The sequence below is a fragment of the Bradyrhizobium sp. CCBAU 25338 genome, from assembly GCF_028128965.1.
GTDB lineage: Bacteria > Pseudomonadota > Alphaproteobacteria > Rhizobiales > Xanthobacteraceae > Bradyrhizobium > Bradyrhizobium liaoningense.
This window is the reverse complement of sequence record NZ_LFKY01000039.1, coordinates 56,438-285,261: the sequence shown is the minus strand read 5'-3', so window position 1 is coordinate 285,261 and position 228,824 is coordinate 56,438. Positions and strand designations below refer to the sequence as shown.

Genomic DNA, 228,824 nt, shown 5'->3' with positions numbered 1-228,824 from the left:
GACGATGGCAACGGCGATGTGCCCGAGCTGGTCCCACCGACTTTCGGTGCGCATACGACACGCAGGCTCGGCTACTTCGGGCTGCTGCTCGCCCAATAGTCTGGCGTCAAACTCCAGGAGGAAACGAAAACCATGAGAAAGCCTGTTATCTATGCGGCCCTGATCGCCTTCCTCACCGGCGTCGCCGGATTCAGCACGCCGTCGCGCGCCGAGACCGGCGAGGTTGCGGTCGTCTTCACCAAGGGCGGCCTCATCGTCGGCGTCGGGGGTGGCGAGGGCGTTCTGCTGCTTCGGGGCAAGAGATATCCCTTTACGGTGTCGGGCATGAGCGTGGGCTTCACGATCGGCGCCTCGACCACCAAGCTGGTCGGCCGCGCTCTCAACCTGAGGGGCCCCGCCTCCATCGAAGGCTCCTATGCCGTAGGCGGAGCGGGCGGGGCGGTTGCCGCGGGGGCCGGCGCGGTTCAGCTGCAGAACGCGAACGGCGTCATCCTGCAGCTGAGCGGCCCGAAAATCGGCGCGGAGGTCTCGGCCGCCGTGGGCGGTGTCACCATTCGCCTCAAATGAGCGGAACGACGGGCCGCGTCGATGCGTGGCCCGTCGTCCTGCGCGGTGGGATGCGTTTCATGGATCCATCTTTCTGACGGTCTACGACCGGAGCGAGCGATGGCGTCTCATGAGCCTCGATTGAGTTCATCAGAAGCCATTGCCGAATCCCTCGAAGAATCGGCGCGGCTGTACCGACGTTGCCTGATGTTCGTTGAGCGTCGCTGCGGTCAATATCGCTCGGCGACGAAGTTCATTCCGCGTAAGCCCGCCTGGTCATTGTAACGTCCCTTATCGGAGCGTGGCGGCAGCTTGACCTTGTCCTTCTTGATCCGCTTGTGGGGGATCGACTTCAGCAAATGTGCGATGCAGTTCAACCGTGCCCGGCGCTTGTCGTCGGAGCGGATGATGTACCATGGCGCGTGTTTCGTACTGGTCCGCTTGAGCATGAGATCGCGGGCCCGCGAATAATCGTACCAGCGACGATAGGATTCGAGATCCATCGGGCTCAGCTTCCATTGTCGTACTGGATCATCGATCCTGGCTCTGAAACGGCGTTCCTGCTCGTCCATTCCGACCTCGAGCCAGATCTTGACCAGAATAATTCCGCCGTCGATCGCGTATTTTTCCATTTGAGGACAGAGGGTCAGAAATCGGTCGTGCTCCCTGGCCGTACAGAAGCCCATGACATATTCGACGCCGGCGCGATTGTACCAGCTCCGGTCAAAGATCACGATCTCACCGCCGGCGGGAAACTGCTCCATGTAGCGCTGGAAGAAGAGCTGCGTCTTTTCCCGATCGGACGGCGCCGGAAGCGCGACGACGCGAAAGACCCGCGGACTGACCTTCTCCGTAATGGCCTTGATCGTGCCGCCCTTGCCGGCGGCGTCTCTGCCCTCGAAGAGGACGATGACCCGCAGCTTGTTCGCCTTCACGAAGTCCTGCAGTTGGCACAGCTCGACTTGAAGCTTTTCGAGATGCTTCTCATAGTCCTTGCGCTTCATTCGTTCCGCAGGTTCGTTCTTTGCCATGCGTCCCTCTTCGTAACATCTGCTGCGACGGCGTCAGGAAAACGCTAGTCGTCTCCCCAGGAGATGGTCACGCCGATGTCCCCCGGCATGCCACCCGGGAAATCGATGATCTGGTAGGCGATGCGATAGCCGCGCGGCTTCAGATAGTCCGTCCAGAGCTGGAAGATCTCCTTCGGAATGCCGGTCAGCGTGTTCTCCCAGCCGGGCTCCATCTGGTTGATGGCGCGTCCCCTGTCCGTGCACAGCGTGTTGGGAAAGCGGTAGACCTGCACTTCCGTGAGGCCGTTTCGCACCGCACGCTGAATGACGGTCGAGGCGAGCTTGATCTTCTCCTCCTCCGACTTCCCGGATGGTTTGCTCAGCCGCTCGATCAAAGCCAGCTTCTCGGCTTCAGCGGCGGCGGCGACGCGGACATATTGTTCTGCCTTCTCGGCCTCCTTCAGCGCGGCTTCCTTCCGGATCTGCGTTGCACTGGGGATGAGATCGTCAATGCCTGGCATGGCGGCGGCTCCTGATTTCTGGTTTGTTCCAGTGATCGAGGCTAGGCGGGGCGAAGTGCATTCCCTTGATGCAAATCAAGCAATTCGGGGCCGGGGTCGTCACTCTCGGCGCAATTCAGGGGACACGCGGTCCCGGTCAGGAGGGAACGTTGAGCGAGCAGCTGCACCCGATGGGCCCGCATCATCTGCCCTTCTACATTGTTGCGCCCGGTGAGACCGACTGGCTGATGGTGGCGACCGGGCTGATCTTGATCGGCGCAGTTTTCAGCGTCGGGCTGCTTTATTTGTATCTGCACAGCCTGCCCGAGCGCATGGCTCACAAGACGCAGAAGTTGCAGTTCGAGGTTGTGGCAGTGCTGGGCTTGATCGCGCTGTTCACGCACGAGCATCTCTACTGGATTGCAGCGTTGGTGCTTGCGATGATCGAGCTTCCGGATTTCGGGACGCCCTTGCGCAGCATTGCAGGATCGGTCGAACGGATCGCGGACGGTGCGTCGCCGAGCGGCGACGATCGGGTAACCGTCGGTGATACGCCTTCGACGGAGACGCGGCCCCAAGAGCTGCATCCGGCGGCATCCGGCAGCAAGGTACCCAGCCATGCTTGAGCTTGCCATCTGCTCACTCTTGACGATTCTTCCGGACTATCTCTACCGCCGCTTCGCGCAGGGCAAGCGGTTCGGCAAAGAGATCACGCTCTTCTCCGTCTGGTACGAGCTCAGATGGGGCATCACCGGCTGCCTGATGCTGACGGTGGCGCTGATCACGAGCGTCTTCTTCTTCCATCCGGCGACCCGGAACGCGGCGCTGTTGTTCCGGACCGTCCCGATCCTGCCCGAGGGCTCGGGGCGCGTGGTCGAAGTCAATTTCGGCTACAGCGCGGCAGTGAAGAAGGGCGACGTTCTGTTCACGCTGGACAGTTCGAAGCAGAAAGCCGCGCTCGAAACCGCCACGCGCAAGGTCGCGGAAATCGATGCCTCACTGGAGACCGCGAAGTCCGACGTGGTCAAGGCTGAAGCGCAGCTCGGGGAAGCAAAGGCCAACTATCAGCAGGCAAAGGACGAACTGGACGTCAAGATCGAGCTGCAGCGCCGGAATCCCGGCATCGTGCCGCAGCGCGATATCGAGAAGCTGCAGGTTATAGTCGATCAGCGGCAGGCGGGAATTGACGCGGCGAGGGCCACGTTGCAGTCGGCGGCCTTGCGAGTCTCGACGCTCCTGCCAGCGGAGAAGGCGAGCGCTCAAGCCGCGCGGGCTGAGGCTCAGGTTGACCTGGACAAGACCTTCGTTCGCGCCGGCGTCGACGGACGCGTTGAACAATTCCTCATTCGCGCCGGCGATGTGGTCAATCAGTTGATGCGGCCGGCCGGTATCCTCATTCCCGAGGGCGCCGGTCAGGCCAAGCTGCAAGCCGGGTTCGACCAGATCGAGTCCGGCATCATGCGGGAGGGGATGGTCGCCGAGGCGACCTGCATCTCGAAGCCATGGGTGATCGTCCCTCTGGTGGTGACGTCCGTTCAGGATTACATCGCAGCGGGGCAGTTCCGGTCCGGCGAGCAACTCATCGAGGCGCAGAACCTCGCCAAGCCCGGTACCATTCTCGTGTTCCTCGAACCGCTTTACAAAGGCGGTCTCGACGGGGTGACGGCCGGCAGCAGCTGCATCGTCAATGCCTACACCAGCAATCACGACGAGATCGTCGACCCCAAGACGTCGACCGGCCGCAAGATCGCACTCCATGTCATCGACGGCATCGGGTTCGTGCATGCCTTGCTGCTGCGCATCCAGGCTTTGCTGCTGCCGTTCAAGACGCTGGTGTTCGGGGGCGGTCACGGATGAGGAACAGATGCATGTATGATGTGAGAGCCCCGGTCGCGGGAGTAGCGCTATCGCTCGGCGCCTTGTTCGCATCAGCCGGCGGCGCGGGGGCGGTCGAGCTGAACGGCGCCTGGGCGAGCAGCGCGGATCAATGCGACAAGGTGTTCACCCGCGAAGGCGGGAGGATCGGCTTCACGGACATGTCCGAAGTCTACGGCGGCGGCTTCATCGTCGATGGCAGGCAACTGATCGGAAAGTTCGCGCGGTGCACGGTCAAGGCACGGAAAGACGACGGTCCAAATGTCAACCTGGTCGCGTCCTGCGCAACGGACATTATGCTGTCCAGTGTTCAGTTCAGCCTGAAGCAGCTCGACGCGAACAGCATCGCCCGGCTGTTTCCGGGGATGGCGGACATGGAGATCATTTATCATCGCTGCCCGTTCAACTGAGCAAGCGGTCGCGTAGGCTTGATGCATGTCAAGCAACTGCGTGCGCGCAGGCGTCAAGTGCCGTTCATCCCCGGGAGGATAGACATGACATCCAACAGATGTGTTCACAGGACGATCTACGCGATGCTCGGAGCAGCGACGGTTGTGGTCGCTCCCGGCGTCCAGGCGCACGCGGACGACCCGGCCAGGATTCTCAAGTCGATGTCGGACCATCTCGCCGGTCAGAAGACGCTGTCCGCGTCCTTCGACAGCGACATCGAGATCATCACGCCAGAACTCCAGAAGATCCAGTTCGCGAGCTCCGGCGAGATCAAGATGAGCCGCCCGGACAAGCTCCGGGTCAGGCGCACCGGCGGTTATGCCGATGTCGAGCTGGTCTATGACGGCAAGCTGATTTCGATCTATGGCAACAATGCCAAGAGCTATGTTCAGGCAGACGCGCCCGGGACCATCGACAAGATGATCGACGCGCTTCAGGCGCGTTCCGGCATCGGGATGCCGGGCGCCGACCTGCTGCTCTCCAATGCGTTCGACGAGTTGATGGCCACCGTCATCGAGGGCAAGCATATCGGGCAGGGTGTCGTCGATGGCGTCGAGTGCGAGCATCTTGCGTTCCGCACGCCGGACACGGACTGGCAGATCTGGATCGAGGCCGGCGCCAAGCCCGTGCCGCACAAATACGTCATCACCAGCAAGACACTCGCCGGGGCGCCGCAATACACGCTCCGGATCAAGGATTGGAAGGCTGACGCTCTGAACGCCGATGTCTTCGCATTCGTTGCGCCGGCGGGCGCCACCAAGGTCGATCTGGAGGGTGCCGCAATTGCAGAGTTCGACGAGCTTCCCCCTGGTACACCGACAGGAGCAAAGAAATGATCGCGCTTCGAAAAGTCATCGTGTTTGCCGCAGGGGTAACCGCCTTCAGCGCCGGATTGTCCTCGAATGAAACAAATGGCCTCATCGAAGGAAGCTTCTTTGCCGAGGCCCAGGCGAGGGTCGGGCGCCCCTTGACTCCCATGAGCTATGCCGGTGTTGCCCGGAGAACCACACGCCGCGCGGTCGCCGTAGGAGCGGCGGGAGCTGCCGGTGCCTACTACGGCTCATCCTGCGTTCAGGTCGTCGATGCCTATGGCCGGGTCGTGACGCGCTGCTGACAAGACCCGCCAGGGCGAGACGCTTCTTCCGTGCGGCCGTGCTCGGATTGTGCTTTGATGAGAGCCGTTCGATCATTGTGGCCGCCGAAAGAGAGCATGAGCGGACGTGTCCCCAGTGCTGCAGGCGCCTCGTCCGGCCGGGCCGCGTGTCTCGCCGCTTGCCTGGTCGCCTTTCTGGTCGTCGTCTCCGCGCCGGCGATGGGTGCCGAGCGTAGCACGCCCAAACGGATCTTGTTGCTGCATTCTTTCGGGCGAGACTTTCGCCCATGGAGCGAGTATGCGCTGAGCATCAAGGCCGCGCTGGAGCAGCAGGCGCAGTGGCCGCTCGATGTCCAGGAGCACACCCTGCTGACGGCACGGTTCAACAATCCCGGGCCTGAGGAGCCGTTCGTCAACTATCTCCGCTCCCTTTACGCGGGCGTCCCCCCAGATGTTGTTGTTAGCATCGGGGCGCCGGCTGCACGATTTGTCCAGAAATATCGCGATCAGCTTTTTCCCGATACGCCGATGGTTCTGACCGCGGTCGAAGAGCGGCTGGTGAACCGCTCGGACTTGACCGACAACGACACCGTGATCTCCGTCCGGAACAACTTCACGGCTGCGTTCAACGGTGTCCTCAAGGTCCTGCCGGAGACGAAGACGATCGCTGTCGTGATCGGCGCCTCTCGCCTGGAAAAGTTCTGGCTCGACGAGATCAAGCGCGAGACGGCACCTTTCGAAGGGCGCGTGGCCTTCGTCTGGTACAATGAACTGTCGTTCGACGAGATTCTGAAGAGAGCATCGGTGCTTCCGCCGCACACGGTTCTGTTCTGGGGCTTGATGTCGGTCGACGGGGCCGGCATTGTCCATGAAAGCGATCTTGCCCTGCGCAGTCTTCGCGCCGTCGCCAATGCTCCGATATTTTCTTATCAGGAGCCGTTTTTCAACGGCTATACGGTCGGCGGCCCGATGCATTCGATCGGCGCGACCACCACGAAGACGGTCGAAGCCGTGATCCGCATCCTGGCCGGCGAGAGACCAGGCACGATGAAGTTCGAGCCCCTCCAGTTCGGGCCTCCGAAATACGATTGGCGTGAAATGCAGCGCTGGGGCATCAGCGAGAGCGACCTTCCCACTGGAAGCGAAGTACTGTTTCGGCAGGCGGGCCTTTGGGAGACGTACCGCTGGCAGATCGCAATGCTCGCCACCGTCATCCTGATCCAGGCGGGTCTGATCGGCGGCCTGCTTTACGAGCGACGCCGGCGGCTCGTGGCCGAGGTCGAGTCCCGGCAGCGTCTTGCGGAGCTGGCCCACGTCAACCGATACGCGGCGGCAGGCGAGCTGACCACGTCGATTGCCCACGAGCTGAATCAGCCGTTGGGGTCGATCCTGACGAACACCGAGACGGCGGAGCTGATGTTGAAGAGCGAGTCGCCCAATCTGGTGGAAATCGGAGAAATTCTCGCTGATATCCGGCGCGACGACCAGCGGGCCAGCGAGGTGATCCGCAGGCTGCGCAGCATCCTGAAGAAGACGCCGTTCGAGATCGCCAATATCGACCTCAACGACACGGTGGGCGAGGCAATCAGGCTGATGTCCGCCGTCAGCGATGGGCGCCGAATTGCCCTGAAATTTGCGCCATCCGCCAGCGTGCTGCGGGTCAAGGGCGATCCCATTCAGCTTCAGCAGGTCATTCTCAATCTGATCATCAACGCGATCGACGCGATCTCGCAGGCCGGTACGACGGAGCGGGAGATCCATGTGGCAACGGCCCAGTCCGATGCGTTTGCGGAGATCCGGATCGGCGACAGCGGGCCGGGGATCGCTCCCGCAGACGTGAAGAATATCTTCAACCCGTTCTTCAGCACCAAGCCGCAAGGCATGGGCATGGGCCTTGCCATCGTCAGGACCATCGTTGAAGCCCACGGCGGCAACATCGCTGCCGAGAACCGGCCATCGCGCGGTGCGCTGTTCACGATCAGGCTGCCCATCGTGCATTGACCGTCGGTCGCCGAACTGTCGACGGGCGCATCGCAGCAAATCGCCTGCGCGGGGTTTCTTTGATCTTTGTCAACGAAGGCCGGCTTGGCGCGCCGATGCTGACACTTGCCTCGACGATGGAGGATGCGATGTTTCGTAGCGGCAAGACCCTGATTGCGCTCATGATGCTTATGGCGACACCCGTCGCAACGTTCGCGCAGACGTCCGACAAGCCAGCGGCACCGGCGATGCAACCGGCGAGCCCGGCCGCGCCGTCCGCGGAACTGCTGAAGCCCGAGCAGCTCGAGGCGCTCGTGGCACCGATCGCGCTTTACCCGGACGATCTGCTCGCAAACGTGCTGGCCGCCTCCACCTACCCACTGGAGGTGGTCCAGGCAGACCGATGGCTCAAGGAGCGCAAGTCGCTGAAGGGCGATGCATTGAAGACCGAGGTCGACAAGCAGCCCTGGGATGACAGTGTCAAGGCGCTCACGAGCACTGCGGACGTTCTCGCCATGATGAGCGACAAGATCGATTGGACCAAGAATCTGGGCGATGCGTTCCTCGCCCAGCAGCCGGACGTGATGGACGCGATCCAGCGCCTGCGCACCAAGGCCTACGACAACAAGAAGCTTGCTACGACGAAGCAGCAGAAGGTCAGCGTTCAAACCCAGGAGAACAAGCAAGTCGTCGTGATTCAGTCGGCGGATCCCGAAGCGATCTACGTGCCGTATTATGATCCGGCAACGGTCTACGGAACGTGGCCTTACGCAGAATATCCTCCCTACTACTTCGGATATCCGTCGTATATCGGCGCCGGCGTAATCGCCGCGGGTCTCGCGTTCGGTACGGCCTGGGCGATCGGACGCTGGGGCAATTATTGGGGAGGCGGCTGCAATTGGGGCAACCGCAACGTCTACGTCAATCACCGGGCCACCAACATCAACGCCGGCTGGCAGCACAATCCGACACATCGTCAGGGCGTGCGCTACAACAATGCCAACGTGTCGCAGCGTTTTGGCAACAACAATATCAAGGCCGGCGCGTCGGACCGCATGGATTTCCGCGGCCGTGATGGCAATCAGGTGCTGCGTCCTAGTCAGGGTGCTGGCGATCGCGCGGGTGACCGTGCGGGCGATCGCGGCGATCGTCAGGGAGCAGGGGATCGCGCCGGTGCCGGTGCGCGAGATCGTCCGGGCGGCGGCGATCGCGCGGGCGCAAGCGATCGTGCCAAAGGTGCCGGCGATCGTGCCAAAGGTGGCGGCGATCGCGCCAAGGCGGCGAACCGCGCCGGTGGCGGTGCGGCAAACCGCGGCGGTGGTGGCAATCGTGGCGGCGCGATGAACGTCTCGTCCGGGCGGTCGGCGGCCGCGGCGTCGGCCCGCGGTCGGTCCAGCATGGCGAGCATGCCGCGCGGCGGTGGCGGACCGAGCATGGCCGGCCGTGGTGGCGGCGGAATGTCGATGGGGGGTGGCGGCGGCTTCCGCGGCGGAGGAGGCGGCCGCGGTGGTGGCGGCGGCCGGCGCTCCGATGTGGCGCTGAAGCATGATGTCGTCCTGCTCGGCCATCTCGGCAATGGGCTCGGCTACTATCGCTTCAGCTATATCGGCAGCGACAAGGCTTATGTCGGCGTCATGGCGCAGGAGGTCGAGCAAATCATGCCGAACGCCGTCATGCGCGGCAGCGACGGGTATCTGCGGGTCCATTACGAGAAGCTCGGCCTGAAATTCCGCACCTACCGCGACTGGCTCGCCGCCGGCGCGACGATCCCGGCGGAGGTAACGCCATGATCGGTCTGAAATCATGTCGTCGCGCTGTCTTGCCGAGCGTCATGGCGCTCGCGCTGATGTGCACCGCGAGCCTGGCTCAGCAATCCTACCGGACGCCTGAGGAAGCGGGGTCCGCGCTCGCCGAGGCGGTCAAGAGCGGTCCGCGTGAGATCATGAAGGTCCTCGGCAGATCGGCGGCCGACATCGTCTCGTCCGGAGACGAGGTCGCCGATGCCGATATCCGTGCACGCTTCGTCTCCATGTATGACTCCAAGCATGCGATCAAGGCGGAGGGCAACAAGAAGGCCACGCTGATGCTCGGACCCGAGGACTTCCCGTTCCCGATTCCACTCGTCAACACCAGAACGGGCTGGGAGTTCGACACCGACGAGGGACGCATCGAGGTGCTTCGTCGCCGTATCGGCCGCAACGAGCTCGATGCGATCCAGACTTGTCTCGCCTATGTCGATGCCCAGAACGAATATGCCGACAAGGATCGCGGCGAGGGCGCAGGCGTCTACGCGCAACGCATTGTCTCTACGGCCGGCAAGAAGGATGGGTTGTTCTGGTGGGACGACAGCGACCCGAGCCCGCTTGGCGCGCTGGCGGCACAGGCCTCAGCCGAAGGCTACAAGGCTGGTGAGAGACCGGCGCCGTATCACGGCTATTACTTCCGTATCCTCAAAGGGCAGGGGTCCGATGCGCCGGGCGGCGCGCTCAACTACGTGGTCAAGGGCAAGATGATCGGCGGCTTCGCGTTGATCGCCTGGCCCGCGGAGTACGGAAATTCCGGCGTCATGACCTTCCTGGTCAATCACGCCGGCACCGTCTACCAGAAGGACCTCGGCAGGCGGACGGAGTTCGTCGCGCGGCGCATCACGCTGTTCGATCCCGACCAGACCTGGAAGAAAGTCGATGCTGCCAAGCCGTGACCACATGCGCCCTGCACGGCGGGCGTTCGTCATTCGCCTGGCGGCGCTGGCGCTCCTGGCAATTTCAGTGCCGGTGACGCCGTCGCTTGCCCAAGCGTCCGGCCAGGTGCGGGTCAAGATCGTGAAGGCGGGTCTGCTGGTCGGTGGTGGCGCCGGCAGCGGCGTTCTGACCTATCGTGGCCGCGACTATCCGTTCCGCATGACTGGCGTCAGCCTGGGCATCACCGCTGGTGCGACGGTCGGCCGGCTCGATGGTTGGGCGTCAGGAATTCGCCACATCGGCGACTTCGCCGGCACCTACAGTTCCGTCGGTGGCGGCGCCGCGCTGGTCGGCGGCGTCAATGGCGTCCATCTCCGGAACGACAAGGGCGTCACGATGGTGCTGCAGGGACCAAAGGCCGGGGTGGAATTCGCCGCCAATCTCAGCCACATCACGATCTCGCTGAGATGACGGGCGCGCATCGCAGCCCGGCAATCGTCATGTCTTGTTTCGATCGGTCGTCCGACGGGTGATCTGCGCCAGCTCAGGGGGCGACTATTGCGCGCCGTGCGTTCGCCGCACCGGAACTGGCCTGAATCAACCGGCTTGTGGAAACGTGAGCGATCCTATAATTCCTACGGGAGCGACCGTCGAACAAGTTCAATTGCATGATCCCCTTGCTTCTCATGCAGTCACGATCGCAGGCGCGCACTTGAAGCAATGTGGCGCGTCCGCGACATCGCGGCAGGTGAAAAGCGGCACCTCACGTGTGATCAGTTGGTCTATCCTCGGAAAGCAAGCTGGTTCTCCAGGCTGTTGCTCTCGCCAAGCGAGGAAGCCAGTCACGTCGCGCCTGCCGGAAGACCCCGGGATACTGTCCGCGTTTCGCTCGCGCTCTTCCTGATATCGCTGGGCGCCATCGCCGTCGTGTGGTGGTGGTTGGGGACGCCAGTCCATCTGGTGCGCGCACCCATCGATCCAAACGACAAGGTCCAGTGCATCTCATACGCTCCATTCCGCAACCATCAGACGTCACTTTCGCCTGCGACGCAGGTATCGCGTGAGCAGATCGCGGAGGATCTTGCCCAGCTGGCGGAGATAACCGACTGCATCCGTACCTATGCGAACGATCTTGGTCTCGACCAGATCCCCGAACTTGCGGCCAGAGCGGGGCTGAAGGTCATCCAGGGCATTTTCCTCGACAAGGACAAGCAGAAGAACCGAACGCAGATTTCGACGGCGATACGCCTCGCCAGGGAATATCCCGAGACCGTGATCGCGCTCGTGGTCGGAAACGAGACGCTGCTGCGCAAGGACATAACTGTATCCGATCTCGCCGACACGATCCGCTCGGTGAAGGCGCAGGTCAGTGTCCCCGTGACCTATGCCGACGTCTGGGAATTCTGGCTGAGCAATCGTGAGCTCTATGACGTCGTCGATTTCGTCACGATTCATATCCTGCCATATTGGGAGAACGTGCCAATCCCGGCGGAATCCGCCGCCACGCACGCCGACGCAATACGCCGACAGATCGCGGCGGCTTTTCCGGGCAAGGAAATCCTGATCGGAGAAATAGGTTGGCCGAGCCAGGGACGGATGCGGGAATCGGCGTTGCCGTCCCCTGTCAATCAGGCCCGGGTGGTCTCGGAGGTCCTCGACCTTGCCCGACGCGAGCATTTTCGCGTCAACCTGTTCGAGGCCTATGACGAATCCTGGAAGCGGGAGATCGAGGGCACGGTCGGCGGATCATGGGGCCTGTTCGGAGGCGAGGAACGCGTGCTCAAATATCCTGCCGGCATCCCCGTCAGCAACTATCCGCTCTGGAAGCTGCAGATGTGCAGTGGAATTGCGCTGGCGACGCTGGTCTTCGGCGCGGCGTGGTTGACCTCGCGTCGTAAGCCCGGGCGCGCTGGCCTGGCTTCATGGTTTGGGGTCGCAATATCGGCGACGACAGCCGGAATCCTGTTTGGCGTGGCCGCCCAGAAGGTGTTCTTTGAAAGTATCGGAATGGGTGGCTGGCTCCTGTGGAGCTCTCTGCTGGTGGCCGCCACGGTTTCGCCGGTGCTCGGTGCCAACGCCCTGATATCGGGGCGCCCACTGCCCAGTTGCCAGGAATTGCTCGGCCCCAAAGGCTACCGGACGGAGTCGATGCTCGTGACCATGCACGGGTTGGCCCTGATCGGAACGGCCGTAATCGGTACGGCCACTGCGCTCGGGCTTGTGTTCGACCCGCGCTTTATCGACTTTCCTTTTGCGGCTCTCACCATGGCGGCGTTACCTCTCGCGGCCGTGACGCTGCTCAATCCGCCCGGGAAGGGAAGCCGTCCTGTGGCGGAGACGTTGTTTGCGGGCGTGTTTGTCGGAGCGGCGGTCTATGTAGGGTTCAACGAAGGGCCGGCGAACTGGCAGGCGATGTGGACTTGCGCCGCCTATCTCCTGCTTGCCGCGACGCTGTGGCGGGTGCGCGCCTCTTGATCGCCATCAAGGTCGCCTCGGAGCCGGAGCACGCGATCCGATCTGCGTCAGTAAACGAAAGCCGGAGTTTCGAGCAGGTGGTCATTCACCAGCACGACGCCCGGGATCGCCTCGGCCGCGACGCGGATGGCTGTGCGTTCGGCCGCAGATGGCGCGAAGCCCCAGATGTCGATGATGCCGTTCTGGACGGTTGCGTTCAGGTTGAACGTATGCGCCCAAGGCTGCTTCTTGATTTCTTCAAGGAATCTCTTCCTGATGGTCGAATCGGAAAGTGAAATCTCCAGCTTCGGCCGGGCGCTCGCGATCGCCTGCAGCAGATTGGCCCGGCTGACGATTCCGACGAGCTGATCCTGCTTGTTGACGATCGGCACACGCTTGATCTGACGCTCCTCGAGCAGCATGGCGATGTCGCTCAGCGGCGTTTCGGGGGTGGCAGTCACGACCTCGCGGGTCATGATATCCTCGACCTTGATCGCGTGCGACTTGACGTAGTCAGTCGCCATCTGCGCGTCGCCGGTCAGGAGGCGAAGCCACCAGGCATAGTGCCGCTCGGTGCCGGATTCGGTTCGATGCATCAGGTCGCCTTCGGTCACGATCCCGAGGATCTTGTTGTCGGCATCGACGACCGGCACTGCGCTGATGCGGCGCTCGAGCAGGATCTTGGCGACTTCGCGGACGGTTGCATTTGCGCCGACGGTCACCACCGGGGCGATCATCACGTCGTGTGCTTGCATGGCAGGCCTCCGTGTTGGTTGCTGGCATCTTGCCGCGTTTCGGGCCAACCGGATTGATCGGGATCAAGGAGCGGCCGGACCGCTTGATTTGCGTCAACGGGATCATCGGGAAACGCGAGATAAGGGTATCATTCGAGTAATGGAGCAATGACATGTCTCTTGCCAGCGTCATGGTCTACGTCGATTCCGAGCAGCAGGACGAAGGGCAGATTGCCGTCGCCGAGGCGGTCGCGAGCGGCTTTGAGGCCGCCTTGCTCGGCGTCTCGGCCGTCGCAATAGAGCCTCCGTTCGTCGCCGAAGGCGTGATCATCGAACAGACCACCGAGGAGGATCTCAAGCGCATACGCGCAACGCTGTCGGACAAGGAGGCGTGGTTCAGGCGCATCGTTCGCCTGCCGAGTGAAAAGGTGGAATGGCGCTGGACGATCGGTCTTCCGACCGAGTTCCTGGTCGAGCAGTCCAGGGCGGCGGACCTCGTCGTGGTGAGGCGCAGTCGGCTGAAGCCGAACTACTCCCGTCACCTCGATGCGGCGGGAGCCATGTTGCGGCTGGGCCGTCCGATCCTCTCGGTGCCGGACGGCGTCACCCGATTGACGGGCGATCGGATCGTGATCGGCTGGAAGGATGCCCGGGAGTCGCGCTTGGCCGTTCGGGACGCGCTGCCGTTTCTGACCCGCGCTTCGCAGGTCACGGTCGCCGAAATCTGCACGTCGAGCGAACAGGATGCGGCGCGAGACCGGGTGCGGGACGTGACCAGATATCTTCAGCGTCACGGCGTGAGCTGCCAGCACGAGGTGCGCGTGCATACGGCGGAGCCTGACGCGGGCTACCTCGTTCGGCTGGCCGCCGATGTCGGCGCCGACCTCATCGTGACCGGAGGGTATGGGCACAGCCGGTTGGGCGAGTGGGTTTTCGGCGGCATGACGCAGAGCCTTCTAGAGCACGCTCCGGTCTGCCTGTTGATGTCGCACTGACGTCCACGTCACAGGAGAGTGTGCAAATGGACAAGGATGGTCGAGCGGCGAAGAAGAGCGTGGCGAAGCGAAAGGCGGAAGTGCCCGGACCTGATCGCGACGCGCCGGTCGACGCACCGGTCCTGGAGACCAGGCCGGCCGACCGCGCGATCAAGGATGCCCTCGAGGACGACGAGGTGCGTCAGGCGCTTGGCGTACGTCGCAGGGACAAGCGCCCCTGAAGCATGATCCCGAGAAGCGCGCGACGGTTTTCCCGCGCGACAAACGCGGAACGGGTTTGCGCGGAGATCATGCTCAAACAGTAACCCAAGGCGCGGTGACGTCTCGTCCTGAACTCATCGCGCTTAACCCGCAGCCCGCCGGCCTTCCCCGCTGTCGCGCTCTGCGGCACGGACGATCTCGATGGTCCGCAACACGCTCGACGGATTCACGCTGATCGAGTCGATCCCGAGCTCAGCCAGATACTGCGCGATCTCCGGATAGTTGGCGGGAGCCTCGCCACAGATGCCGACGTGGCGTCGGTTGCGCTTGGCGCCAAGCACGGCCATCGACAGCATTTGCAGCATGCCGGGATCGCGCTCGTCGAAGTCGAAGGCGACGATCTCGGAGTCCCGGTCGACGCCAAGCGTCAGCTGGGTGAGATCATTGGAGCCGATGGAGAATCCGTCGAACAACTGCGCGAACTGGTCGATCAGGATGACGTTATTCGGGATCTCGCACATCATGAATATTTCCAGGCCGCCCTCGCCTCGCTTGAGGCCATGAGTTGCCATGGCTGCAATGACCTTGCGCGCTTCCTCGACACGCCGGCAGAACGGAATCATGATTTTGAGATTGGTAAGGCCCATCGCCTCGCGCACCCGCTTCATCGCAGCGCATTCCAGCGCAAATCCTTGCGCATAGGCGGGGTGCGCGTAGCGTGCGGCGCCCCGAAAGCCGAGCATCGGGTTCTCCTCGCGAGGTTCGAAATCGGCGCCGCCGAGAAGGTTCGCATATTCATTGGTCTTGAAATCGGAGAGGCGCACGATCACCGGCCGGGGATAGAACGCGGCCGCGATGGTGCCGACGCCCTCCGAAAGCCGCTCCACGAAGAACTCGGACGGCTGCTTGTGGCGTGCGGTCAGCAGCTTGATCTTCCGCCGGTCCCGCACTGAGGTCACCTTGTCGGGGCAGGCGAGCGCCATCGGATGGATTCCGATATGCTGGTTGATGATGAATTCCATACGCGCAAGGCCAACGCCATCGCTCGGCAGGGATGCGGTCTTGAACGCGACCTCGGGATTGCCGAGGTTCACCATGATTTCGGTGCGCGGCTTCTGCACGCTTTCGATGGCGGTCCGTTCGACCTCGTATGGCAGGGTCCCCTCGAAGACGTGACCGATGTCACCTTCCGCGCAGGACACCGTCACGGCCGCGCCCGTCTTGGCTCTCTTGCTGAAACCGCCTGTTCCGACCACCGCGGGCACGCCGAGCTCGCGTGCGATGATGGCGGCATGGCAGGTCCGGCCGCCATGATCGGTCACGATCGCGGCGGCGAGCTTCATGACGGGCTCCCAGTCCGGACGCGTAGCCGTCGCGACAAGCACCTCGCCGGGGCGGAATTTCTGGAGATCCCGGTCGTTCCTGATCAGCCGGATGCGCCCTGCCGCGATCTTTTCCCCGACGGCGCGGCCTTCGGCCAGCGCCGTCCCGGGTGATTTCAGGACATAGCTCTCGAGCGCCTCTGGCTTCCGCCGGGAGGCGACCGTCTCGGGCCGGGCCTGGATGATGTAGAGCGAACCGTCCTTGCCGTCCTTGGCCCATTCCACGTCCATCGGGGTCGGCTTGCCGGACTTTTGCGAGTAATGCTTCTCGACGAGCATCGCGCATTCGGCCAGCGTCAGGACCTCGTTGTCATTGATGCAGAATTGCTGGCGCTCGCTCGCCGGCGTTGCAACGTTCCTTGTTGCATTGTGTCCGCGGCCGTAGACCATCCGCTTTGCCTTGGATCCCAGGCGGCGCGACAGAACCGCGCGGAAGCCGGCGTTGAAGGTCGGCTTGTGAACGTAGAATTCATCGGGATCGACGACGCCCTGCACGATATTTTCACCGAGTCCGTAGACGCCGGTCACGAATACGACGTCGCGAAACCCGGTCTCGGTATCGAGCGTGAAGGTGACGCCGCTTGCCGCGATATCCGAGCGGACCATCTTCATCACGGCAACCGACAGCGCGACCTTGAAGTGATCGAAACCATTGTCGATCCGATAGGAGATCGCACGATCCGTGAACAGTGAAGCAAAGCAGCGGCGGCAGGCCTCTATCAGCCCGTCTGCGCCCCGGATGTTGAGAAAGCTGTCGTGCTGACCGGCAAAGCTTGCGGTCGGAAGGTCCTCGGCCGTGGCCGAGCTGCGGACCGCGACCGCGACGTTGCGTCCGTATTCCTGCTCCAGCTGCCGATACGCCTGTCTGACCTGATGGCGCAGATCCTCCCGGTCGGTCGCCGCGTAAACGATCGCGCGCGCGGCGGCGGCGCGGCGGGCAAGATCGGCGATCCGCCGCTTGTCCAGCCCGGCGAGGAGCCGGCCGAGCTTGTCCCATGCGCCCGCCTCGGTCAGGGCGTCCCGATACGCGGCCGCGGTCAGCGCAAAACCGTTCGGGACCTTGACGCCCTCCGGCGTCAGCGCCGAATACAATTCGCCCAGGGATGCGGTCTTGCCTCCGACCAGCGGCACGTCGGCAAGACGTATGTCCCTGAACCAGCGAATGTAGCTCGATGCGTCCATCGCGCATTCTCCCGCGCTGCAGAATGGGTCTGAATGGCGACGACTTTCGCGCATCTCCGCGCCGTCGGTTTGCGCAAGATCAAGTGCGCAGCACATGCCGGCTTTAGCTGTGAACATTGATGATGATCGAACCAGACCAGAACGGCTCTTCGCGGGCGAAGTCGCGATTTTGGCAGAGCGCCTCCGGCTTCTGGCGGGGAGCATCGGCCTGGCGCGTATGGCTGCTATGCGGGCTGTTGGTGATGGTCGTCGTCCTCCAGCTCTACGTGCAATTTCGCTTCAACTACTGGAACCGCGACTTCTTCGATGCGCTGGAGAGCCGCGATCCTGCGTGGCTGAGAGGGCAGGCGTTCCTGCTCGTCCCCTTGTGTATCGGGAGCATCACGCTCGCCGTGACGTCGGTCTGGGGCCGCATGACCGTGCAGAGACAATGGCGGGAATGGCTGACCGGCAAGGTGATCGACTATTGGGTGGAGGATGACCGTTACGCCCGCCTCGCGGCTGTGCAGAGCGAGCAGCAGATTCCCGAATACCGGATCGCCGAGGATGTCAGGATCGCGACGGACGCGCCGATCGACTTGGCGCTCGGACTGGTGTCCGCGTTGCTCAGCGCGGTCATTTTCATTCAGGTCCTCTGGACGGTCGGTGGCGGCATCGCGATCCCCGTGGGAAGTCATTCCGTCCGGATTCCGGGCTACCTTGTCTTGGGTGTGGCGCTCTATTCCGGCATCGTGACCACTGCGATGATGACGGTCGGGGCGCCGCTGACCCGGCTGGTTCAGATCAAGAACCAGGCGGAGGCGGAGTTGATCACGGCGGCACACCAGCTCCGCGATATCGGGGAGGGTATCGCGCCGCAAGAACAACGGCCGGAAGTCTGCCGTGACCTTCGCAGCACTCTCAGAACCACCATGGACCAGTGGCGCCGCCTGTGCTGGCAATTGATGCGGACGACGATCGTGTCGCACGGCAACTCGCTTCTGGCACCGATCATCGGGCTGGTGCTGTGCGCGCCGAAATTTCTCTCCGGGGCCATGACACTGGGCGAGCTCACACAAGCCGCCGCGGCCTTCACGCTGGTGCAGGCCTCGTTCAACTGGATTGTCGACAATTATGGGCGTATTGCCGATTGGATGTCGTCGCTGGAACGGGTCGGCAGTCTCCTGCTGTCGCTCGACCGCCTCAACCGGGACATGCCGCCGCAGCAGGCAGAGTCCCCGGCGCTTCCGACCGGCTCGGTCAAATTGCCGTAGAGAGAATGACCTGCTCGGCGAGACGCTTGATGTCGTCGGGCCGGCAGAGTTCTGTGCCGGGATTGAGCAGGGCGGCGGCGCCGGCGGCGACCGCCTGTCGAAAGCAGTGTTCGAGGCTCGCTCCAGATGCCAGCCCGTAGACCAGCGCGCCGAGAAAACTGTCGCCCGCGCCGACGGCGCCGACGGGCACGATCGCGAGAGGTTTGGCGCGCCACACGCGGTCGCTCGTCACCAGCGCGGCGCCGAGATGTCCCATCGTGAGGGCGACCATCGCCGCTTTACCGCTGCGCACCAGCGTTCCGGCAGCAGCTTCCCATTCGGCGGAATCAGACGGCTCCTGGCCGACCAGCTCGCGCATCTCCCGCAGGTTCGGCTTGACCAGCTCGACCCCTTCCGCCACCGCGGCAACGAGGGCCTGCCCCGAGGTATCAAGGATCATCTTGGCGCCGCGCTGTTTGACGATCCTCGCGACCCTTGCATAGAAGTCGTCGGGCACCCCTGCCGGCAGGCTTCCGCTGGCAACCACGAAGCCGGGAAACGGCTGCAGCGCCGACAGCAGGGCAAGGCATCTCTGCCATTCGTCCTCAGCAAGAGGCGGCCCTGGCAGGATGAAGCGATAGGGCTGGCCCGTGCCGATCTCGCGGACGAAGAAGTCTTGCCGGGTCTCGCCGGCGATCGGAAAGGTCAGGCTTTCGACGCCCTCCTTGTCCAGCAATTGACGCAGCAGGTCTCCCGTCAGTCCGCCCACCGGATAGAGCGCGGTGGCATTGCCGCCGAGGCGCTTGACCACGCGCGCAACGTTGATGCCACCGCCGCCGGGATCGCGGCGCTGCCCGATGCCGCGCAGCTTGGCGACAGGAACGATCCTGTCCACCGATGTCGACACGTCGACCGCCGGATTGGGCGTGATCGTGAGGATCGCGCTCATCGGCTCAGCTGGAGACCGTGGAGGCGGCCATCGCGCCGGGCGTTGCCGTCACGTTGTCGAGCCCCGCACGGCCTGCGGCAACCTGCGACCGTCGCGACGACCGAATGAGATCGGAATACCAGTGCGCCGACGCCTTCGGGGTTCGCTTCTGCGTGGCAAAATCCACATGCACGAGACCGAAGCGTTGCGAATATCCCGATGCCCACTCGAAATTGTCGAGCAGCGACCACACGAAATAGCCCTTGACGTTGGCTCCGGCCCGGATCGCTTCCTGCATTGCCGTCGTATAGGCGTCGAGATAGGCAATTCGTGCGGTGTCCTGAACACGGCCGCTATCGTCCGGCTTGTCGTCCGCGGCGGTTCCGTTCTCCAGCACGTAGATCGGCAGCCGGAAGCGCCGATGGATGTCCAGCAACGTATCGCGGAACGCGTCGGGAATGATGGGCCAGCCGATTGTGGTGCGGCGTACGCCATCAGGCGGTGCACCGAAGCCAGCGCCGATCGGATTGCTGTCGGCCTTGATGTAGTGCGGCGAATAGTGGTTGAGCCCGAACCAGTCGACCGGCCGTGCGATCTGCGCCATGTCACCGGGCTTGACGTAAGGCTCGATGGCCTCGGCAAGCTCCGGAGGATAGTAGGCAAAGTGCTGCGGATACGGGAATGCGTCATTCCAGTACGGCGCAAGGCGCTGCGTCGCCGCAACGTCCTCCTCCCGCGTGGTGGCGGGATAACAGGGCTGGCGGTTGTGAATGGCACCGAGCGATGCATCCGTCACCGATTGCCGGAGCACGTCGATGGCACGGCCGTGACTCAGGTTGACGTGGTGAATGGCTCGGTGCAAAGCGCCCCTGTTGGCAATGCCGGGCGCGTTCCAGCCGAGACCGTATCCGAACAACGTGAATACGCATGGCTCGTTGAAGGTGGCGAACCGCTTGACCCGGTCGCCGAAGCGTTGGGCCGCCAGCGCGGCATAGTCGGCGAACCATCCTGCGATGTCCCGGTTCTGCCAGCCGCCAAGATCCTGCAGCGCCTGCGGCAGATCCCAGTGATAGAGACAGACCCAGGGTTCTATGCCGGCAGTCAGAAGTGCATCGACGAGCCTGTCGTAGAAATCGAGGCCCGCCTCGTTCGCAGCCCCGCGACCGCGAGGCAGGATGCGCGGCCACGAGATCGAGAATCGGTAGGCGCCGACGCCGATATCGCGCATCGTGCCGATGTCTTCACGGTAGCGGTGATAATGATCGCAGGCGATATCGCCGGTATCGCCATTCTTGATGCGGCCTTTCTGCCGGCAATAGCTGTCCCATATGCTGTCGCCGCGCCCATCCACGTGGGAGGCGCCCTCGATCTGGAAGCTCGAGGTCGAGACGCCCCACAGAAATGAATCCGCAGCCGGCACGCGCGTCTGAGGTGAAGGAGCGGCTCCGTCTGTCATTGTCATGTGCCTGCCTTGCGATGGCGCAGTTCAGATTGTGTTAGGTCCACAATGCTGCTCTTTGCCGATCACCGCTTGACCGAGATCAACCGCCGGGCAAGCGACGGGCGAGTGGAGCGGGGGCTAGCGCGGCGGGCCGGCTCTCAAGGTTTCGAGGTACGCCACGATCTCCTCGATCTGGTACTCCGCGAGCCGCGGGTTCGGCATGGCCTGGTCAGGTCCGAGCCTGCGGTGGCCTGATGCCAGGAACTGCCTGATGTCATCGGTGGAGAACGAGGGGCGATTGACGATCTCCATGAGGCTCGGCGCCGGGGGGCGCGACGCGGGCGATTCCCTGGCGGCATCCTCGACGATATGGCAGGTTCCGCAGGAGGCGTGGGCCAGCGCCCGGCCTTCGGTGACCTGATCGACGAACAATTGGTTGGTGACAGGCGGGCGCACCGGTACCTGGATTGTGATCGAGGCGTAGCCGCTGGCCCGATGACAGCTGTTGCATTCGTTCGTGAGGGCCGAATAAGCCTTGGTGAAGGCAGGCACGTTTTTCTGTTGGATCGCCTCGCGTGCGGCTTGCAGCTGATCCTTTGCAGGAGCGATCCGCGATGGATCGGGCAAGAGCTTGCCCGTCGCTTCGAGATTGGCCTCGATCCGTTGGATTTCGTAGCTCGCCAGACCCCAGTTGCTGAGCTTCCCCGCAAACCAGAGCTTGGCATGCTGGAGCTGAAGCCGGGTCATGAGATCGGAGAGCGCGGCAGAGACGTCGACCGACGTCGTTGCGGCCGGCGCTCCGGCGCTCGGCGCCGCGACCGTCGCAAGGATCGCGGCCATGAACAATGCTTGCAGGCGCATGCCCCAATGTCCAGATTTGACCGCAGCATGGCACTCGATCGCGGCCGGGCGGTTGATTTCGATCAAGACCCCGTCAGGGGCGGCGACTACCTGTGAGTTCTCTCTGGAGTTGAAGACATGCGCGCGCACCAGATCATGTCCCGGCGGGTGATGACTATCCGGCCCGAAGCTTCGATCGCCGATGCCATCAGGGTCATGCTTGGTCACCACATCAGTGGACTGCCGGTCACGGATGCGGCGGGAAAGCTCGTTGGCATCATTTGCGAAAGCGACTTCCTCAGGCGGGCCGAGCTCGAAACGGAGCACACGCGCAACCGGCTGCTGACCGTCCTGCTCGGAACAGACCGGATGGCGCGCGAATTCGTCAAGGAGCACGGGCGCAAGGTCGAGCAGGTGATGACGCGTGATCCGGCGACGACCAGGGAGGAGACGCCCCTCGAGGAGATTGCCGACCTGATGGAGCGTCGAAACCTGAATCACGTTCCGGTCATGCGCGATGATCGCATTGTCGGCATCATCACCCGGTCCGACTTCCTGTCCGCAGTTGCCGGTCCGCTGACTGGCGCACCCGGCTATTCGGAAGACGACAGTCAGATCCGCCGTTCGGTCCTTGCGGCGATGGCCGGGATGCCCTGGCAGCCCTTCGGCTTGAACGTGAGCGTCAGGGACGGGGTGGTGACGCTGCGCGGCGTCGTCAAGGGCGACAACGCCCGGCGCGCGGCTATCGTGGCTTGCGAGAACGCCTCAGGCGTGCGCGGCGTCGATGACCGCCTGTGCCTTCAATCGGTCAGTCCCGATCCGGAGGACGATTACGGCGGCGGTGACTTCGTCTCGCTGCAGGCAGAACCATCCACCCTCGATGACGAACCATTGTGACCATCGTCCCAGGCCGCGGTCTCCCGACGGGCGACCGCGCGGATCGACCTAGTCCTCCGCCACGGGACGGGTGAAATCGGGATTCGCAGTCTGGCCGGGTTTCGAACGAACCGATTGCTTGGCAGGTCTGGCGGTCGACGAAAAATAGAGCGCGAGCTCGAGGATGCCATACATCGCGAATAGCATTAGCGCCTTGATTGCTTCGTTCGTCATCTGAATATCCTCCAACAGCCGATCTCAACTAGCGTTGGGCCATTTCGGTCAGTGCATGCATTGGACGTGCCTGGTAGACGGCCAGCGTCTTCGCCTTCTGCAAGCTCAATTCAGGTTGGGCCAAGTGTACGGTCAGCGTGGTCGCTGCGACGGCGATGCCGGCAAGCAATCCGGCGACGACCACTTTCAGATGCGTTGCCCTGTCTGCAGTGTAAATCGAGTGGTTCATTTGCAGGCCCCTTGCCGGTGCGTCCTGACGAACCCTTACTATCGGATAAATCGTCCGGCCGAAATTTGGGGGCTTCACCTAAGGTGATGTCCGTAGCCGTACGGAAGAGCGCGCAACACTTGCACTCCTGGAATACCGGCTCACCGCCTTACCTTTGCTGTGCCGGCAAACGCCATCGGGGGCCTCGCGCATCGGTTCGGCAGGAGCGGGCGAGCCGGTAGGGCGGCGACTTCAGGGGCCGGCCACCGTGTCGCGTCGGCAGCTAAAGCGCGATGCGTTTAGGCTGAATCGTCATCGCGCTTTGGATTGTTGTTTAAGCATGATCTTTTCGGAAAACCGCTGCGCACTTTTCCGGATCATGCTTTAGCGCGGTGCCTGTCGGTCCCGCCCGGTACAGGCGGCAATCAGCCCGACCAGGGCAGTCACGAGCAACATGGTCACGATGGTCTGGATCAAGCCGAAGTTCAGCGCGTCACGCGCCACGAACAGCGCCGTGATCGGCGCTGCTATGGCGAAGAGAATCCGAACGAACCATCCGAGCATGGCGGCCTCGATCCGTAGGGAGTTCAGCCAGCGGCCTTCATGTCTTCGGGCGATTCCACATACAAGCCGGTGTAAGTGTCGACGAAGCAGAGATGGTCGTGAACTTTCTTGACGCCGGCGGTGCTCTCGGCGGCGACGATCGCGGCCTGACGGGCCTCGTCGGTGGTGACGAGGCCGTGCAGATGCACGACGCCCTTGCGGACATTCACCTCAAAGCCGATCGGACGCCAGTCGGTGCCGTTGACCGCGCGCGTGATGCGCTCGCGAATGTGCTCGTCATCGGCGGTCGGGTCGGGAATTTCGTGCAGGAGGCTCGCCACGGCTTGCAGCAGGTTCGTCCTCGTGACGATCCCGACGGGCGTCTTGCCCCGCATCACGGGGACGCGCTTGATGTCGTTCTTCTCCATCAGGTCGACCAGTTCGGCCAGATCTGTGTCTTCCTGCACCGAGACGACCTGCTTCGTCATGACGTCCTCGACCTTGCGGCCGCGCTCGTGAACGAACTCGGCAGCCGCGCGTCCTGGTCCCATGAAGAACTTCAGCCAGGCGGCGTGCCTGCGGCCGGTGCCGATCTCGCTGCGGCGGAGGAAGTCGCTTTCCGAGACCACGCCGACGAGATTGCCGGCATCGTCGATGACGGGCAGTCCGCTGATGTGCATTCGGAGCATGATCTTGGCCGCCTCCTCGATCGTCGTGTGCGGCGTTACGGCAACGAGGTCCTTCGTCATGATATGATGCGCGCGCATGGTGTGTCCTCGAGTTCGCTGGCGAGTTTCCTGGGTGAGGCGAGGCTGCGGCTGTCGCAGCCTCGCGTCGGGGGCCGTCAGGCGGCCTTTACGCTGATGGTCTTGGCCGGCTTCTGAGCTTCTTCGGTCTTGGGAAGGACGACCTTGAGCACGCCGTTCTTGAACGTCGCCTCGATCTTGTCGGCATTGACATCGTCCGGGAGCGCGAAGTAGCGCTCGAACGAGCCGTAACGGCGCTCGGAAACGTAGTAGTCCTTCTTCTTCTCTTCGGTCTCTTCCTTCTTCTCGCCTCTGATGGTGAGACCCCCGTTGACGAGCTTGACGTCGATGTTCTTCTCGTCGAGGCCGGGCAGCTCAGCCGTGATCTCGTAGGCCTTGTCGCTTTCGGCGACGTCGACGGCCGGCGCATTGAAGTTCTTGGACAGGTCGCGCTCCAGCCGTGCGAGCGAGCGGAACGGCCGTTTCCAGAAGCCGCTACCGAAATCGTCGAAGATCTGGTCGATTTCGTTTCTCAGCGCCTGGAACGGCTGCCATGCCTCGCCGGCGGCTGCAGGCGCGGTGGACGTCTTGGTGACAGGAAGTTTGGTTTCGGTCGCCATGATCATGTTCTCCTTCGAGCTTGACCATTCCGGTCGCTACGAAGGATAGTCTCGGCCATCGTGCGCTGGTTGATTTCGCTCAAACTCAGGAGCTGCGCGCGCGAAATTGGATGCGTCGGCAGGGCATAGGACGATCATGTCCCATGCGGGTGTGGAACTCGTCGTACCGCATTCCTGTGTCGAGCAAAATGGGGCAGGTCCAGAGACATTTCTCGGCTGCAGGGGCAGTCGAGAACATGTGGGGTTTATGAAGCCGGTCTCCTTGGCAACCATTGGTCGCCAAGTTTCACGTAAGAGCGCTTCACGGCAGCCCAGGCCGTGCGGTGAGCGATCTCTTCCTGCCGGAGGTCCCCGGCATGCGAGGCGAAGGCGTGGTTGAACGCCTCCCGGTAGATGTCCAGGGCATGAGGTGGCAGGTGGTGCCGTACGCCAGGGGGAAGGTCCTTGTTCGAGCGATAGGGCATCGTTGCATCCTGTGCGGAATCTTCGCCCCCCTTGCGCCGACGGCTGATGCCGCTGCGTTCGCTGCAGGGCCTGCGGCTGCTACATCGCCATGTCGGACTCGGGCAGCCGCTCGCGCTTCGGCTCCGGGATCTCCGTCATCGTCGCCTCCGTGAGAAGAAGCACGCTTGCGACGGACACCGCATTTTCGAGTGCGGTCCGTACGACCTTCACCGGATCGACGATGCCGGCTTCCACGAGGTCGACATAGACCTTCCGGGCGGCATCGAAGCCGGAATTGCCCTCGCTGGCCAGCATCCGGGCAACGACGACGCCGCCATCGGTTGCGGAATTTTCGGCGATCTGGCGCGCGGGAGCTTCGAGCGCGCGCTTCAGGATCTGCACGCCCGTTCTTTCGTCGCCCTCGCAGGTGCTCTCCTCCTTGGCCACCGCCGCGATCGTGCGGAGCAGGGCAAGCCCGCCGCCCGGCACGATGCCCTCGGCCACCGCAGCTTTGGTCGAGCTGATCGCATCGTCGAGCGCTTCCTTCTTGGCCTTCATCTCGGCCTCGGTCGGTGCTCCCACCCGGATGACGGCGACGCCGCCCGACAGCTTGGCGAGGCGCTCTTCGAGCTTCTCGCGGTCGTAGTCGCTGGTCGTCTTCTCGATCTCGACGCGGATCTGAGCGAGCCGTGCGTCGATACGGGCGCGATCGCCGCCACTCCCGATCAGGGTGGTGTTCTCCTTGTCGGCGACCACCCGTGCGGCGCGACCGAGCTGCTGGAGGGTGGCACTTTCGAGTTTGAGCCCGATCTCCTCCGAGATCACCTGCGCGCCGGTGAGGATGGCAATATCCTCCAGCATGGCCTTGCGCCGGTCGCCGAAGCCGGGCGCCTTGACCGCGCAGGCCTTGAGCACGCCGCGAAGCTGATTGACGATCAGGGTCGCCAGCGCTTCGCCCTCGATGTCCTCGGCGATGATCAGAAGCGATCGGCCGCTCTTGGCGACCTGCTCGAGCAGGGGAACCAGATCGCGCAGGGCCCCGATCTTGTGATCACAAAGCAGCACGTAGGGATCCTGCAGCACGGCTTCCATGCGGTCGGCATCCGTGACGAAGTAGGGCGACAGGAAGCCGCGATCGAACTTCATGCCTTCCACGACCTCCAGCAGCGTCTCGGTGGTCTTGGACTCCTCCACCGAGATCACGCCGTCACCGCCGACCTTCTCGATCGCATCCGCCACCAGCTCGCCGATGGAGATGTCGTTGTGCGCCGAGATCGTGGCGACCTGGACCTTTTCCGCCCTGGTCTTCACCGGCTTCGCCATGGCGTGCAGGGCGGCGATGGCAGCCTGTGTCCCGCGATCGAGGCCGCGTTTGAGGTCGATCGCGCTCGCGCCGGCGACGACGTTCCGGACGCCGTCCGCAAGGATGGCATGGGCCAGGATGGTCGACGTGCTGGTGCCGTCGCCGACGACATCGCCGGTTTTCTCGGCGGCCTGCCGCAGCACCTGGGCGCCCAGGTTCTCTTCCGCGTCCTTGAGATCGAATTCCTTGGCAATGGTGACCCCATCGTTGCACACGATGGGTGCGCCCCACGACTTCTGGATCAGGACGGATTTCGACTTCGGCCCGAGCGTGACGCGCACGGCATCGGCGAGAAGGGACGCGCCGCGCAAGACTTTTTCACGAGCCGCGGAGTGAAACAGGACCTGCTTGTGCGCCATTTTTCATGTCCTCTGCTTTGCTGCCGCTGCCAATGCGATTTTGGCGGACCAGTTTGGACGAGTGAGCTGCGACCGAATTGATCTTCGTCAACGTGCGCACGCCGGCGTCGAAGCTCCCGGGAGCTCTCGACAGGCCGTCGATCGATGCAAACGCGACAATGTTTTGAGACAGCGCGCATTTTGCCGGCAGCGCGTTGACTTGGCGCAATCTGGAACAGGGGCGGTGCGGTATTCAGTTCGGCGGAATTCGCAGCAGCGCAGAGTCATGGACGAGCAAACACTATCCGTTTCGAAGCAGGAGCACACGACCCGGCTCTCCGCCGCGTCGGCGTGGTCGGGAGTCCTCGCCCACAAATGGTTTGTGCTCGCGATCCTTGTTCTGCTCGCCCTTGGTGCCTGGCAGGGCGTCCGCATCCTGTTCGGACCTGCCGTCGTGGTCGACCAGGTCGCGCGCGGGCGATTGATCGAGACCGTGGTGGCGAGCGGGCATGTCGAGACACCGTACCGCGTCGAGATCGGCAGCCAGATCACCGGCACGGTCGCGGACGTGCTGGTGCATGAAGGCCAGAAGGTCACCAAGGGGCAGCCGCTGATCTCGCTGGAGGCACGGGAACTCAAAGCGAGCGTGATCCAGGCGCAGGGGGCGGTAGCCCAGGCCGAAGCCCGGATCAGGCAGCTCGAAGAGCTGACGCTGCCCTCCGCGAAGGAGGCCCTGACACAAGCGCAAGCGACGCTTCTGAACGCCCAGCAGACCTATAACCGCACGGCGCAGCTCGAACACAATGGCTACGCGACCAAGGCAGCCTTGGATGACGCGCAGAAGACGCTCGACGTCGCGCGCGCCGTGAAGCGTGCGGCGGAGTTCCAGGTCTATACCGCAAGCCCGGGCGGCAGCGACTATGTCATGGCGCAGACGCAGCTCAACCAGGCACGAGCCAATCTGGACACGGCGGAATCCCGCCTGGGCTATGCGACGATCGTGGCTCCTCGCGACGGCGTTCTCATCACCCGGAACGTCGAGCGAGGCACCGTGGTGCAGGCGGGGAAGGCGCTCCTGGTGCTGGCGCCGTCAGGTGACTTGCAGCTGGTCTTGCAGATCGACGAGCGCAATCTCGGCAAGCTCGCGCTCGGACAGAGCGCGCTGGCCTCCGCGGATGCCTACCCGGACCGGCGTTTCGCCGCCAAGGTCTCCTACATCAATCCGGGCATCGACATTTCCCGCGCGACCGTCCAGGTGAAGCTGACGGTGGTGGAGCCATCCGACGATCTGCGCCAGGACATGACCGTCTCGGTCGACATCGAGGTTGCCGCGAAAGACAATGCGAAGGTGCTTCCCGTCCGCTCGGTCCATGACGTCCTCTCCGGACAGCCCTGGGTCCTGACCGTGGAGGGCGGTCGTGCGGTCAAGCGTCCGGTGAAGCTCGGCCTGCGCGGCAACAGCAACATCGAGATCGTCGAGGGGCTCGAAGCCGGTGATGTCGCGATTCCGCAAAGCTCCGGCGTGGTGACCGGGCAGCGCGTGCGGCCCGTCCGGCCATGAATCGCTGGCTTCCATTCGAGTGGATCGCTGCCGTGCGCTTCCTGCGTGAGGGGAGATTGCAGACCGCCTTCATCATCGGCGGCATTTCGATCGGCGTTGGCGTCATTGTCTTCATGTCGGCGATGCTCGCGGGCATGGAGGCGAATTTCATCAAGCGCGTGCTGACGTCGCAGCCACAGATCCAGCTCCTCACGCCGGACCAGGTCGCGCGCCCTTTGCGCAATGCCGCCGGCGAGATCGAGGACGCGGTGGTGCAGCGGCCGAGCCAGCGAGTGATCTCGATCGACCAGTGGCCGAAGATCCGAGCCCAGATGCTGGCGATGCCCGAAGTCACCGCGGTCTCACCCACCATCACCGGATCCGCGCTGGCCATCCGCGGCGACGCCAGCCGGGCGGTGACGCTGACCGGAATCGAGCCGGACACCTATTTCAACATCGTCAAGGTGCCGGACTACATCGTCGCCGGTACCGCGCGGCTGACCAGCGAGGACATCATCATCGGCATCGAGCTCGCCAAGAATCTCGGCGCCACCGTGGGTGACAAGCTGAACCTCCAGGCGGCAAGCTCTGCCAACCGGGTGCTGACGATCTCCGGCCTGGTCGATTTCGGCAACAAGGCCGCCAATCAGCGGGTGGCCTTCATCGCACTGCGGACCGGACAGTCTCTGCTCGGCATGATCGGCGGCGTCACCACCATCGACATGACGATCAAGGACATCTATGCGGCAGAAACCATCGCCAAGCGGATCCAGGCCGCGACGGCCGTCGAGGCCGATAGCTGGATAGCCACCAACGCGCAGTTCTACACCGCCGTCCAGGCGCAGATCTACACGAACACCTTGATCCGTGTGTTCGTGGGCCTGTCTGTGGCCTTTGGCATTGCCGCGGTGCTCATCGTCTCGGTGATCCAGCGCTCCAAGGAGATCGGCATCCTCAGGGCGATGGGCACCTCGCGCGGCCAGATCCTGCGGGTGTTCCTGCTCCAGGGTGGTCTGCTCGGCTTTATTGGCTCGCTGTTCGGCGCGACGATGGGCGCCCTTGCGCTGATCTATTGGCACGCTGTTGCCCGCCAGGCGGATGGAAGCGAGTTCTTTCCGTTGATCCTGGAGCGAAACCTCTTCATCTATACGGCGGTGCTCGCCACGGTCACCGGCCTGTTGGCTGCGACGGCGCCGGCGGTGCGCGCCGCGAAACTCGATCCGGTGGTAGCGATCCGTGGCTGACGAGATCCTGAGGCTCGAGCGCGTCTGCAAGGCCTACAATGTGGGCCTGCCAACGGAGGTCGAGGTATTGCACGACATCGATCTCGAGCTCGCTCATGGCGAGTTCCTGGCCTTGATGGGTCCGTCCGGCTCCGGCAAGAGCACGCTGCTCAACATCGTCGGTCTGCTCGATCGGCCGACGTCCGGGCGGCTCCTCATCAAGGGGCGCGACACCGGGCTGCTGGGCGACAACGAGCTCACGCATCTCAGAGGCCACACCATCGGCTTCGTGTTTCAGCATCATTTGCTGATCTCTGCCTTCACCGCGCGCGAAAACATCATGATGCCGATGCTCGCGGACCGCGGATTTCCGAGTGCCGAGATCGCGGCCCGGGCCGATCGCCTCCTTGCCGAGGTCGGTCTCGAGAGATTCGGAAACAATCTCGCCAACAACATGTCGGGCGGCCAGCAGCAGCGGGTGGCCGTGGCCAGGGCCCTCGCGATGAATCCGGATCTCGTGCTGGCGGACGAGCCGACCGGCAATCTCGATTCGAAGTCGGCCGATGCCGTCTTCGAACTGATGCGACGGGTCAATCGGGAGAGCGGCACCAGCTTCCTGCTCGTCACCCACAATCTGGACCTCGCGCGCCGCTGCGACCGCATCATCGAGGTGATCGACGGCCGGATTGCGCAGCATTGAACGCTGGGAATCCAGCGCAAGCGTCATGTGCTGTCAGTCCTGTCGAGTTCATCGGCCCGGTCGTGTGGGACCGCGGTGTTGACCTGAATCAAGCAGAGGTCGCCGTTCTCCATTACCATTTACAGTGCAGCCGACGGTGATGGGAGAAGCAGAGTGGAGTCCGATCAAGGTTCACGGAATCAGACCATGGTCATGGCCGCTGTTTTGGCAGGCGGCCTGCTGCTCGTCATGCTGCAGTTCGGGCTCGCGACGTACAGTTCAATCGAAACCATTCCCTACAGCCAATTCGAGCAGCTGCTGGCGCAGGACAAGATCGCCGAGGTGTCCGTCGGCTCGGATATGATTCAGGGGAAATTGAAAGAACCGCTTCCGAGTGGAAAGTCCGCATTCATCACGGCGCGGGTCGATATGGCTTTGGCCGAAAAGCTCGCGGCAAAAGGCACGAGTGTGACCGGCGTTCCCAGTGGCGGTCTGCTGCAGAACTTGCTGTCCTGGATCTTCCCCGTCATTGCCTTCTTCGTGATCTGGTTCTGGATCGGCCGCCGCATGGGAGGCGGCCAGGGCCTGGGCGGGCTGATGGCGATCGGCAAGTCCCGCGCAAAGGTCTATGTCGAAAAGGACATCAAGGTCACCTTCGCGGACGTCGCCGGAGTGGACGAGGCGAAGTTCGAGCTCCAGGAAGTCGTTTCATTCCTCAAGGACCCCAAGAGCTATGGCCGCTTGGGAGCGCACGTGCCGAAGGGAATATTGCTGGTCGGACCACCGGGAACGGGAAAGACGCTGCTGGCCCGCGCCGTGGCGGGAGAGGCCGGTGTTCCGTTCTTCTCGATCTCGGGCTCGGAATTCGTGGAGATGTTCGTCGGCGTCGGCGCAGCGCGCGTCCGGGATCTGTTCGAGCAGGCCCGAAAGGCGGCACCGTGCATCATCTTCGTCGACGAGCTCGACGCATTGGGACGCAGCCGCGGGCCACTCTCGTTCGGTGGTTACGACGAGAAGGAGCAAACCCTCAACCAGCTGCTGTCCGAGCTTGACGGCTTCGACCCGAGCGCCGGCGTCATCCTGCTCGCAGCCACCAATCGCCCCGAGATCCTGGATCCCGCGCTGCTAAGGGCAGGCCGGTTCGACCGCCAGGTTCTGGTTGACCGGCCGGACAAGAACGGGCGCGTCGCCATTCTCAAGGTCCATGTCCGCAAGATCCGCATGGGCAACGACGTCGACCTCGACAAGGTGGCGGGACTCACGACCGGATTTACCGGCGCCGATCTCGCAAATCTCATCAACGAAGCCGCGATCGCCGCGACCAGACGAAGCGGTGAGGAGGTCACGTTCGACGATTTCGTCACGGCGATCGAGCGGATCGTGGCCGGCATCGAGAAGAAGAGCAGGGTGCTCAGCAAGGACGAACGGCGCAGGGTTGCCTATCACGAGATGGGCCATGCCCTCGTCGCGGCCAGCCTGCCCGGCGTCGACCCGGTGCAGAAGGTCTCGATCATTCCGCGCGGGATCGGCGCATTGGGATACACCATCCAGCGTCCGACCGAGGACAGGTTCCTGCTGACGATCGAGGAGCTCAAGAACCGCATCGCGGTGCTGATGGGGGGACGCGCATCGGAGCGCCTGATTTTCGACGGTGCGATCTCCACGGGCGCCGCCGACGATCTTCAGCGTGCGACCGAAGTCGCGATCGAAATGGTGACCAAGTACGGCATGGACGAGACGGTGGGGCAACGCACCTATGCGCCGAAGCCGCAAGCGTTTCTCGGGGCGGCCCAGGACAAGATCGTCGGGGCTGCCGAGGCAACGGGCCGCGAGATCGATCTGGCCGTCCGCAACCTGATCGAGGAGGGAGACCGCCGCGCCCGGGATATCCTCCAGCGCCGGCGTGGTGACCTGGACGCCGGTGTGGAGCTGTTGATCGCGAACGAAACGGTGACGTCCGAGCAGTTCGCGCCGCTGCGGGGCCAGCGCAGCGAGGAGAGCAAGCCGGTCGCCGCGTGATCGCGGCACGCATCAACGGCTGCGGCTCGCTCTGCAGGAGCGCGCATCAAGCCTGCCGACGCGATCAAAGGCCGCGCGAGTTGATCTTCCGGCGCAGGCGATGACACGCATCTTCCAGGAGAGTTTGAAGATTCTCGATGTTCACCAGCAGCTCCTCTGCTTGTCGCCGATCTGGTGTTCCGAAAGCAAAACCGTCGCGCAGATGCGCGACGGTCTCCACACGCTTGCGTCCGGCTGCCGCTCGATTTTCGAAGAACTCGAGTTGCTCCAGATCATGGCCGAGCTCGTCCGCTTCGGAGATCAGCATCTTGGTGATCGCGCTTCGGCGGTCAGGCATGAGGTCGGCGCCGCTCAACAGCGCGATGTAATGGTCGACATTCGCCCGTGCGATGTAGCGATGCATGGCGCACTCCCCGTAACCCTATATTACCACCGCAAGGGCAGGCGACGAAAGATGACCGCCTTTGGGTGGGTAGGCCCGCCGCGGTATTATAGTAGCAGGAACGAGAGCGGTAAACCAGAATATCCGTGATCTTCTGAACGGCGATCCAAGTCGCGAAACAGAAGTCGCGGCAGATCGGGCTTGATCCCGATCAAGCTCGGGCTTCGCGAGCCCGTTAGTATTTATCTTGCGTAACACGACCCCACGGTTACGCCCCCAGATCGCCGCCGAGGTCCATCCCACCGTATCTCGGCGGCTCTTTTTTTCTGATGATTATTTCAGCCAAGCTGTGTGGGACCGCGGGAATGAGCCGATGCCCACCTACTATTTCGATATCAAGGACGGCGTGCCCGTCCGCGACAAGTCAGGATTGGAGCTTGTGAGTGATGGCGCAGCCATCGCACACAGCAAGAACCTCGCCGACAAGGTACGCAAAGAGAAACCGAAAGGTCATCCCGCGCTCCAGATCGTCGTCATCGACGAGAACGGCCGGGAAGTTCACCGCGAACGGATTTATTCAAACGCCACCTGACACCGGTAATGGGATGTAGCGCGGCTCTCTCCCTGACGCCCTGATCGCCCCACATCGCGAAAATTCGCCCCCCTCATTGATTTGGCGCAAAGCCGCAGGCCGATCGGCTTCTAGCTTAAATCAAAGCGCCGGGTCGGAGTGCTCGTGTCCCTCGCCCAACAGGTGCTGAACGGAAGGTGCCTGGGAGGGGTGAAGCACCATGAAGCGGCAGCAGACCAAGCAAACCGTATCGTTTCAGGACCGCGTTTCGGCGTGGGCCGAACAGCTCCGTAAGCAGGCCGCCAGGCTGAAGCCTGGCCGCGAGCGGGCCGACCTGCTCGCGAAGGTTCGTCAGGCCGATGTCGCAGCTCACCTCGACGAATGGGTCAACTCTCGGGGTCTTCAGCCGCCAAAGTAGGGATGCTCTGCTTCCAGCTGGATGCAGGCCGCGCGGCGCGCCAGCGCCTTCACGCATGGCATCGACCCAGATCGACCGACTCGAATGTCAAGGCTCTGAGATTGCCAGGCGCTTGGCGGCGTTCGCCGAGATCAGATAGGCCGCTGCGATGGCAATTATCGCCGCAAGTATTCCTCCGGAAAGCCCGGTAAAGCCGAACAGCCCGCGCCACGGACCAAGCGCAAGCGCCAGTCCGGCGAGAAGGGCGCCGACAGACGTCGCGATCAGGATGTTGTGGGGGCGGTTCGCGCGCCAGGGCATGCGGCGAGACCGGATAACGAAGATGACCAGGATCTGGGTGAGTATCGATTCCACGAACCACCCGGTTCGAAACAGTGCTGCATCCGCCTCGAACACCTCGAGGAGAACGACGAAGGTGATCGCATCGAACAGGGAGGACGCCATTCCCATGACGATGGAGAAGCGCAGGATGCCGGCCATGTTCCACGTTTCGGGCTGGGCCACGTCTTCGCGGTCGACCTCGTCGAACGGGATGCCGATTTCGGAGAGATCGTAGATCAGATTGTTCAGCAGGATCTGCAGCGGCAGCAACGGCAGGAATGGAAGAACGATCGACGCCAAGGCCATCGAAAGCATGTTGCCGAAATTCGAGCTCGTTCCCATTCGAACATATTTCAGGATGTTGGCAAAGGTTCTGCGGCCCTCGCGCACGCCGGCCGCAAGCACTGACAAGTCGGGAGTCACCAGGATCATGTCGGCGGCTGCGCGGGCGACCTCGGTCGCGCCCGTGACGGATATGCCGGCATGTGCTGCGTGGATCGCCGGCGCATCATTGACGCCGTCTCCCATGAAACCGACGACGTGATTGCGGCGCCGGAGTGCGGCAATGATCCGCCGCTTCTGATCGGGGTCGATCCGGGCAAACAGATCGACGTCATCGACCCGGGCGACGAGCGCGGCATCGGTGAGCTCGGAGATTTCGGCTCCGGTCATGACGCGTCCCGACGGGAGACCGACCGCTCGCGCGACATGGGAGACCACGGCGTCATGGTCACCCGAGAGGATCTTTATCGTCACGCCGAGCGAGGTGAGCGCTTCAATCGCCGAGGCCGCATCCTGCTTCGGCGGATCGGCGAAGACACAGAAGCCGAGCATGGTCAGATTGGTCTCGTCACCGACGGCAATCGTCCGTTGCCCGGCCGGAATGGACCTGATGGCGACGGCAAGAAGCCGGAAGCCGTCGCGGGCATATCGAGCCTGGATGTCTGCCATTTTCTGTTGCCATGCGGCGTCGAGCGGATGGGCCAGGCCATCGATCTCCACGGCAGCGCAGCGGGCCAGGATGGATTCCGGAGCCCCCTTTGCGATCAGCACGTGCTCGTCCTGCCGTGCGACGAGAACGGACAAGCACCTCCGCTCGAAGTCGAACGGGACTTCCGAAAGCCGGACCCAGCCGTCCGTGCCATCGCGGCTCGCTGACAGGATCGCGTCGTCGAGAGGACTTCGGACACCGGCCTGGAACGTGCTGTTCAGGTGCGCGAAGCTCAGGACGCGATCGCTGGACCGATCCTGCGGATCGATATGCGCCTCCAGCGTGATCCTGGCTTCCGTCAACGTTCCGGTCTTGTCGACGCAAAGCGTGTCCATTGCGCCCAGGTCGTGAATGGCGGACAGTCGCTTGACGATGACTTTTCGCTTCGCCATGCGCAGCGCGCCACGGGCGAGGGTTACCGTCATCACCATGGGCAGCAGCTCGGGAGTCAGGCCGACGGCGAGTGCGACGGCGAAGAGGAAGGACTCCATTGCGGGACGATGCGCGACGAGATGAGTCATCAGCACAAAGAGCGTGAGAAAGAGTGTCAGCCGAAGGATCAGCACTCCGAGCCTTCGGACGCCCTCCTCGAGAGCCGTCGGCGGTGCGTCGGCGGCCATTGCCGAGGCGATCGCGCCGAAGCGCGTCCGGCCTCCGGTCCTTACGACCAACATCCTGCCGCTTCCGCCCACGGTGCTGGTTCCCGCGAACAGGGCGTTCGTGGCGTCCGCAGGCAGTGCCGCCGCGCAAGGAGCGTCCGTCTTGAAGGCCGGAAACGGCTCGCCCGTCATCAGGGCTTCATTGACATGTAGTTCCTGGGCATCGAGGACGATGCCATCGGCCGGTATCAGATCGCCGATGCGGAGCTTCACGACGTCTCCGGGGACGAGAGCCGTCACCGAAACGGTCATGTCGCTGCCGCCCCTGATGACGTCGGCCTGAATGGCGACGGATTCCCGCAGCGCTTCGGCCGTCCGCTCGGCGCGATGCTCCTGAACGATATCGAGCGTGATGGATAGGGACAGCACGGTCGCGATGATGGCAAAACTGCCGATGTCGCCGCTCAGCCCGGATACGAGCGCTGCCGCCAGCAGCATCGCAATCAAGGGATTCCAGAGGCGTTGGCCGAGCTTGCGCAGCGCTGACCGGCTTTGGGAGGCGTCAGCGCGGTTTGCTCCGAAGATTGCCAGCCTTCGTTTCGCTTCGGTTTGTGTCAGGCCTTCCGGACCTGAGCCGAGCGTGCGGCAGAGCTCGTCCTTTGGCGTCTGCCAGAATTCGGCAGCCAACGCCTCCGCCGGAATGGATTGCGCGATCATTGGGAGGGCTCGCCGGTCACTGACATCTGGGCCAGGCGAGCGTAAGAGGCTACTCGATCCCCGGGTTGACGCAGCTCAACTCGGCTTCGGGTGACACAGGCTGTGAGCGGCAGATTCCGATGCGCCGTGCCGCAGCACCACAATGAGACGTACGGAGCCGAGAGTGGGATGAACTTTGGTCGAATCGATGCGCGTACAGGATTCCTAATAGACGGACACCGCACGACCTGCGTCTGCGTGAGCACCATCCTGATGCGGCCGATCGATAGCGGCGAGGGCGGCCTGCTCATGCGACAGGCGCCACTCGATGTAGTTGCGCTCGACGTCGGTGAGATGCGTCTTCAGCAAGCGGTGATACCGCTCGATATTCCTGCTGTGGGCGCGACTGAGCGCAAAGCTGGCTGCCGGCATCTCACCTCCTCGTGCTGATGTTCTGAGCGACGCGCTGCTTCAGCGCATCATTTCTTCCGGCTGTTCGCCGACGGCGAAAATATCTGGTTGGCAGGTGGCTGCCCGCCGGTCGGAACGGCGATGGTCACGAAGCCGCGGCCCATCGCGGTGTGGCATGCATTGCAGCCGTCGGTCAGCGCGCGCATGGAAGCGGTGAACTTGCGATCATCTCCCGCCGCGATCGCGTCGGCGAGCGAGACCAGCGGCTCCCTCATCGTGGTCACGTTGCTGATGGGCACCGCCGGATAGAAGACGGCTGCTTCGGCCAGGCTATTCGTCAGCTGCCTGAGCTCATACGCGGCCAGGTCCCAGTTTTTCGCCTTGCCTGCATACCACAGCTTGAGATGCTCGAGCTGCGCCATGCCCATGACCTCGACGAGACGAGGCACCTCTTGTTTCGCGCTCGCGGACGGTGGAAAGTCGGACTGAGCGATCGCGGATGTGACCGCACCCGCCGAAATCGCGAGAACCACGCACCAATGTCTTAGCGTCATCCGAGCATTCCCTGTTAGTTTCGCCCTTTACTATCAGGCCTCCGTTCCAGGCCTTTGCGCTGAATCAAGCTTTCGCGTTCCCGCCGCCAGATCTCGTTAAGAAGAGGCGCAGCGAACAGGGTCGAGAGAAGCAGATGACGGTGAATTCGAAATTGGTGCTTCGGCGTGAGGCGCCTGAGCGGGATCAATTCAGCCTTCCGAGGAGTCTTCGGATGATCTTCCTCAAATTGTCGGCGTACTCGTCGATGACCTGACGCCTCTCGGCTGATGGCGAAAGCCGACGATCATCGCCTTCGTCCGCTGACGGAGTATCCGTCCGGGATCCCCCGCGAACGATGGAGGCGGTGGGCTTTGTCAGCTTCACGGGAATTCTGGCCTCTGGATAGAGCTGCGCGCACCGTTCAGGAAAAGAACCAGTTCCATCTGCCTGATCCCCTTCACTCGCGCCGGGCTCAACGCCCCGGGGCCGTCGGATCGCACTTGGGGCAGCGTCCGTCGGCGGCTGCTCCGAGCTGACGGCCAATCTCCATCCTGAGAGACTCTTTCTCCCATTTCGTGCCGTCACTTCTGGCCATTCGCTTCACGCGTTCGAAGGCGTGGCTCTCGGCAGCGTCATCTCCGATGCGGACGACCACGTCGCGGTGGAAGGGGCAAACAGTCGTCGCGCGGGTCGTCTCCAGTGCGTAGCGCACGACCGCGGTGAGATCGTCGGTGTGAATGTCGGTAAGCATGTCGGCTCTCCTGATCAGCGTACTCCTCTGCCCGGACGATCCTATGGGGTCGACGAAAATCGGCCCCGGGCTCCATGGGAGCGCCGAGGCCGATTGTTCGCTTGGTTCTCCCATTCAGGGTCCGAGCTCTTCCAACAAACCCGCGTTGCCGACCTTCGTTCCATCGAACTCTCCGGCGGAGCCGCGCTCCGGCCTGCTCCATGCTCGCGGTTTTTGCACCTGTCTATGAAGGCGACGCCCGGAATGCCTGGGAATCCGGACTTCGTTCCTTCCGGCAACGGTACCTCAGCAAGCGTCCCGATGCCGATATAACGCTACAATCAGGGTCACAAACATGTCTTGATCCAGCTCAAAGGCGCGATCAGACGTTCATGTCCCTGAGGTGCTGACGATTGCGCAGCACGATCTGCCTGGCACCGGAAAAGCCGAGAATGCCTCCGCTGTGGAGCTGGGACAGTGCGCGAGAAATCGTCTCCAGCGTCAGTCCGAGATAGTCGCCGATATCCCGGCGGCACATCGGGAGCGCCAGCATGCCCGCGCCCGCCAGCCGGCGATCCATTTCGAGAAGGAACGCCGCGACCTTCTCCATGGCGGTCTTGCGACCCAGCAGCAGCATGTGATTTTCGGCGTGATTGAGCTCGGCGGCCGTCATGTCCCACAATCTGCGCGCGACCTGGACGTCGGTGGTTGCGGCCTTTTCGAGCGCCGAGCGCTTCACGAGACGCACCGTCGTATCGACGATCGCTTCAGCCGCGAGGCGGTGGGTCGCTCCGGATTCCAGGCCGAAGACATCGCCGGGCAGATGGAATGATCCGATCTGACGCCGTCCGTCCGAGAGTAGCTTGTATGTTCTGACGGAACCCGACACGACCTGGTAGACATACTCGGCCGGCTCGTCGTCGCCAAAGATCTCCTCGTCCTTGTGGTAGGAGAACTCGCTCGCAACCAGTCCCGCCATGGCCGCGAATGGATCGGACACGCGGGACGCCTGGGTCGTTTTAGGGCGAAGCGGCCGATTGACGTTGAGGGCGGTGGTCAGCATCGGAATCTCCTTTTGATGGAGTTCCAATACGCGAGCGCATCGTGCCCGGATATTTCGGGAGGATTCGTAGGGCGATCTCCTTACGTATGTTTGCGTAAGTCGGCGTGGCCGGAAGCGCTCGACTGAGCGCTCTCGATTGACGACTTGCGCGCTGGCGCCGTGCGATATCCTCGCCACTCCCGCGTCGATCCGTTCAGGACAGTTGCCTAAGTATTGGCCCGCAATTTCAATGCCGGAGCGGCGGGCGCATATGGGCAGCATGGAGCGCAACATCATTTTCAAGTGCCCGCGCACTGGCATGAACGTGCAGCACTGGCTTCCCGGCGCAATGTCCGACGCCGCGGATACGCACGTCTCCGTTCGATGTCCCGCTTGCGGCTCGTTGCACTTCGTCAACATCGCCACTGGCAAGATGTTGGGTGAAGGGGGCGGTCAGCGGCGTCGTCTCTACCCATCCGGCGAAGACCGGTCGTGCATGCCGCGACAAGCGCTCACGTCCACCGAAAGCTGAGAACGCCCGCGCCGTACGTGCGGCGTCACGCTACCAGGCGGTCGTCAGCCAACTCGCCTGACGACACCATTTTCCAGTCCTGGATTCCTCGGCAGTGCAACTGATGGCATGCGGCCTTGAGTCAGCTCAATGCGACGCTGCTCAATCAGGTCAATGTGGCACCGATATCGTCACGAGAGAGCGCCACATGCAGAATCTCAAACGGGCATTTTGGGGCAGTCTGGCGGCTCTGGTCCTGCTGTGGCTCGTTGTGGAACCGCAGCCGCTGGGGCCGGGCCCCTTTTTCCCGCTTCGCGAGAGAATGGTGCAGTTGAGCGGCATCCTGGCAATCGGGTGCATGAGCATGGCGATGATTCTTGCACTGCGACCGCGCTGGCCGGAGGCATGGCTGGGCGGCCTCGACAAGATGTACCGCCTGCACAAATGGCTCGGCATCGCGGCCCTCGTGATTGCATGCGTTCATTGGCTCTGGGCCAGCGGCCCGAAATGGGCGGTCGGCTTGGGTTTGCTGACGCGACCGGAGCGTGGGGCAAGGCCTGCGATTGAGAATCCGATCGAGGCCTTCCTTGCAAGCCTGCGTGGACCGGCGGAGGGCCTGGGCGAATGGGCCTTCTACGGCACAGTGGTGCTGATTGCTCTGGCGCTCATTCAAGTGTTCCCGTACCGGCTCTTCTACAAGACCCATCGGCTCCTCGCGGTTGCTTACCTGGTGCTGGTCTTTCACGCGGTCACGCTGATGAAGTTCAGTTACTGGATGTCGCCCCTCGGATGGATCATGGGGGCGCTGCTTGCCTGTGGGACATGGGCGGCGGCTCTTGCGCTCTTGCGGCGTATCGGCGCCGGGCGCCAGGTCAAAGGGAGGATTACCGCGCTCAGATATTATCCCGGCGTCAGAGCAATCGAGACCGAAATCGAGGTGCCCGAGGGTTGGCCAGGGCATAAGCCGGGCCAGTTCGCCTTCGCCACGTCGGATACCTCGGAAGGCGCGCATCCCTACACGATTGCCTCCTGCTGGAACGCCGAGTATCCCAGGATCACCTTCATCACCAAGGAGCTTGGGGACCACACCAGCCGGCTGCGGGAGACGCTCCGTGTCGGACAGGAGGTGAAGGTGGAAGGGCCCTATGGCTGCTTCACTTTTGACGATGATTGCTCGCATCAGATCTGGATCGGCGGCGGCATCGGCATCACGCCCTTCGTCGCTCGCATGAAACAGATGACCATGCCGAAGGATGCTCCGAACTGCACCGTGGCGCAGCCGGTCGACCTGTTTCACACCACGACTGATGTCGACGACGAGGCTCTCGGCAAGCTCGCAGCAGATGCGCGGTCAGCCGATGTCCGGTTGCACGTTCTCGTCGACGCTCGTGATGGACGATTGACCGGCGAACGCATTCGCGAAGCCGTACCGGAATGGCGCAAGGCGAGCATCTGGTTCTGTGGTCCGCCCGCCTTCGGTGAAGCGCTCAGGCGAGACCTCAGCGCGCACGGCTTCCCCGTCGAACAACGGTTTCATCAGGAGCTGTTCGCTATGCGATAACCAAAGTGGAGCATCCCACTTCCAGAAACCGGTTCCGGACTGCGGCGAGGCGGTGATCGCGGTGCTTCGGCAAGGCGGCATCATCGAGCGTAGGACGAGATCATCCCGGCTGGTGTTCAGGCTTGCATCAATTCAACCAGAACGCATTCCGCCTGGCATCACAGCAATTGTTTCAACGCCTTTGCATCGGCTGGCGCCGCACTCTTCTGGTCGTTGTCGAAATAGACGTAGACGTCGCAGCCCTGCCGTTTCCAGGACTTGATGCGCTTCGCCCATTGCCCCAGCGTGGCCTTGGTGTAGTGGCCGTGATAGCGCCCGCCCGGCCCGTGCCCGCGCACATAGACGAAATCCGCCGTGCGCTTCCACGGCGCCGGCGCATCGTGATGGTCGGACAGGCACAGCGAAATATTCTCATCCGCCAGCATCCGCAGGATGCGCGGCTGATACCAGCTCGGATGGCGAAACTCGAAGCTGTAACGCCGTTTCCGCGACAGCAGCTTGAAGAAGGAGGCGAGCCGGTCCGCGTTCGCCTCGAATTGCGGCGGCAGCTGGAACAGGATCGGGCCGGCCTTGCCCCCGAGCCTCGAGATACGGTCCTCCAGCAGCTCGAGGCTGTTGACGGAGCGGTCCGACAGGCGCTTCCAGTGCGTGATGAATTTGGACGCCTTCCAGGCGAATACGAAGTCGCGGCCGGTCTGCTCGCGCCAGCCTTTCACCGCCTCCGGCGTCGGCGTGCGGTAGAACACCCCGTTCAGCTCCGTGGTGTCGAACTGCCCGGCATAGTAGCGAAGCTGCTCCTTCAGCGTCACGCCCTCGGGAAAGAACGGGCCGCGCCAGGAGGCGTAGTGCCAGCCGGAGGTTCCGATCAGAACGCGCGCCATGTCTTAAGTGCCATCCCTTGTCATCTGCCGGGAGGGAACGCCCGTGCCGCCGATACGTTGCTCGTGAGCTTGATCAACGCAGGACCGGAACCGATGTACGCGCTGTTCGAAGGCAACAAGCAGATCGGCAATCCCTTTCCAACCGAGAAGGAGGTGTGGGAAGCTGCCTTGATCGAGGGCCTCGTCACCGACGTTCCGGTCGCGGACGAGGAGGGCGGCCGGAGTCTGCCGGCGGCCTATCACGTCGGGCGCGTCGAGGAGATGTTCGAGTCGCGGCCGGGCTGGAAGCTGCCGCGCGAGATCTCCTGAATAATTCTAGTTGGACGCCAGCGCCGCCTTGGCGACCTCGGCCATCCAGCCGGACGCCACCGGCAGGATCGCGTCGTTGAAATCATAGCGCGGGCCGTGCAGCTCCGCGCCGTCGCGCAACTCGCCATTGCCGATCCAGACGAAGGCGCCCGGCCGCTGCTGCAGATAATGGGCAAAATCCTCGCCGGCCATGCTCGGCGCGAGGTCGCGCCGCACGGGCGCCTGCACTTTCTCCGCAGCGATGCGGGCGAGGTCCGCTTCGGCCGGCGTGTTGATCACGACGCCCACGCCCCAGACGATCTCGGGCGTGACCTTGACGCCGAAGCTCGTCGCAATCCCTGCGCAGGTGCGCTCGATGCCGGCGAGGATGGTGTCCTTGACCGCCTCGCGATGGTAGCGCAGCGTGCCACGGATGGTGACGCGCCCGGCGATCTGGTTCGGCGCGGTGCCGCCTTCGATCGTGCACAGCGACAGTACGGCGGTGTCGAGCGGATTGACTCCGCGCGAGGTGACCGATTGCAGCGCCACGATCAGGTGCCCCGCCGCCACCACCGGATCGCGCGTCAGATGCGGCATCCCGGCGTGGCCGGCATGGCCCTCGATGGTGATGGTGATGCGCCCGCCGGAGGCCATGACGACGCCGTCGTGGACTGCGATGGTGCCGGCGGCAAGGCCCGGCCAGTTGTGAAAGCCGAACACCCGCTCCATCGGAAAACGATCGAACAGCCCGGCCGCGACCATCGCGCGCGAGCCGCCAAAGCCCTCCTCGGCCGGCTGGAAGATGAAATCGACCGTGCCGCTCCAGTCGGTGTCGGCGGCAAGCAGCGCCGCGGCGCCGAGCAGCGAGGCGGTGTGGCCGTCATGTCCGCACGCATGCATCACGCCTGATGTCTTCGAGGCGTAGGCGAGGCCGGTGTCCTCGGTGATCGGCAGCGCATCCATGTCGGCGCGCAGGCCAACCCGGCTCCGTGCGTGGCCGCGCGTCAACGTCGCGACGATGCCGTGCCCGCCGATGCCTGCCTCGAACGGAATGCCGAGTTCAGTGAGCCGTTCCTGCACGAAGGCGGCGGTGGCCTTTTCCTGGAGGGACAGCTCCGGGTGGGCGTGAAGATGCCGGCGCCACGCGGTCAGTTTCTGGTGCAGCTCGGGGATCAAGGCTGGGGTCTTTCGCGAAATGTAGGTTGCCGGCACAATAGCGGATTGTCCGCGCCATGCATCAAGCGCCTTGGAATGCCTCGCGTGCAGCAATGAGATCGGTGATCGCTGGGGCACCAACCGTGCCGTGTGGTCCACTTCACCTCTCCAGCTTGCGGGAGAGGGCTGGATCGTCATTGGGAGTCTCACTGCGGAGACACCCTCTCCCCACCCCTCTCCCGCAAGCGGGAGAGGGGGCGCACCTCGCTTGTTGTCGCATCTCTCTAAGCCATCAGCTTCGCCAGCCCCGGCCAGTCGAAGCTGATGCCATGCCCGGGGCGGTCCGGCGCGAGCGCCATGCCGTCCTTCAGCACCAGCGGATGCTCGATATATTTGTCGAGCCCGAAGCCGTGCGCCTCCAGATAGGAACGGTTCGGACAGGCCGCGAGCAGGTGCACGGTGATGTCGTGCGCGCCGTGGCTGGTGATGGGCAGGTTGAACGCTTCCGCCAGCCGGGCGATCTTCATGAAGGTGCTGACGCCGCCGCAGTTGGTGACGTCGGGCTCGGGATAGGACACCGCGCCCGAGGCGATGTAGTTCTTGAACTCCCACAGCGAGCGCAGATTCTCGCCCGCCGCGATCGGCACGCCGCCGGCCTGCATGATGCGCACGTGTCCCGCGACGTCGTCGGGAATGATCGGCTCCTCCAGCCAGGTGAGGTCATAGGGAACGAAGGCGCGGGCGGCACGGATGGCCTCCTCGACCGTCCATTTCATGTTGGCGTCCACCATCAGCGGAAAACCGTCGCCGAGATGCTGTCGCATCGCGGAGACCTTCGCGACGTCGGATTTCAGGTCGGGCCGGCCCACCTTCATCTTGATGGCGCGAAAACCCTTGGCGAGATTGCCGTCGGTCTGCTTGAGCAGCGCATCGACGGAGAGGTCGAGGTCGATGCCGCCGGCGTAGCACGGCACGCCCGCATCGAAGCCGCCGAGCAGGCGGAACAGCGGCAGCTTCGCGCGCCGCGCCTTCAAGTCCCACAGCGCGATGTCGAGCGCGGAGAGCGCCAGCACCACCGGGCCGCCGCGGCCGCCATAATGCAGCGCCCACCAGACGTGGTGCCAGATCGCTTCGGTGTCCTCGGCCTCGCGCCCTTCGACCAGCGGCGCAATCTCGCGCGTGAGGATATCCGCAGTCGCCCCGCCATTGCGCCCGACCGTGTAGGTGTAGCCGACGCCCTCGGCGCCATCGGCATCGCGGATGCGGCAGGTGATCAGCTCGAACGCGGCGATCTCGCCATGGGTGGAGTCGGACAGCGTGACGGGGAGGGGGATCCGGTAGAGCCCGGTCTCGGTCGTTGCGATGCGCGCCATGGTTCCCTCCTGCCTTTTTCTTGCAGGCTAGGACGATGTGCGAGGTCCGGCAAGCGCGCGTCGCGCAAGGCAGCTCACCGCATCGTCGCGAGTTGCACCGCCAGCGCGCAGGCGCGGTCATATTCGTCGAGATTGATCCATTCGTCGATCGTGTGCGCCTCGTTCTGCCCCGCGCCGAAGGTCACGGTCGGAATGCCGTGGCGGACCATCCAGTTGGCGTCGAGGCCGCCATTGGCCGTGCGGACGTTCGGCGTGCCGCCGACCGCGGACACGGCCTCGACCGCGCGCTTGATGACGGGCTGGCTCTCCTTCATGCGGAACGGATAATAGTCCGTCTCCGCCTTGAACTTGACCTTGCCGGACTTGCCTTGCGCGTTGGTGACCTTCTTGGCCGCCTTCTCGAACGCGGCCTTGTAAGCCTTCGTGATCTCCTTGAAGAACTTGCCGTCATGGCTGCGGCTTTCGCCGCGCACATGCACGTAGTCGGTGACGACATTGGTGGCATCGCCCGCCGGGCGGCCCTCGCCGCCGGTGACCGGGCCGACATTGCTGGTGCCTTGCCGCTTGCCCTTCACCACCTTGCCGAACCAGCCGCCGGCCTTCACGTCCGCAAGCGCGAGCGCCATGATCATGGTCGAGGAGATGCCGCGCTCCGGCGCGACGCCGGCATGCGAAGCCCGGCCGAAGATCTCGACGCTCCAGCGGTCGGCGCCGACGGCACCGATGACGACGTTGGAGGCGGAGCCGCCGTCATAGTTGAAGGCCATCACCGGCGAGCCGAGCTCGTTCAGCCTGACGTGGCGCGCGCCATAGAGCCCGCTTTCCTCGCGCACGCAGAACAGCAGCGTGATCGGCGGGTGATCGAGCTTCTGCCTGGCAAGCTCGGCGGCCAGCGTCACCAGCACGCCACAGCCGCAGCGGTTGTCGCCGCCGAGCGCGGTCCTGGCTTCGTTGACGATCTTGCGTCCCGACTTCTTCGGCTTCGCGCCGGCGCAGAGCGGCACGGTGTCCATGTGGGTCATGAACATGATGCGGGGCTGGTTGTGCAGCGCGCCGCGGCCGGGCAGGTCGACGATGAGGTTGCCGGTCTCGGTCGGCACGGGAATGCGGGTATTGGCGTCGTCGAGCCGGATCGCCTTCGCCGGCACGCCGGCCTCCTTCAGCGCGGCGGCAAGCTCGCGCCCGATCGCCGCCTCCTGTCCAGTCACGCCCTCGACGGCGAGGAAGCGCATGAGGCGGTCGGTGGCGGCCTTGGTGTCGACGGGCATGAGTGATTCCTTTGGCGAGCGGGGCGCGTCATCCTATGGGCCCCGCGAGGTGTAAGCCAAGAAGATCAGCACACCCAAGGCCAGCATGGCAGCCATGAACAGCAGCACCGCCGGCAAGCCCGCGAGCGCCGCCACCGCGCCGGTGACCGACTGCATCAGCGCCGCGCCGAGGAAGAAGGCGAGGTTGACGGCCGCGAGGGCCTTGCCCGCGACTTGCGCGTCCACCAGCTGCCTGGACATGCCGAACAGCAGCGGCTGGGCGGAGGTCGCAAGCCCGATCAGCACGAACAGCACGAGGTCGTATTGCGGCGGCATCACGGGCAGGCCGAACAGTGTGGAGACCGCATGATGCGGCGCGCCCAACGCCATCAGCGCCAGCAGCACCGCCCCGGCCATATGCGAGCCCGCCACCAGCGCGCGGCGGCGACCGAGCCTGCGGTCGATCATGCCGATGCACAGGGGGCCCGCGATCATCGCCAGCGTGAACGCGCCGAGCTGGTTGCCGGCCTCGACCCGCGAAAGTCCCTTGACGTCCATCAGCCACGGTCCGCCCCACAGGCCGCGCAGCACCAGCGAGGTCGCCAGCGACACCAGCGCCAGCGCGATCAGCCCGCGCAGCGGGCGCGAGAGGCCGAGCCTGAGCACCTCGATCATCTGCGCCAGCGGCGAGGACTCGTCCTTGTGCTCGGCCGGCTGGTGTGGGACCAGCGCGAACACCGCAAGCGCCACCGCGATTCCGCCGATCGCGGACATCCAGAATCCGGCGCGCCAGCCGTAAGCGTCCACCACGAAAGCGAGCGGGCTCGACGACAGCAGCATGCCAATATTGCCGATCGAGAGGATCGCGCCCGACCACAGCCCGAACCGGGCCGCCGACAATTGCTTGGCCGCCAGCGTCATCGGGCACATCAGCATGCCCGAGGTGGCAACGCCCAGCAGCAGCTGCCCGACGGCAAAGCTTTCCGGCCCTGTCGCAAACCCCGACGCGACCGCGCCGAACACGGTCCCTGCGAGCAGGCTCAGCGACACCGGCCGCACGCCGAAGCGATCCATCGCCGCGCCGACCGGAATCTGCGCCGCCGCAAAGGCGAAAGGATAGATCGACGTGAGGCTCGCCAGCGCCTGCGGCTCCATGTGGAAATCCGCCGCCATCAGGTCGAGGCTCACGGCCGGAATGGTGCGCAGCAAGGTCGAGAGCATGTGCCCGCAGGCGAGCGCCACGAGCGCGAAGATCAGCGCGCGGGTGGCGGTGCCCGCGTCGTTGGCGGCTGTGGTCATGAGCGTCCCGTCCCGAGGAGGTTTTGGGTGGGGGTACATGATGGCGAGGCGGGCGCCAATGGCGGGAGCGGGACCCCCTCATTCCGAATTGTGGGCCTCTCTGGATCGCCGCGCGAAAGACCAGATTCGGGCAGCCGACGATCAGCTCGTGAGGCGGCTCGCCGAGAGCGGACAAGGAGCATTCCCGCTTCTCTCCGGGATCGGCTCGGCCGGTGTCTGGTTGCGCCGCTATTTGAGCCGCGACGACAGGGAGGTGAGGCCTTCCGGCCGGCGGACGATAGGAACAAAAAGGACGTCATCGCGCTTGCCCCGGTCAGGAGGCCTGCTCATGCTGTGCTCGAGACCGCCACGGCCCATTCGCACGACGCTCGATCTTGCGAATGCGGAGCAGGTAAAGTCCGTCCGAAGACGGCTTCGCATCTCCGATACCGATTTGGCCAGGATCGTCGACAAGATCGGTACCTCTCTGGCCGCAATAGAAAAGGAAGTGGAGCTCGAAAGGCTGGCCATTCAGCAGTGTAATGCCAAGAACGCGCCCGCGAGCCCCGAATAGATTCAACTCGTTCTCTTAGGAAGGAGAATTGCAATGAACGGCCTGATTTACCTCGTAGGACTAGTCGTTGTGATCGCGGCCATTCTTTCGTTCTTTGGTTTGCGATGACCGTCTTCGTTCTGCACGCTGACGCGCCGCCGATCCGGTGAAGCAGTCTGCGATTCGCGAGCCGCAAATGGTTGATGCGCACCAGGTCAACACCATCATCGCAACGACGGTTTGCGCCTTCTTCAAGGAACATCCCGACGCTCAGATCGGAATTTAAGAAGCGAAGCTGCTGGCGAAGCAGATCGCTGATGCGCTGAACGAGGCCGGGCTGCAGATTGCTGCCGTCGATCCTGAGATCTCGACGCGCTAGCTCTGCCGCGGGCGATCGGATGATTCATCTCGATCAAGTCGCCGCGTTGCTTCTCCGCCGTCAGCCTGACTTGATCTCGGCCAACAGCTTCCGCGTCTCGCCCAGCAACTCGCGTATGGCCCGCCGTTCCGCAATCCCATCCTGGGCGAACACGCCGTGCTTCCGCGCATTCTGATTCCCCATCGGCGCGCCTGATCTCCACGCGCCGCCGTGCATGCGGCAGCGAGGCCTGCCCTGCACCGCCGGCGCGCGGCAGGCGGTGCCGTTGCGCGTCGCGGCCCCGCAGCGTGGGCTTGCCAACATCGAGCCGGTGTTGCGGATGTGATTGCCGCTCACGGGACAATGCCCCGGCTGGCCAGGGTCTGTTCGCGCTCGCCGGCTTGGGACGGGATCTGTCCCGCCTCCGTCGCGGTGCCGGGCTCGCCCACGATCAGATGCGCATGCTGAGTGACGTTGCCCATGATTGCGCTGCCGCCATCCTGCACCGACAAATTCTGCACCGTGATCGGACGCTCGCCGTTGCCGCGGTGGCGGTTGAGGGCCTCCATCTGGGCAGCGAAGGTGCGTGCCAGCCGGGTCAATGTGCGGGTGATGCCTTCCTGCTGCGAGAGGTCTTCGGTGCAGGCGAGGCGGCAGGCAGACCGCATTGTGGCAACGTGAACGGACACCACCTGCGCCACCAGCATGGCTTCGAGCGAATCCCTCGGCGCGATGCTCTTCATCATCGAGATCATGAAGGCAAGATTGGGTTCGTCGGGCTTCTGCAGGACCACGCTGGCCTTCATCAGCTGCTTCAGGATGCCGTGCAGCGCGTCGTGATCGACGGCACCGAGCGCGTCGGCCAGCAGGCGCTCGCCGGCCTGCGCGTCGGGATGCTGGATCACGATGCGCCGCCGGCTGAGCTTGATCCGTGGGCTCGGCCTGCCGCCATCGCATTTGGTGACGGGCGTCGTGCTGTTGCGTGTCAGGGCTGTCGTCATGTCGATATGTCCTTGGGCCCCGCGGCAGGGGCGAGGAGGCTCGCTGGGCGAGGCCGACCCGCGCAGCTGCCGTGCGGCGGTTGCGATTTTTCAGATGTCGATGAAGGGCTTGGGCGCGATCGGAGCGAAGCGCCATGGCCGGGCAGGCCGGGGTGCTCACGGTTATCGCGATGATGCCATTATGCCCCTGTTTTGCCCGACGAGTCAAAGTCGATTTCGTAACATCCGAAGGTCGCTGCCCAACGCAAGTCCTTGTTTCGACAGGGGCCGCCTACTGTGCATGGGGTTGTTTTCGCATTTTTTGTTTGGAAGGGGTCGTACGTGCCGTGCGGCGGAATGCCAACGCCCGAACGCGATTGCGAAATCCGGCGTGGCCGCTATTCATGGTCCTCGAATGCGTCGCACGAACAAGCATGCACAAGCGGCGCTGTGAGGCCTGGGAGAGAACGAATGCAACGAACGGTCCGCCTGCTGGCAGTCATCGCCGGATTGTGCGCTTCTGCGCTGTCGACGCAGGCCCTGGCTCAGAAATACCCGGTGCGGCCGGTCAAGGTCATGGTCGGCTTCAGCGCGGGCGGCCCGGTCGATGTGGTCGCGCGCATCATCGGCGATCGCCTCAGCAACAAGCTCGGGCAGCCCTTCGTGGTCGAGAACCGCGCCGGCGCCAACGGCATGATCGCCGCCGAAGGCGTCGCGCGCGCGGACGCGGACGGCTACACGATGCTCGCCTGCAACTCGTCCACGATCACGCTGAACAAGACGCTGTTCAAGGACGTCCGCTATGACCCGCAGGGAGACTTCGCGCCGCTGACCACCGTCGTCTCGGCGCCGCTCGTGCTCGTCGTCAATCCCGAGAATCCCAAGACGGCCAACATCAAGACCGTCGCCGATCTTGTCGCCGCGGCCAAGGCTGCGCCCGGGGCGCTCGCCTACGGCTCGGGTGGCAACGGCAATCTCGCCCATCTCGCCATGGAGCTGCTCGGCCAGAAGGCCGGCATCAAGATGATCCACGTGCCCTATCGCGGCGGTTCGGCCGCCGAGGTCGGCATCCTCGCGCAGGAGGTGCTGGCGGTGTTCGATCCGCTCTCCGCCGTGCCGCTGGTGAAGGCCGGCAAGCTGCGCGCGCTGGCGGTGTCGTCGGCCGAGCGGTTGCCGGCGCTGCCCGACGTGCCGACCGTCGCGGAAGCCGGCTATCCCGGCTTCGACATCTCGTTCTGGGTCGGCTTCTTCATGCCGAAGGCGACACCCGCGCCGATCCTGGAGACGCTGCACCGGGAGATCGTCACGGCTGCCAAGGATCCGGCGGTCGCGGAGAAGCTCGGCTCGCAGGGCGTCGTCAGCGTGCTCAGCCCGGCCGACTACGCCGCGAAGATCGCGAAGGAGACAAAGGATCTCGCCGAGGTCGTCGCGGCCGCGAACATCAAAGCGGAGTAGGGCTCCGCTCGCGAGGCAGCTTATTCGCTGCCCGCCAGCTGCGCGAGCCGGTCAAGCAGCGGACGTTGTCCAGCGTTGATCCTCTCCTGCGCCGCTTCGAGCGTGAACCATGCGGCGCGGTCGACCTCCAGGAACGTCTGCCGTTTGCCGCTGCGAGGCGGCCATTCCATCTCGAACGTGTTGCTGCGAATGCTGGCCGTGTCGATGTCGAGCTCGGCCGCAAACGCGGTGACGACCTTCCCGCCGCGTTGCTTGACCTGACCCAGCGCCATCAGCGGCGCCGTCACCTCGAGGCCAAGCTCCTCGGAAAACTCCCGTCGCGCGGCGGCTTCCGCATCTTCTGCGTCCGCATACTCGCCCTTCGGAATCGACCACGCACCGAGATCCTTGTTGCGCCAGAACGGGCCCCCGGGATGAACGAGGAGAACCTCGATCTCCCCGCGCTTCCGATAGGCGATGATCCCGGCACTCTTCGATGGCATCTCAGGTTCCGCAGGAAAGAGGCGCGGCCTTCGCTCGGGAAGAAGAGCCGAGCGTTTGGCGCATCGAGCCCCGTGAACGTCGGGTGATCGAGTAGTCGCATGTCGGTCGGAAGCCGCTCTATCAAGCGGCTTCTCCATCTTCGTGTCAAATCGCAGAGCGTTCCCGAGCGGCGATGCGAACGGCGCGCGCCTTCGCGCTCCTTCCGGCGGCGCGTGCCGCGATCAGGCTGCGCGCCTTGCCGTGGGCCGTGGCATTCTTCCGCAACAGGGTTGCGAACCGCTTGCGCGCCCGGCTCGTCGCCACCCGCGTGGCGAGCTGCTCGGCCTTGTGAATGATGCTCGCGACCGAAGGCGTCAGGTTGACCGGAACCCAGGCGACGTCCTTGGCCTTGGAAAGACTGCCGATGCCTTCGCACGGCGCTTCGCGCGGCAGGTCGATGCGGATCGCAAGCGCCTCGGAGCGTTCGATCCAGTCTTCAGCTTTGGTGCCGGTGATGATCCGGACATAGTCGCGCGTCTCGCGCGGCAGCTCGCTCTCTCTGGCAAGCCATTTCTGGATGCGGCCGGGACCTGCGTTGTAGGCGGCGGCAGCAAGGCCGAGATTGCCGAAATCGTCGCGAAGCTTGCGCAGGAATTTTGCCGATGCCGGCAGCGCCTTCATCGGATCGAAGGGATCGTCGAGCCCGACCTCGGCGGCCGTCTCCGGCATGAACTGCGCGACGCCTTGCGCGCCGGCATGGCTGACCTCGTTGGACTTGAAGCGGCTCTCCTGCCAGAGCAGGCGGGCGAAGAAGGGCACCGGAATGCCGCTGGACTCGGCGGCTTCACGAAGCGCGTGACAGAATTGTTCGGTTGGTGAAACCGGAGCTTGTACCGCCGGCTCGGCCGCGCGCGGTGCCTCGATCACCTGCTCATAGGCCGCGTGCGCGTTCGCGAACTCGATGGCCTGCACGCTGGCGACGAAGAGTTCGACCACCGGAACAAGTGGCGAGGCATGATTGTTCTGAACAATGGTGGTGTGGAACGGTGATGCTTGCCGGGATGCCGACGGATCGAGGTCGCACATCAGAATCAGGAATGCGGCGCAAGCCGCGACGACAAATCGCATTTGCGGAGACAACCTCGAACTGTGGGATGAACGGTCGGCGATGCGCCGGCGACAAGGAGTTCTTAACCGTCCGATTGCGGCAAAGCTGCGATCTCGTCGGTTCCTTCGGTTACTACGGTGTTCCCGAAGGGAAACCCTCCATGGCCTTGCGGGCCGCTTGCGAGTGGGATGCGCGATGACGATGCGATCGATGCTGGGCGCGGTGGTTTCGCTGTGGTTCATCGGCCCGGCGCTCGCAGGCAATCTCGATCCGGGTGCGGTGAATGACGCTGCGCGCCCTGCGAAGCCGCCGGCCACCGACAAGATCAATCCAGCGGTGGTGAAGCTTCAGGTCCTGCTCGATCGTGCGCAATTCTCGCCTGGCGAGATTGACGGCAGGTTCGGCGAGAATGCGCAGAAGGCGCTCAAGGCATTCGCGGAGCAGAGCGGCATCGCATCCGACAAGACAATAGCGCCGGAGCTCTGGGACAAGCTGACAGCGGCGAGCGAGGGTCCCATCGTCGCCGACTACAGGATCGCCGACACCGACGTAAGAGGCCCGTTCCTGAAGGAGTTGCCGGGCAAGCTCGATGACATGAAATCGCTGAAGGCGCTGAGCTACACCAGCCCTCTCGAAGGACTTGCCGAGAAATTCCACATGAGCGCGGATCTGCTCAAGGCGCTCAACCCCGGCAAGGCCTTCGACACGGTGGGAGAGACGATCGTCGTTGCCAACGTTCCGGCACGGCGAGAGCTGCCGCGCGTGGCCCGGCTTGAGGTCGACAAGAAGAACGGGGCATTGAAGGCGTTCGACGCAAGCGGCGCTCTGCTGGCGTTCTATCCCGCATCAGTCGGCAGTCCGGATCGCCCGACGCCGAACGGCACGCTCAAGGTGACCAGTACCCACGAGAGTCCGACCTATCGCTACAATCCCGACTACAAGTTCAAGAGCGTCAAATCCAAACGGCCGTTCGACATCAAGCCGGGTCCGAACAATCCGGTCGGAGCGTACTGGATCGGCCTGTCGGCGCAGGGCTATGGCATCCACGGAACGGCAGAGCCCGACAAGGTCGGCAAGTCGGCGTCTCACGGCTGCGTCAGGCTGACCAATTGGGACGCTCGTGTGATCGGCGAGAACGTCAAACGCGGCACGCCCGTTGTCTTCCTCGATGCGCCGACGGATACGTCCTCGAAGCAGCAGGGCGGACCCGCCGCGAAACGCGCCGCGAACTAGTCCTTGGGGAAATCCTTGCGCATGGCGATCTCGGCGGCATCGCCGGGCGACAGCACGGTCTGGTCGAAGGCCGGTTGCGGCGTCGTCATGATGTCGTAGAGCGAGATGCCCTTGATCGGCTTGCCCATGAGTTCGCGGACGCATTCGGCGAGCGTGCCGTTGTAGACGAGATAGGGCGCGCCGCGATCCTTCAGCCTCTCGCCCTTCAGCGACGGCCACTTCTTCAATTCGGCCGGTGCGTCATAGGCGATCGGCGATGCCTCTTTGAACATGCGTATGGTCCCGGCGACTTGGATTGCCGGGAATCCTAGGCCGCCGGGGGTAAACACCCGTTAAAGAATTAGTTCAAATCAGCCGGCAACGAAGGCGAGCAGGGTGCCGTTGGCCTTGGCCGGCGGCACGCAGATCGCATCGGCGCTGCGGACGGCGGCTGAACCCAGCGCCTTCCCGGTTGCCGCGAGGTCGCCGCTGACCAGCACCAGCGCGGCACCGCCGCGCTCGGAGAGACCGGCCAGCGGCACGCCGGGATAGCGTTTGCCGAGCTGGTCCAGCGTCAGATAGACGAAGTCGGCGCGATCGCCGCCGGAGGGTACTGTGACCGCGCCGTCCGCCTCAGTTTTCGGTGCGCGGTCGATAAGCCGGCCGAGATGCGCAGCTTCCTGCGCCGGCTCGGGCGCTGTGATCAGCGCCTGCTTGATCCGCCTCGCCGCATTGGCGTGCTGCATCAGTTCGGGAATCCACACGGTCTCGCGCGTCTTGTGCTGGCACGCGAAGATGCGCACGCCGCCGGGCGCTTCCGCAGTCGGCCACATGAAGGTGCGGAATTTCGCCGCCGAGACCGTGCCGTCAGGCAGCGTCACCGGCCGCTCGAAATCGGTCGGGCCGATCGGCGTCAGGCCCCGTGCGCGGATCTCCTCCGCGCCGGCGGCGGAATCGACCGCAGTGAATGCGATGCGCTCGATGCCCTCTCCCTGCTTGTCGAGGAACGCGCGCGCCGGCGCGTTCTGCTCGGTCGCGGCGAGCACGCCGAGCAGCTCCATGTAGTCGGGATCGAACATGATGGTGTAGTTGCCGGTGCCCATATGCGCGCTGTGGGTGCCGCGCGGCGACACTGTGAAGCCGAGCTGCCGGTAGTTCTCGGCGGCCTTGTCGAGGTCCTTCACCATGACCACGGCGTGGTCGATACCGATGACGTTCTTGAGGGCCACTGTTCATTCCCCGATTGCAAACTGATCTTGCGCCGCGCCGGCGGCCACGGCTCCTGTCTACGCCGGTTAGGCGGTCAAGTCATTTTCAATTCAGCGGCAGATGCGGAATTTCATTCCGCGCAACGCATCCTCGCGCGACGGCGTCAGCGCGCCTGCTCGATATAGGCGGCGATAAGCGCCCGCTCCTCGCTGGTCATCTCCGTGATGTTGCCCGGCGGCATGGCGTTCGACCAGGCGGCGACACGGCCGATCAGGCGGATGTTGCGATGGATGTGCTCGGGCGCGTCGAGCAGGACGCCTTTCGGGGCGGTCACGATGCCGGCCCAGGCCGGCTCGGCCGCGTGGCACATGCTGCAGCGGGACATCACGATCTCCTCGACATTGGCGAGCGTCGGCCGTGCCGCCAGCGCGCTTGTCCTGGCTTCGCGAGGGCCGGCCGCGGAGAGGAACAAGATCGCGACCACGCCGATTGCCGCCACGCCCCACGTCCACCACGGCGATCTGCGCCCCGCGTGTCGTTCGTTGAAGAAGTGGCGGATCACCGGCCCGAGCGCCAGGATGATCGCAACGATGATCCAGTTGAAGCGCGTGGCGTAGAGCAGGGGATAGTGGTTGCTGATCATCAGCACGACCACAGGGAGCGTCAGATAGTTGTTGTGGACCGACCGCTCCTTGCTGGCCTTGCCGAGCTTTGGATCGGGCGCCTCGCCCGCGATCAGGCTGGCCACGATCCTCTTCTGGTTCGGGATGATCAGCGCGAAGACGTTGGCGACCATGATCGTGCCGATGATCGCGCCGATCTGGTTGAAGGCGCCGCGGCCGCTCAGCACGTGGGTGAAGGCGTAAGTCAGCGCGACCAGGAACAGATAGCCGCCGATGACGAAAGGCAATTCGCGCTGCGCAAGCCCGGTGCGACAGGCGGCTTCATAAAGCAGCCACGCCAGTGCGAGGCTGCAGAAGCTGAACAGCCCGGCCTGGAAGGGCGTGATGTCGAGAATCGCCTTGTCGACCAGGAACAGGTCGGCCTCGAGATAGTACACCACCACCATCAGCGCGAAGCCGGACAGCCAGGTGGTGTAAGCCTCCCATTTGAACCAAGTCAGCTCGTCCGGCATCCGGCTTGGGGCCACCAGATACTTCATGATCCGGTAGAAGCCGCCGCCATGAACCTGCCAGGCCTCGCCCTGCACGCCATCAGGCAGGTCGCCTGTCAGGTTGCTCCTGGGCTTGAGGCTGAGGTCGAGGGCGATGAAATAGAACGAACTTCCGATCCAGGCGATCGCCGCCACCACGTGCAGCCAGCGCAGCAGCAGGCTCGCCCATTCCGATATCACGGATCCCCACATGATCTTCCCATCAGTCGCGACGGCGATGTCGCAGCTTTCATGACCGCAACCGCACCCTTGCAATGTGTCGCATCTATCTGCGGTGTTTTCCAGTACGATGGGTGCCCGGATGCCTATCGTGCGGGCATGAGCCGGCGTCGAATGCGGCGGGTGTTTGACCTGCCGCAGAACGTTTGCGGATGAACGGCGTTGACGCTCGGTGCGTACAAGTGGGGAGGAAGACGACGTGAAGAACAGGATTTCGTTCGCGGCAATATCCGCGGGGCTGCTGGTGGCGGTTGCAGCCGGCGCGCAGGCCGAGCCGGTGTTGCAGGGCAAGGACGCCTATGGCGACTGGCGGGCCGACAAGCCCGGCACGGTCAGGCTGATCCGGCCCCAGGATCTGGTAAGGCCCGGCGCCACACGGTCGGTTGCGAGCTCGTCGCGCGTGGTGCCGCGTCCGCCGGAGGCTGCGCTCCAAGTGCCGGCCGGCTTCAAGATCGAGCTGTTCGCCGAAGGCCTGCGCGCGCCGCGCATCATACGCGTGGCCCCGAACGGCGACGTCTTCGTCGCGGAGACACGGGCCGGTAACATCCGCGTGTTGCGCGCCGGGGAGGGCGGCAAGGTCGCGACCAACGAGGTGTTCGCCAGCGGACTGCGGCAGCCGTTCGGCATCGCCTTCTTTCCGAACGGCGACAATCCGCAATGGGTCTATATCGCCAACACCGACGGCGTCGTCCGCTTTCCCTATCAGGCCGGCGATCTCAAGGCGAGCGGCAAGGCGGAGACGATCGTGGCAAGCCTGCCGCATGACGGCGGCCATTCCACACGCGATATCGCTTTCACGCTCGACAACAAGCGCATGCTGGTCTCGGTCGGTTCGCTCAGCAACGTCGCGGAGGGCATCGGTACTCCGCCGGGCGGATTGGAGGCGTGGTCGAAGGCGCAGCCGCTTGGCGCGGCCTGGGCGAGCGAAACCGAGCGCGCGACCTTGCTGGCCTTCAATCCTGACGGCAAGGAGCGGAAGATCTACGCCACCGGCCTCCGCAATTGCGTCGGTCTTGCAATCCAGCTGCAGACCGGTCTGCCCTGGTGCTCGACCAACGAGCGTGACGGCCTCGGCGACGATCTCGTCCCCGATTACGTGACGAGCGTGAAGGAGGGCGCGTTCTACGGCTGGCCGTGGTTCTACATCGGCGGCAACGAGGACCCGCGCCACGCCGGCGCGCGGCCGGACCTGAAGGACAAGGTGACGGTGCCCGACGTGCTGATCCAGCCGCACTCGGCCTCGCTCGGCATGACCTTCTATCAGGGCACGCAGTTTCCGTCCGAATACCAGGGTGATGCCTTCGCCGCCGAGCATGGCTCCTGGAACCGCTCGAAGCGCACCGGCTACAAGGTGATCCGCATCCGGATGAAAGACGGCAAGCCGACCGGGGAGTACGAGGATTTCGTCACGGGGTTCGTCGTGAGCGACTCGGAGGTCTGGGGCCGTCCGGTCGGCGTCGCCGTGGCGAAGGATGGATCGCTGCTGATCTCCGAGGACGGCAACGGCACGATCTGGCGGGTGATGCATTCGCGGTGAGCGAGCATGCGTCGCCTCTCCCCGCAAGCGGGGAGAGGGAGAACGAACCTACCCCCGCCTCACGCTCGCGCCGCCATCCACTGGCAGCGTTACGCCGGTGATGAAGTTCGCCTCCTCGCTCGCCAGAAACAGCGCGGCGTTGGCGACGTCCCATCCGGTGCCCATCTTCCTGCGCAGCGGCACCTTGCTGTCGCGTTCGGCTTCGACCTCGGCGCGGGTCTTGTGCCATTCGCGGGCGCGGGTGTCGACGGCCATCGGCGTGTTCATCAGACCGGGCAGGATGACGTTGGCGCGGATGCCGAATTCGGCGTTCTGATACGCCAGCTGTTCGGTGAAGGCGATCATCGCGGATTTCGTCGCCTTGTAGGCGACATAAGGATACGTCGTGATCGCGGCCATCGAGGAGATGTTGATGATGGCGCCGCCTCTCTGCGCGCGCATGATCGGGATCACCTCCTTCGCGGCGAGTATGCAGCTCTTCAGATTGATGGCGACGACGCGGTCGAACGCCTCCTCGGTCAGTTGCAGCAGCTCGGCGTCGCCGCCGGACAGGCTGACGCCGACATTGTTGTGCAGCACGTCGATCCGGCCCCAGCGCGATTGCGCGTCGGCCACCATCGCCTTGATGTCGGCGGCCTTGGTGACGTCGGCCTTGAAGGCCGCGGCGGTGCCGAGTTTCGCGGTGATCATCCCCACCGTTTCCTGCGCCGACTCCAGGTGATGGTCGACGCACAAGACCTTCGCGCCTTCGCGCGCGAAGGTGAGCGCGGTGGCGCGGCCGTTGCCCATGCCTTCGCCGGGACTTTGCCCGGCCCCGACGACGATCGCGACCTTGTCCTTCAAGCGCATCTCGGTTCACTCCCCGGCACGGGCACCATTCGTCCCATTATTTTCGTGCAGATTAGCAATCGCCCCGTCCGGAGAGAAGGGCGTGGCGCCTGCGTGCATGTCATTGACATCACATGGAATTGCATGTTGCGGCCGGCCTGTCGCGTATGACTGACCCTTGCAGTGCAGGAACCGTTCCGAGGTCGCAGCGTTTGCGGCCGGAGCCTTTCCCGCGCTAGGCTCGGTCCGGGGGCTCCCAACCGCCAGTGGCTTGCCGATGAATCTGCTCGATCCGCAAGGGCCCGTGGCTGCGGGCAACAGCACCATTCTGGTCGATTCCGTCTTCATCATGCTCGTGATCGTGGTGCCCACCATCATCGCGATCCTCGGCTTTGCTTTCTGGTTTCGCGCCTCGAATTCGAAAGCGCACTACCAGCCGCACTTCGTCTATTCCGGTCGCGTCGAAATGGTGGTGTGGTCGATCCCTGCACTCACGGTCATCCTGCTCGGCGGTGTCGCCTGGATCGGCTCGCACCAGCTCGATCCGGCCGCGCCCGTGCCGGGCACCGGAAGCCCGGTGCGGATCCAGGCCGTGTCGCTCGACTGGAAATGGCTGTTCATCTATCCGGACCAGCGCATCGCCACCATCAACACGTTGACGGTGCCTGCGGGCGCCGAGCTGAATTTCCAGCTGACATCGTCGAGCGTGATGAACACGTTCTTCATCCCGCAGCTTGGCAGCATGATCTACACCATGAACGGCATGGTGACGAAGCTCAACCTGCGCGCCGACAATGAAGGCAAGCTCCAGGGCCTGTCCGCGCATTTCTCCGGCGATGGGTTCCCCGACATGATGTTCGACGTCAACGTCGTCTCGCCGCTCGCCTTTCCGGAATGGGTGGCGAATACCGCCAGGACGGATGCGGTGCTGAACGCGGACAGCTACAAGAAGCTGATGCAGCAGGGCATCGAGAAGGGCCGGCCCGTCTACCGCCTGGACGATCCACGGCTGTTCGACCTGATCGCGACCCAGCACATTCCGCCGGGGCCAGGGCCGGAGCTCGCATCCGAAGCAGGCCGGGCGCACAGTGGAGGCCATGATGCTCGGTAAGCTCGATTGGTCGGCCATTCCGCTTGATCAACCGATTCCGCTCGTCGCCGGCGCGGTGGTGCTGGTCGCAATCCTCGGCGTCTTGACGTGGGTCGTGGCGAAGGGGCATCTGCCCTATCTCTGGAGCGAATGGATCACCAGCGTCGATCACAAGCGCATCGGCGTCATGTACATCCTGCTCGCTTCGGTGATGCTGCTGCGCGGCGGCAGCGACGCCATCATGATGCGGATCCAGCAAGCGGTCGCCTATCAGTCGCAGGGCTATCTGCCGCCGGAGCACTACAACCAGATATTCTCCGCGCACGGCACCATCATGATCTTCTTCGTGGCGATGCCGTTCGTGATCGGGCTGATGAACCTCGTCGTGCCGCTCCAGCTCGGCGTGCGCGACGTCGCATTTCCGACGCTCAATTCGGTCGGCTTCTGGCTGACTGCGACCGGCGCGCTGCTGGTCAACGTCTCGCTCGTGGTCGGGGAGTTCGCGCGCACCGGCTGGCTCGCCTTTCCGCCGCTGTCAGGGCTGACCTACTCGCCCGGTGTCGGCGTCGACTATTACGCCTGGTCGTTGCAGATCTCCGGCGTCGGGACTCTGGTCGCCGGCATCAATCTCGTCACGACCGTGCTGAAGCTGCGCACGAAGGGCATGAACTATCTGCGCATGCCGATGTTCTGCTGGACCACGCTGGCCTCGAACCTTCTTATCGTCGCGGCCTTTCCGATCCTCACCGCCACGCTCGCGATGCTGCTGCTGGACCGCTATCTCGGCTTCCACTTCTTCACCAACGAGGCCGGCGGCAACGTCATGATGTTCATGAACCTGATCTGGGCCTGGGGCCATCCCGAGGTCTACATCCTGGTGCTGCCCGCCTTCGGCATCTTCTCGGAGGTGGTCTCGACCTTCTCCGGCAAGGCGCTGTTCGGCTATCGCTCCATGGTGCTCGCGACCATGGCAATCTGCGTCGTTTCCTTCATGGTCTGGCTGCATCATTTCTTCACGATGGGGGCGGGGCCCGACGTCAATGCCATCTTCGGCATCGCCAGCATGATCATTGCGATACCGACCGGCGTGAAGATCTACAACTGGCTGTTCACGATGTATGGCGGTCGCATCCGTTTTGCGACGCCGATGTTGTGGTCGGTCGGCTTCATGGTCACCTTCATCATCGGCGGATTGACGGGCGTCCTCGTCGCGGTGCCGCCGGCCGACTTCATGCTCCACAACAGCATGTTCCTGGTCGCGCACTTCCACAACGTCATCATCGGTGGCGTGCTGTTCGGCGCCTTCGCCGGCTTCGAATACTGGTTTCCGAAGGCGTTCGGTTTCCGCCTCGACGAGCGCTGGGGCAAGGCCGCGTTCTGGTTCACCTTCCTCGGCTTCTACGTCACCTTCATGCCGCTCTACATCGCCGGCATGCTCGGCATGACCCGCCGCATGCAGCATTACGACGTCGCGGCCTGGCGGCCCTGGATGATCGTTGCGGCGGTCGGCATGGCCGTGCTGACGATCGGCGTGATCTGCCAGATCGTGCAGCTCGTGGTCAGCATCCGCAATCGCGAGGCATTGCGCGATCGCACCGGCGATCCCTGGGACGGGCGCTCGCTGGAATGGGCGACCTCGTCGCCGCCGCCGGTATTCAACTTCGCCTTCAATCCCGATGTGCGCGGCGAGGACGCCTATTGGGAGATGAAGGTCCACGCCCGGCAGCAATCGCTCGAGCACGAACAGCCCGAATATCGGGACATCGAGATGCCCAGAAATTCGCCGACCGGATTCGTCTGCGCGTTCTTCGCCACCATCATGGGCTTCGCGCTGATCTGGCACATCTGGTGGATGGTGATCCTGGGCGGCATCGGCGCGTTCGCGACCTTCGTCGTGTTCGCCTGGCGCGACCATGACGAGTACGTCATTCCTGCCGAGGAGGTCGCAGCGATAGACCGCGCCAATCTCGAGGAGCGGCGCGGCCTCGTCAGCATGGCGGGAGCGGTCTGATGGCGATGACCGCGACTGCCGACCACGCCCGGGCCGATCCCCATCACATCGGCGTCGTCATCGAGCATCCCGGGCCAGCGCCGAAGCGGATCGTGACCGCCTACGGCTTCTGGATCTTCCTGCTCTCCGACATCGTGATGTTCTCCTGCTTCTTCGCGGCCTATGCGGTGCTGTCCGGCCAGACTGCCGGTGGCCCCAAGGGTGCGGAGATCTTCGATCAGAGGAATGTCGCGATCGAGACGGTCTGCCTGCTGCTCTCGAGCTTCACCTGCGGCATGGCCAGCATCGCCGCCGACGTGCGCAACCGGTTCTGGTTCTATCTCGGCATGACCGTGACCTGCGTGCTCGGGCTGATATTTCTCGTCCTCGAGTTCCGCGAATTCGCCGATCTCGTCGCCCGCGGCTACGGTCCGTCGCGTAGCGCGTTCCTGACCGCGTTCTTCTCGCTGGTCGGCTGCCACGGGCTGCACGTCTCCGCCGGCGTGCTGTGGCTGCTCACCATGATGGCCCAGGTTTTCGCAAAGGGCTTTCGTGCCGACATCCTGCGCCGGATGACGTGCTTTGCGCTGTTCTGGCACGCGCTCGACATCATCTGGGTCGCGGTGTTTTCGGTCGTTTACCTGCTCGGGAGTGCGCCATGAGCGAGCAGACGCATGGGGTGGTCAAACACGACCTCGCACCGGGCGAGGAAGAGCAGCATAGTGTCGGCGCGAGGATTCTCGGTTACGTCGTCGGGCTCGTGCTCGCGCTGCTGCTTACGGCGACCTCGTTCTTCATCGCCGGCACCGATCTGGTCTGGCAGCCCTCGATTCCCGTCGCGCTGATCGTGCTTGCGATCGCACAGATGGGTGTCCATCTCGTATTTTTCCTGCACATCACCACGGGCCCCGACAATACCAACAACGTGCTGGCGCTCGCCTTCGGCCTGCTGGTCGTCTTCCTGGTGGTGGGCGGGACGGTCTGGATCATGGCGCATCTCAACGCGAACATGCCGCCGATGGACCAGATCATGCGGATGCAGTGATCGCGCGCAACGATCACATCAAGGCGTCACGGTGCATCCGGAGCGCTGACGTTGCGTCATGGCTCGTTGCGGGCACGACGCCTCGGCTTGCACAGCGGCGCACAGAAAAGAACGGCCGCTTGCTTGTGACAAGCGGCCAAGTCTAGGGAGGAAACGCCCAAGCAAAGACAATCGGGCCGGAGCCGGATTGTTGCCAAGGAAACGCTCGCGCAAGGCGCTCGCGTAGGCTTACCAATGCAGCAACTGCCGATGAAGTTCAATTCCGGATCAATACGTACCCGGAATACTACTCACGGGTGCGGAACCCGCTTATTCACTTTGGCCGGCGGCAATTATAGGCCTTGCGGAAGCCGGCCGCCTGGGCGTCGTCCTCCGAGCAGAACCAGCGGTCCGGTTTGGTGGTCGCGGGATAGCTCGGGCAACCGCGCAAATGATAGATGCCGATATTGCCGGTGACGCGGGCGCGCACCGCAAGCTTGCCCTTGATGCTGCAGCTGGGCGGCATCGTCAGTTCCTCCGGAAACAGCACGGCGCGAATCTCCTTGTCGCGGTCGGGCCGGCAGGCGGCGCCCAGGAGTGTGCCGTCCTTCTTGCCGGCGCGGAAATCTTGCGGTGCAACAAAACAGCCCTTCCAGATCCCGGCGGCGGCTGTCTTGGCTTCGGCCGCAGCGGCCTTGACGTTGGCCTTGATCGGCTCCCGGGCGACGGCAAAGCCGAGCCTGACCAGCTGTTCGTTCAAGGTCGACTTGTCGCCCTCGGCCGTGCAGATCGCCCGGTGTCGCTTGCCGAAGCTCTTTTCCGGCCCGACATCGTCGCAGCGCACCACGCGTCCCTTGATGAGCTTCGTGAGCTGATCGCGGGCCTCGATACCGCAGGTCCAGGCATCGGCGTGATCGTCGATGCAGACCTGGTCCAGCTCGGGCGCATCGACGCCGTCCAGCCGATACGTCACGTCGCCAAGCTGGATGGAGTTGCCGTCGCGGGCCGTCGCGGCGCCGGTCAGCGCCGAGGCAGGGGAGGAGGTGCCCAGAAATCCGGACAAGGCGAAAAACGAAACGAGCGCAAAAGCGCGGGCGCTGGCAAAGTAAAATCGGAAGGACATACGGTCTCGCTATCGATGGCTCGTGCGTCTCGTTCCTAGCATCGGGATGTGGCGATACCAATGGTCTGCACCCCGCGAAGTGCGACATTCCGGCCTCGCGGCTTTACTCGGCCGTCGCTCTGACCCTATCGTTCGCCGGCCTCGCCGAGCGCGAAAGGCCGAATCGCCCGGGAAGCGGCGAGGGGGAGGAAAAGCTTGCGATGAAAGACCCCGTGGACGTCCTGATCATCGGCGCCGGCGCTTCCGGCGCGGCGGTGGCGTGGTCGCTGGCCGAGACCAAGATGCACATCCTCTGCCTGGAGCAGGGCGGCTGGATGAATCCGGCGGAATATCCCAGCACCGGCCGGGATTGGGAGGCCAAATTCTACGGCGAGTGGTCGTCGAGCCCCAACGTCCGCGGCCGGCCCGAGGACTACCCGATCAACGACGACAACTCCCCGATCAAGGTCGTCAACTACAATGCGGTCGGCGGCTCGACGGTGATGTACACCGCGCATTGGCCGCGGCTGCATCCCTCCGATTTCAAGGTGAAGACGCTGGACGGCGTCGCCGACGACTGGCCGATCGACTACGACGCGCTGACCCCGTTCTTCGAAGAGAACGACCGCATGATGGGGACGTCCGGCGTGTCAGGCGATCCACTCTCGCCGTTGACGCATCCGCCGATGCCGCAACAGCCGCTCGGATTGTCTGGCGCCATCATTGGCAAGGCCATGAACAAGCTCGGCTGGCACTGGTGGCCGTCGGACACGACAGTCGCGACCATGGACTATGAGGGCCGGGCGCGCTGCATCAATCTCGGCCATTGCACGCCGGCCTGCGCGCAAGGCGCAAAATCCTCCACCGACATCACCTATTGGCCGCATGCGATCCGCGCCGGCGTCGAGTTGCGCACCCATTGCCGCGTGCGGGAGATCACCACCGACGAGAACGGCATGGCTTCGGGCGTCGTCTACTACGACAAGGATGGCGTCGAGCAGTTTCAGCCCGCGCACGTCGTCATCATCGCCTGCAACGGCGTGGGCACGCCGCGGCTGCTGCTGAACTCCGCATCCGGCCGCTTCCCCGATGGCCTTGCCAATTCGTCAGGCCTTGTCGGCAAGAACCTGATGTTTCATCCCTATGCGCAGATCTACGGATTTGTGAAGGAGCCGACCGACAGCAATCGCGCGCCGCCGACCTGCCTGTGGAGCAAGGAGTTTTACGACACTGACCCGTCGCGCGGCTTCGTGCGCGGCTACGGCATCCAGTTCGGCCGTGGCGCGGGGCCGGTGTTCGAGGCGGTGGCGAGCGAGCAGAAGGGCATTCTGCCATGGGGCGCCGACCATCATCGCGTATTCCGTAAGCTCAACGGTCATCGGCTCGCGGTGTCGGCAATCTGCGAGGATCTACCCGAGGAGCACAACCGCGTCACGCTCGATCCCGTGCTGAAGGACAGTCACGGCATCCCCGCGCCGAAGGTCGACTATACCATCAGCGAGAACAGCCGGAAAATGATGGAGCACGGGCTGGCGCGCGGCCGGGAGATTCTCGAGACCGCCGGCGCGACCGACATCTGCATCAACAATCCGATCCCCTGGGGTGGCTGGCATCTGCTCGGCACCGCGCGGATGGGCACCGATCCAGAACGTTCCGTGGTCAACGAATGGGGCCGCTCGCACGACGTGAAGAACCTCTTCATCGTCGACGGCAGCATCTTCGTCACCTCGGGCGGCGTGAACCCGACGTCCACCATCCAGGCCCTCGCGCTCTACATCGCCGACCAGATGAAGCAGCGCCTCGCCAATTTGTTCGATTGAGAATGATGATGTTCAGACCCAGCCACGCGCTTGCTGCACCTCTCCCGCCTGCGGGAGAGGTCGGCGCGTCCGGGCGATGCGAAGCATCGTCCCGCGCGCCGGGTGAGGGTTTTCTCCTCTGGGGGAGCCCCTCTGTGGAGACACCCTCTCCCCAACCCTCCCCCGCAGGCGGGGGAGGGAGCAGACCTTCATCGCCGCACAAGCTTTGGAAGAGGACACAATGTCTGATCAACTCTCTCTGACGCTGCGGCAGCGTGACGACCTCCGCACCATCGCCGGGATGATCATTCCGGCGAGCGAGGAATACCGTGTGCCCGGTGCCGATGACGACATCATCCAGGCCGACATAATCGCAACGCTTGGCCGCGACACCAAACAGGTCGTGGCGGCACTTGATCATCTGGCTCGGCTCGCCGGCATGCCGCTGGCCGATCTCGAGTCCGCCGCGCGCGACGGCGTTGCCCAGCAGTTCCGCATCTCCGGCGGCGTCGCCGCAGCAACGCTCGTCCGTGTCGTGCTGCAATGCTACTACCGCGACGACCGCGTGCTGCGCTCGCTCGGGCTGGAGCTGCGCGCGCCGTTCCCCAAGGGGCACGTCCTCCCGGATGGGGACTGGTCGCTGCTCGACCCGGTCAAGGCAAGAGGAGGCTCTCTGAGGCGGACGTCCTAGCCATCTGGGCAGTCCAGCCCTGCGCTCCAGGCGGGCACCTTGCGCGGCAGGAAACAGGCCACCATCTGTGTGAGCCTCAAGGACTCTTGCCATGCTGGACTTCACCTCAGACATCGTCGATGACGCGCCGTCATCGCGAACGACGACATTTGCCCCTGTGGACGACGGGGCCCTGCTGGACGCCTATTCCAATGCCGTGATCGACGTGACCGACCGTGTCGGTCCCGCGGTCGTGCGCGTCGAGACCGGGCCGAAGGTGCCGAACGGCCGCGAACGCGGCGGGCTCGGCTCGGGCATCGTGATCTCGCCCGATGGGCTCGTCCTCACCAACAGCCATGTGGTCGGCAGTTCGAAGGAAATTCGGCTGCGCGACGTCGAGGGCCATGTCGGCGACGCGCAGGTGCTCGGCGTCGATCCCGACACCGATCTTGCGCTGCTGCGCGCCAGCGGCGCGCGCCACTTGCCTTATGCCGCGTTAGGTAACTCCAAGATCCTGCGCCGCGGCCAGCTGGTGATCGCGATCGGCAATCCGCTCGGCTTCGAATCGACCGTGACCGCCGGCGTCGTGTCGGCGCTCGGGCGCTCGATCCGCTCGGTGAGCGGGCGCACCATCGAGGACGTGATCCAGACCGATGCCGCGCTCAACCCCGGCAATTCGGGTGGCCCGCTGGTGTCGTCGAATGCCGAGGTCATCGGCATCAACACCGCCATCATCAACGGCGCGCAAGGTATCTGCTTTGCGGTCGCCAGCAACACCGCGCAATTCGTGCTGTCGGAGATCATCCGCCACGGCTATGTCCGCCGCGCCTATATCGGTGTTGCCGGCCAGACCGCGCCGGTCCCGCGGCGGCATGCGGTGCTGGCCGGCGTCGAGAACAAGATGGGCGCGCTCTTGATGCAGATCGAGCCGGATGGACCCGCGGCCAAGGCGGGCCTGTTGCCCGGCGACGTCGTGATCAGGCTCGACGGCATCGAGATCAACGGCGTCGATGATCTGATCCGCGTGCTCGACCGCGACCGGATCGGCCGGCGGCTCGCCATGGACGTGCTGCGGCTCGGCCGCCTGCGAGCGATCGATATCGATCCGATCGAGCGCAAGAAGGCGCGCTAGCGCTCGGGCGCCTGGGCGCGGTATGACACCGTCATGCCTCGCTCACGGAAGCTGGCCGCATGATGCCGGCGCACGAGACCTACGACGTCATTGTCATCGGCGCCGGTGCCGGTGGCATGACGGCCGCGGCCGTCGCCGCCGCCGAAGGCCTGCGCGTGCTGGTGGTCGAGAAGACCGCCTTCGTCGGCGGCACCACCGCGTGGTCTGGCGGCATGGTCTGGATCCCCGCCAACCCCAGGATGAAAGAGGCGGGACTTTCCGACAGCGTCACCGATGCAGTCCGGTATCTGTCGAGCACGGTCCCCGAGCCCGCCAATGCCGGCCAGCGCGCCGCCTTCCTCGCGCGCGGGCCGGAGGCGATCACCTATCTCGAAGCCAACACCGAGGTGCGCCTCCAGCCGGTGAAGGCCTGTCCGGACTATTATCCGGAGCGGCTGGGGGCGACGCCCGGCGGCCGCGTGCTGGAGCCGGTTGTTTTCGACGGCGCACGGCTGGGAAAGGGTTTCGCGCGATTGCGGCCACCGCTGCCGGAGTGCACGCGGTTCGGCGGGATGATGGTCAGCCGCCTCGACATGCCGCATCTAGGCAGGATCGGAACGTCGCTGCGCTCGGCCTTGCGCGCGGCCCAGTTAGTTTCTGCGTATGCGTGGCAGCGCTTGCGATCGCCGCGCGGCACAACGTTGCATCGCGGCAATGCGCTCGCCGCACAGCTGTATGCCACGCTGCTGGCGCGGCAGGTCGAGATCCTCTTCAGCGCTGATGTCGAGGGCTTATCGATGCGGGACGAGCGCGTCGCCGGCGTGGTGATCCGCCACGGCGCCCGCGACCGCCTGATCGCGGCGCGCCGCGGCGTCGTGCTCGCGACCGGGGGCTTCTCGCACGATGCGAGCATGCGCAAACGCTTCTTCCCGGCCGGGGCAGGTTTTATCTCGGCGGCCACTGCGTCGGCGACGGGCGACGGGATTCGTCTGGCGACTGCGGCCGGTGCAGCGCTCAACACGGACGCGACGAACGTGGCCTATTGGGTCCCGGCCTCGCTGTTCCGCCGCACTGATGGCAGTCGCGGCGTGTTCCCGCACAAAGTGACCGACCGCGCTAAGCCCGGCCTGATCGCCGTCAATGCGGCGGGCCGGCGCTTCGTCAACGAGGCGCTGTCCCACCACGAGTTCGTGCTGGCCATGCTGCGCGAGGCCAAAGGTGAGCCGGATCAGCCGTTCCACCTGATCTGCGACCGCCTGTTCCTGTGGGCTTACGGCCTCGGCCGCATCAAGCCATTCACGCGCAATTACCGGCGCTATGTAGCGAGCGGTGAGTTGATCGAGGCGGCGGATGTCGCGCAGCTTGCAGTCGAGATCGGCATCAAGCCGTCCGTGCTTGCAGCGACGATCGCCAGTTACAACGCCGCTGCGAAGGAGGGGCGCGATCCCGAGTTCGGTCGCGGCAGCACCATCTATCAGCGCCATCTCGGCGATGCCGCGCACAAGCCCAACCCTTGCGTCGCGCCGATCGTCCGCGCGCCGTTCTTCACGCTGCGCGTCTATCCGGCGGATCTCGGCACGGCCATCGGCATGACGGTGGATGCGCAAGCGCGTGTGCTGCGCAAGGACGGCACCCCGGTCGCCGGCCTCTACGCCTGCGGCAACGACATGGTCTCGATTATGAACGGCAACTATCCGGCTCCGGGCATCACGCTCGGCCCCGCGCTGACGTTCGGGTACATCGCGGGGCGGCATCTGGCTGAGGGCAGCGTGGCGCTGCCACCAAGGCTGGCCACGACACCAGTCTAGCCGTCCCCACCCCTGTCATGCCCCGCGAAAGCGGGGCATCCAGTACGCCGCGGCCCATCGAGGAATCACAGCCGTCTCGGAGTACGGGATCGCCCGGTCAAGCCGGGCGATGACACCGAGAGTGTGGCGAAACGCCTTCTCCTACTCCGCAGCGGCTGCAAAGCGGCTGTTCTCGAGCTCCGCTTCCAGCCGGGCCTTCTCCGCCGCCGCCAGCCTGATATTGGCTTCCTTGACGTGGCCGAAGCCGCGGACCGTCTCGGGCACCCGTGCAAGCCGCGCCAGCAGCGGGATCTGTGCCGCTTGCAGCCCGACGATCCGCTGATCGATCATCGCCAGATAATCCGCGATCAGCTTGCGCTCGGTCCGGCGCTCCTCGGTGCGGCCGAACGGATCGAGCAGGCCGCCGCGCAGGAACTTGAGCTTGGCGAGAATGCGGAAGGCTTGGATCATCCAGCCGCCGAACTCCTGCTTCTGCAGATGTCCCGTCACCTTGTCGCGCTTTGCGAAGATCGGCGGGGCGAGGTGGTACTTCAGTGTGAAGTCCCCGTCGAATTTCTCCGACACCTTCCTGGCAAAGCTGCCGTCTGTGTAGAGCCGTGCGACCTCGTATTCATCCTTGTAGGACATCAGCTTGAACAGGTTCTTCGCGACGGCCTCGGTCAGCTCCGTCGACGCGGGCGAAGCTGCGCTCTCCGCCTTGCGCACCTTGGCGACCGCCGCGAGATAGCGGTCGGCGTAGGCCTTGTCCTGATAGAAGGTCAGGAACTCGGCGCGGGTTGCGATGATGTCGTCGAGCGATTTCGTTGGCGCGGATGCGCGGCTCTTGAACTGGAGCACGCTGCGCACCCGCGACATGTCGTGGGCGGCGAGACGGCCCCAGGTGAAGGCGAGCTTGTTCATCTCGATCGCGGCGCCGTTGATCTCGATGGCGCGGAGCAGGGCCTCCAGCGACAGCGGGATCGCGCCCTTCTGGAAGGCGAAGCCGAGCATGAAGGGATTGGTTGCGATGCTGTCGCCCATCAGCGCGGCGGCAATGCCCGTCGCATCGATGATGTCGAGATTCTTGTCCCCGATCGCGTCACGCAGCACGGTCTGCATCGTGCCCATTTCGAAATCGAGATCGGGGTTCTGCACGAAGCTCGCAGTCGGCTGCAGGTCGGCGTTGATGTAGGCCTTCGTCACGCCGCGCTCGGCGCGGCTGAGTGCGGTCGGGCCGGCCGAAACGATCATGTCGCAGCCGAGGATGACGTCGGCACCGCCCGTGGTGATGCGGACCGCGGAGATATCTTCCGGCTTCGGCGCGATGCGCACATGGCTCATCACCGCGCCGTTCTTCTGCGACAGGCCGGTGAAGTCGAGCGCCGAGCAGCCGCGGCCATCGACATGGGCAGCCATGCCGAGCAGCGCACCGATGGTGATGACGCCGGTGCCGCCGATGCCGGTGACGAGGATGTTGTAGGGGCCGTCGAGCTCTCGCGCCGGCGGCAGCGGCAGATCGGCGAACAATTGCCCGGAATCGACCGCCGAGGTCTTCATCCGCTTCAATGTTCCACCATGCACCGTGACAAAGCTCGGGCAGAAGCCCTCGACGCAGGAAAAGTCCTTGTTGCAGTTCGACTGGTCGATCTGGCGCTTGCGGCCGAACTCGGTCTCCAGCGGCTGCACCGAGACGCAATTGGAAGCCTGCGAGCAGTCACCGCAGCCTTCGCAGACGAGCTCGTTGATGAAGGCGCGCTTGGCGGGATCGGGATAGAGCCCGCGCTTGCGGCGGCGGCGCTTTTCGGCGGCGCAGGTCTGGTCGTAGACGATGACGGTGAGGCCCTTGATGTCGCGCAGCTCGCGCTGCACGGCATCGAGCTCGCGGCGGTGATGGATGGTCGCGCCCTGCGGGAAGTAGTTTCCTTGCGGATATTTGCCTGGATCGTCGGAAACGATCGCGAGCCGCTTGACGCCCTCGGCCCAGACCTGATGCGCGATCTGCGCGACGTTGAAGGCGCCTTCGGCCGGCTGCCCGCCGGTCATGGCGACGGCATCGTTGTAGAGGATCTTGTAGGTGATGTTGATGCCGGCGGCGGAAGCGGCGCGCAGCGCCAGAAGACCGGAGTGGGTATAGGTTCCGTCGCCGAGATTCTGGAAGATGTGCTGTTCGGTCGTGAAGGGCGACTGGCCGATCCAGTTCACGCCCTCGGCGCCCATATGCGAGATCAGGTCTGTCCGGCGGGTCGGCATGCTCAGGGCCATGCCGTGGCAGCCGATGCCAGCCATGGCGCGGCTGCCCTCGGGCACGCGGGTCGAGGTGTTGTGCGGGCAGCCCGAGCAGAAGAACGGTGTGCGCGCGAGCTTGATCTGGGTGCTCGTGGTGACGGGATTGTCGAAGGCCTCGAGCCGGGCGAGGCGCTGCTCCAGCACCGGGCTGTGATGGCCGAGCTTGCGCAAGCGTGCCACCAGTGCGCCCGCGACGATGGTCGGCGTCAGCTCGCCCTCGCTCGGCAGCAGCGGCGCGCCGCGCTCGTCGCGCTTGCCCGTGACGGTCGGGCGCTTCGACGCGTCGATATTGTAGAGGATGCGCATCAGCTGGTCTTCGATGAAGCCGCGCTTCTCCTCGACCACCAGCACGTCCTGAAGGCCTTCGGCAAAACGCCTGGCGCCGCTTTCCTCGAGAGGCCAGGTCAGCGCGACCTTGTAGATGCGCAAGCCCAGATCCTGCGCGTCCTTGTCCGTAATGCCTAAATCGGCGAGCGCCTGGCGCAGGTCGAGATAGGCTTTGCCGGTCGCGACGATGCCGAGCCGCGCCGGCTTCGAATCGAGCACGATGCGGTCGAGCTGGTTGGCGCGGGCGAAGGCCTGCACGGCGGCCATCTTCGGGCCGAACAGGCGCTTCTCGGCTTCGAGCGGCGGATCGGGCCAGCGGATGTTGAGGCCGCCGGGCGGCATCTCGAAATCGTCGGGCAGCTTGATCTGGATACGTTCAGGGTCGCTGTAGATCGAGGCCGAACTCTCGACGGTCTCGCTGATCGCCTTGAAGCCGACCCAGCAGCCGGAGAAGCGCGACAGCGCGAAGCCGTAGAGGCCGAGGTCGAGATAGTCCTGCAGCGTCGCGGGATTGATCACCGGGATCAGCGCCGCCGCGAACACCTGCTCGCTCTGATGCGCCAGCGTCGAGGACTGGCAGCCGTGGTCGTCGCCGGCAAGCGCGAGCACGCCGCCATTGAGCGAGGTGCCGGCCGCATTGGCATGCTTGAGCGCATCGACCGAGCGGTCGACGCCGGGGCCCTTGCCGTACCAGATGCCGAACACGCCATCGACCTTGGCGCCGGGAAACAGGCCGACTTGCTGGCTACCCCACACGGCGGTTGCAGCTAAGTCCTCGTTCAGCCCGGGCACGAAGGCGATGTCGTGCTGCTGGAGGTGCGACTTCGCCCGCCACAGCGCGTGGTCGTACATGCCGAGCGGGGAACCGCGATATCCCGAGATGAAGCCGCCGGTGTTGAGCCCCTGGAGCCGGTCGCGCTCGCGCTGCAACATCGGCAGTCGAACCAGAGCCTGCGTGCCGGACAGAAAGATCCGCTTCGATTCGAGCCGGTATTTATCGTCCAGCTCGACCTGCATCAGCGTCATTTCGGGAGTCCTTGTCTTTCGTTCGGCGTGGAGTTTGCGCTGCGGGAGGGGAGTGCGGCGGCGCGACGCGAATTGTGACAGTCAAGAGTATGTATGGGCGAAGTCAATATCGCTGGCAGCATCCGTGGCGCTCCTGCTAGTCATGGCTGCCTGCGGAGAGCACCATGACTGCAAACGCATTCGACACCGATATCACGGAAACGGCCGAAGCGCTGATCGGGCCGTGGCGCCAGCCGCGCCAGATGCTGCAAGCGCAAACCTACGACGCGCACGCCTCGATCCACGACGACGCAACCGCCCAGAAGCTCGGCTTCAAGGGCGGCACCATCGAAGGGCCGACCCATTTCAGCCAGTTCGCACCGCTCGGCGAACGGCTATGGGGTCGTGCCTGGTTCGAGACGGGCTGCCTTTCCGCGCATTATCGCAGCGTCTGCTACGAAGGTGAGGAGGTGCAGGCGATCCTGTCGAAGCCATTGCCCGGCACGAGCCAGTGCCAGATTCAGATGGTCAAGCGCGACGGCATCGAGGTGCTGCGCGGTACGGCCTCGGCCGGCGATGCGCCGGTTGCGACCGCGCTCGAGACGCGCCTCGGCGAGCTCAAGCCGCTCACCGATCCCGTCATCCTGCGCGATGTGAAGGTGGCGCAGACCGGCAAGCGGCAGCCGGTGCGCATGGCCTTCGATCAGACCATGGGCGACCTCTATCCGTTCTCACTCCGGCGGAAGCTCGCCGTCATCACCGAGAACTCGCCCTACTACGCGAGCGCGGATAATCCCTGGGGCAGACCCATCATCCCGATGGAGATGCTGAGCGTGCTGTTCCAGTACCGCTCCAAGGACGATCCGCTGCCGGCCAAGGGCCCGGCTGTCGGCCTGTTCGCCGACCAGGAGATCCGCCTCGTGAAGGGGCCGCTCTTCGTCGACGAAGAGTACGAAGTCGAGCGCGAGGTGGTCGCGCTGTCCGGCAGCCGTCGCACCGAGAGCGCCTGGGTGAAGACACGCGTGTTCGACAAGACGGGCGCGATGGTGGCGACCATGCTGCTGAACATGGCGACGCTGAAGGATTCCTATGCGCCGTATGAGGAAGAGTATCGGCGGCTGTATGGGGCTGGGCGGTAGGGGCAAGGCGTCGCCACACACGTGCGTCGTCATTCCGGGGCGACGCGTAGCGTCGAGCCCGGAATCCATTTCACCTCGGGTACTGCGGCCTGATGGATTCCGGGCTCGCGACTGCGTCGCGCCCCGGAATGACGGCTGGTGAAAGTCTCGCCGCCGCTTAAGCATTGAGCAAATGCACGTCGTAAAACCGCCGCACAGCGAATGAGCACACGCGCTCTCGTCTCCTAACATTTTGACATAGCAGCGAATTTCTCGAAGCTCTCCTTCCAATCGCTATTGTACACAATGGCACGGCGCTTGCAGAACTCCTGGCCAAGAGAGTTCTCGCGGGGGGTCTGCGTCATGTTGAACTCAGTCAAGCCGGCAAAGGGCGTCATCAGCGCCGAGCCCGAGCCGATCACGCTCGACTGGCCCGCCACCGCGCTTCTCATCATCGACATGCAGCGGGACTTCATGGAGCCCGGCGGCTTCGGCGAAACGCTCGGCAACGATGTCAGCCAGCTTGCACGCGCGGTGAAGCCGATCGGCGCGGTGCTGGCGGCGGCGCGCGACACCGGCATGCTGGTCATCCACACCCGCGAGGGACATCTGCCCGATCTCTCCGACGCCCCGCCGGCGAAGGTCGAGCGCGGCGCGCCGAGCCTTCGCATCGGTGATCCCGGTCCGATGGGACGCATCCTCATTCGCGGTGAGGCCGGCCACGACATCATTGCCGAGCTCTATCCGCTCGACAGCGAAATCGTGATCGACAAGTCGGGCAAGGGCGCCTTCTACGCCACCGAGCTCGGCGATGTCCTGCAGAAATACGGTATCGAGAATCTTCTGGTGTGCGGGGTCACGACAGAAGTGTGCGTCAACACCACCGTGCGCGAGGCCAATGACCGCGGCTATCGCTGCGTCGTCATCTCCGACGGCTGCGCATCCTACTTCCCCGAATTTCACGAGATGGGCCTGAAGATGATCAAGGCCCAGGGCGGCATCTTCGGCTGGGTCGCGAGCTCAGCCGCAGTCCTGGAGGCGATGAGGATTTCGAGCACATAGGGGTATGACCATGAGCACATTGACGGGGACGGCGGGCAAATCTGAAATCGACAAGTCCGGGTTCAAGCCGGCACTATGGACATCGGGCGACTGGAACGCGTTTTTCGGCTTCGGCACCAACATCCTCGTCAACATGCTGGTGCTCACGGGCCTGTTGCGCTTCGTGCTGAAGATGCCTGACAGCCTCGTGTTCGGCCGCATCCTGCCCGCCCTCGGGCTGATGATGTGCCTGTCCACCTTCTACTATGCGTATCTCGCGTATCGGCTGGCGCAGAAGACCGGCCGCAACGACGTCTGCGCGCTGCCCTCCGGCGTCAGCGTGCCGCACATGTTCATCGTCACCTTCGTGATCATGCTGCCGATCACGCTGAAGACCGGCGACCCGCTCAAGGGCTGGTCGGCGGGGCTCGTCTGGGTGTTCTTCCAGAGCTTCATTCTCATGATCGGCGGCTTCATCGCGCCGTTCATCCGCAGGATCACGCCGCGCGCAGCGCTGCTCGGCACGCTTGCCGGTGTCTCCGTCACCTTCATCTCGATGCGGCCGGCGCTCGAGATGTACATGACGCCGCAGATTGGTCTGGTCTGCTTCGCCATCATCCTGGTGAGCTGGTTCGGCGGGGTGAAATATTGGCGCGGCATTCCCGCCGGTCTCGTCGCCATTGCCGTCGGCATGATCATCGCCTGGGGCTCGAACCTGTTCGGGCTCGGCCTTGGCGGCTTGAGCCTCAAAGGCGTTGGCGCTGCCTTCGCCAACTTCGGCTTCTCGGTGCCGATCCCGGCAATAGGCTATGTCTTCTCCGGCTTCGAGTTCCTCGGCATCATTCTCGTTACCGCCATCCCGTTCGGCATCTACGACCTCGTCGAGGCCATGGACAATGTCGAGAGCGCGGAAGCGGCCGGCGACGACTATCCGACCACGCGCGTGCTGACCGCTGACGGCGTCGTCAGCCTGATCGGCTGCCTGATGGGCAATCCCTTCATCAACGCCGTCTATATCGGCCACCCCGGCTGGAAGGCGATGGGCGGCCGGATCGGTTACTCGGCGGCGACCGGCATCATGGTCGTGGTGCTGGCCTGGTTCGGCATCATCTCGGTGCTGCTGGCGCTGGTGCCTGTCGTCGCGATCTCGCCGATCCTGCTCTATATCGGCATGCTGATCGGCGCGCAGGCGTTCCAGACCACGCCGGTCAAGCACGCGCCCGCGATCGTGCTGGCGCTGACGCCGCATCTGGCCGCCTGGGCCAAGCTCCAGATCGACACCATGCTTGGCTCCACCATGAACGCGGCGGCAACCGTCGGCGGCTTGGCGGCCGACAAGGCCGATGCGGTCAAGGCCGCCGCGATTGCCGCGCTGCCGCAGCAGGGCGTGTTCTATCACGGCCTGGAGGTGATGGGTGGCGGCTCCATCCTTGGCGGCCTCATCCTCGGCGCGATCGGCGTCTTCATCATCGAGCGGGATTTCGAGAAGGCGTCCGCCTTTGCGCTGGTCGGGGCGATCCTGACTTACTTCGGCTTCATGCATGGCGAGGCCGTCGGCATCGGCGGCGGCTTTGGCGTGACGCCCGCGGTCGCGCTGGCCTACGCCGTGATGGCCGCCGGCCTGTTCGCCGCAAGCAAGCTCGGCGCCAGCGAACCCTACGCCGCGCATCCGGAGATGTCTGCCGCGCCGGCGGAGTAGGCGTGGACCTCAAGCGTCGAGGAACGGCCGGGCGTGTCCCGGCCGGTTTCTTTTCAGGGGCGCACGGCTGGCGTCTCCATCGGCAGGCCACGCGCCCGCGACATCAGATAGAGCTCGAGCGCGACCAACTCGGGTGAGCCGTAGCCATAGGCCTGGGCGCGGACGCCGGTCATGCAGCTGCGCAGCCGCCGCTCGAGCGATCCCAGCGTCTGCCACTCCAGCCGGTAGAGCGGATAGCCGGTCGGCTGTCCCTGCGTGATCGGCGCGCCCGCAAGCCGCTTGTCGAAATTGTCGTCATGGCAGTTGGTGCAGGCGAGGTTGAGCTGGCCCTCGCGCTGCATGAAGAGCGCGCGGCCCTGCTCGACAAACGGCTTGAGCTTTGGATCGTCACCGGCCGTGATCGCGGTGCCGCGCGACTGGTGGGCGACGAAGGCGGACAATGCGAGCAGCTCGCGATCCTCGTAGGGCAGCGGCTCCGCCTGCTGATGATCGGCGCGGCAGAGATTGATCCGCTGATCGAGCGTGACGGGACGGCCGAGTGCCTGGTCGAAGGCGGGGTAGCGCGCCGCGGCGCCTTTCATGCTGCTGCGCGCATCGCCATGACAATCCGCGCAGGCCTTGTTGGCGCTGCCGGTCTTCTTCGCCCAGAGCGCCTCGCCGTCGAGCACGAACAGCATGCCGGGATTGGCGGTGTCGTCGTCCTGCATGGCGCGCGTGTCCGGGCCCATGAAGGTGTAGCCGGAGCGGCGCGCATCGGGCGGGATTTCACCGGCGAGCAGGGCAGGGGCTGCGGCGAACAAGGTTGCCACCGCTATCGCGCGCCAGGAGATCATTCGACCGTGATCGATGCCGACGCGGTTGTCGAATAGCCGTTGTCGCCGATCCATTCGAACTCGAACCTGCCGCTGTCCTTCGCGACCGTGAAGAACGACAAGTACGGGTTCGCCGCGATCGCCGGAAAAAGATCGGCGCGAAAAATCTCCGTGCCGTTGTAGCGACATGCAAAACTCGTGATGATGTCGCGCGGCACCAGCTTGCCGTCGGCGGTGTGGCGGAAGCCGGTCTCCATGATGTGCGAGGTCAGCGTGCGGATCTCGATGATGTCGCCGCGTTTGGCCTTTGCCGGAACGTTGATGAGGGCGGCCATCAGTTCGTCTCCTCGGTGCAGGCGGCCAACGTCACGACGACGTCGGCGGCAATTTGCCAGAACGTGTCGTCGGAGAGATGCGCGATCGCGACGACCTTCTGCGTGTCGGCGAGCCGGATCCGGGTCGAGACCTGGGCTCGGCCGGAGGAGGGGCCGAAATAGAAATTGCCGATGTTCGGCTGCGGGTTCTTTTCGTTGAAGACGTGGATGCTCTTGACGTGGTCATCGGCCGTCATCGGGCTTGCAACGCTCACCGTCATCGGCACCGTGTTGCCGTTCTCGACCAGCGGCGGAATGTCGAGCTTCACCCTGCCGCTGCGAATCTGTGCTTCGCCGACGACGTTGCGGATCGCGGTGTTGAGCATCGCCGGTGTCGCCTCGAGCGGCCGCAGGGTGACGATCGGGATCGTGCCGGCGACTGTCACGCCGCCGGCGAGGCCCAGGAATTGTCGTCGCGTGGTTGGCATGACCCTAGTCCCGAAGCGTTGCAAGAAAAGCCACGATGTCCTCGATCTCCGCAGCCGACAAGATCGGCTTGCCGGCGAAGTTGCGTCCGACGCGGACGAGGCCGCCGGCGCGATAGTAGGACGGCATGATGGTCTGCGGGTTGAAGCGCGAGGCATCGACCAGTCGAAGCCGCAACTGGTTTACCGACCACCGGTTCCCCGCGCCGGTGAGATCTGGCGCGAGATCACCCTGGAACCGCGTTTCCGGAAATGGGCCGGAATGGCAGAGAATGCAGGTCGTGGTGCGCGCCAGCACCAGCGCGCGGCCGCGCGCGGCATCGCCAGGGGAGCCTGTGAGCGAGGCTGGAATGCCGTCGTTGACGATTGTGTAGGGGACAAGCTCGTTCGCCTTGGTTGATGACAGTGCGAGGCAGGCTGCAATAAGTACAGCAATCGCAGATGTCGGACGGGATGCACGGTGCCGCCGCGAACTCCACTTACCTCTCCCGCTTGCGGGAGAGGTCGCTGCGCAGCGGCGGGTGAGGGCTCTTTCCTCTTGGGAGTTCTCGCGGGTGGAGACACCCTCTCCCCAACCCTCCCCCGCAGGCGGGGGAGGGGGCGCACCTTGTTCGTGGTGACAGCCTGCTCTCATCTTGCGTTAGCCAAAGGTGTCCGCCGTGATGGTCTGAAACCATCGCTCGGCCTCGGCTGCCTCGCGCGCGCGCAATTCGCGCGGCGCATCGACCGGGCTGGTCGCGCCGCCCTCGACCTCGGCGAAGATGTCGCCCCTGGGCTGGTAGTTGCCGGCGAGCGAGAAGCCATAGCCGGGCGCGACGGTGCTGTAGCAGACCCCTGTGAGTCGTGGCGCCTCCGGTGTGCGACCCGCGAGCAGGCTAACGATCGCGCTAGCGCCGGCCTTGCCCTGCGCGGTTGCAGCGGAGGCCGATTTTGGGATGCCGCCGCCAAGGCAGGCGTCGCCAATGACGTGAATGTTCGGGACAAGTTTCGACTCGAATGTGACAGGATCGATCGGGCACCAGCCGGTCGCATCCGCAACGCCCGCGACCGCCGCAATGCGGCCGGCGCGTTGCGGTGGGATGACGTTGGCGACATCAGGGGTGTAGTTGCCGAATTCGGTGACGATGGTCTTGGTCGCGGCATCGATTGAGGTGACGCGGCCGCCTTGCGAGAGGGCGACGCGCTCGATCATGTCGCCGTAGAGTTCCTTCCATGCCTGTTCGAACAGTCGCTGCAGGGAGAAGGTGTCCTTGGCATCGAGGATCAGAACTTTCGAGCGCGCCTTCTTCGTCTTCAGGTAATGCGCGATCAGGCCTGCGCGCTCGTAAGGCGCGGGCGGGCAACGAGAGGGATTGGCCGGGATGGCAATGGCGACGGTGCCGCCGTCCGGCATCGCTTCGAGTTGCCTGCGCAGCAAAAGCGTTTGCGCGCCGGCCTTCCAGGCGTGCGGCATCGTCTCCGACGCGGCCTCGTCGTAACCGGGCAGGGCATCGAGATGGAAGTCGATGCCGGGCGAGAGCACGAGCCGGTCATAGCCAAACGCGGTGCCATCGCCCGTAGTCACACGACGCTTTTGCGCGTCGATGGCCGTCGCAGCCTGGGCGACGACGGTGATGCCGGCGGCGGCGAGCCTGTCGTAGCCGAACTGCTGCGCGTCGATCTCGCGCAGGCCCGCGATCACCTCGTTGCTGAAGGGGCAGGAGATGTAGGTCTTGTTCGGCTCGATCAGGGTGACCTGCAATCTGGCGTCGGCGCGCTTGAGTGCGCGGGCGCAAGCCGCGCCGCCAAAGCCGCCGCCGACCACGAGGACGCGGCCCGCCGATTGCGCGCGCAGGATCGAAGGTGCGGCGAGCGATGTGGCCGCGACGGCGATGCCAAGGACGGCATTCCGCCGTGTCACCGGCGCATTCATGAGGCTTGTCCGGAAAATGTTGCGGCGGCCGGCATGGCCGCCGCGAGTCGTTGTTTGAGCATGATCTTTTCCGGAAAACCGCTTCGCACTTTTCCGGATCATGCTTTACGCGAAGGTGATGTTCTGGTCCCGCAGCGGCACCGAGCGGATGCGCTTGCCGGTCGCGGCGAAGTACGCATTGAGCACGGCCGGCGCCGCGACGCCGATGGTCGGCTCGCCGACACCGCCCCAGAACCCGCCACTCGGCACCATCACCGATTCCACCTTCGGCATCTCGTTGATGCGCATCGAGTTGTAGGTGTCGAAGTTGGTCTGCTCGATCTTGCCGTCCTTGACGGTGCAGCCGCCATAGAACAGCGCGGAGAGGCCATAGACGAAAGAACCCGCGATCTGCCGCTCCACTTGCGCCGGATTGACGATGTAGCCGGGATCGGTGGAGGCGACGATGCGATGCACCTTGATCTTGCTGCCGTCGGTCACCGAGATTTCGGCGGCGCCGGCGACATAGCTGCCGTAGCCCATGACCTGCGCGATACCGCGATAGACGCCCTGCGGTGCCGGCGTGTCCCAGCCGATCTTCTCGGCCACGGCATTGAGCACCGCGAGGTGCTTGGGGTGATGGCCCATCAGCTTGCGGCGGAATTCGAGTGGGTCCTGGCCTGCGGCCTGGGCCAGCTCGTCCATGAAGCATTCCATGTAGATCGCATTGTGATTGACGTTGACGCCGCGCCAGAAGCCCGGCGGAACGTGAGGGTTGCGCATCGCATGCTCGATCAACAGGTTCGGCACCGAATAGCCGAACGCGGCGTCTCCGGACTGGGCGACGCCCTGGAACGCGACGGGATCCATGCCGTTCTGCAGCGCTTCGGGGCGAAGCGAGAACAGGATCGACTGGCCGGACAGGCGGTAGTGCAGCGCGATCAGATTGTTGTTGGCGTCGAACGCGCCGGTCATCTTGCACTGGGTGATCGGGTGATACCTGCCCTGCGCCATGTCCTCTTCGCGCGACCACAACAGCTTGATCGGCGTGCCCGGCATCTGCTTGGCGATCATGACCGCCTGGCGCACATAGTCGGTCTGACCGCGCCGGCCGAAGCCGCCGCCTGGCATCACCTTGTGCACGTCGCACTTCTCGGCCGGCAGGCCGGAAGCCTCCAGCACGGCAGCGAAGGCCGCCTCGCCATTCTGCGTGCCGCACCAGACCTCGCATTTGTCCGCCGTGTAGATCGCGGTGGCGTTCATCGGCTCCATGGTGGCGTGGTTCTGGTAGGGATAGCTGTAGACGGCCTCGACCTTTTTCGCGGCGCCGGCGATCGCCGCCTTGGCGTCGCCGTTCTTGTTGCCGACATAGGCCGGCTGCGCGTCGTCGAGCCCCTCGGCCAGCCACTTTGCAATCGACGCACTGGAGACCTTGGCGTTGTCGCCCTCGTCCCAGACGATCGGCAGCGCCTCCAGTGCGGTCTTGGCGTGCCACCAGGTGTCGGCAACGACGGCGACCGCGGTATCGCCGACCTTGACCACCTTCTTGACGCCTTTCATGCCGGCAATCTTGGTGTCGTCGAAGCTCTTCAGCTTGCCGCCGAACACCGGGCAGTCCTTGATCGCGGCGTTCAGCATGCCCGGCAGCTTGACGTCGATGCCGTAGATCATGGCGCCGGTGGTCTTGTCGACGGTGTCGAGCCGCTTCACGCCCTTGCCGATCAGCTTCCAGTCCTTCGGATCCTTCAGCTTGACGTCCGCTGGCGGCGTCAGCTTCGCCGCAGCCTCGGCGACCTTGCCGTAGGTCGTGGTCCGGCCCGAGCGTGTATGGGTGATGACGCTGTTCGCGGCCGTGCATTCGGAGGCCGGCACTTTCCACGCATCGGCGGCGGCCTGGATCAGCATCACGCGCGCGGTGGCGCCGCCCTTGCGGACATAGTCCTGCGAAGAACGGATGCCGCGGCTGCCGCCGGTCGAGAAATCGCCCCAGACGCGCTTGCGCGCGACGCTCTGGCCCGGGGTCGGATATTCGGTCGTGACCTTGGTCCAGTCGCATTCGAGCTCTTCGGCGACGAGCTGGGCGAGACCGGTGAGCGAGCCCTGGCCCATCTCGGAGCGGGCGATGCGGATCACCACGGTGTCGTCGGGCCTGACCACGACCCAGGCGCCGATTTCGGGCGAGCCGTCGGCGGCGCGCACCACGGCGGGGCCGCCGAAGGGAATGTCGAGGCCGATGGCGAGACCCGCGCCGACAGCAGCGCTGCCGATGACGAAGGCACGACGGTTCATCTTGGGAGAGACGTGCTTGTTCATGGGGCGGCTCCTTACGCGCTTGCGATCGTGTGGATCGCCTCGCGCACCTGCTGGAAGGTGCCGCAGCGGCAGATGTTGGTGATGGCCTCGTCGATGTCGGCGTCGGTCGGCTTCGGCTTCTCGTTCAGCAGCGCCGCCACCGCCATGATCATGCCGCTCTGGCAATAGCCGCATTGCGGCACGTCCTGGGCAATCCAGGCGTCCTGCACCTTGTGCAGCGCATCGCCTGAGGCGAGCCCTTCGATCGTGGTGATCTTCTTGCCCTCGGCCTCGCTGACCGAGATCCCGCAGGAGCGCATGGCTACGCCGTCGATGTGAACCGTGCAGGCGCCGCATTGCGCGATGCCGCAGCCGTATTTGGTGCCGGTCAGGCCGGCATTCTCGCGGATCGCCCAGAGCAGCGGCGTATCCGGCTCGACGTCGAGGGTGAAGGGTTTTCCGTTGATTGTTAGGTTTGCCATCGCAAGTCCCCTGATTGGCCCAATCCACCGATTGAACTCAGGGGCGCAATCTGTCCGGCAAACTGGAACTGTTCAAATCAACACTCCGAGGGCTAGCCGGGATGCATAGCCCGGCCGCGTGAGAGTATGGACCGCGGCGCTGTTTTGCCTCATCCCTTCGTCAATCGATTCGGGTTGACGTCTCCTCCATGGGCGCCAATCCGCGGCCTCAGGCGACGACCGGCCGTCAAGGCCGGTTCCAGGCCCGGGTCGCGCCCCGCGCAGCGGCGACAGTTTGTCCCTTTTGCCGGGATGCAAGACGCCTCCGCTCTGGTACACTGGGCCGAAGCAAAAGGAGTTCCATGAACGTGCCGAGTCCCTGCAACGTGCTGATGCTCTACCCGCTGTTCTCGGCAGAGTCCTTCTGGAGCTTTGGCGAATCCTGCAAAGTGATGGGCGTCAAGCGCCCTGCCGCCCCCTTGGGCCTGATCACCGTCGCCGCGATGTTGCCCGAGAGCTGGACGGTCCGGCTGATCGATTGCAACACGGCGCCGCTCGGCGACGACGATCTCGCCTGGGCCGACGTCGTCTTCACCGGCGGAATGATGCCGCAGCAGGCCGACACGCTGCGCCTGATCGAGCTCTGCCGCGCCGCTGGCAAGCCGGTGGTCGTCGGCGGTCCCGATCCCACCTCGAGCCCCCACCTTTACGAACGCGCCGACTTCCGGGTGCTCGGCGAAGCCGAGAGCGTCATCGACGAATTCATCGCGGCCTGGGAAAGCGGCGCGCGGTCCGGCGTCTTCACCGCGCCGAAATTCCAGGCCGACGTCACCAAGACGCCGGTGCCGCGTTTCGACCTGCTCAGGTTCGAAGACTATCTCTATCTCGGTGTGCAGTATTCGCGGGGCTGTCCCTTCACCTGCGAATTCTGCGACATCATCGAGCTCTACGGGCGCGTGCCGCGGACCAAGACGGTCGAGCAGATGTTCGTCGAGCTCGAGACGCTCTATCGGATGGGCTACCGCGGCCATCTCGACTTCGTCGACGACAATTTCATCGGCAACAAGAAGTCGCTGCGGCAATTCCTGCCAAGGCTCGCCGAATGGCAGCGCACGCACGGCTATCCCTTCGAATTCTCCACGGAAGCCTCGGTCAACCTCGCCGACGATCCGGAGCTGCTGGAGCTGATGGGGGCGGCCAACTTCTTCGGCATCTTCGTCGGCATCGAAAGTCCGGACCCGGCGACGCTGGTCGCGATGCGGAAGAAACAGAACACGCGGCGCAACATCGCCGAGAGCATCCACAAGATCTACGCCGCCGGCATGCTCGTCACCGCGGGCTTCATCGTCGGCTTCGACAACGAGAAGGTCTCGATGGCGGAGGCCATGATCGACTTCATCGAAGAGGCGGCGATTCCTGTCGCCATGGTCGGCCTGCTCTATGCCTTGCCGAACACGCAGCTCACGCGCCGCCTCGAGCGCGAAGGCCGGCTGCATCCGGGCCACGATGTGGCGCCGACCATCGGCGCCGATCAGTGCACGGCCGGCATCAACTTCGATCCGGTCCGCCCGTTGCGCGACATCCTGATGGATTACAGGCGGGTGCTGGAGCACACCTACAGCCCGGCGGCCTATGCAGGACGCGTCGACCGCCTGATGACCCTGCTCGACCGATCCAGGCAGCGTCCCGAGCTGGCCGAAGGAGATATCCGCGCCAGGCTTGGGGCGATGGAGACGGTGCACAAGGTGGTCACCGCCCTTCCCGAGGCACGGGGGCCGCTCTGGCAGACCTTCATGAATTGCGCCAAGCGTGACACCTCCTCCGCACGCATCGCCGTGCAGATGATCGCGGCCTATGCGCATCTCGGACCGTTCTCGCGCAAGGTGATCGCGGCCATCGATGAGCGCCTGGCCGCGCTGGACGGGCACATGCCCAATCCCGTCGTGGCTATGGACGCGACCGAGGTTCGACATCTGGCCTGAGATCCGGAGAGCCTATGGAGGCCGCGGGACGCTTTGATGCGCCGCCGGCCAGGCCCTCCGACAATCAAAGTGGCTGTCATGTGTGAGATCCCGGCTTGACAGCCGAACAACCTCAAGCTGATCGTCATCAGGACGACACCGGGCCTGCCATGATTTCGGTGCGCTGCTGCGTCATTGCCAGATTGGCTTTAGCGGGGTTGAGCCATGTTCAGGAAGGTGATCCGCTGGTCGATTGCATTGATTGTCGTGGCGGCTCTGGCCTTTGCGTATCTGCCTTCCTTCATCGCCGATTCCATCTACAAGAACGTCGACGACATCACCGACGGCGAGATGCCCGCCACCGTCACCGCCTTTCAATCGGGGCCGGACGTCGTCAGTACCATCGGCGGAAGCGGCGAGGGCTTGAACTGCAGCCTGCCGCCCTGGGCCAACATATTGTTCGACGGCGGGACGGATTCCAACCAGAAGCGCCATCTCGTCCTGCAGCGCTTCAGGCAGGCCTGCGTCTTTCACGACCTGTGCTATCGCCACGGCCTTGCGACCTACGGCTATAACCAGAACGATTGCGACCGCATTCTGCAAAACGCGGCTTTTCGGCTGTGCATCTACATACGAAACAGCAGTCAGGAGAGCAGCGCGGCGCGCTGTCAGACCGATTCCAAGATGGTTCTGGCCGGCGTGAGTCTCGGAGGCTACAACGCCTATCGCGGCTGGGACCGATCGACCTATTTCGAATTCGACTCGGATCCGTCGCGATCGAACGGGTTTCAGGTCAGTCGCGTGGTCGATCATCCATTCAAGGCGATTGCACCGGCCAAATACGCGGGTGACCCCGATCAGGTCATTCTCATGTTCGAGAACCTTCGCTCCAATCTGGCCGTGACCTGCATCACCTGCGCGACTGTTCCCGTTCTCGAGTGGACCACCGATCCCAACGCCGTCAGCGCCGAACTGAGCTCTGTCGGGGTGACGCGGTTGCCGGACGTGCTGCTCAAGCGCGTGCCCATGCTGACCGAAACTATGCCGGTCTGGTTGCCGCCGCGCCGGCGGCACGCCGCGCCGCATCTCCTGGTCGATGGAGCGGGCAAGCACCATCTGATCTGGATGAGCCGGAACAACTCGGAGAACAGCATATCCTGTGTCGTCATCGCCGATGCGGCGCGGCTGCTCACCAATACCTTGCCGACCCGGGATCTCTGCTCGGTCGATGCGGGCCCATCGCTGACCCGCGTGGAAGTCGACATGTTCGCGACCTCTCCGCTTCCGATGGAAGTACCCGGAAGTTCGGATCTCATCTATGCGACCTCGGCCAGCCCACAGAAGACGACAGAGCAACATCTGAGCTTCTGTTCGCGCTCTGCGTCCCGGAAGGTCGAGGAGACCGACCATGACGACCGGTCCAAATGCGTCACGTTCCCCGAAGCCGAGGTCCGCACGGGCGCGGCGCTCGGCGCATTTCAGAACTTTCTGCTGGTTCGTCCCGGGCAGCAGATCTATTTCGCGCGGGACATCGCCCAGCAGACGGACTCGCTGCTGACCGCCGCCTGGCAGCGCGCCTTTGGCAATAGCTTTTCGCCCGAAGGCGCCCTGCTCGTGATCGACGTTGCACCGCCGCTCGCCCCAAAAGGGCCTCTCTCGGCCAGGTTGAAGAAGATCGTCCGGTTCAACATCGACGATCGCTTCGATCCGATGATGCCGATCACGCGCAAGGTGGACGACCTGCGCTTCCTGAGCCTTGAGGCGGCAAAGTCGAGCGTGCACCTTCGCATGATCGATTTCGCCAAGGACAAGCCCTCCGTCGCCAATGTGCAGCTGATGATGGGCAACGGCGAGGTGGACCTGGATCGCTCCTGGGCGGAGAGGCCCATGCTGGTGCTGGAGACCAGGGACGCGCGACCCAGAACCAAGCTGGTGTTCTCGCGTGGAGAAGTCGCGGTCCAGGCGGGCAAGCCCGTCACGTCGGACGCGACGACGGAAGCGTTGACGCTGCAGACATTGGTTTTCGAACGCGATGCCGCGGCGCCTTCGAATATGCCCTTCGTGAAATCGGCCGGAGCGGCGTGCCGGGTCGTTTACGAGTTTGCACCGAACCACACCGACTGGCCTTGCTACCGCGCGTTCGATCCCGAGCGTACGATGCGGGCGTCGCCGGCGACGCGGATGCAGGCCTCCCAGATGCTGGTCGGGCGGTTCACCCGAGCCGGCGGCCATGGCATCGCATTTCCCGATCTCTGCCTGAAGTCGGAGCCGATCATCCTGGCGCCGCAAGGGAGCACGTTTGTGCCCGTGAGCGAGACCGCGGGTTGGACAGGGCCGCCAAGGCTGACGCGGACGATCAAATGCGAGCCGCTCGATGCGGCGGCAGTCGCGAGCCGTCCGATCGCGGACAAGGCTCCGTGACAGCGCGCTGCTGATGAAGCGCGCGAATGTGTTCGATCTACTTCACTGCCAGTCGCAAGAAGCTCATCACGCTGCCGAGCGCGGCGAAGCCTGCGCCGAGCGCCAGCGCCAGCGTCGCGCCGTCATGACCCGCGAGCGCGAAGCAGGCCGCGGCGAGCGCCGCGCCGGTCGTCTGCCCCGTCAGGCGCGCAGTGGCGACGATGCCCGAGGCGCTGCCGCTGCGGTGCGGCGGCGCGCTCGACATCACCGCCTTCATGTTCGGCGCCTGGAAGAAGCCGAACCCCATGCCGCAGATCACCATGCGCCAGATGATGTCGGCGATCGCAGGATTGGCCGGCAGCATGGCGAGCAGCGCCATGCCGAGACCAAGCAGCACGAGGCCGATGCCGCCGAGCAGGCCGACGGCATAGCGGTCGGAGAGGCGCCCCGCGATCGGCGCCATGATGCCGACCACCAGCGGCCAGGGCGTCATGAAGAAGCCGGTCTCGACCTGAGAGCGGCCGAGCACGTCCTCGAAGTAGAACGGCAGCGAGACGAAGGCGAGGCCCTGCACGGCGAAGGAGCACACCGCGGTCGCCGCCGACAGCGCGAACATCGGCCGGCTGAACAGGTCGATCGGCAGCATCGGCGCGGGATGGTCGGCATGGCGGCGCGTCAGGATGAAGCCGAGCGCGAGGGCGGTGACCAGCTCGATGCCGACGACCACCGGCGACAAATTGTGCGCGGCGCTGCCGATGCCGGTGATGAACAGGCCGAGGCAGGCGGTGGCGAGGATCGCGCCGAGAAAGTCGAAACCGTGATCGGCGCGCGGGGTCTTCGGCAGCATCGCAAAGCCGATGCCGATGGCGACGAGGCCGAACGGGATGTTGACGGCGAACAGCCAGGGCCACGGGCCGACCGCGAGGATCGCCGATGCAATGGACGGCCCGAAGGTAAAGGCGGTTGCGACCACCAGCGCGTTGTGGCCGAAACCGCGGCCCTGCATCCGTCCGGGATAGACGAAGCGCACCAGCGCCGTGTTGACGCTCATGATCCCGCTCGCGCCGAGCCCTTGCAGGGTGCGCGCGACCAGCAGGCTGTCCAGCGACCACGCCACCGCGCAGAACAGCGAAGCGATGGTGAACAGGATGAGGCCGCCGAGATAGATGCGCTGGTGCCCGACGATCTCGCCGAGCGCGCCCAGCGGCAGCAGGGTTGCGACCAGCGCGATCTGGTAGACGTTGACGACCCAGACCGACTGCTCCGGGCTTACATGCAGATCGGCGGCGATGGCGGGCAGGGCGATGTTGGCGATCGCGGTGTCGAGCGAGGCCATCGCCAGCGCGGTGAAGATCGCAGCAATCGCCCAGCGCCGCTGCGTGACCGGAAGGCCGTCGGCGGTCGGATGGTCGGGCTCGCGCGCCGCGGCAGGTAACGTGATTGTCATCGGCTCGGTGTTGTGCGCTCGCAGCGTTGCCGCGGCGGCGTGGGCTATGCGCCGTGTACTACAGCTTGGCGGTCGGCCACAGCCTTATGCGTGCATGCTGTATATGCGCCGATGCCGGCCGCATCGCGCAAAGGGCGAGGCGAGCGAGCCGGTTCGCCTGCTTTCGGTCCATGGTTACGGCGATCGACTCCAAAACCCGAAAAACAACCCCATGCACAGTAGAAGTGCCCTTGATCCGAAAGGGATTTTACAGCCGCGTTGCAGGGACATTCGCGGCTCCGATCAAGTTGACCCGTCGGGCAAAACACTGGCAGGATGCCATCGTGGTATTCGTCCTCGCACCAGCGGCATTTCAATCCTGCTCAATCATCGCCGATGCGCTCGGCCTGCTGTTCTCGCTTGTTACGCACAAGGAGTTGTTCGCAAGCTCTGATCATGGCGACGACAAGGAGGCGCACTGGCCGATCGGAATCGACTTCGGCATCTGCTGGTCGTCACGGCGCTGGTCGCGCTGGTCAGGGAAATCTTTGTAGATTCGATGAAGGCGTTGGTCGGCGCGCCGCCGCCGAATCTGCGGTGGCCTTTGCCGCCGCGCGCAAGGACCGGCTCGACATGGCTTCAGCATCGCGCTCGGCAGCGCCTCCCGGATCGCGCGGTTCGTTGCCCCCATTGCAACCGCTACGTCGGCCTTTATCACTGCCAGCGGGCGCTCGGCATGGTTTGTCGGCGCCTTGATTGTCTTCATCTATGCGGTGTTTGCGCGGGCGGGGACCGCAGGCGGACAATGAAATGACATTGCGCGGAGACCAAACCCGGCGTCGGAAGCGGCGAATCCAGGCATCGATTATTTAATTTGACTTACCATGTAGTTAAAACTATATAGCTTTTATATATTTAATAAATTTAATCGTGGCGGGCGCCGCCCTGACGTCAATTTCGATCGAGCGTGTTCTCACCGAGCACCGGACCATGCGAACAGGCCGAGTCATCCGCGCCATTAGAGTTGCCGTCGAGAGAGGCCTGATGAATGCGCCGGCCAATTGAAACAGCACCGAGGAGCGGAGAAGGCATCTGGGTAGAAGATGCGACGGGGGCTACTGAGGTCGGCCACTGGTCACCCGAGGCAGGCAAATGGGTCTGGCAGGACGGTTCTCCGATCGATCCTGCGCCCACCCATTGGTACCCCGCAATGGAGGATGTCGATCCGGAAGACGATCAATCGGGCGGTTCACTCGTGACGGCTGCAATTCTGATCCCCGTCATCTTCGTCGGGGTTTCGCTGCTCGGCGTGTTCACGCCATTCACGGCGCAACCGAACATGACGCGCATCGGCGGCGATATCGCCGTCAGCCTCGATCAGCGGCTGGAAATCCCGACCGGCTCGCTAGCACTCCTTCAGCGCGAAGCGACCGGAGCCCTGATGCAGGCGGAGCCAGCGAGTGTGGTGCAACCAAGCCAGCGGCTGGGCAAAGACGCGCCGCGCATTGATGCGTCCGCCAACGAGCTGGCCGAAGCGCGCAGGGAGCTCGACGAGGCGGTCCAGCGCGCGCACACGGCGGAAATCGCGGCGGAGGTGCTGCGGAAATCACTTCAACAGGAGCAAGCCCACAGCGCCGAGCTCGCGAACGAACTTGCCGGAGCCCGCCGCGAGATCGACGCCGGCAACGCGAAATCCCGCAACGCGGACGATGTGGCCGCGCAGCAGAGAGATGCGGCGGCGCGGGAGATCGCGGAACTGCAGCAGGCCCTGCAGCAGGAGCGGCAAAGAAGTGGACTCCTCGTGAAGCAGGCGAATGCAGCGCAGGCGGCTGCGGCGAGCGCCGAGCAGGAACGCCACGAGGCGCAGTCACGCGCCGCCGCGCTCGCGAGCGAACTCGCCGCAATACCTCGCGCATCGCTTACGGCGGAAGCTGCGGCCGCGGAACAAAAGGAGGTCGTGGGACGGGAGGTTGCGGAGCTGCGTCAGTCCCTGCAAGCCGAGCGGCAGAAGAACGCCGACCTCGTTGCCCAGGCCGAAGCAGCGCGAGCGGTAGCGGCCAATGCCGAACAACAACACCGAGCTCTCGAAGAGGCCCAGGCGCATGCAACCGCGCTGGCGAGGGAGCTTGCGGAAACGCGCCGTGAGATCGAAACCCGGAACGTGCAATTGCGCGAGGCGAACGATGCCGCTTCGCAGCAGAGACAGGCAGCGAACCGGGAGATTGCCGAACTGCGGCAGTCGCTGCAACAGCAGCGAAGCGGGACCGAGGCCAGGCAAAAAGACCGTGCATCGGCATCGGCCCCAGCCGATGCTCGCCACCAGGCGGAGCAAACAAATCGAGGCCCGATCTTGCCGGCGGCGCGGAGCGCGGAAGCGACTGTCGCGGAGCCGCTGAAAGCCGCAAACCAGGCCGAGGCGGAGGCCCGATTGATCCCGCGCGCCAGGGCGTTGCTCGATCAGGGAAATATCGGTGCAGCGCGGATCGTTCTCGAACTCGCGGCCGAGAAGGACATTGCGCAGGCAAGCTTCATGCTCGCGGAGACATACGATCCGGCGGTTCTTTCCGCCTGGGGGACCTATGGAACGCGCGGCGAAGCGGCCAAGGCGCGAGAGCTCTACGCGAAGGCACACCGGGGCGGCATTCGCGAAGCGAAGGAACGCCTGGAGGCGCTGCAGCGCTGAGAGTGGACGTGTTGCAGTCCTGCGGACCAACGGTTGCGGTGGCTGATTCGGAAGGGAAACGACATGAACAAGGCGCCAAGGTCACTCTCGCTGCTCCTGCTCGCCGGGTTGCTGCCGGTCGCGATGCTGCTTCAGACGGCCTGCCTCGAAGCGCAAACGGCGGGAAATACCAGGACTGATGCTCAACTCGTCCGAAGGCCGCTCCCGCCGGAGAATGAAAAGGATCGGATGAACGCCTGGACGGTCGGGCTCGCCGGCGGTCTGCTCGAGGGCGCACCGATCCGCCTCGCCGCAGAAATGGCTCGCGTCGTCGACGACGGAGCAAACCTGCATCTCCTGCCGATCGTCACGCGGGGAGCCACCGACAATCTGAATGCGCTGCTGTATTTGCGTGGCGTCGATACCGCCATCATCAATTCCGATGCGCTCGACGAATATAAGGTTCAGGCACCGCAGATCCGAAGCCGCATCACGTATCTGCTCAATCTCTTCCCATCCGAGCTGCACATTTTCGTACGGCCCGAGATCACAAGCCTGAAGGATCTTGCCGGCAAGAAGGTGAACTTCAACACCCTGGGCACCGCAGCGGCCTATTCAGGACCACTGATCTTCAGCCGTCTCGGCATCGATGTCGACAAGACGTTCATTCCGCATCAGTTGGCCCTGGAACAGATGCGCAAAGGCGAGATGTCGGCCGTCGTGTTCATTACATCGAAACCCGTCGACGCCTTCGTGAGGGGCCGCTGGGATGCTGGATTCAAGTTCCTGCCGGTCAACTACGACAGGAAGTTCGAGGACTATTATCTGCCCGCGACCCTTGAGGCCAACGAGTATCCCAGTCTGATCAGGCAAGGCGAGCGGATCTCGACGATTGCGGTGCCGACAGCGCTCGTTGCGTTCAACTGGCCGCAACAATCGAATCGCTACCAACGCGTGGCGCGCCTCGTCGACTATCTATTCTCGCGAATCGACAGGCTGCAGGCGCCGGGCTTCGATTCGAAATGGCAGTCGATCAATCTCGCGGCAACCGTGCCAGGGCTCACTCGCTTCCAGGCCGCACAGGATTGGCTGGATCGCAAGGCGCGCAGCGCACAGGCTCGGCCATGAAGAGTGCGGCTCCTCCGCTCGCCGTCGCTTTCAATGTGGCCTGCGGAATCGCCTACGCGCAAAGCGCGAGCGATCCCATGGAAGCACTTCGGGCTTGCTCGGCGATGGCGGGGCAAGGCCGGGTGGAATGTCTTCAGGATCTGTCACGCAGGATTCCACCGCCCGGCCGGCGCGCGTCAGACGATGGCTGGCTGATCAGCGAGACCACTTCGCCAGTCGACTATTCACCGATCGTCACGGCCACCACCTCTTCGATCGGCAGTTCGGATGGTGCTGCGATGCAACTCGCAATCCACTGCCGTAAAGGCCGCACGGAAATCGTAGTCGCAGGACCGACGATGTCACGCAGTGCCAATGAATACGCCGTCTCCCTTCAGCTCAATGCGGAGCCGCCAATGCAACTCGCGGCTGCCGCGCCGTCATTCGGCTCCGGCGTTGCTTTCGGGGGCGACGTCGTGCGGTTGCTGAGGTCGCTGCCCGATGACGGTTACATCAATGTGCGTCTCTCCATCCGCACCGGCGTGGTGCAGGAGGGACAATTCCCGCTCGGCGGATTCAGGAACGTGCGCGAGAAAGTTGGGGCTGCATGCAAATGGCCACATGCGGTCGCCAGACCAGGACGGTGAGGATCAGGGAGAGGGAGAAACGAGATGATCAATCCAAAGTTGGCGATGGCAGTCATCAGCAGCTTGGCGATGCTGCTTTTGGCCGGACCGGACGCGCAGGCGCAGCAGGACAACCAGTCGATCCTGCAGGCGAGCGCGACGACCCAGGCGGGCAGCCAGAAGCATTCAAGTCGAGATAAGCAAGCGGGAAAACCTGGGCAGCTTCACACCAGCAAGCGCAACCCCGCGAACGAGGGAGCGCTGGCTCAGATGACCAAACCTGAGGCCGCCAGGAAGTCACATCGGCTGATCTTGCAGGTCAATTCCAACGAACCAGCGATGATGAACCTCACACTCAACAATGCGACCAACGTCGCGCAATACTACCGCGATCTCGGTGAACCAGTGTCGATCGAGGTCGTCACCTTTGGTCCCGGGCTTCACATGCTGCGCGATGACACCTCGCCGGTAAAGCCGCGCATCGAGCTCCTCGCGATGAGCCATCCGGAAATCTCCTTCAAGGCTTGCGGCAATACGCAGGAAAACATGCGTAAGGCGGAGAACAAGGACATAAGTCTGATTCCGCAGGCCACGGTTGTCAAATCCGGTGTCGTCCGCGTCATGGAGTTGCAGGAACAGGGCTGGAGCTACGTCAAACCGTGAGATCGGGCGCCAAAGCGGGCACCGCATGCGTTTCGCCGGCCGAGTGGATTCCGATGCTGACGATGCGGCCCCGTTTGCGTTCGATCATCCGCGGCAACAGCGCATGCGCGATGCGGCCATAGCCCGTGAAGTCCAGCGCGAGCGGGCGGCTGCCGCCGTCATTGTTGACGAAGATGTCGACGTGGCCGAACTCCCTCAGCGCGAGGGCGGCCGTGTTTTCAGCGGCGACCTCGGCCATCACGTCCTGCTCGAACGGCGTGATCAATTCGCCGCACACCTCCTGCGCCAGTTCGGCGGGCAGATCGCTCCGTCGCGCGACGCGGACGACGTGCGCGCCTTGGGGCATCTGCCTGCCTAAAACTGATACCTTCGCAAACCCCCATCCACCGGGATCACCGTCCCCGTGATGTACCGCGCCACCGGCGAGGCCAGGAACACCGCGAGGGCCGCGAGGTCCTCCGGCTCGCCCCAATAGCCGACCGGGATTTCCTCTTCCGCAAAGCGCTCGCGATAATCCGGCGCGTAGTTGCGGCGGATCTGCTCGCTCATGATGCGGCCGGGCGGGATGCAGTTGATGGTGATGCCGTGCGCGCCGATCTCGCGCGACAGGCCCTTGGCCCAGGCGTGCACGGCGGCCTTGGCGGCGAAGGCGGCGTTGAGGCCTTCCGGCTCGGACTTGCCGGTAATGTTGACGATGCGGCCCCATTTGCGTTCGATCATCTGCGGTAGCAGCGCATGCGCGATGCGGCGATAGCTGGTGAAGTTCAGCGCGATCGCCTCGTCCCACTTGCTGTCGGGCGCATCGACGGGGAGGGGACGGCTGCCGCCGGCATTGTTGACGAGGATGTCGACATGGCCGAGCTCCTTCAGCCCGAAGGCCGCAATGTTCTCAGCTGCGTCCTTGGCCATCACGTCCTGCTCGAACGGTGTGATCAATCCGCCGCCGACTTCTTTCGCCAGCTCGGCCAGCAGGTCGGTGCGGCGTGCCACGCCGATGATGCGCACGCCTTCCGCCGCCAGGCCCTTGGCGATGGCGCGGCCGATGCCGATGCTCGCGCCGGTGATGACAGCGGTTTTCGATTTTAGCCCGAGGTCCATGGTCGCACGCTCTCTTGGTTGCCTTGCGCTTTGCTGTTCGTTTCCTGCCCCGTCCCGAGTGCGGCGATTTGCCGAACCGAGACGAGCAGTGGTAACCAAGCGCTTCGGCGAAGGAAACACGAAAAAGAAAAGGCTGACACGATGGTCTGGGACCCGCAGCAATATCTGAAGTTCTCCGGCCATCGGCTCCGGCCCGCCGTCGACCTCCTGTCGCGGATTCCGGATTTTGCCCCGCGCGCGATCGCCGATCTCGGCGCCGGCGCCGGCAACGTGACGAAGCTGATCAGGGAGCGCTGGCCGGATGCGCGCGTGACCGGTGTCGAGGGCTCGGCCGAGATGGTCGCCGCGGGGCGGAAGGCGGCGCCGGACGTGGAATGGTCGCATGAGGATCTCGGCCATTGGAGTCCCGCCGGGCAGTACGACTTGATCTATTCCAATGCCGCACTGCACTGGCTGCCCGATCATGCGGCACTGTTTCCGTCGCTGATGGAGAAGGTGGCGCGTGGGGGCATGCTCGCGGTGCAGATGCCGCGCAACTTCACCGCGCCTTCGCATGTGCTGATCGGCGAGACCGCGCTGGATGGTCCGTGGCGGTCCAAGGTCGAGCATCTCGTCACGCCGCCGCCGGTCGAGGAACCGGCCTTCTATCACGATCTGCTTGCGCCGATGTCAGCCAGCATCGACATCTGGGAGACCGAATACCTCCAGGTGCTCGAGGGCGAGAACCCCGTGAAGGAATGGACCAAGGGGACCTGGCTGACGCGCTATCTCGACGTCCTGCAAGGCGAGGAGAAGATCGCGTTCGAAGCCGCCTACGGGAGGCGCGTCGCAAAGGCCTATCCGAAGAATGCTGCGGGGCAGACGCTGTTCCCGTTCCGGCGCCTCTTCATGGTCGCCCAGCGCAAAGGCTGATTGCACTGCCGCATTGCGGCACAAGCGTTCGTTCCCTTTGGACTCGCGCGGACGCCGGGTTGCGCATGCAGCCGTCCTCAAGTTAGCTTGGCTGCGGCAAATGGGGCTTAGGTCTAGTTGTTCGGGTAGCGGATTGCTGCCAGGACCGACCTGAAAGACAAGAAGAACCCGGTTTCCGAGTTGTTGGGAGGTACGTTCATGCGCACGCTGCTTGCCGCGGTCGCCGCCGCGGCTGTTCTCTTGGCTCCCGCCATCGCCCAAGCCCAGAGTCCCATCGTCATCAAGTTTAGCCACGTGGTCGCCAACGAGACCCCGAAGGGCAAGGGCGCGCTGAAATTCAAGGAGCTCGCCGAGAAGTACACCGACGGCAAGGTCAAGGTCGAAGTCTACCCGAACTCCACGCTCTACAAGGACAAGGAGGAGATCGAGGCGCTGCAGCTCGGCTCGGTGCAGATGCTTGCGCCCTCGACGGCGAAATTCGCGCCACTCGGCGTCAAGGAGTTCGAGGCGCTCGACCTGCCCTGGCTGTTCAGGGACGACCAGACCTATGCCAACGCGGTGAAGGGCACGATCGGCAAGTGGCTGTTCCAGAAGCTCGAGGCCAAGGGCATCACCGGGCTCGCCTATTGGGACAACGGCTTCCACATGCTGTCCGCCAACCGTCCCTTGCTGAAGCCGACCGATTTCCAGGGGCTGAAATTCCGCATCTCCGGATCGAAGGTCGCCGACCAGTATCTCCGCATCATGGGCTCGATCCCGCAGATCATGGCGTTCTCGGAGGTTTACCAGGCCTTGCAGACCGGCGTGGTTGACGGCTGCGAGAACACGGCGTCAAACTACCTCACGCAAAAGTTCTACGAGGTGCAGAAGGACATCACCGTATCCTATCACGCGCATCTGCAATATGCTGTCATCGTCAATTCGAAGTTCTGGTCAGGTCTTCCGCCCGATATCCGCACCAAGCTGGACAAGGCGATGGCGGAGGCGACCGACTACACCAACTCGATCGCGCGGCAGGAGAACGAGGACGCGCTGGCCGAGATCAAGAAGACGGGGAAGACCAGTCTGCATTATCTCACCGACGCCGACCGCAAGGCCTGGCAGGAGGCGATGCAGCCGACGTATAAATGGGCAAAGGGGCGGGTCGGGCAGGAGGTGCTCGATCTCGTCGCCAAGGAACTCGACGTCAAGATGAACTGACGGGCTGCGCCCTAACAAGAACAATACCAACGGTCGGGGGTGATCGCACTCCCGGCCGTTGCGCTTGAATGATCCAACCTGGGGGGACCAAGTTGCTGCGTGCGCTGAATCGTTTTCTCGATCATCTCGAGGAGTGGCTGATCGCGACGATGATCGCGGCTGCGACATCGCTCATCTTCGTCGCCGTGCTGCATCGCTACGGTGCCGGGCTGTCGATCGACATCGCCAAATGGGCGGAAGCGCGAAATCTCGCCTTCCTTGCCGTGCCGGCGCGAGCGGTGTTCGTGTGGCTTGCCGCGCTCGACCTGTCCTGGGCACAGGAACTCTGCATCTACATGTTCATCTGGATGGCGAAGTTCGGCGCCGCCTACGGCGTGCGCACGGGCATCCATGTCGGCGTCGACGTGCTCGTCAACCTGCTTCCCGGCGGATCGCGCCGGCGCGTCATCACTTTCGGTCTTCTGTGCGGCGCGCTCTTCACCGCCATCGTCGGCTATTTCGGGGCCGCCTTCGTCGGCCACATGTGGCAGAGCGGCCAGCAATCCAACGATCTCGAAGCGCCGATGTGGATGGTCTATCTCACGATCCCGCTCGGCTCCGGCCTGATGTGTTTCCGCTTCCTGCAGGTCGCCTGGTCGTTCTACCGCACCGGCGAGCTGCCGCATCACGACATGGCGGGCGTCGAGGGTGTCGAGGCGGATCCGGTGCATCCGGCGCCGGTCACGCCCAGCCAGGTCGTCCGCGACGAGCGCAGCCCGCTCGGCTGGATCCTGATGCTGCTGCCGGTCCTGATCGTCGCGATCTGCTTCGCCCATGCAGGCCATCTCATCACGCTGCCGCAGGGCGTGCGCGTCGCCATCGTGTTCGCGCTGCTGCTCTCGCTGATGCTGACGGGCATGCCGATCTCGATCGCGCTGGGTCTGACCGTGCTCAGCTTCATGTTCACGCTGACCGACGTGCGGACCGAATCGGTGGCGCTGAAGCTGTTCACCGGCATCGAGAATTTCGAGATCATGGCGATCCCGTTCTTCATCCTCGCTGGCAACTTCCTGACCCATGGCGGCGTGGCGCGGCGGATGATCACCTTCGCAACCTCGCTGGTGGGCCATTGGTACGGTGGTCTGGCTCTGTCGGGCGTGGTCGCCTGCGCGTTGTTTGCCGCCATCTCCGGCTCCTCGCCGGCAACCGTCGTGGCGATCGGCTCGGTGATCCTTCCCGCCATGGTCGCACAAGGCTTTCCGAAACGGTTCGGCGCGGGCGTGATCACGACGTCGGGCTCGCTCGGCATTCTCATTCCGCCGTCGATCCCGATGGTGCTCTACGCCGTGTCCACCAACAGCTCGGTCGGCAAGCTGTTCATCGCCGGCATCGTGCCGGGGCTTGCGCTCGCCTCGCTGCTCGGCGCCACGACGTTCTATCGGGCCTGGCGCAACGACTATCCGCGGATGCGGAAGGCCACCTTCCTCGAGCGTCTCGATGCGTTCCGCAAGTCGATCTGGGGCATCCTGCTGATCGTGATCGTGATCGGCGGCATCTACAGCGGCCTGTTCACGCCGACTGAAGCTGCCGCCGTCAGCGCGGTCTACGCCTTCATCGTCGCCGTGTTCATCTACAAGGACCTGAGGCTGCGCGACGTGCCGCGCGTGCTGCTGTCGTCGGCGAATCTCTCCGCGATGCTGCTCTACATCATCACCAACGCCGTGCTGTTCTCGTTCCTGATGACCTACGAGAACGTACCGCAGGCGCTGGCGCAATGGATGATCGACCAGGGCCTGGGGTGGATCGGCTTCCTGCTGCTCGTCAACCTGCTGTTGCTGGTGGCGGGCAACGTGATGGAGCCGTCCTCGATCATCCTGATCATGGCGCCGATCCTGTTTCCGGTCGCCATCAAGCTCGGCATCGATCCGATCCATTTCGGTATCCTGATGACGGTCAACATGGAGGTCGGACTGTGCCATCCGCCGGTCGGCCTCAACCTCTATGTCGCCTCCGGCATCGCCAAGATGGGCATCACCGAGCTGACGGTCGCGGTGTGGCCGTGGCTCCTGACCATGCTGGGATTCCTCGTCGTGGTGACGTATTGGCCCGGCCTGTCATTGTGGCTGCCGCGGCTGCTGGGCATGTAGCCGCCGCGAGGCGGGGACGGAGACAATCAGTATGCGTCTCCGTCCGTCCTGGGGCGAGACATGGCTAATGCGCGGTAAATCCGCACGCTCAAATGCGATCCTTGAGTAGCGAACGCATCTTTACGGGTCTTCGGTAGATAAATGCCAGTGGATGGGAGCTGGCATGTTCTTCAACAGAATGGAATCCGGACCGGCGTCGATTTCGGACGCCGTCCATTTGGAAGTCATCACGGGCCTTCACGGCACGATGATGCCCACCATTCTCGCGGCCGCCTGCCAGGCGATGGTCGGCGCCATCACGACCTACGAGACCGGTGACATGATGACGGCCGGCCTGACGGTCGCCGGGCTGGTGGTGGCGATTGTCCGTCTCGTCGAGATACTTGCATTCCGCCGCCGCCTCGCGGCTCCGCCACGGCTCGGCCGGGCCGAGGCCGTGCGCTGGGAGCGGCGCTACATTGCCGGCACCGTTGTAACGGCCCTCGTGCTTGGCGTGTTTGCCGCGCGCAGCATCGTGCTGGGCGATGCGCTCTGCTGCGTGATGGCGGTCGGCATCGGTTTCGGCTTCGGCGCCGGCGTGGTGGCGCGGCTGGCGCTGCGTCCCGCTGCGGCGCTGCTCGATCTCGCCGCGATCGCCGCGCCTGCCGCGATCGTGAGCTTCATGCAGCCCGATCTCCGCCATGTCGGGCTCGGTCTCCTCATTCTGATGTACGTGGTCGCGAGCTTCGAGATGGTTCGGCTCAGCTTCAACGCCTCGATCAGCCAGATCACGCTCAAGCGCCAGTTCGAGCAGCTCGCACGCTCCGACCCGATGACCGGCGTGTCCAATCGTTCGGTGCTGGCAAGGGATCTGCCCGTGATGCTGTCGGCCGGGATGGTTGCCGTCCATACGCTGGATCTCGACCGCTTCAAGGAAGCGAACGACCGGTTCGGCCACCCCGCCGGCGATGCGCTGCTGAAGCAGGTCGCCGGGCGGCTCAAGGCGCTGGCCGCGCCTGACGACCTCGTGATCCGCATGGGCGGCGACGAGTTCGTTCTGGTGCAGCGCGCCGCGTCCGACGCGGAGGCGATGGCACGGCGGATCGTGCAATCGATCGGCACGCCATACGAGGTTGACGGACAGGTGATCGATCTCGGTGCGAGCGTCGGTGTTGCCGTCGCCCCGGATGACGGCCGAACCGCAGAGGCGCTGTTGTCGCGCTCGGACAAGGCGCTCTATCGGGCCAAGCAAAATCGTGGCGGCTACGTGCTGGCCAGCGAGCTGCGGATGGCGGACAACGCCATGGCATCGCGCCAAGCCGTTGAAGGCGTCGCTGCCTAGCCCATGCACCCTCTCCTCGTGGGGAAGGGAGAAGGCATCTGGCTCCATTTCCTTCGTGTCCTCCAATGGCAATCGACCGCAAGATGCGGTTAGATGCCGTGCATCAGGCGGGGAGGAGCAACATGACGGAATCCAGCAGCGAGCCAAAGGACGCATCGCCGTCCGTCATCGCTCAGCACGAGGCCATGCTCAACGCACTGCCGTTTTCCGACACGCGCGACTTCGATGACGCCGCGCGCGGCTTTCTCGGCACGATCGAGAATGCGGCGATCACGAATCCGCAAGGGCGGACGGTCTGGAGCCTCGAGCCCTATGGCTTCCTGTCCGCCGAGCAGGCACCGCACACGGTCAATCCGAGCCTGTGGCGGCAGTCGCGCCTCAACATGCAGCACGGCCTGTTCGAGGTCGTGCCCGGCGTCTACCAGGTGCGCGGGCTCGACATCGCCAACATGACGCTGATCGAGGGCGACAGCGGCGTCATCGTCGTGGACACGCTGACCTCGATCGAAGGCGCCCGCGCCGCGCTCGATCTCTATTTCAAGCACCGCGGCGCCCGGCCGGTCGCGGCAATCATCTTCACCCACACCCACACCGACCATTGGGGTGGCGCGCGCGGCGTGCTGGCGGAGGATGCGCTCGCCACTGGCAGCGTGCCGATCATCGCGCCGAACCTGTTCATGGAGCACGCCGTCTCCGAGAACATCATCGCAGGACCTGCGATGCTGCGCCGGGCGCAGTACCAGTTCGGACCCCTTCTGGCCAAGGGCGTGCGCGGGCAGGTCGATTGCGGCCTCGGCAAGTCGATGGCGGCGGGCTCCGTCGCGCTGCTGCGCCCCACGGATCTGATCATGGCGACCGGCGAGACGCGCGTGATCGACGGCGTCGCATTCGAATTCCAGATGGCGCCGAACAGCGAAGCGCCGGCGGAGATGCACTTCTTCGTTCCGCGCTACAGGCTGTTGAACCTCGCCGAGAACTGCACGCACAATTTCCACAATCTGTTGCCCTTCCGCGGCGCCGACGTGCGTGACGCGCTGGCCTGGTCGAAATATCTGGGCGAGGCCTTGCAGCTCTGGGACGGCAAGGCCGAGGCGATGTGCGGCCAGCACCATTGGCCGGTGTGGGGACGCGAGCGCATCGGCACGATGATCCGGCAGCAGCGCGACCTCTACAAGTTCGCGCATGACCAGACCATCCGTCTGATGAACCACGGCCTGACCGCGGCCGAAATCGCCGAAACGATCCAGCTGCCGAAGAGCCTGGAAGGCGCCTGGCACGGCCGCGGCTATTACGGCCATATCCGGCACAATGTGAAGGCGATCTACCAGAAATATCTCGGCTGGTACGATGCCAATCCGGTCAATCTCGATCCGCTGCCGCCGGTCGAGTCGGGCAGGAAGTATGTCGAGTACATGGGCGGCGCGGACGCGATCCTGGCGCGGGCGCGCACCGATTTCGACAAGGGGGAGTTCCGTTTCGTCGCGCAGGTGCTCGGCCATCTCGTCTTTGCCGAGCCGGACAATGCGGCGGCGCGTGCACTCTTGGCCGATACGCTGGAGCAGCTCGGTTATGCCGCCGAGAGCGCGACCTGGCGCAATGCCTATCTGTTCGGCGCGCAGGAATTGCGCCAGGGCATGCCGAAGGTGCCGGCGCGTCCGCCGATGCCGCGCGAAACACTGGCGGCGCTCCGCACCTCCCAGCTCTGGGACGTGCTCGGCATCCGCCTCAACGGTCCCAAGGCGGAAGGCAAGCACATCGTCCTGAACTGGCGCTTTTCCGATACCGGCGAGACGTTCGTGCTCAATCTGGAGAACTGCGCGCTGACTTACACCGAGAGGGTGCAGGCGGAAAATGCGGACGCCAGCTTCACGCTGGCACGGTCGACGCTGGACGAGGTGATCGCGAAGCTGACGAGCTTTCCGGAAGCGGTTGCCGCCGGCAAGATTGAGCTATCGGGCAACCCGATGCGGCTGGCCGAGCTGATGGGCCTGATGGACGACTTCCCGCGCATGTTCGAGATCGTCGAGCCGAAGCGGGCCGTCGTCAGATAGGACGCTTTCTCTTTCCCTTCTCCCCTTGTGGGAGAAGGTGGCGCGAAGCGCCGGATGAGGGTATTGCTCCGCTGGGAGAGTTCCAATGCGGAAGCAACCCCTCACCCAAGTGAGTACGCCGCTCCGCTCTCGAAGCCCTCTCCCACAAGGGGAGAGGGCACTTCGACTGACAGCGATGTAGAAGCTCTACTCCGCGCTGCTCACCAGCTTGATCCGCGGCGCCTGTGCCTCGGTCAGGCTGCGATAGGCCGCAAGATAATCCAGCGCCATGCGCCGTGCCGTGAAGCGGGTCTCGAACTGCTTGCGGATCGCGGCGCGGTCGAGTTGCGGCAGGCGTTTCACCACGCCGGCAGCGCTGATCACGTCTTCGACGATGAAGCCGGTCAGCCCATCGTCGACGATCTCCGGAACCGAGCCGCGGTTGAAGGCGACCACCGGCGTCCCACAGGCCATGGATTCGATCATGACGAGGCCGAATGGCTCCGGCCAGTCAATCGGCAGCAGGAGGCCGAGGGCGCCGCTCAGGAAGTCCGACTTCTCGTGATCGCCGATCTCGCCGATGAACTCGACCAGCGGATTGTTCTCGATCATCGGCCGGATCAGCTCGTCGTAATAATCCTGATCGGCGCGATCGACCTTGGCCGCGATCTTGAGCGGAATGCCGCAATGAGTCGCGATCTTGATGGCGCGGTCGACGCCTTTTTCCGGCGCGATGCGGCCGAGCACCGCGAGATATTCCTGTTTCGCCGGCTTCGGCGTCAGCAGATTCTCCGGCAGGCCGTGATGGATGGTCGTCACCCAGTTCGCCTGCGGCACCGGCCGCCGCTGCGCGTTGGAGATCGAGATGACGGGAATCTTGGAGAAGGTGTTGAAGACCGGCTGATGCTCCGGCAAGTCGAGCCGGCCGTGCAGCGTGGTCACGAATGGCGTCGGCTGCCGATGGAACAGCGACCACGGATAGTAGTCGAGATGGAAGTGGAGGAAGTCGAACTCCTCGTCGTCACATTTCTGCCGCACCCGCTCCAGTAGCACCATGTGCAGCGCATTGGGATCGCGCACGGAACCGTCGAGACGGAGCGCCTTCGGCCACAACGCGTCCAGCTTTGCCGAGGTCTGCGAGTCGCCGCTTGCGAACAATGTTACGTCGTGTCCAAGGGCTACCAGCTCCTCCGTCAACCAATGCACCACCCGCTCGGTGCCGCCATACAGCTTGGGTGGAACAGCCTCCGTCAACGGAGCTACCTGCGCGATGCGCATCTCACCATCTCCTCTGCGATCATGAACGTTGAAAGCCCCCGTACATCGGCACCGGCTATGCCCAGCCAAGGGAACGTTCCCGCACCTGCGAAGTTCCTTCCTCCGAACGTTACATATTCGACACGTCGGGGGACCGTCGCGATGCTGCCACTAGATCTTCGCACATCGCCCGCATCCGCATGTCGTGATGGCGTTGCCCGGGAACCGAGGCGAAGCGGTCGATGTTCACTCGACCAGTAACGAAACGAAAATCAGCATAACGGGGCGATAGCCATATGGATCAGCTTTCTGGATACGCGCGCAGGCCATTTGCCTTTGTCTTGCGCTATCTCCGGCGTCGTCTCGCTTCGCATTCGGTGATCCTGGCCGCCGTCGTAGCGGCCGTTGCCTGCTCCGTGGGCACCCAGTATGGCGTCAAATCCCTGGTCGACAGCCTGTCCGCCGGACCGGGGCATGGCGGCAGCGTATGGCTGGCATTCATTCTGCTCATGTCGCTGATCGCGGCCGACAACTTCCTTTGGCGGATCGCGAGCTGGACCGCGAGCTTCACCTTCGTCCGTGTCACGGGTGATTTGCGCCGTGACATATTTCGTCATCTGACCGGGCATGCGCCGAGCTACTTCTCGGACCGGATGCCCGGCATGCTGACGAGCCGCATCACGGCGACGTCGAACGCCGTGTTCACCGTCGAGAACATGTTCGTCTGGAACGTGTTGCCGCCCTGCATTGCCACAATTGCGGCAATTGCCCTGATTGGAACCGTCAGTCCTTACATGGCACTCGGCCTGATCGTGATCGCCGGCGGCATGGTGGTTGCGATGTTCCATCTGGCAGCCGCCGGCAAGCCGCTGCATGACGATTTCGCCGACAAGGCCGCGGTGGTCGACGGCGAGATGATCGACGTGATCAGCAACATGCCGCTGGTCCGTGCCTTCTGCGGCATCGGCCACGAGCATGAGCGGTTCGACGCGACGGTGAACCGGGAGCTCACCGCGCGAAGCCGCAGCCTGCGTTATCTGGAAAAGCTGCGGCTGTTGCATGCCGTTATCACCGTGCTTTTGACGATCGCGCTGATGGCCTGGGCAATCACGCTGTGGCAGAAGGGCCAGGCGACGACCGGCGATGTCGTGCTGGTCTGTACGCTTGGCATCTCCATCCTGAGCGCCACGCGCGATCTTGCGGTGGCGCTGGTCGACGTCACCCAGCACGTCGCACGCCTGACCGAGGCGATCGCCACGCTGCTGGTGCCGCACGAATTGCGCGACCACCCCGAGGCCGAGCCGCTGGTGAAGAGCGGCGCTGCAATCGCATTCAACAACGTCACCTTCGGCTATCCCGGCGGCGAGAAGATCTTCGAGCGGTTCAGCCTGCGCCTCCAGCCGGGCCAGCGCGTCGGCCTCGTCGGGCAGTCCGGCGGCGGCAAGTCGACCCTGTTTACACTGCTCCAGCGCTTCTACGACGTCGACGAAGGCAGCGTCACCATCGACGGCCAGGACATCTCCAAGGTGACGCAGCTGAGCCTGCGCGAGGCGATTTCCGTCGTGCCCCAGGACATTTCCTTGTTTCATCGCTCCATTCGCGAGAACATCCGCTACGGCCGGCCGAACGCGACCGACGACGAGGTGCTGCGCGCGGCGATCGCTGCGCGCTGCGACTTCGTCGAGAGCCTGCCTGACGGCCTCGACACCATGGTCGGGGACCGCGGTGTCAAGATGTCCGGCGGCCAGCGCCAGCGCATCGCGATCGCGCGCGCCTTCCTGAAGGATGCGCCGATCCTGCTGTTGGACGAGGCGACTGCCGCGCTCGACAGCGAGTCCGAGGAGGCGATCCGCGAGGCGCTGTCGCGCCTGATGCGCGGCCGCACCGTGATCGCGATCGCGCATCGACTGGCGACGCTGCGCAATTTCGACCGCGTGGTGGTGCTGAGAAATGGTAAGATCATCGAGGACGGCTCGCCCGAGCGGCTAATGCAGGGCCACGGGCCGTATCGTGAGCTGGTCACGCAGGAAATGAGCCGGCTCGCGCAAGCTGCCGCGTAAACCAACAGTCGCGTTTCTCGAGTCGGTTGCGTTTTGAAACAGGCGCAGGGGAGCAGCTCATGTCGGCCGAAGCCGTCACCCAATTCGTCTCCGTGACGCGGACCTCGGAACAGGTCGCGGAACAGCCGTTCTATATCCCGATGACGGGGCCGTCGGCACGGCCACGGCGTTCGCTCAAGCACGACGACACCTTCATCGTGCTCGACAGCCATGGCGACATCGGCGCATCCGCCGGCGGGCCGGACGGCCTGTTCCATCACGATACGCGCTACCTCGCGCGGCTCGAGCTCGTGCTCGACGATCTCCAGCCGCTGCTGCTCGGCTCGAATCTGCGCGACGACAATTCGGCATTGACCGTCGATCTCACCAATCCGGACATCTACCGGCAGGGCAGCCTCGTTCTGCAGAAGGACCTGCTGCACATCGTGCGCACGATCTTCCTGTGGCGCGGCACGGCCTATCAGCGCATCGGCGTGCAGAACCATGGCGACCGGCGCACCAGCGTCGACCTGACGCTGCTGTTCGGCAACGACTTCGCCGACTTGTTCGAGGTCCGCGGCGAGCGGCGGCCGCGCCGCGGGATCGGAACCAGCCGGCTGCTCGGGCCGACCGACATCCTGTTCGAATATCGCGGCCTCGACGAGGCCGAACGGGCCACCGGACTGCATTTCGACCCGCGTCCGACGCGGCTCTCGGCAAATGCCGCGACCTGGGAGCTCGACCTGGAGCCGCATCAGGCCAAATCGCTGTTCGTGGCCGTGTCCTGCAACCGGCCGGTGACGGAAAAGCCGGTGCGGTTCTTCCCGGGGCTGCTGGCGCACCGCCGCGAGATGCGGCAGTTGACCATGGGCGCGGCCAGCATCGAGACCTCCAACAACATCTTCAACGAGGTGCTGTGCCAGGCCATGGCCGACCTCAACATGCTGATGACCGAAACGCCGCAGGGGCGATACCCCTATGCCGGCATCCCCTGGTACTCGACGACGTTCGGTCGCGACGGCCTCATCACGGCGCTCCAGATGCTCTGGGTCGATCCGCGCGTCGCCAAGGGCGTCCTGCGCCGGCTCGCGCATTTCCAGGCCACGGCGATCGATCCGCTCGCGGACGCTGCGCCCGGAAAGATCCTGCACGAGATGCGCGGCGGCGAGATGGCGGCGCTCGGGGAGGTGCCGTTCGCGCATTATTACGGCAGCGTCGATTCGACCGCGCTGTTCGTGCTGCTCGCAGGAAGCTATTTCGAGCGCACCGGCGACGAGGCCACGCTGATCGAGCTGTGGCCGGCGATCGAGGCGGGGCTGGCCTGGATCGACGGCCCTGGTGATCCTGACCAGGACGGGTTCGTCGAATACCAGCGCGCGACCGAGAAGGGGCTGGCGAACCAGGGCTGGAAGGACTCCTACGACGCGATCTTCCATGCCGACGGACAGCTTGCTGAGGGCAATATCGCGCTCGCGGAAGTCCAGGGCTACGTCTTTGCCGCCAAGCAGCTCGCGGCGCGTTGCGCGCTACGGCTCGGCAAGCCGGAGCGGGGACGCAAGCTCGAGACCGAAGCCAGGGCACTCGCCGAGCGCTTCGAGACGTCGTTCTGGTGCGAAGAGCTCGGCACCTATGCGCTCGCGCTCGACGGCGAGAAGCGGCCCTGCAAGGTGCGGACCTCCAACGCCGGGCAGGTCCTGTTCAGCGGCATGATCCGCGAGGATCGCGCCCGCCTCGTCGCCGCCGATCTGATGCGGCCGCATTTCTTCTCCGGCTGGGGCATCCGCACCGTCGCGCAAGGCGAAGTGCGCTACAATCCGATGTCCTATCACGACGGGTCGATCTGGCCGCACGACAATGCGCTGATCGCGCTCGGGCTCGCGCGCTACGGCCTCAAGCATACGGTGGCGCATGTCTTCAAGGGGCTGTTCGATGCCGCGACCTATATGGATCTGCGCCGGCTGCCCGAATTGTTCTGCGGCTTCCGGCGCGAGAAGCGTCGCGGCCCGACGCTCTACCCGGTCGCCTGCGCGCCGCAGGCCTGGGCCAGCGCGACGCCGTTCACGCTGCTGGAGGCGGCGCTCGGCCTCGAGTTCGACGTGGCGCGCGGCGAGATTCGCCTGCGCAATCCGCATCTGCCGGCGTTCCTCAACGAGGTGATCCTGCGTGATCTGCGCCTCGGCGAATCCAGCGTCGATCTTCGCGTCAGCCGCCACGGCGACGACGTGGCGCTGGAGGTGCTGCGCACACGCGGCCAGATCCAGGTCTCGATCGTGCTGGCGCGCTAGCGGTGCATCGTGAGGAGGGTGTCATGCGTGCGATCGGAGCGTTGATCCTGAGCGTGGCGATCGTGGTTGCCCTGACGGTCGCACCGTCGCGCGCCGCGGAGGATCAGCCCGTAGGGCAGGATGAAGCGAATGCGCCGCCGACGGCACAGCCGCCGGTCTCGACCGTTCCGGTGACGCCCAAGGACGCCGCGCCGCCACCCTCGGTGACCATCATCGGCGCGAGCGAGGCCCACGGCGTGCTCGGCCGCGACGTTCGCAGCGCCGCCGGCGAGGACATGGGCCGTATCGTCGACGTCATCGTCGATCGCACCGGCCATGTGCGCGCTGCGGCGATCGATTTCGGCGGCTTCCTCGGCGTCGGCAGCCGCAAGATCGTGGTGGACTGGAACGCGCTGCGCTTCGGCAAGATCGCCAACAAGAAGGACAGCATCACGCTCGAATTGACCAAGGCGCAGGTCGCGGCCGCGCCGGAGTACAAGGAAGACACGCCGATCGTCGTGCTCGGCGCGTCCGGCAGCCTTCAGCCGCTGCAAGCGATCCAGTGAGGTGCCGGGAGGGCTCAACGCCTGTGCTGTTGTCGAGGAAGCCAAACCATGCGGATCGCGGCGGCCGCGCCGAGCAGGACAACGTCGCTGCGCCGTCGGCCGCGGGTATTCCGGCGCCCTCGCGCCAGAGCCTGCGCGGCCTCGACTGGTTCATCTTCTTCCTCGCCGACGTGCAGACCGGCTTCGGTCCCTTCATCGCGGTCTACCTGACGACGCAAAAATGGACCCAGGTCGAGATCGGCCTCGTGCTGTCGATCGGCGGCATCGTCGCGTTGATCGGACAGATGCCGGGCGGCGCGATCATCGATGCCGCGAAGTCGGAGCGTCTGGTCGCCGGCCTCGCGATTGCGACCATCGGCGCCTGCGCGCTTGCCTATGCCGCCATGCCGATCTTCCCCGTTGTGGTCGCCGCCGCCACCTTGCACGCAGCGGCGAGCTGCGTGCTCGGGCCGGCGATCGCCGCGATCAGCCTTGGCCTCGTCGGTCCGTTCGCGATCGGCGAGCGGCTCGGCCGCAACGCGCGGTTCGCCTCGCTGGGCAACGGGGTCGCGGCGGCGGTGATGGGCACCGCGGGCTATCTCCTGTCGAGCCGCTCGGTGTTCCTGGTCACCTTCCTGCTCGCGATCCCGACGCTGATCGCGCTCTCGCGCATCCGCGAGAATGAGGTCGACATCAGGCGCAGTCACGGCGAGATGCCGCCTGAAGCCGCGGACCGCGGCGATACCAACATCTGGCACTTGATCCGGCAGCGTCCGTTCATCGTCTTCGCGCTCAGCGTGCTGTTGTTGCAGCTCGCGAACGCCGCGATGATGCCGCTGATGGCGAGCGCGGTGACGGCGCGGTCGAGCCAATGGGCGACCGTGCTCGTCGCCGCCTGCATCATCGTGCCGCAGGCGATCGTGGCGCTGCTGTCGCCCACGGTCGGGCGCAAGGCGCAGCTCTGGGGCCGGCGTCCGCTGCTCCTGATCGGATTCGGCGCGCTGACGATTCGCGGACTGCTGTTTGCGACCGTGCGCGATCCCTATCTGCTGGTGCTGGTGCAGGTGTTCGACGGCTTCACCGCCGCGGTGTTCGCAGTCATGATTCCGCTGATCGTGGCCGACGTCGCCTTCGGCAGCGGTCATTTCAACCTGGCGCAGGGGATCGTGGGGACTGCGACCGGCATCGGCGCATCGCTGAGCACGGTGCTCGGCGGCTATGTCAGCGACAAGTTCGGCAATGCCACCGCGTTCATCGGGCTGTCCGGCGTCGCCGCGACGGGGCTCCTTCTGATCCTGCTGATGATGCCGGAAACCCGGCGCAAGGCATGATCGCGACAAAAGAAAAGGCCGGCCGAATCGGGTTCGGCCGGCCAAGTCACGGGGGAGAAAAACGGTTAGGCGTCGAGATTGTGCAGGCGCTGGCGGTTGCGCAGCACGATCTGGCGGGCGCCGGAGAAACCGAGAATGCCCTGGGCGTGAAGCTGCGACAGTGCGCGCGACACGGTTTCGAGGGTGAGGCCGAGATAATCGCCGATGTCGCGGCGGCACATCGGCAGCGCCATCATGCCGGCAACGGCGAGGCGGCGGTCCATTTCGAGCAGGAAAGTCGCAACACGCTCCATCGCGGTCTTGCGGCCCAGCAGCAGCATGTGGTCCTCGGCATGACGAAGCTCACCGGCGGTCATCGCCCAGAGCTTGCGGGCAACCTGCACGTCGGTGCCAGCGGCCTTCTCGAGGCTCGCGCGCTTCACGAGGCGCACGGTGGTGTCGATGATGGCTTCCGCGGCGAGGCGGTGAGTGGGACCGGATTCGAGGCCAAACACGTCGCCGGGGAGATGGAAGGCACCGATCTGACGGCGACCGTCGGAGAGAAGCTTGTAGCTGCGCACCGCGCCGGTGACCACCTGATAGACGTATTCGGCCGCCTCGTCGTCGCCGTAGATCTCCTCGTCCTTGCCGTAGGAGAACTCGGTGGCGACCAGACCGACATGGCCCGTGATCGCGCCGAACTGGTCGGTTGCGGGGTGGGCAGGGGCAATCTTGCCACCGATTTGGGTGTTGATCGCCTGGGTGTTGATTGTCTGGGTCAGCATCTGCGCCATCTCCGTTGTGATGGCGCTTTCCTACGCGGTATCGGGGGCTTCGAAAATTTCGAGCGATATCTTAAGGGGGGTGCCTTACGTAGAATCCCGTAGGTCAGGCGCGGGGGCGGTCCTGGATGGCGTGGCGGATGCACTTGACCAGGTTTTCATCGAGTAGCGGCTTCAAAACCACGTCTTTGATGCCTGCCGTCGCCGCCCGGGCCGAGATGTTGTCGTCGGGATAGCCGGTGATCAGGACCACAGGCGCGTCGCGGTCGGATTTGCGCAGCCGGCCGGCCAGGTCGATGCCATTGATGTCCGGCATCTTGTAGTCGATGACGTAGCAGTCCGGTCCAGGCGCGCTGACATTGAGCAGCGCCGTGCCGCTCCTGAAGGTCCGCACGGCGAAGCCGTCGGTCTCCAGCAGGAACCGCAGGGATCCCAAGACGGCGGCATCATCGTCGACCACAAAGACGGTGGGCTGTGGGGAGGACGACGTCCACGCGCGATGTGAGCTGACCTCGATCATCTTTTCCGGTTAGCATGGCCCCGGAAAGGCGCCTTGACTTGCCTCAATCGTTGAGCATGCCGGCGCGCATCGCCAGGCGGACCAGTTCCGAGAGGCTGCTCGCCTGCATCTTGGTCATGACGTTGGCCCGGTAGACCTCGATGGTGCGCGGGCTGATGTCGTATTCGCGGGCGATCAGCTTGTTGGAAAGGCCCGCGACCAGCCCTTCCATGACCTGACGCTCCCGGGGGCTCAAGGACGCAACGCGGGCGGCGATGTCCTGCGCGACGGCTTCGTTCTTGGCGGCGGGCTCGGCCTGGCGGATCGCCGAATCGATCATGGCGGTGAGGCGGTCGTCATCGAACGGCTTTTCCAGGAAATCGACCGCCCCGAGCTTCATGGCCTCGACCGCGAGCGGCACGTCGCCATGACCGGTCATGATCACGATCGGGAAGGGGCTTTGCTGCGCCTTCATCCGCTTCAGCAGCTCGATTCCGTCGAGGCCGGGCATGCGCACGTCGGAGACCACGCAGCCGAAGTCGAGGCCGGGCAGGGCTTCGAGAAAGGCCAGGGCATCGTCGAACAGGGTGACGTCGAAACCGGCGGAATCCAGCAGGAAATTCAACGAGTCCCGCATCGCTGCATCGTCGTCGATGACGTAGACGTGTCCCTTGGTCGTCATGATTCAGCTCTCGTCGGTTGCCGGCAAGGTGAAGCGGAATGTCGCTCCGCCCGCCGCGTTGCTCTCGGCCCACATGCGGCCGCCGTGAGCCTCGATGATCGAGCGGCTGATGGACAGTCCCACGCCCATGCCGGTCTCTTTGGTGGTGAAGAAGGTCTGGAACAGGTTTGGAATGACGTCGTCCCGGAAGCCGATGCCGGTGTCTGAGACCTCCACCTCGATCATGTCGTCGCCGACACGGGTGTTGGCGACGACGAGCTCGCGGTGCGGCGACTGCGCCATCGCTTCGAGCGCGTTGCGGAACAGGTTCACGAGCACCTGCTGAACCTGTACGCGGTCGGCGAGGACGAGATCGGCGTCGGGATCGAGGCTGAAGCGGAGTTGCACGTTCTGCTCGCGCGCGCCGGCGAGCCCGAGCGCGCCGGCTTCCTCGATCAGCTTGGACAGGCTCTCGACCCGCTTCTCCGATTCTCCGCGGGAGACGAAGTCGCGCAGGCGCCGGATGATCTGGCCGGCGCGCAAGGCCTGCTCCGCCGCCCGATCCAGCGCACTCTCGACTTTCGGCGTGTTGGGATCGCTGCTGCCCGCGAGGAGGCGCCGCGACCCCTTCATGTAATTGCTGATCGCCGCCAGCGGCTGGTTGAGCTCGTGGGCGAGAGCGGAGGCCATTTCGCCCATCGCGGTCAACCGCGACACGTGCACGAGCTCGGATTGCAGCTCCTGGAGCCGCGCCTGGGTCTGCTGGTGCTCGGTGAGGTCCCGCACGAAGCCGGTGAAATGGGGCTCGCCCGCGCGTTGCGTCTGCCCGACGGACAGGTGCATCGGGAAAGTCGTGCCGTTTCGGCGCTTGCCCGTCACAATCCGGCCGATGCCGATAATGTGCGGATCATTCGTCCGGAGATAGCGCGCGAGATAGCCGTCATGACGCGACTGGTCGGGCTCCGGCATGAGAATGCTCACGTTCCGGCCGATGGCTTCCTGCTTGCTGTAGCCGAACAGCCGCTCCGCGGCGCTGCTGAAGAGCTGCATGATGCCGCGCGAATCGATGACGATCATGGCGTCGGGCACCGTTTCGAGAATCGAGCGAAGATGATTCTCCTGCGAGCGCAGGGCCTCCTCGAGCTGCTTTTCCTCGTTGATGTCGAGGAATATCCCGCTGAGATGACGTGGCGCGCCCGAATCGTCCCGGATCACACCGGCCCTGGCTCGGATCCATTGACCGTTTCCGGACGCGCCGCCGACCTTGAAGGACAGGTCAAGTCCCCCGCCGCCGTCCGAGGTGCGCCCGATCTCCTTCAGGAGGTGGTCCCGATCGCCCGGCTCCAGCAGCGAAAGAAAGAGATCGTAGCTGAGGGCCTGGTCCCGCTCGAGGCCAAATAGCCGCTTGGCCGTCTCCGACCATTCAAGTTCGCGCGTCTGCAGATCAAGGTCCCAGGTGCCCACCCCGAGTCCCTCGATGCGGATCCGGAAATGTTCGCCCCGACCATCGTCTGCCGGATGGGTCACGCGGGTCGACGCCAAGCTCTGCTCCTATCCTCGGCGGGCAGGCAGGATGCCTTTACCGCTACGGCAATTTCGCCCAAGGCTCGCTCGGAGGCAAGCGCGGACGTTGAATTCGCTGGCGGATTTCCCGCTGAACGGCGCGGGAGCCAGAAGCGCCTGTTTTGATCTATCTCAGCCTGTTGCGCGTCAGCAGGTTTAGGATTCGAAAAAATTTGGTGATGCTGGAGATACCCGATGACATATGCGACCGTCATGGTCAGCTTGACACTCGATCAGCCCAACGAGGCGCGTCTTCAGGTCGCGGGCGAGCTCGCCGAACGATTCGAGGCTGCTATCGTCGGGGTCGCCGCAGCGCAGTTCGCGCCGCCACTCTATTTCACCGACGGCACCGAGGCGCAAGCGCTGATCGACGAGGGCGAAGCTTCGGTCAAGCGGCGGCTGGCCGACCTGGAAGCACAATTCCGCGCGGCCACGAAGAATCGCGGCGGGCATGTGGAGTGGCGCAGCGCCATGGATTTTCCGGCGCGATTCGTCCTGGCGCAGGCGCGTTGCGCCGACATCGTCGTCAGCGGAGGGCGGAGCCCGGCCTTCTCCGATGCTTTCTCGCTCGCGAGCCCCAAGGATCTGGTGCTGCAGGCCGGCCGTCCGCTTCTCGTCGTCCCCGATCGGGTCAACTGGCTCGACCTGCGCAACGTGCTGGTGGCGTGGAAGGATACGCCGGAGGCGCGGCGGGCGGTGGCCGACGCGCTGCCGATGCTGCGCAAGGCGAGGGAGGTCACCATCGTTGAAATTCCAGAGAAGGACGACGACCGTTCGGCCGTGATGGCCGGCGTCATCGACGTCGCCGCCTGGCTCGGCCGTCACGGCGTCACCGCAACCGCACGCGTCTCGGAGGCCGCAAGAGACGAAAGCCCCGCGGCGCATCTGGAGAAGGTCGCCGGCGACGTCGGCGCCGGCCTGATCGTCGCGGGCGCTTATGGTCATTCGAGGTTTCGCGAACTGATCCTCGGGGGCGTCACCCAGCATCTGGTTACGCAAACCGCCCGCAGCGTGCTGCTGTCGCACTGACCGCCGGCCGGTCAGTATCGAATCGAGGAGGACGCGTCGTGTATAGATTTCTTGAACAGACTGTCGACGGCTACATGACGCGCAACGTCAAGACGGTGCAGCGCGGCCTCGACTTGTTCCAGCTCAGCGAGATGTTCGAGGCCGACGATTTCAACTCCTATCCGGTCGAAGACGACGGGCAGGTGGTCGGCATCGTCACCAAGTTCGACATCCTGAAGTGCTTCGCCTTCACGCCGAGCCAGATGTTGCCGCGCTACGATGACCTGATGAGACGCAAGATCGGCGACATCATGACTCCCGAGTTCATCTATGTCAGCCCCGACACGCGGCTGACACGCGTGCTCCAGATCATGGTCGAGCACCGCATCAGGAGCATCATCGTGCTCGACGGTGCACAGAAGCTGGTCGGCATCATTGCCCGCGAGGACGTCATCGCGGCGCTCAAGGCGACGGCGCGGGACTGAAGAGGAGCTCCGTGATTTTACGGAGATGTTTCTCCTCTTCCCTTCTCCCCTTGTGGGAGAAGTGGCATAGGCGGCCTTCGGCCGCCGTTCTCGAAGACGCCGAAGTTTGCCGCGCCTCGTCCTCCCCCATAGGGGGAGAGGACACTTCAACTGGCGGCGTATCGGCTCACATTAACAGAAATCCATTCAGCTTGATTTCAATCAATTCCCCGCGAGGGTGAATGTGATTTCTGGCAGCGTGTTCTTTCAGAGAGAATCCGCATGAGCCAGCCCTCCATCCCCAAATCCATGACCATCGGTGAAAGCGGCTTGGCTGTCGTGTTCGCAGTCACCGCTTTCCTTTGCGTGATCGCCTCGGCCAAGGCGCTCGATGCGCCCTTCGCCTTTCACGCCGCGCTCAGCGCGGCGGCGAGCCTGGCTGCGGTGTTCTTCATCGTCAACCGCTACTTCGAACGGCCGGCGGCGTTGCCGCCCCAGGAAATCAACGGCCGCCCGAACTACAACATGGGGCCGATCAAGTTCTCGGCCTTCATGGCGATGTTCTGGGGCATTGCCGGATTCCTCGTCGGCCTCATCATCGCCTCGCAGCTGGCCTGGCCCGCACTGAACTTCGATCTGCCCTGGATCAGCTTCGGCCGCCTGCGGCCTCTGCACACCTCCGCCGTGATCTTCGCCTTCGGCGGCAACGTCTTGATCGCGACCTCCTTCTACGTGGTGCAGAAGTCCTGCCGCGCGCGCCTCGCCGGCGACCTCGCGCCGTGGTTCGTCGTGCTGGGCTACAACTTCTTCATTCTGATCGCCGGCACGGGCTATCTGCTCGGCGTCACCCAGTCGAAGGAATATGCCGAGCCGGAATGGTACGCCGACCTGTGGCTGACCATCGTGTGGGTCGTCTATCTGCTGGTCTTCCTTGCCACCATCTTCAAGCGCAAGGAGCCGCACATCTTCGTCGCGAACTGGTTCTATCTCGCCTTCATCGTGACGATCGCGGTCCTGCATCTCGGCAACAATCCGGCGCTCCCCGTCTCGGTGTTCGGCTCGAAGTCCTACGTCGCCTGGGGCGGCATCCAGGACGCCATGTTCCAGTGGTGGTACGGGCACAACGCGGTCGGCTTCTTCCTGACCGCCGGCTTCCTCGCCATCATGTACTACTTCATCCCGAAGCGGGCCGAGCGGCCGATCTATTCCTACCGGCTCTCGATCATCCACTTCTGGGCGCTGATCTTCCTCTACATCTGGGCCGGCCCGCACCATCTGCACTACACGGCGCTGCCGGACTGGACGCAGACGCTGGGCATGACCTTCTCGATCATGCTGTGGATGCCCTCCTGGGGCGGCATGATCAACGGCCTGATGACGCTGTCGGGCGCGTGGGACAAGCTGCGCACCGATCCCGTGCTGCGCATGCTCGTGGTCTCCGTCGCCTTCTACGGCATGTCGACCTTCGAAGGCCCGATGATGTCGATCAAGGTGGTCAACTCGCTCAGCCACTACACCGACTGGACCATCGGCCACGTGCACTCCGGCGCGCTCGGCTGGGTCGGCTTCGTCTCCTTCGGCGCGCTCTACTGCCTGGTGCCGTGGGCCTGGAATCGCAAGGGCCTCTACAGCCTGAAGCTCGTCAACTGGCACTTCTGGATCGCGACCCTCGGCATCGTTCTCTACATCTCGGCGATGTGGGTGTCCGGCATCCTTCAGGGCCTGATGTGGCGCGCCTACACCTCGCTCGGCTTCCTCGAATATTCCTTCATCGAGACCGTCGAGGCGATGCATCCCTTCTACATCATCCGCGCCGCCGGCGGCGGGCTGTTCCTGATCGGCGCGCTGATCATGGCCTACAATCTCTGGATGACGGTTCGCGTCGGCGAGGCGGAAGTCCAGATGCCCGTCGCTCTTCAGCCGGCGGAATGAGGAGCTAAAGAAATGTCGTTCTGGACACGCCACCAAATCTTCGAAAAGAACTCGATCATTCTGGTCGTCGGCATCCTGCTGGTGATCGCCATCGGCGGACTCGTCGAGATCACGCCGCTGTTCTACCTCAAGAGCACGATCGAGAAGGTCGACGGGGTCAGGCCCTACACGCCGCTGGAGCTCGCCGGACGCAACGTCTACGTCCGCGAGGGCTGCTATCTCTGCCATTCGCAGATGGTCCGGCCGCTGCGTGACGAGGTCGAGCGCTACGGTCACTTCTCGCTCGCCGCCGAGAGCATGTTCGACCATCCGTTCCAGTGGGGTTCCAAGCGCACCGGTCCGGACCTCGCCCGCGTCGGCGCCAAATACTCCGACGACTGGCACGTGACCCATCTGACCAACCCGCGCGCGATCGTGCCGCAGTCGGTGATGCCGGGCTATCCGTTCCTCAGCAGGGCGGAGATCGACCCGGATGCGATCGCCGGCGACATGCGCACGCTCAGGACCGTCGGCGTACCCTATAGCGACGAGCAGATTGCCAATGCCGCCGCCGACCTGAGGGCGCAGGCCGATCCGGACAACGCCGGCACCGATGCCTTCGGCAAGCGCTACGCCAAGGCCGTCGTGCGCAATTTCGACGGCAAGACCGGCACGCCGACGGAGATGGACGCGCTGATCGCGTACCTGCAGATGCTCGGCACGCTGGTCGACTTCAAGATCTACAACGAGAAAGCCAATCTTCGCTGAGAAGGCATGAACGATGAAAGCCATCCTGACCGTCCATAATCTTGCGTCCGATCTCGTGACGACGATCTGGACACCGGTGTTCGTCGCGATCTTTCTCGCGATCGTCGCCTACGCTTTTTGGCCCCGTAACAAGGCTGTGTTCGATAAAGCAGCGCACCTGCCGTTGCGGGAGGAGTAGAGAACCATGACCGATCATTCTAGCGACATCGATTCCGTCTCCGGCAAGTCCACGACCGGTCACGAGTGGGACGGCATCAAGGAGCTCAACACGCCGCTGCCGCGCTGGTGGGTGATCACCTTCTATCTCACCATCGTCTGGTCGATCGGCTACTGGATCGTCTATCCGGCCTGGCCGCTGATCTCCAGCAACACCACCGGCGTGTTCGGCTACTCGTCGCGCGCCGACGTCGCGGTCGAGCTCGCCAACCTCGAGAAGATCCGCGGTGACAAGATGGTGGCACTGGGTGCGGCCTCGCTTGCCGACATCGAGAAGGACCCCGCTCTGCTGGCGCTCGCCCGCGCCAAAGGCAAGACCGTGTTCGGCGACAATTGCGCGCCGTGCCACGGCTCCGGCGCCGCCGGCGCCAAGGGCTATCCCAACCTGAACGACGACGACTGGCTGTGGGGCGGCACGCTGGACCAGATCATGCAGACCATCCAGTTCGGCGCGCGGTCCGGTCATGCCAAGACGCATGAGGGCCAGATGCTCGCCTTCGGCAAGGACGGCGTGCTGAAGCCGGACGAGATCGTCACGGTCGCCAATTACGTGCGGTCGCTGTCGGGCCTTTCCACCCGCAACGGCTACGACGCCGCCAAGGGGCAGAAGATCTTTGCGGAGAACTGCGCCGCCTGTCACGGCGATGCCGGCAAGGGCAACCAGGAGCTCGGCGCACCGAACCTGACCGACAAGATTTGGCTCTACGGCTCCGACGAGGCGAGCCTGATCGAGACCATCGGCCAAGGCCGCGCCGGCGTGATGCCGGCCTGGGAAGGCCGGCTCGATCCCGCCACCATCAAGGCGATGGCGGTCTATGTCCACTCGCTCGGCGGCGGCAAATAGCCGATCCGCGACCGACGACTTCCGGCGGGGGCGAAGAAAAGCGCCCCCGTTTGCGTTGGATCAAGGGACTTTCCGGCGTCGGGTCTAGGTTTAATCGCACCTCTTGAAAGATTCAGCGATGAACAAGGCCGTCAATCCGAACGAACTGAAGCCTGCGGACGACAGCGGGCCACTCTATGCGGCCCGCAAGAAGGTCTACCCGCAGAGCGTCTCGGGCACGTTTCGGCGGATCAAATGGACCCTGATGGCGATCTGCCTCGGCGTCTATTATTTCCTGCCGTTCGTACGCTGGAATCGCGGCCTCGGCGCCCCCAGCCAGGCGGTGCTGATCGATCTTCCCAACAGCCGCTTTTATTTCTTCTTCATCGAGCTGTGGCCGCAGGAGGTCTACTACTTCACCGGCCTGTTGATCGTGGCCGCGGTGGCGCTGTTCCTGATGAACTCGGTCGGCGGCCGCATCTGGTGCGGCTATCTCTGTCCGCAGACGGTGTGGACCGACCTATTCTACGCCGTCGAACGTCTGGTCGAGGGGGACCGGCGCGAGCGGATGAAGAAGGACAAATCGTCCGATCCGCTGAAGCTCGAGCGCATCTCCGAGATCGTGCTCAAGCATTCGATCTGGATCATGATCGCCTGGTGGACCGGCGGCGCCTGGGTGCTCTATTTCAGCGACGCGCCGACCCTGGTGAAGGAGCTCGTCACCTTCCAGGCGCCGATGATCGCCTATATCTGGATCGGCATCCTCACCGCGACGACCTACCTCCTCGCCGGCTTCATGCGCGAGCAGGTCTGCACCTATATGTGCCCGTGGCCGCGGATCCAGGCGGCGCTCACGGACGAATGGGCGCTCAACGTCACGTATCGCTACGACCGCGGCGAGAAGCGCACGTCGGTGAAGAAGGCGGCCGAGCTGCGCGCGCTCGGCCAGCAGGTCGGCGATTGCGTCGACTGCTACCAATGTGTCGCGGTCTGCCCGACCGGCATCGACATCCGCAACGGACCACAGCTCGAATGCATCCAGTGCGGGCTCTGCATCGACGCCTGCGACAACGTGATGGCGAAGATCGGCCGGCCGAAGCGTCTGATCGGCTACGACAACGACATCAACATCCACCGCCGCCAGGAAGGCAAGGCGCCGATCTACCGCATCGTCCGCGCCCGCACCGTCGTCTACAGCGCGATCATCGCGGCGGTCGGCGGCATCATGATCTACACGCTCGCGACCCGCAGCCTGCTCGACGTCAACGTGCTGCACGACCGCAATCCGGTCGCGGTCAAGCTCAGCGACGGCTCGATCCGCAACGCCTACACGGTGCGGCTGCTGAACAAGAGCGGCTATGACCGCGTCATCGCGATCGACGCTGACGGGCCGGTCAATTCGACCATTCACGTCGTCGGCGTCGATTCGGTGACCCCGGATCGGCCGATGATCGTGATCCCGCGCGACTCGACGAGCGAGCTCCGCCTGCTCGTCACCGCGCCGGCCGACAACAACCCGGAGAAGTCGATTCCGGTCCGCTTCCACGTCACGGACATCGGACTCGGCGTCGTCGCGTCCGCCACCGACAATTTCGTCGCGCCTTAGGGATCAGGAGACTGCCATGGCTTCCAAGCCTCTGACCGGAACCAAGGTCTTGCTGATGCTGGTCGCTTTCTTCGGCGTCGTGATCGGAGTCAACGGGACCATGATGAAGCTCGCGATCGCGACGCTGCCCGGCACCGACGTCGACAGCCCCTACGCCGCGGGCCTCGTCTATGACCGCGAGATCTCGGCGGCGCAGGACCAGGCCGCGCGCAAATGGAAGGTCAACGCCCATATCGAGCGCCGCAGCGACGGCGGCGCCTCGGTCCAGGTCGAGGCCCGCGATGCCGGCGGCCAGCCGATCTCCGGGCTCAAGTTCGGCGGCCGGCTGGAGCGGCCGACCGACAAGCGTGCCGATCTCGCCGTCGAGCTCACCGAATCCGGCATCGGTCTTTATCGCGGCAGCGCCGCGTCCGTCGCGGCGGGCCAATGGGACCTGGTGATCGAGGGCGAGGCGCGGGGAACACGCGTGTTCCTGTCGCGCAACCGCGTGATCCTGAACTGAAGGACTTCGTCATGCACGTCACGCGGGATTTCTCGCATTTCGTCCGAAGCGCGGGCGAGGGCATCCAGCACATCGATCTCGCGGTCGAAGGCGTTCACTGCGCCGGGTGCATGGCCAAGATCGAACGCGGCCTGTCCGCCATCCCCGACGTCACGCTGGCACGCGTGAACCTCACCGACCGCCGCGTCGCGCTGGAATGGAAGGCGGGCACGCTCGATCCCGGCCGTTTCATCGATCGCCTCGAGGAGCTCGGCTACAAGGCCTATCCGTTCGAGACCGAAAGCGCGGAGGAGGCCGAGGTCGCCGAATCGCGCTTCCTGCTGCGGTGCCTCGGCGTCGCGGCATTCGCCACCATGAACGTGATGATGCTGTCGATCCCGGTGTGGTCGGGCAACGTCTCGGACATGCTGCCCGAGCAGCGCGACTTCTTCCACTGGCTCTCGGCGCTGATCGCGCTGCCGGCGGCGGCCTATGCCGGCCAGCCGTTCTTCCGCTCCGCCTGGCGCGCGCTGTCCGCCAAGACCACCAACATGGACGTGCCGATTTCCATCGGCGTGATCCTGGCGCTCGGCATGTCCGTGGTCGAGACCATCAATCACGCCGAGCACGCCTATTTCGACGCCGCGATCATGCTGCTGACCTTCCTGCTGGTCGGCCGCTTCCTCGACCAGAACATGCGGCGGCGGACCCGCGCGGTCGCCGGCAATCTCGCGGCGCTGAAAGCGGAGACGGCTGCGAAGTTCGTGGGTCCCGGCGAAATCTCGCAAGTGCCGGTGGCAGCCATCCACCCCGGCGACATCGTGCTGCTGCGGCCCGGTGAGCGCTGCGCGGTCGACGGCACCGTGATCGAGGGGCGTTCCGAGATCGACCAGAGCCTGATCACCGGCGAGACGCTCTATGTCACGGCGGAGCAGGGCACGCCGGTCTATGCGGGATCGATGAACATCTCGGGCACGCTGCGGGTGCGGGTCTCGGCGGCCTCGGAGGCGACGCTGCTCGCCGAGATCACGCGGCTGTTGGACAATGCGCTGCAGGCGCGCTCGCGCTACATGCGGCTCGCCGACCGCGCCTCGCGGCTGTACGCGCCGGTGGTGCATGCGACCGCGCTTCTGACCATCCTCGGCTGGGTCATCGCCGGCGCGAGCTGGCATGACGCGATCGTCACCGGCGTTGCCGTCCTCATCATTACCTGCCCCTGTGCGCTGGGCCTTGCCATTCCGACCGTGCAGACGATCGCCTCCGGCGCGATGTTCAAGTCCGGGGTGCTGCTGAATTCCGGCGACGCGATCGAGCGGCTGGCAGAAGCCGACCATGTCATCTTCGACAAGACTGGCACGCTGACGCTGCCCGATCTCGAAGTGATGAATGCGGCCGACATCCCCGCCGACATCTTCGAGCTCGCCGGCCGGCTCGCGCTGTCGAGCCATCATCCGGTCGCCGCCGCCGTCGCTCAGGCTGCCGATGCGAAGTCTCCGATCGTCGGCGCGGTCGAGGAACCCGGGCAGGGCGTCCGCGCGACCGTGGACGGCGTCGAGCTTCGCCTCGGCCGTCCGTCCTACTGCGGTGCCGAGGCGCTGGTCGGCGGCGCCACGCTCGATCCCGAAGCCTCCGTCGTCGCCTTCAGCAAGGGCAGCGACAAATTCGTCCTCTCGGTTCGCCAGGGCCTGCGCCCGGATGCGCAGGCCGTGATCGCGGCCCTGAAAGCGCGCAACATCGGCATCGAGATCCTGTCCGGCGACCGCGAGCCGGCGGTGAAGGCGGCGGCGCATGCGCTCGCCATTCCCGAGTGGCGCGCCGGCGTCACGCCGGCCGACAAGATCGCGCGGATCGAGGAGCTGAAGCAGCGCGGCGCCAAGGTGCTGATGGTCGGCGACGGCATGAACGATGCGCCGTCATTGGCGGCCGCCCATGTGTCGATGTCGCCGATCTCGGCCGCGCATCTCAGCCAGGCCACCGCCGATCTCGTCTTCCTCGGCCGGCCGCTCGCCCCCGTGGTCGCCGCGATCGATGCTTCGCGCAAGGCGTTGCACCTGATGCGGCAGAACCTCTGGCTTGCGATCGGCTATAATGTGCTTGCCGTTCCGGTCGCGATCAGCGGTGTCGTGACGCCCCTGATCGCGGCAGCGGCCATGAGCGGATCCTCGATCCTGGTCATGCTGAATTCGCTGCGTGCCCGCAGCGCCTCGCGGGAGATCGTGTGATGGAGATCCTCGTCATCCTGGTGCCGCTGGCTTTGATGCTCGGAGGTGCCGGTCTCGTCGCTTTCCTCTGGTCGCTCAGGAGTGGCCAGTACGACGATCTCGACGGTGCCGCGTGGCGCGCCATCGCCGACGACGAGCCGCCGCAGGAGGCCCCGGTCAAACGCTAGGGTTTCAGGGCGAAGCTCGACAAGGCCGCCAGCGCGAGCGCCACGCCCACACCGGCGACGCAGGCCTGCCAGCCGAGAGCATCGAACAGTGGGCCGAGCACGGCCGTGCCGACGAGCCCGCCGCAGAAATAACACGCAAGGTAGGTCCCGCTGGCGATGCCGCGGTTGTCGGTTGCGGCCTGTCCGACGAAGCCCGTCGCGGCGGCCTGCGCGAAGAATGTGCCGGCGCCGACCAGAACCATGCCGGCGAGCACCGCGCCCAGATGCGGCGCCAGCATCAAGGGCAGGCCCAGCCCGGCGACAGCGAGCGCGCTCCAGATCGTGGGCCGCGTTCCCAGCCGCCCGACCGCCTTGCCGGCCAGCAGCGTCGTGACGACGGACGGCAGGAAAACCAAATAGACGAGGCCCAGATCCATCATGCCGAGCGACAGCGGCGGCCGGACCAGAACGAAATTGACGAAGGTGAAGGTGCCGATGAACGCGAACAGGATGCAGAAGCCGATGCCGAAAGCGGCGCGCAGCCGCCGATCGCGCCAATGCGCGATGGTGGCGGAGAATGGCGAAGCCGCCGGCATCATCGCATGCATCGGCCGCACGCGCTGGATGGTGAAATAGACCAGCGCCGCGCCGGCAAGATTGAGCCCTGCGAAGAAATAGAAGTTCCAGGCAAGGCCAAGGCCATCGGCAACCGCCGCCGAGACCACCCGGCCGACGAGATTGCTGGCGACATTGCCCGTGATGTAGGCGGCAAACGCGCTGCCGGCATCCGTGGCGCTGCATTGCTCGCCGAGATGGGCGAGGGTGAGTGCGAAAGCGGACGCCATGCACAGGCCCTGCGCGACCCGCAAGGCGGTGAAGACGACAAGATCGGACGCGGACGCCAGCAGGCTGGTGGGAATCGCAAGAAGCGTCAGGCTGAGCAGGATGCCGGTCCGCCGGTCGATATGCGGGCTGAAGAAGCCGACGAGGATGCCGGCGAGCGCCATGCCGAAGGTGCTGGCATTGACGGCAAAGCCCATCGCTGCGGGGGTGACGCCGTAGTGCCGCGTCAACGAGGGAAGGATGGCCTGCGTCGCAAAGAGATCGACGACGGTCAGGAAGGCGGTGAGGCCGATCACGAGCGAGCGACGCGCGAGACCGGGGGAATGCGCCTCCAAGGTCATTACGTCGTGTTTGATGGGAGCGGAAAGATCGGTCATGGCCTGATTTTCCTGTGAGGAATGTGGCGCCCGGCATGCGGGCGGCATGGGGGATCCCGGGCGCCACACCCGGTAACGAGTGCGCTGGGGCTGGGGCACGCTCGTTACATGTGATGGTCGTTGGGATCCTTGCGGACGTCGCCGACGTAGAGAATGACGGTGTCCTTGCCGAGATTCTTCCACCAATGCGAGGTGCCGTAGACTTCGGGGCGGATGTCGCCGGCCTTGTGCACGATCGGATCGACGCAGTTGGAGGCGTATTCGACGATCTCGCCCTGCTGCACGAAGATCAGGGCGGGGCGGTCGTCATGGCTGTGCCAGGGCACGATGCCGCCGGGCGCGATGGTCAGCTTGCGGAAGCGCAGCTCGCGGCCCTCGATATGCGCCGGCTGCTTGCCGAGATCGATCGCCCCGAGCGTGACGTCGGTAACACCGACGGCTTTGTGGTCGACCATCTGCTGCGCGTTCGGCTTGATCTTGCCGGCCGGGCATTCGCCGGCGAATGCCGGCTGCGCCGAGAGGATCAGCGCGCCGACGATTGCAAGGCCTGGCCAAATCAGGCGCGACAGAGCGTGGCTCGTGAACATGGGGAGGTCTCCTGTGTTGGCCGCAACCTCGCTGGTTGCCGGCTGTGGCAGGAGTTTCTTCGAGCCGCGGCTCGTCCTGAAATGCCCTTTCGCTCTCGGTGCAATAGCTCGGCGCTATGCCGATAGGCGGCGGCTATCGAACCGATTGTGGATCGGCATTTCCGCTCGCGCGGCTTCCACCGTTCGATGGCAAAGCGCCCGATTGGCGGGCGCTCACGTCAATCCGGAGGAGCAATCCCATGACAAAACTGTCCAAGACCCTGATCGCCACCGCCGCGTTTGCGGTCATCGCCACATCGGCCCTCTCGGAGGCTGCCTGGGATTTCAAGGCCGGCATGGCCTATGTCTATGGCGGGCCCGGCAAGATGTCGGCGATGGCGATGGCGCCGGCCGAGAAGAACCATGAGGCCATGATGAAGCACGCGAAGAAGGTACCCGAGAACACGGTCTTCTTCATGGACAACGGCACGCTGTATTCTGCCTCGGGGAGGCTCGATCCCACCGGCAACTTCTACGTGAACTGAACCGATCCTGGCATCGCGGCCGCCTCTTGCAGGCGGCCGAACCGGGAAACTACTATTCGCCCCAGGAATGCCGGAGCAGAAAGATGACGTCTCTCTCGCCAGCCGACGCCGAACGGCTCAGGCTCGCCTTCCAGCGCTGCCGCGACATGGACGGCACGCTGAACGAGCAGCTCCGCGCCTATGCCGATGCCAGCCGCGAGGTCTTCCCGGCCTATGGCGAGGCGGTCGATCGCCTGGTGGCGCGATTGGATGGAAACGGCGGCGGCGCGACGGCGCCGCGCCCGGGCGATGCAATGCCGCCGTTCATGCTGCCTGACGAGGCCGGGCGCCTCGTCGCGCTGCCCTCGCTGCTGGCGCGCGGTCCGCTCGCCGTGATGTTCTTCCGCGGCCATTGGTGCCCCTATTGCCGGCTCAATGTCCGCGCCGTGGTCCAGGCGCTGGACCGCATCAAGGCGATGGGGGCACAGGTCGTGGCGATCATGCCGGAGACGCAGGAATATACCGGGCAGCTCAAGGCCGAATCCGGCGCGCCGTTTCCGATCCTGACCGATCTCGACAACGGCTACGCGCTGTCACTCAATCTCGCGATCTGGCTCGGCACCGAGATTCAGCAACTGTTGTCCTATCAGGACATGGCGAAATTCCACGGCAATGACGGCTGGATGCTGCCGATCCCGGCCGTGTTCGTCGTCGGCCGCGACGGCATCGTGAAAGCCCGCTTCGTCGATCCAGATTTCCGCAAGCGCATGGAGATCGACGATCTGATCGAAGCGCTGGAGAGCGCGAGCCGGGAGCGCTGAGGCGCGCACTTTCTTCCTTCTCGCCTACGAGAGGAAAAGGGAAAGCAGCGTCCGCGCTACCCCGCGATCTCCCGCCAATCGGCGCCGCGCAGCATGCGCATCACGGCATTGCCTACGGCCGTGCGTTGCCGGCCCGCGACCCCATAAAGGTTGACGGTACGGCGGGCGTCCAGCCCTGCGACCGCGGCGCGTGTCAGCCGCTCCGGCACGGGCGAGGTGTGCGGCACCATGGCGACGCCGATGTCGGCCTCGACCAGCTCAATCAGATCGCGCTCGTTCGAGACCTCATGGCCATGCTCGATGTCGATGCCGTGTTCGCGCAGGCTCGCGGAAATGCTGCGCGAGTGCTCGCAGAAGGTGCGGCTCAGCAGCTGCTCGGATCGCAAATCGTCCAGATCGACGCTGGCGCGGCCGGCCAGCCGGTGTCCGTCGCCGACGACGAGCTCGAAACTTTCGGTGAACAGCGGCCAGACGTCGAGCCGGTCCCAGGCCTCGTCGATCTCCGCGGCGATGCCGAGCTCGGCTTCGCCCTTCTTCAGGAAATCGCCGACCTCCCGGTTCGAGCCGCGCAGGAAGCGGAATTCGAGCCGGTTGAACTGCCGCTTGATCTCGTTGAGATGCGGAATGAGCAAGGCGAGGTCGATCGAATGCGTCAGCGCAATGCGGAGCGCACCGATCTCGCCGCTTTTGAACGAGGAGGCCAGCGAACGTGCGCCGGCGGCGGCGTCATAGCACTGCTTCAGCAGCGGATGCATGCGCTGACCGAGCTCGGTCAATTGCGCCGCCGGCCGTTCGCGGCGGAACAGGTCGCCGCCGAGCTCGGCCTCGAGCTGCTTGATCGCGCGCGTCAGTGACGGCTGCGTGACGTTGCACTCCTCGGCCGCGCGCGTGAAATTCAAGAGCTGCGCCACCGCGAGGAAATAGCGGACCTGGTGCATTTCCATGGATCGGCTCCCAGCAGGATCAGCTTCAAATCTAGCCGATCGGGGCGGGAAATGACATGCTCGGCGCGATAGCGCGGACGTATGGACTCGGAAGCCAACCGGCATTCCAAAAGGCCCCGGGATCTTTTAATATCGCGCGTAACAACACCGCCGCGTCCGACGAAATTCGACCGGTGCAGGCTCACCAGGAGCGTAGCATGAACGGCATCAAGGGCACACGTGCGGACATCCCAGGTCAGGTCGTGCTGGTGCTCCAGGGCGGCGGCGCGCTCGGCTCGTACCAGGCGGGCGTCTACCAGGCGCTGCACGAGGCCGGCATAGAGCCGGACTGGGTGATCGGCACCTCGATCGGCGCCATCAATGCGAGCCTGATCGCGGGCAACGCGCCGGCGCAACGGCTCGCGCGCTTGAGGGAGTTCTGGAAGCGGATGGAGCAGCAGCCGGTCTGGGACTGGCGTGCCGGATTTCCCGGCTTCAACGAAAAGCTGGCCTATTGGTCGACCGTCACCCACGGCATTCCAGGCTTCTTCCGCCCCAATCCGCTGGCGCATGCCGGAGATTCCTATCCACTGGGTGCCGATCACGCGGGCTATTATTCGACCGCTCCGCTGGAGAAGACGCTGAGCGAGCTCGTCGATTTCGACCTGGCCAATCGCTGCGCGCCGCGCCTGACGGTCGGTGCGGCTCATGTCGGCACCAGCGAGATGCGCTATTTCGACAGCCGCGACGGCGAGCTGACGGTGAAGCATGTGATGGCTTCGGGCGCGCTGCCGCCGGCTTTCCCGGCCGTGCGCATCGACGGTGAACTCTATTGGGACGGCGGCATCCTGTCGAACACGCCGACGGAAGCGGTGTTCGACGACAATCCACGCAGGGATTCGCTGATCTTCTCCGTGCATCTGTGGAATCCCGTCGGGCCCGAACCGACCACGATGGCGGAGGTGCTGAACCGGCACAAGGACGTGCAATATTCCAGCCGCATCGCGAGCCAGATCGTACGACAGCAGCAGGCCCATCGCCTGCGCCATGTGATCAACCAGCTTGCGGCACGGCTTCCGGAGAGCGAGCGCAACGATCCCGCCGTGCGTGAGCTGACGAGCTACGGTTGCCCGACCCGCATGCATGTGGTGCGGCTGCTGGCGCCGCAGCTCGAGCGCGAGACCCATACCAAGGACATCGATTTCAGTCCGTCCGGGATCACGCGGCGGTGGCACGCTGGCTATGCTGATACGAAGTCGGTTCTGGCGCGCAAGCCCTGGATCGGCGAATTCGATCCGCTCGCCGGCGTGGTGCTGCACGAGCATATGGACGAGATGCCGATGGCGGCGGAATAGGGGCCGCGTCCCTCTTCATCGAATTGCCACGGGCCTTGCGGATCGTCGGTGTTTGGCCCGCAGTCGAAAGTTCTCGCAATTGGTTTCCGGGAAAGATCTGGAACTGTCCCTCGAGCAGGTCCGCGCTCACGCGGCGGGCCCGGTTGCGGGCGTGTTCGGCCCGGACTCCGTCACCTGGCGGATCGATCGTGAGGCCGTGATCTTCCTCGGCGCCGGCCGCGCGCTGTTGCTGCAGCTCGCCCACCCCTGGGTCGCAGCCGCGATCGCCGAGCACTCCAACACCTTTGCCGATCCGATCGGCCGCTTCCATCGCACCTTCGACATCGTCTTCGCCATGGTGTTCGGCTCGCTCGACCGGGCGCTGTTGGCGTCGCGGCAGCTGCACCGGCGTCATGGCATGATCATGGGCGAGATGCCCGAGACCGTCGGCCCGTTCGCGGCAGGCTCGCGCTACTGCGCCAATGACGTTCCGTCGCTGCGCTGGGTCCACGCCACGCTGGTCGAGACCGCGTTGATGGCGCATGACCTCGTTCTGGCACCGCTCTCGGCGGAAGAGCGCGAGCGCTACTGGGCCGAGAGCCGGATGTTCGGTGCCCTGTTCGGCCTGACGGGGAATGAACTGCCCGCGGACTGGGCCGGCTTCGCCGACTACACCGCGGCGATGGCGCAGTCGGACACGCTGACCGTCAGCACGGCGGCACGCGAGATCGCCACGCAGATCTTTACGGGCGCGCGTCCGTGGTTGCGGCCACCGCCATGGTATCGCGCGCTCACGGCGAGGATGCTGCCCGAGCGCTTGCGCGCCGGCTTTGGTTTCGAGCTTGACGAGCGGGAGATCCGATCCGCCGACAATGCCCTGCGATGGATCAGGCGCGTCTATCCGAAATTGCCTGACAGGCTGCGCTATGTCGGCCCCTACCAGGAGGCGCAGGCGCGGCTGCGGGGCGAGACGCAGCCCGACTGGATGACCCGCTGTCTCAATCGCGCCTGGATCGGACGGCCGCAGATGGACGTACGCGGGAAGTAGGGTCTTGGAAGTCGGTTATCCGTGCAGTTCACGGCCCGCCGTCATTCCTCGGTCATTCCGGGGCGCGCGGAGCGCGAGCCCGGAATCCATTTCTCAGAGCATTCCGGCCGCACGATGGATTCCGGGCTCGCGCCAGGCGGCGCGCCCCGGAATGACAGCGGCGCCTCACACCGACGCCAGCTTCCGGTACAGTGCGCTGTAGCTGCCGGCCGAGATGCTCCAGGAGAACGATCGTCCCATGGCGCTGCGGCGCATGGTATCGAGCTGGTCCTGCGCCATGAAGGCCGAGAAGGCCCGGCGGACGCCGCCGAGGAAAGATTCGCGCGAGGGCCTCGAGAACAGGAATCCGGTCTCGCCGTCGGTGATGGTCTCGGCGAGGCCGCCGGTCTGGTGCCCGATCGGCAGCGAGCCGAAACGCTGGGCATACATCTGGCTGAGGCCGCACGGCTCGAAGCGCGACGGCATCAGCGTGAAGTCGCTGCCGGCGAAGATGCGGCGAGCTTGGGCGTCGTTGAAGCCGATCGCGACGCCGATGGCGTCGGGGCGGCGGCGATGCGCGTCGATCAGGGCCTGCTCGAGCGCCGGCTCGCCGGAGCCGGTGACCACGATCTGTCCGCCGGCGTCGACGATCTCGTCCGCCGCCGACAGCACGAGGTCGATGCCCTTCTGGTGCACGAGCCGCGCGACGATGCCGAACATCGGGCCGCGCGAGACCGCAAGCCCGAACTGCTTGCGCACGTAATCCGCGTTGGCCTTCTTGCCGGCCCAGTCGCCGGCGCCGAACTGCTGGGCGAGCTGGGCGCAGGAGCGCGGATCCCAGCTCTCGTCGATGCCGTTGAGAATGCCGGTGAGCTCGGCCGCATCGGAGCGGATGCGAAGCAGGCCTTCCAGGCCGCAGCCGAATTCGGCCGTGGTGATTTCCCGCGCATAGGTGCCGCTGACGGTGGTGAGGTGCGAGGCGTAGACCAGCCCGGCCTTGAGGAAGGAGACCTGATCGTAGAACTCGACGCCGTCGATGTGGAAGGAGCTCTCCGGTGCGCCGATCCGCCGCAGCGAGTCCTTCGGGAAGAGGCCCTGATAAGCGAGGTTATGAATGGTCAGGATCGACGGCAGCTTGGCGCCGCGCCAGGCAAGGTACGCCGGTACGAGCGAGGCCTGCCAGTCATTGGCATGGATCAGATCTGCTGCCCAATTCTTGTCCAGCTTGCCCATTGCGAGCTCAGCCGCCGCCGAGGCAAAGCGCGCGAAGCGGATGTCGTTGTCGGGCCAGTCGCGTCCGGACTCGTCGCCGTAGGGATTGCCGGGCCGGTCGTAGAGCTGTGAGCACAACAGCACATAGACCGGCAGGCCGTCCTTGGTCGCGGCCCGGCCGAGCGAGCAGGCCGGCATCTCCGCGAATGCAGGGCAGCGGCCAACGATCTGAATATGCGTGAGTTGCTCGATGATGTCGCGATAGCCGGGCAGCATGATCCGGATATCGGCGAAGGAGCGAAGCGCACGGGGAAGGGCGGCGGAAACGGCGCCCAGTCCGCCAACGCGGACGAAGTCGTCCAACTCTGTGGTGACGAACAAGACCCTCAAGAACAGCTGCCCTCTTCCGATCCCGCTTGCTGCTATGCAAGAACGGGTCCAGTTGTCCTGGAATTCCCAAGCCCGCCCACGCGACGCGTCCGTCCGGTAAACACTTTCCTACTCGGCCGCCGCCCTCTAGGGTCGCCGCATCAACAACAAAGCACTTCGTTGGTTCCTACGAGACCCAAGGCGTGAGCAGACATGCAGCTATCAGATAAGCATGAGGGGACGTTGACAAAAGTCATGGCGGGCTTGCGGGTCCTGGACTTCTCGACCACCATCGCCGGCCCCCATTGCACGCGGATGCTCGCCGACATGGGCGCCGAGGTCATCAAGATCGAGACCGACGGCGGAGAGACGATGCGGACCCGGCCGCCGCTGCGCAAGGGGTGCAGCACCGTGTTCGGCCAGCTCAATGTCGGCAAGAAGAGCGTGGTCCTCGACCTCAAGTCCGAGGACGGCAGGGAGGCGGTGAGCCGGCTGGCCGCGACGGCCGACATTCTGGTGGAGAATTTCCGCCCTGGCGTGATGCACCGGCTGCGGCTCGACTACGACAGGCTGTATCAGGTCAACCCGAGGCTGATCTACTGCTCGATCTCCGGCTACGGCCAGACCGGCCCCTCGGCCGAACTGCCGGCCTACGCTCCCGTGATCCATGCGGCTTCTGGTTACGACATGGCGCATCTGGCCTACCAGCCAGGCCGCAGCCGTCCCGATTATTGCGGCATCTACCATGCCGACGTCGTCACCGGCATCTACGGCTTCGGCGCGATTGCCTCGGCGCTCTATCAGCGCACGGTCACCGGGCTTGGCCAGCACATCGACGTCTCCATGCTGGAATCGATGCTGACCTTGACCGTGATCGAACTGCAGAGCGCGCAATTCGCGGTGAAGCCGCCGCCGCGCCCGATGTTCGGCCCGACCGAAACGGGCAATGGCTATGTCATGATCACGGTCGCCAGCGAGAAGACGTTTCAGGGATTGATGGGCGTGATCGGACGCCCCGAATGGATCTCCGATCCACGATTCGCCACCTACGCCGCGCGCCGCGAGAACTGGGCGGATTTGATGGATGGCGTCGAAGTCTGGTCGCGTCAGCTCACGACCGATGCATGCCTCCTCGCGCTTGGTGCTGCCGGCGTGCCGGCCTCGGCCTATCGCACCGTGTCCGAGGCGCTGGCCGATCCGCAGCTTGCGCATCGGCAGGCGCTCTCCGAAGTGCGGGACGAGGGGGGCTCGTTCCGGGTGCTCAATCTCCCGTTCCGGATGTCCGGCGCCGATACCACACCGGGCAAGACGATGGCTGCGCTTGGCGAGCACACGGATGCGCTGCGCGACGAGATCGACCTCGCAGGCGATGCGCCAATTCCGCCAGGCAAAACAGCCAAGACATATTGAGCAACATCGCCGCCGCATGCGGCGTTTGAACTCCTGTGTGTTCCTCTTGCCGTGGCGAGCATTTGTCGCCAATCTCGCCCTCAAGTCGTTCAGCGATCCGAAACATCGGACGAGGGATCCCGGGAGGAACCATGACGAACATTGCTGCCGCAGTGCGCAAGCACGTGCCGATTTTCCTCGTTGCGGCGTTTGCACTGGCCGGGCCCGCCCAGGCGCAGAAGCCGGGCGGCAGCATCACGGTCGGCCAGGAGCTGGATATCCCGGGCTTCGATCCCCTCAAGGTCGGTGTCTACGACACCTCGACCTTCACCGCGGCGGCCGCGATCTTCGACACGCTGACCAGGCTCGACGACAAGGGCGAGGCTGCGCCAAAGCTCGCGGTGTCCTGGACCCATTCCGACGATTACATGAGCTGGACCTTCAAGCTCCGCGAGGGCGTGAAATTCCACGACGGCACCCCGTTCAATGCGCAAGCCTTCAAGGAGAACTTCGACCGGCAGAAGGACCCCGCCAACAAGTGCCGCTGCGCCTTCTACATCACCAACGTCAAGGAGGTGCTGGCGCCGGACGAATATACCGTCGTCTACAAACTCACCGACCCCTCCGTGAACCTGCCGGCGGTGATCACCATCCAGAGCCAGAACAATGCGGTGCATTCTCCGACCGCCTGGAAGACCAAGGGTGACGACTACAATCGCAATCCCGTCGGCACCGGTCCCTACATCCTGAAATCATGGACTGCCGGCGACCGCATGGTGCTGGAGAAGAATCCCAACTACTGGGACAAGAGCCGTCCCTACCTCGACCGCATCATCCTGAAGCCGCTGCCTGACGCGCAATCGCGCTTCGCCTCGCTACAATCGGGCGAGGCCGACATCATCTGGGACGACGAGAACGATGCCGACAACATCATGAAGGCGCAGAAGGACCCCAAGCTCACCGTGCACACCTACAAGGGCTCGGGCGCGCAGGTCTACGCCTTCAACACCAAGGTTGCGCCGTTCGACGACGTCCGCGTGCGCCAGGCGCTGGTGATGGCGATCGATCGTCCCAAGATGTCGCAGGCGATCAGCAACGGCCTCAGCCGGCCCGCGAGCAATCCTTACGGCGACGGCTCCTGGGTCAAGTGCAAGGACGACGGCGCGCTGCCGTTCGACGTCGAGAAGGCCAAGGCGCTGATCAAGGATTATGGCAAGCCGGTCGAGTTCAAGATGCTGGTGACCGCGACGCCCCGCGGCCGCATGGTCGGCCAGGTGCTCCAGCAATTCTGGAAGCGCGTCGGCGCCAACATGGAGATCGAGCAGGTCGACCAGGCCACCATTCCGTCACGCGCCTTCACGCGGCAGTTCCAGCTGACGCCGTGGCGCATCGTCGATCTCGCCGATCCCGATCCGCAGATGTACGCGAACTTCCGCAGCGGCAGCCCGCTGGCACTCTCCGGCTTCTCGAATCCCGAGCTCGACAAGCTTCTGGACCACGCACGCGTCACTGCCGACCTCGGCCAGCGTACCGAGGATTACTGCGCCATCAGCCGCCTGATCAACAAGGAGGCGATCTGGTTCTGGACCTTCCAGAACACCTATTACGCGCTGTCGAGCGCGAAGCTGAAGGGCTTTCCGAAGATCTACAACGGCGTGATCGACGTCTCGAACACCTGGCTGGAATGACCACGCGATGCTGAACTTCGTCGCGCGGCGGCTCCTTGCCGTCCTGCCGGTCCTGCTGGCCGTCTCGCTGCTCACCTTCCTGATCGCCGCGCTGCTGCCGGGCGATCTCGCCTTCGTCATCCTCGGCGACCAGGCGACGCCGGAGAATGTCGCGGCGCTGCGGCGTGACATGGGGCTGGATCAGCCGCTGTGGTGGCGTTACCTGAGCTGGCTTGGTCACGTGTTGCAGGGCGATCTCGGCCGTTCGTTCCGCACCGGGCAGACGGTGTTGCAGGCAGTCGCCGAGCGCATCCCGGTCTCGCTGCAACTGATGCTGATGGCCGAATTCATCGGGCTTCTGATCGGCGTTCCCGTTGCGATCGCCTGCGCCGCGCGCGCCGGTGGTGCCTTCGACCGCTTCATGACCGGCAGCGCCTTCGCCATGCTGTCGATGCCTTCTTTTCTCACCGCGATCCTGCTGATCTATCTGTTCGCGGTCGAGCTGCACTGGCTGCCCGCGACCGGCTATGTGCCGTTCACCGAGGAGCCGCTTGCGAACTTGCGCTTCTTCGTGCTGCCGGCCCTGACACTCGCGCTCGCGGAATGGCCGGGCATCATGCGGGTGCTGCGCTCCGACATGATCGCGACCTTGCAGGAGGATTATATCGCGCTCGCGAAAGCAAAGGGCCTCAAGCCATCCCGCATCCTGTTCGTGCATGCGCTCAAGCCTTCGTCGCTGACCCTGGTGACGGTGACAGGCATCAATATCGGCCGCCTGCTCGGCGGCACACTGATCGTGGAATCGATCTTCGCGCTGCCCGGCATCGGCCGGCTGCTGGTCGGCGCGATCTACACCCGCGACCTCGTCATCCTCCAGGGCGTGGTGCTGCTGGTCGCCTGCGGCTTCGTCATCGTCAATTTCATCGTCGACATGCTCTACGCCGTGCTCGACCCGAGGATCCGCCATGGCCACGCTTGAGCTGTCAATTCAGGACGAGGCAGCGTCCGCGCCCGTTCGCGGCAGGCGCAAGCTCGGCTTCCTGTTCTGGCTCGCGAGCGGCTGGGTCGCGATCATTCTTGCGCTCGCAATCCTCGCGCCGGTGCTGCCGCTGCAGAACCCGACCGACATGGACATGCTGGAGCGCCGCGCCGCGTTCTCTGGGGAGCACTGGCTCGGCACCGACGGGCTCGGCCGCGACGAGCTCGCCCGCCTGATCTTTGGTGCGCGGGTGTCGCTAACGGTGGGGCTGATTGCGCCGATGATCGGCCTCATTGTCGGTGGTGCGCTCGGGCTGCTGGCCGGCTATTTCCGCGGCAGGTTCGAGACGCTGGTGGTCGGCAGCATGGACGTGCTGCTCGCCTTTCCGCCGCTGATCTTCGCGCTCGCCGTGACGGCCTATCTCGGCCAGTCCATTCCCAATCTCACCTTGATCCTTGGCGTGCTCGGCATTCCCGCCTTCATGCGGGTGGCGCGCGCGGCGACGCTGACCCTGGCGCGGCGCGAGTTCGTGATCGCCGCCGAAGCGCTCGGCGCCAGCCACGCGCGCATCCTGCTCCGCGAGCTGCTGCCGAACGTGATCCTGCCGCTGCTCGCCTTCTTCCTGCTCGGCGTCGCCGTCACCATCGTGGTCGAGGGCGCGCTGTCCTTCCTCGGTCTTGGCGTGCCGCCACCGATGGCGAGCTGGGGCAGCATGATCGGCGAGGGCCGCGAGAGTCTCGACATCGCGCCGCGGCTCGCCTTCCTGCCGGCCGCGGCCCTGTTTGTGACCGTGCTGGCGTTCAACCTCGTCGGCGACACCTTGCGGGCACTGACCGATCCGCGTCAGGGGGCGCTGTGAACGCGCCGCTGCTGACGATCGAGGACGTCGCGGTCGAGCTGCCGACCCCGCGCGGCAATTTGCGCGCCGTGGATCGTGTCGATCTGTCGCTGGAGGCCGGCCGCACGCTCGGTATCGTCGGCGAGTCCGGCTGCGGCAAGACCATGCTGTCGCGCGCGGTGCTTCAGCTGCTGCCGAAGAAGGCGAAGCTGACGGGGCGCGTGATGTTCGATGGTCAGGACCTGGTGCGGCTCGCGCCTGAAAGACTGCGTCGCCTGCGCGGGCGCGACCTCGCGGTCGTGTTCCAGGACCCCATGACCTCGCTCAATCCGGTGCTGACCATCGGCACGCAGTTGATGGAGACGATCCAGGAACATCTCGAGCTGGACGCCCCGGCGGCGCGCAAGCGCAGCATCGAGCTGCTCGCGGCCGTCGGCATTCCCGCGCCGGAGCAGCGGCTTGCGCAATATCCACACCAATGTTCCGGCGGCATGCGCCAGCGCATCGCCATCGCGATCGCATTGTCCTGCGAGCCGAAACTGCTGATCGCAGACGAGCCCACCACCGCCCTCGACGTCACCATCCAGGCTCAGATTCTCGATCTGCTGGCGCGCGAGCAGCGCCGCCGGCATATGGCCATGATCATCATCACCCATGATCTCGGTGTCGTCGCCGGCCGTGCCGACGAGGTCGCCGTGATGTATGCGGGCCGGGTGGTGGAGCGTGCGCCGACACAGGCCTTGTTCAAGCGCATGCACATGCCCTACACCGAGGCGCTGCTGGCCGCGATCCCGAAGCTGGAGACCGCGCCGCATACGCCGCTGCCTGCCATCTCCGGCCGCCCGCCCGATCCGACACGGCCGATGAAAGGCTGCTCCTTTGCACCGCGCTGCCGCTATGTCGGGGAGCGCTGCCGTGAGGTCAAGCCCGAGCTGAAGAGTGCCGAGATGCCCGGGCACCTCTATGCCTGCTTCCATCCGATCCGAATGACGGAAAGGATCGGCGCATGATGCAGCTTGCCGTGCGCCCCGAACCGCTTCTGAATGTCGACCATCTCGTCGTCGAATATGGTCTCGGCAACAAGACGGTGCACGCCGTCTCCGGTGTCAGCCTCGAGGTCGCACGCGGCGAGACGCTGGGCTTGGTCGGCGAATCCGGTTGCGGCAAGTCGACGCTGGGACGCGCGGTGCTGCAGTTGCGCCGCGCCAAATCTGGTCGCGTGCTGTTCGACGGTGAGGACCTCACGGCCATGGAGGGCGAGGCGCTGCGCAGGATGCGCCGCCGCGTGCAGCTCATCTTCCAGGACCCGATCGCCTCGCTCAATCCGCGCCGTCGCATCGGCGATATCGTGGCCGAGCCGCTGATCATCGCCGGCGTCAAGGATGCTGCCGAGCGCAAGCGGCGGGTTCACGAAGTGCTCTCCGCGGTCGGGCTCGATCCCGATATTGTGGCGGGCCGTCTGCCGCACGAATTCTCCGGCGGTCAGTGCCAGCGCATCTGCATCGCGCGAGCGCTGGTGCTCAACCCGGAGTTCATCGTCTGCGACGAGCCGGTCTCGGCGCTCGACGTTTCCATCCGCGCGCAGATCCTCAACCTGCTCGAGGAGATGAAGGCGCGCTTCGGTCTGACGCTGCTGTTCATCGCACACGACCTCGCGGTGGTCAAAGCGGTCAGCGATCGCGTCGCGGTGATGTATCTCGGCCGGCTCTGCGAGGTCGGGCCGTCAGAGCAATTGTTCGCAAGTCCGGCGCATCCCTACACCGGCCTGTTGCTGCAGGCGATCCCGGTGCCAGATCCGGACGTTCGTCCCGCCGAGAGCGTGGCGACCGGCGAGCCGCCATCACCGATTGCGCCGCCGTCCGGCTGCCGCTTCCGCACCCGCTGCCCGCGGGCCGATCAGCGATGCAGCGCGGAGATACCGGAGTTGCGCGAGATCGCACCCGGCCAGTTCGCCGCTTGCCATCATCCGCTGGCCTGAACTAAGACCGCTCCCGGGTTTGTCTCGTTGCGCCGGTCATGGCATGCTGCGCCGCGAACGAGAAGCATTCCGGGAGGACGCCAATGAAGAGTTTCAAGGTTGCCGATTTCAAGGCGCCGCTGCAGGAGGTTGACGAGGCGACGCCGCAGCCATCGGGCACGCAGGTGCTGATCAAGGTGAAGGCGGCCGGCGTTTGCCACAGCGATCTCCACATCTGGGAAGGCGGCTACGATCTCGGCCATGGCCGCAAGCCGTTGTCACTGAAGGACCGCGGCATCAACCTGCCGCTCACGATGGGCCACGAGACCGTCGGCGAAGTGCTCGCCTTCGGTCCCGACGTGAAGCCGACCGACCAGGGCGATCTGAAGGTCGGCGATGTCGGCCTGGTCTATCCCTGGATCGGCTGCGGCAAATGCGCCACGTGCCTGGCTGGCGATGAGAACATGTGCCTGACGCCGCGCTCGCTCGGCGTCTATTGCGACGGCGGCTATGCCGACCACATGCTGGTGCCGCATCCGCGCTACCTGCTCAACCTCCGGGGGCTCGATCCCGCGACGACCGCGCCTTATGCCTGCTCGGGCGTCACCACCTACAGCGCGCTGAAGAAGGTCGAGCAGCATTTCGACACGCCGATCGTGATGTTCGGCGCCGGCGGCCTCGGCCTGATGGCGCTGTCGCTGCTCAAGGCCATGGGCGGCAAGGGTGCGATCATGGTCGATATCGACGCGAAGAAGCGCGAGGCGGCCGAGAAGGCCGGCGCGCTGGCGACCGTCGATCCCAAGGCGCCGGATGCGCTCGAGCAACTCGCCAAGAAGGCGGGGGGGCCGATCCGCGCCGTGATCGATCTGGTCGGCAATGCCGCGACGACGCAGCTCGGCTTCGACTGCCTCACCAAGGGTGGCAAGCTCGTCATCGTCGGCCTGTTCGGCGGTGGCGCGACCTGGGCGCTGCCGCTGATTCCGATCAAGGCGGTGACGATCCAGGGCAGCTATGTCGGTAATCTGCGCGAGACGCAGGAATTGCTCGAGCTCGTGCGAACGAAGAAGGTGCCGCCGATCCCGGTGACGCGGCAGCCGCTCGCCAAGGCCAATGACGCGCTGGTGCAGTTGCAGCAGGGCGCGGTGGTCGGACGCACGGTGCTGACGCCGTAATTTCATCGTTGGTTTGTCGTCATGGCCGGGCTTGACCCGGCCATCCACGTCTGGCCAAAGAGACAGCATCGAGACGTGGATGCCCGGGTCAAGCCCGGGCATGACGGTGGAGAGAGTAGGAATCCCATGTCCGCAAACAACGCCTTCCACATTGCCGTGCTCGCCGGTGACGGCATCGGTCCCGAAGTCATGGCGCCGGCGCTTGAGGTGCTGCGCAAGGTCGGCGAGAAATCCGGCCTGCGCTTCCGCTTCACCGACGCGCCGGCCGGCGCGAACAATTATCTCGCAACCGGCAAGTCGATGCCTGACACCACGATCAAGCTGTGCGAGGAGGCGGATGCGATTCTGCTCGGGGCCTGCGGGCTGCCGTCGGTGCGCTACCCTGACAACACCGAAATCGCGCCGCAGATCGAGCTGCGGTTCATCTTCGATCTCTATGCCGGCGTGCGTCCGGCGCGCCTCATTCCGGGCGTGCCGAGCCCGATCGTCGGCGCCGACCAGCGTGGCATCGATCTCGTCGTCATCAGGGAATCGACCGAAGGCCTGTTCGCCTCGATGGGCAAGGGCGTCGTCACCCATGAGGACGCGCGCGAGACCATGGTGATCACCCGCAAGACGTCCGAGCGCCTGTTCGAGTTCTCGTTTCGCCTGGCCGAGCGGCGCAAGGCCCGCGGCAAGCCGGGAATGCTCACCTGCGTCGACAAGGCGAACGTGTTCAAGGCGTTTGCCTTCTTCCGCGGCATCTTCGACGAGATCTCCAAGAAGCATCCTGACGTGAAGACCGACCGCCTCTATGTCGATGCCTGCTCGGCGATGCTGGTGAAGCGTCCCTGGGACTTCGACGTGATGGTGATGGAGAACATGTTCGGCGACATCGTCTCCGACATCACCGCCAGCCTGATCGGCGGCCTCGGCATGGCGCCCTCGGCCGACATCGGCGACAAGTATGCGGTGTTCCAGCCGTGCCACGGCACCGCGCCCGATATCATGGGGCAGGGCAAGGCCAATCCGACCGGCATGATCCTGTCGGCCGCGATGATGCTGGACTGGCTCGCCGACAAGCACGGCATCGAGAGCGCGGCCGAGGCGGGCGAGACCATCGAGCGCGCGGTGGACCAGGTCTATGCCGGCGGCATCAAGCCGATGGAGTTCGGCGGCAGCAACGGCACGGCGGATATCACGAAGGCCGTGCTCGCGGCGCTGTAATCAAAGGAAAGGGGCCCGAGGGCCCCTTTGTCGTTCACCAGCGGCGCCAGTGATGGTGATGACGCCAGCCCCACGGACGCGGGCCGTAGAAGCGCGGGCCGCCGTAATAGCCGTAGGCGCGATAATAGTTCGGGCGCCACCAGCAGCGGCCCCAGGGGTTACACACCCACCGCACCTGATCGACGTCAGCGGCCGGTCCGCTTGCAATCTTGTCGGCCTGCGGGATGCCGTTCGGCATTGCCGCGAGGGCCGGTCCCGACGCGAAGGCCACAGCGCCGACGGCAGCCAGACCAAGAACAGCTAATTTCAGTGTCATCGTAATCTCCCTCGTTGGTGGCGGGAGAACTTTCGCGACATCGAGTGGTTGCGGCTGTGCTGAGTTGCACGAGGAATTTAATCTACCTGAACGCGGGTTCAGCTTCAGCGCCCCCGGAACTTCGGTTTGCGCTTCTCCATGAAGGCCTGCCGGCCCTCGCGGAAATCCTCCGAGTCCATGCAGGCGTTGCCGATCGCCTTGATCGCCTCCATGTCGCGCGCGCTTTCGTCCTTCAGCACCTGCGCAATGGTGATCTTGGCGGCCTTGATCGCGAGCGGGGCGTTCTGCGCGATCGACTCGGCGATCGTCATGGTCTCGCCCCAGAGCTCGTCGACCGGGAACAGGCGCTCGACGAGACCGATGCGCAGCGCCTCGGCGGAATCGATCCGCATGCCCGTGTACATCAGAAGCCGCGCCCAGGCTGGGCCGACCAGCGACACCAGATGCCGCAAGCCGTCATAGCCGTAGGCGATGCCGAGCTTGGCTGCGGGAATGCCGAACTGGCTGCCGTGCGAGGCGAGGCGGATGTCGGCGAGCATCGCGACCTGCATGCCTCCGCCAAGGCAGTATCCGTCGATGCAGGCGATGGTCGGCTTGGGATAGTCGGCGAGCAGCGCGCGCTGGGCGGCGCTGCGCCTGGCGTACTCCTCCGACGCCGCTGCATTGTGCCTGACTTTCTCGAACTGGCTGATGTCGGCACCCGAGACGAACGCCTTGCCCCCGGCGCCGCGCAGGATCACGACGCGCACGGTGTCGTCGTCGCGCAAGGCCGTCAGCGCCTCGCCAAATCCCTCCCACATCTCCAGCGACATCGCGTTGCGCTTGTCGGGATTGTTGAAAGTGATCACGCCGACGCCACCGGCCGAGTGCTTGAGGATCTTGCCGTCGGCGTAAGGAGTTCCGGTCGTGCTGGAAATGTCGGGCATCGCGCGCTCGCTTGTCGGTGGCCGAGCGCAATGTGCGGCGCAGCCGCCGCCGCGGTCAACCGGCGCAGGGGAGGAGAGCTTGCATCCGCCTGTGCTGTGATTGCATGGCGCGCGAAGTTCGGCGAATGGCGGCAAACCGCCAAGAAAAGAGGACGGCCAGGCCGCCCCGAGACAGACCGCGCGCAAGCGTGCGGGCGCAGACATATCTCATCGGATCTCGTTCAATCCGGCCGCGCCCTGTGACGCGGCGGATTGAACATCGGCCGTAAAGGCCAGATCGCCGATCGAGCTCAGCTCTCGTTCGCCGCGATCGATTCCATCAGCGAGACGAGCTGACGCTGCACCGTCTGGTCCTTGATCTTGCTGTAGGCGCGCAGCAGGCGGAGGCTGAAGGCGGAGTCGAGGAAGAGCAGGCTCTCGACTTCGCGGGCCTTGTTGTCGCCGTCGTAGAAGAAGGTCACGGGCACATCGAGGGCGGTGGCGATCTGCTGAAGCCGAGCCGCGCCGACGCGATTGACGCCCTTCTCGTATTTCTGAACCTGCTGGAAGCTGACACCCAACTTCTCGCCGAGCTCGGCCTGCGAGATCTTCATCTCGACGCGCCGCAGACGGATCCGCTTGCCAAGCTCAATGTCCGGCTTGCCGGCACTGCGCTGCTTCATTCTTTTTGCCGCTGCTTTCATCTCTGTTCTCACCTTTGTTCTTCGGTTGAAAATCCCCCGAAGAGCTGGGTCAGGGGTTCGCCCATATACGAGTCCTTGAATTCATGCGGGTGCACGAACTCTTCCTTAAACCACGGGAAGCGAGCCGGATTGAAAGCCTCGATCAGCCAGTCAATCATGTGCCGCACGCGCGGAATACGGCCGCTACCGGGATGGTAGGACAGCCAGATATCGAGCGGTCGGTTCAGCTCGACCTCCAGTGGAATCAACTTCCCGCCAAGCGCAATGGCATAGCTCGGGAATACGCCTATGCCGGCGCCGTTCGCGACCGCCCAGTAGTTGGCGCTCGAGACATTGGTCTTCATGACCAGAAGGTCACGTTCCGGAACGCCAGGGAAAAAGCTTTCGAAGGATTCCTTGGCGGCGAGCTGGTCGGCGAATTGCAGCACCAGGCGATGCTTGATCAATTCCGCCGCCGAACGCGGCGCGCCATGCTTTGCGATGTATTTCTCGGAGGCCCAGAACATCAGATGCATGCGGCCGAGCCGCACCAGCTTGACGTCGAGCGCCGAGGGACGCGACAGATGGATGGCGACGTCGGCCTCGTGGCGCGAGACGTCGGCCGAGCGCATCGCGCAATGCAGGTCCACCAGGATCTTCGGATAGGCCTGCTGGAATTCGACCAGGCGCGGGGCCAGCCAGAACGTGCCGAGCCCTTCGGTGACGGCAACACGGACTTCGCCGGACAAGGCGTTGGCCATCGAATCGCTGGCGCGCAGCACGTCGAACGTGGCCGCCTCCATGCGCTCGACGGCAGAGACCACCAGGGCGCCTTCGTCGGTCAGATGGGTACCGTGGACGTCGCGGGTGAACAGGGTGGTGCCGGTCTGGCGTTCGAAATCGTCGATCCGCCGGCGCACGGCGTTGATCGACAGCGACAAACGCTCGGCGGCCGAGCGGAAACTTCCGCATCGGACGACTTCCAGGAATATGCGGGCCGCATCCCAATCCGAGAGGCCGCTGAGATTTGTTTTTGGGCGTTCCGCCAGCGGAACGCCCCTTGCCGCCAAGGAGTGCATACAATTTCCTCTAGGTAGCTAAACTGGCAGAATCTGACGCAAACCACAACCACGGCGGGTTGGGGAATGACGAGTTTTGAACGTCATCCTTATCAACTTGTGGGCGGTATTGGGGTGCTGTCTTGGGTTGGGGGATCGGGCAGCTATTGCCCGTCTGAGGGGGGTGTGGCGTGAGTTCCGTTGCGAGCCGTGAAATGGCTGCGGGATTGCCGGCGCTGTCCGCGATGGAAATTCTTGCGCGAAGGCAGATGCCGTCTCACGCGATGGATCGATCGCACCGCGCAAGACGTTTGCTCCCGGACCAGTTCGGCGATCGCCAATGCTGCTGCGGGGCGACTGCGGGCGGAACCGCGGTCCCACGGCAGAAACACACTGAAATCAGGTTCGGAGGCACAGTAGCCTCGTGCTATCTTTGGTCTTCCATGCGGGCCAAAGGGGGCGCCACAAGCACGTCTCGCAGGCCGAGTTAACGGAAAGAACGCAAGTGTCGCATTCAGACGAACAGTTGCAGTCGGTGCTGGGAACGCTCGAGGAGTGCCGCAGGGCTCTCAACGAGTGCAACAACCGTGAGTCGGCCGAGATGCTGTCCATTGTCATCCTCGACGTGCGGATGAAGCTGAAAGGAATTGACAGTGCCGATCTCAAGGCGCTGTGCGACGAAATGCTGCGGAGCGCTGCGAGCGAGCCGCCAACCCCTTCCAAGCAGACGCAGGACCAGCCCCGGCGTCCGCTGCTCCGCGTGGTGAAGTAGCCGCGCCGCCGAATCTCGCTTTTTGGCGAGGTTTGTGCGCGTCCCGATGCCGCATCTGTGATCACGGATGGCATCGGGAGGAGCCCTGGTTTTCGTGCGCCTCTGTTGCGCATTCTCAGCCATCGGCTACACCAGAGCCGGTTCGGCTCCGGGCCGGGCGCATTCCTTGCGCGCCGTACCGGTGCCTGAGATGGCTCCGATTGCATCATGCAAAATGTTTCGATCCCGGCGGCGCTGATTGCCGGACTCGTCAGCTTCCTCTCGCCTTGCGTCCTGCCTCTGGTTCCGCCCTATCTGGTTTACCTGACGGGCGCCACGATCGAGCATGTCGAAAGCGACGAGCCGGTCGCTGCCTCCAAGCGCGCGATCATGATGTCGGCACTTCTGTTCGTGCTCGGCTTTTCCACGGTGTTCGTGGCGCTCGGCGCCAGCGCTTCGCTGGTCGGCGGGCTGATCCGTGCCTGGTCGGCGGAGCTGTCGATTCTCGCCGGCATCGTCATCATCATCATGGGCCTGCATTTCCTCGGCCTGACGCGCATCGGCCTCTTGATGCGCGAGGGACGGCTGCCGATCCCCAAACCGGTCGGCCTCTGGGGCGCCTACATCATGGGCCTCGCTTTCGCCTTCGGCTGGACGCCCTGTATCGGCCCGATCCTCGCCGCGATCCTCTCGATCGCCGCGGCCGAAGCCACGGTGACGAAGGGCGCCGGCCTGCTCGCGGTCTATTCCGCGGGCCTCGGCATTCCCTTCCTGATCGCCGCGCTGATGATCGAACAGTTCTCCGCGCTGTTCGCGCGCATGAAGGGCCACCTCGTCAATGTCGAGCGCGCCATGGGCGTCTTGATGGTGATCACCGGCATCGGCTTTCTCACCGGCGCGGTCTCGAATGTGAGCATTTGGCTGCTCGAGACGTTTCCGGCGCTGCAGACGATCGGTTAGGGCGCGCTCCGGAGAACGGTGCAGCGGTTCTCCGAGAGGTCGTGCTCGAACGATAATCCAGTGCGTGGCGAGACCGGCGCACTGAGCGCGCCGATCTCGATGTGTGCGGCCGGCTCAGGGCTTGAACACATAGCCCGGCGTGATCGCCGCCGTCTCCGGGATCGGCGGCAGGTCGGCGAACAGCTCGGGGCGATCCTTCATGACCTTGAGAATGTGCTTCGGCTCGATATGCGCATTGACGTCGAAGGTCGATTTCAGGATGCCGAGCCGGGAGAGCCGGTCCTCGGCGCTCCACAGCGCGCGGTAATTGTTCGCCGACAGCCGGCGGTCGGCCTGCTGGATGTTGAACTGCATCGCCGCCTCGGCGACTTCCTGCTTGAGCCCCGGAATCCAGCGCGTGGCGACTTGCGCCGCCAGCTTCGGGTTCTTGCGCATCCATTGGTCGGCCTCGGAGACAGCCGAGAGGAATTTCTCGATGGTCTCGCCATTGGCCTGCACCCAGGGGCGAAGCGCGACGTTGAAGCCGATATAGGAGATCACGTCGCCGCCGCGGATGATCTCGACCGCGCCCGGCACATCCTTGCCGGCGACGATCGGCCAGGGGTCCCAGCCCGAGAACGCATCGATACCCTTGGCGAGCAGGGCGACGGTCATGTCCGGCGGCGGCGTGTTGACCAGCGTCACGTCGTCGGGCTTCAGCCCGGCCTTCTCCAGCGTCGCCAGGATGTAGAGATGGTTGATCGTGCCGAAGGACGCCGCGATCTTCTTGCCCTTCAGCGTCGACAGGTCGCCCTTGACGATGCCCGAACCTTCGCGCGCGATGATCGCCATCGTCGCGTCGGAGCCGGCCTTGGTGGCGTTGCCGCTGTAATTGCCGAGCGCGACGAGGTCCATGCCGCGCAGCACGGCGCCGATCATGGGCACGCCGACCTGCACGATCTCGCTCTCGCCGGCCTGCAGCGCGTTGAGCGCGTCGACGCCGGTCGCGTAGGGGCGTGCGATCGTGACGTCGAGCCCGTACTTCTCGAAGAAGCCGCGCTCGAGCGCGATCGGCAGGCCGATCTGGTCGATGCCGGTGACCATGCCGGCCTTCACTTTCGTCAAGGTCTGGGCGCTCGCCGGCACCATGCCGGCTAGAAGCGCGATCGCAAGCAGCAAGAGTCGTTTCATGTCCTCAGCCTCCCTCTTTTATCGGCCCCACCGCCGTCACCCAGTAAGGTCGGGCCACGGCGTTGAGGTCCGTTCTTTTGACACCGCGAAGTTCGATCGAGTGCTCGTCCGTGCCCGAGACGCGTCCGTATTGCTGGAACGCGAGCACGTGGAAGCGCTCCGGCATGAACGGCAGCTCGATCTGCACGTTGACCTTCTCCGATGTGCCGGTGAGCTCCGGCGAAATCTTGCCCGGCGCCGCGATCGTCAGCCAGAGCTGAAACAGCGCCCATGCGGCGATCGTGCCGAGCACGATGCGGCCCTTGGGCGAGCGCAGGACCTCGGCGGCGATGCTCATGCTGCGCGCACCATCTGCAGCACGCGCGCCGAGAGCTGCTTGAAGCGGTCGTCCTTGACCAGGTCGTCCCAGACCCGGGGCCGCGGCAGGTCGACCGCGATCTGGTCGAGCACGCGTCCCTTCGACAGCACGACGACGCGGTTGGCGAGAAACACCGCTTCCGCCACGTCGTGGGTGATGAAGATCACCGTCGGTTTGCGCTCCTGCCAGATGCGGGTCAGTTCCTCCTGGAGCGTCATGCGCGTCTGCGCGTCGACGCTGGCGAACGGCTCGTCCATCAGCAGGACGTCGGGGTTGTTGGCGAGCGCGCGCACCACGCCGACCCGCTGCTGCATGCCGCCGGAGAGCTCGTTGGGATAGCGGTGCGCCGCGTGCGAGAGTCCGGCAAGCGCCAGATATTCGCGCGCGATGCGGTCGCGCTCGGCCCTCGGCACGCCGCGCATCTTCGGGCCGAAACCGACATTGTCGAGCACCGTCTTCCAGGGAAACAGCGCGAATGACTGGAACACGACGCCACGCTCGGGGCCGGGCCCGTGCACCGGCTTGCCGTCGAGCAGGATGTCGCCCTTCGAATAGGGGATGAAGCCCGCGATCATGTTCAGGATCGTCGTCTTGCCACAGCCGGAGGGGCCGACCACCGAGATGAATTCGCCGGGCTCGACGTCGAGCGAGACGTCGTGGACGGCGGTGACATGCGCGCCCGCATAGGGATCGAAATAGGTCTTGCCGAGATTTCGCAGCGAGAGCGTCTTCATGATGTCACCAATCCCCAACGCTGGCCGGTCGCGCGCTCGAGCGGCGCGAGGATCCAGGCGTCCACGATGTACCAGAGCAATCCGAGAATGATCATGCCGAGCAGGATCTCGACGGTCGAGCCGGCGCGGCGGGCGTCGAACATCATGAAGCCGATGCCCGACGTGCCGACGATCATCTCGACTGCGATCAGCGCGCGCCAGCCATAGCCGAGCCCGTTGCGCAGGCCCGTGATGATGTTGGGCAGCGCGCCCGGCAGCGTCACCTCCCACAGCACGCGCGCGCGCGAGGCCCCGAGGCTCAGGGCGGCGCGCGCGAGGTCGCGCGGCACGGATTCGACGCCGAGCACGGTGTTGAGCACGACCGGGAACAGCACGGTGTAGACGATGACGAAGGTCATCGTCGTCAATCCGAAGCCGAACCAGATCAAGAGGATTGGCAGCCAGGCGATGTCGCCGATGGCCTGGAAGAACAGCAGCACCGGCCAGCAGATGCGGTGCGCCCAGCGGCTGGTGCCGATCAGGACCCCCAGTGGAATGCCGAGCGCCATGCCGACCGCGGCGCCGGTCGCGAGCCGGATCAGGCTGTCCTGGAGATAGTCGGGCAGGATGCCCTTGTAGGTGAGGGTGAAGAATGTGCGCATGACGTCGGCCGGGCCCGGGAAGAACGCGCGCGGAAACAAGCCGGCCTCGCTCACCGCGGTCCATAACGCCAGCACCGGGATGAAGGGAATGATCGCGGCGAGCCCCGGCCAGCGCCGCGTCAGGCGCGTATAGCCGGCCCAGATTTGCAGCATCAGATTCATGCGCGCCTCACCATGCCCCAGCGCTCGATGGTCGCGCGTTCCAGCGGGACCAGCAGCAGGCGGTCGATCAGAAGCCAGAGAACGCCGATCACGATCATGCCGAACACGATCACCTCGGTGCGGTAGAAGTCGCGCGCGACGAACAGCATGTAGCCGAGCCCGACATTGGTCGCGATCATCTCGGCGGCGATCAGCCCGCGCCAGGCGAAGCCAAGGCCCGTCCGAATGCCGGTGACGATGTTGGGGAGCGCGCCCGGCAGCAGCACTTCAGTCAGCAGCGCCCAGCGGCCGGCGCCGAGCGAGGCGGCGGCATTGCGCAGCGTGTGTGGGATGGTCCTGACGCCGAGCAGGGTGTTGTAGGCGACGACGAAGAACACGGCGTTGAAGATCACGAAGACGATCGCGCCGAAGCCGTAGCCGAACCACAGCGTCGCGATCGGGATCCAGGCAATGCCGGCGAGCACTGAGAAGAAGCGGAACAGCGGCGTCAGGAAGGCCGCAACCGTCGGGCTGACGCCCATGGCGATGCCGAGCGGCACGGCGGTTGCGATCCCGATCAGCGTGCCCAGGCCGACACGCAAGAGGCTCGCGCCGACATGGGCGAACAACGTGCCGTCGCGGATCGAGTCCAGCGCGGCCGCGCCGACCGCACCGACCGAGGGAAACACGCGCGGATTGACGTTGAACAGTGGCACGACGATGGCCCAGATCGCGACCAGCGCAAGCAGCGGCGCGACGAACATCGCGGCTCCCGCCAGCGAATTGACGCTGCGCATCAGCCGCGACGATCGCCCCTTCAGACTGCCCGTCACCTGCATTTGACCTCCCTGGCTCAGCTATGCCTGTGCCGGCATTTCACGCTGATCTTTCCGCCATCGTAACCACGTCTCGCGCGATGGCATATCTCCGTCGGTGTGCGAGCCTTACGATTCCCGGCGGAGCGAGGATCTGGGCCGAGCCCTTCGTGTCACGGTCCATGGCGTTTTCTCTTGTTCTTGAGGTTCGTTTTCTTGGGCGAGCGCACGGCCGATCCGACCGTTTTACGGGTCGCCGCGGCGATGGCCGTCTTCCGGTTCGAAAGCTTCAATCGGGTGTAGCCCAGCAGGCGTTCCATCGCGGCGCGCGCCTTCTCCGGGTTGCCGCTCTCGATGGCTCGCGCCGCCGCCACGTGGTTCGGCAGGTTATCCCTGAACCAGCCGCCGGTGCTGACGACGGCGACGGTGAAGACGGTGCTCAGGATGGTATCGATCGCGCCGCGAAAGCCCTGGAGGACCGGGTTGTGGGTCGCGTCCAGGATGGCAAGATGGAATGCCTTGTCAGCGGCGAGGGCGCTGGCCTGGTCCTTTGCACTCTGCATCGCGGCCAGGGCCGTGTCGATCCGCCAGCGGTCGTTCCGGGTGGCGCGTTCTGCGGCGAGAGCTGCGGCTGCAGGCTCGATGATCGAGCGCACCTCCTGGATCGCCAGCAGGAGGTCGCGGTCGGGCTCGTCCTGGCCGACGAGCCAGCTCAGCACGTCGCGGTCGAGCAGGCTCCATTCGTGGCGCGGCAGCACCTGCGTGCCGTGGCGCGGTCGCACGCTGACGAGGCCCTTGGCGGCAAGCGTCTTGATGGCCTCGCGCACCACGCCGCGCCCGACGCCGAAGCGGGTTTCGAGTTCAGGCTCCGGCGGAAGGGTCGTCCCGACGGGAATGAGATCCTGGGCGATCTCGCGGCCGAGCGTCGTCAGCACGGCGCGAATGCGGCCGGGCTTGACCAGTTTGTCGACGGGGCTCGGGCGCGCTCTTGCCACTCGTACGTTTCTCCCGTCCGGCCTGTCGCGGCCGGTTCATTTGTCGTTGGCTGCCACGCCCGGCGGCTTCACAATCATCCGATGTTTAACATCGGATGATTGGGTGCGGGCAAGCGCAATTGTCGCAGCATGACCGTGCTGCGTTGCGATATGCGCTGGGGGAGGCCGTGGATCAGGGCGCCTCGTCCAGCGTGCAGATCACCGTGCAGACCACGCCGCGCGGCAGGAAGTCGACGGTTGCCTCACCGTCGAGCTGGTCGCGCGCGCTGCGCTCGATCAGGCGCGAGCCGAAGCCGCGCTGCACCGGCGCAGTCACCGGCGGCCCGCCGGTCTCGGTCCATATCAGCCGCAGTCGCGGCTTCGGCGCATCAGCGATGACTTCCCAGTCCAGCGTCACCCGGCCGGTCTCGTTGGACAGCGCACCGTATTTCGCGGCGTTGGTGGCGATCTCGTGCACGATCATCGACAGCACCACGGCGAGCCGTGGCGACAGCGGCACGGCCGGGCCGGCCATGCGGATGCGGTCGTGATTGCTCAGCAGGAACGGCTGGAGCGCGCGGGCGATCACGTCCCGGAGCTCCGAGCCCGCCCATTTCTCCTGGCTCAGGAGATTATGCGCCTCGGCCAGCGCGCCGAGCCGTCCCTCGAACTTGGTCCGCTCGTCCCGGCTGGCGCTGCGGAAGGTCTGCACCGCGATCGCCTGCATCAGGGCCAGCGTGTTCTTGACGCGATGGTTGAGCTCCTCGATCAGGAGATTGTGCAGCATCTCGCCGCGTGCGATCGTGGTCGCCATCCTGACTGCAAAGGTGAGGCCCACCAGCAGCAGGATGCCGCCGATCAGGCTGGTGATCGCGATGTCGCGCCAGAGCGGCGCGACCAGCGAGCTCTCGCTGACGCCGGCCACGACCGTCCAGCCGGTCAGCTGCGATCTGGTGAAGGCGGAGGACAACGCGACGCCGTCGAGCGAAACGGTCGAAAGCGCGGCCTCCGGTGTGTGTGACATCGCATCGTAGAGTGCGCCGGAAGCCTGCTTGCCGAACGTCTCGGCAGGGTTGGGTGTACGCGCGAACACGCGAGCCTTGGTATCCAGCAGCGACACCGTCCATTGATCGTTTGGCCGCTGCTGCTCGACCAGTTTCTGGAATATCGCGATCGGCGGACTGAAGGAGAGCGCATAGGCCACTTCGCCATTGCGAAGCACGGGAACTTCCACGGTCACGATCGGCCGTTTCTCGGTCGAACCGACGAACAGGTCGGAATATTGCGGCGCCTTGCTTGCAAACACCCGCTCGACGATCTCTCGATTGTTGCGCGGCGGCAGGCTCGCTGCTTCCGTCGTCACGGTCGAAAACAGCTGCTGGCCGGATCTGTCGGCCAGCAGCAGGACGCTGTCGCCGCCATACTGGCTCGTGAATTCGACCGCCAGCCGGCGGAAGCCGTCGAAATCGCCGCTTTGCAGGGAATCGCCGAGCGCGAGCACCTGCAAGCCGCCCGTCATCCGCTGCACCTCGGAGTCGAGCACGAGGCGCATGCTTCGCACGGTCTCCAGCACCCGGCGCGTTGCCTCGCTGCGATCCTGGCGATAGTTGGAATAGGCGAGGCCGACGGCAAAGACGATCAGCGGCAACATCGTTCCCGCGACCAGGAGGGCGAGCCGGACCGGCAGGGTAAGCTTTGACAAGCGTGGGCGTCCCGGTTCCAGCGCAGCGGCGCCGGATCATGATTTTGGGAGGACCATAAGGGCAGTACTTGCCCGGTGCCACGATTTTCGCGTCCGGAGCGATCCCGCGACAGACGCTGTGACGCAGTCTGGAGTGGCGTCAGATCTTCGCGATCGCGGCAGTGCAGCAGGCGGCACCGGCGGAGCTCCGCGACGAAGAGGACGTCCAGCCTAAGCGAAATGACTTCCGTCCCGCCGTAGTTTTTCATACGCTCCATGAATGCAAGCCGCATAGCGGCTGCGCTCACGCCCCGGCGACAGGGGCGGAGCCTCAAAGGGAGGGGAGACGATGAAGCGAAGGTCATTTCTCGCTGGTATCGGTGCGACCACTGCGGCGGCTACGCTCGGCATGCCGTCAATCCTCAGGGCGCAAGCCCCGGTCACGCTGAACGGCGCGGTCCAGTTCAATGACGACCATGCCTTCAACCGGGCGCTGATCCGGTTCGAGGAGCTGGTGAAGAAATACTACGGCAAGCCCGTCAACTTCACCCTGCACAAGAACTCCTCGCTCGGCCTCGAGAAGCAGTATTTCGAGTACATGTCGCAGGGCAAGGCGGTCGATTACGGCATCGTCTCGCCGGCTCACATGTCGACCTTCGCCAAGGCGGCCCCGTTCATCGATGCGCCCTTCGTGTTCAAGGGCATCGAGCACATGAACAAGGTCGTCGAAGCCAACATCCTGGCGCCGGTCGCCGACGAGGTTGCGGCGAAGGCCGACGTCGTTCTGATCGGTTATGCCGGCGGCGGCATCCGCAACATCTTCGCCAACAAGCCGCTCAAGAACCTCGCCGACCTCAAGGGACTCAAGGTCCGCGTGCAGGGCGCGCCGATCTGGTCGAAGACGTTTGCGGCCGTCGGCATGAGCCCGACCGTGATCGCCTATAACGAAATCTACAACGCGATCCAGAACGGCGTGATCTCGGCCGGCGAGAACGAGGCGGCCGGCGTCGAGGCGATGAAGTTCTACGAAGTCGCCCCGCATCTCAACCTGACCCAGCACGCCGTATCGATCCGGCCGATCTGCTTCTCGGTGAAGACGCTGAAGACCTTGCCGAAGGATCTGCAGGACGCGATCATGAAGGCCGGCAAGGAGGCCGGCGATTACGGGCGCCAGCTGGAGTCGAGCGAAGAGGTCGTCAAGCTCGACACGCTCGAAAAGGCCGGCAAGCTCAAGCGCGTTCCATTCGAAGAGCGGGACGCCATGAAGAAGCTCGCCGATCCCGTGATGGCCACCTACGCCAAGGAAATTGGCGCGGAAGGCATTTTCGAGAAGATCAACGTCGTCTGAGGTCGCTCTGTCCGCCGGCGATCGTCCGGGCAGGCCCCGCTTCCTGCCCGGACCTGGCGGATGAGCGCCGTACGGAGCCCCAATGTCCGACATGCCCGTCCCGTCCACACCGTCGCTGTGGCGTCGCGTCACCGCGGCCTATGCGAAATTGCTGGAATTCCTGCTGGCCGCCTGCGTCGGCATCCTCGTTGTTCCGGTCACGCTGCAAATCATCTCACGCTACACGCCGTTCATTCCGTCCTACATCTGGACGGAGGAAATGGCGCGCTTCCTGTTCATCTGGACGATCATGATTGGCGCCATGGTGGGCATCCGGGAGGCGCAGCATTTCGAGGTCGACGTATGGCCCGACCTGTCGCGGCGGTCGGAGGCCGCGGTGCGGATACTCGCGCGACTCGGCGTGCTGGCGCTGGCGCTGGTGTTCGTAACCGCCGGCATAGAGTTCACCCGTTTTGCCTGGAACAGAACGTCGGAATTGGCCGATCTGCCGCTCTGGCTGATCCACGTCGCCTGGCCGGTGGCCGGTCTGACGTGGATCGTCTTTGCGGGTGAACAGATCATCGATGAAATGCGCGTTCTGGTCGGGGCACAGAGATGAGCGGCACTGTACTTTCTGCCGGACAGGCTGCGATGGTGCTGTTCGGGGTCTTCGTCGGCCTGCTCATCGCGCGCGTGCCGGTCGCTTTCGCGCTCGGTCTTGCCTGCGTGCCGATCCTGCTGATCGAGCCGCGCCTGTCGCTGATGACGCTCGCGCAGGAGACCTTCAATGCGTACAATTCATTCATCCTGCTCGCGGTGCCGTTCTTCCTGCTGACGGCGAACCTGATGAGCATCGGCGGCATCACCGATCGCCTCGTGACGCTGTCGCGCTCGATGGTCGGGCACTGGCCGGGATCCCTGGCGCAGATCAACGTCGTGCTGTCGGTGTTCTTTGCCGGTATCTCGGGCTCCTCCACCGCCGATGCGGCGAGCCAGTCCAAGATCTTCATCGATGCGCAGAACAAGGAAGGCTACGACCTTTCGTTCTCCATCGCCATCACCGCGGTGTCGGCGGTGCTTGCAGTCATCATTCCGCCGTCGATCCTGATGATCGTGTGGGGCGGGCTGATCTCGACCTCGATTGCGGCGATGTATCTGGCCGGCATCGTGCCGGGCCTGCTGATCGCGGGCGCGCAGATGGCGACGGTGCACGTCTATGCCGTGCGCCGCGGCTACCCCACCTATCCGAAATCGACCTGGGTCGAGATGCGATCCGCTATCTGGCGGTCGATACCGGCGCTGATGACGCCGTTCATCGTCGTCGGGGGTATTCTGCTCGGCTGGTTCACCGCGACCGAGTCCGCCTGCGTCGCGGTGCTCTATTCCGTAGCGCTCTCGACATTCTTCTACCGCGAGACGGGTCCACGCGAATTGTACAAGGCCTTGCTCGACACCGGGCGCCTTGCCGGCGTGGCGCTGTTTTGTGTCGGCACCGCAAGTGCGTTCGGCTGGCTGCTCGCCTACTACAAGATCCCGCAAGAGCTGCTGGCCAACGTCTCGACTTGGGGCATGGGCGCCGTTGCGGCCGGCTTCTTCATTTCCTTCTGCTTTCTGGTGGTGGGCTGCTTCCTCGACGCCATCCCGGCGATCATCATCGTCGGCACCGTGCTGGAGCCGCTCGCCAAGTCCGTCGATCTCCATCCGGTCCAGTTCGCGATCATTTCCATCGTATCGCTCGCCTTCGGGCTGGTGACGCCACCCTACGGCCTGTGTCTGATGATTGCCTGCTCGATCGCCGGTGTGCGGCTGCGCTATGCCCTGAAGGACACGGTGATCATGCTGATACCGATGCTGCTCGTGCTGGCGGCGGTCATCGTCTGGCCCAGCGTGTCGCTGTTCCTGCCGCGTCTGATCGTGCCGGAGATGCTGAAATGAGCGTCGGCAAATGAGCTTCTGAGAGTGCGATCCCGCGGCGGACGGCCGCGGGATCGATTCCACCGGTTACAGATTGCTCTCGGTGATGGCCGCGTAGACCATGCTGCGCAGCTCGCGGCGGATCGGATAGGCGCTCGACGGCAGCACCTGCGTCATGAAGATGGTGATCAGCTCCTCGGCCGGATCGATCCAGAACGAGGTCGTGGCCGCGCCGCCCCAATTGTATTCGCCAGGGCTGCCGGCGATCAGCGTCTCCGCCGGGCGCATGGTGACGGCGAAGCCGAGGCCGAAGCCGATGCCGTTATAGGTGGCTTCGGAGAACAGCGAGCGCGACACCTCCGGAAGCGCGCGTCCGCCCGGGATGTGGTTCATCGTCATCAGCGCCAGCGTCTTCGGCCCGATCAGCCTGACACCACCGAGCTCACCACCATTGAGCAGGGCGCGGCAGAAGGTGAGATAGTCGGCGACCGTCGAGCACAGCCCGCCGCCGCCGGAGATGAAGGAGGGCGGTGACAGGAACGAGCTCGTCGTCGGATCGTCCTGCAGCGTGAGGCCCTCGCGACGCTGGCCGGCGTGGAAGGTCATGCCGCCGCCGGGGTCCGCCGAGTAGCAGGCGGCGAAGCGATGCGCCTTCGAGGCCGGCACGTGGAAACCGGTGTCGGTCATGCCGAGCGGATCGAGAATCCGCTGCTTGAGAAACTGCTCGAAAGGCATCCCCGAGATCTTCCCGACGAGGTAGCCGATCACGTCGGTTGAGACGGAGTAGTTCCAGGATTCGCCCGGCGAGAATTCCAGCGGGATCTTTGCCAATCCCTCGATCATGGTCTGGAGCGTGCCTGACTTCTCGACCTCGCCGATCTTCTCACTGCGATAGGCGGCATCGACATTGGAGCGCTGCTGGAAGCCGTAGGTCAGGCCGGAGGTGTGGCGCAGCAGGTCGACGATCAGCATCGGCCGCGACGGCGGCCGGGTCAGGAAGGCCGGGTAGGTGCCGGCGACGAACACGCCGAGATCCTTCCATTCCGGAATGTACTTGGCGACGGGCTCGTCGATCGCGACGAGGCCTTCCTCCACCAGCATCATGAAGGCGACGCTGGTGAGCGGCTTGGTCATGGAATAGATGCGGTAGATGGTGTCGTCCTTCACCGGCGCCTTGCGTTCGACGTCGGCAAAGCCCTGCACCGAGCTGTGAGCGATCTTGCCGCGGCGATAGACCAGGAGCTGCGTGCCGGGGAAACGGCCGGCATCGATGTACCGGTTCTTCAGATGCGCATCGACGCGGTCGAGCGCAGCCTTGGACAGGCCGACGGATTCGGGCGAGGCGGGGGTGGGGGCGAGCATCAGTTCCTCCGGGGCGTTTTGTCGGAAAGTTGATACCGAAATGGCGGCTCCATTCCAAGTCGGTTGCGCTTAACGCGGCCGGGCCGACTGGTGTAGGCTCGGCGGCGGAACGCCTCCAGGGAGCCCGCCCGGGCCAACGAGAAAAACGCGAGGGCAACGCATCATGACCCAGTTCAACGAGACCGAACTCACCGAAGCCGTCGTTCGGAGCTTCGACCAGACGCCTGATACGCGGGCAAAATTCCTGCTGCAGGAATTGGTGAAGTCGCTGCACGATTACGTGAGCAAGACCGGCCTGACCTTCGAGGAATGGGAATACGCCATCGATTTCCTGACCCGGACGGGGCAGAAATGCACCGACACGCGCCAGGAGTTCATCCTGTTGTCCGACGTGCTCGGCGTCTCCATGCTGGTCGACGCCGTCAACCACCGCGACCGCGAGGGCGCGACAGAGACCACGGTGCTCGGTCCGTTCTATGTCGGCGAGCACAAGGTGACCGCGCACGGCACCGACATCTCGCCGCACAATCTCACCGGCGAGAAGATGTTCGTGCAGAGCCGCGTCACCGATCTCAACGGCAAGCCGCTCGCGGGCGTTCCCGTCGATGTCTGGCATGCCGATGACGACGGCTTCTACGATTCCCAGAAGCCGAACTATGACGAGATCGGCGCCTCGGCGCGGGCGCGTTTCATCACGGACAGCGACGGCCGCTTCTTCTTCCGCACCATCCTGCCGTGCAGCTACCCGATCCCAACCGACGGCCCGGTCGGCGAGATGATCGTGCAAACCAAGCGTCATCCGATGCGCCCGGCGCATGTGCACTTCCTGGTCAATGCGAAGGGCTATGAGCCGCTGATCACCCACGTCTTCATCGGTGGCGACAAATATCTGGATTCCGACGTGGTGTTCGGGGTCAAGGATGACCTGATCGCCAAGGTCGAGCCGCGCAACGACCTTGAGATGCCCGACGGCACCAAGGCGGCCGGACCGTGGCACCTGATGACGTACGAATTCCACCTCAAGCCGGGCGGCGGCATGGCGCCGAAGCCGCTGGGGACGAAAGCGGCAGAGCCGGCCTGACGATCTCGTTCGGCTATCGCAGCCGAAGGGCGGCGAGCAGGGCCACGACGGTGCAGGCCAGGATCGCGGTGGTCAGCTTCCAGAACAGCAGCGGATTGCGCTCCAACAGAGGCGTTGTCCGCGTGGCGAGATAGGCCGGATTTGGGTTTCTGAGCTCGAACAAGAACTCGGAGATGTCTTCGTGGCGCTTGTAGGGATCGGGATGCAGCGCTTTCCTGAGCGCGCCGTCGATCCAGCCCGGGATGCCTCGTTCGGCATCGATCGCCGGACGATATCTCAATTTCCATGCGTCCGATTTTCCCCGGATCTTGGCAAGCTGGGCGCCGTAAGGCAGATGTCCGGTGAGCATCTGGTAGCAAATGGCGGCCAGTGAAAACATGTCGGACCGGGGCGATCCGCCCTCACCGAGGAAATACTCCGGTGCCGTATATTGAACGGTGCCGAGAATTTCCTCCGCGTCCATGTTGGGCGTCGCTTCGGCGACCCCTGCGACCCTGACCGATCCGAAGTCGATGATCTTGGCGGTGCCGGTCTTGTCGATCAGGACATTGTCGGGCCTGAGGTCCTGGTGCAGCATCTCCATTCGGTGGAAGGCGCGAAGCCCCGCGGCGATCTGCTCGACGATCCTGCGGACCGTCTCCAGATCGGGGCGGGGGTTGTCGAGCATCCATTGCCTTAGCGTTTGCCCCTCGACGAACTCGGTGGCGACATACAGATAGCTGCGACGCTCCGATCGCGACCTGGGTTTCAGCACGTATGGGCTGTCGATCCGTCGCGCGATCCATTCCTCCATAAGGAAGCGCTTCAAATAGGCCTGGTTGCCGCGCAGATCGATCGAGGGAATCTTGAGTGCGACCGGTTCTTCGGTCGCCGCGTCGACGGCGAGATAGATGTGGCTGCGGCTGCTGCCATGGATTTCCCGGATGATCCGATAGCCATCGAACATCGCCCGCGGCTCCAGCAGGGGAGGCAGGGGCAGCGTCGAGGTCCGATCGAAAACGCCCGTTTCCTCCGGCACCGCATCGATGCGCAGGATCTGGACGGTGATGTTGTCGTCGCTGCCGCGCCGGTAGGCTTCCTCGACGATGGATTTTGCCGCGTGGTCGAGATTGCCCGCATGCTCGGTGATCGCGCTCGTGACAAAGCGTGCATCGACAAATTCATAGGCGCCGTCGGTTGCCAGCAGAAAGATGTCGCCGGCCTCGACCTCGAAGGCCTGATAGTCGATCTCGAGCTGCGGATTGATGCCGAGCGCGCGGCCGAGATAGGTCTGCTCCGAAGACACGATGATGCGGTGATCGTCGGTCAGCTGCTCGAGCGTCTTGCCGGCGAGGCGGTAGACGCGGCAATCGCCGACATGAAAGATGTGCGCGGTGGTCGCCTTGATGACCATGGCGCTGAGGGTGCAGACATAGCCCTTGTCCCGGTCATAGGCATATTGGCTCTTGCGCGTCTGCGCATGCAGCCAGGAATTGGTCGCGTCCAGCACGCGGCGGGCGGAGGTCTTCACCGTCCAGGATTCCGACGTGCAATAATAGTCCATCAGGAAGCTCTTGACCGCCGACTCGCTGGCGATCTGGCTCACCGTGCTGGAGGAGATGCCGTCGGCGAGGACGGCCGCGATGCCTTTCAGGCTGAGCAGCGGCTCTTCCGGAATCAGGACGCCGTGAAAGTCCTGGTTGATGGGCTTGCGGCCCTTGTCGGAATGCTGGCCGACCGAAATCAGGAGTCCGCGGGGCATCGTCATCACCGGCAAAGGGGAGCCTCACCCTGATCGGGCGAGGCTCCTCTGTCGAGACGGATTCGATCAGGCCGCAACGCGGGGCTTCGCAACCTTGGTGGCCTGGCGCTTCGGCAGGGTCATGACGTGCGTGGCATAGAGCGTCATGCCGGTGAAGGCGAGGCCGCCGACGAGGTTGCCGAGCACGGTCGGGATCTCGTTCCAGATCAGATAATCCATGATCGAGAACTTCGCGCCGAGCAGTAGCCCGGACGGGAACAGGAACATGTTCACGACGGAATGCTCGAACACCATGTAGAAGAACACCAGGATCGGCATCCACATCGCGATGACCTTGCCCGGGACCGAGGTCGAGATCATGGCGCCGACGACGCCGGTCGAGACCATCCAGTTGCAGAGCATGCCGCGCAAGAACAGCGTCGCCATGCCTGCCGCGCCGTGCGCGGCGTAGCCGAGGGTTCGCCCTTCGCCGATATTGCCGATGGCGGCGCCGACCTTGTCCGGCGCCTGGGTGAAGCCGAAGGTCGTGACGAAAGCCATCATGAAGGCCACCGTAAAGGCGCCGGCGAAGTTGCCGACGAACACGAGGCCCCAATTGCGCAGCACGCCGCCAAGGGTGACGCCCGGACGCTTGTCGATCAGGGCGAGCGGGGAAAGCACGAAGACGCCGGTGAGGAGATCGAAGCCCAGCAGATAGAGCATGACGAAGCCGACCGGAAACAGCAGCGCGCCGATCAGCGGCTGGCCCGTGTTGACGTTGATCGTCACGGCGAACCAGGCCGCCAGCGCCAGGATGGCGCCCGCCATATAGGCTCGGATGATGGTATCCCGGGTGGACATGAAGATCTTGGACTCGCCCGCATCCACCATCTTGGTGACGAATTCCGAAGGCGCGAGATACGACATCAATGGTTCCTTTTGCTTCGTAAGTGAGATCGACACGCTCCGGAGAGCGCGGCTGAACGTCATCGGCCGTGCGGGCTGGCCTGCCGCGCACGAGGGCTATGGAAAATCTGGAAGCTTTGGGAATCGCGTCACGAGGACTTTGAGCCGGGAGGGCCGCGAAGCAGGTGAGCTTCCGGGATGCAGCCGCCAGAGGCTGCATCAATGCGGCGAGCCGCAGTCTTCGTTGACGGCGAAAGAAATGCAAGTTGCGTGCCGGCGCGGGCGTCAAAAATACCAAGTGATTTCAATGCGATGCCGCTCTGACCGATCTGATTCTGACGCCGCCTCGGCCACTTCCTTAAGCTATTGCACAAGCTTTGTGCGCCGCACAAGCAATGTGCAGATCGCAAATTTTGGGTGCGGAACCGACCTGCGACAGTCTGGCGCTGCCGCTATAACAAATTGATTCGTTTGTTCTTTTCATAACGCCGGGCTTGGCATGAAGCTTGAATGGTTCCAATCGACGCCATTGAAGCCGTCCCGCGAGAATTCTCATCCGATTTGCTGACGCCACCAGACGGGGGTTCCCCCGTCGCGCGTTCGCATGCGCCAAAGTCGGCGCCACCGGACGGACGGGCCGCTCGCGCGCACAGTCGCAAATCATTCCGCACAGACGCAAAGGACGACACAGCCTATGACCAAGCGCACCCGCCGGCCCTCGGAAACGACCGGCCTCAGCCGCCGTCAATTGTTGAAGGCCACCGGCTCGACCGCCGCACTTCTCGCGGCCGCAAAACTGAATTTCCCTGCCGGCGCCTTCGCGCAGGACGCGGGCCCCGAGGTCAAGGGCGCCAAGCTCGGCTTCATTGCGCTCAGCGATGCCGGCCCGCTCTTCGTCGCCAAGGACAAGGGGCTGTTCGCCAAATACGGCATGCCCGACACCGACGTGCAGAAGCAGGCGTCCTGGGGCACGACGCGCGACAACCTCGTGCTCGGCTCCGAAGGCAACGGCATCGACGGCGCGCATATCCTCACCCCGATGCCGTATCTGATCTCGGCCGGCAAGGTGACGCAGAACAACCAGCCGACGCCGATGTACATCCTGGCGCGGCTCAACCTCGACAGCCAGTGCATCTCCGTCGCGAACGAATATGCCGACCTGAAGCTCGGCGTCGATGCCGCGCCGTTCAAGGCCGCGCTGGAGAAGAAGAAGGCCTCCGGCAAGGCCGTGAAGGCCGCGATGACCTTCCCCGGCGGCACCCACGATCTCTGGATCCGCTATTGGCTCGCCGCCGGCGGCATCGATCCCGACAAGGACATCGAGACCATCGTGGTGCCGCCGCCGCAGATGGTGGCCAACATGAAGGTCGGCACCATGGACTGCTTCTGCGTCGGCGAGCCCTGGAACCTGCAGCTGATCCATCAGAAGATCGGCTATACCGCGGTCAATACCGGCGAGCTCTGGAACAAGCATCCGGAGAAGTCCTTCGGCATGCGCGCCGCCTTCGTCGACAAATATCCAAAGGCGGCGAAGGCGCTGCTGATGGCGGTGATGGAAGCCCAGCAATGGGCCGACAAGGCCGAGAACAAGGCCGAGCTCGCCGCCATCATGGGCAAGCGGCAGTGGATGAACTGCCCGGTCGAGGACGTGCTCGACCGCAGCGCCGGCAAGTTCGACTACGGCATCCCCGGCAAGGTGGTCGAGAACTCCCCGCACATCATGAAGTACTGGCGCGACCATGCCTCCTATCCGTTCCAGAGCCACGATCTCTGGTTCCTCACCGAGGACATCCGCTGGGGCAAGTACGAGCCGAACTTCGACACCAAGGCGCTGATTGCCAAGGTCAACCGCGAGGACCTCTGGAAGGACGCGGCCAAGACCCTCGGCGTCGCGGCTGCCGACATTCCGACCTCCACCTCGCGCGGCAAGGAGACCTTCTTCGACGGCAAGGTGTTCGATCCGGAAAATCCGGCCGCCTATCTGAAGTCGCTTGCGATCAAGCGCGTCGAAGTCTGATGGAGCCAGCGGCCGCCTTCGGGTGGCCGCATCGTTTTTTGGAGCCGGAGAGATATTGCGATGAACATGCCTGCCGCCAAGATCGAAATTGAGACCGCGATGCCTGCGGTCGGTGCCGCGCCGGTCGTTACGATGACGCCGAAGCGTCCGCCTCGCAGTGAAGCTTACGCACGCATGGCACGGGAGACGGCCGCGCGCGTGATCCCGCCGCTGGTCGTGATCGCGCTGCTCACGCTGGTGTGGGAGCTGGTCTGCCGCCGCGCCGGCTCGGCGCTGCCGCCGCCGTCGAAGGTGTTCACGGACACCAAGGAGCTGATCCTCGATCCGTTCTTCGACCATGGCGGCATCGACAAGGGCCTGTTCTGGCATCTTTCCGCCAGTCTCCAGCGCGTCGCCTTCGGCTACTCGCTCTCGGCGATCGCAGGCATCGCGCTCGGGGTGCTGGTCGGGCAGTCGGTCTGGGCGATGCGCGGGCTCGATCCGTTGTTCCAGGTGCTGCGCACCATTCCGCCGCTCGCCTGGCTGCCGTTGTCGCTCGCGGCGTTCCGCGACGGCCAGCCCTCCGCGATCTTCGTCATCTTCATCACCTCGATCTGGCCGATCATCATCAACACCGCTGTCGGCATCCGCAACATCCCGCAGGACTACCGCAACGTCGCGGCCGTCGTGCAGCTCAATCCGCTCGAGTTCTTCGCAAAGATCATGATCCCGGCGGCCGCGCCCTACATCTTCACCGGCCTTCGCATCGGCATCGGCCTGTCGTGGCTTGCGATCGTCGCTGCGGAAATGCTGATCGGCGGCGTCGGCATCGGCTTCTTCATCTGGGACGCCTGGAACTCCTCGCATATCAGCGAGATCGTCCTGGCGCTGTTCTATGTCGGCATCGTCGGCTTCGTGCTGGACCGCCTGATCGCGGGCCTCGGCAAGTTCGTCACCCGCGGCACCGCGCAGAGCTGAGAGGAGAGGGCAACATGACCACCTATCTGAAGCTCGACCACATCGACAAGGTCTTTACCCGCGGCGCCGCCACCACGGAGGTGCTGAAGGACATCAACCTCACGATCGAGAAGGGCGAGTACGTTTCAATCATCGGCCATTCCGGCTGCGGCAAGTCGACCCTGCTCAACATCATCGCAGGGCTGACCGGCGCCACCACGGGCGGCGTGCTGCTGGAAAACCGCGAGGTGAACTCGCCGGGGCCCGATCGCGCCGTGGTGTTCCAGAATCACAGCCTGCTGCCGTGGCTGACCGTCTACGAGAACGTCAGGCTCGGCGTCGACAAGGTCTTCGCCAAGACCAAGTCCCGCGCCGAGCGCGACGCCTGGGTGATGCACAATCTCAACCTCGTGCAGATGGCTCATGCCAGGGACAAGCGTCCTTCCGAAATCTCCGGCGGCATGAAGCAGCGCGTCGGCATCGCGCGGGCGCTCGCCATGGAGCCGAAGGTGCTGCTGCTGGATGAGCCCTTCGGCGCGCTCGACGCGCTGACCCGCGCCCACTTGCAGGACTCGGTCATGGCGCTGCATCAGAAGCTCGGCAACACCATTCTGATGATCACCCACGACGTCGACGAGGCCGTGCTGTTGTCCGACCGCATCGTGATGATGACGAACGGGCCGAGCGCGCGCATCGGCGAGGTGCTGGAGGTGCCGCTGGCGCGGCCGCGCAAGCGGCTCGAGCTCGCGACCAACGCCACCTATCTGAAGTGCCGCCAGCGCGTGCTCGAATTCCTCTACGAGCGTCACCGCTTCGTCGAGGCCGCGTAAGCGAAGAGTTTAGCGCAACGACATGCACGCGCCCAAATAATCGACACCCCGCTCAATCCTTGTGCGTCGCACAAGGATTGAGCGAATCGCAAATTTGGCGTGCGAGAAAGCCCTGCGAATATTTCGGGCGACACGAACAACACCCTGAAATCCCTGCGTTTCCAGGATGCGCGCAACTGGCACGGAAATTGAAGCGTCTTTGCGCGACGCCAACGACGACGTCCCTCAACATCATCAATCAGCATCGTGAACTCGCCACCGGGGTGAAGCCTCGGAGCGCGCCTCCGTGGCCGGAGGCTGAGCCTGCAACGACGCAGCGGTGAGACTGGAAGGGATATGCAATGACGAAGAGTCCCACTTGGATTTCTGACTGGCGCCCCGAAGATGAGGCGTTCTGGAACGCGACCGGCAAGACGATCGCGCGGCGGAACCTGATCTGGTCGATCGTAGCCGAACATATCGGCTTCTCGGTCTGGCTGATCTGGAGCATCGTCACGACCAAGCTGCCGCAGGCGGGCTTCCACTACACCACCGACCAGCTGTTCCAGCTCGTCGCCGTGCCGGGGCTGATCGGCGCCTTGATGCGCTTTCCCTACACCTTCGCAGTGACGACCTTCGGCGGCCGCAACTGGACCATCTTCAGCGCGGCGATCCTGTTCATTCCGACCTTGTCGCTTGCCTATTTCGTGAGCCAGCCTGACACGCCGTTCTGGCTGATGCTGCTGATCGCCTCGACCGCGGGTCTCGGCGGCGGCAATTTCGCCTCCAGCATGACCAACATCTCCTTCTTCTTCCCCGACCGGATGAAGGGATGGGCGCTCGGACTCAACGCGGCCGGCGGCAATATCGGTGTCTCCAGCGTACAGCTCCTGACCCCGATCCTGATGACGCTCGCCGTCTTCAACCTGTTCCAGGCAACGCCCGTCGACGGCGTCTTCCTGCAGAATGCCGGACTCATGTGGGTGCTGCCGATCGCGATCGCGGTGTTCGGCGCGGTGTTCTTCATGAACAATCTCACCACGGCGAAATCGTCGGTGAAGAACCAGCTTGCGATCGTCAAGCGCAAGCACACCTGGATCATGGCGTATCTCTATATCGGCACGTTCGGGTCCTTCATCGGCTACTCCGCGGCGTTCCCGCTTCTGATCAAGACGCAATTCCCCGCCGTGACGATCTCGATCGCCTTCCTGGGCCCGCTGGTCGGCTCGTTGTCGCGTCCGCTCGGCGGCTGGCTCGCAGACCGGGTCGGCGGCTCCATCATCACCTTCTGGAATTTCATCGCGATGGCGGGCGCCACGGTCGGCGTGCTCTACTTCGTCGGGCAGAAGGATTTCATCGGCTTTCTGTCGATGTTCCTGATCCTGTTCGTGACGACGGGCATCGGCAACGGCTCGACCTACCGCATGATCCCCTCGATCTTCCGCGAGGAGAATCTGTTCAAGGTGCGCGGCAAGGGCGATGTCGCGCGTGCGGCCGCGCTGAAGACCGCGAGCATCGAAAGCGGCGCGGCGGTCGGCTTCATCGGCGCGATCGGTGCCGTCGGCGGCTATCTGATCCCGAGCGGCTTCGGCAAGTCGATCGCCATGACCGGCGGGCCGCAGCTCGCGCTCGCGGTCTATCTCGCCTTCTACGCCTCCTGCCTAGCTCTCACCTGGTGGTTCTACCTGCGTCGCAGCCCGCAGGGTGAAGGCGCGCCAAGCCTCGCCGAAGCACGTGTGTGAGCGCGAGCACTTGGCACGAATGTCGCTTCTCCCCGTACGCGGGGAGAAGTCTCTCTGATGACGTTTGACCCATGAACTTTTTCCGCAACGGCGCGGACGAAGGCAGACCGAAACAGACAGGAGAACATCATGACGCCAGAGCAGATCGCCCTCATTCAGCAGAGCTTCGCCAAGGTCGCGCCGATATCGGAGCAGGCCGCGGTGCTGTTCTACGATCGCCTGTTCGAGGTGGCGCCGTCCGTGCGCGCGATGTTTCCCGAGGACATGACGGAGCAGCGCAAGAAGCTGATGGGCATGCTCGCTGCCGTGGTCGGCGGCCTGTCGAACCTGGAGTCGATTCTTCCCGCGGCCTCCGCCCTCGCCAAGCGCCACGTCGCCTACGGCGCCAAGGCCGAGCACTACCCTGTGGTCGGCGCGACCTTGCTGTGGACCCTGGAGAAGGGTCTCGGCGAAGCCTGGACGCCCGAACTCGCCAAGGCCTGGACCGACGCCTACGGCGTGCTGTCCGGCTACATGATATCCGAGGCCTATGGCGCACAAGCGCAGGCCGCCGAATAGGAGATGCCTCGTGAGTGAACCGCTGGTCATCGTCGGTAACGGCATGGCGGCCGCGCGTCTGGTCGACGAGCTCGCGAAGACCGCGCTCGGCCGCTACGCGGTCGCCGTGATCGGCGAAGAGCCGCGGCTCGCTTACAACCGCGTGCTGCTCTCCTCCGTGCTGGCCGGCGAGACCGGCTCGCACGAGATCGAACTGCGGCCGGCCGAGTGGTGGCGCCATCGCGGCGTCACGGTGCGCTACGGCTATCGCGTCACCGAGATCGACACCGGCCGCCGCGAGCTGAAGATCGAAGGCGAGGAGAGCATGGAGTACTCCAGGCTCGTCCTCGCCACCGGCTCGACGCCGCTGCGGCTCAACGTGCCGGGTGCCGATCTCTCCGGCGTGCACACCTTTCGCGACACCCGCGACGTCGACCTGCTGCTGACGCTGGCCGCGGCGAAGAAGCGCGTCGTCGTGGTCGGCGGCGGCTTGCTCGGGCTGGAGGCGGCCTACGGCCTCGCCAAGGCCGGTGCCCCCGTGACGCTGCTGCATCTGATGGACCGGCTGATGGAGCGCCAGCTCGATGCGCCCGCCGCCGACCTCCTCAAGACGCTGGTCGAGCGCAAGGGCATCCGCATCCTGCTCAACGCCAGCACGAAGTGCATCCATGGCGACGGTCATGTCGAGGCCGTCGAGCTTGCCGACGGCAGCCGCATCGAGGCCGACGCCGTGATTTTCGCTGCCGGCATCAAGCCGAACGTCGTGCTGGCGAAGGATGCGGGCATCGCGGTCAATCGCGGCATCGTCGTCAACGACGTCATGCAGACCTCCTCGCCCGACATCTTCGCGCTCGGCGAATGCGCCGAGCATCGCGGCACCTGCTATGGTCTTGTCGAACCCGCTTACGAGCAGGCGCGCGTGCTGGCGCGGCATCTTGCCGGCCGCCCCGCCGCCTATCAGGGCAGCGTGGTCTCGACCAATCTGAAGGTCTCCGGCGTCAGCGTGTTCTCCGCCGGCGACTTCATGGGCGGGGATGGCAGCGAGAGCCTCGTGCTGTCGGACCGCAGCCGCGGCACCTACAAGAAGCTCGTGATTGCCGACGGCCGGCTCACCGGCGCCGTGCTGATCGGCGATACCGTCGATGCGCTCTGGTATCTCGAGCTGATCCGCAATCGCGACAAGGTCGCGGCGATCCGTACAGACATGATGTTCGGCCGCGCGCTGGCGCACCCCTCCAAGGCTGCTTGACAAGGCTGTTTGACGATGACGGCGATCGATCCCGCGCTCCGCACCACCAAGACGACGTGCCCCTATTGTGGTGTCGGCTGCGGCGTGCTGGCGACACCCGACGGCAAGGGCGGGGCGGCTATCGCCGGTGATCCCGACCACCCCGCCAATTTCGGCCGGCTATGCTCAAAGGGCTCAGCGCTCGGCGAGACCGTCGGGCTCGAAAGCCGGCTGCTCTACCCGATGATCCGTTGCAAGGGCGTGCTGGAGCGCGTTGCCTGGAGCGATGCGCTCGATCATGTCGCCCATCGCATGCAGCACATCGTGGCGCGCGACGGCGCCGACGCGGTCGCCTTCTATCTCTCCGGCCAGCTCCTCACCGAGGACTATTACGTCGCCAACAAGCTGATGAAGGGATTTGTCGGCACGGCGAATGTCGACACCAATTCGCGGCTCTGCATGTCCTCCTCGGTCGCCGGTCACCGCCGTGCTTTCGGCGCCGACACCGTGCCCGGCTGCTACGAGGATCTCGACCAGGCCGACCTGCTCGTCTTCGTCGGCTCGAATGCGGCCTGGTGCCATCCCGTGCTGTTCCAGCGAATGCTGAAGAACCGGCAGGAGCGTGGCGCGCGCATGATCGTGATCGACCCGCGCCGTACCGACACCGCCGGCGATGTCGATCTCTTCCTCGGCCTCAAGCCCGGCACCGACACGGCGCTGTTCTCCGGCCTCTTCGTTCATCTCGCCGACAATGGCGCGCTCGATCGGGACTACATCGCTCAGAATACCAGCGGATACGACGACGCGCTGGCGCGTGCGCGCAACATCGCAGGCAGTGTCACTGCGACGGCGCTTGCCACGGGCCTCTCCGAGCAGGACGTCGCCACCTTCTTCAGGATGTTCCGTGACACCGAGAAGGTCGTCACGCTCTATTCGCAAGGCGTCAACCAGTCGGCGCAGGGTACCGACAAGGTCAACGCCATCCTGAACTGCCATCTTGCGACGGGGCGCATCGGCAAGCCCGGTGCCTCGCCGTTCTCGCTCACCGGCCAGCCCAATGCGATGGGCGGTCGCGAGGTCGGCGGCCTCGCCAACATGCTTGCCGCCCATATGGGTTTCACGCCGCCCGACATCGATCGTGTCAGGCGGTTCTGGAAGGCGCCGCGCATCGCCACCCATGAGGGGCTGAAGGCGGTGCAATTGTTCGAGGCCATCAACCGCGGCGAGGTCAAGGCGCTGTGGGTGATGGGCACCAACCCGGCGGTGTCGCTGCCGGATGCCGACATGGTCCGCGATGCCCTGAAGAAGCTCGAGCTGTTCGTGGTCTCCGAGAACGTGCTCTCCAACGACACGGTCGAGGCCGGTCCGCATGTGCTGCTGCCGGCGCTGGCCTGGGGCGAGAAGTCGGGCACGGTGACCAATTCCGAGCGGCGCATCTCGCGCCAGCGGGCCTTCCTGCCGGCGCCGGGCGAGGCGCGCCCCGATTGGTGGATTCTCAGCGAGATCGCAAAACGTTTCGGTTTCGGCGACAGCTTCAACTACAAATCCGCCGCCGATATCTTCCGCGAGCACGCCGCACTCTCGGCCTTCGAGAACAATGGCAGCCGCGATTTCGATATCGGCGCGCTGAGTTCGGTGTCCGACGAAGCGTTCGACGCCTTGCAGCCGGTGCAATGGCCCGCGCGCGACGGGCAGACACCCGGCGAGCGCTTCTTTGCGAGCGGCGGGTTCTTCACCAATGACGGCAAGGGACGCTTCGTCGCGCCGGAGGTGCCGGCACTGCGCGGCGAGACCGGTCCGTCGCGCCCCTTGCGGCTCAACACCGGGCGCATCCGCGACCAGTGGCACACCATGACACGCACGGGGCTCAGCCAGCGGCTGGGCGCGCATTTGCCGGAGCCCTTCGTCGAGATTCATCCCGATGACGCCAGCAAATACGGCATTGCCCATGACGGTTATGCCCGCATCACCAGCGATTATGGCCAGTGCATCCTGAAGGCCGTCGTCAGCGAACGGCAGCAGCGCGGCACCCTGTTCGTGCCGATCCACTGGAGCGCGACGAACACCTCGCACGGCCGCATTGGCGCGCTGGTGCAGTCGTTCACCGATCCGTTCTCGGGCCAGCCGGAGGCGAAGGCGACACCGGCCGCGATCGCTCCTTACGAATTCGTCTTCCGCGGCTTCGCGCTGTCGCGAAAGCAGATCGACCTGCCGGAGAACCTGTTGTGGACCCGCGTCACGGTCGCCGGCGGCTTCGGCTATCTCTTTGCGGACAACGGCGATCTTTCGCGCTGGCCCGCCTGGCTCGAGATCGTCGCGGGCGCGGACGTTGCCGAGTACCGCGACTTCGGCGGCGGGGTCTATCGCGCCGCCTCGTTCGCAGGCGACCGCATCGAGACCTGCCTGTTCGTCGGACCTGCGCACGATGCCGGCGATTGGGAGGTGGTGAAAAGCGCATTCGCCGCCGACCAGGTGACCGACGAGCAGCGCCGCATGCTGCTGTCCGGCAAGTCGATAGAGGGCGCCGCTTCGACCGGCCCGATCGTCTGCGCCTGCTTCGGTGTCGGCCGCGGCACCATCTGCGACACCATCGCTGGCGGCGCACGCACCGCCGCCGAGATCGGCGCCAAGCTCAAGGCCGGCACCAATTGCGGCTCCTGCATCCCCGAGATGAAGCGCCTGATCGCGACGACCGAGGCGGTGCCGGCAAAGCAGGTGAAGGTCGCTGGCGCGGCGGGGTAGGGCTGCTTTTCTGGGGCGTCGCCGAATATTCCGATGTCATCGCCCGGCTTGACCGGGCGATCCAGTACGCCGAGACACTTATGATTAAGCGGTGAGGCCGCGGCGTACCGGATTCCCCGCTTTCGCGGGGAATGACAATGAGGGCGAGGCGCCATGCCGCCCACGCCAATCGACGCGCCGTCGATTGTGCCCTATGCTGCCGCGCTCCCCTCAGCAATTACAACAACAATGATGTACCTGGAAACGCCGCCCCGCCTGATCGAGACAAAAGTCTTCTCCGCCATGCCCGACAAGTTCCGCCGCAAGGGCGAGCGGACCGATTGGGCCGACGCCAACCGGCCGGGCGCTGCCACCGACAGCTTCATCGAAGGGCCGTCGTTCGATGCCGACGGCAACCTCTACATCGTCGACATTCCGTTCGGCCGCGTCTTCCGTATCGCGCGTGACGGCGAGTGGTCGCAGGTCATCGAATACGAGGGCTGGCCGAACGGGCTGAAGATCGCATCCGACGGCCGCATCCTGGTCGCCGATTACATGCACGGCATCATGGAGCTCGATGCAAAGGCCGGGCGGATCAAGCCGGTGCTGACTGCGCGCAATTCGGAATCGTTCCGCGGCTGCAACGATCTCCACCTCGCCAGCAATGGCGACGTCTATTTCACCGATCAGGGCCAGACCGGGCTGCACGACCCCAGCGGCCGGGTCTATCGTCTCGCGTCGAGCGGCAGGCTCGATTGCCTGATCGACACCGGCATCAGCCCGAATGGACTCGTGCTCGACCCGACCGAAACCGTGCTGTTCGTCGCGATGACGCGCGACAACGCGGTGTGGCGGTTGCCCTTCATGAAGGACGGCAGCGTGTCCAAGGTCGGCCGCTTCTGCTCGCTGTTCGGCACGAGCGGTCCTGACGGCATGACCATGGATGCCATGGGCCGCCTGTTCGTCGGCCACGCCTCGCTCGGCCACGTCTTCGCGTTCGCGCCCAACGGCGAACTGATCGCGCGGATCAAATCCTGCGCGGGGCCGAACTGCACCAATGTCGCGATCGGTGGCGCGAAGAAGGATCGGCTCTATATCACGGAGTCGGCGACGGGCAGCGTGCTGGTTGCCGACATCAGTGATCTCTAAAGCGCGATGCGATTGGATGAATCGTCATCGCGCTTTGGGTCATTGTTTGAGCATGATCTTTTCGGAAAACCGCTACACACTTTTCCGGATCATGCTGTAGAGCATCTGAAGGAGTAAACATGAACACACATCCCTTCGGCCAGACCGGCGCCAACGTCTCCGTCATCGGGCAGGGCACCTGGTATCTCGATCACGGCGACCGCAAGCGCGCGATCGCGGCGCTTCAGCGCGGGCTCGATCTCGGCATGACCCATGTCGACACCGCCGAGATGTATGGCGATGCCGAGCTCGTCATCGCGGATGCGATCGCGAGCCGGCGCGACGAGGTGTTCCTCGTTTCAAAAGTGCTGCCGAGCAACGCCTCGCGCCGCGGAACCATCACTGCTTGCGAGCGCTCGCTGAAGCGGCTCAAGACCGACCGGCTCGACTGCTATCTTTTGCATTGGCGCGGCTCTTATCCACTGGAGGACACCGTCGCTGCGTTCGAGGAACTGGTGACATCAGGCAAGATCAAATCCTGGGGCGTCTCCAATTTCGACGCGGACGATCTCGACGAAATTCTCGACGTTGCGGGCGAGGGCCGGATCGCGTGCAACCAGGTGCTCTATCATCTGAAGGAGCGCGCGATCGAGCATGCGGTGATCCCGTGGTGCGAGCGGCACGGTGTCGCCGTCGTTGCCTACTCGCCGTTCGGGCACGACGATTTCCCGGCGAGCAGCAGCAAGGGCGGCGCGGTGCTGGCGCGCATCGCGGAGGCGCGTAGCGCGACGCCGCGTCAGGTCGCACTGAGCTTCCTCACCCGTGCGACTACGGTGTTCGCGATCCCGAAGGCCTCGTCCGCGGAACATGCTGGCGAAAATGCAGCCGCGGGCGATCTCGTGCTGACGAAAGACGAGGTTGCGGCGCTTGATGCGGCGTTTCCGCGCGGGCCAAAGCCGCGCGGCCTGCCCATGCTGTAATGCACAACGGGCAATATTAACGGAGCATTGACGCGCGCGGCGGCCTGCGCATATCGGCATCCTGTTTTCGGAAGTTGTGAACGCGGCGCATTTGTCGTTTTTTAGGGCGCTCGATTCGCATTTTTCCCGAGTTCCAGCCGTGACCCCGCCGCCAGCCGCAGCCGCAAGGCTCGATAGTATTTCCATGTCCATGCCCGAGAGGAAGCATGTCGGTCGCCGCGCACCCGCGCGCGTCGATCATCCCTTCAGAGGCATCGCACTGATCCTGCTCTCGACGGTGTTCCTCGGCTGCTCCGACGTCACCGCGAAATATCTGTCGACGAGCTTGCCCTCGATCGAGATCACCTGGATCCGCTTCCTCACCTTCACGCTGCTGTTCACGCCGGTGATGCTGCCCGCATCGCCGCTCTATGCGATGCGCACCAAGCGTCCCGGCCTGCACGTGATGCGCGGGGCGGCGCTGCTTGGCTCCTCGCTGTTCTTCATCACGGGCCTCGGCTTCCTGCCGATCGCGGAGGCATCCGCCACCGGCTTCGTCGCGCCGCTGTTCGTTACTGCGCTCTCGATCGTCTTCCTCGGCGAGAAGGTCGGCATGCGCCGCTGGCTCGCGACCGCGCTCGGCCTCATTGGCGTGCTGATTATCCTGCGCCCGGGCACCAGCGCGTTTCACCCCGCCGCATTCTTTCCGTTGGTCTCGGCGGCATGCTGGGCCGGCACGTTGATCCTGACGCGCATGATGAGCGGGCGGGAAGCCGTCGTCACCACCATGGCCTATTCCTCGCTGACGGGCCTTGCGATCCTGACCGCGCTGGTGCCGTTCGTCTGGGTCACGCCATCCTGGACCGCGGTCGCGCTCGGCATCTTCATCGGTGTCGCCTCGACCGCAGGTCAGTGGATCGTCGTCCTCGCCTATCGCTACGGCGATGCCTCGGTGCTTGCGCCCTTCTCCTATACGCAGCTGCTCTGGGTCAGTATTTTGGGCTTCTTCATCTTCGGCGAAGTGCCCGACATCTGGACCATCACCGGCGCGGCCTTCATCGTCGCCAGCGGCCTCTACATCGCTCATCGCGAGCGTGTCCGTCGCGCCCAGCTCCTGGTGCTGGAAGAGCGTTCGCCGAACGCCTGACGCAAGTTCGCCCCTCGTGCTTCGTGGTATCAGCGCTCCAAACAATACGGGAGGAGCCGGATGCGGGCCGCGATTTTCAGGAACGGAGAGATCGTCGTCGACCGGATCGCCGAGCCGAAACCGGGCCCCGGCCAGGTCCTGGTCAAGACGCTCGCCTGCGGCATCTGCGGCTCCGATCTGCACGCGCGCCAACACGCCCATCGCATGGTGGAGATGGCACGGAAGGTCGGGCGCAAGCCGATGGATCTCTCCCGTGACGTCGTGTTCGGCCACGAGTTCTGCTGCGAAATCGTCGACTACGGCACCGGCACCGAACGCAAGCTCAAGTCCGGCACCCGCGTCTGCTCGCTGCCGGCGCTGCTGACGCCGCAGGGTATCGAAGGCATCGGCTATTCCAACGACAATATCGGCGGCTACGCCGAGGCGATGCTGCTGAGCGAAGCGCTGCTGCTTGAAGTGCCCAACGGTCTTGCGCCGGAGCATGCCGCGCTCACCGAGCCGCTGGCGGTCGGTGTCCACGCCGTGGCGAAAGCCAATATCAGCGGCGGCGAGGTGCCGCTCGTGATCGGCTGCGGCCCGGTCGGGCTCGCGGTGATCGCCGCGCTGAAGCTTAGGGGCCTGCACCCGATCGTCGCCGCGGACTATTCGCCGGCCCGGCGCGCGCTCGCCGCACAGCTCGGCGCGGACGTCGTCGTCGATCCCAAGGTATCACAGCCCTATGCGACCTGGGCCGAGCACGCGCAGATGTCGGAGGCCGAGAAAGCGGCGCGGCCACCGTTCCAGGCCATGCTGCCGGCGCTGAAGCCGGCGATCATCTTCGAATGCGTCGGCGTGCCCGGGCTGTTGCAACAGGTGTTCGAAGGCGCGCCGCGCGACGCCAGGATCGTGGTGGTCGGCGTCTGCATGGAGACCGACAGAAGCGAGCCCATGCTCGGCATCATGAAGGAACTGAGCGTGCAATACGTGGTCGGCTACACGCCGGACGAATTCGCAAGCTCACTGCGCCTGATCGCGGAAGGGCAGGTGGATGCCGCTGCAATGGTGACCGCCGAGGTCGGCATCGACGGAGTCGCCAAGGCGTTCGCCGATCTCGCCAATCCCGAGATGCACACCAAGATCATCGTGCAGCCATGGCGGTAGGAGTGTCGTAGTCTTGTGAGGCGGGTAAAGGCGCTCTTGCGCCGTGCCCACCTTCAGACGCCGCGCTCGCTAAGGTGGGCACGCTAGGCTTTGCCCACCTTATGAGACTTCGTCAATATTTCGCCGGCACGTACATTTCCGGCGGGACCGGGCCTCGCTGATAGTCGGGGTTGCGCACGCGCGCCGGCAGCATCACCGGAGCCCGCGCGACCTCCTGGTACGGAATCTGAGTCAGTAGATGCGCGATGCAGTTGAGCCGGGCGCGTTTCTTGTCCACGGCATCGACGATCCACCATGGGCTATCCGGGAGATGCGTGTGCTCCAGCATCGTCTCCTTGGCCTTGGTGTACGCCTCCCAGCGACTGCGGGACTCGACGTCCATTGGGCTCAGCTTCCACTGCTTCAAGGGATCCTTGATCCGCATGGTGAAGCGGAACTGTTGCTCGTCGTCGGTGATCGAGAACCAGTACTTGACCAGGATGATGCCGCAGCGGATCAGCATGCGCTCGAATTCCGGCACTGACTTGAAGAACTCCTGATATTCGTCCTCCGAGCAGAAGCCCATCACGCGCTCGACGCCGGCGCGGTTGTACCAGCTACGGTCGAACAGCACGATCTCGCCGCCGGCCGGCAGGTGCGCGACGTAGCGCTGGAAGTACCATTGCGTGCGCTCGCGCTCGTTCGGCGCCGGAAGCGCCGCGACGCGGCAGATGCGGGGATTGAGTCGCTGGGTGATGCGCTTGATCACGCCGCCCTTGCCGGCGGAGTCGCGGCCCTCGAACAGCACCACGACCTTTTTCTTCTCGCTCTGCACCCAGTCCTGGAGCTTGACGAGCTCGCCCTGCAGGCGAAGCAGTTCCCGGAAATAGAGCCTGCGATCGACCGTCGGTCTCAGCGTTCCGGCCTCGTCAAGGAGCTCGTCGAGACGGGTATCATCCAGCTCCATCTCCAATTCCTCGTCGAGATCATCGGCCATTTCCTGGATGATGCGCTCGCGCTTGGAGATCTCGGATTTTCGATCGAATGCGGTCATGGTCCTTCTCTCGGCTCGGATACCCGTCACAACGACCATCGGCGGGGTTTGTTGCGTCCATGTGACATGCGATCCCGCCGACGCAGGTCACACCGGCAGCGCGATCGAATACTTCACCTGGCTGAGCGCAAAGCTCGACTCGATGGAGGCGATGCCGTCGAGCCGGGTGAGCTTGGTCTTGAGGAACGTCTCGTAGGAGGCGAGGTCGGCTGCGACAACGCGTAAGAGGTAGTCGCGGTTGCCGGTCATCAGGTAGCACTCCAGGACCTCGTCCCATTTCGAGATCGCGCGGGCGAAGCGGTTGAGGTCCTCCTCCTTCTGGCGCGCCAGCTTGATCGAGATGAAGACGCTGACATGCAACCCCAGCGCCTTCTGGTCCACGGTCGCGATATAGCGCGAGATCACGCCGCGCTCCTCCAAGAGCTTGACCCGGCGGTGGCAGGGCGAGACCGAGAGCCCGACCTTGTCGGCGAGCTCCTGCATGGTCATCCGGCTGTCGTTCTGGAGATGGCTGAGGATTTTTCGGTCGATGGCGTCGAGCTCTGGCATTGGGATGTAACCTGGGTCAGAAGGCATCTGATTGGTAAAATATCCCAATCTTGGCCAGTATGGTGCGAAAAATTGAGAAGTTTGGCGCGGCCCGCAGGCGTATGATCGGTGCTTATTTCCCGGAGCATCGCCATGCCCGTTGATCCCGCCCGCCTCGACATCCTGACCGCGCTCGCCCGCAAGGCGCTGTGGCTGTCGTCCTGGACCATTCACCACGCCAACCACATCCGCGCCAATGCGGACGGCCTCAAGGTCGGCGGCCACCAGGCCTCCTCCGCCTCGCTGGCGACCATCATGTCCGCGCTGTACTTCCATGTGCTGCGCCCCGAGGACCGCATCGCGGTGAAGCCGCATGCGAGCCCGGTGTTCCACGCCATCCAGTATCTGTTCGGCCGCCAGACCCGTGAGAAGCTGGAGAATTTTCGCGGCTTCAGGGGCGCGCAGTCCTATCCTTCGCGGACCAAGGACGTCGACGACGTCGATTTCTCCACCGGCTCGGTCGGCCTCGGCGTCGCGCAGACGCTGTTCTCTTCGCTGGTGCAAGACTACGTCAAGGCGCATGGCTGGATGAAGGACCGCCGCGAAGGCCGGATGATCGCCCTCGTCGGCGACGCCGAGATGGACGAGGGCAACATCTTCGAGGCTCTGGCAGAGGGCTGGAAACACGGCCTGCGCAACACCTGGTGGGTGGTCGACTACAACAGGCAGTCGCTCGACGCCGTCGTCCGCGAAGGGCTCTGGGAAAAGTTCGAGACCATGTTCCGCAATTTCGGCTGGGACGTGGTGATCGTGAAGTACGGCCGGCTGATGCGCGAGGCCTTTGCGGAAGCAGGCGGCGAAGCCTTGAAGCGCTGGATCGACAACTGCCCGAACGCGCTCTACGCGGCGCTATGCTTCCAGGGCGGCGCGGCCTTCCGCAAGCATCTGCACGACGAGATCGGCGACCAGGGCCCGATCACGAAGCTGATCGACAGGCGCAGCGACGAGGAGCTGCTCGCGCTGATGTCGAATCTCGGCGGCCATGACATGGCGAGCATGCTCGAGGCGTTCGACTCGATCGATCATGATCGCCCGGTCTGCTTCATCGCCTACACCATCAAGGGCGTCGGCCTGCCGTTCCAGGGCCACAAGGACAACCACGCCGGCCTGATGACCGTCGCGCAGATGGAGAAGTACCGCGACAGCCAGAACATCCGGCCCGGACACGAATGGGATAAGTTCGAAGGGCTGCCGCAGGATGCATCCGAACTCGAAGCTTTCCTTGCGCGGGTGCCGTTCAACCAGGACGGCCGCCGGCTGACGGCTCCCGTCGTCGATGTACCCCAGCAACTCGCCTTCAAGCCGTCGCCGCAGATGTCGACCCAGCAGGGCTTTGGCCTCGTGCTCAACGAGATCGCGCGCAGCGACAGCGAGCTGGCGAGGCGAATCGTGACGACCTCGCCCGACGTCACCGTCTCGACCAATCTCGGCCCCTGGGTCAACCGCCGCGGGCTGTTCGCGCGCGCCGAGAAGGCGGACTTATTCCGCAGCGAGAAAATTCCTTCGACCTACAACTGGGACGCCTCGCCCAAGGGCCAGCATCTCGAGCTCGGCATTGCCGAGATGAACCTGTTCATCATGCTCTCCGCGCTCGGCCTGTCGCACCAGATCAACGGCGAGCGGCTGCTGCCGGTCGGCACGCTCTACGATCCCTTCATCGAGCGCGGCCTCGATGCGCTGAACTATGCCTGCTATCAGGATGCCCGCTTCATGGTGGCGGCGACGCCGTCCGGCATCACGCTCGCGCCGGAGGGCGGCGCGCACCAGTCGATCGCGACGCCGCTGATCGGCATGGCGCAGGATGGCCTGGCTTCATTCGAGCCGGCCTTTGTCGACGAGCTCGCGGTGATCATGGCGTTCGGTTTTGAGCACATGCAGCGCGAGGCGGGCGAGGGCGGCTCGGTTTATTTGCGGCTTTCCACGCGCAGCATCGAGCAGGCGCAGCGTATCATGACGCCGGAACTGGGGCAGGGCATCACCGACGGCGCCTATTGGCTACGCAAGCCGGGCCCGAATGCCGAAGTCGTGATCGCCTATACCGGCGCAGTCGCGCCGGAAGCGATCGAGGCCACCGGCTTCATCGGCGAGAGCCGCCGCGACGTCGGCCTGCTCGCGATCACCTCGGCGGATCGTCTCCACGCTGGTTGGACCGCCGCGCGGAAATTGCGGCGCGACCGCCGCGGCGTCCAGCATCTCAGCCACATCGAGAAACTGCTGGCGCCGCTGCCGCGCGACTGCGGCATCGTGACCGTGATCGACGGCCATCCTGCCGCGCTCGGCTGGCTCGGCAGCGTCCGCGGCCACCGCGTCGAGGCGCTCGGCGTCGAGCAGTTCGGCCAGACCGGCAGCATCGCGGACCTTTATCGGCACTACGGCATCGACGCCAACGCCATCATCGATGCGGCCGAAAGCCTCACCACCGGTGCGCCGGTGCTGCACCGGAAGATGGCGGTGTAGTCGAGGTAACCACGGTGTCATTCCGGGGCGGCTCGGAGAGCCGAACCCGGAATCTCGAGATTCCGGGTTCGATGCTTCGCATCGCCCCGGAATGACTGCTGAGAGAATCTTGCCACGTTCCCGCCATCGGCTCATATAGCCTCCGCTCGCCGCAACGCTGGCCCCGCATATGGCGGGTTCAATTGCCGGCGCTTTCGTGCAAGGATGCCTGCCGAAACGCCCCCTCCAAGCCCCAAGAAGAGGTTAACGATGGTCAATCGCATGCAATTCTACATCGACGGCGCCTGGGTCGATCCCGCCGTCAAGAAGTCCACCGCCGTGGTCAATCCGGCGACGGAAGAGGCGATGTACGAGGTTGCGCTGGGCTCCAAGGCCGACGTGGACAAGGCCGTCGCCGCCGCCAAGCGCGCCTTTGCCACCTTCTCCCAGACCAGCCGCGAGGAGCGCGTTGCGCTGCTGTCGAAGGTCATCGAGGTCTACAAGGGCCGTCTCAAGGAGATCGGCGCTGCTGTCTCCGACGAGATGGGCGCGCCGCTGCCGATGGCGGAAAAGCTCCAGGCCGGCGCCGGCCTCGGCCATCTCATGACCACGCTCGACGTGCTCAAGAACTATCATTTCGAGGAGCCGGTCGGCACCGCCATGGTGCTGCGCGAGCCGATCGGCGTGGTCGGCATGATCACGCCCTGGAACTGGCCGCTGAACCAGATCGCCTGCAAGGTCGCGCCCGCGCTCGCCGCCGGCTGCACCATGATCCTGAAGCCCAGCGAGTTCACGCCGACCTCGGCGCTGATCTTCGCGGAAATCCTCCATGAAGCCGGTGTGCCCAAAGGCGTGTTCAACCTCGTCAACGGTCTCGGCCCCGAGGTCGGCGCCGCCATGAGCGAGCATCCCGACATCGACATGATCTCCTTCACCGGCTCGACCCGCGCCGGCATCGACGTCGCCAAGCGCGCGGCGCCGACCGTGAAGCGCGTCAGCCAGGAGCTCGGCGGCAAGTCGCCGAACGTCATCCTCGAAGGCGCCGACCTCACGAAGGCGGTGACCGGCGGCGTGATGCACATGTTCAACAACTCCGGCCAGTCCTGCAACGCGCCCTCGCGCATGATCGTGCCGCTGTCCAAGATGAAGGAAGTCGCCGCGATCGCGAAGGCGGTGGCCGACAAGACCAAGGCCGGCGATCCCCGCGCCGAAGGCACCACCATCGGACCCGTGGTCAATCGCGGCCAGTGGGACAAGATCCAGGGCCTGATCAAGAAAGGCATCGACGAGGGCGCAACCCTCGTCGCCGGCGGCCCGGGCCTGCCCGAGGGCGTCAACAAGGGCTTCTATGTCCGTCCGACTATCTTCGCCGATGTCACGCCCGACATGACGATCGCGCGCGAAGAAATATTCGGACCGGTGCTGACCATCATCGGCGCCAAGGACGAAGCCGACGCGGTGCAGATCGCCAACGACACGCCCTATGGTCTCGCCGGCTACGTCTACGGTCCGTCGGTCGAGGACGCCAAGCGCGTCGGCCGCCAGATCCGCGCCGGCAACGTCAATCTCCAGGGCGTGCCCAACGACCGCACCGCGCCGTTCGGCGGCTACAAGCAGTCCGGCAACGGTCGCGAGTGGGGCAAGTTCGGTCTCGAGGATTTCCTCGAAGTGAAGGCCGTCGCCGGCTTCAACGCGGCGTAGTTCATACGACGCTTGCACTACAGGGAATGCCGGCTTCCAAGGAAGCCGGCATTCTTTGCTCAGAGACCGGCCGCTTCACTGCGACAACAGCCCGTCAAATCAAGAAAAGCAAAGGGACGGAACGTGCGAAAATTGATCATCGCATTCGTTGCGCTGCTGCCGCTGTCAGGCGCTGCGCAGGCCCAGACGGTGAAGGATCTGCTCAACACGCTCAGGGCGAAATGGAACGAACCGACCGAGCCGTTCAAGATCATCGACAGCGTCTACTATGTCGGCACCAACGGACTTGCGTCCTACCTGATCACATCGCCCCAGGGGCATATTCTGGTCGATACCGTGATGCCGGAATCGACGTCGCAGATCAGGACGAGCATCGAGAAGCTCGGCTTCAAGATCAGCGACATCAAGTATCTCATCAACACCCACGCCCATATCGACCACACCGGTGGCTTTGCCGAGTTGAAGCAGGCGAGCGGCGCGCAGATGGTCGCGGGCGAGGCCGACAAGCCGTTGCTCGAAGGCGGCTATTATCCGGGTGCGCAGGAGGAGAAGGCGCTCGACTTTCCGCCGGTGAAAGTGGACCGAACGGTGCGTGAGGGCGACACCGTTGCGGTCGGCAGCGTTACGCTAACGGCGCGCGAGACGCCCGGCCATTCGCCGGGCTGCACCAGCTGGGCATTCTCGGTGAAGGATGGCGATGCAACACGCTCGGTGCTGATCTTCTGCAGCGGCACGGTCGCGCTGAACCGGCTTGTCGGCAACCCGACCTATTCCGGCATCGTTGACGACTATCGCAAGACCTTTGCGCGCGCCAAGGACATGAAGGTCGACATCCTGCTGGCTCCTCATCCCGAGATGTACAAGATGGCCGAGAAGCGCGCCAAGCTCGCCGACGGCGGACCCAATCCGTTCGTCGATCCCGGCGAGTTCAAGGTCTATGCGGCATCGCTGGAGAAGGCCTTCGAAGAGGCGCTCGTCAAGCAGACCGCAGCGGCTCAGGAGAAGAAAGGGTAGGGGCGGTAGGTCGTGGGCGCGCTGTGGAGCCTATCCTCCCACAGCGCCCTGCGTATTCACATACAGCGCGTAGATCGACTGGCTCGCCGCCATGAACAGGCGGTTGCGCTTGACGCCGCCGAAGCAGAGATTGGCGCAGCGTTCGGGCAGCGCGATGCGGCCGATCATGACTCCGTCGGGCGCGAACACCACGACGCCGTCGAGCTCGGGATCGCCCATGCCCCAGCCGCACCAGAGATTGCCGTCGATGTCGCAGCGCATGCCGTCGGGCGTGCCGGGACCTGCATCGATGTGGACGCGCTTGTTGGAAATCGTGGTGCCGTCAGGCGAGACGTCATAGGCGAGGATCTTGCGGTTCGGCACGCCGCGCGATTCCACGACATACAAAATCTTCTCGTCCGGCGAGAAGCACAGTCCGTTTGGCCCGAGCACACCCTCGGCCACGATGGTCGCCTTGCCGGTTGCGGGATCGAGCCGATAGACGTTCGGCTCGATCTCGGGTTCTGCCGTGTAGCCCTCGTAATTGCCGAGCAGGCCGAAGGTCGGATCGGTGAACCAGATCGAGCCGTCCGATTTGACGACGACATCGTTCGGCGAGTTCAACCGCTTGCCGTTGAATTGATCCATCAGCACGGTGATGCTGCCGTCATATTCGGTGCGCACCACGCGCCGCCCGCCATGCTCGCAGGTGACGAGCCGGCCCTGGCGGTCGCGCGTGTTGCCATTGGCGAAATTGGAGGGCTTGCGGAACACGCTGACCGCACCGGTCTCCTCCTCCCATTTGATGATGCGCTGGTTCGGGATGTCGCTGCACAGGAGATAGCGCCCGTCGCCGAACCACACCGGCCCCTCGGCCCAGCGCAGCCCGGTCGCGAGCCGCTCCACCGCCGACAATTTCAGCCAGTATTTTTCGAAGCGAGGATCGAGTGCGTGAATGGCTGGATCGGGATAGTAGCTGGCCGGCCGCCAGCCTGGCCGTTCCTGGGTGTGGGACGATGCCTCATTCATGTCGGTTCTCTCGTTTCGTTCCCTCTGGACAAACCTGCTATCATTAGAGACATGTGACCGCAAATCGGTCAGCACAGGCGAGGGAAGACATGCCGCGCATCTTGATGACGGGAGCTTCGGGCGGAATCGGCACCAGCCTGCGGAAACTGCTGCCGCCGATCTATCCGGATCTGCTGCTCTCCGACATCAAGCCGCCGGCCGATCTCGGCGCGAACGAGAAATTTAAGGCCGCCGACCTCGCCGATCTCGCGCAATGCGAAGCGATTTGCGAGGGCGTCGACGGCATCCTCCATTTCGGCGGCTATTCGGTCGAAGGCAGCTGGGATCAAATCCTCCAGGCCAACATCATCGGCGGCTACAATCTGTTCGAGGCGGCCTACCGCAAGGGCGTCAAGCGCGTGGTGTTCGCCTCGTCGAATCACGCCGTCGGCTTCTATCCGCGCCACCACAGGATCGGCACCGAGGTCACTGCGCGGCCCGACAGCCGCTACGGCGTCAGCAAGGTGTTCGGCGAGGCCGTCGGCGCGCTCTACGCCGACAAGCATGGCCTGAAGGTGACTTGCCTGCGCATCGGCAATTTCGGCGACATGCCGCTCGACCAGCGCCGGCTCGCGATCTGGCTCAAGCCCGATGATCTGGTGCAGCTCTGCCGCATCGGGCTCGAACATCCCGACATCCATTTCGAGGTCTTTTACGGCGCCTCTTTCAACGAGCGTGCCTGGTGGGACAATCACCGCGCCTACGAGCTCGGCTATCGCCCGACCGGCCGCGCCGAAGATTTCCGTGACCACGCGATGGCGGAGCAGGCCAAGCTCAAGCCGGATCCCGTCGGCGATTATTTCCAGGGCGGCACCTTCTGCAGCATGGAGTTCGATGCCGACCCAGGCGGCGTGATCGACTGGACCAAGCGTTAAAAGCTGCTCACCTGCCGAGCGTCAACAGCGGCTTGCCTGTCTCGACAATGTAGGTCGCAAGCTCCGCCGCGTTGCCGTTGCCGACGTTCGTCACCGCATGATGTACGCCGTGAGGAATGAGCAGCACCTCGCCGGCCTTCAGGATCACCGGCGGCCTGCCGTCGAGCCGATATTCCAGCTCGCCTTCGATCATATAGACGAGCTCTTCGCCCGGGTGACTGTGCCTGACGGCGACAACGCCCGGAGGAAAATCGACGCGGACCTGGACGACCTCGCGTCCGGGGACGCTCAGAGCTTCCTTCATGAGATGTGTGCGCTTGATGTCTCCCAGCCGTGGCTCTTCGGATCGGGCGGCGAGCGAAGTCAGGCTGGTTGCGGCGATCAGCGCCGCCGCAACGATGATTCCATATCTCTTCATGTGAATGGCCTTTCGGTTGTGCGCGACGTTGCGCGGGTGTCGATCAGGCGGCGGCCGCTGCGGCGGGTGTTGCGCGAAAGCTGATGGCCATGCGGTTGTAGGCATTCATCAGGCTGATGGCGATCGTGAGGTCCACAAGCTCACGCTCCTCGAATACGGCGCGTGCGGCCTGGTATGCCTCGTTAGGGACGCCGGTCTCGGCAACCCGCGTCACCGTTTCCGCCCATGCCAGGGCAGCCTGTTCGCGTTCGTCGAAGAGATTGCCGGCCTCGCGCCAGGCCTGCAGCAACGCGATCTTCTCGACGTTCTCTCCCTTCTTGAGCAGGTCGCGCGTGTGCATGTCCAGGCAGTAGGCGCAATTGTTGATCTGCGAGATCCGCAGATAAACCAGCTCGATCAGCGTGGCGGAGAGCCGGCTCTGCAGGACGTAGCCGTAGACGCCGCCGAGCGCCTTGATGCCTGCCGGCGCGATCTGGTTGTAGTCGAGACGCTTACTCATGTTTCTCTCCTTGATGATGATTCTGCTGCACGGCAGTGGTCAGATCCTTCTCGCTGCTGTCGACGACGAACACTGCGAGCAGGCTTGCGGGTTTGGACCGGCTCGCATTGCGGCTGACGGGATGACGGGAGCCCGGCGGCTCGTAAAAGCTCTCACCGGTGCGGTAGACCCGTTTGGGTCCGTCGTTCACCTGAGATTCGATTGCGCCTGACAGCACGTAGCCGAAGATGAAGGCCGACTTGGCGTGGATGTGCGAAGGCGACGCTCCGCCAGGTGCGTATTTCACAACCAGGGCGACGACTGACTTGCCCGGGATATTGGGGATCGATTGCTCGAAGTGCGGCGTGACCGTTTCGCCGATGCCGTGGGCGGCGCTGGGCGCCGCACCCGCAATGGCAGCGAAAGCCGCCCCGAAGATGAATGGCACTTTCATGGAGGGTCTCCTGTTTTCGAATTCGTGTCTGTTGCGCTGTGACGCGAGTCCTCACCTGCGGATGACGGCCTTCAGCGAGTCCGTGAACACCCAGAAGGAAGCAGCCAAGAGGCCGACGTCCTTCAGCAGGAACTGTCCCGGAGCGACGGTGATCGCGGGCGCCCCGAGCTCCGGCACGACGACGCCAGGCGTCGAGATCATGAAGCTCAGCGTCGTGACGAACAGTCCGGCCGAGAGAAGGCCGCCGGCTGTGGAATAGATCGGGCTTGCCAGCCGAAGCGCGATCAAAGACCCGATGCTCAGTTCGACGAAACCGAGAAAAGTGGAGAAGCCGCGGACCGAAAACAGCGCGTAGAACCAGCGCAACAGCGGGCTGTTTTCCACCAGAGGCACCAGCCCCTGCGCTTCGTAATCGGTGAACTTCATCCCGCCGAACCAGGCATAGATGATTGCAAGCGATGCATAGAGACCGATCCGGCTGACCGGTTCGGCGTAGGCGAGCAGGCGTTCAGTCTGATCGCGCCAGCTGATGGTGCGGCTCAGCGCGATGGGTGAGGTGGACGGGTGGCTGATGATGCGTGACATGGTTGTCTCCGTTTTGATGCTGGGTATCGCTCACGCATTCACGTGCGTGTGCAGGTTGTAGCGAGGGGCGGGAATGGCGCTCGAGAGCTTGTTCGTCATGGCGAGCCGCGTGCTCTCGTGGCGATCCCATGCGGAATTGTCGGCCAGCGCCGGGATCGTCACGACCTCGCCGAGGTCGAGACCCGCGAGCGCCGCGTCGACCATGTCGTCGGCCGACATGACGATCTCGGCGGGCAGTTGGTGAACCGGTGTACCGGCGACATCCCAGAACTCGGTCGCAGTGGCGCCCGGCAGCACGGCTTGCACGCGGATGCCCTTGCCGGCGAGCTCGTGAACGAGTGACTGGGTGAAGGCGAGCACGAACGCTTTCGAGCCGCCGTAGACGCCGTTCAGCAGTTCCGGCGCGATCGCGGCGATGGAAGCGATGTTGATGATTGTACCGTGGCCGCGGTCGATGAATCCGGGGACCGCCGCGTGGGTCAGGCGCGTGAGCGCGCCGACGTTGAGGCGGATCATGTCCTCCATCTTGTCGATGTCGGAGGCGATCAGCGGGGCTGAGGCGCCGACGCCGGCGTTGTTGACCAGCACCGAGATGCCGGGCTCGGTTCTGAGGAGTTGCTCGACATGGCGCAGGTCGGACGCGGAGGTGAGATCGGCTTGCACCGTCTCTACCTTGCCGCCGCTTTCGTTGGCGAGCCTGCGCGCCAGCGATGCGAGCCGCTGCCTGTTGCGCGCAACGAGGATGAGGTCGTGGTCGCGCTTCGCCAGGCGGTCGGCGTAGATCGCGCCGATTCCGGTCGAAGCACCGGTGATGAGGGCAATGCCTTTTCTGGTCTGGGTCATTTTCGTCTCTCCGTTTCGGTGCGGAGAGGAATAGGTGCTTCCGGAAATGACGGGTATCTGGCAAAATCGGGATGTATCCTTCCAGAATATGGAAGTTTCCCATGGATCGTCTCGAAAGCATGTCGGTGGTTTTGGCGGTGGCGGAGGCCGGCAGCCTGTCCGCCGCCGCACGCCGTCAGAAAATGCCGCTGGCAACGGTGAGCCGGAAGGTGTCGGAGCTCGAGGAGCACCTGCGCACCAAGCTCTTTCACCGATCGAGCCGCGTCCTCGTTCCCACCGACGCCGGGCGCTCCTACATCGCCGCGGCCAAGCGAATTCTCGCCGATCTCGCCGAGGCCGAGCGCGTTGCCTCCGGCGAATACACCACGCCGCGCGGAGATCTGAGCGTCACGACGCTCGTCGCACTCGGTCGCCTGTGCCTGCAGCCAATTCTGGCCGAGTTCCTTGCGGCATTCCCGGAAGTGGACGTTCAGCTCAACCTGCAGGACCGGACGCTCAATCTCCTGGACGAGCACATTGACGTCGCGCTTCGCGTCGGGGATCTCGCCGACAGCGGCCTGATCGCCGTGCGAGCGGGAGAAATTCGCCGCGTGGCCTGCGCCAGTCCGGCCTATTTGGAATTGCGCGGGATACCGAAGTCCCCCGACGATCTCTCTGCGCATGACTGCATCAGCTATCCTCCGCTTCAGTCGCCGAACATCTGGAGGTTCAAACGAGGGCAGACCGAGTATGCTGTCCCGGTGCGGTCGCGCTTCATTGCGAGCAATCTCGAATCGGCCTTCGATGCCGCGCGCGCAGGCATAGGAGTCACCGTCGCGTTCTCATACCTCGTCGCCGACCCGCTGCGGTCCGGAGAGCTGGTCGCGCTTCTGCAGGACTTTCAGCCGCCGCCGCAGCCGGTCAACTTCGTCTATTCGCCCAACCGCTTCATGCCGGCCAAACTGCGAGCCTTTCTCGATTTTGCAGTACCGCGCCTGAGGGCGCGCCTGGCCGACATGCCCCGGGACGTGGCGTTGCGGAAGCAGCGGACGTGACTGTGTCGGGCGCGGACATCAGAAATGCAGGTTGAGACGCAGTAGCGCCTGGTGCCGCTCGAACTGCTCCAGGTTGAGGCTGCGGCTGTCGCCGACCGCGCTGCCTGTAACTTGCATCTGCCAGGTGCCGGAGATGCCGACTTCCTTCGAGATGGTGTAGGAGAAGGTCGGGCCGGCGAAGACCGCATCGCCTACGAAGCGGTCGAGTGCGCCGCCGTCATACGCCCGCGCGTAGCGAACGCCGAGGCCGAGCACGAGCTCGGGCTGCACTGCGTACGAGATCGCTGCCTGCAGCTGCATCTCGGAATCGTGTCGCCAAAGATTGGTGACGATCTCGCGGGTTCCGCCGGTCCCGTACCAGACGTTGAAGGCCGCAAACAGCCTGTCCTTGACCAGCTCGCGATCGAACAGCGCGGCAAACTCTGCGCCATATTGCTGGATATGCACGCCGCTGGCGTCGTCGATCCGGCTCCAGCCGGGCTGTGCGTGGAGGGTGAGCCCAAAGGGTGCGACGGCGCGATCGACCAGCTTGTAGCGCAGTTCGAGCGCGGCGCCGCCGAAAGCGACATCCGAATGATCGGCAAGTCCCGGAACGCCGTTGATGCGCTGTCCGCTCAGAGCAAATCCCGGTGCGATCCGGAAATTGTCCGAGACCGTGTACTTGACCTGATTGAGATTGGCCCAGGCCGCGTAGGTGCCGGAGCGCTTGCCGAACGCGCCGACATTTTCGAATTCCACTTCGATTTCCCCGGGCTTGCCGATGTCGGATCCCATGCTGAAACCGAAGATGTGCTCGGTGTCGATCTCCGCATGGGTCGACGGCAACCCGCCCGCCAGCTTGTCGACGCCGAGGCCGGGTGCGGAGCCGGGCCAGGGAGCGGCATAGGCGAGGCCGCGTGCGCCCTCGTCAGCGGAAGCGGAGCTCGCCAGATGACCGGCGACGATGGCTGCCGCTGCCATTGCGCTCGGGAATCTCGATTTTCTCACCACAACAGTCCACCAACCCACGCAAACCAGGGCACTAATCGACGCAGGGGGCTGTGGGTTCGCGCGCAAGCGCCCTGCGATTGCAAGTCATTCGCAAGAAGATCCCATAGAATTGCCGGGAATGCAACTACTTGCTAATCGTTCTTAGTTGCGTTCGAGGCCAGAGAGCGAGGGAAATCTGAAGGTGCGCAGCTGTGCTGGTGGCCACGAGGTTCAGGCTGCTTGCACCATGAGAATTGGAGCTGCGTCGAGTTCCACCGAATCCGCGCCAGAGAGGTCGGAAAGCCGGAGCACTCCACACTCGTTCGGGGAGCGTCGAAATCGGCAAACCAGATGCAGGATCACCTTCGGAAGTTGAACCTGCGACGAGCCGTGCTGTGGCATGCTCGCTCGAGGAGGGCCCCGGCCACCAAGCGTCAGGGCTGCAACTCGGCTTATTGACAATCAGGGGGCTGGCCTTACCACGGCGACAAAGCTGAAGGGAGCGACCTGATGACGAGCGGCTTGCGCAAGGGTTTGACCAGCTACGGCGATGCCGGCTTCTCGCTGTTCCTGCGCAAGGCGTTCATCAAGGCGATGGGCTACTCCGACGACGCGCTGGAGCGCCCGATCGTCGGCATCACCAACACCTATAGCGACTACAATCCCTGCCACGGCAATGTCCCTGACATCATCGAAGCCGCCAAGCGCGGCGTGATGCTGTCGGGCGCGATGCCGTTCGTGTTTCCGACCATCTCGATCGCCGAGAGCTTTGCGCATCCGACCTCGATGTACCTGCGCAATCTGATGGCGATGGACACCGAGGAGATGATCCGCGCCCAGCCGATGGATTCGGTGATCGTGATCGGCGGCTGCGACAAGACGCTGCCGGCGCAGGTGATGGCTGCGATCAGCGCGGATCTGCCGACGGTGGTGATCCCGGTGGGGCCCATGGTGGTCGGCCATCACAAGGGCGAGGTGCTGGGCGCCTGCACCGATTGCCGCCGTCTATGGGCGAAATATCGCGCCGGCGACATGGACGACGTCGAGATCGAGGCGGTGAACGGGCGCCTCGCGCCGTCGGTCGGCACCTGCATGGTGATGGGCACGGCCTCGACCATGGCCTGCATGATCGAAGCCATGGGCCTGTCGCTACCGATGAGCGCAACGATCCCGGCGCCGCATGCCGAGCGCTTCCGTCTCGCCGAGGCGAGCGGCAAGGTGGCCGCCGAGATGGCGAAGACGAAGGGGCCGAAGCCCAGCGAGTTGCTGACGCCGGCCTCTTTCAGGAATGCGCAGGTCGTCCTCCAGGCGATCGGCGGCTCGACCAATGGCCTGATCCATCTGACCGCGATGGCGCATCGCTCGCCGCACCGGCTCGATCTCGAAGTGTTCGATCAGATCGGCCGCGAGGTGCCGGTGCTGGTCGATCTCAAGCCGTCCGGCGAGCATTACATGGAGCATTTCCATCACGCCGGCGGCGTGCCGAAATTGCTGGCGCAGCTCGGCGATCTCGTCGATCTCGACGCCAGGACCATCTCGGGCCAGACGCTGCGCGATGTCGTGGCGAATGCAGAGGACGTGCCTGGGCAGGACGCGATCCGTTCGCGTGACAATCCGATCAAGAAGGAAGGCGGCCTCGCCATCCTGCACGGCAATCTCGCACCGCGCGGCGCCGTCATCAAGCAGTCGGCCGCGAGCCCGAAACTGTTGCGGCACACCGGGCGGGCAGTCGTTTTCGAATCGGTCGAGGACATGACCTTGCGGGTCGACGATCCCGATCTCGACGTCACCGCCGACGACGTACTGGTGCTGCGCAATGCCGGCCCGAAAGGCGCGCCGGGCATGCCGGAAGCCGGCTATCTGCCGATCCCGAAGAAGCTCGCGCGCGGCGGCACCAAGGACATGGTGCGCATTTCGGATGCGCGCATGAGCGGCACCGCGTTCGGCACCATCGTGCTGCATATCACGCCGGAATCCGCCGTCGGCGGCCCGCTGGCGCTGGTGCAGAACGGCGACATGATCCGCCTCGATGTGGAAAAGCGCAGCATCGAGCTGCTGGTCGATGTCGCCGAGCTGGAGCGGCGACGCGCCGCGCTGAAGCCGGCCGCCGTCCCCGAGGAAACGCGGCGCGGCTACGCCTGGCTGTTCAACGAGACCATCATGCAGGCCGACGAGGGCTGCGACTTCGACTTCATGCAGAGGACCGGGAAGCAGACGGAGAAGCGTTGATCGGGCGCGCGAACGAACGCTCGGATCGGCTGCTTCAAATTGCCGGCGGAGACAGGCTGCATCTGTCCTAGATGGCGACCTGCTCGATCCGCCACTGCGCGTCTTCGTGCAGGTAGCGGAACGGCGTGCCGTGGCTGTTCTTGAAATAGCTGCCACATAGTGCGTTTGCCATGGCTTGCATCACGGCGTCGTGGCAGACGAACAGGAGATTGTCGTCGGGATGGCGCGCGAGCCACCCCGAGACGCAGGCCAGCGACCGTCCGGCCATGGCGTCCCAGCTTTCGCCGTCGGCCGGCAGGATCGACACGAGACCCGTCGCGGATTTGACGCCGTGCTTGATCATGAGGTCGCGGACGGGGAGGCCTTCAAAGCTGCCGAAATCGTACTCGATGATGCCGTCGTCGATCGCGAGCGGCACCGCGATCACGTCCGCGATGATCTCGGCCGTCCGCGCCGCGCGTACCAGGGGGCTTGCGACGATGCGGCTGATGCCGACGCCGCGCAGCACGTGCGCGGCCTCGCGCGCTTGTCGCAGGCCATCGTCGTTCAGCGGATTGTCGGTGCGGCCCTGGAATCGCCCCTCGCGATTCCAGTCGGTCGCACCGTGACGGAGGCCGTAGAACGTGCGCGCGGGCCTCGTCACTTCGACTTGCTCGTGAACTTCTTCACGGCGGTGCGGAACGCCTCCGTGTTCATCGCCATGATGATCTTGTGCTCCTCGGCATCGAGCTGCTGCTTCACCGGCGTGGTCGCGGCCTGGTAGACCAGCTGCTTGGTGCCGGCGATCGCGGCCGGCGGGTTCTGCGCCAGCCGTTCGGCAAGCTGCCGCGTCGCCGCTTTCAGCTCGGTTGCGGGAACGGTCTTGGCGACGAGGCCCCATTCATAGGCCTGCTGCGCGGTAAAATTGTCCTCGGCGAGAAAGATCTGCAGCGCCCGGCGCGAGCCCACCGTACCGACGATGCCGACGGTCGAGCCGCCGTCCGGCGACACCCCGATCTTGGCATAGGCGGGCGTGAACCTGGCGTCGTCGGCGGCGATGCAGAGGTCGGTGACGAAGGCGAGGCCCATGCCGGCGCCGGCGGCCGAGCCGTGCACGCTGGACAGCGAGATCTTCGGCATGCGCCTGACGATCTCGATGAAGGCATGATAGTGCTTGAGCAGCTCGCCGACGACGGGCGTCACCGTGCCGGCTTCGGCGGCGGCTCCGATCGTCTGCAGATCGCCGCCGGCGCAAAACGCGCGGCCTTCGCCTTCGAGGACGACGACGCGGATGTCGTCCGCGGCTTCGATATAGGCCGCGAGCTGTTCGAGCTTCTGGGCAATCGCAAGGTTGATCGCGTTGAACGCAGCAGGGCGGTTCAGCGTGATGGTCGCGATCGGGCCGTCGATCCGCAGCAGCGCGGGATCATCGGGCTTTGAGACGGGAGCAGTCATCTGGAAAATCCCCGGCAGGAGGTCGAGGCTCGAACTAAATCGCAGAAGGCGAGGGGTGACAATCCCCAGCCGCCGCTCTTGCGCGGGGCGGAACGATAGGCTCAAATGGGCTCGCCTTCGCCAGGGAACGGACACGAGCGCCGGCTCCTCCTAAGGCCAGCAAACCAAAATCAGCGAGAGAAGCGAGAGAGGAGACGGCATGGGTTACGCTCGTGTCTTCCGGAAATGGGCTGTCCAATGACGGGCGGTCCGGTGATCATCGTCGGCGCAGGCCATGGCGGCTATCAGGTCGCGGCATCGCTGCGCCAGGCCGGCTTTTCGGAGCGCATCTGCCTGGTCAACGACGAGGCGCATCTGCCCTATCAGCGCCCGCCACTGTCGAAGGCCTACATCAAGGGCTCTGCCGGACCGGAGAGCCTGATGTTCCGGCCCGAGAAATTCTATCAGGACCAGAAGATCGAGCTGATCGCGGGCCGCGCCGCCTCGATCGACCGCGCGGGGCACAAGGTGCATCTCGGATCCGGTGAGACGCTGTCCTACGGCCACCTCGTGCTGGCGACCGGCGCGCGCAATCGCCTGCTCGACCTGCCCAATGCCAACCTGCCCGACGTGAGATATTTGCGCATCCTCGACGACAGCGAGGCGCTGCGCAAGATCATGCCGTCGAAGTCACGTGCGGTGATCATCGGCGCCGGCTTCATCGGCCTCGAATTCGCCTCCACCGCGCGGATCAAGGGCCTCGAAGTCGATGTGCTCGAGCTCGCCCCGCGCGTGATGGCGCGCGCAGTGACCGCCGAGGTCTCGGAATATTTCCAGGACCGCCATCGCGAGGCCGGCATCCGCATCCATCTCGGCGTGCAGGCCACCTCGATCGAGGCGGAGGACGGCAAGGTCACCGGCGTCTCCTTGAGCGACGGACGGCATCTGCCGGCCGATCTCGTCGTGGTCGGAGTCGGCGTGCTGCCGAACATCGAGCTCGCGGCCGAGGCGGGGCTACCGGTCGCGGCCGGCATCATCGTCGACGAATATCTTGCGACGGCCGATCCTGACATCTCGGCGATCGGCGATTGCGCGCTGTTCGCAAGCCCGCGCTTCGGCGGATCGCTGCGGCTGGAATCGGTGCAGAACGCCACCGATCACGCCCGCTGCCTCGCGGCGCGGCTGACAGGCGACAAGAAGCCCTACGACAGCCATCCCTGGTTCTGGAGCGACCAGGGCGACGACAAGCTCCAGATCGCAGGGCTCACCACCGGCTACGACCGCGTCGTGCTGCGCGGTGATCCCGCCAAGAAGGCGTTCTCGGCGTTCTGCTACAAGGGCGACAAGCTGCTCGGCATCGAATCCATCAACCGCGCCGGCGACCATATGTTCGGCCGCCGCTTGCAGAGCATGGATCGCTCGATCACGCCGGAGCAGGCCGCGGACGAGAGCTTCGACCTGAAGAGCGCGCTGGCGTGAGCGCTTAGCGCGGCAAAACCGCCGTGACCTCGGCGGCCGTCGGCATCGACGGCCCGGCGCCCATCCGCTGCACGCTGATCGAGGCGGCGGCATTGGCGAAGGCGAGGGCGGCGCGCAAGGGCACATCGTCGGCCAGTTGCGCGGCCAGCGCGCCGACAAAGCAATCGCCGGCGCCCGTCGTGTCGAGCGCCTTCACGGCACGGCCGGGCACCGCAATCTGCTCGCGCCCCGCCAGCGCGAGCACGCCGCGCTTGCCGAGCGTGACGCAGATGGTCTGGTCCGCGCGCGCCTGAAGCCGCCGCGCCACGGCAATGATCCTTGTCGCCTCGTCGCTTTCGGAGAGCCCGCTGCCTGCGAGGAAGCCGAGCTCGGTCTCGTTCAGCACGAGGATGTCGACGAGCGCGAGCAGCTCGCGGGACATGGCCTGCGCCGGTGCCGGGTTGAGCAGCGTCGTGGCTCCGGCGGCACGGGCGCGCCGGAAGAACGCGGCGATGGCCGGCAGCGGAATCTCGAACTGGCTGACGGCGACGTCGCCCGCCAGCAGCGGCACGACCTCGACGTCGTCGGCGCCGACCAGCCCGTTCGCCCCGGGAATGACGACGATGGTGTTGTCGGCCTCCGCCACCGTGATGATGGCCGTGCCGGTGTGCGCCTCCGCCGTCTCCTGGACGTAACCGAGATCGATGCCCTGCTCGCCGAGAAAGGCCTTCAGCTCGCCTCCGAATGAATCCTTCCCCAGCCGCCCGATCAGCGTGGTCCGCGCGCCAAGCCGTGACGCCGCGACCGCCTGGTTGGCACCCTTGCCGCCTGGAAAATACAGCACCTGGCGGCCGGCGACGGTCTCGCCGACCCTGGGATGGCGATCGGCGGTCGCCACGACATCCATGTTGATGCTGCCGGCGACGAAGACGCGCCCCATAAGAGAGACCTCAGCGACCGCTAGACCCTGACCTCGAACTCGTGCCTGACCTTGGCGATGTCGACGAGTGTCGGCAGGCCGGCCTCGTTGCCGAGGCGCTGGATCTTGAAGGTCGAGGCGGCGCGCGCGAAATCGAAATGCTCGCGCCAGCTTTTGCCGGGATGGGCGAGGTAGGAATAGACATAGGCGCCGTGGAAGACGTCGCCGGCGCCGTTGGTGTCGATGACGCGCTCGCGCGGGATCGGCATCGCCGGCATTACTTGCACCGTTCCTGTCTCGTCGTACCAGAGCAGGCCCTTCTCGCCCATGGTGACGCCGCCGATCCTGCAGCCGCGGCCCTTGAGGTAGTCGAGCATCTTCTCCGGCGTCAGGTCCATCTGTTCGCACAGGCGTTCGGCGACGATGGCGACGTCGATATATTCGAGCAGCTCATGTGTGTTGGTGCGCAGGCCGCCGCCGTCGAGCGAGGTCAGTATGCCCGTCTCGCGGCACACCTTGGCGTAGTGGATCGCGGCGTCCGGCTGGTGGCCGTCGACATGCAGCGCGCGGCAGCCGCCGAGATTGAGCATCGGGAACGGATGGATATGCTCGTCGTCGCGGCAGCGGACGATGGCGCGCTTGCCGTCCTTGGGCATGATGAAGGAGAGCGAGGACTGGTTGACCTTGCGCCCATGCAGCGAGATACCATACTTGGCGCACATGTCCTGGAACATGCGCCCCAGCCAGTCATTGGCCGCCGTGGCGATGAGATCCGGCACGATGCCGAGCTTGGCGCAGCAGAAGGCCGCCGTCACCGCATTGCCGCCGAAGGAGACCGCGTAGTCCGAGGCCACATGCTTCTCGTCGCCGGTCGGCATGTGGTCGGTGATGAAGACGACGTCGATATAGGTCTGTCCGATGAAGAGAGCCTGCATTGCTTGTCCGTGATGCGCTTGTGGTCCCGGCCGGCGGGATTACTCTAGCACCGGTTCCGCTCCGGAGGGACGCTGAAATTATTCGCAAAACTGCCGCCCGAAGCGCTTGAGGTCAGCATGGTGCCGGAATACGACCATGTCGGGCCAATGCCAAGCCCGGACAAACGCCGTCTGTCGGTCCACGGGTTCCAAGTCGATTTAAGGGTGCAGGATGATCACCGGCCTCGATCACATCGTCGTTCTGGTGAGCGATATCGGTGCGGCCAAGGCGGCCTATCAGACGCTGCTCGCCCGCGCGCCGGCCTGGCAGAACTCCGGCGAGGGCGCTGACCGGGTGCTGTTCACCCTCGACAACATGACGATCGAGCTGATGGCGCCGAGCGGCTTCAGCGTCACCGCCGACCGCATGCGCGCACTGCTCGAGGACCAGGAGGGCATGCTCGCCAGCCTGTGCTTTCGGGTCGCGGACATCGGCAAGATGCACCGGCGGCTGGAGCGGGTGGCCCTGAGGCCGGACCCGGTTGCGGAGGTCGAAAGCAGCGATGCGGTCAGCGATGCCGTGCTGCACTGGAAGCGCACGCGTGCCGCCACGGAGCTCACGCGCGGCGTGCGCATGTTCTTCCTCGAACTGGCCGACGAGCGTCCGAAGTCGGTCGCGACCGACATCGCGCCGATCGACGCGCTCGACCACGTCGTCATCACCACCGAGGATTCCGAGCGCGCCGCCGCGCTCTACGGCGCCCGGCTCGGGCTCGATCTCGCGCTCGACCGCTCGCACCAGGACTGGGGCCAGCTGATGTTTTTCCGCTGCGGCGACCTCATTGTCGAGGTGGTGCGCCGGCCCGTCGCCGGCGGTGACCTCACGCATGACCGGCTCTGGGGCCTGAGCTGGCGGGTCGCCGACATCGACGCCACTCGTGCCCGCCTGATCGCTGCCGGCCTCGACGTCAGCGAAGTCCGCAACGGCCGCAAGCCGGGCACGCGGATCATGACGGTGCGGAACGGGACCTGCGGGATTCAGACCGTGCTGCTGGAGCGCTCGCCGAAGCCGGTGGAGTGAGGGACGTCGCTCTCTCCTCCGTCGAAGACTCCCGTAGGTGGGCAAAGCGAAGCGTGCCCACGTCTTGGCGGCTTGATGAGAAGGCGTGGGCACGGCGCAAGTGCGCCTTTGCCCACCCTACGAAATTGCGTCTGGGGCACGAGATCGTTCTCAAACGCCCGCCCGCGTGTTACACGCTGGCCTGAGAGCACCTCCAGCGAGCACCCGGTTTGGCGAAGGCAAAGCGAACTCTGAAATGGCAGCGCGACCCCGAGGGGATGCGGCTGCGCATTCTCGAAGCCGCCAAGCAGGAGTTTTCCGCCCATGGGCTCGCCGGCGCGCGCGTCGACCGCATCGCGGCAAAGGCCGGCGCGAACAAGCGCATGCTGTACTATCACGTCGGCAACAAGGACGAACTCTATCTCGCGGTGCTCGAAGGCGCCTATGACAAGATCCGCAGCGAGGAGCGGGGGCTCGATCTCGAGCATCTCGATCCGCCCGAGGCGATCCGCCGCCTGATCGAGTTCACCTGGAATTACTTCCTGCGCAATCCCGAATTCCTGTCTTTGCTCCAGACCGAGAACCTCGCGCGCGCAAAACACCTGAAGAAATCGACCAAGGTCAAGTCGATGCATTCACCCTTCGTCGAGATGATCCGCACCGTGGTGCGGCGCGGTGTCGACAGCGGCGACTTCCAGGTCGCCGTCGATCCGGTGCAACTCTACATCTCGATCGCGGCGCTGAGCTTCTTCTATCTCTCCAACTCGGCGACGCTCAGCGTGATCTTCGGCCGCGATCTCCTGGACAAGAAGGCCAAGGACGAACGGCTGGCGCATATGGTCGGCCTCGTGCTCGCCGCGCTGACAGGGCAATCCGTGGCACTGTTCGAGATTGCCAAGGCGCCGAAGTCGCGCAGCGCGGTGGTGCAGACGGCGTAGTCGCTGTTTTTCCCAATCTCCGCTGTCATCGCCCGACTTGATCGGGCGATCCAGTATTCCAGAGACGCTGGTGGGATGCGGACAAGCCGCGGCGTACTGGATTCCCCGCTTTCGCGGGGAATGACACCGGAGATCGGGCGCGACGATCCTGCCACGCTGCCATGCACTCACATCCCCTCGCGTGGCTTCCGCTGCCGGAACCCCGGCGCAAAACGTCACAGGGAAAGCGCTGGACAGTATTTATCCAACGGGTTAATTTCTGCGCACAGCGAAGAAGATGCCGGGAGTGAAAATTGGCCGAGCCGAAGCCGCAAAACGCGGTGTCCAAGATGCTGAACGCGGCCTGGGTTCGGCCGTTTCTGTTCCTGGTCTTCATCGTGGTCGCCTGGGATCTCGCGATCCGAATCTTCAGGATTCCCGCCTATCAGATCCCGTCGCCGCTCGATGTCGTCGCGGTGCTTCGCACCGAATGGCCGGAACTGCTGCGCCAGTCATGGCCGACCACCTATGCGACCGTCTGCGGCTTCCTGCTCTCGGCACTGTTCGGCATTCCCGTGGCGATGCTGATCGCAGGCTCCAGGACGGTGGAGAGCTACGTCTATCCGCTGCTGGTGTTCTCGCAGTCGGTGCCCAAGATCGCGATCGCGCCGCTGTTCGTGGTCTGGTTCGGCTTCGGCATCATTCCAAAGGTGATCTCCGCGTTCCTGCTCGGCTTTTTCCCCGTGGTGGTCTCGGCGGTGCAGGGCTTCAAGTCGGTCGATCCTGACATGGTCGATCTCGCCCGCGCCATGCAGGGCAGCCGTTTCCAGGTGTTCCGCGCGGTGAACCTGCCGCATGCGCTGCCGGCGATCTTCTCCGGCCTCAAAGTGTCGGTGACGCTCGCCGTGGTCGGCGCCGTCGTCGGCGAGTTCGTCGGCTCCAATTCCGGCTTAGGCTACGTGATGCAGCGCTCGATCGGCACGTTCGACCTGCCGACGATGTTCGCGGCGCTGGTGATCCTCGCGCTGCTCGGCGTGGTCCTGTTCTGGATCGTGGACCGGATCGAGAAGCTGGTCATTCCCTGGCATGTCAGCCAGCGCGAGGACGTGATTTTCGCCGCTTGAGTATTTTCGGCTCTGAAATGAAGCAACGAACGGCCACCAACGGCCGACGCAACAAGGGCAAGGGAGATTGACGATGAAGCGCTTGATTGGGGCTGTCTCGGCGGTGCTGATGACCTTCGCGGCCATGCCGGCGCAGGCGGCCGACAAGGTCGTGCTGATGCTCAACTGGTACGTCTATGGCGAGCACGCACCATTCTATTACGGCAAGGCCATGGGCATTTATGCCGCCGAAGGCATCGACCTCGAAATCCAGGAAGGCCGCGGCTCGGCTGCGACCACGCAGGCCGTCGCCGCCAAGACCGCTGATTTCGGCTATGTCGACGTCCCCACCATGATGCGCGCCGCGATCAAGGGCGCGCCCGTGGTTGCGACCGGCGTGCTGCTGCAGACCAGCCCGATGTCCGCGATGGGTTTCGTCGACAAGAACATCAGGAAGCCCGAGGATATCAAGGGCAAGACGGTGGCGATCACGCCCGCTGATTCCATGACCCAGATCTGGCCGCTGTTCCTGAAAAAGACCGGCCTGAAGGAGAGCGATTTCAAGACCGTTGCCGGCGACGGCCAGACCAAGCTCAACGCCGTCATCAATGGCCAGGCCGACCTTTTGCTCGGCTACGTCATGGACCAGTCGATGAAGATCAAGGACGCCACCGGCAAGGACGTCTACCCGATCAAGTTCGCCGACTACGGCATCAACATGGTGTCGTCGGGCATCATCGCCAATTCCGACTATGTGAAGGCCAATGCCGATCTCGTCCGCCGCTTCATGTCGGCGACGACGAAAGCGGTCGAAGCCGCCGAGAAGGAGCCGAAGGCCGCGGCGCAGGCGATCCTCGATGCCAACCCCAAGGGCGGCAAGATCGACACGCTGACGCAAGGCTTCGAGCTGACCATTCCGCTCTACCGGACCGCGGAGACCAAGGGCAAGCGGCCGTTCCAGGTCACCGATCAGAACATGACCGAGACCGTCAATCTGCTGGTCGAATATGGCGGCCTCGACGCCAAGGCCAAGGAGAACCCGAAGGCCTTCTACACCAATGATTATCTGCCGAAGAGTGGCACGTGAGCGATCATTCTTCGCTGTCGTCCCTGCGAACGCAGGGACCCATAACCACCGGCCTCAATTGGTGCGGAAGGTCTCTCCCCGCGTGCCCGAACGCGCCGGCACGGCGTATGGGTCCCTGCGTTCGCAGGGACGACGGGTGGAGAGGGCTGCGATGAGTCCTGCGACCAAACCAATCGATGTCAGCACACCGGCCGCGCATCTGAGACTGGTGAACGACCGGGCGGGCGATGCGTCGGGCATCAAGCTGTCAGGCGTGTCGAAGACCTATCGGACACGCGACGGCGACGTGCCGTCGCTGCGGCCGCTCGACTTCCATATCAACGACGGTGAGTTCTTCGTCGTGGTCGGCCCATCCGGCTGCGGCAAGTCCACGCTGCTCAAGCTGATCTCGGGCCTGCTGCCGCCCACGACGGGCGAGATCCTGGTCGAGGGCGAGAAGGTGACGGCGCCGCATGGCAATGTCGGCATCGTCTTCCAGAACGCGCTGCTCCTGCCATGGCGCAACATCCTGTCCAACGTGATGCTGCCGATCGACATGAAGCGGCTGCCCCGGCAAAAATATCTCGAACGCGCCAAGGCGCTCCTGAAGCTGGTAGGACTCGAAGGTTTCGAGAAGAAGCTGCCCTGGCAGCTCTCCGGCGGCATGCAGCAGCGTGCCTCGATCTGCCGCGCGCTGGTGCACGATCCCAGGATCATGCTGATGGACGAGCCGTTCGGCGCGCTCGATGCGTTGACGCGCGAACGCATGAATGTCGAATTGATGCGGATCCAGCGCGAGACGAAGAAGACGGTGCTGCTGATCACGCATTCGATTCCCGAGGCCGTGTTCCTCGCCGACCGCGTGCTGGTCATGACCGAGCGCCCCGGCGCGATCGCCGCGATCTACGACGTGCCGCTGCCGCGCCCGCGCTCGCTCGACGTGATGGCCGATCCCGTCTTCACCGAGCTCGTGCAGCGCATCCGCAAGCATTTCTTCTCGCAAGGTGCATTGGACTAGGTCTGATGGGATTTCTTGTGTCCTCAACCGCACGAACGGTGCGCTCCCTCCCCCGCCTGCGGGGGAGGGTTGGGGAGAGGGTGTCTCCGCTCGCGAGAACCCCCCAGAGGAGAAAGCCCTCACCCGGCGCTTTGCGCCGACCTCTCCCGCAAGCGGGAGAGGTGCACTGCCGCATCTCGGGAGCCAACTAACACCATGTCACCCCGCCTGAAGCTGCGAGACATCGCCTTCTTCGAACGTCCGGTGCAGTTCGCGCGGCCGTTCCGCTTCGGCGCAATCACGATCAACGCGACGCCGCAGCTGTTCGTGCGGGTCGAGATCGAGGTCGAGGGCAGGGGCGTTGCGGCGGGCGCCAGCGCCGAGCTGCTGGTGCCCAAATGGTTCGACAAGCGGCCGGAGCTGTCGCCGGCGCAGACGGTGGACGGCTTGCGCCGCTCGCTGGAGATCGCGCGCGGTCTCTACCTGGCGCGGACCGGATACCAGACCGCGTTCGATCTGCATGCCTCGTGCATCGGGGCGCAGATCGCGACCTGCGCGAAGAAGAACATTCCGGCGCTCGCCGCTGCTTACGGGCCGGCCGAGATCGACAAGGCGATCCTCGATGCGCTGCTGCGAGGCGTTGAAACCAATTTCTTCGACGGGATGGCCGGCAACATCGCCGGCATGGACGCGCGACTCTCGCCTGACCTTGTGGGGGCGGACATCGCCACGTTCCTCCGCGGCCGGGCGCCGCTGGAGCGTGTTGCCATCAGGCACACCGTCGGTCTTGACGATCCCGTAGAAGGCGAGGGCGGCGTTGCCGACCCGCGGGAGAACGCGGGTGCGCGCTATTTCAAGCTCAAGCTGTCGGGCGATCCCGCGGCCGACGCGGCGCGGCTTGCCCGGATCGGCAAGGAGCTCGATACGCTGGGGTATGACTACAAGCTGACGCTCGACGCCAACGAGCAGTACGCCGACCTCGCCGCGTTGCGAGCGCTGATCGACCGGCTTGATCATGACGCCGCGCTGCGCCAGATCGCGGCGCGATTGCTTTATGTCGAACAGCCAATGCCGCGCGACATCACGCGGCAGTCGCCGCTCGGCTCGCTGGCCGCCCACGGCTTCATCATCGACGAAGCCGACGATTCCTACGATGCTTTTCCGGCCGCCCGGGCCCTCGGCTATCGCGGCATCTCGTCAAAATCCTGCAAGGGACTCTACAAATCCATCGTCAATGCCACGCGCGCAGCGAAATGGAGCGCGGAAGGCGAAACGTTCTTCATCACCGGTGAAGACCTGACCTGCCAGGCTGGTCTTGCCGTGCAGCAGGACCTCGCGCTCGGTGCCTTCATCGGCGTCACCCACGCCGAACGCAACGGCCACCACTATGTCGACGGTTTCGGCGACACGCCTACCGCCGAAGCCCAGGCCTTCTCCGCCGCGCATTCCGATCTCTATGCCGACGCCGGGCAGGGCATCCGGCTCTCCATCCACAACGGCGATCTCCTGACGGGATCGCTTCACGCAACGGGTTTTGCGACCTCCGTCCATCCGGACTGGTCGGCACTGCGCCCGCTTGCACGGCCAACATCACTTCAGGAGCAATTGGCATGACCACCCAACGCCTCGGCCTCATCATGAACGGCGTCACCGGCCGCATGGGGCTCAACCAGCATCTGATCCGCTCGATCGTCGCGATCCGCGACCAGGGTGGCGTCCGCCTGAAGAACGGCGACCGCGTCATGCCCGATCCGATCCTGGTCAGCCGCAGCGCCGAGAAAGTCGAGGCGCTTGCCAAGCGCTTCAACATCACACGCTGGACCACCGACCTCGATGCGGCGCTCGCCGACAAGAACGATACCATGTTCTTCGACGCCGCGACCACGCAGGCGCGCCCCGGTCTGCTGACGCAAGCCATCAATGCGGGCAAGCACGTCTATTGCGAGAAGCCGATCGCCACGAACTTCGAAGAAGCGCTCGAAGTGGTCAAGCTCGCCAATTCCAAGGGAGTCAAGCACGGCACGGTCCAGGATAAGCTGTTCCTGCCGGGCCTGAAGAAGATCGCCTTCCTGCGAGATTCAGGCTTCTTCGGCCGCATCCTCTCGGTGCGCGGTGAGTTCGGCTATTGGGTGTTCGAAGGCGGCTGGCAGGAGGCGCAGCGGCCGTCCTGGAATTACCGCGACGAGGACGGCGGCGGCATCATCCTGGACATGGTCTGCCACTGGCGCTACGTGCTCGACAACCTGTTCGGCAACGTCCAGAGCGTGGTCTGCATCGGCAACACCGACATCCCCGAGCGCTACGACGAGCAGGGCAAGAAGTACAAGGCGACCGCGGACGATTCCGCCTACGCCACGTTCCAGCTCGAGGGCGGCATCATCGCTCACATCAACATGTCCTGGGTGACGCGCGTCTATCGTGACGACCTCGTCACCTTCCAGGTCGACGGCACGCACGGCTCGGCGGTCGCAGGCCTTACCGATTGCATGATCCAGGCGCGGCAGGCGACGCCCCGGCCGGTGTGGAATCCCGACGAGAAGCGGCTGCACGATTTCTACGGCGACTGGCAGAAGCTGCCCGACAACGTCACCTACGACAACGGCTTCAAGGAGCAGTGGGAGATGTTCATCCGCCACGTCTACGAGGATGCGCCCTACAAGTTCACGCTGCTCGAAGGCGCCAAGGGCGTGCAGCTCGCCGAATGCGCGCTGAAGAGCTGGAAGGAGCGGCGCTGGATCGACGTCGCCCCAATCAAGGCCTGAGGGTGGAACAATGAACAAACCCGTCCTGCCGATGTCGTCATTGTCGTTGAAGCTGCCGAAGGCCGATCGCTCGATCGAGACCTACCGGCTCGCGGCCTCGCGCACGTTTCCCGCAAAGCTCGAGGGACCGCTAAACCGCATCGCCTTCTCCGCCGTGCACACCGTCGCCGATCCCTTCGCTGACAACGATCCCTGGCTCTCGGTCGCCGTCGACTGGGACAAGACCATCGCCTTCCGCGAGCACGTCTGGGATCTCGGCCTTGGCGTTGCCGAAGCCATGGACACTGCGCAGCGCGGCATGGGGCTGGACTGGCCGACGTCGCTGGAGCTGATCACGCGCTCGGTCGGCGCCGCCAAGCGTCGCAACGCGCTGGTGTTCTCCGGGGCCGGCACGGACCATCTCGCGGTCGAGGATGCCAAGAGCCTTGACGACGTCATCCGTGCTTACGAGGAGCAGATCTCGGCAGTCGAGAAGGTCGGCGGTCGCATCATCCTGATGGCGTCGCGCGCACTGGCCAGGCTTGGCCGCAACGCCGACGACTATGCCAAGGTCTATGACCGCGTGCTGTCGCAGGTTCGCGAGCCCGTGATCATTCACTGGCTCGGGGACATGTTCGATCCCGCGCTGACGGGCTATTGGGGCACTAGGGATCTCGACAAGGCGATGGACACGGCGGTCGCCATCATCAACGGCAACGCAGCCAAGGTCGACGGCGTCAAGGTTTCGCTGCTCGACAAGCAGCGCGAGATCGACATGCGCCGTCGTCTCGACAAGCGCATCAAGATGTATACCGGCGACGACTTCAATTACGCCGAGCTGATCGCCGGCGACGAGCAGGGCTTCTCGCATGCGCTGCTCGGCATCTTCGATGCGATCGCGCCGGCGGCGTCCTACGCGTTGTCGCGGCTGGCGGCCGGCGACGAGACCGGCTTCCACGACGTGCTCGGGCCGACCGTGCCGCTGTCGCGTCACATCTTCAAGGCGCCGACGCGCTTCTACAAGACGGGCGTCGTGTTCATGGCGTACCTCAACGGCCATCAGGACCATTTCACCATGGTCGGGGGCCAGGAGAGCGCGCGATCGATGCTGCATCTGGCCGAGCTGTTTCGTCTGGCCGATCAGGCCGGTTTGCTTTCCAATCCGGAGTTGGCGACGCGGCGGATGAAGACGGTGCTCGCCTCGCACGGACTGGAGTCCTGATGCGCGATTTCTCGTCCGACCACCGCTGGCTGTCGCTGAACACGGCGACCGTCCGCAAGCAGGGTGACCTCGTCGCGATCATCGAGGCCTGTGCCAGGCACGGCATCCGCGCCATCGATCCCTGGCGCGACCAGGTCGCTGCCGTCGGTCTCGAGCGCGCCGCGCGCGCCGTGCGCGAGGCCGGCCTCGAGCTGTCGGGCTATTGCCGCGGCGGCATGTTCACCTCGGACGCCTCGCGCCGGGGCGAGGTGCGGGACGACAACAGGCGCTGCGTCGATGAAGCCAAGGCGCTGGGCGCGCCCTGCATCGTCCTCGTGGTCGGCGGCCTTCCGCAATACTCGCGGCCGGGCAGCGAAGCCTCGAAGGACATCGCGGCGGCGCGCGGACAGGTCGAGGAAGCGCTCGCCGAGATGCTCGACTACGCCCGACAGGCGAAGCTGCCACTGGCGATCGAGCCATTGCATCCGGCCTATGCCGCCGACCGCGCCTGCGTGAACACCACGAAGCACGCGCTCGACATTTGCGACCGGCTCGACCCTGATCGCAGCGGCATGCTCGGCGTCGCGCTCGACGTCTATCACATCTGGTGGGACCCGGAGCTGATGAGCCAGATCGCGCGTGCCGGCAAGGATCGCCTGCTCGCGTTCCACGTCTGCGACTGGCTGGTGCCGACAAAAGACATCCTCAACGACCGCGGCATGATGGGCGACGGCGTCATCGATATCAAATCGGTGCGTCAAGCGGTCGAAGCGCAGGGCTTTGCCGGCTATTCCGAGATCGAGATCTTCTCCAACGACTGGTGGGGCAAGCCGATGAACGAGGTGCTGCGCACCTGCATCGCGCGGCACAAGACGGTGGTCTAATGCGGTATGAGTTTGGGTTGAATCGATGCTAGCACCTCTCCCCGCTGGGGAGAGGTGAACCTGGAACAACCGACCGAGCCAAATTTCATCGTGCTCCAGGTCAGGCGCGGTGCCCTCACGGGCTTGCGACCTGTTGTAAGGTGTTGAAACGCGCCTTCTGCTCGCTGCTCAGCGTGGCGTAGAACTCGTCCAGCGCAGGTTCGACCAGCTTGGCGGCCGTCAGCATGGCTTCAAGCCTACGCTGCATCGCTTCGAGCCGTCCAACCGGCGTCAGGGGCACATCGTTCGGACAGGCCGCCTGCAAGGCTTCAACGCCCTTGGCCGTCACATCGCTGAGACGGTCGAGCGCCTCCTTCTGCTTGCCTGCAGGGTGCAGCACAGCCTCGATCCTCTGGATCGGCAGCTGGGTCAGGCTGGACTTCGGATCGCCGCAGCTCTCGCTACTCGCTTCCTGCTGCTGGGATGAGCGGTCGCCGACATTGGGGCCGAGCGCGTTGAAGCGGGCCTGCTGTTCGTCACTGAGCGAGTTGTAGAAATTCTCCAGTGCCGGTCGCACGATCTTGACGGCCTCCAGGGTCGCGCCGATGCGGTTCATCATCGCGCGCAGGCGGCCAGGGGGTGTCAGTGCATAGGTCTCCGCGCAGGAGTCCTTGAACACGCCGGCAGCGTTGGCCGCCGCGATCTTCAATTCGTCGAGCAGTGCGCGTTGCTCCGATGTCGGCTGCACCGCGCGCGCGATATCGGCAAGCGGCCAAGCGGTCACGCCCTTGTCCGGTGCGCCGCACAATTGCTCGAGCGTTTGTCGGCTCACGCTGGCGCGTGGACGGGCGCGGTCGCCGCGGGCTTGCGGATAGTCATACGGGTTGGTGCTGGCATAGGCGGAATAAGGGCTATCACCACCCCAGAACACGGTATCGACGAAATCGTCATAGGCGTAGGCCCAATAGCCGGGCTCGTAGGCATAGGACCAGAACGTGTAGTTGAAGATGTCGGAATAAGCGTAAGGCCAGAACACTGGCCCAAGCCATGCCACGAACACCGCGGGATGACGGTGACGCCAGGCTTGCCGGGGCGCCCAGCCGCTCTGGCGAGCGAGGAGGGCCGCCTGGGTCTGCGGAGTGGCATGCTCGCGGAAGCGCGCCGCGAACCGCCCGCGCTCGGCAGCCTGCACGGCGGCCGCAGTCGCCGCGGCGCGCCCGGCCGGAGCCTGCAGTCCGAGCCGCTGCTGGCGCGCCAGGTCGAGTTGCTGCGCGCGCTGCTCACGACCGAGCAAGCGGTTCTGGGTCTGGAGCATCCGTTGCTGCTCGCGTTGCGCTCGCGCGCCTTCCACCTTTTGCGATTGCAATTGCTGAACGCGCTGCTGCAGACGATCGATGCGGGTCTGGCGCTCCGTCGTTTGGCGCGACAGCGTCTCGCGCTGTCGCTGCTGCACCACCTGCTGGCGCTGCTGGATCTGCTGCTGATGCTGCTGCGCACGCTGTTCGATCTGCTCCCGTCGCGACAGCCGCTCGCTTATGGGCGGCGCGCTCGGGCGCGAGGGGGCGGCGATGTGCGGCGTCGGCCGCGGTGCCATGGCCGGACGTTGCGGTGCTGCCGGCGGGCGATGGACTTCAGGCCGTGGCGCCGCCACGTGCGGGGCGGCTCGCGGTGGCGCAGCGACATGTGGGGCCGGCCGCGGTGGCGGCGAGGCGACATGTGGTGCCGGACGTGGCGCCATGGCCGGTCGCTGCGGCATGGAAGGAGGATGGGATGCCGGCGCGGCGGGACGTGCCATCGCTGGCGGTGCCGCCGGGCGGGCCATGGCCGGTGGTGCTGCTGGCCGTGCTGCCGGCGCTGCGGCTGGACCCGGTGGCCCGCCCCTTCCATGTCCCTGTCCGGGTCCTTGGGCGAACGCGATGACGCTCGCCCCCAGCATCGAGGCACCAACTAGAACAGCCGTAAGGCAAACGCCACGCGGAAGCATGATTGTGGCTCCCAGCTCGTAATCGCCCACGACATTCAACGCACGGCTGGGGGAATCGTTCGTTGTTGGCCACGGCCGCCATTGCGATCTTCCGACGCAGGCAGTCTCAAGAGAAATCCTGCGTCAGGGTGGTGGCGAGCCGCTCCAGCGCCCAGTCGACCTGGTCGCTTGTGATCACCAGCGGCGGGGCGATGCGGATCGTTTGCTCGTGGGTATCCTTGGCGAGGATGCCCTTGCCCTGAAGCGCCTCGCAGTAGCGGCGAGCGCGGCCGGCCTCGGGATGCAGCTCGACCGCCAGCATCAAGCCGCGCCCGCGAACCTCGCGGATCGTATTGGCACGAATGTCTTTCAAGCCTTTCAGAAAGCGCGCGCCCTGCGTGGCCGCGTTCTCGATCATGCCTTCCTCGACCAGCACGCGCATTGCCGCACGCGCCACCGCGCAGGCAAGCGGGTTGCCGCCGAAGGTCGAACCATGCTGCCCGGGTCTCAAAGTCCCGAGCACGTCGTTGTTCGAGAGCACGGCCGACACCGGATAGAAACCGCCGGACAGGGCCTTGCCGAGCAGCGTCACGTCAGCCTCGATTCCCTCGTGCTGCTCGGCCAGCAGCTTGCCGGTGCGGCCGAGCCCGGTCTGGATCTCGTCGAGCACCAGCATCACGTTGTTGGCGGTGCAGAGCTGGCGCACCTCAGTGAAATAGCCGGCCGGAGGAATGATGACACCGGCTTCGCCCTGGATCGGCTCGACCAGAAAGGCGACGGTGTTTGGGGTAATGGCGTCTTGCAACGCCGCGGCGTCGCCGAACGGGATGATCCTGAAACCCGGCGCGAACGGCCCGAAATGTGTGCGTGTCTCGGGGTCGGTTGAAAAGCCGACGATGCCAAGCGTGCGTCCGTGGAAATTGTTGGCGCAGACGATGATCTCGGCCGCACCGTCCGGCACACCCTTCACCTCATAGCCCCATTTGCGAACCGCCTTGATCGCGCTTTCGACCGCCTCGGCGCCGCTGTTCATCGGCAGCACCTTGTGGGAGCCGGTGAGCGCGGCGATCTCCTCGTAGAACAGGGCGAGCTGGTCGTTGTGGAAGGCCCTCGAGGTGAGCGTCAGCCTGTGCGCCTGTTCGACCATCGCCGCCAGGATCTTGGGGTGGCAGTGGCCCTGGCTGACCGCCGAATAGGCCGAGAGGCAATCGAGATAGCGGTTGCCTTCGGTATCCCAGACCCAGACACCTTCGCCGCGCGACAAGACGACCCCGATCGGCTCGTAATTATGGGCGCCAAACCGTGCTTCCGTTGCGATGAAATCAATGACCGACGAGCTCATCTGTCGTCACTCCATTGCTGCGCGCGGGGTCCTCAACTGACTGCACCGGTGGTCTTCAGCTTGATTTGGGTATTCGCCGGCCGGCTTGGAAGCCTTCATGCGCCGATGGCGTGGCGCAGCCCGATTTGCCTGAAACGTCCGATAGTTCTGCGGATCCGCAAGGTGTCGTTCGTCGACCCGGCCTCTCCTGTGCATGGGGTTGTTTTCGTCATTTTTGCTTGGAGGCCTCAGCCGATCGCGCAGGGCACGCTCAAGAAGCCGCGGAACCGCACCCGTCCGCCCCGGACCGGCTGCCCGCTCACGGCATAGTTCGGGAAGCGCGCCAGGAAGCGCGAGATCGCGATGGCGCCTTCCAGCCGCGCCAGCGCCATGCCGGCGCATTGATGCGCGCCGGTGGCGAAGGCGAGGTGCCGGTTCGGCGTGCGTGCGATGTCGAAGCGTTCCGGGTCTGGAAACTGCGCGGGATCGCGGTTGGCCGCACCGATGCACAGCGTCACCGACGTGGCGGCATCGAGCACGACGCCGCCGAGCTCGACACGCTCCGTGGTCATGCGATTGCCGAGCTGGTTCGAGCTTTCATAGCGCAGCATCTCTTCGACGGCGGTCTTGATCATGTCGGGGTTGTCGATCAGCCGCTGCTTCTGGTCGGAATGACGGGCCAGCGCCACGAGGCCGTTGCCGATCAAATTGGTGGTGGTCTCATGGCCGGCATTGAGCAGGAAGATGCAATTGTGCAGCAGCTCCTTCTCGGTGAGCCGCTCGCCGTTCTCCTCTCCCTGGATCAGCCGCGTCAGCACGTCGCGCTCGGGATTGCCCGGCTTGGCGCGCCGCCGCGCCACCAGCGTTTCGAGATAGGCGAGGAAATCCGTCACCGCCTTGTTGCCGCGCGCCGCGGCTTCGGGCGACACCACGGGTTCGAGCGCGCCCAGGATCGCCAGCGACCAGTCGCGCAGCGGCGTGCGCTCGTCATGGGGAACGTCGAGCAGATTGCCGATCACCTCGATGGGAATGGAGGCGGCGAAATCCTCGATCAGCTCGCAAGAGCCCTTGGCGGCGATGGCGTCGAGCAGGCCGTCGACCAGCTTGATGAGGTCGCCCTCCATGCTCGCGATCGCCCGCGGCGACAGCGCGCCCATGATCAGGCGGCGCACACGGGTATGGGATGGCGGATCGTTGAAGACGAGACTGGTGGTGTGGTGCTCGTAAAGCGGGGTGTCGCCGTATTTCGGCGCGAACTCGCGCTTCTTGTCCGAGCTGAAGGATTTTGTGTTCTTGTAGGTGGTGACGAGGTCGTCGTAGCGGGTCAGGAACACGGTGCCGTTCGGCAGGCGCTTGACCGGCTCGTTCTCCCGCAGTGCACGATAAGTCGGATAGGGGTTGTCGTAGAACTCCGGCGTCAGCTTCTCGAGGTCGAAGCTGGCCGCCAGCGCCTTCGCATCTGCGTTCATCCCGCTATACTCGCCGGTTAAAGCCGATATGCCGTTTTTGTTGTTCTGGTCGGCGCATGCATACGTCTACAGTCTTTGCACCTTGCTAGCCGACCGGACAGGAAAATGCACGCACGCGCTGACGCTGCCGACACGGCCCCGAACTGGCCCGACGATATCTTCGCAACATTGCAGCGCTTCGACGTCCGGCAGGTGCCTTATGTGCCCGACGCCGGTCATTCCAGGCTGATCCAGCGCGTGCTGGACTCCTCCACCATGCGCGGCATTCCGCTGACGACGGAGGAGGAGGGGGTGGCGCTGCTCGCCGGCGCCTGGGCCGGCGGACAGCGTGGCGTGCTGCTGATGCAATCGAGCGGCGTCGGCAATTGCATCAACATGCTGTCGCTGATCCCGATCCTGCGCTTTCCGTTCCTCACGCTGGTGACTATGCGCGGCGAGTGGGGCGAGTTCAATCCGTGGCAGGTGCCGATGGGATCGACCACGCAGGGCGTGTTCGAGCTCTCCGGCGTCAAGGTGCTGCGCGCCTCGAACGCCGCCGAGGTGCCCGCCGTGCTCGATGCCGCCGCCGCGCAGGCCTACAACGCGCTCACGCCGACCGCCGTCCTTCTGTCGCAGCGCCTGATCGGCGCCAAGGTTTTCACCAAATGAGCAAGGCCAATCTCCTCGACCGCCGCAAGGTGGTGTCCACGCTGCTTGCGGACCGCAACGACGTCGTCGCGATCGGAGGCCTGGGGGCCTCCACCAACGACATGTGTGCGGCCGGCGACCATGCGCGCAATTTCTACCTGTGGGGTGGCATGGGCGGCGCCGCGATGATCGGGCTCGGCCTCGCTCTGGCGCAGCCGAAGCTGCCGGTGCTGGTCATCACCGGGGACGGTGAAATGCTGATGGGGATGGGCAGCCTTGCCACCATCGGCCTGCAAAGGCCGCCCAATCTGTCGATCGCAGTGCTCGACAACGAGGCCTATGGCGAGACCGGCGGGCAGACCAGCCACACCTCGGCCGCCGCCGACCTCGTCGGCATCGCAAAGGCATGTGGCATTGCGAACAGCCGGGCCGTCACGACCATGGCCGAGGTCGGGGCCTTTGCCAAAGCCGTCCACGACGTTTCGGCCGGGCCGCGCTTTGCCAATGTGAAGATCGACAGCGCCAGCCTGGAGCGGATCCTCCCAAGCCGGGATGGGACCTATATCCTCAACCGGATCCGCGGCGACCTCGGCTTCCAGCCGATCTAGCGGCGCTGCTGTCGGAGGGGGTGGTCACCCTGCAAGCAGCCCGAGTGGTGGTGGGAATTTCCCGTGAATTCGCAACGCACTCAGGTTGCGATGCAACATAGTGCTTGACTTCTGCGTGGGTGAGTGTTTACTCACCCACCATGAGCTCATTGCGTATGACGAGCGACCTGAGGCGTCAATTGATCCTCGGTGCCGCGAAGCGCTGCTTTGCCCGACATGGCTACACCGGCACCACGACGAAGAGCGTGGCGGCCGCCGCTGCCATTTCCGAGGCGCTGCTGTTCAAGCATTTCCCGTCCAAGGCGGCGCTCTATGCAGAAATTCTCAGCGACGAATGCGAAGCGGATCCGGCATTCATCGAGCTTCTCGAGCGGGAGCCATCGACCGCCACGCTGGTCGAGGTGATCCGCAGGATGGTCGGGCATTTCCTGCACATTGCCGATGGTCCCGATCAGGAAGAGGCCCAGCGCCTGCGACTCATGGCCACGAGCCATCTGGATGACGGCGAATTCGCGCGTTTGCTATATGCCAAGATCGAGACCCTGATTGGGGCGGCTTTTGTCGGCTCGCTCGAGCGCGCCGTGGCCGCCGGGGATGCGCGGCCCTACGCTGGCGATCCGCTCAACCTGTTCTGGTTTGCGCATCATGCGGTGATGACCGCGGCGCTGACCAGGCTGCCGGCCACGCCTTGTCTCGCTTACGGCAAGGCGAACCACCTGGAGCGGCAGCTCTGTGAGTTTCTCCTGAGGGGTATAGGACTTAACGACGCCGCAATTGCTTCGCATCTGGGCCGCGATCAGGCCGCGGATGCCGGCAAGGCGGCGATTGCAGAAAGTGCATGACATGAACATCGTAACCGAACACAAGATTTCGGGCGAACCGATCGACAGCAAGGCTCCCAAGCGTCCGGTCCGGCCGGTGCTCTGGTTCATCATCGTCGGCACGCTTCTGGCCGCGCTCGTCGGTGGACTCGTCTGGTTCAACTATTTCCGCGGCCAGATGATCCAGCAGTTCTTCGCCAACAACAAGCCACCGCCGACGGCCGTCAGCGCGGCCGAAGCGAAGTCCGAGGTGGTGCCGAACCTGCTCACCGCGGTCGGCAGCCTCGTCGCCGTGCATCAGGTCGACGTCAGCGCCGACGTCAACGGCCGCGTCACGGAGATCAAGTTCGAGCCGGGTACGCGTGTCGAGGCCGGCACGCCGCTGGTCCAGCTGTTCGACGCGCCCGAGCAGGGCGACCTCGCCAATTACAAGGCGCAGGCGACCGTCGCGCAGCTGTCGCTTGACCGCGCCAAGCAACTGGCGGCGCGCCAGTTCGGTCCGCAGGCGACCGTCGATACCGCGCAGGCCGCCTACGACCAGGCGCAGGCCGGCATCGCCAAGACCGAGGCGTTGATCTCGCAGAAGCTGGTGCGCGCGCCGTTCTCCGGCGATCTCGGCATGCGCAAGGTCGAGGTCGGCCAATATCTGACGGCAGGTACGGCGATCGTGTCGCTCACCGATCTGTCCGAGCTGTGGGCCAACTTCACGGTGACGGAAAAGGACTCCGGCAACCTCAAGGTCGGCCAGGCCGTTCGGCTCAAGGTCGACGCCTATCCGGGCCGCACCTTCGAGGGCAAGATCACCACGATCGAGCCGCAGATCTCGACCGACACCCGCAACATCCGCGTGCAGGCGACGATCGCCAATCCGGAGAAGATCCTCAAGCCCGGCATGTTCGTGACCACCACGGTGGTGCTGCCGGACAAGCCGGCCGTGATCACCGTGCCCGAGACGGCGGTCGACTACACCCTGTACGGCGACTCGGTGTTCGTGATCGCCGAGAAAAAGGAAGCGGACGGCAAGTCCAGCCTCTCGGCGGTGCGCACCTTCGTGCAGACCGGCAACCGGGTCGAGGGTCGTGTCGAAATCCTCAAGGGCCTGAAAGCGGGCGACAAGGTCGTCGCCGTCGGCCAGCTCAAGCTGCAATCGGGCGCGCCGGTATCGATCTCGACCGACCCGGCTCCGCCGATCCCGGCGCAGCCGCCGCGCTACTGACGACATCCTCGCGTGATCCGGCCCGGCCGGATCACGTCTCTTGAGACATAGAAATCCAGATCGGAAATCGAGATCGCCGCGATGGCCCTTACCGATATTTTCATCAAGCGCCCGGTTCTGTCGGTCGTCGTCAGCCTGCTGATCCTGCTAATCGGCCTGCGCGCGGCGATGATGCTGCCGATCCGGCAATATCCGAAGCTGTCGAACACGGTCATCAACATCACGACCGTCTATCCCGGCGCGTCCGCGGACCTGATCCAGGGCTTCATCACCACGCCGATCGAGCAGGCAGTCGCCTCCGCCGAGGGCGTCGACTACATCACCTCGTCCTCCGTGCTCGGCACTTCGACGATTCAGGTCTACATCAAGCTGAATTTCGATCCGAACCAGGCGCTCACCGAGGTGCTGGCGAAGACGAACTCGGTGAAGTACCTGATCCCGAAGGAATCCAACGATCCGATCGTCACCAAGACAACCGGCCAGACCACGGCCGTGATGTATCTCGGCTTCTCGTCCGAGGAACTGTCCGGTTCGGCGATCTCCGATTATCTGACGCGCGTGGTGCAGCCGGTGCTGTCGACCGTCGACGGCGTCGCCTCGGCCGACATTCTCGGCGGCCAGACCTTCGCGATGCGTCTGTGGCTCGATCCCGTGAAGATGGCCGGCCGTAATGTGTCGCCGGCCGACGTCGCCGCGGCAATCACCGCCAACAACTTCCAGTCCGCGGCGGGCCAGACCAAGGGCTATCTCATCGTCTCGAACGTCTCGACGAATACCGGCCTCACCGACGTCAACCAGTTCAAGAAGATGATCGTCAAGGCCAAGGACGGCGGCTTCGTGCGGATGGAGGATATCGCCACCGTCGAGCTTGCCGCCCAGAGCACGGACGCCAGTGTTGCCTTCAACGGCGAGCACGCGATCTTCATCGGCGTGCAGGCAACGCCTCAGGGCAACCCGCTGACGCTGGTCAAGGGCGTGCGCGCGCTGTTCCCCGAGCTCGAGCGCAATCTGCCGCCGTCGATGAAGATGAAGGTCGCCTACGACTCCACCAAGTTCATCCAGTCCTCGATCGACGAGGTGGAGAAGACGCTGGGCGAAGCGGTGATCATCGTGATCGTGGTGATCTTCCTGTTCCTCGCTTCGCTTCGCTCGGTCATCATTCCCGTCGTCACCATTCCGCTGTCGATGATCGGTGTCTGCACCCTGATGCTGGCGTTGGGCTTCAGCTTCAATCTCCTGACCCTGCTCGCGATGGTGCTGGCGATCGGCCTCGTCGTCGACGACGCCATCGTCGTGGTGGAGAACATCCATCGCCACCTTGAGGAGGGCAAGACACCGGTTCAGGCCTCGCTGCAAGGTGCGCGCGAGATCGTGGGCCCCGTCATCTCCATGACGATCACGCTCGCGGCGGTGTACGCGCCGATCGGCTTCCTCGGCGGCCTCACCGGCTCGCTGTTCCGCGAATTCGCCTTTACCCTCGCGGGCTCAGTGATCGTGTCGGGCGTGATCGCGCTGACATTGTCGCCGATGATGTGCTCGATGCTGCTGAAGAACACCGAGGAGGGCCGCTTCGCAAAGCTGGTCAACAGGGTCTTCGGTGCGATGACGCGCTGGTACGGCCGTAAGCTCGATCGCTCGCTCGACTACAAGGCCATCACCGGCCTGTTTGCGATCACGATCCTCGGCCTCGTCGGCTTCCTCTACATGCACACCTCGAAGGAGCTGGCACCCGAAGAAGACCAGGGCATCGTGTTCGCGGTGACCAAGGCACCGAAATACGCCAACATCGATTATGTCGATTTCTACGGCGACAAGCTCGACAAGGAGTTCCAGAAATTCCCCGAGACCGATCTGCGCTTCGTGCTGAATGGCATCAACGGCCCGCAGGGCGGCATCGCCGGCATGCTGCTCAAGCCCTGGGACGAGCGCACGCGTTCGTCGATCCAGCTCAAGCCGCTGGTGCAGGCCGAGCTCTCCAAGATCGAGGGCGTGCAGGCCTTCGCGTTCAACCTGCCGCCGCTGCCGGGTGGTCCGGGCGGCCTGCCGATCCAGATGGTGATCAACTCCACCGCCGGGTTCCAGACCGTCTATGAGCAGATGGAGAAGCTGAAGGAGGCCGCGCGCAAGAGCGGCATGTTCATCGTCTCCGACAGCGACCTCGCCTACAACCAGCCGAACGTGAAGGTGACCATCGACCGTACCAAGGCGCAGGACCTTGGCGTCAGCATGCAGAACCTCGGCGCTACGCTCGCGGTGCTGCTCGGCGGCAACTACATCAACCGCTTCAATCTCGAGGGCCGGTCCTACCAGGTGATCCCGCAGGTGCCGCGCGCCAAGCGGCTGTCGCCGGAATCGCTCGGCGGCTACTACGTGACGACCAATACCGGCCAGCAGCTGCCGCTGTCGACGGTGGTGTCGATCGAGACCAAGACCGACCCGAATTCGCTGACTCACTTCAATCAGCTCAATTCGGCGACGTTCTCGGCCGTGCCGATGCCGGGTGTGACCGTCGGTGCGGCGGTGGACTTCCTCGAAGGCGAGGCCAAGAAGCTGCCGCAGGGCTTCAGCCACGACTATCTGGCCGACTCCCGGCAATATGTGCAGGAAGGCAATCAGCTCGCGATCACCTTCGGCTTCGCGCTGATCATCATCTTCCTGGTGCTGGCCGCGCAGTTCGAGAGCCTCCGCGACCCGCTGGTGATCATGATCTCGGTGCCGATGGCGATCGTCGGCGCGCTGATCCCGCTGTTCTTCGGCGCGGCGACCATGAACATCTACACCCAGGTCGGTCTGCTCACCCTGGTCGGCCTGATCACCAAGCACGGCATCCTGATGGTGGAGTTCGCCAACGAGCTCCAGGTCAAGGAGCGGCTCGACCGCCGCTCCGCCATCGAAATGTCGGCCCGCATCCGCTTGCGGCCAATCCTGATGACGACGGCCGCCATGGTCACCGGCCTGATTCCGCTCCTGACCGCGACCGGCGCAGGGGCGGCCAGCCGCTTCTCGATCGGTCTGGTCGTCGTAGCCGGAATGTCGATCGGCACGCTGTTCACGCTGTTCGTGCTGCCGGCGGTCTATGTGGTGCTGGCGACCGACCATCGCGCGGCGGCCGATTCGGAGCGGAACAAGCAGGTCAACGAGCTCGACCTCGACTCCAAGGTGCTGCGGCCGACCTGAGGCTGCAAGACAAGCCAGTCCAGGGGCGGCAGCGGACATCCGCTGCCGCCCCTTTTCGTTGTGTCCTGGGGGAGGCCCTTTCCTGCGCTTGCGAGAGACAAGGTCCAGTCTTCTTGCTAGGTTTCGCGGGATGAGCCTTTCCCTCCACTCCGACACACCTCGAGCCGGGACGCTGCCGAGCGCGGCCCAGGGCAAGGCAGCGTCCGGCGGAACGGCGGGCCGCGGAATCAGGATGCGGCTGTTCACCAAATACGTCGCGCTGTTCGTGGCCGTCGTCGCCATCGCTCTGCTCGCCAATGGCTTGTTCGAGGTCTTCTTCTATTATCGCGAGCACAAGGCTTCGCTGATCAGAGTCCAGCACGAGCAGGCCGAGGCGGCCGCGGCCAAGATCGGCCAGTTCGTCAAGGAGATCGAGAGCCAGCTCGGCTGGACCACGCAACTGCCCTGGTCGGGAGGCTCGATCGAGCAGCGCCGGTTCGATGCGCTGCGCCTCCTGCGCCAGGTGCCTGCCATCACCGAGCTTGCCCAGGTGGATTCGACCGGCAAGGAGCGGTTGCGGGTCTCGCGGCTGGCGATGGACGCGCTCGACAGCGGAATCGACCTGTCGGCCGACCCGAAGTTCACCGAGGCGGTCGCGCACAAGGTCTATTACGGCCCGGTTTATTTCCGCCGGGAGTCCGAGCCCTACATGACGCTGGCGCTGGCCGGCGCCCGCAAGGATGCCGGCGTCAGCATCGCGGAGGTCAATCTCAAGCTGATCTGGGACGTTGTGTCCCAGATCAAGGTCGGCGAGCACGGACACGCCTACGTGGTCGGTCCGGAGGGACGACTGATCGCGCATCCCGACATCAGCCTCGTCCTGCGCAATACCGATATGTCCGGACTCCCCCAAGTACGTGCCGCGCTGGCCGGGAGCGGTACCGTCGCCGGCGCGCTTTCCGAAGCGCGCAACATCCAGGGCCAGAAGGTGCTGACCGCATCGGCCCCGATCGAGCCGCTGCATTGGACCATGTTCGTCGAGCTTCCGGTCGAGGAGGCCTATGCCGCGCTCTATGCTTCATTGCAGCGGCTTGCGATCGTGCTGCTCGCAGCATCCATCTTCGCAGTGCTCGCCGGGATCTTCCTGGCGCGCCGCATGGTCGTGCCGATCCAGGCCCTGCGCAGCGGTGCCGAGCGGATCGGGGGCGGCGATTTCTCTCAGCGCATCTCGATCAGGACCGGCGACGAGCTTGAAGAGCTCGCTGACCAGTTCAACGACATGGGTGCACGCTTGCAGGAATCCTATGCTGACCTTGAGAACAAGGTCGAGCAGCGCACCGCGGAACTCCGCCAATCCCTCAACGATCTGCGCACCGCGCAGAACCGCCTGATCCAGACCGAGAAGCTTGCATCTCTCGGCCAACTCACCGCCGGCATCGCTCACGAGATCAAGAACCCGCTCAACTTCGTCAACAATTTCTCCGCAGTTTCGACGGAGCTGATCGACGAGCTCAAAGAAACGCTGCGATCCGCCGCTCTCGACGGCAAGACGAAGGAGGAGGTCGAGGAGCTGACCGGCATGCTCAGGGGTAACCTCGAGAAGGTGGTGCAGCACGGCAAGCGCGCCGATTCCATCGTCCGGAACATGCTGCTGCATTCGCGCGAAGGCTCCGGCGAGCATCGCGCCGTCGACATCAATGCCGTCGTGGAGGAAAGCCTCAATCTAGCCTATCACGGCGCGCGCGCCGAAAGGCCGGCATTCAACGTCACGCTCCAGCGCACGTTCGATCCCGCTGCCGGCATGGTCGACGTCTATCCGCAGGAGATCACGCGCGTCTTCCTCAACCTGATCTCGAACGGCTTCTACGCGGCGGCCAAGCGCAAAGAGAGCGACGGGGACACCTTCGCGCCCACCTTGAGCGCGGCAACGAAGAATCTCGGCGGCAGCGTCGAAATCCGGGTCCGCGACAACGGCACCGGGATTCCCCCCGAGGTGAAGGAGAGGATGTTCAACCCCTTCTTCACCACCAAGCCGGCCGGCGAGGGGACGGGGCTCGGTCTGTCCATGAGCCATGATATCATCGTGAAACAGCACGGCGGCACGATCGACGTGAACACCGAGCCCGGTGTATTCACCGAATTCATCATCACCCTGCCGCGGGCGATGGCAACAGGCAGCACGACTGGCAGTACACCCGGAGGCAAGTCTTGAACGTTTACATCCTGGTCGTCGATGACGAGCCCGACGTCGAGGCACTGTTTCGGCAACAGTTCCGGCGCGACCTGCGCGCCGGCCGCTTCCAGATGGAGTTCGCGCTCTCGGCCCCCGAAGCGCTGAAGCGTGCCGCCGAGGTTCGCGATCCCTCGCTGATCCTGATCCTGTCTGATATCAACATGCCCGGCATGAGCGGGCTCGACATGCTGCCGAAAGTGCGTGCCGCGCATCCGGACGTTCCCGTCATCATGATCACGGCCTATGGCGACGCCGAGACGCGCCGAAAGGCGATCGAGCGCGGTGCCGTCGGTCTTCTCACCAAGCCGATCGACTTCGCGCTGCTGCGGCAGGAGATCGACACGAGGCTCGAGCAAGCCGCATGACTGCGACCATCCTCTTCGTCGACGACGAGCCTGACCTCGAGGCGCTGATCCTGCAGAAATTCCGCAGGCAGATTCGCGATGGGAAGCTCGCTCTCATATTCGCGCGCGACGGCCTGGAGGCACTGGAGTCGCTCGAGCTGAACCCGCATGTCGACATGGTGGTTTCCGACATCAACATGCCGCAGATGGACGGGCTGTCGCTGCTGGCGAAGCTCCAGGAGGCCGAGGACAAGAAGTCGACCATCATCGTCTCTGCTTATGGCGACATGAGCAATATCCGCATCGCCATGAACCGCGGCGCGTTCGACTTCCTGACCAAGCCGATCGACTTCGCCGATCTGGAGACCACGATCGAGAAGACCATTCGTCATGTGGAGATGCTGCGCGAAGTGCGGCGGCGCCAGATGGAAGCAGAGCACGCCCATGCCTCGCTGTCGCGTTTCTTCTCGCCGGAGATCGCAAGGCGTTTGGCGGCGGATGTCGATGGCGACGGCATGGAGGTGCAGTGGCGCGATGTCGCCACCCTCTTCACCGACATCACCGGCTTCACTTCGTTGGTCGAGTCCGCGGCCCCGCAGACACTGGGCGAGCTTCTCAACGAATATTTCGGCGGCATGACCGAGATTGTCTTCGCTCATGAGGGGACGGTTGCCAAGATCATCGGCGATGCGATCCAGGTGCTGTTCAATGCACCCGGCGACCAGCCGGACTATGCGACGCGTGCAGTCGCCTGTGCCCATGACCTCGACGCCTGGGCCGAGGACTTTTCGGCGCGCTGGAAGGCGAGAGGCGTGAATTTCGGGACCACCCGCATCGGTGCGCATGCTGGCCCCGCGCTGGTCGGAAATTTCGGCGGCAACCGCTTCTTCGACTACACGGCCTATGGCGACACCGTCAATACGGCAGCGCGGCTGGAGGCGGCCAACAAGCATCTGGGAACGCGCATCTGCGTCAGTGCCAGCGTGGCCAAGGAGGCTGCGAACTTCCATGGTCGGCCGGTGGGCGACCTGATGCTGCGCGGGCGCAGCGAGCCGCTGCGTGCGTTCGAACCGTTGCCCCAGGCGAAATTCGAAGCCCCGGCGACGGCGCAATATTCCGAAGCTTTTGCCAAGATGGAGGCCGGCGATGCCGCCGCCATGCCGGCCTTTGCCGCGCTGGTCGGGATGCATGCCGACGATCCGCTGGCCGGTTTTCACCTGAGGCGTTTGCTCAACGGCGCCAAGGGCACTCGCATGCAATTGGAATAGGAGTCCGTTATGACGCGCGAATTCTCCGCCGGAAATTATCGTTTCATTCCATCCGTGTTCCAGTATTCCGCCGGCGCCGCCGCGGACGAGGGCTTTGAGATCGAGCGCGTCCGGTTCGACCGCCTGGTGCCGCTCGCGGAAGGATTTGCGCTGGCCGCAAAGTTCATCCAGGAGGCGGGGCGTCCATTGACAGCGTTCTGTGCCTGCGAACTGCGCTCGCCGGCGGCCTTCAGCGAGGAGGGCTTTCGTGCGTTCAACCTGCACTATGTGAAGACGTTGTCCGAGTGGGGCATCTTCGACGGCACGATCAATCCGGTGGCGCGCAGCAATGTCTGTCCGGAGATCGATCCGCCGTCAGAGCCGTCCTTCTATGCATTCTCTTTCACGCGACCGACGCAATCAAACGCACCCAGCTTCGTCATCGCCGGCGGCGCCGAGGCACGCGAGGGCAGCGGTACCTATGTCGAGCGCACCGTGCGCTACCGTGATCTCAGTCCGGAAGGCTTGCGGGAAAAGGTTCGCTTCACCACGACCTCGCAAATGGAGAGCCGGATGGCCGCCTTCGGCTTCGGCTGGAAGGACACGACCGGCGTGCAGGCCTATTCCGTGCACGACTTCCACCACGCGATGGTCGATGAGCTGGTCCGTCGCGGCGCATTGCGTTCCGGCCTGACCTGGCACTTCGCGCGTCCGCCGGTGGTCGATCTCGAATTCGAGATGGATTGCCGGCGGGTGATGCGCGAGGTTGTGATCTAGCGCTGCCGCGGATCGAGCGCGTCGCGAAGGCCGTCGCCGAGCAGGTTCAGCGACAGCACCACGAGAAAGATCGCAAGCCCGGGCCAGATCGCCATCCAGGGCGCCTGGGTCAGGAAGCGTTGCGCGGCGTTGAGCATGCTGCCCCAGGACGGCGCGGGCGGCTGCTGGCCGAGGCCGAGGAAGGACAGGGCGGCTTCCGCGATGATGGCGGCGGCGATCGAGAGCGTCGCCTGCACCAGCAGCGCGGGCAGGATGTTCGGCAGGATATGGGAGAACGCGATCCGCCATGGCGGATTGCCGAGCGCCCGCGCGGCCTCGACATAGTCCTCGGCCTTGACGACGAGCACCTGGCCGCGGGTCAGGCGGATGAAGATCGGGGTCGCCGAGATGCCGATCGCGATCATGGCATTGCCGAGGCTCGGCCCGAGGAATGCCGCGAGCGCGATCGCCAGGATCAGGAACGGGCAGGCCAGCATCGCATCGGTGATCCGGCTGATCAGCGCATCGGTGAAGCCGCCGCGATAGCCGGCGAGAAGGCCGAGCGGCACGCCAATGCCGAGCGCGATCGCGACCGAGATGAGGCCTGCGAGCAGGGAGGCGCGCGCGCCGTAGACGACGCGGCTCAGGATGTCGCGGCCGAGCTCGTCGGTGCCGAACCAGTGCGCTGCCGTCGGCGGCTTGCGCACCAGGCTCCAGCTCGTCGCGATGGGATCGTAGGGAACGACGAGTGGCGCGAGCGCCGCAAGGAGGATGAATGCCGTGATCACGACAAGCCCGAACACGGCCGCCTTGCGCTTGAACAGCCGCCGCCGGGCGCGGCGCGCCGGGCTGTCCAGCTCGTAGGCTTGGGCGGCGGGGCTGGCGGGCAGCGCAGTGTCGGTCATCGCCTAGCCCCTCAGCCGCGGATTGACGAGGACATAGGCGACGTCGGCGACAAGGTTCAGGGTGATGTAAACCGTGGCCGTCACCAGCACCACGCCTTGCACCACGGCGTAGTCGCGATTGAACACGGCGTCCACGATCAGCTTGCCGAAGCCGGGAATGGAGAAGATCTGCTCGGTCAGCACCGCGCCCGACAGCAGCGTGCCGAGCTCGAGCGCGCCGAGCGTGATGATCGGCGTCAGCGCATTGCGCATGGCGTGCTTGAGGATGACCGAGCGCTCGGAAAGACCCTTCGCGCGAGCGGTGCGGACATAGTCGCTCTCCAGCACCTGGAGCATGGCGCTGCGGGTGTGTCGCATCAGGATCGCGGAAATCGCGTTGCCGAGCACGAAGGCCGGCATGATGGTGGCGGCGAGACTCGCGCGCCAGTCCTGGGTCAGCGGCACGTAGCCCGAGGCCGGCAGCCAGCCGAGCTTGATCGAGAACAGGAAGATCAGAAGGATTCCGAGCCAGAAATTCGGCGTCGAGATGCCCCACAGCGCGAACAGATTGGCGCCATAGTCCCAGGCCGTGCCCTTCTTCACCGCGGAGACGATGCCGGCGGGAATGCCGATGCAGAACGCGATCAGGATCGCCATCGAGCCGAGCTGCAGCGTCACGGGCAGTTTCTGTGCGATCAGCTCGCGCACGGGCATCTTGTTGCGCAGCGACTCGCCGAAATTGCCTGTCAGGACGCCCTTGAGCCAGTAGACATATTGGACCGGGACCGGCTGATCGAGCTTGTACTGCTGGCGGATCTGCTCGATCACCGCGGGATCGCGCTCCTCGCCGGCCATCACGAGCGCGGGATCGCCCGGCAACAATTGCTGCAACGAGAAGATCAGCACCGACACGAAGAACAGCGTCGGCACGATCTGCGCGATGCGGCGGGCGAGGAAGTTCAGCATGGTGCGGCTTGTGTCCCGGGCGCTGCGCAACATGCAATGTTGCGCTGCTGAACCGGGACCCAATGGCCGCGGTTCGCTGCTGCTGTGGGTCCCGGCTCTGCGGAGCAGCGCTTATGCGCTGCGCCGCGTCCGGGACACGCCATCGTCGTCATCAGATCTATCACTTGAACTTCAGCCCGACCACGCGCACGAGGCCATCGGGCATCTGCCGGTAACCCTCGAGCTTCTTGGTGTGCGCGATCAAAAGCGTGCGGTGATAGATGTAGATGATCGGCAGGTCGTCGAGCAGGATCTTGGTCAGCTTGGCGTAGATCGCCTTGCGCTCGTCGACGTTCGCTGTCGCTCGCCCCTCTTCCATCAGCTTGTCGGCCTCGGGGTTGGAATAGCCTCCGTCATTCTGCGGCGCTTTGCTGCGCATGAAGATGTAGGAATTGCCGTCGGGATCGATCCGGCCGCTCCAGTTGATCTGGAAGACCTGGAACTCGCCGGCCTGGGCCTGCTTGAAGGTGGTCGCAAATTCGACCGCGCGGATCTTGATGTCGAAGCCGGCTTCCGCCGCCATTGACTGGACGACCTGGGCGACGGCCTCGTTCTCCGCGCCCTTCGGGATCATGTAGTCCACCGTCACCGGCAGGGTGACGCCCGCTTCCTTCAGGAGCGCCTTGGCCTTGGCAACGTCGCGGCCGCGAACCGGGAATGCCTTCTGGTAATAGGGATGCGTCGGGCTGACCCATTGATTGCCCGGGGTGAATTCTCCGTTGAACACGACCTGGTTGAGCGCCTCGCGATCGATGGACAGATCGAGCGCCTGCCGGACTTTGGCCGACTGGCTCAGCGGGCCCTTGTTCTTGTCGTTACCGATGTTGATGGTCAGGCCGAGATAGCCAAGTTCCGGCGCGGTCGACAATACGAGCCGGGAATCGGCGCGGACGTCCTTGATGTCGGTGGCGAGCACGCGTTCGATCAGGTCGAGCGCGCCGGATTTCAGATTGGCAAGGCGCACGGTGGCGTCGACGATCGGCTGGAACACGACGCGGTCGATGTGGATGTTGTCCTTGTTCCAGTAATCGGCGAATTTCTCGAACACCATGCGGTCCTGCTGGACGCGCTCGACGAATTTGTAGGGGCCGGCGCAGACCGGATGCAGGCCGAACTTGTCACCGGCCTCCTTCGCAGCCTTGGGCGAGACCATCATGCCGGAGCGGTCGGTGAGCTGGGCGATCAGCGGCGAGTAGGGCGTCTTCAGCACCAGCTTGATGGTGAGAGGATCGACCACCTCGACGTGGTCGACGCTGGCGAGCTCCGACTTGCGGAACGAGGTCGGCAGCGTCATGTGACGCTCGATCGAGAATTTCGCGGCTTCCGCGTCCAGCGGTTCGCCGTCGTGGAATTTGACGCCTGGCCGAAGCTTGATCGTCATGGCCTTGCCGTCGGCCGATGTCTCGTAGGACAACGCCAGCTGTGGCACGATGTTGAGCTTCTCATCGATGTCGAACAGCTTGTCACAGAACGCGGAGAAGACGATGCGGCCGACATAAGTGCGGCCGATGCTGGGATCGAGGATGTCGGGGTCCTCGGCGATGCCGATGCGAAGCGTGGTCTGCGCCTGGGCGGTGCCCGCGAGCGACGTCAGCAATGCCGACGCCAGGATTGTCAAACGCATAAAGCTCATCGTTCTCAACCTCTGTTTCACGGCGTTGTGGGGGCCGCCCCCAATGAACGAACCCCGCCGCCGCGTGCTGCTTCCGGCCCGCCGCTGAAGGCTGCGACCAGTTTTTCCAGGACCGGCGAGAAGCCGCCGTCCATTGGGACGATCGCCTCCGAGGAGGGCAGTTCCGATGTTCGGTGGCAGGCCGTTGCATGTCCGATGCCATCCGCGACGAGTCGAGGCATTTCGCTGCGGCAGCGATCGACCACATAAGGGCAGCGGGTGTGAAAGCGGCATCCCGGTGGCGGATTGAGCGCGCTGGGGATCTCTCCCTGCAGCACAATCCGGCTGCTCTTTGCCCGCGGTTTAGGCACGGGGATCGCGGACAGCAGCGCCCGGCTGTAGGGATGGTGCGGTGCGGCGAACAGCGCGTCCGCCTCCGCGGTCTCGACGATCTGGCCGAGATTCATCACCGCGACGTGGTCGGCGATGTGCTTGACCACGGCCAGGTCGTGCGAAACGAAAATGTAGGCAAGGCCGAGCCGGTCCTGCAGCTCGCGCAGCAAGTTCAGGATCTGCGAGCGGATCGAGACGTCGAGCGCCGAGACCGGCTCGTCGCAGATGATCAGCTTCGGCTCGACCGCGAGCGCGCGCGCGATGGCGATGCGCTGGCGCTGACCGCCGGAGAACTCATGCGGATAGCGCCGTGCCAGCCGCGGCTCGAGCCCGACCAGCCGCAGCAGCTCGGCGACGCGCTCGGATCGTCGCGGTGCCGGAACGAGATCGTGCAGCGCCAGCGGCTCGGTCAGGATCTGGCCGATCGTCATGCGCGGATTGAGCGAGGCATAAGGATCCTGGAAGATGATCTGGGCTTTACGCCGGAAGGCGCGCAAGCCGTTGGCGTCGAGCGAGAGCAGATCGCGGCCCTCGAAGCGAACCGTGCCGGCGTCCGGCTCGATCAGCCGCAAGACCAGGCGGCTGACAGTGGATTTGCCGCAACCGGACTCGCCGACCAGCGCCAGCGTCTTGCCGGCGTCGAGCGAGAACGAAACGCCATCGACGGCCTTGACGTGCGCCAATGCGCGGCCGAACAGCGAGCGCTCGGCGACGAAATGCTTGACCAGGCCTTCGACCTCGAGGAGAGCGCTCATTGCTTCTGTACCCCGCAAGTACCGATCTCGTGTCCCGGGCGCGGCTCAGCACGAAGTGTTGCGACGCTGAACCGGGACCCAGATTGCCGCCACATGGGCCCCGGTTCAGCAGCACACCACCGCGCTGCGCTTGTGCTGCGCTGCGCCCGGGGCACGAGAAGGGAGAACGAGGCCATCACGACACCAACAGTTCAAGCGGAGCGCGGATGCAGCGCGAAAGGTGGCCGGGGCTGACCTCAACCAGTGGCGGCGGCGCGTTGGTGCAGGCATCCAGCACGAACGGGCAGCGTGCGGCGAAGCGGCAACCGGCGGGCGGCTGCGCCATGTTCGGGACCATGCCTTCGATCGTCGCAAGCTGCTCGGCCCGATGGTCGAGCCGCGGGATCGAGCCGAGCAGACCGACCGTATAAGGATGCTGCGGCGCCGAGAACAGCTCGTCCACCGGCGCACGTTCGACGATCTCGCCGGCATACATCACCGCCACCTCGTCGCAGACCTCGGCGACGACGCCGAGATCATGGGTGATCAGGATGATCGCGGCGCCGCTCGCCGCTTTCAACTCGCGCATCAATTCCAGGATCTGGGCCTGCAGGGTGACGTCGAGCGCGGTCGTCGGCTCGTCGGCGATGAGGAGGCGCGGGTCGCAGGCCAGCGCCATCGCGATCATGACGCGCTGGCGCATGCCGCCTGAGAGCTTGTGCGGATACTCGTCGATGCGCCGCTCGGGCGATGGGATGTGGACGCGGCGCAGCAGTTCGATTGCGCGCTCGCGCGCACTCTTCCGCGAGCCGCCGCGATGGCGCAGGATCGTTTCGATGATCTGGTCGCCGATCGTGAAACTCGGGTTGAGCGAGGTCATCGGCTCCTGGAAGATCATCGCCAGCCGGTTGCCGCGGAGGTCGCGCAGCGTCTGGTCGGGAGTCTTCAGCAGATCGAAACCGTCGAAGCGGATCGCGCCTGATATCTCCGCGCTCTGCTTCGGCAAGAGGCCCATGATGGCCAGCGAGGTCACGCTCTTGCCGCAGCCGGATTCGCCCACGAGGCCGAGCGTGGAGCCATGGGCGACACTGAGATCGACGCTGTCGACGGCGTGGGTGATACGGCCGTCGTCGCCGTGAAAGCGGATGCGCAGATCCCTGATCTCGATGAGGGGGCTCGGGCTCATGACCGCCTTGCCCGCGCTGCTGCGATGCTGGCGTCGATGGCGCTGCGATCGGTGTTGCCGGCCGGGTTCTGCCGCGTCGGCATGGAGGCGCGGAAGTGCACCCAGAGCTCGTGGCTGACCTCTTCGAGCCGCTCGAGCTCGCTCAGCGGATCGGGATGATCGTCGGCGCGAATGTCGAGCGCCGGCCATTCCTCCTCACCGTGGATCAGTAGCGCGGCGGACTGCTTGCCGCGCTTGTCCCCGCCGGCGGCTTCACCCGCGCGCATCGCCGCGAGCAGGCGGCGCGGGAAGGGGAGGCTGTCATTGGCGATGTAGGTCTTTGCCGTCTCGTCGAGCACGTCGGCGCAGGCGAGCATGTTGCCCGCGATCGAGAAGCCGCTGCCTGCGATGTGGCCGCACCAGTCGACACAATCGCGCCCTGTATGCGCGGCGATCTCGCCGCTGGCATCCATGATGTGGATCTGGCGGCTTTCGCGGCCTTCGTCGGTCGCGAGCAGGGTGGCGAGTACGTCGTGTGCGTTCAAACCTTCGCGCAACAGCTTGACGCCGTCGATGCCGTAATAGGGGTTGACGAAGGCCTGCGTTGCGATGGCGCCGACACCGGCGGCAATGTAGGGGACGCGCGCGCCGACGGCGAAGAAGCGGGTCGCTACCGCAATGCCAAACTGGCCGGTGGCAGGGTCTCGCGCGATGATCGACCAGGTCATGTGCTGCCTTCAGCGTCCTGCGGCATAGCCCTGCATGCCGCGCGGATTGGCGGCGGCACGGCGGCGCACGCCCACGCGCGAGGCCGCAGTGAGGCGGCCTTCCGACCAGTCGGGACCGACCTCGACGATATGACCGCGCTCGCGCAGGTTCTCGATCGTCGCCTTCGGCACGCGGTTCTCGACCACGAGCACGCCGGGGCGCGCGGTGCGCGGCCAGAACGAGATCGGGAAGTGCTCGGAGTGCCAGGCCGGCGCGTCGATTGCCTCCTGGAGGTTCAGATTGCAATGGACGTGGCGCAGGAAGAACTGCGTGATCCACTGGTCCTGTTGGTCGCCGCCCGGCGAGCCCCAGGCGAGGTACGGCTCGCCATCGCGCAATGCCATGGTCGGCGACAGCGTCGTGCGTGGCCGCTTGCCCGGCGCGAGCGCGGCGGGATGGCCTTCCTCCAGCCAGAACATCTGGGCGCGACTGCCGAGGCAGAAGCCGAGCTCCGGAATGATCGGTGAGGATTGCAGCCATCCGCCCGATGGTGTCGAGGATACCATGTTGCCGGCCTTGTCGATGATGTCGAAATGCACGGTGTCGCCGCGCACCTCGCCGAAGCGCCCGACCGTCGGTTCGCCGGCACCGAGCGCGCCGACGGACTCGCGCTGGCCCTCGGCGCGGCGCAGCTTGACCTCGCCGCCAAAGCCTTCGACCGAGCCGGGGAGGAGATCGAGCGACGCCTTGTCGGTGATGAGCTTACGCCGCTCGTCATTGTAGGCATCAGACAACAGCGTCCCGATCGGAATCTCGTTGAACTTGGGATCGCCATAGAATTTCTCGCGGTCGGCGAAGGCAAGCTTGGCGCATTCGATCTGGAGATGAATGAACTCCGGCCCGGTCGGATCGAGCCCGTCGAGCGCAAAGCCCTTGAGCAGTGCGAGCTGCTGGAGCGTGACGGGGCCCTGGCTCCAGACGCCGGCCTTGCAGACGGTGTAGCGGCCATAGTCGTAAGTGAGCGGCGCCTCGACCGTCGGCTGCCAGCGTGCCATGTCGTCGGCCGAGAGCACGCCGCGATGCGGCGAGCCGCTGACGTCCATCACCTCCTGCGTCCGGCAGAACCTGTCGATGGCTTCCGCAACGAAGCCTTGCGACCAGGCCTTGCGTGCGCGCTCGATCTCGGCGTCGCGGCCGCCGCCGCCGCTCTCGGATTCGCTGAGGATGCGGGCGTAGGTTGCGGCCAGCGTCTTGTTGGTGAAGAGCGTGCCGGGTTTCGGCACCTCACCGTTCGGAAGATACACCGCGGCCGAGGTCGGCCAATGCTTGCGGAACAGCTGCTCGACGGTCTGGATCGTGGCGCAGGCGCGTTCGACCAGCGGATAGCCGTCGCGGGCGTACGAGATCGCCGGCTCCAGCACGTCGCGCACGCGCATCGTGCCGTAGTCTCGCAGCAGCATCATCCAAGATTCGAAGGTGCCGGGAACGCAGGCCGCGAGCAGGCCGGTGCCGGGAACCATGTCGAGGCCTTCGCTTCTGTAATGTGCGATGGTGGCGCGCGCGGGTGCCGGGCCCTGACCGCAGATCACCTCGGTGCGGCCGCGCTTCACGTCGTGGACGATGATGGGTACGTCGCCGCCGGGACCGTTCAAATGCGGCTCGACCACCTGGAGCGTGAAGGCGGTGGCAACGCCGGCATCGAAAGCATTCCCGCCCTTTTCCAGGATGGCCATGCCGACGGCCGTCGCAATCCAGTGCGTGGTGGCGACGACCCCGAACGTGCCTTCGATCTCGGGCCTCGTCGTGAACGGATCGGGATTGATATTGCTGCCCATGAACTTCACCACCTTATTTCCGGCGCGCGCAATTGATCACAGGGCCACGCCGCCGCCAAATGCGCAGGCTGCATGGCACGCGCGCGTCACGCCGGGACCGGCGCGGTGTTGACGGCGTGGCAGGCGACGCCGTCGATCAGTTCCGGGGTATCCTTGCGGCAGAGATCGAACGCGAGCGGGCAGCGCGGATTGAAGGCGCAGCCCGGGGGCGGATTGATCGGGTTCGGGATCTCGCCTTTGACCGGAATGCGCTGGCGGCCGCTCATGGCGAGATCGGGCACCGCGCCCAGCAGCATCTTGGTGTAGGGCATGCGCGGGCGGGCAAACAGCTCGCGTCCTTCCGCGATCTCGACGATGCGGCCGAGATACATCACGCCGACGCGGCTCGCCATGTGGCGGACCACGGCGAGATTGTGGCTGATGAACATGTAGGTCAGGCCGAACTTATCCTGGAGGTCGCGCAT

At 64.6% G+C, this 228,824-nt stretch carries 209 protein-coding genes and 1 pseudogene (1 of these 210 cut by a window edge); 118 read left to right on the top strand and 92 right to left on the bottom strand.

Going from position 1 to position 228,824, the window contains the following annotated elements:
• Positions 1-132: 132 nt before the first annotated feature.
• Complete coding sequence (locus ACM42_RS23340) at positions 133-567, top strand: hypothetical protein (protein ID WP_271530132.1); 435 nt, start codon at positions 133-135, stop codon at positions 565-567.
• A gap of 209 nt (positions 568-776) precedes the next feature.
• Here ACM42_RS23340 and ppk2 (ACM42_RS23335) read toward each other — a convergent pair whose 3' ends face one another.
• Both ppk2 (ACM42_RS23335) and ACM42_RS23330 read right to left on the bottom strand, forming a co-directional pair.
• The gene (gene ppk2, locus ACM42_RS23335) at positions 777-1,577 is read right to left on the bottom strand and encodes a polyphosphate kinase 2 (RefSeq protein WP_271530131.1); all 801 of its coding nucleotides are present in this window, start codon (positions 1,575-1,577) and stop codon (positions 777-779) included.
• 44 nt (positions 1,578-1,621) lie between these two features.
• Complete coding sequence (locus ACM42_RS23330; RefSeq protein ID WP_271530130.1) at positions 1,622-2,077, bottom strand: hypothetical protein; 456 nt, start codon at positions 2,075-2,077, stop codon at positions 1,622-1,624.
• A gap of 149 nt (positions 2,078-2,226) precedes the next feature.
• Between ACM42_RS23330 and ACM42_RS23325 the strand changes: the two genes are divergently transcribed.
• From ACM42_RS23325 to ACM42_RS23280, 10 genes are all read left to right on the top strand, one after another.
• Positions 2,227-2,682, top strand: a complete 456-nt coding sequence (locus ACM42_RS23325; protein WP_271530129.1) for a hypothetical protein — start codon at positions 2,227-2,229, stop codon at positions 2,680-2,682.
• On the top strand, positions 2,675-3,913 hold the full coding sequence (locus ACM42_RS23320; RefSeq protein WP_271530128.1) for an HlyD family secretion protein: 1,239 nt from the start codon (positions 2,675-2,677) through the stop codon (positions 3,911-3,913). Before ACM42_RS23325 ends, ACM42_RS23320 begins: the two co-directional genes overlap by 8 nt.
• An 11-nt stretch (positions 3,914-3,924) precedes the next feature.
• Entirely contained in the window at positions 3,925-4,341 is a 417-nt protein-coding gene (locus ACM42_RS23315) for a hypothetical protein (RefSeq protein ID WP_271530127.1), read from the top strand.
• An 84-nt stretch (positions 4,342-4,425) separates the two neighbouring features.
• Positions 4,426-5,217, top strand: a complete 792-nt coding sequence (locus tag ACM42_RS23310; RefSeq protein ID WP_271530126.1) for a DUF2092 domain-containing protein — start codon at positions 4,426-4,428, stop codon at positions 5,215-5,217.
• Complete coding sequence (locus ACM42_RS23305; protein WP_271530125.1) at positions 5,214-5,495, top strand: hypothetical protein; 282 nt, start codon at positions 5,214-5,216, stop codon at positions 5,493-5,495. The genes ACM42_RS23310 and ACM42_RS23305 overlap by 4 nt, the downstream gene beginning before the upstream one ends.
• A gap of 96 nt (positions 5,496-5,591) precedes the next feature.
• Entirely contained in the window at positions 5,592-7,475 is a 1,884-nt protein-coding gene (locus tag ACM42_RS23300) for a sensor histidine kinase (protein WP_271530124.1), read from the top strand.
• A 128-nt stretch (positions 7,476-7,603) separates the two neighbouring features.
• Positions 7,604-9,244, top strand: a complete 1,641-nt coding sequence (locus tag ACM42_RS23295; protein ID WP_271530271.1) for a DUF3300 domain-containing protein — start codon at positions 7,604-7,606, stop codon at positions 9,242-9,244.
• Positions 9,241-10,155: a DUF2950 domain-containing protein gene (locus tag ACM42_RS23290; RefSeq protein ID WP_271530123.1), complete on the top strand. Its 915-nt coding sequence runs from the start codon at positions 9,241-9,243 to the stop codon at positions 10,153-10,155. Before ACM42_RS23295 ends, ACM42_RS23290 begins: the two co-directional genes overlap by 4 nt.
• Entirely contained in the window at positions 10,139-10,606 is a 468-nt protein-coding gene (locus ACM42_RS23285) for a hypothetical protein (protein WP_271530122.1), read from the top strand. The genes ACM42_RS23290 and ACM42_RS23285 overlap by 17 nt, the downstream gene beginning before the upstream one ends.
• A 438-nt stretch (positions 10,607-11,044) precedes the next feature.
• A complete protein-coding gene (locus ACM42_RS23280) occupies positions 11,045-12,610 on the top strand; it encodes a glycoside hydrolase family 17 protein (RefSeq protein ID WP_271530270.1) in 1,566 nt (521 codons plus the stop codon).
• Between the two features lie 47 nt (positions 12,611-12,657).
• Here the strand turns inward: ACM42_RS23280 and ACM42_RS23275 are convergent, their stop codons facing one another.
• Positions 12,658-13,344 (bottom strand): CBS domain-containing protein, encoded by a 687-nt coding sequence (locus tag ACM42_RS23275; protein WP_271530121.1) that lies wholly within the window; start codon positions 13,342-13,344, stop codon positions 12,658-12,660.
• A 152-nt stretch (positions 13,345-13,496) separates the two neighbouring features.
• On the opposite strand from ACM42_RS23275, the gene ACM42_RS23270 reads away from it, so the two are divergent.
• Positions 13,497-14,318, top strand: coding sequence for a universal stress protein (locus tag ACM42_RS23270; protein WP_271530120.1), 822 nt, complete (start codon positions 13,497-13,499; stop codon positions 14,316-14,318).
• Positions 14,319-14,344: 26 nt separating this feature from the next.
• A complete protein-coding gene (locus tag ACM42_RS23265) occupies positions 14,345-14,539 on the top strand; it encodes a hypothetical protein (RefSeq protein WP_271530119.1) in 195 nt (64 codons plus the stop codon).
• Positions 14,540-14,662: 123 nt separating this feature from the next.
• Here the strand turns inward: ACM42_RS23265 and ppsA are convergent, their stop codons facing one another.
• A complete protein-coding gene (ppsA, locus tag ACM42_RS23260) occupies positions 14,663-17,083 on the bottom strand; it encodes a phosphoenolpyruvate synthase (RefSeq protein WP_271530118.1) in 2,421 nt (806 codons plus the stop codon).
• A gap of 122 nt (positions 17,084-17,205) precedes the next feature.
• Between ppsA and ACM42_RS23255 the strand changes: the two genes are divergently transcribed.
• On the top strand, positions 17,206-18,336 hold the full coding sequence (locus ACM42_RS23255) for an SbmA/BacA-like family transporter (RefSeq protein WP_271530269.1): 1,131 nt from the start codon (positions 17,206-17,208) through the stop codon (positions 18,334-18,336).
• On the opposite strand, the gene ACM42_RS23250 is transcribed toward ACM42_RS23255, so the two are convergent.
• The 3 genes from ACM42_RS23250 to ACM42_RS23240 form a co-directional block, all read right to left on the bottom strand.
• Positions 18,323-19,264, bottom strand: coding sequence for a 1-phosphofructokinase family hexose kinase (locus ACM42_RS23250; protein WP_271530117.1), 942 nt, complete (start codon positions 19,262-19,264; stop codon positions 18,323-18,325). The two genes, ACM42_RS23255 and ACM42_RS23250, sit on opposite strands and share 14 nt — an antisense overlap.
• Positions 19,265-19,268: 4 nt before the next feature.
• On the bottom strand, positions 19,269-20,699 hold the full coding sequence (locus tag ACM42_RS23245; RefSeq protein ID WP_442868943.1) for a GH1 family beta-glucosidase: 1,431 nt from the start codon (positions 20,697-20,699) through the stop codon (positions 19,269-19,271).
• A 123-nt stretch (positions 20,700-20,822) separates the two neighbouring features.
• Positions 20,823-21,545: a c-type cytochrome gene (locus ACM42_RS23240; protein ID WP_271530115.1), complete on the bottom strand. Its 723-nt coding sequence runs from the start codon at positions 21,543-21,545 to the stop codon at positions 20,823-20,825.
• Positions 21,546-21,662: 117 nt separating this feature from the next.
• On the opposite strand from ACM42_RS23240, the gene ACM42_RS23235 reads away from it, so the two are divergent.
• Positions 21,663-22,421 carry a CBS domain-containing protein gene (locus ACM42_RS23235; RefSeq protein ID WP_271530114.1) on the top strand — a complete coding sequence of 253 codons (759 nt, stop codon included), beginning with the start codon at positions 21,663-21,665 and terminating at the stop codon, positions 22,419-22,421.
• Between the two features lie 48 nt (positions 22,422-22,469).
• Here the strand turns inward: ACM42_RS23235 and ACM42_RS23230 are convergent, their stop codons facing one another.
• The 7 genes from ACM42_RS23230 to groL form a co-directional block, all read right to left on the bottom strand.
• Positions 22,470-22,634 (bottom strand): hypothetical protein, encoded by a 165-nt coding sequence (locus ACM42_RS23230; protein WP_271530113.1) that lies wholly within the window; start codon positions 22,632-22,634, stop codon positions 22,470-22,472.
• A gap of 28 nt (positions 22,635-22,662) precedes the next feature.
• On the bottom strand, positions 22,663-22,863 hold the full coding sequence (locus tag ACM42_RS23225; protein ID WP_271530112.1) for a hypothetical protein: 201 nt from the start codon (positions 22,861-22,863) through the stop codon (positions 22,663-22,665).
• 363 nt (positions 22,864-23,226) lie between these two features.
• Positions 23,227-23,406: a hypothetical protein gene (locus ACM42_RS23220; protein ID WP_035717310.1), complete on the bottom strand. Its 180-nt coding sequence runs from the start codon at positions 23,404-23,406 to the stop codon at positions 23,227-23,229.
• Positions 23,407-23,429: 23 nt separating this feature from the next.
• Positions 23,430-24,152 (bottom strand): CBS domain-containing protein, encoded by a 723-nt coding sequence (locus ACM42_RS23215; protein WP_271530111.1) that lies wholly within the window; start codon positions 24,150-24,152, stop codon positions 23,430-23,432.
• 77 nt (positions 24,153-24,229) lie between these two features.
• The gene (locus ACM42_RS23210; protein ID WP_028177080.1) at positions 24,230-24,751 is read right to left on the bottom strand and encodes an Hsp20/alpha crystallin family protein; all 522 of its coding nucleotides are present in this window, start codon (positions 24,749-24,751) and stop codon (positions 24,230-24,232) included.
• 245 nt (positions 24,752-24,996) lie between these two features.
• Positions 24,997-25,215: a ChaB family protein gene (locus tag ACM42_RS23205; protein WP_271530110.1), complete on the bottom strand. Its 219-nt coding sequence runs from the start codon at positions 25,213-25,215 to the stop codon at positions 24,997-24,999.
• Positions 25,216-25,294: 79 nt separating this feature from the next.
• Positions 25,295-26,917: a chaperonin GroEL gene (gene groL, locus ACM42_RS23200; RefSeq protein ID WP_271530109.1), complete on the bottom strand. Its 1,623-nt coding sequence runs from the start codon at positions 26,915-26,917 to the stop codon at positions 25,295-25,297.
• A gap of 265 nt (positions 26,918-27,182) precedes the next feature.
• Here groL and ACM42_RS23195 point away from each other — a divergent pair, with 265 nt between their 5' ends.
• The 4 genes from ACM42_RS23195 (at position 27,183) to ftsH (ending at position 32,357) form a co-directional block, all read left to right on the top strand.
• Entirely contained in the window at positions 27,183-28,457 is a 1,275-nt protein-coding gene (locus tag ACM42_RS23195; RefSeq protein WP_271530108.1) for an efflux RND transporter periplasmic adaptor subunit, read from the top strand.
• Positions 28,454-29,680, top strand: a complete 1,227-nt coding sequence (locus ACM42_RS23190; protein WP_271530107.1) for an ABC transporter permease — start codon at positions 28,454-28,456, stop codon at positions 29,678-29,680. The genes ACM42_RS23195 and ACM42_RS23190 overlap by 4 nt, the downstream gene beginning before the upstream one ends.
• Positions 29,673-30,359 (top strand): ABC transporter ATP-binding protein, encoded by a 687-nt coding sequence (locus tag ACM42_RS23185; RefSeq protein ID WP_271530106.1) that lies wholly within the window; start codon positions 29,673-29,675, stop codon positions 30,357-30,359. Before ACM42_RS23190 ends, ACM42_RS23185 begins: the two co-directional genes overlap by 8 nt.
• Positions 30,360-30,512: 153 nt before the next feature.
• On the top strand, positions 30,513-32,357 hold the full coding sequence (ftsH, locus tag ACM42_RS23180) for an ATP-dependent zinc metalloprotease FtsH (RefSeq protein ID WP_370115017.1): 1,845 nt from the start codon (positions 30,513-30,515) through the stop codon (positions 32,355-32,357).
• Positions 32,358-32,421: 64 nt separating this feature from the next.
• On the opposite strand, the gene ACM42_RS23175 is transcribed toward ftsH, so the two are convergent.
• Entirely contained in the window at positions 32,422-32,712 is a 291-nt protein-coding gene (locus ACM42_RS23175; protein WP_271530104.1) for a hypothetical protein, read from the bottom strand.
• A 400-nt stretch (positions 32,713-33,112) separates the two neighbouring features.
• Between ACM42_RS23175 and ACM42_RS23170 the strand changes: the two genes are divergently transcribed.
• A complete protein-coding gene (locus tag ACM42_RS23170; RefSeq protein WP_271530103.1) occupies positions 33,113-33,331 on the top strand; it encodes a DUF6894 family protein in 219 nt (72 codons plus the stop codon).
• Positions 33,332-33,530: 199 nt separating this feature from the next.
• Complete coding sequence (locus tag ACM42_RS23165) at positions 33,531-33,728, top strand: hypothetical protein (protein ID WP_271530102.1); 198 nt, start codon at positions 33,531-33,533, stop codon at positions 33,726-33,728.
• 87 nt (positions 33,729-33,815) lie between these two features.
• On the opposite strand, the gene mgtA is transcribed toward ACM42_RS23165, so the two are convergent.
• The 5 genes from mgtA to ACM42_RS23140 all read right to left on the bottom strand — a co-directional run bounded on the left by mgtA (position 33,816) and on the right by ACM42_RS23140 (position 39,073).
• The gene (gene mgtA / locus ACM42_RS23160; protein WP_271530101.1) at positions 33,816-36,356 is read right to left on the bottom strand and encodes a magnesium-translocating P-type ATPase; all 2,541 of its coding nucleotides are present in this window, start codon (positions 36,354-36,356) and stop codon (positions 33,816-33,818) included.
• A gap of 204 nt (positions 36,357-36,560) precedes the next feature.
• The gene (locus ACM42_RS23155) at positions 36,561-36,767 is read right to left on the bottom strand and encodes a hypothetical protein (RefSeq protein WP_271530100.1); all 207 of its coding nucleotides are present in this window, start codon (positions 36,765-36,767) and stop codon (positions 36,561-36,563) included.
• A gap of 47 nt (positions 36,768-36,814) precedes the next feature.
• Complete coding sequence (locus ACM42_RS23150) at positions 36,815-37,279, bottom strand: hypothetical protein (protein WP_271530099.1); 465 nt, start codon at positions 37,277-37,279, stop codon at positions 36,815-36,817.
• A gap of 473 nt (positions 37,280-37,752) precedes the next feature.
• Positions 37,753-38,031 (bottom strand): hypothetical protein, encoded by a 279-nt coding sequence (locus tag ACM42_RS23145; RefSeq protein WP_271530098.1) that lies wholly within the window; start codon positions 38,029-38,031, stop codon positions 37,753-37,755.
• A gap of 361 nt (positions 38,032-38,392) precedes the next feature.
• Positions 38,393-39,073: a helix-turn-helix domain-containing protein gene (locus ACM42_RS23140; RefSeq protein ID WP_271530097.1), complete on the bottom strand. Its 681-nt coding sequence runs from the start codon at positions 39,071-39,073 to the stop codon at positions 38,393-38,395.
• A 698-nt stretch (positions 39,074-39,771) separates the two neighbouring features.
• On the opposite strand from ACM42_RS23140, the gene ACM42_RS23130 reads away from it, so the two are divergent.
• Entirely contained in the window at positions 39,772-41,124 is a 1,353-nt protein-coding gene (locus ACM42_RS23130) for a ferredoxin reductase family protein (RefSeq protein ID WP_271530268.1), read from the top strand.
• 158 nt (positions 41,125-41,282) lie between these two features.
• Here the strand turns inward: ACM42_RS23130 and ACM42_RS23125 are convergent, their stop codons facing one another.
• Positions 41,283-42,005 carry a DUF72 domain-containing protein gene (locus ACM42_RS23125; protein ID WP_194389008.1) on the bottom strand — a complete coding sequence of 241 codons (723 nt, stop codon included), beginning with the start codon at positions 42,003-42,005 and terminating at the stop codon, positions 41,283-41,285.
• A gap of 63 nt (positions 42,006-42,068) precedes the next feature.
• Here ACM42_RS23125 and ACM42_RS23120 point away from each other — a divergent pair, with 63 nt between their 5' ends.
• Positions 42,069-42,314: a hypothetical protein gene (locus ACM42_RS23120; protein WP_271530095.1), complete on the top strand. Its 246-nt coding sequence runs from the start codon at positions 42,069-42,071 to the stop codon at positions 42,312-42,314.
• Between the two features lie 6 nt (positions 42,315-42,320).
• Here ACM42_RS23120 and ACM42_RS23115 read toward each other — a convergent pair whose 3' ends face one another.
• From ACM42_RS23115 to ACM42_RS23090, 6 genes are all read right to left on the bottom strand, one after another.
• A complete protein-coding gene (locus tag ACM42_RS23115) occupies positions 42,321-43,469 on the bottom strand; it encodes an amidohydrolase (protein WP_271530094.1) in 1,149 nt (382 codons plus the stop codon).
• Positions 43,470-43,732: 263 nt separating this feature from the next.
• A complete protein-coding gene (locus ACM42_RS23110; protein ID WP_271530093.1) occupies positions 43,733-44,821 on the bottom strand; it encodes a mandelate racemase/muconate lactonizing enzyme family protein in 1,089 nt (362 codons plus the stop codon).
• Between the two features lie 74 nt (positions 44,822-44,895).
• On the bottom strand, positions 44,896-46,089 hold the full coding sequence (locus tag ACM42_RS23105) for a M20/M25/M40 family metallo-hydrolase (protein WP_271530092.1): 1,194 nt from the start codon (positions 46,087-46,089) through the stop codon (positions 44,896-44,898).
• 33 nt (positions 46,090-46,122) lie between these two features.
• Positions 46,123-47,367 carry an MFS transporter gene (locus ACM42_RS23100; protein WP_271530091.1) on the bottom strand — a complete coding sequence of 415 codons (1,245 nt, stop codon included), beginning with the start codon at positions 47,365-47,367 and terminating at the stop codon, positions 46,123-46,125.
• Between the two features lie 971 nt (positions 47,368-48,338).
• A complete protein-coding gene (locus ACM42_RS23095) occupies positions 48,339-48,614 on the bottom strand; it encodes an HGGxSTG domain-containing protein (protein WP_271530090.1) in 276 nt (91 codons plus the stop codon).
• A complete protein-coding gene (locus tag ACM42_RS23090; protein WP_271530089.1) occupies positions 48,611-49,258 on the bottom strand; it encodes a hypothetical protein in 648 nt (215 codons plus the stop codon). The genes ACM42_RS23095 and ACM42_RS23090 overlap by 4 nt, the downstream gene beginning before the upstream one ends.
• Before the next feature lie 450 nt (positions 49,259-49,708).
• Here ACM42_RS23090 and ACM42_RS23085 point away from each other — a divergent pair, with 450 nt between their 5' ends.
• Complete coding sequence (locus ACM42_RS23085) at positions 49,709-50,692, top strand: Bug family tripartite tricarboxylate transporter substrate binding protein (protein WP_271530088.1); 984 nt, start codon at positions 49,709-49,711, stop codon at positions 50,690-50,692.
• A 20-nt stretch (positions 50,693-50,712) separates the two neighbouring features.
• On the opposite strand, the gene ACM42_RS23080 is transcribed toward ACM42_RS23085, so the two are convergent.
• Together ACM42_RS23080 and ACM42_RS23075 are read right to left on the bottom strand one after the other, a co-directional pair.
• Positions 50,713-51,174: an NUDIX domain-containing protein gene (locus ACM42_RS23080; RefSeq protein ID WP_271530087.1), complete on the bottom strand. Its 462-nt coding sequence runs from the start codon at positions 51,172-51,174 to the stop codon at positions 50,713-50,715.
• 145 nt (positions 51,175-51,319) lie between these two features.
• On the bottom strand, positions 51,320-52,282 hold the full coding sequence (locus ACM42_RS23075) for a lytic transglycosylase domain-containing protein (protein ID WP_271530086.1): 963 nt from the start codon (positions 52,280-52,282) through the stop codon (positions 51,320-51,322).
• Between the two features lie 181 nt (positions 52,283-52,463).
• Here ACM42_RS23075 and ACM42_RS23070 point away from each other — a divergent pair, with 181 nt between their 5' ends.
• A complete protein-coding gene (locus tag ACM42_RS23070; protein ID WP_442868942.1) occupies positions 52,464-53,495 on the top strand; it encodes a L,D-transpeptidase family protein in 1,032 nt (343 codons plus the stop codon).
• On the opposite strand, the gene ACM42_RS23065 is transcribed toward ACM42_RS23070, so the two are convergent.
• From ACM42_RS23065 to ACM42_RS23055, 3 genes are all read right to left on the bottom strand, one after another.
• Complete coding sequence (locus ACM42_RS23065) at positions 53,492-53,767, bottom strand: hypothetical protein (RefSeq protein ID WP_271530084.1); 276 nt, start codon at positions 53,765-53,767, stop codon at positions 53,492-53,494. The two genes, ACM42_RS23070 and ACM42_RS23065, sit on opposite strands and share 4 nt — an antisense overlap.
• Positions 53,768-53,845: 78 nt before the next feature.
• The gene (locus tag ACM42_RS23060) at positions 53,846-54,703 is read right to left on the bottom strand and encodes a VOC family protein (protein WP_271530083.1); all 858 of its coding nucleotides are present in this window, start codon (positions 54,701-54,703) and stop codon (positions 53,846-53,848) included.
• A gap of 143 nt (positions 54,704-54,846) precedes the next feature.
• Positions 54,847-56,049 (bottom strand): urate hydroxylase PuuD, encoded by a 1,203-nt coding sequence (locus tag ACM42_RS23055; protein ID WP_271530082.1) that lies wholly within the window; start codon positions 56,047-56,049, stop codon positions 54,847-54,849.
• 226 nt (positions 56,050-56,275) lie between these two features.
• Between ACM42_RS23055 and ACM42_RS23050 the strand changes: the two genes are divergently transcribed.
• Positions 56,276-57,613 (top strand): PQQ-dependent sugar dehydrogenase, encoded by a 1,338-nt coding sequence (locus ACM42_RS23050; RefSeq protein WP_271530081.1) that lies wholly within the window; start codon positions 56,276-56,278, stop codon positions 57,611-57,613.
• Between the two features lie 48 nt (positions 57,614-57,661).
• Here the strand turns inward: ACM42_RS23050 and ACM42_RS23045 are convergent, their stop codons facing one another.
• The gene (locus ACM42_RS23045) at positions 57,662-58,462 is read right to left on the bottom strand and encodes an SDR family NAD(P)-dependent oxidoreductase (protein WP_271530080.1); all 801 of its coding nucleotides are present in this window, start codon (positions 58,460-58,462) and stop codon (positions 57,662-57,664) included.
• A 256-nt stretch (positions 58,463-58,718) separates the two neighbouring features.
• On the opposite strand from ACM42_RS23045, the gene ACM42_RS23040 reads away from it, so the two are divergent.
• From ACM42_RS23040 to cyoD, 4 genes are read left to right on the top strand one after another with little or no spacing between them, the layout of a single operon-like run.
• Positions 58,719-59,552, top strand: a complete 834-nt coding sequence (locus tag ACM42_RS23040) for a cytochrome ubiquinol oxidase subunit II (RefSeq protein WP_271530079.1) — start codon at positions 58,719-58,721, stop codon at positions 59,550-59,552.
• A complete protein-coding gene (gene cyoB / locus ACM42_RS23035; protein WP_271530267.1) occupies positions 59,542-61,542 on the top strand; it encodes a cytochrome o ubiquinol oxidase subunit I in 2,001 nt (666 codons plus the stop codon). Before ACM42_RS23040 ends, cyoB begins: the two co-directional genes overlap by 11 nt.
• Positions 61,542-62,183, top strand: coding sequence for a cytochrome (ubi)quinol oxidase subunit III (locus ACM42_RS23030; RefSeq protein WP_271530078.1), 642 nt, complete (start codon positions 61,542-61,544; stop codon positions 62,181-62,183). Before cyoB ends, ACM42_RS23030 begins: the two co-directional genes overlap by 1 nt.
• Positions 62,180-62,566, top strand: coding sequence for a cytochrome o ubiquinol oxidase subunit IV (gene cyoD, locus ACM42_RS23025; protein WP_271530077.1), 387 nt, complete (start codon positions 62,180-62,182; stop codon positions 62,564-62,566). The genes ACM42_RS23030 and cyoD overlap by 4 nt, the downstream gene beginning before the upstream one ends.
• Positions 62,567-62,879: 313 nt before the next feature.
• On the opposite strand, the gene ACM42_RS23020 is transcribed toward cyoD, so the two are convergent.
• On the bottom strand, positions 62,880-63,668 hold the full coding sequence (locus ACM42_RS23020) for a thermonuclease family protein (protein WP_271530076.1): 789 nt from the start codon (positions 63,666-63,668) through the stop codon (positions 62,880-62,882).
• Between the two features lie 200 nt (positions 63,669-63,868).
• Between ACM42_RS23020 and ACM42_RS23015 the strand changes: the two genes are divergently transcribed.
• From ACM42_RS23015 to ACM42_RS23000, 4 genes are all read left to right on the top strand, one after another.
• Entirely contained in the window at positions 63,869-65,467 is a 1,599-nt protein-coding gene (locus ACM42_RS23015) for a GMC family oxidoreductase (protein ID WP_271530075.1), read from the top strand.
• Between the two features lie 220 nt (positions 65,468-65,687).
• Complete coding sequence (locus ACM42_RS23010; protein WP_271530074.1) at positions 65,688-66,137, top strand: hypothetical protein; 450 nt, start codon at positions 65,688-65,690, stop codon at positions 66,135-66,137.
• A gap of 91 nt (positions 66,138-66,228) precedes the next feature.
• On the top strand, positions 66,229-67,248 hold the full coding sequence (locus ACM42_RS23005; protein WP_271530073.1) for a S1C family serine protease: 1,020 nt from the start codon (positions 66,229-66,231) through the stop codon (positions 67,246-67,248).
• A 59-nt stretch (positions 67,249-67,307) separates the two neighbouring features.
• Positions 67,308-69,035, top strand: coding sequence for an FAD-dependent oxidoreductase (locus ACM42_RS23000; RefSeq protein WP_271530072.1), 1,728 nt, complete (start codon positions 67,308-67,310; stop codon positions 69,033-69,035).
• A gap of 141 nt (positions 69,036-69,176) precedes the next feature.
• Here ACM42_RS23000 and ACM42_RS22995 read toward each other — a convergent pair whose 3' ends face one another.
• The gene (locus ACM42_RS22995; protein WP_271530071.1) at positions 69,177-72,653 is read right to left on the bottom strand and encodes an indolepyruvate ferredoxin oxidoreductase family protein; all 3,477 of its coding nucleotides are present in this window, start codon (positions 72,651-72,653) and stop codon (positions 69,177-69,179) included.
• 164 nt (positions 72,654-72,817) lie between these two features.
• Here ACM42_RS22995 and ACM42_RS22990 point away from each other — a divergent pair, with 164 nt between their 5' ends.
• The 3 genes from ACM42_RS22990 to ACM42_RS22980 all read left to right on the top strand — a co-directional run bounded on the left by ACM42_RS22990 (position 72,818) and on the right by ACM42_RS22980 (position 76,490).
• Positions 72,818-73,771, top strand: a complete 954-nt coding sequence (locus ACM42_RS22990; protein ID WP_271530070.1) for a hypothetical protein — start codon at positions 72,818-72,820, stop codon at positions 73,769-73,771.
• 342 nt (positions 73,772-74,113) lie between these two features.
• On the top strand, positions 74,114-74,812 hold the full coding sequence (locus tag ACM42_RS22985) for a cysteine hydrolase family protein (protein ID WP_271530069.1): 699 nt from the start codon (positions 74,114-74,116) through the stop codon (positions 74,810-74,812).
• A 10-nt stretch (positions 74,813-74,822) separates the two neighbouring features.
• Positions 74,823-76,490 (top strand): regulator, encoded by a 1,668-nt coding sequence (locus ACM42_RS22980; RefSeq protein ID WP_271530068.1) that lies wholly within the window; start codon positions 74,823-74,825, stop codon positions 76,488-76,490.
• A gap of 53 nt (positions 76,491-76,543) precedes the next feature.
• Here the strand turns inward: ACM42_RS22980 and soxA are convergent, their stop codons facing one another.
• The 7 genes from soxA to ACM42_RS22945 all read right to left on the bottom strand — a co-directional run bounded on the left by soxA (position 76,544) and on the right by ACM42_RS22945 (position 82,766).
• Positions 76,544-77,323 carry a sulfur oxidation c-type cytochrome SoxA gene (gene soxA, locus ACM42_RS22975; protein WP_271530266.1) on the bottom strand — a complete coding sequence of 260 codons (780 nt, stop codon included), beginning with the start codon at positions 77,321-77,323 and terminating at the stop codon, positions 76,544-76,546.
• Positions 77,320-77,637: a thiosulfate oxidation carrier complex protein SoxZ gene (gene soxZ, locus ACM42_RS22970; RefSeq protein WP_271530067.1), complete on the bottom strand. Its 318-nt coding sequence runs from the start codon at positions 77,635-77,637 to the stop codon at positions 77,320-77,322. Before soxZ ends, soxA begins: the two co-directional genes overlap by 4 nt.
• On the bottom strand, positions 77,637-78,104 hold the full coding sequence (locus ACM42_RS22965; RefSeq protein WP_271530066.1) for a SoxY-related AACIE arm protein: 468 nt from the start codon (positions 78,102-78,104) through the stop codon (positions 77,637-77,639). Before ACM42_RS22965 ends, soxZ begins: the two co-directional genes overlap by 1 nt.
• A 4-nt stretch (positions 78,105-78,108) precedes the next feature.
• Positions 78,109-78,537 carry a sulfur oxidation c-type cytochrome SoxX gene (soxX, locus tag ACM42_RS22960; RefSeq protein ID WP_271530265.1) on the bottom strand — a complete coding sequence of 143 codons (429 nt, stop codon included), beginning with the start codon at positions 78,535-78,537 and terminating at the stop codon, positions 78,109-78,111.
• Positions 78,538-78,741: 204 nt separating this feature from the next.
• The gene (locus tag ACM42_RS22955) at positions 78,742-80,013 is read right to left on the bottom strand and encodes an NAD(P)/FAD-dependent oxidoreductase (protein ID WP_271530065.1); all 1,272 of its coding nucleotides are present in this window, start codon (positions 80,011-80,013) and stop codon (positions 78,742-78,744) included.
• A 105-nt stretch (positions 80,014-80,118) separates the two neighbouring features.
• The gene (locus ACM42_RS22950; RefSeq protein WP_271530064.1) at positions 80,119-82,305 is read right to left on the bottom strand and encodes a xanthine dehydrogenase family protein molybdopterin-binding subunit; all 2,187 of its coding nucleotides are present in this window, start codon (positions 82,303-82,305) and stop codon (positions 80,119-80,121) included.
• Positions 82,306-82,316: 11 nt separating this feature from the next.
• Positions 82,317-82,766 carry a (2Fe-2S)-binding protein gene (locus ACM42_RS22945; RefSeq protein WP_271530063.1) on the bottom strand — a complete coding sequence of 150 codons (450 nt, stop codon included), beginning with the start codon at positions 82,764-82,766 and terminating at the stop codon, positions 82,317-82,319.
• Between the two features lie 341 nt (positions 82,767-83,107).
• On the opposite strand from ACM42_RS22945, the gene ACM42_RS22940 reads away from it, so the two are divergent.
• On the top strand, positions 83,108-84,727 hold the full coding sequence (locus ACM42_RS22940) for a B12-binding domain-containing radical SAM protein (protein ID WP_028180375.1): 1,620 nt from the start codon (positions 83,108-83,110) through the stop codon (positions 84,725-84,727).
• A 204-nt stretch (positions 84,728-84,931) separates the two neighbouring features.
• A complete protein-coding gene (locus ACM42_RS22935; RefSeq protein ID WP_271530062.1) occupies positions 84,932-87,127 on the top strand; it encodes a hypothetical protein in 2,196 nt (731 codons plus the stop codon).
• 37 nt (positions 87,128-87,164) lie between these two features.
• Here the strand turns inward: ACM42_RS22935 and ACM42_RS22930 are convergent, their stop codons facing one another.
• The gene (locus ACM42_RS22930) at positions 87,165-88,553 is read right to left on the bottom strand and encodes an MFS transporter (RefSeq protein ID WP_271530061.1); all 1,389 of its coding nucleotides are present in this window, start codon (positions 88,551-88,553) and stop codon (positions 87,165-87,167) included.
• 323 nt (positions 88,554-88,876) lie between these two features.
• Here ACM42_RS22930 and ACM42_RS38740 point away from each other — a divergent pair, with 323 nt between their 5' ends.
• The 5 genes from ACM42_RS38740 (at position 88,877) to ACM42_RS22905 (ending at position 93,590) form a co-directional block, all read left to right on the top strand.
• On the top strand, positions 88,877-89,086 hold the full coding sequence (locus ACM42_RS38740) for a hypothetical protein (RefSeq protein WP_442868938.1): 210 nt from the start codon (positions 88,877-88,879) through the stop codon (positions 89,084-89,086).
• 494 nt (positions 89,087-89,580) lie between these two features.
• Entirely contained in the window at positions 89,581-91,215 is a 1,635-nt protein-coding gene (locus ACM42_RS22920; protein ID WP_271530060.1) for a hypothetical protein, read from the top strand.
• Positions 91,216-91,278: 63 nt separating this feature from the next.
• Positions 91,279-92,322 (top strand): TAXI family TRAP transporter solute-binding subunit, encoded by a 1,044-nt coding sequence (locus tag ACM42_RS22915; protein WP_271530059.1) that lies wholly within the window; start codon positions 91,279-91,281, stop codon positions 92,320-92,322.
• The gene (locus ACM42_RS22910; protein ID WP_271530058.1) at positions 92,319-92,948 is read left to right on the top strand and encodes a hypothetical protein; all 630 of its coding nucleotides are present in this window, start codon (positions 92,319-92,321) and stop codon (positions 92,946-92,948) included. Before ACM42_RS22915 ends, ACM42_RS22910 begins: the two co-directional genes overlap by 4 nt.
• 24 nt (positions 92,949-92,972) lie before the next feature.
• Positions 92,973-93,590 carry a DsrE family protein gene (locus ACM42_RS22905; RefSeq protein ID WP_271530057.1) on the top strand — a complete coding sequence of 206 codons (618 nt, stop codon included), beginning with the start codon at positions 92,973-92,975 and terminating at the stop codon, positions 93,588-93,590.
• On the opposite strand, the gene ACM42_RS22900 is transcribed toward ACM42_RS22905, so the two are convergent.
• Together ACM42_RS22900 and ACM42_RS22895 are read right to left on the bottom strand one after the other, a co-directional pair.
• Positions 93,580-93,936: an SDR family NAD(P)-dependent oxidoreductase gene (locus ACM42_RS22900; protein ID WP_271530056.1), complete on the bottom strand. Its 357-nt coding sequence runs from the start codon at positions 93,934-93,936 to the stop codon at positions 93,580-93,582. The genes ACM42_RS22905 and ACM42_RS22900 overlap by 11 nt on opposite strands.
• A gap of 8 nt (positions 93,937-93,944) precedes the next feature.
• Complete coding sequence (locus ACM42_RS22895; protein ID WP_271530055.1) at positions 93,945-94,688, bottom strand: SDR family NAD(P)-dependent oxidoreductase; 744 nt, start codon at positions 94,686-94,688, stop codon at positions 93,945-93,947.
• A 141-nt stretch (positions 94,689-94,829) separates the two neighbouring features.
• Between ACM42_RS22895 and ACM42_RS22890 the strand changes: the two genes are divergently transcribed.
• The 6 genes and pseudogenes from ACM42_RS22890 to ACM42_RS22870 all read left to right on the top strand — a co-directional run bounded on the left by ACM42_RS22890 (position 94,830) and on the right by ACM42_RS22870 (position 102,298).
• Positions 94,830-95,600 carry a methyltransferase domain-containing protein gene (locus ACM42_RS22890; protein WP_271530054.1) on the top strand — a complete coding sequence of 257 codons (771 nt, stop codon included), beginning with the start codon at positions 94,830-94,832 and terminating at the stop codon, positions 95,598-95,600.
• A gap of 198 nt (positions 95,601-95,798) precedes the next feature.
• Positions 95,799-96,800: a DctP family TRAP transporter solute-binding subunit gene (locus ACM42_RS22885; RefSeq protein WP_271530053.1), complete on the top strand. Its 1,002-nt coding sequence runs from the start codon at positions 95,799-95,801 to the stop codon at positions 96,798-96,800.
• A 68-nt stretch (positions 96,801-96,868) separates the two neighbouring features.
• A pseudogene (locus ACM42_RS38510) lies at positions 96,869-97,426 on the top strand (TRAP transporter small permease); the annotation flags it as partial.
• Positions 97,427-97,645: 219 nt separating this feature from the next.
• A complete protein-coding gene (locus tag ACM42_RS38505; RefSeq protein WP_333921854.1) occupies positions 97,646-98,926 on the top strand; it encodes a TRAP transporter large permease in 1,281 nt (426 codons plus the stop codon).
• A 163-nt stretch (positions 98,927-99,089) separates the two neighbouring features.
• Positions 99,090-100,247, top strand: coding sequence for a GGDEF domain-containing protein (locus ACM42_RS22875; RefSeq protein ID WP_271530051.1), 1,158 nt, complete (start codon positions 99,090-99,092; stop codon positions 100,245-100,247).
• Between the two features lie 122 nt (positions 100,248-100,369).
• The gene (locus ACM42_RS22870; protein WP_271530050.1) at positions 100,370-102,298 is read left to right on the top strand and encodes an alkyl/aryl-sulfatase; all 1,929 of its coding nucleotides are present in this window, start codon (positions 100,370-100,372) and stop codon (positions 102,296-102,298) included.
• Positions 102,299-102,484: 186 nt separating this feature from the next.
• Here the strand turns inward: ACM42_RS22870 and ACM42_RS22865 are convergent, their stop codons facing one another.
• Positions 102,485-103,555: a glycosyltransferase family 4 protein gene (locus tag ACM42_RS22865; RefSeq protein ID WP_271530049.1), complete on the bottom strand. Its 1,071-nt coding sequence runs from the start codon at positions 103,553-103,555 to the stop codon at positions 102,485-102,487.
• Positions 103,556-103,830: 275 nt separating this feature from the next.
• Here ACM42_RS22865 and ACM42_RS22860 point away from each other — a divergent pair, with 275 nt between their 5' ends.
• The 4 genes from ACM42_RS22860 to ACM42_RS22845 are packed head-to-tail and all read left to right on the top strand — an operon-like array spanning position 103,831 to position 109,713.
• Entirely contained in the window at positions 103,831-105,594 is a 1,764-nt protein-coding gene (locus ACM42_RS22860) for an ABC transporter ATP-binding protein (RefSeq protein WP_271530048.1), read from the top strand.
• Positions 105,595-105,653: 59 nt separating this feature from the next.
• On the top strand, positions 105,654-107,858 hold the full coding sequence (locus tag ACM42_RS22855; protein WP_271530047.1) for an amylo-alpha-1,6-glucosidase: 2,205 nt from the start codon (positions 105,654-105,656) through the stop codon (positions 107,856-107,858).
• Positions 107,859-107,881: 23 nt separating this feature from the next.
• Positions 107,882-108,403, top strand: a complete 522-nt coding sequence (locus tag ACM42_RS22850) for a PRC-barrel domain-containing protein (RefSeq protein WP_271530046.1) — start codon at positions 107,882-107,884, stop codon at positions 108,401-108,403.
• A 23-nt stretch (positions 108,404-108,426) separates the two neighbouring features.
• The gene (locus ACM42_RS22845) at positions 108,427-109,713 is read left to right on the top strand and encodes an MFS transporter (RefSeq protein ID WP_271530045.1); all 1,287 of its coding nucleotides are present in this window, start codon (positions 108,427-108,429) and stop codon (positions 109,711-109,713) included.
• A gap of 65 nt (positions 109,714-109,778) precedes the next feature.
• Here ACM42_RS22845 and ACM42_RS22840 read toward each other — a convergent pair whose 3' ends face one another.
• The 4 genes from ACM42_RS22840 to fixL form a co-directional block, all read right to left on the bottom strand.
• Complete coding sequence (locus ACM42_RS22840) at positions 109,779-110,477, bottom strand: helix-turn-helix domain-containing protein (RefSeq protein ID WP_271530044.1); 699 nt, start codon at positions 110,475-110,477, stop codon at positions 109,779-109,781.
• Between the two features lie 103 nt (positions 110,478-110,580).
• A complete protein-coding gene (locus ACM42_RS22835) occupies positions 110,581-110,994 on the bottom strand; it encodes a response regulator transcription factor (RefSeq protein ID WP_271530043.1) in 414 nt (137 codons plus the stop codon).
• A gap of 43 nt (positions 110,995-111,037) precedes the next feature.
• Positions 111,038-111,655: a response regulator FixJ gene (fixJ, locus tag ACM42_RS22830; protein ID WP_239622118.1), complete on the bottom strand. Its 618-nt coding sequence runs from the start codon at positions 111,653-111,655 to the stop codon at positions 111,038-111,040.
• Positions 111,656-111,658: 3 nt separating this feature from the next.
• Positions 111,659-113,176 carry a sensor protein FixL gene (gene fixL, locus ACM42_RS22825; protein WP_271530042.1) on the bottom strand — a complete coding sequence of 506 codons (1,518 nt, stop codon included), beginning with the start codon at positions 113,174-113,176 and terminating at the stop codon, positions 111,659-111,661.
• A gap of 216 nt (positions 113,177-113,392) precedes the next feature.
• Here fixL and ACM42_RS22820 point away from each other — a divergent pair, with 216 nt between their 5' ends.
• From ACM42_RS22820 to ccoS, 10 genes are all read left to right on the top strand, one after another.
• Positions 113,393-114,226, top strand: a complete 834-nt coding sequence (locus tag ACM42_RS22820) for a universal stress protein (protein ID WP_271530041.1) — start codon at positions 113,393-113,395, stop codon at positions 114,224-114,226.
• A 38-nt stretch (positions 114,227-114,264) separates the two neighbouring features.
• Entirely contained in the window at positions 114,265-114,690 is a 426-nt protein-coding gene (locus ACM42_RS22815) for a CBS domain-containing protein (protein WP_271530040.1), read from the top strand.
• A 261-nt stretch (positions 114,691-114,951) separates the two neighbouring features.
• Positions 114,952-116,601: a cytochrome-c oxidase, cbb3-type subunit I gene (gene ccoN / locus ACM42_RS22810; RefSeq protein WP_271530039.1), complete on the top strand. Its 1,650-nt coding sequence runs from the start codon at positions 114,952-114,954 to the stop codon at positions 116,599-116,601.
• A 12-nt stretch (positions 116,602-116,613) separates the two neighbouring features.
• A complete protein-coding gene (gene ccoO / locus ACM42_RS22805; protein ID WP_271530038.1) occupies positions 116,614-117,348 on the top strand; it encodes a cytochrome-c oxidase, cbb3-type subunit II in 735 nt (244 codons plus the stop codon).
• A 13-nt stretch (positions 117,349-117,361) separates the two neighbouring features.
• Complete coding sequence (locus ACM42_RS22800; RefSeq protein ID WP_028179361.1) at positions 117,362-117,526, top strand: cbb3-type cytochrome oxidase subunit 3; 165 nt, start codon at positions 117,362-117,364, stop codon at positions 117,524-117,526.
• 6 nt (positions 117,527-117,532) lie between these two features.
• Positions 117,533-118,408 (top strand): cytochrome-c oxidase, cbb3-type subunit III, encoded by an 876-nt coding sequence (ccoP, locus tag ACM42_RS22795; RefSeq protein ID WP_271530037.1) that lies wholly within the window; start codon positions 117,533-117,535, stop codon positions 118,406-118,408.
• Between the two features lie 118 nt (positions 118,409-118,526).
• A complete protein-coding gene (ccoG, locus tag ACM42_RS22790; protein ID WP_271530036.1) occupies positions 118,527-119,993 on the top strand; it encodes a cytochrome c oxidase accessory protein CcoG in 1,467 nt (488 codons plus the stop codon).
• Between the two features lie 16 nt (positions 119,994-120,009).
• Positions 120,010-120,495, top strand: coding sequence for a FixH family protein (locus tag ACM42_RS22785; RefSeq protein WP_271530035.1), 486 nt, complete (start codon positions 120,010-120,012; stop codon positions 120,493-120,495).
• 11 nt (positions 120,496-120,506) lie between these two features.
• A complete protein-coding gene (locus tag ACM42_RS22780; RefSeq protein ID WP_271530034.1) occupies positions 120,507-122,696 on the top strand; it encodes a cation-translocating P-type ATPase in 2,190 nt (729 codons plus the stop codon).
• A complete protein-coding gene (gene ccoS / locus ACM42_RS22775) occupies positions 122,696-122,863 on the top strand; it encodes a cbb3-type cytochrome oxidase assembly protein CcoS (RefSeq protein ID WP_008138466.1) in 168 nt (55 codons plus the stop codon). Before ACM42_RS22780 ends, ccoS begins: the two co-directional genes overlap by 1 nt.
• Here the strand turns inward: ccoS and ACM42_RS22770 are convergent.
• Together ACM42_RS22770 and ACM42_RS22765 are read right to left on the bottom strand one after the other, a co-directional pair.
• Positions 122,860-124,062, bottom strand: coding sequence for an MFS transporter (locus ACM42_RS22770; RefSeq protein ID WP_271530033.1), 1,203 nt, complete (start codon positions 124,060-124,062; stop codon positions 122,860-122,862). The genes ccoS and ACM42_RS22770 overlap by 4 nt on opposite strands.
• 104 nt (positions 124,063-124,166) lie before the next feature.
• Entirely contained in the window at positions 124,167-124,649 is a 483-nt protein-coding gene (locus tag ACM42_RS22765) for a cupin (RefSeq protein ID WP_271530032.1), read from the bottom strand.
• A gap of 239 nt (positions 124,650-124,888) precedes the next feature.
• Here ACM42_RS22765 and ACM42_RS22760 point away from each other — a divergent pair, with 239 nt between their 5' ends.
• Positions 124,889-125,173 (top strand): hypothetical protein, encoded by a 285-nt coding sequence (locus ACM42_RS22760; protein WP_271530031.1) that lies wholly within the window; start codon positions 124,889-124,891, stop codon positions 125,171-125,173.
• A gap of 83 nt (positions 125,174-125,256) precedes the next feature.
• Positions 125,257-125,973 (top strand): peroxiredoxin-like family protein, encoded by a 717-nt coding sequence (locus ACM42_RS22755; protein ID WP_271530030.1) that lies wholly within the window; start codon positions 125,257-125,259, stop codon positions 125,971-125,973.
• A 56-nt stretch (positions 125,974-126,029) separates the two neighbouring features.
• Here the strand turns inward: ACM42_RS22755 and ACM42_RS22750 are convergent, their stop codons facing one another.
• On the bottom strand, positions 126,030-126,917 hold the full coding sequence (locus tag ACM42_RS22750) for a LysR family transcriptional regulator (protein WP_271530029.1): 888 nt from the start codon (positions 126,915-126,917) through the stop codon (positions 126,030-126,032).
• Between the two features lie 197 nt (positions 126,918-127,114).
• Between ACM42_RS22750 and ACM42_RS22745 the strand changes: the two genes are divergently transcribed.
• Both ACM42_RS22745 and ACM42_RS22740 read left to right on the top strand, forming a co-directional pair.
• The gene (locus tag ACM42_RS22745) at positions 127,115-128,251 is read left to right on the top strand and encodes a patatin-like phospholipase family protein (RefSeq protein ID WP_271530028.1); all 1,137 of its coding nucleotides are present in this window, start codon (positions 127,115-127,117) and stop codon (positions 128,249-128,251) included.
• Positions 128,252-128,330: 79 nt separating this feature from the next.
• On the top strand, positions 128,331-129,278 hold the full coding sequence (locus ACM42_RS22740; RefSeq protein ID WP_271530264.1) for an oxygenase MpaB family protein: 948 nt from the start codon (positions 128,331-128,333) through the stop codon (positions 129,276-129,278).
• Positions 129,279-129,443: 165 nt separating this feature from the next.
• On the opposite strand, the gene glgA is transcribed toward ACM42_RS22740, so the two are convergent.
• Positions 129,444-130,859: a glycogen synthase GlgA gene (gene glgA / locus ACM42_RS22735; protein WP_271530027.1), complete on the bottom strand. Its 1,416-nt coding sequence runs from the start codon at positions 130,857-130,859 to the stop codon at positions 129,444-129,446.
• Positions 130,860-131,051: 192 nt separating this feature from the next.
• Here glgA and ACM42_RS22730 point away from each other — a divergent pair, with 192 nt between their 5' ends.
• From ACM42_RS22730 to ACM42_RS22695, 8 genes are all read left to right on the top strand, one after another.
• Complete coding sequence (locus tag ACM42_RS22730) at positions 131,052-132,248, top strand: CaiB/BaiF CoA transferase family protein (protein ID WP_271530026.1); 1,197 nt, start codon at positions 131,052-131,054, stop codon at positions 132,246-132,248.
• Positions 132,249-132,379: 131 nt separating this feature from the next.
• Positions 132,380-133,915 carry an ABC transporter substrate-binding protein gene (locus tag ACM42_RS22725; RefSeq protein ID WP_271530025.1) on the top strand — a complete coding sequence of 512 codons (1,536 nt, stop codon included), beginning with the start codon at positions 132,380-132,382 and terminating at the stop codon, positions 133,913-133,915.
• A 7-nt stretch (positions 133,916-133,922) separates the two neighbouring features.
• Entirely contained in the window at positions 133,923-134,873 is a 951-nt protein-coding gene (locus ACM42_RS22720; RefSeq protein WP_271530024.1) for an ABC transporter permease, read from the top strand.
• Positions 134,860-135,732, top strand: a complete 873-nt coding sequence (locus ACM42_RS22715; RefSeq protein WP_271530023.1) for an ABC transporter permease — start codon at positions 134,860-134,862, stop codon at positions 135,730-135,732. The genes ACM42_RS22720 and ACM42_RS22715 overlap by 14 nt, the downstream gene beginning before the upstream one ends.
• Positions 135,729-136,721 (top strand): ABC transporter ATP-binding protein, encoded by a 993-nt coding sequence (locus ACM42_RS22710; RefSeq protein ID WP_271530022.1) that lies wholly within the window; start codon positions 135,729-135,731, stop codon positions 136,719-136,721. Before ACM42_RS22715 ends, ACM42_RS22710 begins: the two co-directional genes overlap by 4 nt.
• Complete coding sequence (locus ACM42_RS22705) at positions 136,718-137,689, top strand: ABC transporter ATP-binding protein (protein WP_271530021.1); 972 nt, start codon at positions 136,718-136,720, stop codon at positions 137,687-137,689. The genes ACM42_RS22710 and ACM42_RS22705 overlap by 4 nt, the downstream gene beginning before the upstream one ends.
• A gap of 83 nt (positions 137,690-137,772) precedes the next feature.
• Positions 137,773-138,840, top strand: a complete 1,068-nt coding sequence (locus ACM42_RS22700; protein WP_271530020.1) for an alcohol dehydrogenase — start codon at positions 137,773-137,775, stop codon at positions 138,838-138,840.
• A gap of 126 nt (positions 138,841-138,966) precedes the next feature.
• Entirely contained in the window at positions 138,967-140,046 is a 1,080-nt protein-coding gene (locus ACM42_RS22695) for an isocitrate/isopropylmalate dehydrogenase family protein (RefSeq protein WP_271530019.1), read from the top strand.
• A 34-nt stretch (positions 140,047-140,080) separates the two neighbouring features.
• On the opposite strand, the gene ACM42_RS22690 is transcribed toward ACM42_RS22695, so the two are convergent.
• The 4 genes from ACM42_RS22690 to ACM42_RS22675 form a co-directional block, all read right to left on the bottom strand.
• The gene (locus ACM42_RS22690; protein ID WP_271530018.1) at positions 140,081-140,362 is read right to left on the bottom strand and encodes a hypothetical protein; all 282 of its coding nucleotides are present in this window, start codon (positions 140,360-140,362) and stop codon (positions 140,081-140,083) included.
• A 104-nt stretch (positions 140,363-140,466) separates the two neighbouring features.
• Positions 140,467-141,288 carry an enoyl-CoA hydratase gene (locus ACM42_RS22685; protein ID WP_271530017.1) on the bottom strand — a complete coding sequence of 274 codons (822 nt, stop codon included), beginning with the start codon at positions 141,286-141,288 and terminating at the stop codon, positions 140,467-140,469.
• Positions 141,289-141,578: 290 nt separating this feature from the next.
• The gene (locus ACM42_RS22680) at positions 141,579-141,950 is read right to left on the bottom strand and encodes a helix-turn-helix domain-containing protein (RefSeq protein WP_028179980.1); all 372 of its coding nucleotides are present in this window, start codon (positions 141,948-141,950) and stop codon (positions 141,579-141,581) included.
• Between the two features lie 29 nt (positions 141,951-141,979).
• Positions 141,980-143,029, bottom strand: coding sequence for a LysR family transcriptional regulator (locus tag ACM42_RS22675; RefSeq protein WP_271530016.1), 1,050 nt, complete (start codon positions 143,027-143,029; stop codon positions 141,980-141,982).
• Between the two features lie 484 nt (positions 143,030-143,513).
• Here ACM42_RS22675 and ACM42_RS22670 point away from each other — a divergent pair, with 484 nt between their 5' ends.
• Together ACM42_RS22670 and ACM42_RS22665 are read left to right on the top strand one after the other, a co-directional pair.
• On the top strand, positions 143,514-143,780 hold the full coding sequence (locus tag ACM42_RS22670; RefSeq protein WP_028179978.1) for a hypothetical protein: 267 nt from the start codon (positions 143,514-143,516) through the stop codon (positions 143,778-143,780).
• A gap of 207 nt (positions 143,781-143,987) precedes the next feature.
• On the top strand, positions 143,988-144,719 hold the full coding sequence (locus tag ACM42_RS22665; RefSeq protein ID WP_239622146.1) for a cytochrome c biogenesis CcdA family protein: 732 nt from the start codon (positions 143,988-143,990) through the stop codon (positions 144,717-144,719).
• 114 nt (positions 144,720-144,833) lie between these two features.
• Here the strand turns inward: ACM42_RS22665 and ACM42_RS22660 are convergent, their stop codons facing one another.
• From ACM42_RS22660 to ACM42_RS22630, 7 genes are all read right to left on the bottom strand, one after another.
• Positions 144,834-145,889 (bottom strand): ABC transporter substrate-binding protein, encoded by a 1,056-nt coding sequence (locus ACM42_RS22660; protein ID WP_271530015.1) that lies wholly within the window; start codon positions 145,887-145,889, stop codon positions 144,834-144,836.
• A 4-nt stretch (positions 145,890-145,893) separates the two neighbouring features.
• Positions 145,894-146,226, bottom strand: a complete 333-nt coding sequence (locus ACM42_RS22655) for a hypothetical protein (protein WP_271530014.1) — start codon at positions 146,224-146,226, stop codon at positions 145,894-145,896.
• The gene (locus tag ACM42_RS22650; RefSeq protein WP_271530013.1) at positions 146,223-146,981 is read right to left on the bottom strand and encodes an ABC transporter ATP-binding protein; all 759 of its coding nucleotides are present in this window, start codon (positions 146,979-146,981) and stop codon (positions 146,223-146,225) included. The genes ACM42_RS22655 and ACM42_RS22650 overlap by 4 nt, the downstream gene beginning before the upstream one ends.
• The gene (locus ACM42_RS22645; protein ID WP_271530012.1) at positions 146,978-147,784 is read right to left on the bottom strand and encodes an ABC transporter permease; all 807 of its coding nucleotides are present in this window, start codon (positions 147,782-147,784) and stop codon (positions 146,978-146,980) included. Before ACM42_RS22645 ends, ACM42_RS22650 begins: the two co-directional genes overlap by 4 nt.
• A complete protein-coding gene (locus tag ACM42_RS22640) occupies positions 147,781-148,602 on the bottom strand; it encodes an ABC transporter permease (RefSeq protein ID WP_035670422.1) in 822 nt (273 codons plus the stop codon). Before ACM42_RS22640 ends, ACM42_RS22645 begins: the two co-directional genes overlap by 4 nt.
• A gap of 149 nt (positions 148,603-148,751) precedes the next feature.
• On the bottom strand, positions 148,752-149,573 hold the full coding sequence (locus ACM42_RS22635) for a FadR/GntR family transcriptional regulator (protein ID WP_028177803.1): 822 nt from the start codon (positions 149,571-149,573) through the stop codon (positions 148,752-148,754).
• Between the two features lie 172 nt (positions 149,574-149,745).
• Entirely contained in the window at positions 149,746-151,203 is a 1,458-nt protein-coding gene (locus ACM42_RS22630) for a sensor histidine kinase (RefSeq protein WP_051393887.1), read from the bottom strand.
• Positions 151,204-151,582: 379 nt separating this feature from the next.
• On the opposite strand from ACM42_RS22630, the gene ACM42_RS22625 reads away from it, so the two are divergent.
• The 3 genes from ACM42_RS22625 to ACM42_RS22615 all read left to right on the top strand — a co-directional run bounded on the left by ACM42_RS22625 (position 151,583) and on the right by ACM42_RS22615 (position 154,495).
• A complete protein-coding gene (locus ACM42_RS22625; RefSeq protein WP_271530011.1) occupies positions 151,583-152,581 on the top strand; it encodes a TRAP transporter substrate-binding protein in 999 nt (332 codons plus the stop codon).
• Positions 152,582-152,663: 82 nt separating this feature from the next.
• Entirely contained in the window at positions 152,664-153,179 is a 516-nt protein-coding gene (locus ACM42_RS22620; protein ID WP_271530010.1) for a TRAP transporter small permease, read from the top strand.
• The gene (locus ACM42_RS22615) at positions 153,176-154,495 is read left to right on the top strand and encodes a TRAP transporter large permease (protein ID WP_271530009.1); all 1,320 of its coding nucleotides are present in this window, start codon (positions 153,176-153,178) and stop codon (positions 154,493-154,495) included. The genes ACM42_RS22620 and ACM42_RS22615 overlap by 4 nt, the downstream gene beginning before the upstream one ends.
• Before the next feature lie 66 nt (positions 154,496-154,561).
• Here ACM42_RS22615 and ACM42_RS22610 read toward each other — a convergent pair whose 3' ends face one another.
• Positions 154,562-155,836, bottom strand: a complete 1,275-nt coding sequence (locus ACM42_RS22610) for a serine hydrolase domain-containing protein (RefSeq protein WP_271530008.1) — start codon at positions 155,834-155,836, stop codon at positions 154,562-154,564.
• Positions 155,837-155,999: 163 nt separating this feature from the next.
• On the opposite strand from ACM42_RS22610, the gene ACM42_RS22605 reads away from it, so the two are divergent.
• Positions 156,000-156,917, top strand: a complete 918-nt coding sequence (locus ACM42_RS22605) for an intradiol ring-cleavage dioxygenase (protein WP_271530007.1) — start codon at positions 156,000-156,002, stop codon at positions 156,915-156,917.
• A 13-nt stretch (positions 156,918-156,930) separates the two neighbouring features.
• Here the strand turns inward: ACM42_RS22605 and ACM42_RS22600 are convergent, their stop codons facing one another.
• Positions 156,931-158,664 carry a bifunctional protein-serine/threonine kinase/phosphatase gene (locus ACM42_RS22600; protein ID WP_271530006.1) on the bottom strand — a complete coding sequence of 578 codons (1,734 nt, stop codon included), beginning with the start codon at positions 158,662-158,664 and terminating at the stop codon, positions 156,931-156,933.
• Positions 158,665-158,724: 60 nt separating this feature from the next.
• On the bottom strand, positions 158,725-159,564 hold the full coding sequence (locus tag ACM42_RS22595) for a formate/nitrite transporter family protein (RefSeq protein WP_271530005.1): 840 nt from the start codon (positions 159,562-159,564) through the stop codon (positions 158,725-158,727).
• Positions 159,565-160,237: 673 nt separating this feature from the next.
• Between ACM42_RS22595 and ACM42_RS22590 the strand changes: the two genes are divergently transcribed.
• From ACM42_RS22590 to ACM42_RS22540, 11 genes are all read left to right on the top strand, one after another.
• A complete protein-coding gene (locus ACM42_RS22590; RefSeq protein WP_271530004.1) occupies positions 160,238-161,560 on the top strand; it encodes a CmpA/NrtA family ABC transporter substrate-binding protein in 1,323 nt (440 codons plus the stop codon).
• Between the two features lie 60 nt (positions 161,561-161,620).
• Positions 161,621-162,517, top strand: coding sequence for a nitrate ABC transporter permease (gene ntrB, locus ACM42_RS22585; RefSeq protein WP_271530003.1), 897 nt, complete (start codon positions 161,621-161,623; stop codon positions 162,515-162,517).
• A 14-nt stretch (positions 162,518-162,531) separates the two neighbouring features.
• On the top strand, positions 162,532-163,326 hold the full coding sequence (locus ACM42_RS22580) for an ABC transporter ATP-binding protein (RefSeq protein WP_271530002.1): 795 nt from the start codon (positions 162,532-162,534) through the stop codon (positions 163,324-163,326).
• Between the two features lie 341 nt (positions 163,327-163,667).
• Positions 163,668-165,047 (top strand): MFS transporter, encoded by a 1,380-nt coding sequence (locus ACM42_RS22575; RefSeq protein ID WP_271530001.1) that lies wholly within the window; start codon positions 163,668-163,670, stop codon positions 165,045-165,047.
• A 129-nt stretch (positions 165,048-165,176) separates the two neighbouring features.
• Positions 165,177-165,605: a globin family protein gene (locus ACM42_RS22570; RefSeq protein WP_028177818.1), complete on the top strand. Its 429-nt coding sequence runs from the start codon at positions 165,177-165,179 to the stop codon at positions 165,603-165,605.
• A 10-nt stretch (positions 165,606-165,615) separates the two neighbouring features.
• Positions 165,616-166,833, top strand: coding sequence for an NAD(P)/FAD-dependent oxidoreductase (locus ACM42_RS22565; RefSeq protein WP_271530000.1), 1,218 nt, complete (start codon positions 165,616-165,618; stop codon positions 166,831-166,833).
• Positions 166,834-166,848: 15 nt separating this feature from the next.
• Positions 166,849-169,554 (top strand): nitrate reductase, encoded by a 2,706-nt coding sequence (locus ACM42_RS22560; RefSeq protein ID WP_271529999.1) that lies wholly within the window; start codon positions 166,849-166,851, stop codon positions 169,552-169,554.
• A gap of 231 nt (positions 169,555-169,785) precedes the next feature.
• Positions 169,786-170,682: an SMP-30/gluconolactonase/LRE family protein gene (locus ACM42_RS22555; protein WP_271530263.1), complete on the top strand. Its 897-nt coding sequence runs from the start codon at positions 169,786-169,788 to the stop codon at positions 170,680-170,682.
• A gap of 119 nt (positions 170,683-170,801) precedes the next feature.
• Complete coding sequence (locus ACM42_RS22550) at positions 170,802-171,641, top strand: aldo/keto reductase (RefSeq protein WP_271529998.1); 840 nt, start codon at positions 170,802-170,804, stop codon at positions 171,639-171,641.
• Positions 171,642-171,825: 184 nt separating this feature from the next.
• On the top strand, positions 171,826-172,767 hold the full coding sequence (locus ACM42_RS22545) for a DMT family transporter (RefSeq protein WP_271529997.1): 942 nt from the start codon (positions 171,826-171,828) through the stop codon (positions 172,765-172,767).
• A 60-nt stretch (positions 172,768-172,827) separates the two neighbouring features.
• The gene (locus tag ACM42_RS22540) at positions 172,828-173,907 is read left to right on the top strand and encodes a zinc-binding dehydrogenase (protein ID WP_271529996.1); all 1,080 of its coding nucleotides are present in this window, start codon (positions 172,828-172,830) and stop codon (positions 173,905-173,907) included.
• A 112-nt stretch (positions 173,908-174,019) separates the two neighbouring features.
• Here ACM42_RS22540 and ppk2 (ACM42_RS22535) read toward each other — a convergent pair whose 3' ends face one another.
• Positions 174,020-174,940, bottom strand: a complete 921-nt coding sequence (gene ppk2 / locus ACM42_RS22535; protein ID WP_271529995.1) for a polyphosphate kinase 2 — start codon at positions 174,938-174,940, stop codon at positions 174,020-174,022.
• An 87-nt stretch (positions 174,941-175,027) separates the two neighbouring features.
• Positions 175,028-175,489, bottom strand: coding sequence for an Lrp/AsnC family transcriptional regulator (locus tag ACM42_RS22530; protein ID WP_028177825.1), 462 nt, complete (start codon positions 175,487-175,489; stop codon positions 175,028-175,030).
• Between the two features lie 132 nt (positions 175,490-175,621).
• Here ACM42_RS22530 and ACM42_RS22525 point away from each other — a divergent pair, with 132 nt between their 5' ends.
• From ACM42_RS22525 to bla, 3 genes are all read left to right on the top strand, one after another.
• Entirely contained in the window at positions 175,622-177,985 is a 2,364-nt protein-coding gene (locus tag ACM42_RS22525) for a transketolase (protein ID WP_271529994.1), read from the top strand.
• Positions 177,986-178,234: 249 nt separating this feature from the next.
• Positions 178,235-179,665 carry an aldehyde dehydrogenase family protein gene (locus ACM42_RS22520; protein ID WP_271529993.1) on the top strand — a complete coding sequence of 477 codons (1,431 nt, stop codon included), beginning with the start codon at positions 178,235-178,237 and terminating at the stop codon, positions 179,663-179,665.
• A gap of 123 nt (positions 179,666-179,788) precedes the next feature.
• Positions 179,789-180,679, top strand: coding sequence for a subclass B3 metallo-beta-lactamase (gene bla, locus ACM42_RS22515; protein ID WP_271529992.1), 891 nt, complete (start codon positions 179,789-179,791; stop codon positions 180,677-180,679).
• Between the two features lie 30 nt (positions 180,680-180,709).
• On the opposite strand, the gene ACM42_RS22510 is transcribed toward bla, so the two are convergent.
• Complete coding sequence (locus ACM42_RS22510; protein WP_271529991.1) at positions 180,710-181,687, bottom strand: SMP-30/gluconolactonase/LRE family protein; 978 nt, start codon at positions 181,685-181,687, stop codon at positions 180,710-180,712.
• An 89-nt stretch (positions 181,688-181,776) separates the two neighbouring features.
• Between ACM42_RS22510 and ACM42_RS22505 the strand changes: the two genes are divergently transcribed.
• Positions 181,777-182,601 carry an NAD-dependent epimerase/dehydratase family protein gene (locus ACM42_RS22505; RefSeq protein WP_271529990.1) on the top strand — a complete coding sequence of 275 codons (825 nt, stop codon included), beginning with the start codon at positions 181,777-181,779 and terminating at the stop codon, positions 182,599-182,601.
• Positions 182,602-182,608: 7 nt separating this feature from the next.
• Here ACM42_RS22505 and ACM42_RS22500 read toward each other — a convergent pair whose 3' ends face one another.
• Genes ACM42_RS22500 through ACM42_RS22480 form a run of 5 tightly spaced genes read right to left on the bottom strand, consistent with a single transcriptional unit; the run spans position 182,609 to position 185,379 of the window.
• Positions 182,609-183,019, bottom strand: a complete 411-nt coding sequence (locus ACM42_RS22500; RefSeq protein WP_271529989.1) for a cupin domain-containing protein — start codon at positions 183,017-183,019, stop codon at positions 182,609-182,611.
• A gap of 43 nt (positions 183,020-183,062) precedes the next feature.
• Positions 183,063-183,518, bottom strand: coding sequence for a carboxymuconolactone decarboxylase family protein (locus ACM42_RS22495; RefSeq protein WP_271529988.1), 456 nt, complete (start codon positions 183,516-183,518; stop codon positions 183,063-183,065).
• Positions 183,511-183,951 carry a cupin domain-containing protein gene (locus ACM42_RS22490; protein ID WP_271529987.1) on the bottom strand — a complete coding sequence of 147 codons (441 nt, stop codon included), beginning with the start codon at positions 183,949-183,951 and terminating at the stop codon, positions 183,511-183,513. The genes ACM42_RS22495 and ACM42_RS22490 overlap by 8 nt, the downstream gene beginning before the upstream one ends.
• Positions 183,952-184,002: 51 nt before the next feature.
• Positions 184,003-184,536 carry a YkgB family protein gene (locus ACM42_RS22485; RefSeq protein ID WP_271529986.1) on the bottom strand — a complete coding sequence of 178 codons (534 nt, stop codon included), beginning with the start codon at positions 184,534-184,536 and terminating at the stop codon, positions 184,003-184,005.
• 30 nt (positions 184,537-184,566) lie between these two features.
• Positions 184,567-185,379, bottom strand: coding sequence for an SDR family NAD(P)-dependent oxidoreductase (locus ACM42_RS22480; RefSeq protein WP_271529985.1), 813 nt, complete (start codon positions 185,377-185,379; stop codon positions 184,567-184,569).
• 101 nt (positions 185,380-185,480) lie between these two features.
• Between ACM42_RS22480 and ACM42_RS22475 the strand changes: the two genes are divergently transcribed.
• Positions 185,481-186,413 carry a LysR family transcriptional regulator gene (locus ACM42_RS22475; RefSeq protein WP_271529984.1) on the top strand — a complete coding sequence of 311 codons (933 nt, stop codon included), beginning with the start codon at positions 185,481-185,483 and terminating at the stop codon, positions 186,411-186,413.
• Between the two features lie 18 nt (positions 186,414-186,431).
• Here the strand turns inward: ACM42_RS22475 and ACM42_RS22470 are convergent, their stop codons facing one another.
• Positions 186,432-187,373: a hypothetical protein gene (locus ACM42_RS22470; RefSeq protein ID WP_271529983.1), complete on the bottom strand. Its 942-nt coding sequence runs from the start codon at positions 187,371-187,373 to the stop codon at positions 186,432-186,434.
• A 519-nt stretch (positions 187,374-187,892) separates the two neighbouring features.
• Here ACM42_RS22470 and ACM42_RS22465 point away from each other — a divergent pair.
• Positions 187,893-189,611 carry an IlvD/Edd family dehydratase gene (locus ACM42_RS22465; RefSeq protein ID WP_271529982.1) on the top strand — a complete coding sequence of 573 codons (1,719 nt, stop codon included), beginning with the start codon at positions 187,893-187,895 and terminating at the stop codon, positions 189,609-189,611.
• 67 nt (positions 189,612-189,678) lie between these two features.
• Here ACM42_RS22465 and ACM42_RS22460 read toward each other — a convergent pair whose 3' ends face one another.
• Together ACM42_RS22460 and ACM42_RS22455 are read right to left on the bottom strand one after the other, a co-directional pair.
• Positions 189,679-190,254 (bottom strand): histidine phosphatase family protein, encoded by a 576-nt coding sequence (locus tag ACM42_RS22460; RefSeq protein ID WP_271529981.1) that lies wholly within the window; start codon positions 190,252-190,254, stop codon positions 189,679-189,681.
• Positions 190,251-191,045 (bottom strand): enoyl-CoA hydratase/isomerase family protein, encoded by a 795-nt coding sequence (locus ACM42_RS22455; protein WP_271529980.1) that lies wholly within the window; start codon positions 191,043-191,045, stop codon positions 190,251-190,253. Before ACM42_RS22455 ends, ACM42_RS22460 begins: the two co-directional genes overlap by 4 nt.
• Positions 191,046-191,282: 237 nt before the next feature.
• Between ACM42_RS22455 and ACM42_RS22450 the strand changes: the two genes are divergently transcribed.
• Positions 191,283-192,503, top strand: coding sequence for an NAD(P)/FAD-dependent oxidoreductase (locus tag ACM42_RS22450; protein WP_271529979.1), 1,221 nt, complete (start codon positions 191,283-191,285; stop codon positions 192,501-192,503).
• Between the two features lie 4 nt (positions 192,504-192,507).
• Here ACM42_RS22450 and ACM42_RS22445 read toward each other — a convergent pair whose 3' ends face one another.
• The gene (locus ACM42_RS22445; RefSeq protein WP_271529978.1) at positions 192,508-193,422 is read right to left on the bottom strand and encodes a ribokinase; all 915 of its coding nucleotides are present in this window, start codon (positions 193,420-193,422) and stop codon (positions 192,508-192,510) included.
• Positions 193,423-193,442: 20 nt separating this feature from the next.
• Positions 193,443-194,336, bottom strand: a complete 894-nt coding sequence (locus ACM42_RS22440; RefSeq protein WP_271529977.1) for a sugar kinase — start codon at positions 194,334-194,336, stop codon at positions 193,443-193,445.
• Positions 194,337-194,547: 211 nt separating this feature from the next.
• Between ACM42_RS22440 and ACM42_RS22435 the strand changes: the two genes are divergently transcribed.
• The 9 genes from ACM42_RS22435 to ACM42_RS22395 all read left to right on the top strand — a co-directional run bounded on the left by ACM42_RS22435 (position 194,548) and on the right by ACM42_RS22395 (position 204,284).
• The gene (locus ACM42_RS22435; RefSeq protein ID WP_028180783.1) at positions 194,548-195,396 is read left to right on the top strand and encodes a VOC family protein; all 849 of its coding nucleotides are present in this window, start codon (positions 194,548-194,550) and stop codon (positions 195,394-195,396) included.
• Positions 195,397-195,605: 209 nt separating this feature from the next.
• Positions 195,606-196,313: a TetR/AcrR family transcriptional regulator gene (locus tag ACM42_RS22430; RefSeq protein ID WP_271529976.1), complete on the top strand. Its 708-nt coding sequence runs from the start codon at positions 195,606-195,608 to the stop codon at positions 196,311-196,313.
• A 293-nt stretch (positions 196,314-196,606) separates the two neighbouring features.
• Positions 196,607-197,416: an ABC transporter permease gene (locus tag ACM42_RS22425; RefSeq protein ID WP_271529975.1), complete on the top strand. Its 810-nt coding sequence runs from the start codon at positions 196,607-196,609 to the stop codon at positions 197,414-197,416.
• Between the two features lie 73 nt (positions 197,417-197,489).
• Positions 197,490-198,482, top strand: a complete 993-nt coding sequence (locus tag ACM42_RS22420; RefSeq protein ID WP_271529974.1) for an ABC transporter substrate-binding protein — start codon at positions 197,490-197,492, stop codon at positions 198,480-198,482.
• A 151-nt stretch (positions 198,483-198,633) separates the two neighbouring features.
• Complete coding sequence (locus ACM42_RS22415) at positions 198,634-199,479, top strand: ABC transporter ATP-binding protein (RefSeq protein ID WP_271529973.1); 846 nt, start codon at positions 198,634-198,636, stop codon at positions 199,477-199,479.
• Positions 199,480-199,674: 195 nt separating this feature from the next.
• Positions 199,675-201,072 carry a hypothetical protein gene (locus ACM42_RS22410; RefSeq protein ID WP_271529972.1) on the top strand — a complete coding sequence of 466 codons (1,398 nt, stop codon included), beginning with the start codon at positions 199,675-199,677 and terminating at the stop codon, positions 201,070-201,072.
• Entirely contained in the window at positions 201,069-202,220 is a 1,152-nt protein-coding gene (locus ACM42_RS22405) for a Gfo/Idh/MocA family protein (protein ID WP_271529971.1), read from the top strand. Before ACM42_RS22410 ends, ACM42_RS22405 begins: the two co-directional genes overlap by 4 nt.
• A gap of 10 nt (positions 202,221-202,230) precedes the next feature.
• On the top strand, positions 202,231-203,421 hold the full coding sequence (locus ACM42_RS22400) for a dihydrodipicolinate synthase family protein (RefSeq protein WP_271529970.1): 1,191 nt from the start codon (positions 202,231-202,233) through the stop codon (positions 203,419-203,421).
• Entirely contained in the window at positions 203,421-204,284 is an 864-nt protein-coding gene (locus ACM42_RS22395; RefSeq protein ID WP_271529969.1) for a sugar phosphate isomerase/epimerase family protein, read from the top strand. Before ACM42_RS22400 ends, ACM42_RS22395 begins: the two co-directional genes overlap by 1 nt.
• Before the next feature lie 115 nt (positions 204,285-204,399).
• Here the strand turns inward: ACM42_RS22395 and ACM42_RS22390 are convergent, their stop codons facing one another.
• The 3 genes from ACM42_RS22390 to ACM42_RS22380 form a co-directional block, all read right to left on the bottom strand.
• Positions 204,400-205,857, bottom strand: a complete 1,458-nt coding sequence (locus ACM42_RS22390) for a Spy/CpxP family protein refolding chaperone (protein ID WP_271529968.1) — start codon at positions 205,855-205,857, stop codon at positions 204,400-204,402.
• A gap of 496 nt (positions 205,858-206,353) precedes the next feature.
• Entirely contained in the window at positions 206,354-207,568 is a 1,215-nt protein-coding gene (rocD, locus tag ACM42_RS22385; protein WP_271529967.1) for an ornithine--oxo-acid transaminase, read from the bottom strand.
• 227 nt (positions 207,569-207,795) lie between these two features.
• Entirely contained in the window at positions 207,796-209,016 is a 1,221-nt protein-coding gene (locus ACM42_RS22380) for a cytochrome P450 (RefSeq protein WP_271529966.1), read from the bottom strand.
• Positions 209,017-209,121: 105 nt separating this feature from the next.
• Here ACM42_RS22380 and ACM42_RS22375 point away from each other — a divergent pair, with 105 nt between their 5' ends.
• The 9 genes from ACM42_RS22375 (at position 209,122) to cnbZ (ending at position 220,045) form a co-directional block, all read left to right on the top strand.
• On the top strand, positions 209,122-209,664 hold the full coding sequence (locus tag ACM42_RS22375) for a phosphonopyruvate decarboxylase (protein WP_271529965.1): 543 nt from the start codon (positions 209,122-209,124) through the stop codon (positions 209,662-209,664).
• A complete protein-coding gene (locus ACM42_RS22370; protein WP_271529964.1) occupies positions 209,661-210,251 on the top strand; it encodes a thiamine pyrophosphate-dependent enzyme in 591 nt (196 codons plus the stop codon). The genes ACM42_RS22375 and ACM42_RS22370 overlap by 4 nt, the downstream gene beginning before the upstream one ends.
• 155 nt (positions 210,252-210,406) lie before the next feature.
• Positions 210,407-211,093 carry a TetR/AcrR family transcriptional regulator gene (locus tag ACM42_RS22365; RefSeq protein WP_271529963.1) on the top strand — a complete coding sequence of 229 codons (687 nt, stop codon included), beginning with the start codon at positions 210,407-210,409 and terminating at the stop codon, positions 211,091-211,093.
• Position 211,094: 1 nt separating this feature from the next.
• Positions 211,095-212,288, top strand: a complete 1,194-nt coding sequence (locus ACM42_RS22360) for an efflux RND transporter periplasmic adaptor subunit (protein WP_271529962.1) — start codon at positions 211,095-211,097, stop codon at positions 212,286-212,288.
• An 81-nt stretch (positions 212,289-212,369) separates the two neighbouring features.
• Positions 212,370-215,465: a MexW/MexI family multidrug efflux RND transporter permease subunit gene (locus ACM42_RS22355; protein ID WP_271529961.1), complete on the top strand. Its 3,096-nt coding sequence runs from the start codon at positions 212,370-212,372 to the stop codon at positions 215,463-215,465.
• Between the two features lie 130 nt (positions 215,466-215,595).
• The gene (locus ACM42_RS22350; protein WP_271529960.1) at positions 215,596-217,656 is read left to right on the top strand and encodes a sensor histidine kinase; all 2,061 of its coding nucleotides are present in this window, start codon (positions 215,596-215,598) and stop codon (positions 217,654-217,656) included.
• The gene (locus ACM42_RS22345) at positions 217,653-218,042 is read left to right on the top strand and encodes a response regulator (protein ID WP_024340065.1); all 390 of its coding nucleotides are present in this window, start codon (positions 217,653-217,655) and stop codon (positions 218,040-218,042) included. The genes ACM42_RS22350 and ACM42_RS22345 overlap by 4 nt, the downstream gene beginning before the upstream one ends.
• On the top strand, positions 218,039-219,289 hold the full coding sequence (locus ACM42_RS22340) for an adenylate/guanylate cyclase domain-containing protein (protein ID WP_271529959.1): 1,251 nt from the start codon (positions 218,039-218,041) through the stop codon (positions 219,287-219,289). The genes ACM42_RS22345 and ACM42_RS22340 overlap by 4 nt, the downstream gene beginning before the upstream one ends.
• Positions 219,290-219,298: 9 nt before the next feature.
• Positions 219,299-220,045 carry a 2-amino-5-chloromuconate deaminase CnbZ gene (cnbZ, locus tag ACM42_RS22335; RefSeq protein ID WP_271529958.1) on the top strand — a complete coding sequence of 249 codons (747 nt, stop codon included), beginning with the start codon at positions 219,299-219,301 and terminating at the stop codon, positions 220,043-220,045.
• On the opposite strand, the gene ACM42_RS22330 is transcribed toward cnbZ, so the two are convergent.
• The 8 genes from ACM42_RS22330 to ACM42_RS22295 all read right to left on the bottom strand — a co-directional run.
• On the bottom strand, positions 220,042-220,929 hold the full coding sequence (locus tag ACM42_RS22330; RefSeq protein ID WP_271529957.1) for an ABC transporter permease: 888 nt from the start codon (positions 220,927-220,929) through the stop codon (positions 220,042-220,044). The genes cnbZ and ACM42_RS22330 overlap by 4 nt on opposite strands.
• 3 nt (positions 220,930-220,932) lie before the next feature.
• Complete coding sequence (locus tag ACM42_RS22325; RefSeq protein ID WP_271529956.1) at positions 220,933-221,874, bottom strand: ABC transporter permease; 942 nt, start codon at positions 221,872-221,874, stop codon at positions 220,933-220,935.
• Between the two features lie 160 nt (positions 221,875-222,034).
• Positions 222,035-223,546 (bottom strand): ABC transporter substrate-binding protein, encoded by a 1,512-nt coding sequence (locus ACM42_RS22320; protein WP_271529955.1) that lies wholly within the window; start codon positions 223,544-223,546, stop codon positions 222,035-222,037.
• Between the two features lie 17 nt (positions 223,547-223,563).
• Entirely contained in the window at positions 223,564-224,673 is a 1,110-nt protein-coding gene (locus tag ACM42_RS22315; RefSeq protein WP_271529954.1) for an ABC transporter ATP-binding protein, read from the bottom strand.
• A 175-nt stretch (positions 224,674-224,848) separates the two neighbouring features.
• On the bottom strand, positions 224,849-225,838 hold the full coding sequence (locus ACM42_RS22310; protein ID WP_271529953.1) for an ABC transporter ATP-binding protein: 990 nt from the start codon (positions 225,836-225,838) through the stop codon (positions 224,849-224,851).
• Complete coding sequence (locus ACM42_RS22305) at positions 225,835-226,545, bottom strand: DUF1028 domain-containing protein (RefSeq protein WP_271529952.1); 711 nt, start codon at positions 226,543-226,545, stop codon at positions 225,835-225,837. Before ACM42_RS22305 ends, ACM42_RS22310 begins: the two co-directional genes overlap by 4 nt.
• Positions 226,546-226,554: 9 nt before the next feature.
• Positions 226,555-228,360 (bottom strand): gamma-glutamyltransferase family protein, encoded by a 1,806-nt coding sequence (locus tag ACM42_RS22300; RefSeq protein ID WP_271529951.1) that lies wholly within the window; start codon positions 228,358-228,360, stop codon positions 226,555-226,557.
• Between the two features lie 86 nt (positions 228,361-228,446).
• Positions 228,447-228,824: the final stretch of an ABC transporter ATP-binding protein gene (locus ACM42_RS22295; protein WP_271529950.1), read on the bottom strand. 612 nt of this gene lie beyond the right edge of the window; only the last 378 of its 990 coding nucleotides appear in the window; the start codon falls outside the window, past its right edge; it ends in the stop codon at positions 228,447-228,449.

Bases quoted from the DNA above. Each gene is read 5' to 3' on its own strand.
- ACM42_RS22910 (WP_271530058.1), top strand. From the start codon at position 92,319: ATGAAGAGTGCGGCTCCTCCGCTCGCCGTCGCTTTCAATGTGGCCTGC.
- ccoS (WP_008138466.1), top strand. From the start codon at position 122,696: ATGGAGATCCTCGTCATCCTGGTGCCGCTGGCTTTGATGCTCGGAGGT.
- ACM42_RS22600 (WP_271530006.1), bottom strand. From the start codon at position 158,664: ATGACGATGCCCCGCGGACTCCTGATTTCGGTCGGCCAGCATTCCGAC.
- ACM42_RS22680 (WP_028179980.1), bottom strand. From the start codon at position 141,950: ATGAAGCAGCGCAGTGCCGGCAAGCCGGACATTGAGCTTGGCAAGCGG.
- ACM42_RS22490 (WP_271529987.1), bottom strand. From the start codon at position 183,951: ATGAAAGTGCCATTCATCTTCGGGGCGGCTTTCGCTGCCATTGCGGGT.
- ACM42_RS23255 (WP_271530269.1), top strand. From the start codon at position 17,206: ATGATCGAACCAGACCAGAACGGCTCTTCGCGGGCGAAGTCGCGATTT.
- ACM42_RS22320 (WP_271529955.1), bottom strand. From the start codon at position 223,546: ATGAGCTTTATGCGTTTGACAATCCTGGCGTCGGCATTGCTGACGTCG.
- ACM42_RS23190 (WP_271530107.1), top strand. From the start codon at position 28,454: ATGAATCGCTGGCTTCCATTCGAGTGGATCGCTGCCGTGCGCTTCCTG.
- ACM42_RS23320 (WP_271530128.1), top strand. From the start codon at position 2,675: ATGCTTGAGCTTGCCATCTGCTCACTCTTGACGATTCTTCCGGACTAT.
- ACM42_RS22655 (WP_271530014.1), bottom strand. From the start codon at position 146,226: ATGAGCATCGCCGCCGAGGTCCTGCGCTCGCCCAAGGGCCGCATCGTG.
- ACM42_RS23310 (WP_271530126.1), top strand. From the start codon at position 4,426: ATGACATCCAACAGATGTGTTCACAGGACGATCTACGCGATGCTCGGA.
- ACM42_RS23075 (WP_271530086.1), bottom strand. From the start codon at position 52,282: ATGCGATTTGTCGTCGCGGCTTGCGCCGCATTCCTGATTCTGATGTGC.
- ACM42_RS22340 (WP_271529959.1), top strand. From the start codon at position 218,039: ATGACTGCGACCATCCTCTTCGTCGACGACGAGCCTGACCTCGAGGCG.
- ACM42_RS22980 (WP_271530068.1), top strand. From the start codon at position 74,823: ATGAGCACATTGACGGGGACGGCGGGCAAATCTGAAATCGACAAGTCC.
- ACM42_RS23030 (WP_271530078.1), top strand. From the start codon at position 61,542: ATGGCGATGACCGCGACTGCCGACCACGCCCGGGCCGATCCCCATCAC.
- ACM42_RS22895 (WP_271530055.1), bottom strand. From the start codon at position 94,688: ATGGACCTCGGGCTAAAATCGAAAACCGCTGTCATCACCGGCGCGAGC.
- ppsA (WP_271530118.1), bottom strand. From the start codon at position 17,083: ATGGACGCATCGAGCTACATTCGCTGGTTCAGGGACATACGTCTTGCC.
- ACM42_RS22890 (WP_271530054.1), top strand. From the start codon at position 94,830: ATGGTCTGGGACCCGCAGCAATATCTGAAGTTCTCCGGCCATCGGCTC.
- ACM42_RS22905 (WP_271530057.1), top strand. From the start codon at position 92,973: ATGATCAATCCAAAGTTGGCGATGGCAGTCATCAGCAGCTTGGCGATG.
- ACM42_RS23085 (WP_271530088.1), top strand. From the start codon at position 49,709: ATGCAACGAACGGTCCGCCTGCTGGCAGTCATCGCCGGATTGTGCGCT.
- ACM42_RS22625 (WP_271530011.1), top strand. From the start codon at position 151,583: ATGAAGCGAAGGTCATTTCTCGCTGGTATCGGTGCGACCACTGCGGCG.
- ACM42_RS23285 (WP_271530122.1), top strand. From the start codon at position 10,139: ATGCTGCCAAGCCGTGACCACATGCGCCCTGCACGGCGGGCGTTCGTC.
- ACM42_RS22920 (WP_271530060.1), top strand. From the start codon at position 89,581: ATGCGCCGGCCAATTGAAACAGCACCGAGGAGCGGAGAAGGCATCTGG.
- mgtA (WP_271530101.1), bottom strand. From the start codon at position 36,356: ATGATCGCGCAATCCATTCCGGCGGAGGCGTTGGCTGCCGAATTCTGG.
- ACM42_RS22310 (WP_271529953.1), bottom strand. From the start codon at position 225,838: ATGAGCCCGAGCCCCCTCATCGAGATCAGGGATCTGCGCATCCGCTTT.
- ACM42_RS23045 (WP_271530080.1), bottom strand. From the start codon at position 58,462: ATGCGCTTGAAGGACAAGGTCGCGATCGTCGTCGGGGCCGGGCAAAGT.
- ACM42_RS23110 (WP_271530093.1), bottom strand. From the start codon at position 44,821: ATGGCGCGCATCGCAACGACCGAGACCGGGCTCTACCGGATCCCCCTC.
- ACM42_RS22695 (WP_271530019.1), top strand. From the start codon at position 138,967: ATGTCCGCAAACAACGCCTTCCACATTGCCGTGCTCGCCGGTGACGGC.
- ACM42_RS23040 (WP_271530079.1), top strand. From the start codon at position 58,719: ATGAATCTGCTCGATCCGCAAGGGCCCGTGGCTGCGGGCAACAGCACC.
- ACM42_RS22580 (WP_271530002.1), top strand. From the start codon at position 162,532: ATGACCACCTATCTGAAGCTCGACCACATCGACAAGGTCTTTACCCGC.
- ACM42_RS22780 (WP_271530034.1), top strand. From the start codon at position 120,507: ATGCACGTCACGCGGGATTTCTCGCATTTCGTCCGAAGCGCGGGCGAG.
- ACM42_RS22725 (WP_271530025.1), top strand. From the start codon at position 132,380: ATGACGAACATTGCTGCCGCAGTGCGCAAGCACGTGCCGATTTTCCTC.
- ACM42_RS23055 (WP_271530082.1), bottom strand. From the start codon at position 56,049: ATGTGGGGATCCGTGATATCGGAATGGGCGAGCCTGCTGCTGCGCTGG.
- ACM42_RS22350 (WP_271529960.1), top strand. From the start codon at position 215,596: ATGAGCCTTTCCCTCCACTCCGACACACCTCGAGCCGGGACGCTGCCG.
- ACM42_RS22390 (WP_271529968.1), bottom strand. From the start codon at position 205,857: ATGGCACCGCGGCCGACGCCGCACATCGCCGCCCCCTCGCGCCCGAGC.
- ACM42_RS23065 (WP_271530084.1), bottom strand. From the start codon at position 53,767: ATGTTCAAAGAGGCATCGCCGATCGCCTATGACGCACCGGCCGAATTG.
- cyoD (WP_271530077.1), top strand. From the start codon at position 62,180: ATGAGCGAGCAGACGCATGGGGTGGTCAAACACGACCTCGCACCGGGC.
- ACM42_RS23205 (WP_271530110.1), bottom strand. From the start codon at position 25,215: ATGCCCTATCGCTCGAACAAGGACCTTCCCCCTGGCGTACGGCACCAC.
- ACM42_RS23235 (WP_271530114.1), top strand. From the start codon at position 21,663: ATGCGCGCGCACCAGATCATGTCCCGGCGGGTGATGACTATCCGGCCC.
- cnbZ (WP_271529958.1), top strand. From the start codon at position 219,299: ATGACGCGCGAATTCTCCGCCGGAAATTATCGTTTCATTCCATCCGTG.
- ACM42_RS22705 (WP_271530021.1), top strand. From the start codon at position 136,718: ATGATGCAGCTTGCCGTGCGCCCCGAACCGCTTCTGAATGTCGACCAT.
- ACM42_RS22520 (WP_271529993.1), top strand. From the start codon at position 178,235: ATGGTCAATCGCATGCAATTCTACATCGACGGCGCCTGGGTCGATCCC.
- ACM42_RS22995 (WP_271530071.1), bottom strand. From the start codon at position 72,653: ATGACGCTGATGCAGGTCGAGCTGGACGATAAATACCGGCTCGAATCG.
- ACM42_RS22365 (WP_271529963.1), top strand. From the start codon at position 210,407: ATGACGAGCGACCTGAGGCGTCAATTGATCCTCGGTGCCGCGAAGCGC.
- ACM42_RS22435 (WP_028180783.1), top strand. From the start codon at position 194,548: ATGATCACCGGCCTCGATCACATCGTCGTTCTGGTGAGCGATATCGGT.
- ACM42_RS23155 (WP_271530100.1), bottom strand. From the start codon at position 36,767: ATGCCGGCAGCCAGCTTTGCGCTCAGTCGCGCCCACAGCAGGAATATC.
- ACM42_RS23340 (WP_271530132.1), top strand. From the start codon at position 133: ATGAGAAAGCCTGTTATCTATGCGGCCCTGATCGCCTTCCTCACCGGC.
- ntrB (WP_271530003.1), top strand. From the start codon at position 161,621: ATGAACATGCCTGCCGCCAAGATCGAAATTGAGACCGCGATGCCTGCG.
- ACM42_RS22485 (WP_271529986.1), bottom strand. From the start codon at position 184,536: ATGTCACGCATCATCAGCCACCCGTCCACCTCACCCATCGCGCTGAGC.
- ACM42_RS22455 (WP_271529980.1), bottom strand. From the start codon at position 191,045: ATGACTGCTCCCGTCTCAAAGCCCGATGATCCCGCGCTGCTGCGGATC.
- ACM42_RS22835 (WP_271530043.1), bottom strand. From the start codon at position 110,994: ATGATCGAGGTCAGCTCACATCGCGCGTGGACGTCGTCCTCCCCACAG.
- ACM42_RS22545 (WP_271529997.1), top strand. From the start codon at position 171,826: ATGTCCATGCCCGAGAGGAAGCATGTCGGTCGCCGCGCACCCGCGCGC.
- ACM42_RS22965 (WP_271530066.1), bottom strand. From the start codon at position 78,104: ATGCCAACCACGCGACGACAATTCCTGGGCCTCGCCGGCGGCGTGACA.
- soxZ (WP_271530067.1), bottom strand. From the start codon at position 77,637: ATGGCCGCCCTCATCAACGTTCCGGCAAAGGCCAAACGCGGCGACATC.
- ACM42_RS22400 (WP_271529970.1), top strand. From the start codon at position 202,231: ATGAACAAACCCGTCCTGCCGATGTCGTCATTGTCGTTGAAGCTGCCG.
- ACM42_RS22605 (WP_271530007.1), top strand. From the start codon at position 156,000: ATGACCCAGTTCAACGAGACCGAACTCACCGAAGCCGTCGTTCGGAGC.
- ACM42_RS22615 (WP_271530009.1), top strand. From the start codon at position 153,176: ATGAGCGGCACTGTACTTTCTGCCGGACAGGCTGCGATGGTGCTGTTC.
- fixJ (WP_239622118.1), bottom strand. From the start codon at position 111,655: ATGACGACCAAGGGACACGTCTACGTCATCGACGACGATGCAGCGATG.
- ACM42_RS22785 (WP_271530035.1), top strand. From the start codon at position 120,010: ATGGCTTCCAAGCCTCTGACCGGAACCAAGGTCTTGCTGATGCTGGTC.
- ACM42_RS22850 (WP_271530046.1), top strand. From the start codon at position 107,882: ATGCGTGCGATCGGAGCGTTGATCCTGAGCGTGGCGATCGTGGTTGCC.
- ACM42_RS23295 (WP_271530271.1), top strand. From the start codon at position 7,604: ATGTTTCGTAGCGGCAAGACCCTGATTGCGCTCATGATGCTTATGGCG.
- ACM42_RS22370 (WP_271529964.1), top strand. From the start codon at position 209,661: ATGAGCAAGGCCAATCTCCTCGACCGCCGCAAGGTGGTGTCCACGCTG.
- ACM42_RS22510 (WP_271529991.1), bottom strand. From the start codon at position 181,687: ATGAATGAGGCATCGTCCCACACCCAGGAACGGCCAGGCTGGCGGCCG.
- ACM42_RS23300 (WP_271530124.1), top strand. From the start codon at position 5,592: ATGAGCGGACGTGTCCCCAGTGCTGCAGGCGCCTCGTCCGGCCGGGCC.
- ACM42_RS22985 (WP_271530069.1), top strand. From the start codon at position 74,114: ATGTTGAACTCAGTCAAGCCGGCAAAGGGCGTCATCAGCGCCGAGCCC.
- ACM42_RS22410 (WP_271529972.1), top strand. From the start codon at position 199,675: ATGTCACCCCGCCTGAAGCTGCGAGACATCGCCTTCTTCGAACGTCCG.
- ACM42_RS22945 (WP_271530063.1), bottom strand. From the start codon at position 82,766: ATGGCAAACCTAACAATCAACGGAAAACCCTTCACCCTCGACGTCGAG.
- ACM42_RS22755 (WP_271530030.1), top strand. From the start codon at position 125,257: ATGACGTCTCTCTCGCCAGCCGACGCCGAACGGCTCAGGCTCGCCTTC.
- ACM42_RS23010 (WP_271530074.1), top strand. From the start codon at position 65,688: ATGTCTGATCAACTCTCTCTGACGCTGCGGCAGCGTGACGACCTCCGC.
- ACM42_RS22700 (WP_271530020.1), top strand. From the start codon at position 137,773: ATGAAGAGTTTCAAGGTTGCCGATTTCAAGGCGCCGCTGCAGGAGGTT.
- ACM42_RS22930 (WP_271530061.1), bottom strand. From the start codon at position 88,553: ATGACAATCACGTTACCTGCCGCGGCGCGCGAGCCCGACCATCCGACC.
- ACM42_RS22715 (WP_271530023.1), top strand. From the start codon at position 134,860: ATGGCCACGCTTGAGCTGTCAATTCAGGACGAGGCAGCGTCCGCGCCC.
- ACM42_RS23170 (WP_271530103.1), top strand. From the start codon at position 33,113: ATGCCCACCTACTATTTCGATATCAAGGACGGCGTGCCCGTCCGCGAC.
- ACM42_RS22935 (WP_271530062.1), top strand. From the start codon at position 84,932: ATGTTCAGGAAGGTGATCCGCTGGTCGATTGCATTGATTGTCGTGGCG.
- ACM42_RS22465 (WP_271529982.1), top strand. From the start codon at position 187,893: ATGACGAGCGGCTTGCGCAAGGGTTTGACCAGCTACGGCGATGCCGGC.
- cyoB (WP_271530267.1), top strand. From the start codon at position 59,542: ATGCTCGGTAAGCTCGATTGGTCGGCCATTCCGCTTGATCAACCGATT.
- ACM42_RS22380 (WP_271529966.1), bottom strand. From the start codon at position 209,016: ATGAACGCAGATGCGAAGGCGCTGGCGGCCAGCTTCGACCTCGAGAAG.
- ACM42_RS23225 (WP_271530112.1), bottom strand. From the start codon at position 22,863: ATGAACCACTCGATTTACACTGCAGACAGGGCAACGCATCTGAAAGTG.
- ccoG (WP_271530036.1), top strand. From the start codon at position 118,527: ATGAACAAGGCCGTCAATCCGAACGAACTGAAGCCTGCGGACGACAGC.
- ACM42_RS23000 (WP_271530072.1), top strand. From the start codon at position 67,308: ATGATGCCGGCGCACGAGACCTACGACGTCATTGTCATCGGCGCCGGT.
- ACM42_RS22475 (WP_271529984.1), top strand. From the start codon at position 185,481: ATGGATCGTCTCGAAAGCATGTCGGTGGTTTTGGCGGTGGCGGAGGCC.
- ACM42_RS22875 (WP_271530051.1), top strand. From the start codon at position 99,090: ATGTTCTTCAACAGAATGGAATCCGGACCGGCGTCGATTTCGGACGCC.
- ACM42_RS22900 (WP_271530056.1), bottom strand. From the start codon at position 93,936: ATGCCCCAAGGCGCGCACGTCGTCCGCGTCGCGCGACGGAGCGATCTG.
- ccoN (WP_271530039.1), top strand. From the start codon at position 114,952: ATGAGCCAGCCCTCCATCCCCAAATCCATGACCATCGGTGAAAGCGGC.
- ACM42_RS23070 (WP_442868942.1), top strand. From the start codon at position 52,464: ATGCGATCGATGCTGGGCGCGGTGGTTTCGCTGTGGTTCATCGGCCCG.
- ACM42_RS22470 (WP_271529983.1), bottom strand. From the start codon at position 187,373: ATGGCAGCGGCAGCCATCGTCGCCGGTCATCTGGCGAGCTCCGCTTCC.
- ACM42_RS22525 (WP_271529994.1), top strand. From the start codon at position 175,622: ATGCCCGTTGATCCCGCCCGCCTCGACATCCTGACCGCGCTCGCCCGC.
- ACM42_RS22645 (WP_271530012.1), bottom strand. From the start codon at position 147,784: ATGAATCTGATGCTGCAAATCTGGGCCGGCTATACGCGCCTGACGCGG.
- ACM42_RS22415 (WP_271529973.1), top strand. From the start codon at position 198,634: ATGAGTCCTGCGACCAAACCAATCGATGTCAGCACACCGGCCGCGCAT.
- ACM42_RS22570 (WP_028177818.1), top strand. From the start codon at position 165,177: ATGACGCCAGAGCAGATCGCCCTCATTCAGCAGAGCTTCGCCAAGGTC.
- ACM42_RS22990 (WP_271530070.1), top strand. From the start codon at position 72,818: ATGACTGCAAACGCATTCGACACCGATATCACGGAAACGGCCGAAGCG.
- ACM42_RS22730 (WP_271530026.1), top strand. From the start codon at position 131,052: ATGCAGCTATCAGATAAGCATGAGGGGACGTTGACAAAAGTCATGGCG.
- ACM42_RS23215 (WP_271530111.1), bottom strand. From the start codon at position 24,152: ATGCGCGCGCATCATATCATGACGAAGGACCTCGTTGCCGTAACGCCG.
- ACM42_RS22420 (WP_271529974.1), top strand. From the start codon at position 197,490: ATGAAGCGCTTGATTGGGGCTGTCTCGGCGGTGCTGATGACCTTCGCG.
- ACM42_RS23130 (WP_271530268.1), top strand. From the start codon at position 39,772: ATGCAGAATCTCAAACGGGCATTTTGGGGCAGTCTGGCGGCTCTGGTC.
- ACM42_RS23105 (WP_271530092.1), bottom strand. From the start codon at position 46,089: ATGCCCGTCGACACCAAGGCCGCCACCGACCGCCTCATGCGCTTCCTC.
- ACM42_RS22750 (WP_271530029.1), bottom strand. From the start codon at position 126,917: ATGGAAATGCACCAGGTCCGCTATTTCCTCGCGGTGGCGCAGCTCTTG.
- ACM42_RS22395 (WP_271529969.1), top strand. From the start codon at position 203,421: ATGCGCGATTTCTCGTCCGACCACCGCTGGCTGTCGCTGAACACGGCG.
- groL (WP_271530109.1), bottom strand. From the start codon at position 26,917: ATGGCGCACAAGCAGGTCCTGTTTCACTCCGCGGCTCGTGAAAAAGTC.
- ACM42_RS23210 (WP_028177080.1), bottom strand. From the start codon at position 24,751: ATGGCGACCGAAACCAAACTTCCTGTCACCAAGACGTCCACCGCGCCT.
- ACM42_RS22640 (WP_035670422.1), bottom strand. From the start codon at position 148,602: ATGCAGGTGACGGGCAGTCTGAAGGGGCGATCGTCGCGGCTGATGCGC.
- ACM42_RS22440 (WP_271529977.1), bottom strand. From the start codon at position 194,336: ATGCAGGCTCTCTTCATCGGACAGACCTATATCGACGTCGTCTTCATC.
- ACM42_RS23265 (WP_271530119.1), top strand. From the start codon at position 14,345: ATGGACAAGGATGGTCGAGCGGCGAAGAAGAGCGTGGCGAAGCGAAAG.
- ccoO (WP_271530038.1), top strand. From the start codon at position 116,614: ATGTCGTTCTGGACACGCCACCAAATCTTCGAAAAGAACTCGATCATT.
- ACM42_RS22550 (WP_271529998.1), top strand. From the start codon at position 170,802: ATGAACACACATCCCTTCGGCCAGACCGGCGCCAACGTCTCCGTCATC.
- ACM42_RS22665 (WP_239622146.1), top strand. From the start codon at position 143,988: ATGCAAAATGTTTCGATCCCGGCGGCGCTGATTGCCGGACTCGTCAGC.
- ppk2 (WP_271529995.1), bottom strand. From the start codon at position 174,940: ATGACCGCATTCGATCGAAAATCCGAGATCTCCAAGCGCGAGCGCATC.
- ACM42_RS22590 (WP_271530004.1), top strand. From the start codon at position 160,238: ATGACCAAGCGCACCCGCCGGCCCTCGGAAACGACCGGCCTCAGCCGC.
- ACM42_RS22595 (WP_271530005.1), bottom strand. From the start codon at position 159,564: ATGTCGTATCTCGCGCCTTCGGAATTCGTCACCAAGATGGTGGATGCG.
- ACM42_RS22955 (WP_271530065.1), bottom strand. From the start codon at position 80,013: ATGAATGCGCCGGTGACACGGCGGAATGCCGTCCTTGGCATCGCCGTC.
- ACM42_RS22445 (WP_271529978.1), bottom strand. From the start codon at position 193,422: ATGGGGCGCGTCTTCGTCGCCGGCAGCATCAACATGGATGTCGTGGCG.
- ACM42_RS22610 (WP_271530008.1), bottom strand. From the start codon at position 155,836: ATGCTCGCCCCCACCCCCGCCTCGCCCGAATCCGTCGGCCTGTCCAAG.
- ACM42_RS22560 (WP_271529999.1), top strand. From the start codon at position 166,849: ATGACGGCGATCGATCCCGCGCTCCGCACCACCAAGACGACGTGCCCC.
- rocD (WP_271529967.1), bottom strand. From the start codon at position 207,568: ATGAGCTCGTCGGTCATTGATTTCATCGCAACGGAAGCACGGTTTGGC.
- ACM42_RS22685 (WP_271530017.1), bottom strand. From the start codon at position 141,288: ATGCCCGACATTTCCAGCACGACCGGAACTCCTTACGCCGACGGCAAG.
- ACM42_RS22940 (WP_028180375.1), top strand. From the start codon at position 83,108: ATGAACGTGCCGAGTCCCTGCAACGTGCTGATGCTCTACCCGCTGTTC.
- ACM42_RS23305 (WP_271530125.1), top strand. From the start codon at position 5,214: ATGATCGCGCTTCGAAAAGTCATCGTGTTTGCCGCAGGGGTAACCGCC.
- ACM42_RS23270 (WP_271530120.1), top strand. From the start codon at position 13,497: ATGTCTCTTGCCAGCGTCATGGTCTACGTCGATTCCGAGCAGCAGGAC.
- ACM42_RS23080 (WP_271530087.1), bottom strand. From the start codon at position 51,174: ATGCCATCGAAGAGTGCCGGGATCATCGCCTATCGGAAGCGCGGGGAG.
- ACM42_RS22720 (WP_271530024.1), top strand. From the start codon at position 133,923: ATGCTGAACTTCGTCGCGCGGCGGCTCCTTGCCGTCCTGCCGGTCCTG.
- ACM42_RS22840 (WP_271530044.1), bottom strand. From the start codon at position 110,477: ATGCTGACCCAGACAATCAACACCCAGGCGATCAACACCCAAATCGGT.
- ACM42_RS22500 (WP_271529989.1), bottom strand. From the start codon at position 183,019: ATGAAGAGATATGGAATCATCGTTGCGGCGGCGCTGATCGCCGCAACC.
- ACM42_RS23230 (WP_271530113.1), bottom strand. From the start codon at position 22,634: ATGACGAACGAAGCAATCAAGGCGCTAATGCTATTCGCGATGTATGGC.
- ACM42_RS22690 (WP_271530018.1), bottom strand. From the start codon at position 140,362: ATGACACTGAAATTAGCTGTTCTTGGTCTGGCTGCCGTCGGCGCTGTG.
- ACM42_RS23330 (WP_271530130.1), bottom strand. From the start codon at position 2,077: ATGCCAGGCATTGACGATCTCATCCCCAGTGCAACGCAGATCCGGAAG.
- ACM42_RS22770 (WP_271530033.1), bottom strand. From the start codon at position 124,062: ATGACCGATCTTTCCGCTCCCATCAAACACGACGTAATGACCTTGGAG.
- ACM42_RS22325 (WP_271529956.1), bottom strand. From the start codon at position 221,874: ATGCTGAACTTCCTCGCCCGCCGCATCGCGCAGATCGTGCCGACGCTG.
- ACM42_RS22315 (WP_271529954.1), bottom strand. From the start codon at position 224,673: ATGAGCGCTCTCCTCGAGGTCGAAGGCCTGGTCAAGCATTTCGTCGCC.
- ACM42_RS22360 (WP_271529962.1), top strand. From the start codon at position 211,095: ATGAACATCGTAACCGAACACAAGATTTCGGGCGAACCGATCGACAGC.
- soxA (WP_271530266.1), bottom strand. From the start codon at position 77,323: ATGATCTCCTGGCGCGCGATAGCGGTGGCAACCTTGTTCGCCGCAGCC.
- ACM42_RS22530 (WP_028177825.1), bottom strand. From the start codon at position 175,489: ATGCCAGAGCTCGACGCCATCGACCGAAAAATCCTCAGCCATCTCCAG.
- ACM42_RS22800 (WP_028179361.1), top strand. From the start codon at position 117,362: ATGAAAGCCATCCTGACCGTCCATAATCTTGCGTCCGATCTCGTGACG.
- ACM42_RS23125 (WP_194389008.1), bottom strand. From the start codon at position 42,005: ATGGCGCGCGTTCTGATCGGAACCTCCGGCTGGCACTACGCCTCCTGG.
- ACM42_RS23100 (WP_271530091.1), bottom strand. From the start codon at position 47,367: ATGACCACAGCCGCCAACGACGCGGGCACCGCCACCCGCGCGCTGATC.
- ACM42_RS22300 (WP_271529951.1), bottom strand. From the start codon at position 228,360: ATGGGCAGCAATATCAATCCCGATCCGTTCACGACGAGGCCCGAGATC.
- ACM42_RS23275 (WP_271530121.1), bottom strand. From the start codon at position 13,344: ATGCAAGCACACGACGTGATGATCGCCCCGGTGGTGACCGTCGGCGCA.
- ACM42_RS23145 (WP_271530098.1), bottom strand. From the start codon at position 38,031: ATGCTTACCGACATTCACACCGACGATCTCACCGCGGTCGTGCGCTAC.
- ACM42_RS22620 (WP_271530010.1), top strand. From the start codon at position 152,664: ATGTCCGACATGCCCGTCCCGTCCACACCGTCGCTGTGGCGTCGCGTC.
- ACM42_RS23250 (WP_271530117.1), bottom strand. From the start codon at position 19,264: ATGAGCGCGATCCTCACGATCACGCCCAATCCGGCGGTCGACGTGTCG.
- ACM42_RS22540 (WP_271529996.1), top strand. From the start codon at position 172,828: ATGCGGGCCGCGATTTTCAGGAACGGAGAGATCGTCGTCGACCGGATC.
- ACM42_RS23315 (WP_271530127.1), top strand. From the start codon at position 3,925: ATGTATGATGTGAGAGCCCCGGTCGCGGGAGTAGCGCTATCGCTCGGC.
- ACM42_RS23140 (WP_271530097.1), bottom strand. From the start codon at position 39,073: ATGCTGACCACCGCCCTCAACGTCAATCGGCCGCTTCGCCCTAAAACG.
- ACM42_RS22495 (WP_271529988.1), bottom strand. From the start codon at position 183,518: ATGAGTAAGCGTCTCGACTACAACCAGATCGCGCCGGCAGGCATCAAG.
- ACM42_RS23165 (WP_271530102.1), top strand. From the start codon at position 33,531: ATGAAGCGGCAGCAGACCAAGCAAACCGTATCGTTTCAGGACCGCGTT.
- ACM42_RS22375 (WP_271529965.1), top strand. From the start codon at position 209,122: ATGCACGCACGCGCTGACGCTGCCGACACGGCCCCGAACTGGCCCGAC.
- ppk2 (WP_271530131.1), bottom strand. From the start codon at position 1,577: ATGGCAAAGAACGAACCTGCGGAACGAATGAAGCGCAAGGACTATGAG.
- ACM42_RS22480 (WP_271529985.1), bottom strand. From the start codon at position 185,379: ATGACCCAGACCAGAAAAGGCATTGCCCTCATCACCGGTGCTTCGACC.
- ACM42_RS23020 (WP_271530076.1), bottom strand. From the start codon at position 63,668: ATGTCCTTCCGATTTTACTTTGCCAGCGCCCGCGCTTTTGCGCTCGTT.
- ACM42_RS22675 (WP_271530016.1), bottom strand. From the start codon at position 143,029: ATGCACTCCTTGGCGGCAAGGGGCGTTCCGCTGGCGGAACGCCCAAAA.
- ACM42_RS22505 (WP_271529990.1), top strand. From the start codon at position 181,777: ATGCCGCGCATCTTGATGACGGGAGCTTCGGGCGGAATCGGCACCAGC.
- ACM42_RS22450 (WP_271529979.1), top strand. From the start codon at position 191,283: ATGACGGGCGGTCCGGTGATCATCGTCGGCGCAGGCCATGGCGGCTAT.
- ACM42_RS23090 (WP_271530089.1), bottom strand. From the start codon at position 49,258: ATGACGACAGCCCTGACACGCAACAGCACGACGCCCGTCACCAAATGC.
- ACM42_RS22630 (WP_051393887.1), bottom strand. From the start codon at position 151,203: ATGTTGCCGCTGATCGTCTTTGCCGTCGGCCTCGCCTATTCCAACTAT.
- ACM42_RS22355 (WP_271529961.1), top strand. From the start codon at position 212,370: ATGGCCCTTACCGATATTTTCATCAAGCGCCCGGTTCTGTCGGTCGTC.
- ACM42_RS22405 (WP_271529971.1), top strand. From the start codon at position 201,069: ATGACCACCCAACGCCTCGGCCTCATCATGAACGGCGTCACCGGCCGC.
- ACM42_RS22855 (WP_271530047.1), top strand. From the start codon at position 105,654: ATGTCGGCCGAAGCCGTCACCCAATTCGTCTCCGTGACGCGGACCTCG.
- ACM42_RS22820 (WP_271530041.1), top strand. From the start codon at position 113,393: ATGACATATGCGACCGTCATGGTCAGCTTGACACTCGATCAGCCCAAC.
- ACM42_RS23195 (WP_271530108.1), top strand. From the start codon at position 27,183: ATGGACGAGCAAACACTATCCGTTTCGAAGCAGGAGCACACGACCCGG.
- ACM42_RS23005 (WP_271530073.1), top strand. From the start codon at position 66,229: ATGCTGGACTTCACCTCAGACATCGTCGATGACGCGCCGTCATCGCGA.
- ACM42_RS23015 (WP_271530075.1), top strand. From the start codon at position 63,869: ATGAAAGACCCCGTGGACGTCCTGATCATCGGCGCCGGCGCTTCCGGC.
- ACM42_RS22555 (WP_271530263.1), top strand. From the start codon at position 169,786: ATGTACCTGGAAACGCCGCCCCGCCTGATCGAGACAAAAGTCTTCTCC.
- ACM42_RS22760 (WP_271530031.1), top strand. From the start codon at position 124,889: ATGACAAAACTGTCCAAGACCCTGATCGCCACCGCCGCGTTTGCGGTC.
- ACM42_RS22765 (WP_271530032.1), bottom strand. From the start codon at position 124,649: ATGTTCACGAGCCACGCTCTGTCGCGCCTGATTTGGCCAGGCCTTGCA.
- ccoP (WP_271530037.1), top strand. From the start codon at position 117,533: ATGACCGATCATTCTAGCGACATCGATTCCGTCTCCGGCAAGTCCACG.
- ACM42_RS23245 (WP_442868943.1), bottom strand. From the start codon at position 20,699: ATGACAGACGGAGCCGCTCCTTCACCTCAGACGCGCGTGCCGGCTGCG.
- ACM42_RS22860 (WP_271530048.1), top strand. From the start codon at position 103,831: ATGGATCAGCTTTCTGGATACGCGCGCAGGCCATTTGCCTTTGTCTTG.
- ACM42_RS22885 (WP_271530053.1), top strand. From the start codon at position 95,799: ATGCGCACGCTGCTTGCCGCGGTCGCCGCCGCGGCTGTTCTCTTGGCT.
- ACM42_RS23290 (WP_271530123.1), top strand. From the start codon at position 9,241: ATGATCGGTCTGAAATCATGTCGTCGCGCTGTCTTGCCGAGCGTCATG.
- ACM42_RS22865 (WP_271530049.1), bottom strand. From the start codon at position 103,555: ATGCGCATCGCGCAGGTAGCTCCGTTGACGGAGGCTGTTCCACCCAAG.
- ACM42_RS22575 (WP_271530001.1), top strand. From the start codon at position 163,668: ATGACGAAGAGTCCCACTTGGATTTCTGACTGGCGCCCCGAAGATGAG.
- ACM42_RS22660 (WP_271530015.1), bottom strand. From the start codon at position 145,889: ATGAAACGACTCTTGCTGCTTGCGATCGCGCTTCTAGCCGGCATGGTG.
- ACM42_RS23240 (WP_271530115.1), bottom strand. From the start codon at position 21,545: ATGCGCCTGCAAGCATTGTTCATGGCCGCGATCCTTGCGACGGTCGCG.
- ACM42_RS22870 (WP_271530050.1), top strand. From the start codon at position 100,370: ATGACGGAATCCAGCAGCGAGCCAAAGGACGCATCGCCGTCCGTCATC.
- ACM42_RS22915 (WP_271530059.1), top strand. From the start codon at position 91,279: ATGAACAAGGCGCCAAGGTCACTCTCGCTGCTCCTGCTCGCCGGGTTG.
- ACM42_RS22950 (WP_271530064.1), bottom strand. From the start codon at position 82,305: ATGAACAAGCACGTCTCTCCCAAGATGAACCGTCGTGCCTTCGTCATC.
- ACM42_RS22745 (WP_271530028.1), top strand. From the start codon at position 127,115: ATGAACGGCATCAAGGGCACACGTGCGGACATCCCAGGTCAGGTCGTG.
- ACM42_RS23220 (WP_035717310.1), bottom strand. From the start codon at position 23,406: ATGCTCGGATGGTTCGTTCGGATTCTCTTCGCCATAGCAGCGCCGATC.
- ACM42_RS22330 (WP_271529957.1), bottom strand. From the start codon at position 220,929: ATGACCGACACTGCGCTGCCCGCCAGCCCCGCCGCCCAAGCCTACGAG.
- ACM42_RS22650 (WP_271530013.1), bottom strand. From the start codon at position 146,981: ATGAAGACGCTCTCGCTGCGAAATCTCGGCAAGACCTATTTCGATCCC.
- ACM42_RS22305 (WP_271529952.1), bottom strand. From the start codon at position 226,545: ATGACCTGGTCGATCATCGCGCGAGACCCTGCCACCGGCCAGTTTGGC.